Source organism: Halomonas sp. THAF5a (assembly GCF_009363755.1).
In the GTDB taxonomy this organism is placed as follows: domain Bacteria; phylum Pseudomonadota; class Gammaproteobacteria; order Pseudomonadales; family Halomonadaceae; genus Halomonas.
Window position 1 is genome coordinate 1,578,879 of the sequence record NZ_CP045417.1, and the last position, 224,737, is coordinate 1,803,615.

The window sequence follows — 224,737 nt, forward strand, 5'->3', positions numbered from 1 at the left end:
CAGGGACGGGTTCACAGCGCCTCCTTGACGGCTTGTCGCCGGCTGGTCTTGAAGCTTGGAGGTATCGGGAAACGCCATGGGAGAGAGGGCTACTCCCGTGACCTTCCCGCCCGGGGCCGCTATGATGTGGCCCCGGTTTTTCTGGCGCCGTGGTTTCCCACGGCGCTTTTTCCACCAGACAGCTTCAGGACGTGTCGATGAGCATCAAATCCGACAAGTGGATCCGCCGCATGGCCGAGCAGGAAGGCATGATCGAGCCCTTCGAGGCCGACCAGGTGCGCTACGTGAACGAGCGGCGAGTGATCTCCTACGGGACGTCCAGCTATGGCTACGATGTGCGCTGTGCCGACGAGTTCAAGGTCTTCACCAACATCCACTCGGCGGTGGTGGACCCCAAGGGCTTCGACGAGAAGAGCTTCGTCGACATCAAGGGCGACGTCTGCGTGATCCCCCCCAACTCCTTCGCTCTGGCGCGCACCGTGGAGTACTTCCGCATCCCGCGCAGCGTGCTGACCATCTGCCTGGGCAAGTCCACCTACGCGCGCTGCGGCATCATCGTCAACGTGACGCCGCTGGAGCCGGAGTGGGAGGGGCACGTGACCCTGGAGTTCTCCAACACCACCAACCTGCCGGCGCGCATCTATGCCAACGAGGGCGTGGCGCAGATGCTGTTCCTGGAGTCCGACGAGGTCTGCGAGACCTCCTACAAGGACCGCGGCGGCAAGTACATGGGGCAGAGGGGCGTGACCCTGCCGCGCACCTGAGAAAGCGCCGATTTGCTGCTGCGCTTGCCATCCTGGACGCCGGCGGTGCTCGGAATCCTCATGTAGCAGGCTACACTCCGGTTCCTGCGCTCCGGCGGCGCCCAGCCTGCCATCGCTCGCTGCGCAAATCGCCGGCTTTCTTGAGTTTGCGATAAACCCTCGTAAACAAGACAGCCCCGCCGGATGCCGGCGGGGCTGTCTCGTGTCTAGCAGACTCGAGGAAGAATCTACTTCTCGACGTCCTCGTCGAGCTCCTCGGCGGCGTCGGCGTGGGAGAGGCGCATGCCGGTGGGCGGCAGCGCGACGCCGTCCATGGCCGCCGCCTCGCTCTTGAGCTGCAGGCGCCCCTCGAGGAACCAGCGCACCGCGATCGGGTAGATCAGGTGCTCCCTGGCCTGGACCTTGGCCTGCAGACTCTCCTCGGTCTCGTCCGGGGCTACGGACACGACGGCCTGCAGGGCCACCGGGCCGCCGTCGAGCTCCTCGGTGACGAAGTGGATGCTGCATCCGTGCTCGGTGACGCCGTCGGCCAGGGCCCGGGCATGGGTGTGCAGCCCGGTGTAGGCGGGCAGCAGCGAGGGGTGGATATTGAGCATCCGGCCCAGGAAGCGGTTGACGAAGCGCGGCGTGAGGATGCGCATGAAGCCGGCCAGCACGATCAGGTCGGGCTCGTGGCGCTCGATCACCTTGATCAGCGCGCCGTCGTAGGCCTCACGGCTGTCGTACTCGCGATGGGGCAGGGCGACGGCATCGATGCCGGCGTCCCGGGCGCGCTTCAGGCCGTAGGCGTCCGGCTGGTTGGAGATCACCGCGACGATCTCGCCGCCCAGCTCGTCGTGCGCCTGGGCGTCGATCAGCGCCTGGAGGTTGCTGCCGCTGCCGGAGATCAGCACCACCACCCGCCGCGCCTCGCTGGGCTCGGGGGTGAAGGCGTTCAGGGTGTCGCTGGGGTAGTCGGTCCCGCTCATGCCTCGAGGTTCTCCAGCTGGACCGGCTCGTCACCCTCGCCCCGGGCGGTGATCACCCCGATGCGGTGGACGGTCTCGCCCTGGGCCTGCAGGTGGGCGCGAGCCTGGTCGGCCTTCTCCGCCGGCACCACGATCACCATGCCGATGCCGCAGTTGAGCACCCGGTGCATCTCGTGCTCGTCGACGTTGCCCTGCTCCTTGAGCCAGTCGAAGATCGCCGGGCGGGTCCAGCTCGCCACATCGATGCGCGCGCCCAGGCTCTCGGGCAGCACGCGGGGGATGTTCTCGGTCAGGCCGCCACCGGTGATGTGCGACAGCGCGTGCACCGGGACGTCGGTCTCCTTGAGCAGCGACAGCAGCGGCTTGACGTAGATCTTGGTGGGCGCGAGCAGCGCCTCGCCCAGGGGCTTGCCGTCGACGGCGGTGTCCAGGGCCGCGCCGGAGACCTCGAGGATCTTGCGGATCAGCGAGTAGCCGTTGGAGTGGGGGCCGGAGGAGGCCAGGCCCAGCAGCACGTCGCCTTCGCCGACCTGGCTGCCGTCGAGGATCTCGGACTTCTCCACCACGCCCACGCAGAAGCCGGCGAGGTCGTAGTCGCTGCCCTCGTACATGCCGGGCATCTCGGCGGTCTCGCCGCCCACCAGAGCGCAGCCCGCCTGCTCGCAGCCCTCGCCGATGCCGGTCACCACGTCGGCGGCGATATCCACGTCGAGCTTGCCCGTGGCATAGTAGTCGAGGAAGAGCAGCGGCTCCGCGCCGGCCACGACCAGGTCGTTGACGCACATCGCCACCAGGTCGATGCCGATGGTGTCATGGCGGCCGATGTCCATGGCCAGGCGCAGCTTGGTGCCGACGCCGTCGGTGCCGGAGACCAGCACCGGCTCCTGGTAGCCCTTGGGCAGCTCGCACAGGGCGCCGAAACCGCCCAGCCCGCCCATGACCTCGGGGCGGGTGGTGCGTTTGGCGACGCCCTTGATGCGGTCGACCAGGGCATTGCCGGCATCGATGTCGACGCCGGCGTCCTTGTAGCTGAGCGAGGTCCCGGTCGGGCGGTTGGTGGAATCGGTCATGACGCTTCCTGTATGAGAATGGCGGTCGCGGGGCCTGTCGCAGGGCGAGGCGCGACGGTCGGGTTCGGGGAAGGGATTGTAGCATCACGGCGCGCGGCTGGCAGCCTGACGGCCGCGCCGAGACAGGGAGGAGGCGATGCGCAGACAGTGGTGGGTAGTGGCGGCGTGCACGGCGCTGGCGCTGTGGTTCCTGATCAGCATCGAGCCGGTGCTGATGCCGTTCTTCGTCAGCATGATCCTGGCCTACCTGGGCGATCCGCTGACCGATCGACTGGAAGACAGGGGGCTCTCCCGGCGCCTGGCGGTGTCGCTGGTGTTCCTGCTGCTGAGCCTGATCATCGTGCTCGTGCTGCTGGTGGTGGTGCCGATCTTCGGTCGGCAGCTCGGCCAGGTCATCGATTCGCTGCCCGCGGTCCTCAACTGGGTGCAGCAGAGCGTGGTGCCGCGGGTGCAGGCGCTGACCGGCCTGGACCTCTCCACCGACATCGACCAGATGCGCACGGCCTTCGTCGACAACTGGAAGGAGACCGGCACCTTCGCCGCCAGCCTGCTGGCTCAGGTCTCTCGCTCGGGGCTGGCGGTGGCGGCCTGGATCGCCAACCTGGCGCTGATCCCGGTGGTGACCTTCTACCTGCTGCTCGACTGGGACATCCTGGTCGGCAAGGTACGGGCCTCGCTGCCGCGCCGCTGGGAGCCCGCGGCGGTCCGCCTGGCCGGCGAGTGCGACGAGGTGCTCTCCGCCTTCCTGCGCGGCCAGCTGATCGTCATGCTCTGCCTGGGGGTGATCTATGCCGTGGGGCTGACACTGCTCGGCGTGCGTTTCGGCCTGCTGATCGGGCTGCTCGCGGGGCTGGCCAGCATCGTGCCCTATCTCGGCGTGATCGTCGGCATCTCGGTGGCCGGGGTGGTGGCCTTCTTCCAGTTCGGCGATTTCCTGATCCTGCTCGGCGTTGGCGCGGTGTTCGGCTTCGGCCAGCTGGTCGAGAGCGTGGTGCTGCAGCCCAAGCTACTCGGCGACAAGATCGGCCTGCACCCGGTGGCGGTGATCTTCGCCGTGCTGGCGGGGGGGCAGCTGTTCGGTTTCACCGGGGTGCTGCTGGCGCTGCCGGTGGCCGCGATGCTGATGGTGGTGTTGCGTTATCTCCACGATCACTATAAAAACAGTACCTTGTATGATGCCGGTCGTTCACGCACCCACGACGAGGAGTCGCCATGAGTCGAGCACCCGCGCAGTTGCCACTGGGCGTGGGGCTTCGCGACGACGCCACCTTCGCCAACTTTCACCCCGGGCCCAACGCGACCCTGGTCGACCGGCTGGTGCACCAGCTCGACGATGACGGCGAGCCCTTCCTTTATGTGTGGGGCGCCGCGGGCACCGGCCGCAGCCATCTGCTGCAGGCCGCCTGCCATGCCGCCTCCGACCGCGACGGCCGGGCGCTCTATCTGCCGCTGGCGGAGCTCGGCCACTTCCCGCCGCTGATGCTCGAGGAGATCGAGCGGCTGGACCTGGTGGCCATCGACGACCTCGAGCGGGTCGTCGGGCGCAAGCGCTGGGAGGAGGCGCTCTTCCACGCCTTCAACCGCCTGCGCGACGCCGGCAAGCGGCTGGTGATCGCCGCCGAGGCGCCGCCGCGGCAGCTGCCGGTGGAGCTGCCCGACCTGGCCTCGCGCCTCACCTGGGGCATGACCTTCCACCTGCAGGGGCTCGACGACCCCGGCCGCCTGGCGGCGCTGCAGCTGCGCGCCAAGGGGCGCGGCATGCAGCTGCCCGACGAGGTGGCGCGTTACATCCTGCACCGCGGGCCGCGTCGCCTGGACGCGTTCTTCGCGACCCTGGAGACCCTGGATCGCGCCTCGCTCTCCGCCCAGCGCAAGCTGACCATTCCCTTCGTCAAGCAGGCGCTGGGCTGGTAGGCCGCCGCGACTAGCGGCTCAGCTCGAGCCGTCGCGTCTGCCCGTTGCCCAGGCTGACCTGCTGGATGATCACCCGGGGCTCGCCGCTGGCGGGATCCCGGGCGCTGCTCGACACGTAGAACTCCCCGGCCGGCAGGCCATCGAGCCGGAAGCGGCCGTCGGCGTCGGTGCGGGCGGTGTGGGTGTAGGCCCTCGCCCGGGGATCGGCGGGCTCCACGGCGCGTCCGGCCAGGGCCTGTTCCGCGGCCTCGGCGGAGTAGGTGGTCACCGGCGCCACCGCCACCGGGCGGTCGGCGATCGGCCGTCCGCCTATCGTCAGGCGACCGACGATCGCGGCGCTGCCGCGCTTGTCGAGCGCGGCGTACTCGTCGGCGGGGAAGGGCACCCGGCGGGCGACGCGTCCGTCGCTGGCGGGACGCTCGGCACGCTCGGTCTCGCCGGGCGCCTGCCCGCCGCGCTCGATCACCTCGACGCGCTCGCTCTGCCCGCCGGGAAAGCGCGGCTCGATGATCTGGCACCCGGCCAGGGTCAGCCCCAGCAGGGCGAGGGGGATGGCGCGTTTCATGGTCGCTCTCCGGCAGTGGTGAAGGGGATGGCCTAAGCGGAGAGCATAACGCAAACGGGCCGCCGATCATCGATCGGCGGCCCGTGTCGGTTGACCCGCTGGGCGGGTCAGGCCGGTGTCGGCAGGTTGGCTGCCATCAGGCTCACTTGGCGGCCTTGGTGGCCGTGTCGGTGGCCTGCTTGACGCTCTCTTCGGTCAGCTTCTGGCTCTGCTGGACGAAGTCCTGCTGCAGGGAGACGACCTTCTCGGCGTCGCCCTTGAAGCGCTCGGTCAGGTCCTTGGCGACCTTCTGCTGGCCTTCCATGTAGGACTTCAGGCCCTCGGCGTCCTTGACGTTCATCAGGCTGCGCAGCTGGGCCAGGCCGGTGTCGGTGTAGGCCTTGCCGGCGTCGAGCTGGGCGTTGACCAGCTTCTCGGTGTAGTCCACGGAGAGCGCGGCGTAGGCGCGGGCCGGGCCGAAGAACAGGGATTCGAACTGCTCGGTGATCTGCTTGGTGTCGAAGTTTTGCATCGTGATTCCCTCCCAGGGATTTCGGATCGTTTCGAAGGCCGTGGCGGGGTGCCGATGCCTTCTCGCTGGGTCAGTACTGCGGGTGAGTACCACCTCTGTTGCAATGCACAATAGCAGAGAGCTTTGTGCACTGCAACATGCGGAACATCGGTTTGTGCGCACGGCGAGGGGGGGGCGGCCGCGTCCCGCCGGTCAAGCCTGCGGGGAGGCGGGGCCTTGCACCCCGCCGAGGCCGCCACCATGGTGGTAGAGAGACACGATGACGGACCGCACCGGCCCGCACCCACGACAGAGCAGGAGGGAAGCATGAGCGACCATCGTATCGAGCGGGACAGCATGGGCGAGCTGGCGGTGCCCAAAGAGGCCCTCTACGGGGCCCAGACCCAGCGGGCGGTCGATAACTTTCCCGTTTCCGGCCAGCCCATGCCGACGGCCTTCATCCATGCCATCGCCCGCATCAAGCTGGCGGCGGCGCGGGTCAACCGGGAGCTTGGGCTGCTGGACGACGCCCGCGCCCGGGAGATCGTCGCCGCCGCCGAGGCGGTGCTCGCCGGGCATCTCGACGACCAGTTTCCGGTGGACGTCTTCCAGACCGGCTCGGGGACCTCGAGCAACATGAACGTCAACGAGGTGATCGCCCGGCGCGCCAGCCGCGACGGGGTGAACGTCGGCGCCAATGATCACGTCAACATGGGGCAGTCGAGCAACGACGTGATCCCGACCGCGATCCACCTCTCGGCGGCGCTGGCCGTGACCACGGAGCTGCGTCCGGCCCTCGAGCACCTGCGCGCGACCCTCGATACCCGGGCCGCCGAGCTCGACGACGTCGTCAAGACCGGGCGCACGCACCTGATGGATGCCATGCCGCTGCGCATGAGCCAGGAGCTGGGGGGCTGGTCGAGCCAGGTGGGCCAGGCCATCGAGCGGCTCGACAGCGCCCTGGTCCGGCTCTGTCGCCTCGCCCAGGGGGGCACGGCGGTGGGCACCGGCATCAACGCCCACCCGGAGTTCGCCGAGCGCATGGCCCGGGACCTCAGCGAGCAGACGGGGCTCTCGTTCTCGCCCAACGACAGCTTCTTCGCGAGCCTCGCCTCCCAGGACGCCGCGGTGGAGCTTTCCGGGCAGCTCAAGGGGCTGGCCTGCGTGATCATGAAGATCGCCAACGACCTGCGCTGGATGAACTCCGGCCCCCTGGCCGGGCTCGGCGAGATCGAGCTCGAGGCCCTTCAGCCCGGCAGCTCGATCATGCCGGGCAAGGTCAACCCGGTGATTCCCGAGTCCGCCGCCCAGGCGGCCGCCCAGGTGATCGGTCTCGACACGGCGATCACGGTGGCGGGCCAGAGCGGCAACTTCCAGCTCAACGTCATGCTGCCGCTGGTGGCCAGCAACCTGCTGACCTCCATCACCCTGATGACCAACACCAGCCGGCTGCTGGCCGACCGGGCCATCGCCACCTTCAAGGTGCGCCACGATCATCTCGAGGGGCCGCTGTCGCGCAATCCCATCCTGGTCACGGCGCTCAATTCGGTGATCGGCTACGACGCCGCGGCGGCGATCGCCAAGCAGGCCTACCAGGCGGGTCGGCCGATCATCGAGGTGGCCGAGGAGCAGACCGAGCTGTCGCGCGGCGAGCTCGAGAGGCTGCTCGACCCCGCCGCCCTGACCCGGGGCGGGGTGCCGGAATAACGCTCACTCCTGCTGATCGCGTGCCCGGCCCTCCTCGATGGTGGTCCGGGCATCGCGGTGCTCCTCCCCGTCGGCCTCGGGCGTCTCGTGTTCGTCGGCGCGTGTGGGGCGATAGCAGAGGGTCGCCAGCATCGGGAAGTGGTCGGAGCCGATGTGGGGCAGGCGGCGCATGGCCTTGAGGGTGAAATGCTCGGTCGTGAAGACATGGTCCAGCGGCCAGCGCAGCAGCGGATAGTCGGCATGGAAGGTGCTGAACATGCCGCGTCCCCGGCGCGGGTCCAGCATGCCGCTGACCCGGCAGAAGAGCCGCGTGGTGCGTGACCAGGCCACATCGTTGAGGTCGCCGGCCACCAGGGTGGGCTCGGGATGCGCGTGAATCGCCTTGCCCACCAACAAGAGCTCCGCATCGCGCCACAGCGACTCCTCGCCCTCGCCGGGGGCCGGCGGGCGCGGATGCAGGGCGCGCAGGCGGATCACATCGCCGCTGGGCAGCTTGACGCCGGTATGGATCGAGGGAATGTCATCCTGGATCAACCACTTGACCTCGGGGTCGATCAGCGGCAGGCGCGAATAGAGGTGCATGCCGTAGAGGTTGTCCAGCGGCACCCGTACCGCATGGGGCCACGCGCTGGCCAGGGCGGCATCGAGCTGCGCCTGCCACCAGCCATCGGATTCCAGGGTCAGCACCAGGTCGGGGCGGTGCGTGTGGATCAGGTCGACCAGCGTCTCGGCGTGGCGGTTGGGCGTCAGCACGTTGGCGATCAGCAGCGTCAGGCAGCGCGCTTCCTGACCGGGCTCGGCACGCTTGACCTGGCGGGGCCAGAACGGCGTCCAGGGCAGGATGCGAGTCGCCTGCAGGCCGAGCGCGGCGAGGCCCAGGGCGAGGCTGACCCACGACCAGGGTGGGGCGGTCAGCGGCGCCAGGCCCGCGACCAGGGCCGCCAGCGCGGCGAGCTGCAGTCGCGGGAACTCGCAGCTGCGTACGGGCCACCAGGTCAGCGGCAGTCGGGGCAGCAGGGTGGTCGCCAGCAGCAGGGCGGCGATAACCGTCAGCAGGATGGAGAGCACGAACTGTTCTCCCTATGTGGGCTCCCTGTGAGCGCTCGAAGCAGCGCCTATGAGTTCCCTATCGAAGGGGCGGGCGCCGAGAGACGCCCATCCCCACGATAACGGCCGTGCCTCCCCCGCGGCTAGAGCACCTTGCGGCGCAAGAGGCCGGTCACCGCCTCGCCGACCAGCACCAGGGCGATGATGGCGATCAGGATGGTCGCCACGGTGGGCCAGGCGAAGGTGTCGATTGAGCCCTGCAGGATCACCCCGATGCCGCCGGCGCCCACCAGCCCCAGCACCGTCGACTCGCGGATATTGATGTCCCAGCGCAGGATGACGATGGCGAAGAACGCCGGCATCACCTGGGGCACCACCGCGTAGGCGATCACCTTGGCCTTGGAGGCGCCGGTGGCCTCCATGGCCTCCACCGGCCGCCGGTCGATCTCCTCGATCGCCTCGCCCATCAGCTTGCCGATGAAGCCCACCGAGCGGAACATGATGGCGAGTATCCCCGCCAGCACCCCGGGGCCGAAGATCGCCACGAACAGCAGCGCCCAGATGATGGTGTTCACCGAGCGGCTGGAGACCAGGATGAAGCGCCCCAGCCACAGGCAGGCGCGGTTCGGCGTGGTGTTCTGGGCGGCGATGTAGGAGACCGGCAGGGCGATGAAGATCGTCAGCATCGTCGCCAGGGTGGCGATGTGCACCGTCTCGATCATCGCATCGACGATCTCGCCGAGCCGCGTCGGGTCCGGCGGCCACATGCGCGCTCCGAGGCTCGAGATCTGGTTGGGCGCGTCCCACACCCAGGGCCAGAAGATGTCGATGTCGCTGACGGCCCAGACCACCACCATCAGGGTCACCAGCATCACGCCGAAGCGGATCAGCTGCTCCTTGGGGTTGTGCCGTCGCCAGACGCGATCGGCCAAGAGGTCGGCGTCGTCTACCATATCTTCTTCCTTACCCAGCCGCTGACGCCTTCGCTGGCCAGGATCACCGCGATGATCACCAGCAGGATGGCGAAGGCGAAGTCATAGTCGTAGCGCCCGAAGGCGTTCATCAGGGTGCTGCCGATGCCCCCGGCGCCGACGATGCCGACCACCGCGGAGGCTCGCAGGTTGCTGTCGAGCTGATACATGGAGAGGCCCACCTGGCGGGGCAGGATCTGCGGGAAGACGGCGTAGAAGAGCGTTGCCAGGTAGCCGGCCCCGGTGGAGCGCATCGCCTCCACCTGCCCCCAGTCGATCTCCTCGATCTCCTCGGCGAGCAGCTTGCCCACGAAGCCGATGGAGTAGAGGGTCAGCGTCAGGATCCCGGCCAGCGGGCCGAAGCCCACCGCCGCGACGAACAGGATGGCGACGATCACCGGGTGGAAGCTGCGCGAGACGATGATCACCGCGCGGCCCAGCAGGTAGACCGGCAGCGGGGCGACGTTGCGGGCCGCCATCACCGCGAAGGGCACCGAGAGCAGCACGCCGAGCAGGGTCGCCAGGATGGCGATCTGCAGGCTCTCGGTGAAGCCGGTCAGCAGCAGGTCGACGCGCGACAGGCTAGGCGGGAAGCCGCCGCCGAAGATGCGCGCCGCCCGGGGTAGCCCCTCGCTGATGCGCTCCCAGTTGAAGGGCAGGCTGCCGAAGGCCCATACCAGGTAGGCGGCCAGCACCACCAGCAGGCCGTAGCGCACCAGCGGGTTGGCGATGAAGGGCGGCTTTTTCCAGGTACGCGGGTTGGTGAATGCCTCGCGGTCAGGACTGGCCATCGCGCACCTCCTGTGCAGGGGGCGGGGCGAGTTCGTCCTCCGGTGCCTCGATGCCGCCGTAGATGGCATCCAGGGCCGCCTTGTCGAAGTTCGCGGGAGCGCCGTCGAAGATCATGGTGCCGTGGCGCAGCCCGACGATGCGGTCGGTGTAGGTCCGGGCCTGGGCCACGTTGTGGATGTTGATCAGCACCGGTAGCGAGAGCTCGCTCGCCAGGCTCTGCAGCAGCACCATGATCTGCTCGGAGGTGCGCGGGTCGAGCGAGGCCGTGGGCTCGTCGGCGAGCAGCACCTCGGGCTCCTGCATCAGCGCCCGCACCACGCCCACGCGCTGGCGCTCGCCGCCGGAGAGCTCGTCGGCGCGCTTGTTGGCGTAGTGGGCGATGCCCACGCGTTCCATCAGCACGAAGGCGCGCTCGATGTCCGCGGCCGGGTAGCGGCGGGTGATGGCCTGGAACAGGTTGACGTAGCCGAGCCGCCCGGCCAGCACGTTCTCCATCACGGTGAGCCGGTCGATCAGGTTGAAGCCCTGGAAGACCATGCCGATCTTGCGCCTGGCGCGGCGCAGCTCGCCGTGGCGCAGCGTGACGAGCTCGGTGCCGTTGAGCTTGATCGAGCCCGAGGTCGGCTCCACCAGGCGGTTGATACAGCGCAGCATGGTGCTCTTGCCGGCGCCGGAGGCGCCCACGATGGAGACCACACTGTTGCCTTCCACGGTCAGGTCGAGCCCCTTGAGGACCGGCTCGTCGCGGCCGTAGCGCTTGATCAGGTTCGATATCTCTAGCATGAGGGGTCCGTCGAGAAAGGATCATCAAGACGACGGCGCCGGCCCTCCGGGAAGGCCGGCGCCGCTGACTCGCGAGGGTTACTGGAGGTTGTCGGGGGTATACTCGACGCCGTTGGCACTCTGGATGGTGCGGATCACCTTCCAGTTGTCCTGGTAGTTGATGGGGACGAACTTCTCGACGCCCTCGAACTCCTCGCCGAGCTCTGTGCCCGCGAACTCGAAGCTGAAGAAGGCCTCCTCGATCTTCTCGACCAGGTCGGGGTGCAGGTTGTGGGCGTAGTTGTAGGAGGTGGTCGGGAAGCTGTCCGACTCGTAGATGATCTTGACGTCCGCCGGGTCGTAGAGGCCGCGGGCGGCCATGCGATCGACCACCTCGGAGGCCACCGGGGCGGCGTCGTAGTCCTGGGCCACCACGCCGAGCATGGACTGGTCATGGCTGCCGGAGTAGACCACCTCGTAGTCCTCGTCGGGCACGATCCCCATCTCGGGGAACAGCGCTCGCGGCGCCTGGTTGCCGGAGTTGGAAGTCGGCGAGGTGTGGGCGACGCGCTTGCCCTTGAGGTCCTCCATCTCGTCGATGCCCGAATCGACGTGGGTGTAGAGCTGCAGGGTGTAGCCGAAGCGCCCGTCGTCGGAGCCCATCAGCGCGAAGGGCACCGCGCCCGCCAGGTTGACGGCGAAGGGCGTCGGGCCGGTGGAGAAGCCGGCGATATGCAGGCGACCGCTGCGCATGGCCTCGACCTGGGCCGAGTTGGACTGCACGGCGAAGAAGCGCACGTCGCGGTCGGTCACCTCCTCGAGGTGCGCGATGAACGGCTGCCAGATGTCGGAGTAGATGGCCGGATCCTCGACCGGCGTGTAGGCGAAGATCAGGGTGTCGGGGTTGGCCCACTCGGACTCGTCCGACGGCCGGTCGGCGACCATGTCGCCGTTCTCGTCGCAGTAGATCTCGGCCAGGGCGCCGCGCTCGCATTCCTCCTGCGCCTGGGCCTGGCTCGCCAGCAGGGCCAGCGGCAACAGCGTGGAGAGGGCGAGGGGGACGAGCGAGCGGGTTCCGGGTCGAGCGGAAGGGTAGATCATGGCGTGCCTCACGATTATTGTTTTGAGGATTGTTCTCGGGCATATGGTGTGTTGCATGTTCGGATATCGACATGGCGTGCCGCCGATGATTGATTCCGAATAACCTCCCTCAATCTAGGGTTTGTTACGAAATCATGTCAAACACTTTCCCCTCCGCCGAGGGCGCCCGGCACAACCGCTACCTGCTGATGCGCCACGGGCACAGCCAGGCCAACCAGGAGGGGCGGATCATCAGCTCGCCGTCGCTCGGCCTGACGGGGTTCGGCCTCTCTCCCCGGGGGCGTGCGCAGCTCGACACCCTGCTCGCCGACTGGCGCTGGGCCAGGCCCCAGCGCATCCTTCACTCGGACTTCCTGCGCACCGCCGAGACCGCCGGGCGCGTCGCGGAGCATTTCGGCCTGTCGCTTGCCGCCGAGCCGCGCCTGCGGGAGCGCCATTTCGGCGCACTCGAGGGGCAGAGCGACGCGCGCTATGCCGAGGTCTGGGCCCTCGACGCCCAGGACTCGACCCACCGCCAGGGCGGCGTCGAGGCCGTGGCCGAGGTGGCGGCGCGCATGCGTGCGGTGATCGACGCGCTGGAGGCGCGCCACGAGGGCGAGACGATCCTGCTGGTCAGCCACGGCGATCCGTTGCAGATCCTGCTGACCGCCCTCGAGGGACGCGCACTGAGCCTGCACCGGGAGCGAGAGCCCCTGGCGCCGGCCAGCATCACGGCGCTATAGGCCCCGCGTCGAGCGTGTGCCGCGCGTCGCGGCTCAGGCGGAGTGGCGAGCGTGTGCCGCCGGCGCCGCGGGGTCGGGCGTGGCGCGCGGGGAGGGCGAGGCGCTGGCCTCGAGGTAGTCGCTCAGCCGCTGCCGCTCGGAGTCGGTGAGGCGCAGGGCCAGCTTGGTGCGCCGCCACAGGATGTCGTCGGCGCTGCGCGCCCACTCCCGCTCGACCAGGTAGTCGACCTCGGCCGCGGTCAGGCCGGCCCCGAAGGTCTCCCCCAGGTCCGCCCGGGTGGCTCGGCCCTCGAGGAAGTGTCGGCACAGGGTGCCGTAGGTGCGGGCGAAGCGCCGTGCCTGGTGGGCCTCCAGGAAGGGGTAGTCCTCGCGCAGGCGAGCCGCGAAGGCGGCCTGATCGCCGATCTCGCCGCCCGGCAGGGGCGCCTCGGCGGTCCAGGGTGCGCGCATCTCGGGCAGGTGCGGCGTGAGTGCCTCGAGGGCCGCCTCGGCCAGCTTGCGGTAGGTGGTGATCTTGCCCCCGAAGACCGACAGCAGCGGGGCGCCGGTGGTATCGAGATCGAGCGTGTAGTCGCGGGTCATGGCAGAGGGCTCCGCCGACTCGTCGTCGCACAGCGGTCGCACGCCCGAGAAGGTGCGGATCACCGCCTCGCGGGAGAGTTGGGTGCGAAAGTGCGCGTTGACCACCGAGAGCAGGTAGTCGATCTCCTCCTCGGTGGCCTCGATCCGGGCCGGATCGCCCTCGTAGCGGCGGTCGGTGGTGCCGATCAGGCTGAAGTCCTCCTCGTAGGGCAGCACGAAGACGATGCGTCGGTCGCTGTTCTGGAGGATAAAGGCCCGATCGTCGTGGTTGAGTCGCGGCACGATCAGGTGGCTGCCCTGGATCAGGCGCACGCCATACCGGGAATCGTGACCGACCTGGCGGCGCACCACGCTCTCCACCCAGGGGCCGGCGGCGTTGACCAGGGTGCGACAGCGCCGGGTGAAGCGCGTGCCGCCATCGACCTCCTCCAGCGTCAGCTCCCAGACCCCGTCGCGCTCCTGGGCCGCGACGCAGCGGGTGCGCACCAGGATCTCGGCGCCATGATCCCGGGCCTGCACCGCGTTGAGGGCGACCAGGCGGGCATCATCGACCCAGCAGTCCGAGTATTCGAAGCCGCGGGTGATGCCGGAAGCGAGTCCCTGGCCAGGGTCCAGCCGAAGGCTCCGGGAGGCGGGCAGCGTCTTGCGCTTGCCCAGGTGGTCGTAGAGGAACAGTCCCGCGCGCAGCATCCAGGCCGGCCGCAGGTGGGGGCGATGGGGCAGGATGAAGCGCAGGGGCCAGATGATGTGCGGGGCCTTGGTCATCAGCACTTCGCGCTCGCGAAGGGCCTCGCGCACCAGGCGGTACTCATGGTGTTCGAGGTAGCGCAGTCCGCCGTGGATCAGCTTGCTGCTGGCCGACGAGGTGGCGCCGGCCAGGTCTCCCTGCTCGCAGAGCCCGACGGTGAGTCCGCGTCCAGCGGCATCGTTGGCGATGCCGACGCCGTTGATGCCGCCGCCGATCACGTAGAGGTCGAGGACCTCGTCTGGCCTGTCGCTCATGGGGTCTCCCGTCCGCTGCCGGACCGCTGTTGGTGATACACGTCGATGTTCGAAAACGAAAATAGATGAAATCAATGCGAACATCAAGGCGCGCCACATGCTCGCACGCCAACATGGGGTGGCGTAGGCGGTGCGGTCGGTCGGTGGGAAGGCGTGCGAGGCGTGAGGGCGAGAGGGCCGGGCGGCGCCGATGCGATGCCCTCAGGCCAGGTGCAGGGCGACGTCGTGCTGCTTCAGCAGGCGCACGATCGCCTCGGGCGGCTCGCGATCGGTGAACAGGGCGTCGAGCTGGGCCAGGTTGCCCTGGCGCACCACGGGATTGCGGCGGAACTTGGAGTGGTCGGTGGCCAGGAACACCTGGCGGGAGTTGCGCAGGATGGCCTGGGCCACCCGTACCTCCTGGTAGTCGAACTCCAGCAGCGAGCCGTCCTCGTCGATGCCGCTGATGCCGATGATGCCGTAGTCCACCTTGAACTGGTTGATGAAGTCGATGGTGGCCTCGCCGATGATGCCGCCGTCACGCGAGCGCACCTGCCCGCCGGCGATGATCACGTTGAAGTCCTCCTTGTGCTGGAGGATCGCTGCCACGTTGAGGTTGTTGGTGATCACCTCCAGCCCCTGGTGCTCGAGGAGCGCCTCGGCGATCACCTCGTTGCTGGTGCCGATGTTGATGAACAGCGAGGCATGGTCGGGCACGTGGCGGGCAAGCAGCGAGGCGATGCGCTGCTTGGCCTCCAGGTTGAGGGTCTTGCGGGTCGAGTAGGCGGTGTTGACGGTGCTCGACTCCAGGCCGGCGCCGCCGTGCACGCGTCGGATGCGCCCCTCGTTGGCGAGGGTGTTGAGGTCGCGCCGGATGGTCTGGGGGGTGACCAAGAAGTGCTCGGTGAGCTGCTCGATGCTGGCATAGCCCTGGCGGCGGACCAGATCGATGATGGCGTCCTGGCGTTGCTGCTGGTTCATGGTCTCTCCTTGGCTGGCCCGATTCTATGCCATCGCGGTCCGGGATGCAGGCATGCCCCCCGCGAGCGACGGGCGTCGCATCGGCGCCTGCGGGTGTTCCTTTCCGGTCTTGGCGCGGCGTCATTTGAGCGCGGTCGCGGGCTGGAGTAGGCTTGATGATCATAATCGAACATTAGCGTCGAAAAGCGAAATTGGCACGCCGCCACCACCACGACAGGATGCTTGCTATGGCTTCTTACCTGCTGGCCATCGACCAGGGCACCACCAGCTCCCGCGCGATTCTGTTCGATCGCGAGGGGCGCAGCGTCGCCACGGCGCAGCGCGAGTTCCCCCAGCACTACCCCCGCGACGGCTGGATCGAGCACGACCCCGAGGACATCTGGGAGACCGTGCTCGCCACCTGTCGCGAGGTGATCGCCAGTCACGGTGTCGGGCTTGCCGAGATCGCCGGCGTGGGCATCACCAACCAGCGCGAGACCACGGTGCTGTGGGATCGCGAGACCGGCGAGGCGCTGCACCCTGCCATCGTCTGGCAGGATCGCCGCACCGACGAGGCCTGCCGGCGGCTGCGCGAGGCGGGCCATCTGGAGGAGGTCCAGGCGCGCACCGGCCTGCTGATCGACCCCTACTTCTCCGCGACCAAGCTCGCCTGGCTGCTCGACGAGGTGCCCGGCGCCCGGGCGCGGGCCGAACGCGGTGAGCTCGCCTTCGGCACCGTGGACAGCTTCCTGATCTGGCGGCTGACCGGGGGGCGGGTGCACGCCACCGATGCCACCAACGCCTCGCGCACCGCGCTCTTCAATATCCATGAGCAGCGCTGGGACGAGGCGCTGCTCGAGCTGTTCGACATTCCGGCGAGCCTGCTGCCGGAGGTCAAGGACTCCAGCGATGACTTCGGTCGCATCGATGCCCAGTGGCTCGGCGGCGAGCTGCCCATCGCCGGGGTGGCCGGCGACCAGCAGGCGGCCCTGGTGGGGCAGGCCTGCTTCACGCCTGGCATGGGCAAGAGCACCTACGGCACCGGCTGCTTCATGATCGTCAACACCGGCGCATCGGCCGAGACCTCTCGCAACCGGCTGCTGACCACGGTGGCCTATCGGCTCGACGGCAAGCCGACCTATGCGATGGAGGGCAGCATCTTCGTCGCCGGGGCCACGGTGCAGTGGCTGCGCGACGGCCTGCAGCTGTTTGCCGATGCCGCCGAGACCGAGGCGCTGGCCTGCCAGACCCGCACCGGCCATAGCGTCTACCTGGTACCGGCCTTTACCGGCCTGGGTGCGCCCCACTGGGACCCCCGGGCCCGGGGGGCCATCCTGGGATTGACCCGCGACACGGGGATCGCCGAGATCGTGGCCGCCGGCCTGCAGGCGGTCTGCTACCAGACCCGCGACCTGCAGGTCTGCATGGACGATGACATGTCGGCCTCGCCGGGGATCCTGCGGGTCGATGGCGGCATGGTGGCCAACAACTGGGTGATGCAGTTCCTGGCCGACATGCTCGGCGTGCAGGTGGATCGCCCCACGGTGCTGGAGACCACCGCCCTGGGGGCCGCCTACCTGGCGGGGCTGCGCCTCGGCTGGTATCGCGACCTCGACGAGATCGCCGAGCTGTGGCGCTGCGAGCGTCGTTTCATTCCCCAGATGGCGCCCGACGAGCGCGAGCGCCTCTACGCCGGCTGGAAGGAGGCCGTCGAGCGCGTCCGTACTCAGTAGCCGGTCGTGCCGGGGCAGGCCAACTTGCTGATTCGTCTGAAAAGAAAACGCACGACGGGCTTGCATTCCGGATTCGTTTGCGTAGAATACGCATCCGTTGCCACGGCGAACATACGCCGGTAACGGGGTGAAGGACCATAGCTCAGTTGGTTAGAGCGCCACGTTGACATCGTGGAGGTCGGCGGTTCAAATCCGCCTGGTCCTACCATCATCGCCCACATCAGTGCAGGACCATAGCTCAGTTGGTTAGAGCGCCACGTTGACATCGTGGAGGTCGGCGGTTCAAATCCGCCTGGTCCTACCAGATTCGAGAACGCCCCGCAGCCATCCGGCTGCGGGGCGTTTTTCATGCTGCGCGCTTTTTCGCCGGCGCGTCGTCTCGACGGTCTCGCCGCGGGGCGGCGCACCCCGCCCGGCGAGGCCGATCGCCTCGCCGGGCAGGCGTCACGCCAGGTCGCTCCGTGCAACGAAGACCTCGACCAGCGCCTCGATGCCCGCACGGTCGGCATCGCTGAAGCGGCTCGGGGTCGGGCTATCGAGGTCCAGCACGCCCCACAGGCGATCCTCGATGACGATCGGCGCCACCAGCTCGGCGCGGGAGTCCGCGTCGCAGGCGATGTGGTCGGCGACGGCGTGGACGTCGTCGACGCGCTGGGTCTCGCGGCTGCGCGCCGCCGCGCCGCAGACGCCCTTGGAAAAGGGAATGGGGTGGCAGGCCGGCTTGCCCTGGAAGGGGCCGAGGCAGAGCAGCTCGGGCTCGCGCTGCAGGTAGAAGCCGGCCCAGTTGAGCCCGGGGATCTCCTGCATGATGAAGGCACAGGTCTGGGCGCTGTTGGTCAGCCAGTCGCGGGTATCGAGCAGCGCGCCGAGCTGGCGGGCGAGCAGGGGGTAGTCGGGCTGCGGGTGATCCGTTGTCATGTGGGCTCCTTGAACAGGAAAGGCCGGCGTACCGGCCGGCCTTGTCACGATCTCGATCGGGCTGTGGCTCGAGGCTGATCCGTCAGCCAGCCTTCGCGGAGGCGCTGTGAACCCGTCCATGGGCGCTACCGGCGCCGTCCCTGGCGCAGGACCTCCTCTTCGGCTAGCTGCCGGCGCCTCTCGCGGTTCGGCAGTCTTGCCGCGTTACTTCCAGCCGGGAACTGCCTGCGGCCCGAACAGCTCGCTCGCCTTGGCCTCGACCTCGTCGGTCTGGTAGGCCTCGACCAGCTGCTGGATGGCCTCGCGATCCTCGTCGCCGCCGCGCACCGCGATCAGGTTGACGTAGGGCGACTCGGCGCCCTCCTTGATCAGGGCGTCGTCCAGGGTCAGGCCGGCCGGCTGGGCGAAGGTGTTGTTGATGAAGGCCATGTCCACGTCCGGCAGCACGCGGGGCAGCTGGGCGGCCTCGATCTCGCGGAAGTCGAAGTCGTGCGGGTTCTCGGCGATATCCAGCGGGGTGGCTTCCAGGAAGGTCGGGTCCTGGAGCGTGATCAGCCCCTCGTTGTGCATCAGGATCAGGGCGCGACCCTCGTTGGAGGGGTCGTTGGGCAGGGCGATGGTGGCGCCCTCCGGCAGTTCCTCGATGCTGTCGTACTTCTCGGAGTAGGCGCCGATCGGGTAGACGAAGGTGTAGCCGGCGATGGCGAAATCATAGCCGCGATCCTCGACCATGGAGCGCATGTAGGGCTCGTGCTGGTAGGCGTTGGCGTCGAGGCTGCCGTCGGCCAGGGCGGCGTTGGGCGTCACGTAGTCGGTGAACTCGATGATTTCGACCTCGAGGCCGTACTCGCGCTCGGCGATCTCGGCGGCGACCTTCATGACGTCGGTCTCGGGGCCGGCCACGGTGCCGACCTTGATGGCGTGCTCGTCGGCCAGGGCAGCGCCGGCGGCGAGGGTCAGGGCGGAGGCGGTCAGGGTACCGATCAGGGTCTTGCGCATGTCGCGATGCTCCTTGTGAAAGACGAGTCGAGCTCGATACTAACGGAATAAGCAGAAAAAATGTAATGCATTCTGGTTATTTCAGAGGGCGCATCACTTATGGTCGCTCTTGCGCACCAGATAATCGCCCAGGCTCTGGAAGCCCTGCACCATCACCACCAGGATCACCACGGTGATCAGCATGATGGTGGGGTTGAAGCGGTTGTAGCCATAGCGGATGCCCAGGTCGCCGAGCCCGCCGCCACCCACGGCGCCGGCCATGGCCGAGTAGCTGACCAGGGTGACGGCGGTCACCGTCAGGGCGGTGAAGATGCCGCCGCGCGCCTCGGGCACCAGCACCTTGGTGATGATCTGCCAGGGCGTGGCGCCCATGGACTGGGCGGCCTCGACGAGCCCCGGCGGGATCTCGTTGAGCGCCCCCTCGACCAGGCGTGCCACGAAGGGTATCGCGGCGATGGTCAGCGGCACGGCGGCGGCGTTGGTCCCGATCGAGGTGCCCACCAGCGTCCGCGTCAGCGGAATGATGGCGACCATCAGGATGATGAAGGGGATGGAGCGGCCGATGTTGGTGATGGCGCCCAGCACCCGGTTGAGGGTGGGCTCGGCGAGTATCTGCCGCGGCCGGGTGACGTAGAGCAGCACGCCTAGAGGGATGCCGACGAGGGCCGAGATCACCCCCGAGACCGCCACCATGTAGAGGGTGTCGAGGGTGGCCTCGAGAATCAGTTCAATCATCGCGCTGGACATGGCCGAGCACCTCCACCTGCAGGTCGTGGGATTCGAGATAGTCCAGGGCTTCGCGGGTCTTCTCCGCCGGCCCCATCAGTTCGGCGATCATCAGGCCCAGGGTGCGATCCTGGATCGACTCCACCTTGGCCTGGAGGATGCTGACGTCGACGCCGCACTCGCGGGCCAGTCGCGAGATCAACGGGGTCGAGACGGCGTCGCCCGAGAAGGCGAGGCGCACCACCGGGTGGCTGGTGGGGCCGGGCGTCTCCTCGAGGCGCTCGATCAGCGCCTGGGGCGGCTCGAGCTCGAGGAAGTCGTTGAGGAAGTCGCGGCCGAGCCGGGTGCGGGGCGCGGTGAAGAAGTCGCCCACCTCGGCTTCCTCGACGAGCTCGCCGTCGGAGATCAGGCTGACCCGGTGGCAGATCGACTTCACCACCTCCATCTCGTGGGTGATCAGCAGGATGGTCAGGCCGAGCTTGCGGTTGATGTCGCGCAGCAGCTCGAGGATTGAGCCGGTGGTGTGGGGGTCCAGCGCCGAGGTGGCCTCGTCGCAGAGCAGCACCTTGGGGCGGCTGGCCAGCGCTCGGGCGATCGCCACGCGCTGCTTCTGGCCACCGGAGAGCTGGGCGGGGTACTGGCGCGCCTTGTCGGCCAGGCCCACCAGCTCGAGCAGCGGCAGCACCCGCTCCTTGATCTCGGCGCGCTTCATGCCCATCAGTTCAAGCGGCAGGGCGACGTTGTCGAAGACGGTGCGCGAGGTCAGCAGGTTGAAATGCTGGAAGATCATGCCGATGCGGTGGCGTGCCTGGTTGAGCGCCGCACCGGAGAGGGCAGTCAGCTCCTGGCCGTCCACGGTCACGGTGCCCGTGGTGGGGCGTTCGAGCAGGTTGACGCAGCGAATCAGCGTGGACTTGCCGGCACCGGAGAGGCCGATCACGCCGTGGATCTCGCCCTTGGGCACGTGCAGGTTGGCGTGTTTGAGCGCCGTCACCGCGTTGGGGCCGCCACTGCGCCCCTTGGGGTAATAGGTCTTGGAAACGTCGTGTAGTCGAATCATCGCAGCCGCCGGTGGGGCGCCGGCCGGGCGGGCGTGGCAGCGTCGGGCATAAGAAAAGGCCACCCTGACGGGTGGCCATCAACGCTGGACACACCCTTTTAGCTGCACTTCACGCCGCGGGTTGCCTCGAGAGGCGCTCCACGACGTCGGCGCCCGCAATCCGGGTTCAAATCGGCGCCTTCAAAATGTAGCGCGAAAGTCTATGTTTCAAACGCCCGATCGTCAAGGGTGCCAGGCCATGCCGCCATTAAGGGCGCTTCGATATGGTGATATTTTCTGCGCCGTCGCCCATGCGTGGTGATCATGGCGGGTCGAAAGGGCGTCGGGAGGGCACGATGCCGTGGATGGACGCGCAGGGCCGGGTTTCCTAGACTGGCCGCTTTGGCGGGCCGCCAGGACCGCCCCGCACGAGGAGCATCCATGTTCACAGGCATCGTACAGGGCACCGCTGAGGTGGTGGCCATCCAGGAGGCCGAGGCCTTCCGCACCCACGTGCTGGCGCTGCCGGCACCGCTCAACGAGGGCTTGGCGCTGGGCGCCTCGGTGGCCCATAACGGCGTCTGCCTCACGGTGACCGCCATCGAGGGGGAGCGGATCAGCTTCGATCTGATGCGCGAGACCCTGCGCGTGACCAATCTCGGTGCGCTGAAGGAGGGCGATCGCGTCAATATCGAGCGCGCGGCCCGCTTCGGTGACGAGATCGGTGGCCACGCCATGTCCGGCCACGTCATGGGCATGGCCGAGCTCGTCGAGCTCGACGAGGCGCCCAACAACCGCCGCCTGTGGTTCGAGGTGCCGGCGTCGCTGGGTCGCTACCTGTTCGACAAGGGCTACATCGGCGTCGACGGCATCAGCCTGACCATCGGCGCCACGCGCCCCGCCACGGCCGAGCACGGCCCGCGGTTCTGCGTCGACCTGATTCCCGAGACGCTGGCCAGGACCATCCTGGTCGACCGCGTGCCCGGTGACCGGGTCAACATCGAGATCGACCCCCAGACCCAGGCCATCGTCGAGACGGTGGAGCGGGTGCTCGAGGCGCGCGGAGTCTGATCACAAGGGGCCGATCGGGCGGAGTGCATCGCTGCGTTGGCAGGCCGGGTGGCGAATGGCCCGGCGATTGCTTAACTATGGGGAGCGTGCCGCCCGGACGCCTCGCAACGCGCAGAGGCTTTGGGTACCATAGGCTGCTTTTCTCGCCACCCTCCGGTGTGTCGGGCCGGGAAACGGCTCACGACATCCGGACGCCCAGACGTCACTGCGCGCAGGAAGGACACCCATGCTGAAACGCCTCATCGACCACCATTTCAAGCTCACCGAGCACCAGACCAGCGTGAAGACCGAGGTCATCGCCGGGATCACCACCTTCCTGACCATGGCCTACATCATCTTCGTCAACCCGAGCATCCTCTCCCAGACCGGGATGGACTACGGGGCGGTGTTCGTCGCCACCTGCGTGGCCGCGGCCGTGGGCTGTCTGATCATGGGGTTGTGGGCCAACTATCCCATCGCCCAGGCCCCGGGCATGGGCCTGAACGCCTTCTTCACCTATGGCGTGGTGCTAGGCATGGGCTACACCTGGGAGGCGGCGCTCGGCGCGGTCTTCTTCTCGGGCTTCATCTTCTTCCTGCTCAGCGTCTTCCGGATCCGCGAGTGGATCATCAACTCGATCCCGCTCTCCCTGCGCCTGGGGATCGCCGCGGGCATCGGCCTGTTCCTGGCGATGATCGCGCTCAAGAACGCCGGCATCGTGGTGGCCAACGAGGCAACCTATGTGTCGCTTGGCGATCTCACCGAGCCGTCGGCGCTGTACGCGCTGCTGGGCTTCTTCGCGATCACCGCCATGGCCTATCTCCGAGTCACCGGGGCGGTGATGATCGGCATCCTCGGCGTGACCGCCCTGGCCATGGTGCTCGGCCACAACGAGTTCGGGGGCCTGGTCTCGATGCCGCCCTCCATCGCGCCGACCTTCATGGCCCTCGATCTCGCCGGGGCGTTCGACGTGGCGATGCTGAGCGTGATCTTCGCCTTCCTGTTCGTCGACCTCTTCGACACCTCCGGCACCCTGGTGGGCGTGGCCCACAAGGGCGGCCTGCTCGACAAGGACGGCAAGCTGCCGCGCATCGGTCGCGCCATGATGGCCGACAGCGGCGCCTCCATGGCCGGCGCGGTGCTCGGTACCTCCACCACCACCAGCTACGTCGAGTCCACCGCGGGCATCGTCTCCGGCGGGCGCACCGGCCTCACCGCCGTGGTGGTGGCCGCGCTCTTCCTGATCAGCCTGTTCTTCGCGCCGCTGGCCGGCTCCATCCCGTCCTACGCCACCGCCGGGGCGCTGCTCTACGTGGCGGTGCTGATGGCCGGCAGCCTCTCCCACGCCGACTGGGACGATCCCACCGAGGCGGCCCCCGTGCTGATCGCCGCCCTGGCGATGCCGTTGACCTTTTCCATCGCCGAGGGCATCGCGCTGGGCTTCATCAGCTTCGCCGCCATCAAGGCGCTTTCCGGGCGGTTCAAGGACCTCAACCCGGCGGTGATCGTCCTGGCGCTGCTGTTCGCCGCCAAGTTCCTGTTTCTCAGCTGATCCCAGCTAACTGCATTCACTGATCGAGACTGCATCCGATGAGCATCTACGGCGACTACATCAAGTCCGTGATCCGTACCGTCCCCGACTGGCCGCAGCCGGGGGTCAACTTCCGCGACATCACCCCGCTGCTGCAGAACAGCGCGGCCTTCCGCAAGCTGATCGACAGCTTCGTGCATCGCTACCAGGAGATGGAGATCGACGCCATCGCCGCCATCGACGCGCGCGGCTTCATCGTCGGCGCGCCGCTGGCCTACGAGCTCGGCTGCAGCTTCGTGCCGGTACGCAAGAAGGGAAAGCTGCCGTTTCGCACCATCAGCGAGACCTACACCCTGGAGTACGGCGAGGCCGAGGTGGAGCTGCACTCCGACGCCTTCCGTGAGGGCGATCGCATCCTGGTGGTCGACGACCTGATCGCCACCGGCGGCACCATGCTGGCCGCCGCCAAGCTGATCACCCGCAGCGGTGGCCAGGTGGTGGAGACCGCCACCATCGTCGACCTGCCGGACCTCGGCGGGGCCCAGCGCATCCGTGACGCGGGCTTCAGCGTGTTCGCGGTCTGCTCCTTCACCGAGGACGAATGACGCCATGAGCAGCTCTCGCTACCACAAGCGTCTGATCATCTCCTGGGACCGGCTGCACGCCGACGTGCGCGAGCTCTGCCGGGGACTGATCGGCCGCGACCTCAAGGGCATCGTCGCGATCACCCGCGGCGGGCTGATCCCCGCCGCGCTGATCGCCCGGGAGCTCGACGTGCGGCTGATCGACACCGTCTGCATCAAGAGCTACGAGCGCATGGAGCAGGGCGGCCTGGAGGTGATGAAGGGCGTCGACCACGACGGCGAGGGGTGGCTGCTGGTCGACGACCTGGTCGACACCGGGCGCACCGCGAAGGCGGTGCGCGAGATGCTGCCCAAGGCGCACTTCGTGACCGTCTACGCCAAGCCCGATGGCCGGCCGCTGGTGGATCAGTACCTCACCGAGGTCGCCCAGGACTGCTGGATCCAGTTCCCCTGGGACATGGGCGTGGCCTACGTCGAGCCGCTGGTCGATCAGGAGAAGCGCTGAACCATGACGTGCCCCCTTCCCGATAGCTGGCAGCGGTGGCTCGGTCAGGAGTTCGATGCGCCTTACATGCAGGCGCTGCGCGATTTCCTGGCCGCCGAGAAGGCGGCCAGGAAGGTGATCTACCCGCACTCTGCCGACTGGTTTCGTGCCTTCGAGCTGACCCCGCTGGACGAGGTCAAGGTGGTGATCCTGGGTCAGGATCCCTACCACGGGCCGGACCAGGCCCACGGCCTTTGCTTCTCGGTGCGCCCGGGAGTGCGGGTGCCGCCCTCGCTTTCCAACGTCTACAAGGAGCTGGCCGCGGATGTCGGCACCCGGCCGGTGGCCCACGGCCACCTCGAGGCCTGGGCGCGCCAGGGCGTGCTGCTGCTCAACACCTCGCTGACGGTGGAGCAGGGCCATGCCGGCTCGCACCGCGGCAAGGGGTGGGAGACCTTCACCGACCGCGCCATCGCCACGGTCAGCGACCATGCCGGGCCCACGGTCTTCCTGCTGTGGGGTGGCCATGCCCGCCAGAAGAAGTCGCTGATCGACACCTCGCGCCATCTGGTGCTGGAGTCTCCGCACCCGTCGCCGCTCTCGGCCCATCGCGGCTTCTTCGGCAACCATCACTTCTCGCGGGCCAACGCCTTCCTGGTCGAGCACGGCCGCGCGCCCATCGACTGGCAGTTGCCCGAGCAGCCTTAACCTCGACGCCGGATGCGTTTAGAATGGCGCGCAATTTGCCATCGTCGTCCATCCGACGATGGTCGCCGTTCCCGCCGCCGTCGAAGAGGTCATCCCCATGAGTGTCCACGCCATCCAGCATCCCCTGGTCCAGCACAAGCTTGGCTTGATGCGCGAAGCCGGCATCAGCACCAAGAGCTTCCGCGAACTGGCCGGCGAGTTGGCCAAGCTGCTCACCTATGAGGCGACCAGCGACCTCGAGCTCGAGACCCAGAACATCGATGGCTGGAGCGGCAAGCCGATCCCGGTCGAGCTGCTCAAGGGCAAGAAGGTCACCATCGTGCCGATCCTGCGCGCCGGCCTGGGCATGCTCGACGGCGTCACCGACCTGATCCCCAGCGCGCGGATCAGCGTGGTCGGCCTCTACCGCGACGAGGATACCCTCGAGCCGGTGCCCTATTTCGCCAAGTTCGCCAATGACATGGACGAACGCATGGCGATCGTCATCGACCCGATGCTGGCCACCGGCGGCACCATGGTGGCGACCCTGGACATGCTGCGTGAGCGCGGCTGCAAGCACATGAAGGTGATCGTGCTGGTGGCCGCTCCCGAGGGCATCAAGCGCGTCCAGGAGAGCTATCCGGACATCGAGATCTACACCGCCTCGGTGGACGACCGCCTCGACGAGAACGGCTACATCGTGCCGGGTCTGGGCGACGCCGGCGACAAGATCTTCGGCACTCGCTGAGTGTACCTACGCGCCCCCGCGGGCCCTGCCTGCGGGGGTGACATTCGCCCGCCAGGGGCGACGCCTTGCCCTCCTTCCGCCCCGTCGCCGCTCCCTCCGCCACTCCTCGGTCCCGATCGTTCATCGCAGGCCGTGACCGCCATGTCATTGTTCCCGCTCGCGCTCGGGTTCGCGATGGGGCTCGATATGTTCGTTTCCGCGCATGCCGTGTCGGTGATGCCCCGGAGCCTCGCTTCCGTTCTTGATTAGACAAAAGTTCAATGTCTAACAAAGTTTATAGTTATCAATGGTTTGATAGGGGAGGTCCGCCGCCTGGGCGGCGGGAGTCGAAGCTTTCGCTTGGCGACATTTGTGATTGAAAGTGAATCTCGGCTACGTTGTCTGAACGAGTCACCAGGCTCGCCCAAGAACAACGACACGTCGAGAGCCGTATGTCCCTGATTCTAGACAACATCGATCATGTGGTCGGTGGTTCCCCCCACATCACGGGCGTGAACCTGGAGCTCGAGCCCGGCTCCTTCAACGTCCTCCTCGGACGAACCCTGTCGGGCAAGACCACCCTGATGCGGCTGATGGCCGGGCTGGACGTGCCCACCCGGGGGCGCATCCTGATGAACGGCGAGGACGTCACCGGTCGTTCGGTGCGCAAGCGCAACGTCTCCATGGTCTATCAGCAGTTCATCAACTACCCGGCCCTAACGGTCTTCGACAACATCGCCTCGCCCCTGAAGCTCGCCCGGGTCTCCCGGGCCGAGATCGACCGGCGGGTGAGGGAGGTGGCCGAGATGCTGCACATCGAGCACCTGCTCGACCGCCTGCCGCTGGAGCTCTCCGGCGGCCAGCAGCAGCGCACCGCCATGGGGCGGGCGTTGGTCAAGGAGGCCGACGTGGTGCTCTTCGACGAGCCGCTGGTCAACCTCGACTACAAACTGCGCGAGGAGTTTCGGGACGAGCTGCGCAGTGTCTTCAGCGAGCGCCGCTGCATCGCCGTCTACGCGACCACCGAGCCCACCGAGGCGCTGGCCCTCGGCGGCAACACCGCCGTGCTGCACGAGGGGTGCCTGCTGCAATACGGCCGAACCGAGGACGTCTACCACCGCCCGCGGGACATCCTCGCCGCGGAGATGTTCTCCGAACCGCCGATCAACATCGTCCACGGCATCGTCTCCGGCAGCGAGGTGACCTTCGACGAGCGCACCCACTTCCCCCTCAACGACGACCTGCGCTCGCTGCCGCCCGGGGAGTACCGCTTCGGCGTGCGCGCCTCGCACATCTCGCTCGCGCCCCGGGCCCCAGACGACATCGAGGTGCCGATGATCGTCGACCTGGCCGAGATCAGCGGCTCCGAGACCTTCCTGCACGTGCACAACGATCGCTTCCACATGACCGTCCACCTGGAGGGCGTCCACGCCTTCGACGTCGACGCCCCCGTGACCCTCTACTTCCCGACCCACAAGGTCTATGCCTTCGACCGCGCGGGCGCCGTGGTGCATATCCCGAACCACCTGGGGGGCGTGTGACATGGCCGAGATCACCCTGAAGTCGCTGGCCCACACCTACCTGCCCAACCCGACCTCGCCCGAGGACTACGCCATCCGCGAGATGGACCACGTCTGGCGCCAGGGCGGCGCCTACGCGCTGCTCGGTCCCTCGGGCTGCGGCAAGTCGACCCTGCTCAATATCATCTCCGGGCTGCTGGAACCCTCCAGCGGCGAGGTGCTCTTCGACGGCGAGGTGGTCAACGCCCTGCCGCCCGAGGCGCGCAACATCGCCCAGGTGTTCCAGTTCCCGGTCGTCTACGACACCATGACCGTATACGACAACCTCGCCTTCCCGCTGCGCAACGTGAAGACCCCCGAGGCGCGGATCCACGAGCGGGTGACGGAGGTCGCCGAGGTGCTGGAGCTGACCGGCCAGCTCCGGCGCAAGGCCAAGAACCTCACCGCCGACGAGAAGCAGAAGGTCTCCATGGGGCGTGGCCTGGTGCGCGAGGACGTCTCGGCGATCCTCTTCGACGAGCCGCTCACCGTCATCGACCCGCAGCTCAAGTGGAAGCTGCGCCGCAAGCTCAAGGAGATCCACCAGCGCTTCGAGATCACCATGGTCTACGTGACCCACGACCAGCTCGAGGCCTCCACCTTCGCCGACAAGATCGCCGTGATGTATGAGGGGCAGGTGGTGCAGTTCGGCACGCCCCGGGAGCTCTTCGAGACCCCCAACCACACCTTCGTCGGCTACTTCATCGGCAGCCCCGGCATGAACTTCCTGACGGTCACGACCCGCGAGGGGCGGGTGATGGCCGGCGAGACCCCGCTCGAGGTGGGGCAGGGCGTCCACGATGCCGTGGCCGGGGCCCGCTCGTCCAACGTCAAACTCGGCATCCGCCCGGAGTTCATCGAGGTGCACGCCGAGCCCGTCGCCGGGGGGATGCCGGCCCGGGTGGAGCATACCCAGGACCTCGGTACCTACTCGCTCGTCACCCTGAGCCTCGGCGGCACGCCCCTCAAGGCGCGCATCGAGGAGGGCCAGCCGGTGCCCAGCGGCCAGGCCTGGCTGCGCTTCCCCGACGAGCGCCTCGGCCTGTACGTCGACGAGTTTCGCGTGGAGTTCGCCCATGAATAAGGTCTACAACAACCGGGCCTGGTGGCTCATCCTGCCGATGCTGGCGCTGGTCGCCTTCTCCGCGGTCATCCCGCTGATGACGGTGGTCAACTACTCGGTGCAGGACGTCTTCGACGCCAACACGCGCTTCTTCACGGGCACCGAGTGGTTCAAGGAGATGCTCAACGATCCGGCCCTGCAGGCGGCCGTGCTGCGCCAGTTCGCCTTCTCGTTCACCGTGCTGGCCATCGAGGTGCCGCTCGGCATCGGCATCGCCCTGATCATGCCCAAGCGGGGCTGGCAGGCCTCCGCGGTGCTGATACTCGTGACCATGCCGCTGCTGATCCCCTGGAACGTGGTGGGCAGCATCTGGCAGATCTTCACCCGCGGCGACATCGGCCTGATGGGCTGGAGCCTGCGCGAGCTGGGCTACGCCTACAACATCACGGCGAGCCCCGTGGACGCCTGGGCGACCATCGTGCTGATGGACGTCTGGCACTGGACGCCGCTGATCGCGCTGCTCTGCTACAGCGGCCTGCGCGCGATTCCCGACGCCTACTACCAGGCGGCGCGGATCGATCGCGCCTCGAGGTGGGCGGTGTTCCGCTTCATCCAGCTGCCCAAGCTCACCAACGTGCTGGTGATCGGCATCCTGCTGCGCTTCATGCACTCCTTCATGATCTACGCCGAGCCCTTCGTGCTCACCGGCGGCGGGCCCGGCAGCTCCACCACCTTCCTCAGCCAGTCGCTGACCACCATGGCGATCGGCCAGCAGGACCTCGGGCCCTCGGCCGCCTTCTCGCTGATCTACTTCCTGATCATCCTGCTGGTCACCTGGGTCTTCTACACGGCGATCATGAACATGCAGAAAGACACCCCGCACAAGGAGGCCCCGGATGAGTGATTCCCTGCCCACGACCCCCGGTGCCGTGCGCAAGCGTGCCGCCGCCGCCGACCAGAAGCGGCGTCGCCAGGCGCGTCCGGTCGCCCGCCAGTGGCGCCGCCGGGGCCTGATGGCGGCCTACATCGTCTTCGTGCTGCTGCCGATCTACTGGCTGCTCAACATGTCCTTCCAGTCCAACACCGAGATCCTCGGCGGGCTGACCCTGTGGCCCGAGTACTTCACCCTGGAGCACTACGCCAAGATCTTCACCGAGCCCAGCTGGTACATGGGCTACGTGAACTCGATCACCTACGTGCTGATGAACATGGTGATCAGCATCGTCGTGGCGCTGCCCGCGGCCTACGCATTCAGCCGCTACCAGTTCATCGGCGACAAGCACCTCTTCTTCTGGCTGCTGACCAACCTGATGGCGCCGCCCGCGGTCTTCCTGCTGCCCTATTTCCAGCTCTATTACACGGTGGGCCTCTTCGACACCCATGTTGCCGTGGCGCTGGCGCACTGCCTGTTCAATATCCCGCTGGCGGTGTGGATCCTCGAGGGCTTCATGAGCGGCGTGCCCAAGGAGATCGACGAGACCGCCTTCATCGACGGCTACAGCTTCCCGCGCTTCTTCGTGAAGATCTTCATCCCGATGATCAGCTCGGGGATCGGCGTGACGCTGTTTTTCCTGTTCATGTTCTCCTGGGTCGAGCTGCTGCTGGCCAGCACCCTGACCTCCACCGGCGCCCAGCCCATCGCCTCGGTGATGACCCAGACCAAGGGGGCCTCGGGCATCGATTGGGGCACCCTGGCGGCCGCCGGCACCCTGACCATCCTGCCCGGCATCGTGGTGGTCTACTTCGTGCGCAACCATATCGCCAAGGGCTTCGCCCTGGGCCGGACCTGAGGAGGGCACGACATGGAATGGATGGTCTGGACCACGCCCACCACCGTCTTCTTCTCGGTCATCGCCGCCATGCTGGTCGGCATGACCGCCTGGGAGGTGGCCTCGCCGACGGTGGAGCGCAAGGGGTTCCTGCCGATCGCCACCACCCGCGGCGATCGTCTCTTCATCGGGCTGCTCTGTGCCGCCTACATCCATCTGCTGGTCGTGGGCTTCACCCCGCTCAGCATCTGGCTGGCCCTGGGGGCATCGGTGATCTGGCTGATGATCCTGATGCGCTGGGGCTGACGGCAATCCCATGCCGCCGCGAGCGCATGGACGCATGACCACAACCAACGAGGTCAACATGACAGCAATAACAATACGACGCTCACTGGTGGCGGCCAGCATCATGCTGGCCAGCACCGCCCTGCACGCCGACAACCACGATGCGCGGGCGATCGCCGAGCGGCTCATCGACGAGCACTTCCAGGACTCGACCCTGACCCGCGAGCAGCAGATCGAGGAGCTCCTGTGGTTCGCCAAGGCCGCCGAGCCCTTCCGCGGCATGGAGATCAACACCGTGGCGGAGGGCCTGACCACCCACATCTACGAGCGGGACGTGCTGGCCGAGGCCTTCACCGAGCTCACCGGCATCGAGGTGACCCACAACATCATCGGCGAGGGGGACGTGGTCAACAACATGCAGACCCAGATGCAGTCGGGTCGCAACATCTACGACGGCTACGTCAACGACTCCGACGCCATCGGCACCCACATCCGCTACGGCACCACCGTGAATATCACCGAGGCCATGGCGAACGAGTGGGCCGACTACACCCTGCCGACCCTGGACCTCGATGACTTCATCGGCCTGCAGTACGGCACCGGCCCCGATGGCAACCTCTACCAGCTCCCCGACCAGCAGTTCGCCAACCTCTACTGGTTCCGCTACGACTGGTTCCAGCGCGAGGACCTTCAGAACCAGTTCCGCGAGCGGTATGGCTATGAACTCGGCGTGCCGACCAACTGGACCGCCTACGAGGAGATCGCCGAGTTCTTCACCGAGCATGTCGGCGAGATCGACGGCACCAAGGTCTATGGCCACATGGACTACGGGCGCCGCGACCCGTCGCTGGGCTGGCGCTTCCACGACTCCTGGCTCTCCATGGCGGGCATGGGCAGCCCCGGCGTGCCCTTCGGCAACCCCGTGGACGACTGGGGCATCCGCGTCAACGAGCAGAGCGAGCCGGTGGGCGCGAGCGTCAGCCGCGGCGGCGCCACCAATGCCCCGGCCTCGGTCTTCGCCGTGACCAAGATGGTCGACTGGCTCGAGAAGTACGCGCCGCCCGAGGCCAGCGGCATGACCTTCGGCGAGGCGGGGCCGGTGCCGGCCCAGGGCAACGTCGCCCAGCAGATGTTCTGGTACACCGCCTTCACCGCCGACATGACCGACCCCGGCCTGCCGGTGACCGAGGAGGACGGCACGCCCAAGTGGCGCATGGCGCCGTCGCCCGCCGGTCCCTACTGGGAGGAGGGCATGAAGGTCGGCTACCAGGACGTGGGCTCCTGGACCTTCTTCGACTCCACCCCCGAGGATCGCCGCACCGCGGCCTGGCTGTTCGCCCAGTTCACCACCGCCAAGACGGTGTCGTTGGAGAAGCTGATGGCGGGCCTGACGCCGATCCGCGAGTCCGATATCTTCTCCGAGCAGATGACCGAGATGGCGCCCAAGCTCGGCGGCCTGGTCGAGTTCTACCGCAGCCCCAACGAGTCCAACTGGACGCCGTCCTCGACCAACGTGCCGGACTATCCGCGCATGGCGCCGCTGTGGTGGCAGAACCTCGCCCCCGCGGTCAGCGGCGATATCTCGCCCCAGGAGGGCCTCGACAACCTGGCCGCGGACCTCGATAGCATCATGGCACGCCTCGCCCGGGCCAAGGTCTTCACCACCTATGCGCCCAACCTGAACGAGGAGCGCGATCCCGAGTACTGGCTCTCCCAGCCCGGCGCGCCCAAGGCCAAGCTGGACGACGAGATGCCCCAGGGTACCACCGTGCCCTACGACCAGATGATGGAGGAGTGGATGGCCGCCGGCTCGCGCGAATGATCACCGGGCGCCGGCCGAGTCCGGCGCCGCATCAGTCCGTGTGACCGGTTGCCTGAACGGGATCCAGGGCCCCGCTCGGCGCATGCCGAGCGGGGCCCTTCGCTTCCATGCGCGGCGCCTCGACACTCGGCGCGGCGGACAAAGGGGCCAGACATGCAACTCAGACAGAGCAACCTTCGAACGCTGCCCGAGCGGGTCTTCGATGTCCTGATCGTCGGCGGCGGCATCAACGGCGCCGCGGCCGCCGCCGCGCTCAGCGGCAAGGGCGCGCGGGTGGCGCTGATCGATCGTGGTGACTTCGCCGGCAGCACCAGCATGCACTCCTCCAACCTGGTGTGGGGTGGCATCAAGTACATGGAGAGCGGCGACTTCGCCCTGGTGCGCAAGCTCTGCAAGAGCCGCAATCACCTGATCGAGAGCTACCCCTCCACGGTGCAGGAGATCCGCTTCCTCACCACCATCAACCGGGGCTTTCGCCATCATCCTCTCTACCCCTGGGCCGGCACCTGGCTCTACTGGCTGATGGGCAACGCCTTCACTCGGCGCCCGCACTTCCTGAGCCCCACCGCCATCAAGGCCCGGGAGCCGATCATCGATACCGCCATGGCCCAGGGCGGCTTCGAGTACTCCGACGCCTACCTGCACGACAACGATGCCCGCTTCGTCTTCAACTTCGTGCGCGCAGCGCTGGACTTCGGCGCCGTGGCGGCCAACTACGTCGAGTCGATGGGGGCGCGTCGCGAGGGTGGGCTCTGGATCACCCGGGTGCGCGACCGCATGGATGGCCGCACCTTCGAGGTCCGCTCGAAGGTGCTGATCAACGCCGCCGGCCCCTGGGTCGATCAGCACAACAGCCTCTCGGGCCAGCAGACCGACCATCGCCACGTCTTCTCCAAGGGCATCCACCTGATCGTGCCGCGGCTCACCGATAGCCGGCGGGTGCTGGCCTTCTTCGCCGACGACGGTCGGCTCTTCTTCGTCATCCCCATGGGGCCGCGCACCTGCATCGGCACTACCGATACCCGGGTCGAGCGGCCCGAGGTGGGGGCGACCGAGGAGGACATCCGCTTCGTGCTCGACAACATCAACACTCGCCTCGCCCTGAAGAGGCCGCTCGGCAAGGAAGACATCATCGCGACCCGCTGCGGGGTGCGACCGCTGGCGGTGAAGCCGAGCGGCGGCGGCGAGCGGGACTTCCTGAACCTCTCGCGCAAGCATGCCATCGACATCGACGCCGAGATGGCCCACCTCAGCATCTTCGGCGGCAAGCTCACCGACTGCCTGAACGTCGGCGAGGAGGTCGTCGAGGAGGTGGCGCGGCTGGGCGTCGCGATTCCCTACCCGACGGTGCGCTGGTACGGCGAGCCGGATGCCTCGGTGCGCGAGGCCTTCCTGCACCAGGCGCGACTGATGGACCTGGACGCCATGACCGCCGAGGGCGCCTCGGAGCCGCTGAGCACGCGGCTGTGGCGGCGCTACGGCGCCCAGGCGCTGGAGATGCTGGAGGATATTCGCCAGGACCCGCGGCAGGGCGAGGTGCTGATCGAGCACACCGAGTACCTGCGCTGCGAGCTCCAGCAGGCCCGGCGCCGGGAGATGGTGACGAGGCTCGAGGACTTCCTCAGGCGCCGATCGAAAATCTCGCTGGTCGTCCCGGAGCGGACCATCCGAGCCTCCCCGGGGCTGCGCGAGTCCTGCGACATCCTCTTCGGCGACCAGGCCGAGGCGCGGCTCCAGGAATACCTGGCGGGTGACGCGCCGGAGTCCGCGGGGCTCGAGGCCGGAGGGGAGGGCGGCCAGGGGCCCAAGCCGCCTGGTGGCTAGGGTCCCAAGCCGCCACGAGGCTGGTAGAATGCCGCGCAGCTCGACTGCCCCTCCCCGGATCCAACGGAGTCCACGACCATGACCGACCAGACGGCGGCCACGCCCCTGCCGACCGACAGCCCCCTTCGCACCCTGCTCACCGGGGCGCAGATGCTCTTCGTCGCCTTCGGCGCCCTGGTGCTGGTGCCCCTGCTCACCGGCCTCGATCCCAACGTGGCGCTGTTCACCGCGGGCATCGGCACCCTGATCTTCCACGGCGTCACCCGGGTCAGCGTGCCGGTCTTCCTGGCCTCGTCGTTCGCCTTCATCGCCCCCATCCAGAGCTCGGTGGCCAACTACGGCATTCCCGCCACCCTCGGCGGGCTGATGGTCGCGGGCCTGGTCTACGTGGTGATCTCCCAGGTTGTGCGCCTCAAGGGCACCGCCTGGCTGCATCGCCTGTTGCCGCCGGTCGTCGTGGGGCCGGTGATCATGGTGATCGGCCTGGCGCTGGCGCCGGTGGCGGTGAACATGGCCACCGGCGAGACCAGCGAGGGCATCGGCTACGGCACCGCCATCTTCCTCTCCATGGCGAGCCTGCTGGTCACCCTGGTGCTGGCGGTGTTCGGGCGTGGCCTGATCCGCCTGGTGCCGATCATGGGCGGCATCCTCACCGGCTACGCGCTGGCGACCCTGATGGGGGTGGTGGACTTCACGCCGGTGCGCGAGGCGGCCTGGCTGGCGGTGCCGTCCTTCACCGCGCCGAGCTTCCACTGGGCGGCGATCCTGTTCATGATCCCGGTGGCCATCGCCCCGGCGGTGGAGCATATCGGCGACATGGTCGCCATCGGCTCGGTGACCCGCAGGAACTACCTGGAGAAGCCCGGCCTGCACCGCACCCTGCTGGGCGACGGCCTGGCCACCGCCGGCGCGGCGGTCTTCGGCGGGCCGCCCAACACCACCTACTCCGAGGTGACCGGGGCCGTGACCCTGACCCGCGCCTTCAACCCCTGGATCATGGTGACCACCGCCGTCATCGCCATCGTGCTGGCCTTCGTCGCCAAGCTCGGCGCGCTGCTGCAGACCATTCCGGGGCCGGTGATGGGCGGCATCATGACGCTGCTGTTCGGCTCCATCGCCGTGGTCGGCATGAACACCCTGGTGCGCGCCGGCAAGCCGCTCACCGCGCCGCGCAACCTGGTGGTGGTCTCCCTGGTGCTGGTCTTCGGCATCGGCGGCATGCAGTTCGGCAACGGCCAGTTCACCCTGCAGGGCGTCAGCCTCGCCGCCCTGGTCGGCATCGTGCTGAACTGGGTGCTGCCCCGCGCCGAGGAGGAGTGACGGTGTTGTGGGAGCGGTGCAACCACCGCTCCCACAAGACTTCTCTGCTTCATTGTGGGAGCGACGCTTGCGTCGCGATCCGCCGCGCAGCGGCGGTGGGGTTGGCCTGGCCTGTTGTGGGCGCGCCGTCACTGCATCGCCGTGCAAGTCGAGGCGTCGAACCGACGGCTCCCACAAAGGCTACCTGCAGCTTACGCAGGACCATCTGAGGCTGTGGCAGGGCATCCCTGTCAGGCGTGATGGCGCTCCTGGCCGGCGTCGGAGAAGGTGGGCGGGGTGCTGGCGCTGACGATCACGCACTCCTCCTCGCCGACATTGCGAAAGCGGTGGGGGCGGCGGGAGTCGAAGTAGTAGGCATCGCCGGCCCTCAGCACGCCCACCTCGCCATCCACGGTGATCTCGATGCGTCCCGAGATCACCACCCCGCCTTCCTCGCCGTCGTGCTCGAGCATCTCCTCGCCGCTGTCCGCGCCCGGCGGATAGCGCTCGTGGATGATCGACATCTGGCGGTCCGGGCGCCGGGCGGCCACCAGCCCCCAGGAGAGCGTGCCGTCACCGATCTCGGTCAGCTCTTCCGCCCGGTAGAAGGGCTTGGGCTGGGTCGGTTCGTCGCCGGCGAAGAAGGCGCTGATCGAGACGGGCAGGGCGTCCAGGATCTTCTTCAGCGAGCTCACCGAGGGGCTGACGTGGTTCTGCTCCACCAGCGAGACCGTGCTGTTGGTGACGCCGGCCCGCTTGGCCAGCTCGCGCTGTGACAGGCCCCGGGCCAGTCGCAGCTGCTTGAGTCGGGCGCCTACGTCGAATGCGTCTTCCATGTCGGGGTCCATGTCTCGGCTCGTATCTCGGTTCCGGGGGCGTCTGCCGCCGTGGTCGTAGAATATTTTCAACATATCATACCGCGTCCCCGGCACTCGGATAAGGGGCGCCTTGACCCGTATCAGGCCCCCGGCGCGGCGGGCCCGGCCGGCATGGCACCCGGGGGCGGGCTAAGGCATCATGGGGGATGACACGATGGTTTCGTCAGGAGAGTCCATGATTCCCCGAGAAGCGCTCACCGGCATGATCCTGGCCGGCGGCCAGGGACGCCGCATGGGCGGCCGCGACAAGGGGCTCGAGCCCTTCGCCGGCCGGCCGCTGGTGGCTCATGTCCGCGAACGCCTGGTGGGGCGCGTCGCCGAGGTGCTGATCAACGCCAACCGCAACGTCGAGCGCTACCGGCCGCTGGCCGATCGCGTGGTGAGTGATGCCGAGGGCGGCTACCAGGGTCCCCTGATGGGCATCTACAGCGGGCTACGGGCCGCGACCACGCCCTGGCTCGTCGTCGCTCCCTGCGATACCCCGGCGCTGCCCGAGGACCTGGTGACGCGCCTGGTGGCTGGCATCGGTGACCACGATATCGCCGTGGCCTTCGACGGCGAGCGCCTGCACCCGGTGGTGGCGCTGATCCGCACCACGCTGGCCGACGACCTGGCCGCGGCCCTGGCCGAGGGCGAGCGCAAGATCGATCGCTGGTACGCGCGCCACGCCTGGTGCCGGGTGGACGTCAGCGACTGCCCCGACGCCTTCGCCAATCTCAATACCGATGACGAGAAGGCACGCCTGGAGCAGGCCCTCGGCGTGGCGGCCCGGGCGGCGAGGGCGCGCCCATGAGCGAGTGCGTGCCGGAGCGCCTCCCCTTCGACGACGCCCTGCCGGTGCTCGGCATCGCCGCCTGGAGCGGCACCGGCAAGACCACCCTGCTGGAGCGGCTGCTCCCCGCCCTGCGGGAGCGAGGCCTGCGGGTGGCGGTGATCAAGCATGCCCACCACAGCTTCGATGTCGACCAGCCCGGCAAGGACAGCCATCGCCTGCGCCAGGCCGGCGCCTCGCCGATGCTGGTCGCCTCCCGGGCGCGGGTGGCGGTGATGATGGAAACCCCGGGCCGCGAGGAGGCGGATCTCGCCGCGCTGCTCGAGATGGTGCGTCCCCAGCGGCCGGACCTCGTGCTGGTGGAGGGCTTCAAGGCCTGGCCACTGCCCAAGCTGGAGCTCTATCGGCCGTCGGTGGGCAAGCCGCTGCGGGTCGCCGAGGATCCCTGGGTGAGGGCCGTGGCGAGCGATGCGGCGCTGGCGCTTCCCGAAGGCGTCGAGGCGCTGGAGCTGAATGATCTCGAGGCCCTCGCCGACTGGATCGCCGCCTGGCCCGGGCGCTGGCCCTCCCACCAGCGTCCCCGCGAGGAGGCCGTGTCATGACGCTCTCCTGCTTCGATCTCGGCGAGCGGATGCTGTCCGTGGCGGAGGCGGGCGAGCGCCTGGCGACCCTGATCGAGGGGCCGCTGCCGGTCGAGCGGGTCGCGCTCGCCGCCCTCCACGGGCGGGTGCTGGCCGAGGATTTTGTCTCGCCCATCGACGTGCCCCAGAACACCAACGCCGCCATGGACGGCATCGCCCTGGCCTGGCCCGAGCCGGACGCGCGGCCCGCCGCCTGGCGGCTGGTCGGCGAGGTACTCGCCGGCGCTCGGCGTGGCGAGGGGGTCGCGGCCGGCGAGTGCGTGCGCATCACCACCGGCGCGCCGCTGCCGCCGGGCGCCGATACCGTGATCATGCGCGAACAGCTGATCGAGCCGCTGGAGGCCTCACGCGGCGAGCGGGTGGCGATCGACCGGCCCGAGCGCATCCGCCGGGGCCAGCACGTGCGGCGTGCCGGCGAGGACATCCCCCGCGGCCGGCGGGTGCTCGACGCCGGCACGCGGCTGGGGGCCGCGGAGCTCGGGCTGCTGGCCTCCCTGGGGCTCGCCGAGGCGCGGGTCCATCGCCGGCCCCGGGTGGCCCTCTTCTCCACCGGTGACGAGGTGATCGCCCCCGGCCGGCCGCTGCCCCCGGCCGGCATCTATGACGCCAACCGCCACACCCTGGTGGGCCTGCTCGCCGAGCAGGGCGCCGAGGCGATCGACCTCGGCATCCTGCCCGACGACCGCCAGGCCATGGAGGCCGCGCTGCGCGAGGCCGCCGACCGCGCCGACATGGTGATCACCAGCGGCGGCGTCTCGGTGGGCCAGGCCGACTTCACCCGGGCCGCCCTGGAGACGGTCGGCCGCCTGGCGTTCTGGCGCATCGCCATCCGTCCCGGACGCCCCCTGGCCTGCGGCCTGCTGGGCGAGCGCGGCGTGCCCTTCCTGGGGCTGCCCGGCAATCCCGTGGCGGTGATGGTCACCTTCCTGCAGTTCGTGGCCCCGCTGCTGGCGCGGCTGCAGGGACGCGGCGCCGTCGCTCCACGCCGGCTCACCGCCGTCGCCGACGAGGCCCTGAATAGCCGGCAAGGCCGCACCGACTTCCTGCGCGGCGTCTTCCACGCCGCCGACGATGGCCGCCTGCACGTGCGCAGCACCGGCGCCCAGGGCTCCGGCATCCTCTCCTCGATGGCGGCGGCCAACTGCCTGATCGAGCTCGCCGACGACCGGGAGGGCGCGGCCCCCGGCGAGACGGTGAGCATCCACCCCCTGCATCGCTTGCCATGAGGCGCCGACTCACCATGTCACAGATTCCTCCTTCCCTGACCCATCTCAACGCCCGCGGCGAGGCCCACATGGTCGACGTCGCCGACAAGCCGGAGAGCCGGCGGGAAGCCTCGGCCTCGGGGCTCATCCGCATGTGGCCGTCGACCCTGGCGCTGCTTGCCGAGGGCGGCCTGCCCAAGGGCGACGTCCTGGCCACGGCGCGCATCGCCGGCATCCAGGCCGCCAAGCGCACCCACGAGCTGATTCCCCTCTGCCACGCCCTGGCGCTCTCCAAGGTGGCGATCGAGTTCGAGCTGGACGAGAAGAACGCCTGCGTGCACGTCACCGCCACCTGTCGCCTCAACGGCCGGACCGGCGTCGAGATGGAGGCCCTGACCGCGGTCTCCGTGGCCTGCCTGACGCTCTACGACATGTGCAAGGCGGTGGACAAGGACATGGAGATCGGCGCCATCCACCTGGACACCAAGACCGGCGGGAAGTCCGGCGAGTACCGCCGCGAGGCGGCCCCGTCGCCGGCCACCTCCGTGATCGAGACCGCCGCGGCGCCCATCGTCACCGGCGAGGGGGCCGCAGGCGAGGTCTCGGTGGGCACGCGTTGCGACATCGCCGCCCCCTGCATCCGGGTCAAGTGCCTGGCCGAGCTGCGCGAGCGCCTCGGGGTCGGCGACGTCTCGGTGCCTTTCCATGACCTGCCGAGCGCCGACGTGGCCGGCCTCAAGGCGGCGCTCAAGGCACAGGACCCGAGCTTCGAGGGGCTCGACCAGGGGCGCGTGCTGTGCGCCGTCAACCAGGTCATGGCCGGCGATGCCACGCCGTTGACCGACAACGACGAGGTCGCCTTCTTTCCCCCGGTGACCGGAGGCTGAGCGATGATACGCGTGCAGCGGGAGACCTTCGACGCCGGCGCCGAGCAGCGTGCGCTTCTCGAGGGACGCAGCGACATCGGCGCGGCGGTCAGCTTCACGGGGCTGGTGCGCGACTTCAACGAGCGCCCCGAGGTTGAGGCCCTGACCCTGGAGCACTACCCGGGCATGACCGAGGCCGCCCTGCAGGCGATCGTCGAGGAGGCCGAGGGGCGCTGGCCGCTTCAGGGGGTGACGGTGATTCACCGGATTGGACGCCTGGCCCCTGCGGACCCTATCGTGTTGGTAGTGGTGGCCAGTGCCCATCGACGCGCCGCCTTCGAGGCCTGCGACTTCATCATGGACTATCTGAAGACCCGCGCCCCCTTCTGGAAGAAGGAGCACACGGCCAGCGGGGACTATTGGGTGTCGGAACGCGACGGGGATCATCATGACGCCCGTCGCTGGGAGTGTTCTTCATGACCGATGAGCTGATCGACAATTTCGGCAGACGCGTGAGCTACGTGCGCATTTCCGTCACCGATCGCTGTGACTTTCGCTGCGTCTACTGCATGAGCGAGGAGATGACGTTTCTCCCGCGGGCCCAGGTGCTGACCCTCGAGGAGCTGGCCACGGTGGCCCGCGCCTTTACCGAGCTGGGCGTGGAGAAGATCCGCCTGACCGGGGGCGAGCCGCTGGTGCGGCGTGACATCGATCGGCTGGTCGGTGATATCGGCGCGCTCCCCGGGCTCAAGGATTTCGCCATGACGACCAACGGGGCGAGCCTGCCGAAGTTTGCCGGCCGCCTGCGCGACGGCGGCCTAAAGCGGCTCAATATCAGCCTTGATTCGCTGGATCCCGATCGCTTTCGGCGCCTCACCCGCACCGGTGATCTCGGCAAGGTGATCGCCGGCATTCGGGCCGCCCGGGAGGCCGGCTTCGAGCGTATCAAGCTCAACGCCGTTATCCTCAAGGGGCGCAACGACGACGAGGTGATCGACCTGGTCGACTTCGCCCGTGACGAGGGGCTCGACATCAGCTTCATCGAGGAGATGCCGCTGGGCGATGTCTCCGACCACTCCCGGGCCGAGACCTTCTGCTCGAGCGACGAGGTGCAGGCGCTGATCGAGACCCGCCACGCGCTGGTGCCCACCACCGAGTCGACCCCCGGGCCATCACGCTACTTCATGATGCCCGACAGCGACTCCCGGGTCGGCTTTATCTCGCCCCACAGCCACAACTTCTGCGATACCTGCAACCGGGTGCGCGTCACCGTGGAGGGGCGCCTGCTGCTCTGCCTCGGCAACGAGCACTCCGTGGACCTGCGCGCCGTGCTGCGCCGCCACCCCGGGGATATCGAGGCGGTGAAATCGGCCATCGTGCGCGCCATGCCGCTGAAGCCCGAGCGCCATCACTTCACCACCGATGGCGATGTCCAGGTGGTGCGCTTCATGAACATGACCGGCGGCTAGGCCGCGCGGCGCCGAAGCCGGGCGGCACCGGCGGTTTTGCGGGCGACACCTCGGTGTCGCCCGCGTCGTTTTCTCCCCGTGAATCGGCGCGTCGCGTCGTGAATTCCGTGTCGTTGCCGGGGCATTTCGGCGCTCTTTTTGGTTGCCTCACCGCCGGGGTTTTTCCCCACTCTTTCTTGCCAATGTGGCATCAGTGCATATACTTTTGACGTGTAACATCCCACTGCGACATTCCAACATTCGGCATGGAGACCGCCAATGTCCAGCGAAACCCTGGAGCGCATCGCCCGCAACAAGAACGTGGCTCGTGCCGCGGCACGCCAGCTCAGCATGGAGCAGCTGCACAAGCTGGCCGAGGTCATCGGTGAGGTCATCGAGCAGAAGAAGAACGAGGAGGTTCAGCGCCAGGAAGAGGAAGCCGAGAAGGCCAGGAAACTCGCCGAGATTCGCGAGCAGATCAACGAGGCCGGCCTCTCCCTGGACGACCTGGTGACCGAACAGCCCACGCGCAAGCGTGGTCGTCCGCCGAAGAACGCCAGCAAGGCGTGATCCGGTTTCTGCCGCGCCTTGTCCTCAAGGCGCGGTGAGCCTTGCTCCCGTTTTTCTTGCGGTTCTCGATTCGCTCACCGCTGCGTCAATTCCCGCCTTACTCTCCCGGTATTTCCGCTTCCACCGCGAGAATCTGCAGGTGCACTTCGGGCACCCGGTGCAGGTGATCGGCCAGCCAGCCGAGCAGCCGTGGCTGCAGCGCCAGGCGCAGCTCCGCCAGGGAATCCACCTCGATCTCGTCCAGGCAGTCGTCCAGCCAGTCGGCGAAGGCGGTCTCGTCCATGGGGCTCGACTGGCTGGCATCGAGCATCAGCCGGCCGATGCGCGTCCAGCCCGTGACGGTGGCCGCCACCGAGAGGGCGAGGTAGAGGCTGCCGTGACGGGCGCGATGCCCGCCATCGCCGCCGCCGAGGCCCGGCAGGGCGGCGACCGCATCCTGGTTGACGATATGCGGCTGCTGGGGGTGGCGCGCCGTCAGGGAGAGGCCGTCGGCATCCAGGCGGATCAGGTCGCCGTTGGTCGGGATCACCGGGGCCTCGATACCCAGCGAGGTCGCCAGCGACTGGTGGGCCTGCTGGTGGCGGGCCTCGCCGTGCACCGGCAGCAGGTGGCGTGGCCTCACCCAGCCATAGAAGGTGCGTAGCTCCTCCTGGGCCGGATGGCCCGAGGCGTGCAGCTCGGGATGATTCTCCTCGTCGAACAGGCTCACGCCGAAGTGTCGCAGTCCGGCCTTCAGGCGCTGGATCAGTCGTTCGTTGCCGGGAATCGCCTTGGCCGAGAAGATCACGGTGTCGCCGGCCATCAGCTCGAAGTGGGGATGGCGCCCTCGCGACAGGCGCGACAGCGCCGCCCGGGGTTCCCCCTGGCTGCCGGTGGCGATCACTAGCACCTCCTCGGGCGGCAGGTAGCCGAGATCGGCCACCGGCACCAGCGGCGGCAGGTCGTCCATGTAGCCCAGCTGGCGCGCCACGCCGACCATGCGCTCCATGGAGCGTCCCATCAGGCTGATGCGCCGTCCAGAGCGCTGGGCGGCGCGGCCGATGGCCAGCACCCGGGCCAGGTTGCTCGCGAAGCAGCTGACCACGACGCGCCCTTCGCAGCGGGCGATGGTGCGGGTGAGGGCCTCGGCAACTTCCCCTTCGCTGCGCGAACGGCCGGGCAGGGGGGCGTTGGTGGAGTCGCCCACCACCAGGTCCACCGGGGCGATGGCGCGGAAGGTGGCGGCCGAGATCGGCGGGCCGATCAGCGGCTCGGGGTCGAGCTTCCAGTCGCCGGTGTGCAGCACCCGATGCTCTCCCGCGGCGATCAGCAGCGCGCAGCTCTCGGGGATCGAGTGGGTCAGGGGCAGGAAGCGCAGGGTGAAGGGGCCGGTCTCCAGTGCCTCGCCGGGCTCGATCACCCGGATGGCGTCGGTGGCGAGGCCACGCTCGACGAACTTGGCCCGCAGCAGGCCCGCCGCCAGCGGCGTGGCGTGGATCGGGCAGCCCCACTTCGGCCACAGCCAGGCGGCGGCGCCGATATGGTCCTCGTGGCCGTGGGTGATGATCAGCGCACGAGGGCGGATCGAGAGCCGCTCGAGGGTGGAGAGGTCGGGGACCTGCAGCGGATTGTCCGGCAGGTCCTGGCGGATCATCATGCCGCAATCCACCGCGATCCAGTCGTCCTCGCCGCCTTTTTCCCCGTCTTGTCGCTCGCCGAAGCCGTAGAGGCTGAGGTTCATGCCGATCTCGCCGCAGCCCCCCAGCGGCAGGAAGTGCAGTGGCGGGCGGCGGCGGGGACGGATCTGGACGCGGGGTTGTGGCATCGAGGAAGCGGGGGCCTGAAAACGTGTACGAACACTATACGGGATGGCCGCCGCGCCTCACAACGCGACCCTCCGGGGCAGGCCCTCGCAGCTTGGCCTGGAGGAGCCAATCTTGGATCATCGCATTTTGGCGTGAAGCCGCTCGGCAGGAAAAGAGGTAGGCAGCTTTCCTGTGGGAGCGACGGTTCGGCGCTCCGAGCTTGCATCGCGAAAGAAGGCCGAAGGCCTTCCCGGCCTCAGGCACGAAGCCCGAGGCGCCTGTCGGCGCCAATCGCCGTGCAAGCACGGCTCCCACACTAGTTCAATGCCTGTCAGATAATGCTGGCTTGGGTGGATCGCGGTTCAAGCAGCGCTCCCACCCACCTCGCCGGTATCACGCTGTTCTGTGATGAACCAAATCTCTACTCCGGCACGTCCAGGGCGACCTGGGTGGCCAGCACCTGGCGCAGGAAGTCCCGCGTGCGGGGATCCTGCGGTGCGCGGAAGAGCTGGTCGGGCGGCCCCTGCTCGACGATGCGTCCGCCCTCCATGAAGATCACCCGGTCCGCGACGTCCCGGGCGAAGCTCATCTCGTGGGTCACCACCAGCATGGTCTGGCGCTCCGCGGCGAGCTGCTTCATCAGGCCGAGCACCTCCTCGACCCACTCCGGGTCCAGCGAAGAGGTCGGCTCGTCGAAGAGGATCACTTCGGCCTGGGCCGCCATGGCGCGGCCGATGCCCACGCGCTGCTGCTGTCCGCCGGAGAGCGAGGCGGGGTAGGCGTCGGCCTTGTGGGCGAGGCCGATGCGCTCGAGGATCTCCCGGGCCCGGGCATGGGCCCGCGCCTTGGGCCAGCGGTTGACGACGATCAGCCCCTCGGCGATGTTCTCGAGCGCCGTCTTGTTGGCGAACAGCGCATAGTTCTGGAACACGAAGGCGGTGCGCCGCCGGGCCGCGAGAATCTCGGCGCGGCGCGCGCGGGTCACGTCCACCTCCAGGTCGCCAAGGGTCAGCCGGCCGGCGTCCGGGCGTTCGAGGAAGTTCAGGCAGCGCAGCAGCGTCGACTTGCCGGTGCCCGAGGGACCGATGATGACGACGATCTCGCCCTGCTCGATGGCGAGGTCGATGCCGTCGAGCACCGCCTGGCCGCCGAAGCGCTTGATGAGTCCTTCTACCTTGATCATCGGCGGTATGCCTCGTTGAGCCGGGTTTCCAGGCGCCGCTGGAGCCAGGCCAGCAGCTCGACGATTCCCCAGTAGAAGAGCGCCACGGTGATGAAGGCCTCGAAGTAGAGGAAGCTGCCGGCGGCCTCCTTCTGGGTCGCGCCCATCAGCTCGGTGACCCCCAGGGTGAAGGCCAGCGAGGTCGCCTTGATCATGTCGATGAAGTAGTTCATCAGCGTGGGCACCGCGACCCGGGTGGCCTGGGGCAGCACGATGCGGCGCATCAGCTGGCCGTTGGTCATGCCGATGGAGAGCGCGGCCTCCGTCTGGCTGCGATCGACCCCGACGATGGCGGCGCGAATGGACTCCGCCATGTAGGCCGAGAAGTGCAGGGTCAGGCCCATGACGGTCGCGGTCACGCCGTTGATCTGGGTCAGGAACGCCAGCAGCTGGGGCAGGCCGTAGTAGAACAGGAACAGCTGCACCAGCAGCGGCGTACCGCGAAAGAACGAGATGAACAGCAGGGTAGCGGCGTTGAGGCCCGGGATGCGCAGCACGCGAATCACCGCCAGGCCGCAGGCCAGGACCAGGGCCAGCGCCATCCCCACGGCGGCCATCTGCAGCGTCAGCGGCAGGTAGCGCAGCAGGATGGGCACCAGCCCCAGCATGTAGTCGAGATCGAGCACGGACATGACAGCGGCTCAGCGTCTCAGGGGGTGGTGATGTCGGTGCCGAACCACTGTTCGGAGATCTCGCGCAGTTCGCCGGACTCGCGCAGGGTGTCGAGTGCCGCGTCGACCCGGTCGCGCAGCTCGCGGTCGATCTCGGTGTCGCGGAAGGGCAGGGCGTTTCGGATCTCGGAGAAGGTCTGGCCGGCGAGTGCCAGGGGCAGCGGCTTCTCCTTGATGACCTGGCTGGCGCTGACGCGATCCATCACGAAGGCATCGACGCGACCCAGGGCGGTGTCCTGCTCGATGTTGCTCTCGTAGGTGCGGATCTCGATCTCATCAGCGTAGGGCAGCTCGTTGAGCAGCTGCTCGTAGTTGGAGCCGAGGTTGACGGCGACGGTCTTGCCCTTGAGGTCCTCGACGCCCTGGATCGCCTCGTTGCCGTCCTTCACCACCACCTGGGCGCCGTCGTAGACGTAGGGCTGGGTGAAGACGTACTTGGATTCCCGCTCCTCGGTGATGGTGATCTGGTTGGCGATGGTGTCGATGCGGCCGGACTCGAGCATGCCGAAAAGGCCCGAGAAGTTGGCCGTGACGAACTCGACCTCCACGCCCATCTCCTCGGCCACCGCCGTGAGCACGTCGACCTCGAAGCCCTGCAGCTCGTCCTGCTCGACGAAGGTGAACGGGAAGTAGCCGCCGGACATGCCGACCTTGAGGGCGTGATCGTCGGCCTGGGCCAGGCCGGCGCCGAGCAGGCCGGCGGTGAGCATCGCCAGAGGGGTACCGATAGCGCGCTTGAGCATGTGAAGGCTCCTGAACAGTCGCGGGAGTAATACGGGTCCGTCACGGGGGGTGACGCGTTGGGCGCTCACACTAAAGAATAAGAAAGCGTTTTTCCAATAGCCTCTGGTTATTAACATGCGACGCCGCCTACCATTGGCGCTGCCAGCGGCTCTCGATGGTCTCGAGCTCCGCGGGCCCGTAGAGCGCCTCGGGCTGACCGCTGTAGTGGGCCCACAGCTGGTCGCCGGCATCGAAGTGCCACCACTCGCTCGGCAGGTTGGTGAAGCCCTGCTCGGCCATGGCGCCATATAGCCGGCGGCGGTTGTCGCGGGCCTTCTGCTGGCGCGCATCGGGGCGCTCCAGCGCCTCGAGGGCGGCGGTGTGCGAGGCCGGCACGGCCTCGTCGAAGAGGGTGCCCATGTCCAGCACCAGGCCGTCGGCGTCGCACAGGGTCACGTCCACGGCGCCGCCGGTGAGGTGCGGGCTCGGTGCGTCTGTCTCGCGACTGGGCACGGAGACGAACTCCCGGGTGCGGGCCAGCAGCGCCTCGTCGTCGAGGTCGGGGTGATGGGAACGGATCGCCTCCTGCAGGGTGTCGAACAGATACTGCTGTACCCGCCAGGGACGCCAGCCGTCGAGCACCACCAGCCCGAGGCCAGCGGGCAGCGAGCGGGCCACGGCGAGCAGCCGGCGATAGACCCCCTCGCGGACGTAGCACTCGTTGATCGCGCCGGGCACGTCCTGCTTGGCGTAGATCGGGAAGACCCGGATCGGCGAGGGCGCCAGGCTCAGGGGCACCAGCGGCTCGTCACTGCCGGCGATGGGAATTCGCCGGACCACGGACCAGTCGGGCTCGGCCTGGGCGGCGATGGGGGATGACAGGGAGCGGTTCACGATGGTCTCCAGGGGCTCAACCCAGCTGGGTCGGGAGCCAGAGGGTCAGAGAGGGGAACAGGATCAGCAGCAGCAGCACCAGGATCGCCGTGACCACGAAGGGCCAGATGGTGCGAAACAGCGAGACGATCTCCAGGCGGCTCACCGCGGCAGCGACGAAGACGCAGGCGCCCATGGGCGGCGTGATCAGCGCGATGGTGATGTTCAGGGTGATGATGATGCCGAGGTGCACCGGGTCGATACCGGCCATGACCGCCACCGGCGAGAAGATCGGCGTCAGCAGCATCAGCGCCGAGACCTCCTCCATGAACATCCCGGTGATGAAGGTGATCAGGCTCAGCAGCAGCAGGATCACCACCGGCTGCTCGATATAGGGGGCCAGCAGCGCCACGAACTCGTTGGGCACCTGGGCATAGGAGAGCAGCCAGCTGATGGTCGCCGAGGCGGCCATGATCAGGAAGATGGCCGAGGTCAGCCGGGTGGTGTCGACGATGGCCTTCCAGAATGCGGGGAGACGCAGGTTGCCCTGGGCCAGGCCGCACAGCGCCACGTAGAGCGCCGTCAGGGCGCCGGATTCGGTGGGCGTCACGAAGCCCATGACGATGCCGGCGACGATGATGAAGGGCGCCACCAGGGCGGGCAGCGCGCCCAGGGCCGTGACGGCCAACTCGCGCCGCGAGGGCAGTCCGCCGCGCTTCTCGAGGCCCTTGTGCCAGGCGTACCAGGCGTTCATGGCCATGAAGGCGACGCCCAGCAGGAGGCCGGGAATCACGCCGGCGAGGAACAGGTCGCCCACCGAGGTGTTGGTCAGCGAGGCGTAGAGGATCATGAAGATGCTCGGCGGGATGATCGGCCCGATCAGCGAGCTGCCCGCGGTAAGCCCGGCGGCGAAGGCCGTGGAGTAGCCCTCCTTGCGCATCGGCGGCACCAGCAGCGAGCCGAGCGCCGAGGTATCGGCGACCGCCGAGCCGTTGACGCCGGCGAAGAAGACGCTGGAGACCACGTTGACGTGGCCCATGCCGCCTCGCAGGTGGCCGACCAGCAGCTTGGCGAAGGCCATCAGCCGGTCCGTGAGTCGCGTCACGTTCATCAGGTTGCCGGCGAGGATGAACAGCGGGATGGCCATCAGCGAGAAGGCGTTGATGCCGCCGAAGAACTGCTGGGGCATCATGCGCGGGATCATGGCGGGGTCGACGAACAGGAAGCCTACCACCGCCGTGACGAGAAGCGAGAGGAAGAGCGGGAAGCCCAGCAGGACGTGGACGAGGAACACCGCCAGCATGGTCAGGGTCATGTCGGTTCTTCCGTGAGCGTTTTCAGGGGCGCCGGGCCATGACAGAGGGCCTGCAAGGCCAGCAGGGCGAAGCCGATCGGCAGGGCGAGCATGGGCCAGGTGCGGCTGATGCCGAGCCCCTGGCTCGTGAACATCGAGACCGACAGGGCGTAGCGGTAGCTGACGATCGCGGCCCCGACGGCCAGGCCCAGGGTCAGCAGCCACTGGTAGAGGTGGAGCAGGCGACAGAGCCGGGCCGGCAGCAGGCGCTCGATCAGGGCGATGCGCATGTGGCCGCCCTCTATCCAGACCGCGCCGGCGGCGAGCAGCACGCTGCCGATGATCAGGAAACGGGCCAGCTCGTCGGTCCAGATCGGGGCGCCGCCGGCCAGGTAGCGCATGAAGACGCCGAAGAGGATGACCGCGAGGTCGAGCAGCAGCAGGCTGCTGGCCACGGTGAGCGACACGGACCGGCCGATCGCCGATACGCGAGAAAGGAGACACGCCATAGGTGAGGTTCCGTGAGCTGCGCTCGGGCAGGGGCCAGGCCCCTGCCCGAACGGCGATGGGTCGCGCGGCGGGGACCGCTTACTCGGCCAGGTGGGTCATGCCGGCGTCGTCGAGGGCCATGTCGATGTAGGCGCGATCGATGCCCTGCTCGCCGAGCCACTCCAGGTAGGCGGGCTGGCCCTGCTCGCGGAAGGCCGCCAGCTCCTCCTCGGAAGGACGGATCACCTCCATGCCCTGCTCCTCGAGGTAGGCGATGCGCTCATCGACGCGCCCCTCGTTGTGCTCACGGGCCATCTGATTGGCCTCGTCGACCGCCTCCAGGAAGGCCTCGCGCATCGCCTCGTCCCAGCCGTCGATCATGGCGCCGTTGCCGACCAGGAACTGGTCCGAGTACTGGATATTGGCCAGGGTCAGGTAGTCCTGCACCTCGTAGAGGCTGCCGAGGATGATGTACATCGGCGGGTTCATCTGGCCGTCGGCGACGCCGGTCTTCAGCGCCATGTAGACCTCGGTCCAGGGGATCGGCGTGCCGGAGGCGCCGAAGGCCTCGTAGAGCGCGACCTGGCTCGGGTCCATGGCGCGAAAGCGCAGCCCCTCGAAATCGTCGGGCGAGGAGATCGGCGTCTCGTCGCTGGTGAAGGCCAGGAAGCCGCCTTCCTCGACCACCGCCAGCAGCTCGAGGCCGGCGCGCTCGCGCAGGTCGCCCTCGACGGTCTGCCAGTAGTCGCCCTCGTCGAAGAAGGTGCGGGCCGAGGCGAAGTCCTCGAAGAGGAAGGGAATGGCGCTGACGAAGATCTCCGGGACCAGCGGCGACATGCCGGCGAAGGAGGCGATGTTCAGGCTGGGGCTGTTCATCGTCTGCTCCATGCGCTCCTGCTCCTCGCCCAGCATGCTGTTGGGGTAGAGGGTGAGCTCGAGCTCGCCATCGGTCTTCTCCTCGACCAGCTCCTTGAGGTGGGTGGCGAAGACGTGCACGGCGTTCTTGTCGGGATCCGGGGCGCCGTTATAGCTCAGGTTGACGGTCGTGGCGGCCTGGGCCTGGCCGGCCAGGGTGCCGGCGGCCAGCACGGCGGCGGCCAGGGAGGAGAGGGCGAAGGGGCGGATGCGGTTCATGCGAGGACTCCGAGATTGTTGTTGGCAAGTTCGTTCGAGGTTGTTGGCAAGGTCGTTGGCAAGGTCACGATCGATGTCGTGATCGACGGGATTGTCGTCGCGGTGGGCGAGGTCTTGGCCCGCCGGGCGCCTCCTCAGCAGACTAGGCGTTGATGTGTTGACTAATCAAACCGTCAAGTGTTGGTTTTTCGGCAACACTTGGCGTCCAGGAGGCGAGGGGCGTCGGCATTGAAGAAACGCATTCCCCGGCAGAGGTGGTCCAGGCAGGCGTTGGCCGCCACGGTGAGCTCGCGCCCGGTGAGGCTCACGATCTGCGCGCGGGCCTCGCTGAGGATGCGATGGGCCATGGGCAGCACGGCGATATCGCCCTGACGCACCTCCTCGGCCACGGTCAGTTCCGGCATGAAGGTGATGCCCGTGCCCCAGCGCACGAAGTTCTTGAGCACGGCCACCGAGTTGGTGTGCAGGCGCGCCTGCAGGTGGACCCGCTCCTGGTGGGCCACGGCGTTGACCATCTGGCGCATGCCGAAGGGGTTGTCGATCAGGCCGACCGGCCAGCCCACCAGGTCCTGCAGCCGCGCCGGCCGTTCCAGGGCGGCCAGGGCATGGACGACGGGCACGATCAGGTCGAGGGGCTGGCGCGTCTCGACATGGCAGGTCAGCAGCGGGTCGACCGGCGGGGCGTAGAGCAGGGCGAGCTCCACCTCGCGGTCCTTGATCAGCGCCATGGCCTCGTTGACCCCGGCCATCACCACCTCGAGCTCGATCCCCGGGTAGGCGTTCATGAACGACTGCAGCGGAGCGGCGATCAGGTCGCCGATGAAGCCCTCGCCCACCGCGATGCGCACCTGGCCGCTGACCAGCCCCTGCAGGGCCGAGAGCCGCGAGATCACGGCGTCCTCCGCCGCCTGCTGGCGGTGGTGGTGGTCCACGAGCAGGCGACCCGCCTCGGTCACCTTGATGCCGCCGGCGTGGCGCTCCAGCAGGCGGGTGTCGAGGTGCTCCTCGAGGTGGCGGATCTGGCGGCTGATCGCCGAGACGTCGACGTCGAGGTGGGTGGCCGCCTTGCGCAGCGAGCCGCGCCGGATCACCTCGCTCAGGTAGGTCAGGGCTCGCGTGTTGAGCATCGTCGGTGGTGCCTCCTCGGGTGCAGGGAAAGGGGGTGAGGGAATCGTGTTCAGCTTACCCCAGGGCCGGTGAGTCGACAGCCCGGGCGTGCCCGAAGCCCCTGTTTTGGCTACACTGTCGCTCCCAGTCACAGCCGCAACGCGGGATCATTCGATGTCACACTACTACCGCCTGGTGGTCTCCTGTCCGGACCGTCTGGGCATCGTCGCCAGGGTCTCCAACTTCATCGCCGGCCACGGCGGCTCGATCACCGAGGCGAGCCAGCACTCCGACCTGGAGGGCGGTCGCTTCTTTATGCGCTACGAGATCCTGGCCGATTCGGTGGGCATGCCCCTGGAGGCGCTGCGCGAGGCGTTCACGCCGATCGCCGAGGAGTTCGACATGACCTGGGCGCTCACCGACACCCGCCAGCGGCGCCGCGTGGTGCTGATGGTGTCGCGGGAGACCCACTGCCTGGTGGACCTGCTCTATCGCTGGACGGCGGGCGAGCTCGACTGCGACATCGCCGGCGTGATCTCCAATCACGAGGACATGCGCGGCCTCGTCGAGTGGCACGGCATTCCCTACCACCACGTGCCGGTCAAGGCCGACGACAAGCCGGCCGCCTTCGCCGAGGTCGAACGGCTGGTCGAGGAGGCGGGCGCCGACTGCGTGGTGCTAGCCCGCTACATGCAGATCATGCCGCCGGCGCTCTGCGAGCGCTTCCAGGGCCGCATGATCAACATCCACCACAGCTTCCTGCCGTCGTTCGCCGGCGCTCGCCCCTATCACCAGGCGCATCAGCGCGGGGTGAAGCTGATCGGCGCCACCTGCCACTACGTCACCGAGGAGCTCGATGCCGGCCCGATCATCGAGCAGGACATTCACCGGGTCAGCCACTGCCACACGCCCCAGGACCTGGTGCGCTTCGGCCGCGACGTGGAGAAGGCGGTGCTGGCCCGCGGCCTGCGCTGGCACCTGGAGGATCGCGTGCTGATCCACGGCAACAAGACCGTGGTCTTCGCCTGACGGCTGGGTCGACGATCGAGGCGTGAGTGGCACGAACCTAAGGGAGTCGAGATGACGCTTGCCGAACCGGTACTCGCCCCCTGGCTGCTGTGGCTGTGCGGCGCCGTCGCCCTGGCCGTGGTCGGCCTGGCGCTGAGCCGGCGCCCCTGGGTGGCGCTGATCGAGGACACCGCCCTGCAGCATCGCTGGCTGGCCGCCACCGTGATGGTGATGCTGCTCTGGCAGCTGCGCGCCCAGGCGGTGGACTGGCTGACCCTGCACCTGATGTTCACCGCGCTGTTGACGCTGATCTTCAAGGCGCCGCTGGCGCTGTTGTCGATCACCGCCATCAACGTGGCGATGGTGCTGGTGGGGCGCATCGACTGGCCGCTGCTCGGCGTCAACGTGCTGATCACCGGGGTGGTGCCGGCGCTGGTGACGGGCATCGTCTGGCGGCTGGTCGACCGCCGGCTGCCCGACAACCTGATGGTCTTCCTGTTCGTCTGCGGCTTCTTCGGCTCGGCGCTCGCCACCCTGGCCGCGGGCCTCGCCGCTGTGGGGCTGATGGCGCTGGGGGCCAGTGACGCCGAGGCGCTGCGCCAGGCGCTGGAGTATGCCCGCTTCCTGCCGCTGCTGATGCCCTCCGAGGCCTTTATCACCGGCATGCTGCTAAGCATCCTGCTCGTCTATCACCCCGGCTGGGTCGCGACCTTCAACGACCACCGCTATATCGATACGAAGTGAGCGGCCAAGCGCCCCCTGTAGGAGCGGTGCTCGCACCGCGATCCGCCGCGTAGCGGCGGCTGGGTTAGCGCGAACCCACCGAAACCTCCACGCGGAGCCGAGAGCTGTTCTGCCTGGTCACATCGACCGCCCGATTGCCGCCCGAAGAATCTCGCCGGTCGTCTCGCGTGACGTGATGGGCTGCCGGTCGAGGGATATCCCCGGGAAGAAGTCGTTGCCTTTCTCCCGATTGGCACGAGCGATCCGCTTCAGATCGAGGATGTAGGGGTAACAGGCCTGAAGGCTATGCCCGTGAACACACCCCAGCATGTGATAGCTCTCATGAACCGCGACATGCGATGGATTCTGCAGCAGCTGGTTGAGGGTGACGGCTTTCCCCACCACGTAGCCTCGCGTGTGCGTGTTCGTCTCGACGGCCCCGAGTATCTCGGGGGCAAGCCAGGAGGCAAGGAAGTCGCCGACGTGGCGTCCCACCACGGCCATCAGCCTATCGCAGGGCGGCTCCAGCGGTCGAAGCGCGATCTCTTCGATGATGCCATTCATCAGGAAGGCGGGGCGCTTCCACGGTCTGACCCAAGGAATTTCCACGTTCAGATCGAAGAGGGCGAGTTCGTCGCTCACCTCCTGGAACAGATCCCTGGCGCGGGTCTCGGTAATTCCCTCATCGATGAGTAAACAGACTCTCAGTGTTTCTTCTGGCCCGAAGTCTAGTGTCTGCAGGGCATGTGTATCATGCTTGCCCACCGTCACGCACGCCGAGGTGAGCATGGCCAGCAGGATGGGGATCAGTCGTGCCACCTTGATACGCTGCATGCCGACACCTCACCAGCTCGTTGGATCGCATGATGGCCAGCGGTGAGGTGTCGGTCCCTTGAGCGTTCGCCCCTGCCATATCGCTCCTTCAATAAAGGCAGTTACGCAAAGTTACACAAGTATGGTTTTCTTGAGGTCTACAGCGGCAGGGACAGCTGCTGGCGCGCGTCTTCCGGCAGCAGACGCACGCCGACGCCGAGCAAGCGCACCGGGCGGCTGGCGCGGGCCCAGGCCTGCTCCAGCAGTCGGGTGTAGCTCTCGGGCTCGGGGGTGAGCCCGCGGCTCTCCAGGGTGGTCAGGCTGAAGTCGTCGAAGCGCACCTTCACGAAGAGCCCCGACAGGGGCGGATGGCCGTGGCGCTCGAGGCGGTCCTTGAGCTTTTCGCAAAGCGGCGCCAGGGCGGCGCGGGCGCTGGCCAGATCGGGCAGGTCGCGATCGAAGGTGGTCTCCACGCTCACCGACTTGCGTTCGCGCTCGACCCGCACCGGACGCTCGTCGATGCCGCGAGAGAGCTCGTAGAGTCGGCGGCCGAATTTTCCGAACTCCTCGATCAGTCGCTCGATGGGCAGTTCGCGCAGCTCGGCGCAGGTGGTGATGCCCATGGCATCGAGCCGGGCCCCCGTGGCGGGGCCCACGCCGTGGAGCTTCTTGACCGGCAGCTCCCGCACGAAGGCGTCGACCCGCTCCGGCGGGATCACGGTCAGGCCGTCGGGCTTCTCCCAGTCGCTCGCGATCTTGGCCAGGAACTTGGAGGATGCTGCCCCGACCGAGACGGTGATGCCGGTGCGCCGGTAGCACTCGGCCTTGATCCAGCGCGCCATCCAGGTGGCGCTGCCGCGAAAGCCCTCGACGCCGGTGACGTCGAGAAAGGCCTCGTCCAGGGAGAGCGGCTCGACCAGCGGGGTGAGCTCGTGAAAGACCGCCTGGATCTGCGCCGACACCTCGCGATACTTCTCGAAGTGACCGGGCAGCAGCGTGAGGTGGGGACAGAGGCGCAGCGCCCGGGCGGTGGGCATCGCCGAGTGGATGCCGTACTCCCGGGCGGGGTAGTTGCAGGTAGCGATCACCCCGCGGCGCTCCCGGGAGCCGCCGATGGCCAGCGGGATGTCGCGTAGGCTCGGGTTATCGCGCATCTCCACCGCCGCGAAGAAGCAGTCGCAGTCGACGTGGAGGATCTTGCGCAGTTCGCTCATGGGGTCGAGATGGCAGGTCCTGAAGCGAGGCGAGTATAGGCCGCTTCAGGGTCAGCCCAGCGCCTGGCCGTTTCCGCCGCGAATCACGCCCACCCCGATGCCCTCGATCTCCAGCGGGTCGTGGCGCAGGTCCAGCTCGATGGGCACGAAGTCGGGGTTCTCGGCCTCCAAGGTGACCGCGTGCCCCTGGCGGTGGAAGCGCTTGACGGTCACCTCGTCCTCGAGGCGGGCCACCACGATCTGGCCGTCGCGGATGCGCTCGGTGCGATGCACGGCCAGCAGGTCGCCCTCGAGGATGCCGACATCCTTCATGGAGAGGCCGCGCACCCGCAGCAGGTAATCGGCGCGGGGAGTGAAGTACTCCGGCGGCAGCGGGCAGTAGCGGTCGATATGCTCGGCGGCCAGGATCGGGCTGCCGGCAGCGACCTCGCCGATGATCGGCAAGCCCTGGGAGGGTGGCTCTTCCGGCGGCTGCTCGCCGATCGCCTCGGGCTCCTGAGCCGGCAGGCGGATGCCGCGCGAGGTGCCGCGGATCACGCGGATGGCGCCCTTGCGCTCGAGGGCACGCAGGTGCTCCTCAGCGGCGTTGGCCGACTTGAAGCCGAGCGCCCGGGAGATCTCCGCGCGGGTCGGCGGATAGCCGAGCTCGTTCATGGTCTTGACGATGAAATCGAGCACGTTCTGTTGCCGAGCGGTGAGGGAGCGGCTCATGGGACCTCCGGGTCTGTAACCGTGGGGGACGATGCCATCGTCACATTTATGTTCAAGTATACAGCATGTCTTTCCATCCAGTAAAAGTGAGCTAGCCTTCTCTTGTAAGAGCGACCGGTCCGACGCTTCGGCTTGCGTCGCGATCCGCCGCGGAGCGGCGGTTGGGTTGGCCTGGTCTGGTCTTTTCGGAAGCGGAGGCATCTTATCGCGGTGCAAGCACCGCTCCCACAATGTCTATGCACTCCGCTTTTCGCGAAGCAAGCGGCGCTCCCACATTCATGGCGCGGCACCCAGCTGCTCGGCGTTTCAAACGCCCCGACCTTGGCGGCATTGAGCGTTTTCCATGGCTGTCATACACTCGCGTAACATTCAAACAATTGTTTCCAATCATGTGGAGCCGCCCATGGCCCAGCAGCCCGACACCGTCACGCGTATCCTCGACACCGCCGAGGTGCTGTTCGCCGAGCGTGGCTTCGCCGAGACCTCGCTGCGCAACATCACCAGCAAGGCCAAGGTCAATCTCGCCGCGGTGAACTATCACTTCGGCTCCAAGAAGTCGCTGATCCAGGCGGTGTTCGCCCGCTATCTCACGCCTTTTACGGAGCGCTTCCACACCGCCCTCGATGAGCTTGAGGCGCGCCATGCGGGCGGTGTCATCCCGCTGGAGGAGCTCCTGGAGACGATGGCGCGCTGCGTGCTGGAGGTGCCGGCGGAGCGCAATAGCCTGAAGGTGTTCATGCGCCTGCTGGGGCTCGCCTACAGTCAGGCCCAGGGGCATCTGAGACGCTATATTCAGGAGGAGTACGGCAGCGCCTTTACCCGCTTCACCGAGCTGGTGCGCCTGGCCACCCCGGAGCTGCCTGACGCCGAGCGCTTCTGGCGGCTGCACTTCATGCTCGGCACGGTGATCTTCACGCTCTCGGGCCTCGATGCGCTGCGTGACATCGCCGAGCAGGACTACGGCGAGCACGTCGGCGTGCGCGATCTGGTGCGTCGACTGCGCCCGGTTGTGGTGGCGGCGATGAACGCGCCGCTGCCCGAGCCGCTCCCCACGCAGCGGGAGGCGGGCTGATGCGGACGCCGTTGCTGGCCGAGCTGCCGCCGGAGGAGGGACTCTGGCTCGAGATCGATACCGCCACGCAGCGGCTGAGCGTGTGGGACGGGCTAGAGGTGAAGTGGAGCTGTGATGTCTCCACCGGCGCCAACGGCACCGGCGAAGAGGAGGGCAGCGGGGCGACGCCGCTCGGTTGGCATACCATTCGCGCCGCGATCGGCGCGGGCGAGCCGGCGGGCGCCATCTTTCGCGGGCGTCGGCCCACCGGCGAGGTCTACACCGAGGCCCTGGCCGCCGAACACCCCGGCCGCGACTGGATCCTCACGCGCATTCTCTGGCTCGGCGGGCTGGAGCCCGGGCGCAACCGCGGCGGCAACGTCGACTCCCAGCGCCGCTATATCTACCTGCACGGCACGCCGCCGAGCGAGCCCATGGGCGTCGCCCGTTCCCATGGCTGCATTCGAGTCCGCGATGATGACCTACTGGCGCTCTTCGAGATCGCCGTGCCGGGCACCCCGGTGTGGGTGCACGATTAAGGGCGAAGCAGCCAAGCAGCCAAGAAAAAACCTCCAGCAGAGTGTGATTTGCTGGAGGTTTTTATTGGTGTTCTACGCGATATGAGCATCATCCTGCTCGGCGCTCGGCGCTCGGCGCTCGGCGCTCGGCGCTCGGCGCTCGTTAGCCGATCACACTGCCCAGCTCGAAGATCGGCAGGTACATCGAGACCACCAGGCCGCCGACCAGCACGCCGAGGATGACGATGATGAAGGGCTCGAGCAGCGAGGTCAGGGTGTCGACCTTGTTGTCGACTTCCTCCTCGTAGTAGTCCGCCACCCGGTTGAGCATGGCGTCCAGCGAGCCGGCTTCCTCACCGATCCCCACCATCTGCACCGCCAGTGGCGGGAACTGCTCGGTCATGCGCATGGCGAAATTCAGCTGCTGGCCGGTGGCCACGTCCTCGCGGACCTGGGCGATGGCGTGCTCGTAGACCATGTTGCCCGCCGCGCCCTCGGCGGTATCAAGTGCCTCCACCAGTGGCACGCCGGCGCCGAAGGTAGTGGCCAGGGTGCGCGAATAGCGCGCCACCGAGGACTTGTCGAGGATGTCGCCGATTACCGGAATGCGTAGCGACAGCTTGTGCATGCGATAGCGAAACGTCTCGGAGCGCCGCATGGCATGACGCAGCAGGAATATCGCGGCCACGATGCCGAGCAGCCCCCACCACCAGTATTGCTGGGCGAACTCCGAGAGCGCGAGGGTCATGCGGGTCGGGGCCGGCAGCTCGGCGCCGAAGCCCTGGAACAGGCTCTCGAACTGCGGCACCACCTTGACAAGCAGCAGCGCGGTCACGCCGAACCCCACCGAGATCACCGCCGCCGGGTACCAGAGCGCCTTCTTGACCCGGCTCTTGAGCGATTCGATCTTCTCCTTGTAGGTGGCGACACGCTCGAGCATGTTGTCCAGCGACCCGGACTGCTCGCCGGCCTCCACCATGTTGGCGAACAGCCGATCGAAGTGCTGAGGGTGGCGCTTGAGCGCCTCGGAGAAGCTGGCCCCGGCCGCCACCTCGTTCATCAGTTCCTGGACGAGTGCGCTCATGGCGGGCTTCTTGAGACTTTCCGCCACCACCTGGAAGGCCTGCAGCACCGGGACGCCGGCGCGGATCATGGTGGCCATCTGACGGGCGAAGAGCATGATGTCACGGGGCTTGATCTTGCCCATGCCGCTGCCGAAACCGCTCTTGCGGCGGATGCTCTTGACGACAATATTCTGATTGGCCAGTAGGCTCTCCACCTCGTTCCGCCGGGTGGCGACGATTTCGCCGGCGATCTTGCGCCCGTTGGGGCCCTTGCCCGTCCACCGCCAGCGGTAGAGCTTGACCTTCTCCTGCTTGCGCGTGGGTTTCATTGCCATGTTCATCGTGTCTTCCCTGCGTCATGTAGCGTTGGAGGTACTGAGCCGCTTAGCCGCTCACGCTAGTCCTTCGTTACTCGATTGACCTCTGCCAGGCTGGTCAGCCCCTGCATCACCTTGAGGATGCCGCTGCGACGGAGATCCGGATGGCCTTCCTGGCGGGCCTGGGCGTCGAAGTCACGGGAATTGCCCTGAGTCATGATCAGGTGGCTCATGGCATCAGAGATCGGTACGACCTCGTAGATGCCCACCCGACCCTTGAAGCCCTGGGTGCAGTGCTGGCAGCCCACCGGTTCAAAGATGGTGGCGCTCGCCACCTCATCCTCGGTGAAGCCCTGGGCGAGCAGCGATTCGCGGGGGATCTCGGCGGGCTGCTTGCAGCGCTGGCAGAGCCGGCGCGCCAGGCGCTGGGCGATGATCAGGCTCACGGAACTCGCGATATTGAAGGGTGCCACGCCCATGTTGGCCAGGCGGGTCAGTGTCTCCGCCGCCGAGTTGGTGTGCACTGTGGAGAGCACCAGGTGGCCGGTCTGGGAGGCCTTGACCGCGATCTCGGCGGTCTCCAGGTCACGGATCTCGCCGACCATCACCACGTCCGGGTCCTGGCGCAGGAAGGCGCGCAGGGCGCTGGCGAAGGTCAGGCCGATCTTGGGCAGGACGTTGACCTGGTTGACGCCCGGCACCTTGATCTCGACGGGATCCTCGGCGGTGCAGATGTTGCGCTCCACCTGGTTGAGAATGTTGATACCGGTATAGAGCGAGACCGTCTTGCCGCTGCCGGTGGGGCCGGTGACCAGGATCATCCCCTGGGGCTCGCCGAGCACGCGCTCATAGAGGGCTCGCTGTGGCGGGGTGAAGCCAAGCTGCTCGATGCCGAGCTGCGCCGAGCTCGGGTCGAGAATCCGCAGCACCACCTTCTCGCCGAAGACGGTGGGCAGGGAGTTGACGCGAAAATCGATGGAGCGCGTCGTCGAGAGCTTGAGCTTGATGGCACCGTCCTGGGGCAGGCGGCGTTCGGAGATATCCAGGCGCGACATCACCTTCAAGCGCGCCGAGATGCGCGAGCGCATGGCAAAGGGCGGGTGTGCCACGTCGTGGAGGATGCCGTCGATGCGAAAGCGCACCCGATAGCTAGTCTCGTACGGCTCGAAGTGGATATCCGAGGCGCCCCGCTGGATCGCGTCCAGCAGGATCTTGTTGACGAACTTGACGATGGGTGCGTCGTCACCCGCGGCGGCCACCGCGGCCTGCTCGTCCGTGGCATCGACGACCCCTTCGTCGTAGGCGAGCTCCCCCACGGCGTCGTCCACGCCGGCGAGTTCATCGAACATGCTGGTCTCGCTGCTGGCGAGATAACCTTCGAGCACCGGGCCGAGCTGGTCCACCGGTGCCAACACGCCCTCCAGGGTCAGGCCGGTGGCGAACTGCAGCTCGTCGAGCAGCGCCAGGGTGGAGGGGTAGGGCACCGCCACCGTGAGCCGGTGGCCGTGGTGCACCAGCGGCAGCACCCCAAGCCGGCGCAGGATCTTGTCCGGGTAGTCCCTGGCCGGTGGCAGGCTCTCCAGGCGCAGGGCATCGAGGTCGATGATCGGCAGTCCATACTCCCAGGCCGCGCTTAGCGTGGCCTGGCGGGCGGGCACCATGCCCACCTCGATCAGGTGAGCGAGCAGAGAGCGGTCCGCCTCGCGAGCCTCGGCTTCTGCGCGCACCACCGCTGCCTCATTCAGCAGGCCGTCAGCGACCACTCGGCGCGCCAGGCCGCGCAGCCCGCCGCGCAGGGTGGCCCCCTGCAGCGCCGACGGCTCGGGCGTCGGCACGTGGGGGGGCTGCTCGGGGGACGGGGGACGGTAGTCGTTCATGGCGCCTCACGGTAGTGCAGGTAACGGTGTTGCGACGGAGGATCGGTCGCGACGGTGCTAGGCCTGATTCTAGCCCCTCGGGTCGCCCCCCGCCCAGCGTCATATCATGCGCTTTCCACGTTTCTCTAGCACTTCGGCTGATGCTTTGGTACCACGAAATGCTTGCTGCTTCGCCTGTCGTTGATGATACTGCTTGCAGGGTTGCAAAGCGTAATTTAATGTAACGCCCAACGGGTATGGTAATGCCCGATCGACCGGTGATCGGGCTGGGCCTAGGGGCTCTTCCTGATTACCGATGGTAACCTCGCACGGGCGCGAGACAACGGCCGAGATCGGGAGCGCCACGGCGAACAGACGCAAGGGGCAGGACGATGCACCAGATGATGAGGAAGACCCAGATGAACAAGGCGCAGGGCGGTTTCACCCTGATCGAGCTGCTGATCGTAGTGGCGATTATCGGGATCTTGGCGGCGATTGCGATTCCGCAGTATCAGGATTATGTTGATAGATCAACTGATAATGCTTGTCTTGCGGAAGCTAGGTCCTTTGCTACTGCAGTTGCCGCTGAGAGAGCCATTGGTGCATCGGATCCACAAACTACAGACGTTTTCGATGATGCCGATACAGCAGATCAATCACCAAGTTGCACTTCATTGACCATTGCGGAAGCAAGTAGTGCCGTTTCTTATGATTCTGGTACTGGTACTAGCGATGCTGTAGGTACTGTCAGTGTCGGTCTAAACTGATTCTGCTCTATATGTGATTCACCTTGATAATGTGGTTTGGGGCCGGCATTTGCCGGCCCTTTTGTTTCTTGAATTCATGCATTATGTGCAGAACCAGCGATGTTCGAAGGCTCCAGAGCTCGGCTATTCGTCGTTGGGTGTGGAATCCGTCATCGCCATCTGAGCTGAGCCAAGATATGGTCTCCACCACGATAGGAGACATGGCATAGACGGCACACAGGTTCTGCCCCTCGGCCTTGGCCTGCAAACGCCCTAGGCTTTGTCCGAAAACGCGAATTTGCTAATGTCACCTATGCCTCAGCAGCATAGGTGACCCATGGCAGGCCGCTACGAGATCTCCGACAACGGCTGGGCCCTCATCGAGGACATCGTGTCGCCGCCGCAGAGAACGGGGCGCCCCCGCCGCGATGACCGCCAGGTGCTGAACGGCATCTTCTGGATCCTCTGCTCGGGCGCCAAGTGGCGCGACCTGACAGAGCGCTACGGCCCGTGGAAGACCGTTTATGACCGTTTCCGTCAGTGGCGCGATGACGGCACCTTCGAGGCCATTCTGGCGCGCCTCCAACTTCGCCTGCGAGAGGATGGCCTGATGGATCTGAACACCTGGATGATCGATTCGACATCGATTCGCGCCACCCGGGCCGCCTCTGGAGGCGGCAAAAAGGGGGGCAGCAAGAACCCGTAGACCATGCTCTGGGACGAAGTCGCGGCGGCCTGACGACCAAGATCCGTATGCTCTGTGACCGGCAGGGTTGGCCGCTGACCTTCACGCTGTCGCCAGGGCAGGACTCGGATACGCGGCACTTCATACCCACCCTGGAGGATGTGCATCTGCCCGGGGCCAAGGGCAGACCGCGCAAGCGCTGTCGCTACATCGTGGCGGACAAGGGCTACGATAGCGACCCGCTTCGCCGCTACTGCGACCGACATCGGATGAAGCCGATCATTGCCCGGCGCAAGATGAAGCGAAAGCCGCGCCCTGGCGCCCCTCGGGGCTTCGACAAGCCCCGTTATCGAGAGCGAAACGTCATTGAGCGCTGTTTCGCGTGGATCAAGGAACTGCGCCGCGTCTGCACCCGCTACGACAAGTTGGCCAGCAGCTTCAGAGCGATGGTATGCCTGGCCTGCATAGATCGTTGCCTGAGAGCAGACTTTCCAGACAGAACCTAGACTCCCTGAAGTCAAGCACCAACACCTGGATACCTCTATCGCCCCACCGCTCGGATCTTTATGTCGGGGCCGAGCGCGGCAGCCCCTACCTCGGCCCGGCGTGCGGCATGGCTTGCACGGCCCATGACTTTCCCGACAAGGCCTGGTGGTTTCTGAATTTCTTCAGAGCCTCTGCCACCTGCACTCCCGCATGCCTCGCATCCAAAGTCCCGAACATGGCGTCAAGCGCATCGTGCCTCTTGGGCGCGCCTGGTGTCGACGCCGGCGCTATAAGTCCGTAAATCATCAAAACAGATTGTCCCCCCGACCCGCATGACCTTTCCTTGCTGGTGACCAAACCTGTAAGGGCCGCGCCATGCTAAGCCGAGAGGACTTTCTCATGATAAAGCAACTTCATCAGCGAGGCGCCCACCTCGTGGACATTGCGCATCAGATCGGCTGTTCCGAGCGAACCGTGCGTCGCCACCTGGCCCGCGATGAGGCACCCAGCGGGCGGCCGGCGAGGCCGCGAGCCAGCAAATTGGATCCCTACAAGACGATCATCGATCAGCTGCTGGCCGACAACGTCTGGAACGCCGAGGTGATCTTCCAGCTGATCCGCGAGCAGGGCTACACCGGCGGTGTCACCATCGTGCGCATTTACATCCAGCCCAAGCGGGCGCTGCGGCCCAGCAAACAGACGGTGCGTTTCGAGACCCAGCCCGGTTTCCAGCTCCAACACGACTGGGGCGAGATCGAACCAGTCGTTGCGGGTCAGCGTTGTAAGGTCAATTTCGCCGTAAACACGCTGGGCTATTCGCGGCGGTTCCATGCCTGGGCGGCCCCGAGCCAGGATGCTGAACATACCTACGAGGCGTTGATACAAGCCTTCCGTCACTTCGGCGGCGTGCCGCGCACGGTGCTGGTCGATAACCAGAAGGCGGCGGTGCTGAAGCATGATCGCGACCGCCGCATCATCTTCAATGACGGCTTCCTGCAACTGCCCAACCACTACGGCTTCGGCCCCAAGGCATGCCGGCCGCAACGCCCGCAGACGAAGGGCAAGTCCGAGCGCATGGGGGCTACGTGAAGCAGCATTTCTTCCAGCGCTACCGGCAGTTCGAGAGCTATGAAGTGGACCCCGGAATTCGGACGAGGCGCTAAGCTCTGATCAGACCGACCAGGAGAGCCTGATCATGAGCGGGAAACGTTGACAGTACAGCAGTGAATTCAAGGCCAAGGTAGACCTCGCCGCCCTCAAGGGCGATCAGACCACGTCGGAGATCGCGGCCCGCTTCGAGATCCATCCGACCATGGTGAGCCAGTGGAAACGCGAGCTGCTGGACAACGCGACTGGCGTCTTTGAGAGCCAGAGTGCCGGCAAGGCCGCCCAGAAGACCCAGGAGGAGATCGACACGCTCTAACGCGAGATCGGCAAGCTGACGGTGGAACGGGATTTTTTGGGTTCATCGCACTTTGCCGGGAAATGCGGCACGGATCTTTAGGAAGAAGTACGCCGTGTCGCGATACCCGTAGGCCATCCGCTTGATGACCTTGATCCGGTTGTTCATGCCCTCCAGCACGCTGGTGTTCAGCCGGTGCCGGGCGCTGGACAGGATCCCTTCGAGGTACGGGGCCAACCGCTTGGCGAAACGTTCCAAGGCCTCGATGCCACTGCTGGTCGCCATGGCATGCCACTCCTGCCAGGCGTTTCGGGCGGTGGCTTCGTCGTCGGCAAACCACAGGGTCTTGAGCTGATCCTTGAGCAGGTACGCCGTGGTCAGTGACGCATTGGCCGCCAGCAGCTCCTCCAGCTTCACCGCCTGCTCGGGCTTGAGATTGTCGGCGTTGCGCAGCAGCAGCCAACGACTGCCCTTGATCACCTTGCGGGCCGCCTTGTCGTCGCGCAGCTGGTTAGCCTGATCGACGCGTACCCGATCCATCACTTCGCGCCCGTACTTGGCCACCACGTGGAAGCGGTCGTAGACCACCTCGGCGTTGGGGCACTGGTCCTTCACCTCACAATCGAAGGCCGAGTTCATGTCCATGGCCACGGCCTCGATCAGCTCTCGTGCCTCGCCCAGCCACGCGAAGAAGGGGCGGATCGCCTCGCGGGAGCGGCCTTCGCCGATCCATACCACCTGCTGAGTGTCGGCGCAGGCGACCACGGTGGCGTAGCGGTGTCCCTTGTGCAGGGCAAACTCGTCCATCATCAGCCGCCGCAAGCGTGTCGGATTCGGTGCCGGCAGGTCGCGTTGCAGGCGCTGCTTGTCGATGGTCTTGACGGTATGCCAGTGCAAGCCGACCAGATCCGCGACATGCCGGATCGGCAGCAACGTGACCAGGCGCTCCACCCACTGGCGCAGTGTGGTGGTGACCGGCGAGCGCCCGGGTAGCCAGTCGATGCGCTCTCGTGTCGGACCACAGGTCGGGCAGCGCAGGCGCCGCACCGGGACATCCAGCTCCACTCGGTAGATCAGCAGCGGCGCCTCGCAGACGCGCCGGCGATGCACGTCATGGACCAGGCAACAGGCGTGGTCACAGCCGCTGCAGACAGGCGGGGTCCGGTCATCGGGCTCCAACTGGAGCCGTAGCGTCTGAGGATCCAGGAACTCGTGGTGGGCGACAGTGAACCCTTTCCAGAACAGGCTGAGCGGGGTAGCATCCATGGCAACGGCGGTGTCCGTAGGCTGACGTTTTGGCGAATATCAGCTTACTCGGATTCACCGCCGTTTCTCTATCCAGCCCTCGCCTCAAGCCCTGCCTGTTTCACGCTGATCTGCGAAGAACCATTTTTTGTCACGCAGGCTCGATCGTTGAGCCGGGCCCAGCGCCTGGCACTGGTCGAGCCGCAGGCGTCCGGCATCAGCCTCCGACGCCAGTGCCAGCTACTCGGTATCAGTCGTTCCTCGATGTACTACCAGCGCAAGGCGCTACGGGCCTATGACCTGGAGCTGATGCGCCTGATCGACGAGGAACACCTGCGAACGCCGGTCTATGGGTCACGACGGATGACGGCCTATCTCAACCGTCTGGGTCACCCGGTGAACCGCAAGCGCGTCCAGCGACTGATGCGCCAGATGGGGCTACAGGCGGTATATCCGAAGCCATGCACCAGCCGGCCGGGCGAGGGTCATCGGATCTATCCCTACCTGCTGCGGGGTCGTGTCATCGACCGCCCCAATCAAGTGTGGGCGACCGATGTGACCCACATCCCCCTGGCACGCGGGTCCATGTACCTGGTGGCCATCATGGACTGGCACAGCCGCCGTGTGCTGGCCTGGCGAGTCTCCAACACCCTGGATGCGGACTTCTGCGTCGATGCCCTGGAGGAGGCCTTGGCGTGCCATGGAGCGCCGGAGATATTCAATACGGATCAAGGCTGTCAGTTCACCAGCCAGGCGTTCACCGAGGTGCTGGAAGCCCATGATATCCGGATCAGCATGGACGGCAAGGGCTGTTACCAAGACAACATCTTCGTGGAACGGCTCTGGCGCAGCGTGAAGTACGAGTGCGTCTACCTGAAGGCCTTCGAGAGTGGCGCCCACTTGCGAAGGGATCTGAAGCGTTACTTCGCTTGGTAAAACAAGGATCGGCCCCACCAGGGGCTGGACGATGCCACACCCGATGAGGTGTACTTCCCTCAACCACTGCCCCAGGCGGCCTGACGCCGATGATGACCCGATCCGAGCTTGACCTGTCAGGTGGTTCAAAGGATGGGGTCCACTTCAGTTCGCAGGAACCGGTCCACTTCGCCGTCCCTGGATATGGCAAGGCCGCCATCACGATCTTTAGCGCTTTCCTGGCGGAGCATGCCGGCGAGCCGGATAACGAGATCGAGGTGGTGTGCGACGTGTCTCAGGCCTTTCTGAACGGAGTTGCCGAGTACTTTCCCAAGGCCTAGGTTAAATTCGACCGGTTTCGTATGGTGTAAACCCTACCAAGGTGCTGGTTCTACGGGCTGACCAGCGCTGGGCTAGAAGACATAGATGATCTGTTCCAAGCGGCCCGACCACATGCGTGCGGCTACCGTACGAGGCTTTCTTCATCGCGATGATCTAACTCATCGGCAACCCTGTGGGGCGCCTGATGAATTTGGCAAAAATCCACATGATGTTGCGAAGAACCTTAATTTCCCATTTTTCCTGGGTATATATACTCCCCGACAAGCTCAGTTCTTCTAAGCTTTTCTTTGTCATTGATAAATCTATAGGATTCCGTGAGTTTTTTTAATATAACATAATAGGGTCTCTGCGAGAACTCCTCTTCAAGTTCGTTTGCAAAGTTTTTTGCCTCTCTTTTGTTCTTGCTTGATATTGAATTGTTTAGATTCAGAAGAATGTTGGTTCTATTTATTAAGGAGGGGGTTCCAAGCGGGTTTATTATACCTCTGGTATCATAGACTGCACCTTCAGATGTTGCATTCGTGGCAAAGACGTGAATAGCTTGAAGGTGTGTTCCCATGAAAACTAATAATAGTGGCATAGCGAAGAGAGCTCCCACTCGAACTCCAAAGGTATAATGGTTCTTTATCTTTTGGGTAGACCATCTAATGCTCGCTGCCATGCCAACTAACAGGATGAATACCAGCCAGTGAGCCTGACTGTGGTAGAAAGGCAGCTCAGTCAGGCTGTGAAGGGCTAAAGGTAACAGAAGGGCGGTGAAAAGAAGGCTTCCACCTGTCCGGCCATTTTGCCACAGCCGCCACCCTAGCCACCCAGAAAAAGCGGTGATGGCGACTATCGGCAGCAATCCCCCTTCTATGCCCCAGTAAAGCAATTCATTATGGGGGTGGGTATAGTTCTGCGTGATAATGGGATCTATGATCTCAGGCTGGTTGATAGGCAGAGCCGCGCGCCAGTCGGCAAAGCTGAACAGGAAATCATGCTGAAAACGTCCATATCCCCAGCCTGTGATTGGTTCTTCGGCGATCATCCGTAGGCTGTGTAGGTAAACAGGAAAACGCTCACCTGCCGAGCTTGCGCTAGACTTAATGGTATTGCTTGTCTCGGCCCAAGGGGTCCACCAGATGATAGCTGCCAGCACACAGCCTATTGCCAGCGCGCCGCCCCAGGCGTTGAAACGCTTACGATCGGAATACCAAAGGTGCGCAAGCACCATGGGCACCGCGATTAACGTTGCCAGCCAGCCAGTACGGGACTGTATGACAAGAATCAGTGCCGGCATGAAAAGCGGGGCAAGGAGTGTCACGCCGCGCTCGAGTCGGCTCTGGCGCGCCTCGTCCAATAGCCAGGCGGAGATCACCAGTCCCGTGACCAGAAAACTGGCCATCACGTTGACCTGCTGGAAGATACCGTAGGGGCGCGATAGGGTGCCGGTATAGTTCAGCCATTGATCTAGCCCCGGCAGATACATTTGGGCATACCCTAAAGCCGTTTCCATCAGCGCCCCTAGCAGGATGGCCATGCCCAGCCACCACCAGTCGCGACGAGTTAGCTGCAGCTGGGCCAGCCCCAGCAGCAGGATGGCTCCGGCGGTCACAGTGAGCATGCGAGGAAGGGCGATCAGCGAGGCTTCATTCCAGCTCCAGATAAACGGCAGCCACAGCGCCAGCAGCAATAACCCCAGCCCCTTATGGAAGGCGCTGTAGCGAATCACCCCCCGAGTGGCGGGCCACATGGAGAGCGCCATCATCACGCCAAAGCCCATCCAAACCGTGGCATTAAAGGGTAGACGCAGGCCTGAACCGCCCAGGTTGGCGAATGATACGTGCATCAACACGGTGAAGGTGAAGATTGCTGTGCCGATAAACCAGCGGATCAGGCGACGGTTGGGGGCGGTTTCGGTGGTCATGGCTGTCCCTGCGGCCCAAGGGGCTGAGAATTCTCATGTCCGATTCGTATCGGAATGTAACCCTGCTAGTGTCGCGGGGCGGGTAGGCGATGTAAAGCGCCGAAGCCCTGGCATGAAAGTTTTAGCTGAGATGAAGATAATGAGCTTTACAGGGGGAGCCGCCATGACATTGGACCGCGACACCATCGAAAGACTGATCGCCGGGGTGGAAGCCGCTGGCCGCGAAGTGATGGCGATCTACCGCCGTAGCTTCGCCGTAGAGCAGAAGGCCGATGAGAGTCCGCTGACCGAGGCGGACATGGCCGCCCACCACGCCCTGGTGGCGCTGCTCGAGCGCGAGACACCGGGCCTCCCTGTGTTATCGGAAGAGTCCGGCGAGATCTCTTTCACTACCCGCCAGGGGTGGGCGCGCTACTGGTTGGTCGATCCGCTGGACGGTACCCGGGAATTCATCGCCGCCAACGGTGAGTTTACCCTCAACCTGGCGCTGGTTGAGGAAGGCGTGCCGGTGTTCGGCATCGTGCATGCCCCGGCACTGCCCGGTGGCGCAGTGACCTGGTGGGGGGAGATAGGGCAGGGTGCCTTCCGAAGTGGAGGTGCAGAAGAGCAGGAACGGCCGATCCGCGTGCGTGAGTTGCCCGACCCCGACTGCGAGCCCTGGCAGGTGGTGGGCAGCCGTCGCAACGGCAAAGGAGCGTATGAGGTCTTCTGCCAGGCACTGCCCGCCCACAACACGCGATCGATCGGCAGTTCGCTGAAATTCTGCCTGATCGCCGAGGGCCTGGCCGACCTCTATCCGCGCCTGGCACCCACCTGCGAGTGGGACACGGCCGCGGCCCAGGCCATTGTGACCGCCGCCGGCGGCCAGGTGCTGAAGGCGAGCACACTTGAGCCGCTGCGTTGCAATCGGCGCGAGAGCCTTCTAAATCCCGCCTTTATCGCCTGTGGGCAGCGCGATCCGCGCTGGCAGCGGGCGCTGATCGTGGCGCTCAGTAACCATTCCGAGCGGCGCGAATAAGCAATGCAGGCCGCAAGGGGGAATCAGTAGATCGCGTCTTCCTGGCGTCTTCGTGATCTGGCGGCAGGCCCAGCCCGCTTGGCCGCCTGCCGGGCTCGGTTTCGCGCGATGGCGTCGCGTATATCCTTCTCCGGGTCTTCCAGGGCATTCGCCGAGCGAAAGCTCGCCTTGCCGCTGAGCCCCCCCGAGGCATCGGCGCGCTCACGCACATGTATGACGTCCTCGGTACTTTGCCAGGCGGGCAAGGCGTCGGGCAGGCATGCGAAGACCAGCCGACCCTCCCAGGCCCAGCAGCGTTGCGGCATGCGGGACACGGGACACTTCCCAGGTGCGCCCCTGCCAGTGGGCCTGGTAGATTTCCCCCAGGAGCAGGGCTGGCCAGGGCACCTGGGCGCCGAACAGCTCGCTGTTGAGCACGATGCCGGTGTCACCGATGCGCAGCCCGCCGCGATACTCTCCTCGGGCCAGTTGGCTCTCGGTCTCCTTTCGCGAGAGTTGAGTCTCCAGTTGGCCGCTTTCACAGAGGTGCAGCCTGCTCGTCGTCTCGTCGATCTGTTTGATTACCCAGCAGTGAACGGGTCCCTTGCGCATCCAGCGCGTGATCATGATGTGCCCTCCTTGTCCCAATGTCGGAATGGGACTGGGCCGACAAGTCGAGCTGCAAGATCTCCTTGCAGGTGCACTGGCAGGACGAGCGCTTCGTGGCGGTGGAGCGCGATGCCAAGGGCGAAGAGGTGCGCGTCAGGGAAGACGTCTCCTCGCTGAACTATGTGATCGGGATGCAGACCGATGAATAGCGTTAACGCCTTTGCCGCGCGACAGCGTGGCGCCACCCTGGTGGAGCTGATGGTGGCCCTGGTGCTCGGACTGCTCGTCGTGGCCAGGGCCACTCAGATGTATTCCGGCATGCGCCAGACCTTCGCGCTGGCATCCGACGTCTCGGCCCGTCAGGCAGGGGTGGGCTTCATCACCCAGCAGCTGCTGCGCCACGTACGCACGGCCGAGGCCATCGAGATCGACGGTGAGGCGCTGACGCTGACCATGAATGGAGACCAGGGCGCGACCTACTGCGGCGCCACCCAGACCTCACTGGCGCTGACCTATCGCCGGGACGGAGAGACGCTGCGGGTGGAGCCCGACTGCCCATCGGCGGGGAGCGTGCTGATGACGGGCATCGAAGGCTTCGTGCCTGAGTGGGCCGCGAGCGGCGAGCCCTACGGCGTATCGTTGAGCCTGACACTGGCCGAGACCGATCACCTGCCGGCACGAACGCTGACCTTCCATGCCGTCGGCCGGGAACTGGCCCTGCGCCAGGCCCTGAGTGAAAAGGAGTGACTCTCCGATGATTCTGACGACGCATCACGCCGGGCGACAGGGCGGCATGGCCCTGATCGTCGTGCTCGCCCTGATGGCCGTGGCCTCCGTGATTGCGGTGTCCATGGCCCAGTCCGCACTGCTGGACGAACGCATTGCCGGCAATCAGCGCCTCGGTACCGTAGCGAGAATGGCGGCGGAAACGGCCGCCCTGGGCCAACTCGAGGAGGCGCCGCCCGATCTCGTGCCGTCGGATGCGGCCACCGAACCCGAGGCGGGAACGATCCCCGCCCTATCGGCCCGCTATCAAACGCGCTACGCCAGGGAGGCGTTCCTGAAGGCGCGCTACGCGCTGGAGACCCTGGACAAGGGCATCTACCTGGTGGCGGAAGGGTTCGCCGGCGGCGACAACCCGATATTGCGCACCGTGCTGGTGCGAGTGCGGGCACCACTGGGACTGCCGCCGCTCGAGGCGGTGTTTACCTGTTTCGGCGGGGACTGCGCGGCGAACATCGGCGATCATATCAATGAAAAGGACCATCCGTTACCCGAGACGTTCCAGTGCACGGGGAACGGCAACGACAAGGATAACGGCAACGGTAATAATAGTGGTTGCAAGACCACCGCGGATGATGACGCGCCCGCCATCGAGGATATGAAGCTCTACAATGGCGATTGGCTGACCGAGGAGAGCGACAAGGCCGATCGCAGCGGGGCGGAAGTGCTCGAGGAGTACGCTGGCAAGCGCGGCCCCTGGGAGGACCTGCTGGCCGCGCTGCCAACGTCGGACAGCAGCAATACCTATGACTCGAGCACCAAGAACAACGAGATGGGCATGACGACGCGAGATGAACGCGGTGTCATCTATATCGACGGCGACGTGAAGTTCAATGGCGGCACCGCGACCAGCGGGATCCTGGTCGTGCGTGATGGTGCCGTGCTGTCGGTCAACGGCACGGCCCACCACGAGGGGCTGATCCTCGTCGAGGAGGGCGGCCGCGTGGACCTCTCCAATGGCACCTATGACCTCTATGGCGGCATGGTGATGCTCAAGCCGGATGCACCTGCCGTGAAAGATGCCCCGGTCGAGGAGGAGACTGCTGATCTTCCCCCGGGGCAGGCAAAAAAGCTGGACGATGAGCGTGAAAGCCCCGGGAGAGGAAGAAGCGATCGAGACAAGGCTGAAAAGCCGGCCAAGGATAAGAAGAACAAGGAACCGGCCGACCTGGTGCTGAACGGCAGTATCCGCTTTGCCTGGAGCAGCAAGGCCTGGGAGGCGCTCGATGACCTCTACGGCGGTGGCACGATCAACGGCGGCGCCATCTCCTGGCGCGAGGTGCCACAGCGTTCGGCAGCGTGACGTCGGGGATGCTTCGTTCAAGGGCCTTCAAGGGTGTCGTCGCCTCGCTTCCTTTGCCTGGCGCGACGGTGAGCCGCCCAGCGCCGCCGGGGTGAGCCACTGTTTCGATGAGTGCCCAGGCGTCGCAGGTGCCGGCTCGTCCAGCCACACAGGCGAGGGTAGAGGCCGTCCAGCAGTCGATGAAACAGTGCGAAGAGCGCGGTCAGCCCCAGCGGCAGGATGGCCTGCATGCTGGGCTCGTTGGCCAGCACGTCCCAGGGGCGGGGCTGCAGGGCGCCGATGCGCGCGCCGAAGCGGCTGATGGCCAGCGAGCGGCCGCTGGCATGGCAGGCCAGGTCGATGCCCGTGCCGTCGCTGGCGGCGCCCATAACCGAGAAGGTGCAGGTGAAGGCCGCCATGGCTTCCCCAAGGCCTTCGTCGGTGGGCGTGTCGAGCGATGCCCGTTGCTTCAGCACGCGCACTTCATCGCCCAGGCGCAGCGGCACCGCCATCACGGTGTAAAGCAGGTCGGACCCGAGCCGCCTGCCGACCACCGAGACCTCGCCGGCACGCAGCAGCGGCGGTGAGGCGGGCTCCGAGGGGGAGTACGCATCGCCCCCGATGGCGCCCAGGCCCTGAAGCGTGCCGTTCAACGGCTGCTCGGTCAGCGCCACCCGCAGCTCCAGGTAGCGGCTCGCCTGCCTGTCGTCACCTGAAAGGGGCTTGAGCACCGCCGCGGGGAGAGCCTGGTCGATATCGGCTGGAGCATTTGGTGCTGTGGCGATATGGATCGACAGCGGCCCACTTCCCAGGCGCGTCAGGCTGACTCGGGCGTGAGGGCCCACCTCCACGTATCCGGTAAAGGGTTGCCAGGCTCGTGGCGCGAGGTCCGCGGGCAGCGCGATGAACGATGCCGCCTCGGCGCTGGCCACTGCCGCCTGAAGCGGGGACTCCTGCCGTGCCCGGGCGTTTTCCAAGTACCAGCCCGTGCCGGTCATCTGGTCGGTGGTCAGCGTGAGCACTTCGCTCTTGGCTTGGACGTGGAAGGTATAGGGACGCTCGATGACTTCCGAGCCCGCCTCCAGGAGCAGCGGGATGGACCCGGCGGTGAGCACCAGCGCCAGGAGGGTCTGGCCGAGGGGCCGTCCTTCCCAGATGCCGGACAGCAGTGCGGCCTGTGCCCCGCGGGTCCTGGCGTGTCGCGGCGTTTCGGTCATGGCGCCAGCGGCACGGGAATCGTTCTGGCCGGACTGGGGCCGCGCATGCGCACCAGCTGCGCTTCGTTCAGCCGCGGAGTGCCCGCCTCTTGCAGTCGGGCGAGGTCCACCCGGCAGATGGTGTCGAAGGCAATACGCTGGGTGGCATCGATGTCGTCGCACTCGACGGCCAGGTGCCTTGGTGGTCCCTCTTCGCCGGGTCGATCCACGGGGACCGCGAACAGCGTACGCATGCGGCTGCTGTTGACTATCACGTTCAGGATGCCGGTCTCTCCCTGGTCGGCCCAGGCGACGGGGAGGATCTGGGAGGCCGTCTCGGCGGTGGTGCAGGCCGACTTGATCTCGGCGAGCACGGCGAGCCGGTGAGGTGGCGGGGTCTCCTGGTAGCGGGAGTAGTAATCCTCGTGTTGTGACGCGAAGGTGACGTTGATGGGTCGTGCATCGGACGGCGAGACCAGCGTATCCAGCGACGCTTCAAGCAGACCGGTATAGAGGCCGTCTCGGGAGCTGAGGGTGATGCACAGCTGCTGGTTCTGCGTCTCGAGACCTTCGGGTAGCCAGACGTGCAGCCGCTGTTCGCCCCCCTGGCGATTCGGGTGGCCCTCGGGATCAAGCATCACCCCTACCAGGGCGCGCCCGGAAACGGTCACCGCCGGGGAGTAGCCCTCACTGAGCACCGTGGCCGGCAGGGTGATCTCGCCTGCCGGCTGTGCCAGCGCCTGGGAGGCGAGCAGCAGCCAGGCCGTGGCCCAGGCGGCGAGTCGTCGTGTCGTCATGACAGACGGATCCGGAAGGGCAGGGAGGCGCTGTCGCCATTGGCACTCTCTTCGCGCGCATACCGGCCACCGATGGCGCAGCGCAGGGCACCGGAGAGATCGACGCCGCTGACCTGGCTCAGCGCGAGGCTGCAGTTGTAGCCGGACCATGACATGTCGATGATCCAGCCTCCCCGGACGAGTTGGCCAACGAATTTTCCATACGCATTGGCACCGCTGAAGCTACCGCTGAGTTCGTCCGTGGCCTGGTCGATCCTCAGCTCGCTGAGCGTCAATTCCCGCCAGACCTGATAGGTGAAGGCCTGTGCCTGGGTGGGTTCCCCGGGCTCGATGAGCTCCACGCTGAGCAGTTCGCGATCCTCGAACAGCTGGCGAAGCCCGGCGGTCTCGAGGCGCTCGTCGTCGCTGCTGAAGGCCGACTCCAGGGCCATGCTGCGCAGCACCGAGTCATCGGACTTCATCACCTCCTCGAACACCGCCAGGCGAACCGAGGCGCTCTCGTCGGCCAGCAGGGTCCGCACCTGGTCCAGCATGCCGGCGCGCTCCTTGGCCGCTTCCAGCTGGTCCATGTCCATGGCCATGGCCGGTGCGGCCCCCAGGGCCAGCAGCAGGGCGATCGCCCTTGTCCATTGATGCTTCATGGTGCCTCTCCCTGTGTTGAACTCCTCGGTGGCGGAAACGTCAGCGTGTCGTGGTATCTGCCTTGCGCACGAAGCCCTCCGGCGTGCGGTACCAGGGAAGGCCCACGACCTTCCCGTTCAGCTCGATGCGCTCCCCGACGGAGAGCGAACGGTGTGCCGGTGACCAGGGGCTGGGCGCTTCTCGAACATCGGTGCGAGTGGTGATGACGGCACTGCCCTTGAAGGGTTCGATCGGCAGATCGGAGGGCGGGAGCCGGTGGATGCCCGGGATGGTGAAAAAGTCCTTGATCCGGTCGTTGAGGGCATCCTGGCGATAGGCGCGAATCAGGCCCGCCTCGGTATCGAGCACCATGCCGACCGGCTGGCCCTCGAGCATCAGCTGGGAACCGCTCATGCCCTTGAAGGCCTCGGCATCGGGGGAGAGGGGCCTGACCTCGATGTAGCGCGGGGCCAAGGACGCGAACCGCACGCCGAAGGCCTCGATGCCTCCGGTTTCCCGCACGCGCAGAATGACGCCCTGGCGCCCCTGGGTCACGGCGTCCTGCAGCGTCGAACCGAGCGACTCGGCGCGTGGCCAGCCCATGCCGCAGGGCAGGCGCCCGCTGGCATCGACGCGAATCACGGCGATATCGTCGCCCAGGTCGGTGACTAGCTCCGCCGGGGCTCTGACGCGATTCGTCGTGACGATCTCAAGCCCCAGGCCTACGCCCACGACATGCTTGGGGGTCACGGCGAAGCATTCGCCACTGCGGGCGCGAAGAACGCCTTGGCCGTATTCGAGGCCTGCCACCAGCACGGGGTCGGCCAACGCCGGCCATCCGAAGGCCATCATCAGCCCGCCGAGCACCATTCGCTGAAGTGCCTTGCGCATCCTGGCCGTCCCGGTTTCGGTTTTCCTCCAAGCGTAGACGACGAAACGAAGGCTGGTGCATCGGGGGCAGCCCCCCATGATCCTTGGCTGACCTACACTGTGGCAGCAAGGAAAGGCAGGAACGAGTGGTTAGGAACGAGTGGGTAGGAACGAGTGGGCAGGAAAAAACGGGCAGGGAGGCCTCTTCGCATGCACCCATCCATCATGCACTCGCCGCGGATCGTTCATCACGGCGCCGCCGAGGGCGTGACCGGCAGCTGTCACCGCCTGCAAGTCAGCGACGATCGCGCCCTGCTGGTCGACTGCGGCCTCTTCCAGGGACAGGACGCCGACCACCTCGATAGCCTCGATCAGCACCGGGTTAACTTCCCTGTCGACGACGTGCTGGCGCTGGTGGTCACCCACGTGCATATCGACCATATCGGCCGGCTGCCCTATCTGCTGGCCGCGGGGTACGAGGGCGCGATCCTCTGCTCGGTGCCCAGTGCACAGCTGCTGCCAATGGTGATCGAAGATGCCCTGAAGATCGGCTTCACTCGCGATCGCGAGCTGATCGAGCGCTTCCTGGCCGAGGTGGAAAAGCGCTTGATGCCGCTGGACTACCGGCAGTGGCAAACCGTGATCGACGATGCGCGCCACCGGGTGCGCGTCAAGCTCCAGCGCGCCGGGCATATCCTCGGCTCGGCCTATGTAGAGGTCGACACGCTTGATTGTGCCACCGGCGAGCGCCATCGCACGGTGTTCTCCGGTGATCTAGGGGCGCCCTATGCACCACTGCTGCCGGCACCGCGGGCGCCGTATCGCGCCGACACCCTGGTGATCGAGAGCACCTATGGTGATCGCTGCCATGAGGGACGGCAGGCTCGTCGGGAACGTCTCAAGGGGGCCATCGACCGTGCACTCGTGAATGCCGGCAGCGTGGTGATTCCCGCTTTCAGCATCGGTCGCACCCAGGAGCTGCTTTACGAGCTCGAGGGGCTGATCCATGGCGCCAAGGAGGCGCGCTGGCGCGAGCTCGAGATCATCGTCGACTCGCCGCTGGCCGCGCGCTTCACCGAAGTCTACTGCCAACTCAGGCCCTGGTGGGATGCCGAGGCGCATCGGCGACTGCGCGGTGGCCGTCATCCGCTGAGCTTCGAGAACCTCTATACCGTGGCGAGCCACGAAGAGCACGAGCAGACAGTGGACTATCTCGCGCGTAGCCATCGACCGGCGGTGGTGATCGCCGCCAGCGGCATGGTCACGGGCGGGCGGGTGGTCAACTACCTGAAGCGCATGCTCGGCGATCCGCGCCACGCCGTGGTGTTTATCGGCTATCAGGGCGCCGGCACTCCGGGCCGCGACCTCCAGCGCTATGGACCGCGCGGCGGTTGGGTGAATCTCGATGGGGAGCGGCTCGATATACGGGCCCATATCGAGACCGTGGGGGGCTACTCGGCCCACGCCGACCAGCAGAACCTGCTCGACTTCATCCGCCGCATGCGTCATCCGCCCCGCCAGGTGCGCCTCGTCCACGGCGAGCGCGACGCACAGCTCGCCTTCAAGGCCCGTATCGAGCAGTGGGCGAGGGAGGCAGGGCGGCAGGTTGAGGTGAGCCTGGGGGCCGATCACCAGGCGCAGTGGTGAGCAGGAACGTAATGTGGGGTTGTGGGGGCCGTGCTTGCACGGCGATTTGTGGCACTCTGTAATCTCGCATGGAGCCGCCATTAGCTCGTTGGAAGTTGGCAAATAGGAAACCCCGTAATGTTCCACCGCATCCTTGTCGTCTGCACCGGCAACATCTGTCGTAGCCCTGTCGCAGCGGCCATGCTCGCTCGTGCGTTGCCGAATCACAGGGTAGAATCCGCCGGCCTAGGCGCGCTGGTGGGGCGCGGTGTCGAACCGACAGCCAGAGCCCTGGCCGAGGCCGCCGGTCTGGACCTCGCCGGCCACCGGGCTCGCCAGCTTAGCGCCGCGATGGTGCGGGATGCTGATCTCGTACTGGTGATGAGCGAAGGCCAGCGTCAGGCGGTGGCCGACCTGGTGCCCGAGGCGCTGGGCAAGACGCTGCTACTAGGGCGATGGCTGGAGGCGGGGCAAGGAAGGGACATTCCTGATCCCTACCGGCAAGCCCCTGCCGTGTTCGATGCGGTGCACCGGCTGCTGTGCGAAGCCTGTGAAGCCTGGGCGGCTCGGCTGGTCGCCTGCTCCTGATAGTTGTAGTAGGGCAGCTTGTCTTGTAATAAGCCTCTCGCATTAGGTGGACGCACCACGGCTGCTTAGCTCGCCGGGGGCGAGGCTCCGGCTTTAAACCCACCTCTGCGGTCAGGCTTTCTCGACGCGCCCCTCGTTCTTAACACCTTGATGATTCACAGGAATGGTGATTTGCACAGGCGGATGGAGCCTGGCCGGCGAGTCACGTAGAATGCCTGTTCGTTTAGATCCGCATACAGGTTGCAGGACGCAAGCCTGCCGTTGACTACAGGCGGCCTTGATGAGCCCTACACGCTGGGCTCGCCCAGCCATAGTAGGCGGTTGCGTCCGGCACGTTGATCACTAAGGGCATGGGAATGCGTCCGGTAAATCCCTGGGCGGTAGCGTGCCTACGAGTTGGCTGAGGGTAGCTCCAGAACATGAACGAATCACCAAATGTCCAGGCATCGCGCTATGCTGCTGATGACGAAATCTCGTTGGTTGACCTGGCCAAAATTCTGATCCGGCGCTGGAAATTGATGACGGTTGTGTTTTGCCTAGTGGTCGCTACGGGAATGGGATATGCCTGGATCACACTACAGACAAGTCCAGAGCCCCGTAATGCCTATACAACGTTATTCTCAGTAGGCTATAAGACGCCGACGGTATTCATCGAACCCTTGGGTGCCGTAACCACGCAACTTGAAGATGCCTTTATTCCTGCTGCGCGACGTAAGCTTGAATCAGATCTTCCGGTGCAGGTGAATTACGAAGAACGCCGTAACATCAACGAGGATGGCAGCAATGTTATCCGTCTGGTAACGACCTTACCCGCTGATTCCCCACGGGAGCCAGTCGCGGCTCTTCACGAAAGTGCACTTTCCTCTGTAATTGAGCGTCATGATCAGATTTATGCTGCCCTTGTGCAACAGTCTGGCTCATGGGGGGAGGGAGATCAGGACAATGATGGCAGGCTTTTCGTTCCCAGCGAAGTGACCAGTCTTGCCCAGCTGACCTTTGTAAAGGAAAGTACTGATAATAACTCAGCGATCTTGATTATCAGTCTTAGTGTGTTATTGGGCGGAATGCTTGCTTTGATGGCTGCATTCTTCGCTCAATTTATTGCTGCGGTGAAAAAAAGTTTCAACGAAGACGCTTGCAATGACGAAAACATTTAGCCTCTAGACTTGCACGCTATGGAAGATCTTTTCGATAACCGCCGCATATCGGTGGTGGTGAATAAAATCACAGGGTTACAGATGACGCCTCACGGAAATGTGAGGCTTTTTCTTAGTTTTGTGGCGGTAGCGACGATATACGAAAGATCACAAAAATGTGATCCTCAAAGGACAGTTTCTCACATTTTGTGAGCTTTTGCCGACCTGGGTATCTTAGATACTGTATTTGAAAAGTGGGTTTTACGAGTTTTTTGATCACCGATAAAGGTGCCCCTTGCTTGAATGTAGTGCGCGCGAAACCAGTAAACGCAATTTACTTCTAGGTCCTCTGCGGTAGCCAATAATTTCGTTAGATGATAGGAAGCACTTGATGTCGAATACGAAGTCCATGCTCATTAATAAGCTGGTGTCCAAAGAGGTCGTCATCGGAATCGTCGGCCTGGGCTATGTCGGTTTGCCCTTGATGCTGCGTTATAACGATATTGGATTCCGCGTGCTGGGGATCGATATCGATCAGCAGAAAGTCGACAAGCTTAACGCCGGCCAGAGCTATATCGAGCACATCGCGTCCGAGAAGGTGGCCAGGGCGACGAAGTCCGGCTTCGAGGCTACCGCCGACTTCAGCCGTGTGGCTGAAGCCGATGCGGTTATCTTGTGTGTGCCTACGCCGCTCAACAAGTACCGCGAGCCGGACATGAGCTTCGTGATCAACACTATCGATGCGCTCAAGCCCTACCTGCGAAAAGGCCAGGTGGTGTCGCTGGAGAGCACCACCTACCCGGGAACCACCGAGGAAGAGCTGCTGCCTCGGGTTCAGGAAGGTGGACTGGTGGTGGGCGAGAATATATTCCTCGTCTATTCGCCCGAGCGAGAAGATCCAGGCAACCCGGACTTCGAGACTCGCACCATTCCCAAGGTGGTTGGCGGGCATACCCCGGCCTGCCGTGAGGTGGGTATGGCGCTGTACGAACCTGCTATCGACCGGCTGGTACCGGTCAGCTCGACCAAGGCCGCCGAGATGACCAAGCTGCTGGAGAACATCCATCGCGCGGTGAACATCGGCCTGGTCAATGAAATGAAGATCGTTGCCGATCGTATGGGGATCGATATCTTCGAGGTGGTTGATGCCGCCGCTACCAAGCCCTTCGGCTTCACGCCCTACTATCCGGGGCCGGGCCTGGGGGGCCACTGTATCCCCATCGATCCCTTCTACCTGACTTGGAAGGCCCGGGAATACGGCCTGCATACCCGCTTCATTGAGCTCTCCGGCGAGGTTAACCGCGCCATGCCGGAGTACGTGCTCGGCAAGCTGATGGATGGCCTGAATGACCATGGCAAGGCACTTAAGGGAAGCCGCGTGTTGGTGCTGGGCATCGCCTATAAGAAGAACGTCGATGATATGCGCGAATCGCCGTCGGTGGAGATCATGGAGCTGATCGAGGCCAAGGGCGCCGAGGTGAACTATAGCGACCCGCATGTGCCGGTCTTCCCCAAGATGCGTGAGCATCACTTTGAGTTGGCGAGCGTGGAGCTGTCGGCGGAGAACCTGACCGCTTTCGATGCCGTGGTGCTGGCGACCGACCATGACCGCTTCGATTTCGAGTTGATCCAGCGGCACGCCAAGCTGATCGTCGACAGCCGCGGCACTTACCGCGAACCCGCCTCCCACATCATCAAGGCCTGAGGAAGAGAATGAAGAACTTTGCCCTGATCGGCGCTGCCGGTTACATCGCCCCCCGCCATATGAAGGCCATCAAGGAAACCGGCCACCATCTGGCCATCGGCTACGACACCAACGACTCGGTCGGTATCATCGATTCCATCTCGCCCCAGAGCGAGTTTTTCACCGAGTTCGAGCGCTTCCAGGAGCACGCCTGGCAACTCAAGCGTAACCCCGAGACAGCCCTGGACTACGTCGCGGTGTGCTCACCCAACTACCTGCACCATGCCCATATCGCCGCCGGCCTGCGCCTGGGGTGCGACGTGATCTGCGAGAAGCCCCTGGTGCCGACCCCCGAGCTGCTGGATGAACTGGCGCTGATCGAGCGGGAGACCGGCCAGCGGGTTTACAACATCTTGCAGCTTCGCCACCATCAGGCGATCCTCGATCTAAAGCAGAAGGTGGAGCAGGAGTCTCGCAGCGACAAGCACGAGGTGGAGTTGACCTACATCACCTCCCGCGGCAAGTGGTACATGGAGAGTTGGAAGGGTGACCCGCGAAAGTCCTTCGGCGTGGCCACCAACATCGGCGTGCACTTCTTCGACATGCTGCACTTCATCTTCGGCAGGCTGCAGAAGAACGTGCTGCATTACGCCAGTAACGACAAGGCTGCTGGCTACCTGGAGTATGAGAAGGCGCGGGTACCCTGGTTCCTCTCCATCGACGCCCGTGACCTGCCGGAGGGCGTGCAGGGCAAGCAGCCCACCTATCGCTCCATCACCGTGGACAGTGACGAGATCGAATTCTCTGGCGGCTTTACCGACCTGCATACTGTAAGCTATCAGGAGATCCTCGCCGGGCGTGGTTACGGTATCGAGGATGCCCGGCACTGCATCGAGACCGTCAATACAATTCGCGACGCTCAGGCTGAGATTCCCGCTGCAGGCGAAGCACACCCCTTCCTCAATAAGCTGGTGTGATATGAGCGTGATGATCCATGACTCTGCCATTGTCGATGATGGTGCACAGATCGGTGAAGGTTCTCGCGTCTGGCACTTCGTACACATCTGTGGTGGCGCCCGTATCGGCAGGAACGTTTCCATGGGCCAGGGCGTGTTCGTGGGCAACAAGGTCACGATTGGCGACAACTGCAAGATTCAGAACAACGTCTCCGTGTACGATAACGTGCATCTGGAAGAAGGTGTCTTCTGCGGGCCCAGTATGGTCTTTACCAACGTCTATAATCCGCGCTCATTGATCGAGCGGAAAGATGAGTATCGAGACACTCTGGTGAAGCAAGGCGCCACTCTGGGCGCCAACTGCACCATTGTCTGCGGGGTGACCATCGGTGATTACGCCTTTGTCGGCGCCGGCGCCGTCATCAACAAGGACGTGCCGGCCTATGCACTGATGGTCGGTGTGCCGGCTGGACAGATCGGCTGGATGAGTCAGTATGGCGAGCAACTCGACCTGCCGCTTGAGGGGCAGGGCGAGGCCGTGTGCCAGCACACCGGCGACCGTTATCACCTGGATGGTAAGCAGATCACGAGGATGAGCGCATGATTCCGTTTATCGACCTGACCGCTCAGCAGGCGCGTATCAAGGACAAAATCGATGACGGCATCCAGCGGGTGCTGGCTCACGGTAAATATATCCTCGGCCCGGAAGTTACGGAATTGGAGGATAAACTTGCCGCTTACACTGGGGCAAAGTACTGCATCACTTGCGCCAACGGCACCGATGCCTTGCAGATTGCCCAGATGGCACTAGACATTGGCCCTGGTGATGAGGTGATCACTCCAGGGTTTTCCTACATCGCCACGGCGGAAACCGTAGCGCTGCTGGGGGCCAGGCCAGTGTACGTGGATATCGACCCTTGCATCTATAACCTGGACCCAAAGTTGTTGGAAGCGGCGATTACACCGCGTACCAAAGCGATCATCCCAGTTTCGCTCTATGGCCAGTGCGCCGACTTTGACTCAATCAATGCCATTGCCAATAGGCATGGCATTCCGGTAATCGAAGACGCCGCCCAGAGCTTCGGCGCCACTTACAAGGGGCGCAAGTCCTGCAACCTTAGCACCATTGCCACTACTAGTTTCTTCCCCAGCAAACCATTGGGCTGCTATGGAGACGGCGGGGCCATCTTCACCAATGACGATGAGCTGGCCACCGCACTGCGCCAGATAGCTTGCCACGGCCAAGATCGCCGATATCACCACATTCGTGTAGGTGTAAACAGTCGTCTTGATACTCTTCAAGCCGCCATCCTGCTCCCCAAGCTGGAGATCTTCGATGAAGAACTGATGCTGCGGCAGCAAGTAGCAGAACTCTATAGCCATCTGCTGAACGAGGCTGGCATTACTACCACGCCCCATATAGAGCCTCACAACACCAGCGCTTGGGCGCAGTACACCATTCGTGTGCAGAATCGAGAGAAGGTGCAGGTTAGACTCAAGGAGAGTGGGGTGCCAACGGCAGTGCATTATCCGACCCCCCTGAACCAGCAACCGGCGGTATCCGATACAACTGCGCTCTTGCGTGAGGGTGATGCAGCGGCGCAGCATGTACTCTCTTTGCCGTTCCACGCCTATATGGCCAAGAAAGACCAGCAGCAAGTGGTGAAGGCCTTGAGTGCATAAGTGCTTCTGAATATTGGTGTGATATTCAGGTCTAAAAGCTATAGCGGTGCTGTTACTGATAGTCTTACACTATAATCCTGCTAGGTGACGAAAACCGTGTGATCGATTACCCGTTTGGTAAAGAACGCAATACATTTGTTCTGACCTTTCCCCCAGAAACCGGTCCAACCACAATGTGAGAACCGCTCCTTCATGCACACCGCTGGGCATAAGCGACGGGTGGCAAATAGCCCAGCGAGCTGTGCGGTCTGACATGGTTGTAGTGGGTCCTCCATTGGTCGATTTCATGTCTTGCATCGTTCAGGCTCAGAAACTAGTGCTGATTGAGACAGCCATCCCGGAACTTGCCGTTGAAGCTCTCGATGAAGGCATTCTGTGTCGGCTTGCCCGGCTGTATGAAGGCCAGCGTGACCTTCCGCTCACGCGCCCAGAAGAACATCGCCTTGCTGGTCAGTTCGGGGCCGTTATCGCAGACAACCGACGCGGGCAGCGCACGCTGCTGCGCAATGTCATCCAGGAACCTGGCCAAGCGACGCCCGGAAATGGACGTGTCCACCAGCTTACCAACACACTCTCTGCTGAAGTCGTCCACGATGTTCAGCACCCGGAATCGGCGCCCCGAGGCCAGCTGATCTGAGACGAAGTCCATCGACCAGCGCTGGTTGGGCCTGTCTGGACATGGCATTGGCGCTCTTGGCCGCACCAGTCGCTTGCGCCGCCGGGTGCGGACCTGAAGCCCAGCTTCACGGTACAGCCGGTAAGTTCGCTTGCGATTCACCACCAGGCCCTCCTGACGCAACAAAGCGTGCAGCAGCAGGTAGCCGTAGCGGGGGTAGCAGGTCGCCAAGGCGTTCAGTCGGGCCCGAAGCGGCTCATCGTCACGCGGCATCGCTTGGTAGCGAGCCACCGACCGTGGCAGGCCCAGCAATCGACAGGCATGTCGCTGGCTGAGCCAGCCGCCTGTCACCAGGTGCGTTACCGCCCGCCGCTTCGCTTCGGGCGTCACCACTTTCCCGAGACGATCTCTTTGAGGGCGGCATTATCGAGAGCGCTTTCCGCCAGCAGCTTCTTCAGGCGGGCATTCTCTGCCTCCAGCTCCCGCAGACGCTTGGCCTCTGATACCTCCATACCACCGTACTTGGCCTTCCAGCGATAGATGGTCTGCTCGGTGACACCATTCTGCCGAGCCAGCTCGGCCACCGAGACGCCGCGCTCATGGGCCTTGAGGATGGTGATGACCTGCTCTTCGGTATGTCGATTACGCTTCATCGCGAGATCTCCGGCTATCAGGGTAAACGTAGCGGACATCTCACATTGCCGGTGGACCGGTTTCTGGGGGAAAGGTCAAACGTTAGCGCTAGTCCAGGGTGGTTGCGGTTGCGACTCCAAACTGGCGGGCCAACTGGCTATCCGTGATGTTGTAGGGCACTGCCTAGATATTGGCCCGGGTCTTTCGTTCGTGGTTGCTTGTTTGTGCAATTTGATGTCCACGAACCTGCATCCCGGGTAAATTGCTGAAGAATTTCTCTGGCTGCTAACAGAGGAAAACTTTTATTGTAGAACAAGTGTGAATATTTAATTCCTTTCCTCTAACAAGTGAGTGGTTTATTTAAATGCGTGCGTGTCAAATAAAATGAAAATAAGGGTTGAGAGCACTGAGTTCAGTCGGAATATTGTTACTCTTATGACTGGGACTTCTGTTGCGCAAGCTATTCCAATTGCTATAAGTCCAATCTTAACTCGTATCTTTACACCTGAAGATTTTGGGTTGTTTGCATTGTATATGGCAATCACATCAGTATTGGGGTCTGTTGTATCTGGCCGATATGAGCTAGCTATTATGTTACCTGAAAAAAAAGAGAATGTATTCCATGTTGCATGCCTCTCTTTGCTTGTTACATCCTTTCTTACTCTTTGCCTTTTTTTAATAGTATTGTTGTTCAACGATGCTATAGCGGAAATTTTGAATAGGCCGGAAATTTCGTTTTGGCTATATTTGGTGCCAATTAGTGTAATTATATCCGGTTTTTACCAGACCCTGAGCTATTGGCATATAAAAAATAAAAGATATAAGGTAATGGCAACTAATCGTGTCATGCAAAGTAGTGCTACTAATTTTTCTCAGCTAGCACTTGGTTGTATAGGTTCTTCATCAGGGTTGATATGGGGGGGGGGGGTAGGCCAAGCTACCTCATTGTTTTTTTTATTAAGGAAGAGTTTATTATTAAATTATTTCTGCTTTCCTTTCTCTGCTTTGAAGGTTATCGCTATAGCAAAGCGGTATAAAAAGTTTCCGATCCTTGACGTGCCTACTACCTTGATAAATCTGGCTGCAAACCAAGCGCCGAATATTCTACTAGCAAGTTTTTTTTCATCATCTACGGCTGGTTTTTACTATTTGACGCAGAGAGTTTTGCAGGCACCCATAACCTTAATATCAACCTCGGTGCTAGATGTTTTTAAGCAGAAGGCTAGTGAAGATTACAAACGAGATGGTCATTGTAGGAAAATCTTCAAAAAAACATTTCTGGTTCTTTTTTTTATGGCGTTGCCACCGAGTATAGCTTTGTATATTTGGGTTGAGGATCTGTTTACATTCGTATTTGGCGATTCATGGCGTGAGGCAGGAAAATATGCACAGTTGTTAATCCCTGCCTTGTTTTTCAGGTTTGTGGTCAATCCATTAAGTTTTGTGATTTATATAGCTGAAAAACAGCACATCAACTTAGTGGGGATGTTTTTTTTGTTCTTATCAATAATTTTTAGCCTTGTGACCGCTGATACTGCATATTTTGCTATAAGTATGATTTCCGCATCTTTCTGTATGACCTATTTTTTCTATTTTATAACATCAGCAAAAATGGCAAAATTTCTATGATTAAGAAAATTTTAATCCTTTTGGGAGTTTACGATAAGGCTATATTCATCAACAAGGTTGGTGTGGGGAAAGTTGTTTTAAATTTCATTTTCCAAAGAGTCTGTAGAATTAACGCGCATGTAAAGAGTTCAGTAAACTATACCTCGGTATTTGTTGGCGACAACATTGAGTACGTTAAAGATGATCTAAATATATTGGTGAGCTTTGCATCAAGTAACTGCTTGTATGTCCAGTCATTAAATGGGATAAAATTTGGGCGTGGCATTTTGATTGCTCCGGGAGTAAAAATTATTAGTGCTAATCATGAGCTTCATGAGGGAAGAAGAAGTGTCAGCACGGAAAAAATTGAGATTGGTGATAATGTTTGGATAGGTGCTAATGCCGTTATTTTGCCAGGCGTTAAAATTGGGAATGGTTGTGTCATTGGTGCTGGTGCCGTTGTCACTAAGTCTTTTCTAGATAATGCTGTAGTTTTAGCTGGCAATCCTGCAAAAGTGATAAAGAAGATTTGAGATGAAAAAAGTGTTGTTCTTGTCTGCTCTAGACTTCAAAGAAAAATCAATACAGGTTATTAGAAAAACTCCGGAGTCCTATGTAATTGCCGGATGGGAAGTTAATTGCCTTGTCGCAAGAGATAATTGCCCAGATGGTAACTATTTCTATGAGGATGAGATAAATATCGATGGAGTAAATGTTACTAGATTCTATTGGCCTTTTCCTAAGGTGAGGAGTTATGCTGGTCGTTATCTTGGGCTCTTGCTAAGCAAGCTAGCAAGTTTAATTGTTATTATTAGGTTGTTTGCAAAAGCCAAAAAGCTCCTGAAAAGCAACCAATATGATGTGATTTACGGCTATGAACTCCAAGGAGTGCTTGCCATGAATTTATTGAAGCCGTTCTTGCCCAAAAGAACTAAATTAGTTTCACGTTTTCAAGGGTCTTTTTTAAATGAAATGTTTGTCAATAAGCAGGTTTTAAGAGTTATTTTCAACCTTGACTTGGTTTTAGCTATACGAGCAAATTCTGACTTGCTAATCATGACAGATGATGGTACCCAAGGAGATCAGGCTGTAAGGAAGATAAAAGGTAAAAAACCATACAATATGGTTTTTTGGACAAATGGTGTTGACTTATTGCCAAAAAAATTAGGAAAACCTTTCGAGAAATCAAGCAGTTTAACTTTCATGTCAGTATCAAGATTAGTGGGATGGAAAAGAGTCGACAGGAACCTTCATATACTAAATAAATTTTTGGAACTTGGATATACTGATTTCGTTTATTATATAATTGGAGAGGGAGAACAAAAAGCATACCTTGAGGAGCTTTGTAATTGTCTTGGCTTGCAAAAAAATGTCATATTTGTTGGAGCTTTAAGCCACTCGTCGGTTACATCTTTTTTATTAAATGCTGATATATTTTTATCAATGTATGACTCGTCAAATGTTGGTAATCCGCTGCTAGAGGCCATTAGAGCAAATAAAATAATAGTAACTTTAGATAATGGTGATACTGGTAAGTGGATTCAGCATAAAAAGCATGGTCTAATCTATGATCCTAAGAACATAGATTATTCAGTCATTGCTAAAGATATGTATAATTTAATATATGATGAAAATATGAAATGCGAGATATTAAATAACGTAAGGGTGCTTGAAAAAACAAAGATATTGACATGGGACGAACGTTTAGGCAAGGAAGTAACAACTGTCGGTGCTTTATGAAAATAAAGTTTTCTACAGTTGTCTTGTTTTTTTTTGCTAGTGCGGTTTTTGGCAGTGGGGTAGGTTACTCAAAACTTTACTTGTTTCATGTTGCACTTGTTATCTTTGTTTTTTCTTTTCTTTGTTGCTTTGTTCAAAATGGAAGGCAAAGCACAATAATAAAGCCCAAGAGCCATTTTATATCATTTTTATATTTTATGTTTTTTTGGTATGCGCTGGGAATTCTTTGGAGTGTCGAGCCTTTATATACGTTAAGGTATCTTTTTTATATAGCTGTCGGCATATCAATTGCTTTTATAGTTAGCGCTTATGCCGTTACCAGGCAGCGCTACTTATCTCTATATTCTGTTTTAAAATATTGTTTTTTATTGGCTATTGCGATCGCATTTTTGGAGTCATTTACTTCTTTTAGGTTGCCAACATCACCCTATTCTGAGTATGCAAAACTCTTTGGAAGAGATGCTACTAATTTTAGCGAAATTGATTATTCTGTTCATGAGTTAATAAGGTCAGTACCGACTTCATTTTGGGGGAATCCTAACAATTTTTCTGTTGCAATGACTTTAGTAGCACCATTTTTTCTTTTTCACCGGAATTATCTTATGAAGATAATCGGTATGCTAAGTATTCTCCTGCTGATTGTAATGGCTGGGTCCCGAGGTGCTTTTTTGGCGTTAGTATTTGGATTTTTTGTCTTTTTGTTCATCAAGGGGTGGAGTTATTTTTTATCGGCTTTGGTTGTTCTTTTTTTAAGTTTTAGTTTATTTGTTAATAGCATAGAGGTTCTAAAACAGTCTGAATACAAAAGAGTTGCTGAGCTCGCATGGACAGGAGATGCTGCTTATAGTTATTTGTTTGAACAAGAAGAATCAACAAATAGTATAGGCGCTAGACAACAGCTGATTCAAAATGGCTTGAACGCTTTATGGAGTTCTGGAGGTATAGGTGTTGGTGGTGGTGGTTCGCAGTACGTACAAGAGCGGTTGGGTGGAGTAGCCGGTAAGTTTACCTCAATGCATAACTTTTGGGTCGAAATTCTCGTTGATGCAGGATTTGTTTTTTTTAGTTTTTTTATGGTTTGGTATTTTTCTTTATCTTATAATTTGTATAAGGTTTATAAAAAATCATTCGATAATTTCTATCGCTATCAAGCGGGTTCTTTATTTGTTGCCATGATGACATTTTTAGTGTCAGCTGTTTCAGCAAGTTCAGTGATATATTTATTGCCTATGTGGTTGATGATTGGTATGGCGATAGCGCTAAATGGTTTATCAAAAAAAGAAATCTATGATGAAAATCGTATTGCTTGCAGCGAGTAATTCCATACACACTGTTCGTTGGGCAAACGGCTTAAGCGACGCTGCTCATGAAGTCCATGTGATCACTCAGCATCCGATTGCTGACCCTTTTGATCCAGCGGTGAAGGTGCACTCGTTGCCATTCCGAAGTGTGTTGGGGTATTTTACGATGGTTCCGGCGGTGCGCAAGCTGATTTGTGAGATACAGCCTGATATTGTCAATGCCCACTACGCTAGTGGTTATGGCACTACTGCACGCTTGGTAGGTTATCATCCGTGGGTGTTGTCGGTATGGGGCAGTGATATTTACGACTTCCCTCATAAATCGCCTCTGCATAAGTGGTTGGCCAGACGAAATTTGCTCGCCGCAGATCGCGTCGCATCAACCAGCTACAGCATGGCAGAGGAGACCCGTGCCCTCGTTCCTGATTTGGATGACATAGCTATTACCCCCTTTGGTATCGATCTCTCTAAATATTCGGCCATTAATCCTGTGCCGGCCGAGCAGCGGCACTCCCTGGTGATAGGCACAGTCAAGACCATGAGCTGCAAGTATGGTGTTGATACACTGATTGAAGCTTTCGCTCTGCTGATAGAGCGATTGCATTCACACCCTGAGTTGAAGGCGCCAAAGCTAACGCTCAGGTTGGTAGGTGATGGTGAGCAATCTGCAGACCTTGAGGTACTGGCCTCTCGCTTAGGTGTTTCCGGGAGTATTGAGTTTGTGGGACGTGTGCCTCATGAAAAAGTTCCAGAAGAGCTAGCAAGGATTGATATATATGTGGCACTCAGTCGTCTGGAAAGCTTTGGCGTCGCGATCCTTGAAGCGGGTGCCGCATGCAGACCAGTTGTGGTGTCAGACGCAGGGGGATTGCCCGAAGTCACAATAGAAGGTAAAACAGGGTTTGTTGTACCCCGTGAAAATCCTCAGGCCGCGTCTGAAGCTTTGGAGAGGTTGGTATTACACCCTGAACTTCGTCATTGCATGGGCCTCGCTGCCCAGCACCATGTTGGCAAAAATTATTCATGGGACGCTTGCATTCATGAGATGCTAGGCGTTTATGAGAAAACTATATCTAACTTTCAAAAAGGTCGATAATGCAACGCATCCTCACCATCATCGGCGCAAGGCCTCAGTTCATCAAAGCTAGTGTGGTTTCTCGCGCTATCCTACAAGCCGAGGGCATTGAAGAAATCATGCTGCACACGGGGCAGCACTTCGATGCCAATATGTCGGAAGTCTTCTTCGATCAGTTAGGCATCCCCAAGCCGGATATCCAGTTGGATATCCATGGCGGCCGCCATGGTGAGATGACGGGGCGGATGCTTGTCGAGATTGAGCAGGCCATCGTAGAGCAGAAACCAGACCGGGTGTTGGTATATGGAGATACCAACTCTACCTTGGCGGGGGCTTTGGCGGCGGCCAAACTCCACGTGCCGGTCGCGCATGTTGAGGCGGGACTGCGCAGCTTCAATATGCGCATGCCAGAGGAGGTCAATCGTATCCTGACAGACCAGGTCAGTGACCTGTTGTTTTGTCCTACAGAAACCGCAGTCAAGAATCTGGAAGCTGAGGGGTTTTCGCATAAGCCTGTGAAAGTGATGCAGGTAGGCGATGTGATGCAAGATGCTGCTTTGTTGTTTGCCAAGAGGTCTGTTCCACCAGCGGGTGGCAACCTTCCGGAGCATTTTATTCTGGCGACGTTGCATAGGGCCGAGAATACTGATGATCCTCAACGCTTGGCGAGTATCGTTCAGGCGTTGAATAACCTCCATCAGGAACAGGCTCCGGTCGTTCTGCCTCTGCACCCGCGGACACGAAAGCTAGTAGCAAATGCAGGGCTATCACTCGATGTTCACCTTATCGACCCGGTTGGCTATTTTGAGATGGTATGGCTGTTGGATCACTGTGGCCTTGTATTGACTGACAGCGGTGGTGTTCAGAAGGAAGCCTTCTTTTTTGGCAAAGCTTGTGTGACCATGCGCGATCAGACTGAGTGGGTTGAGCTTATCTCAGCCGGTGTCAATGAGCTTGTAGGTGCGAGCTCATGCAAGATCGTGAGAGCTTCTCAAAGGCACTATGACCGTAAAATTGTGGATAGTCATAGCATTTATGGCGGGGGTAGAGCATCTGCCAGGATCGTTCAGCAGCTCGTTGAGAGTGCAAGATGACTCAATCTTCGAAGAAAAAAACCATTTGGATTATTAATCAAGACGCGTCGACTCCCGGGTCAGGCTATGCGGGGAGAAGTTATTATCTTGGTGTGGAGATGGCAAGGCTTGGTTTCAATGTCTGTGTAGTTGCTGCAAGCTTCTGTCATCATCTGCGGGAAATGCCAATTGTTGATCGGCCTGTTGATGTTGAAAATGTTGATGGTATTAAGTTTGTTCGTATTGGAGTGCCGGAATACTCAAAGGCTAGTAGTGCATTACGAGCTATAGGTTGGTCGGTTTTTGCTTGGAGGTTGCGTCTTCTACCTAAGTATCTCAAGGCTTCGCCGGATGTTATTGTTTACTCTTCTCCACCGCTTGTTGGGTATTTAGGAGCTGAACGCTTGGCGAAACGTTTTGGGGCGAAGCTTGTTTTTGAGGTTCGTGATATTTGGCCTCTCACACTATGTGAGGTTGGTGGCTATTCACCCAAGCATCCAGTTATCCGTTTTTTTCAGTGGATAGAGCGCAGAGCTTATCGGCGTTCAGATCTGGTTGTATCAAACCTTAAATACTCTTATAAGCATATGGTTAACCATGGCATGCAGAAGGATAAGTTTTCCTGGGTGCCTAACGGGTACTCGGAGAGTGAAGTTTCCGATAAGATTCCACTTGATGCTCATGTTTCATCTTTGATTCCCAAGGATAAGTTTATTGTCGGATACGCAGGAGCAATCGGTAGAGCCAATAATCTGACGACTTTAGTAGAGGCGGCAAGGCTGCTTCGGAATGATGAAAGCATTCATTTTGTTATCGTGGGGGATGGTGAGGAAAGAGACTCGGTTTGTGAGGCGATTAGTTTATATGGTCTTGAAAATGCGACTATTGTGGGTCGCATAGCTAAGAAGCAAGTTCAGAGTATGCTGAGCTATTTTGATGTTTGTTATATAGGGCTTAAGAAAGACCCGCTGTTCAGGTTTGGAGTTTCACCAAACAAGTTGTTTGATTATATGTGTGCAAGTAAGCCAATAATCTATGCTGTCGACTCAGGTGATTATAACCCTGTCGGTGAGGCGCTGGCAGGAGTAAAAGTTTCCCCTGAGTCTCCTGAGGAGCTTTGTGAAGCAGTGAGTAGCTTGTCCTCTTTGTCAAAGGAGGACCTTGGTAAGATGGGGTTGAATGCAAAAGCTTTGGCCGAAGATAATTACGAATATAGTGAGCTTGCAAAGCGTTATAGCAAAATCTTGCTGTCGTGATGTTTTCTGACTTTAGCTCACGGTTTTTCTTCTTTGTTGTTTAGGTTGGTCCTCATAATGAATAACCATACGCGCTACGAGCGCCGCCACTCGCGCTGGTATGAAGGGTTATTGCTTGGGTGGCCTTTCCAGTTGATCGTTGGCGCTTTGGTGGTCATGGGGCTACCGGCCTGGGAGCGTTGGGGCTGGGGGTTCTGGGAATACCTGCCGCAGGTCCGCACTAATACCCTTCTGGCCTGTGGGCTGGCCTTCATTGGTATACTATGGACGCTTCGGAGGATGCACCGTTTTCCCGGCGCTCGTTTATCGGCGTTTATTGCTCCCTACATCTCGGTGGCATATCTTCTCGTGGTGGCGGTACTTTTTTTTACTCGAGAAGAGTACACTCGTCAGGTGCTGTTTGGCAGCTACCTGATGAGCTTGGGCTGGTTCTACCTGGCTTTTTTTCTGGGGCGACGTTATCGGCGTATGAAACTGGCGGTGGTGCCGGTGGGGCGAATCGATAAACTGTTGACGGAGGCTGGTGTCGATTTCCGCCGCCTGGAAATGCCTGACCTGGGCGGGGTACGCTATGACGGCATAGTAGCCGACCTGCGCTCCGATGAGCTTTCCCCCGCGTGGGAAAAGTTCCTGGCGCGCTGTACTCTGAACCATATTCCCGTCTATCACATTAGACAAATTCAGGAGTCTCTCAGCGGGCGGGTCGAGGTTGAGCACCTGACCGAGAATGAGTATGGCAGCCTGCTGCCATCCTTCTTCTATCAGGGCTTCAAGCGTTGCATCGACTTGGTATCGGCACTGTTGCTGTTACCGCTATTGACACCTGTGATGCTAGCCGTCGCCGTAGCCATTCGCCTAGATAGCTCGGGGCCTGCACTGTTCATCCAGCATCGCATGGGCTTCAGGGGGGTGCCGTTTCGTGTATACAAGTTCCGCAGCATGTATATCGACCAGAAGGGGAGTGGCTTCACTGAGGGCGACGATGATCCACGGATCACCAAGGTAGGGCGTTTTATACGAAAATGTCGCTTGGATGAATTACCTCAGTTGTTCAATGTGATCAAGGGCGAGATGAGCTTTATCGGCCCGAGGCCGGAGTCCATGCAGCTCTCCGAGTGGTACGAGCGTGACGTGCCCTTCTTCAGCTATCGCCACGTGGTGCGCCCGGGCATTTCCGGCTGGGCCCAGGTAGAGCAGGGCTACGCCGCTGAGGTCGACGGCATGACCACCAAGCTGCAATACGACTTCTACTACATCAAACACTTCTCGCTGTGGTTGGACGTGCTGATCGCCTTCAAGACCCTGAAGACCATCGTCACCGGTGACGGGGCGAGGTGAAATCGGTCCGATCCTTAGTACAGCCCGGCCCTGGTGCCGGGCTTTGTTATGTCTGGGGGGGCATTTTTCCTTCACCAATCCCATCGGAGAGGTTGCGATTGCTAAGTCAGGCCGCCATCATCCCACTCCTTGAAATTCTGGCGAGTGATGCAGGCCGTGAAATCTCCCCTTTCCCTTCTCGATCCCGGTGAATCGTCCCCCTTCTGGCGCTCTCCCCTTTGGCTCTGCTGGCTCGGCCTTGGGTGCGCGCTGCTCTATGCCGGGCTGCGCCTGGCCGCTCCCGATGTGGGCGAGCTAGCCGGTACGCTCATGGCCCTTGGTGGCCTGTTCGCCGTGCTGCGCTGGGGCCGGGGTATCCGGAGTAGCGGAGCACTATGGTTTCTGCTGGCGGTGATCGTCGTCCAGCTCCTCAGCTGGGTGGGGGGATACCTTCACCATCCCCAGTGGATGACGGACACCCCCCAGCTCGACCGGCTGGCTAAGTGGTTCCTGTTCATCGGCCTGGCCTGGTGGCTGGGGGGGAGTACTCGGGCCACGCTGCTGGCCTGGGTGCTGGCCTTGGTTGGCCTGATGGCGGTGGTCTGGTTAATCGACGGTAACCTGACCCACTGGCAACTCGGGCTGAACGGAAGGCGAGTGGACTTCGGCATCCGCAATGCCCAGCACACGGCCCTGTTCTTCGGTGCTGCGCTGATCGGTCTGCTCTGCTTTTCCAGGCGTTGCCTGGCACTTGGCCGGATGGCCTGGGTGCGACGGCTGGGATGGGGATGGGCCGCGGGCTCCTGCCTGGTGGGAATCGGGATCACCCAGACCCGTGCAGTGTGGCTGGCCATGATGGTGGTGCTGATCATGATGGCGGCCGTTATCGCCCTGCATGCCTATGTGGTGGGCCATCGGGGCCGCTGGGGCAAGCCAGCCCTGGTGGGCGTAGTGCTGTTATTCATCGCTGTTGTCGCCTCGGGGTGGTGGTTTCAGGACGCCGTGGAGAAGCGGCTGGAGGCTGAGCGCAGCGTGATCACACAAGCCATGGAAGGAGACTGGAAGGAGATTCCTTACAGTAGCATCGGTAATCGACTGTTATCCTGGCGGGCATCGTTTGATTGGATCGCAGAGCGCCCCTTGGTGGGCTGGGGGGAAGAAGGGCGTGGTTTGGTCATCGATCACACCGATTGGTTGCCTCCTCAGACCCAGAACAACTATGGCCACCTACACAACACGCTACTAGAGCTCTTAGTCAGCTATGGCGTCTTGGGGCTGCTCGTCATGGCTGCTCTCGTCGCTTGGGTTGGGTTGGGCACTTGGAAAGCATGGCGAGCCGGCGTCATGCCGAGTGATATGGCCCTCTTTGGCCTGGCATACTTCGTCTTCTACGGGATCGTGAATCAGTTCGAGTCCTATAGCTTCTTCTGGACGGGAACTTACCTCCAGGCCTTGGTTCTGGGCGGCCTGGTCACCCACATCTGGCGCTGGCAGGTAGAAAGTGGCCAGCGTGTCTTTCCCGTCCTCTTCCGAAGGGGAAGCTGATGCGTACCCTGGTGGTGGTGCGTTCCCTCAAGATGGGGGGGATGGAGCGTGTCGCGGTGAACCTGGCCGATGCCTTCGCCGAGGCCGGCCATGAGAGCCACTTGCTCAGCCTGCGCCAGGTGGACAGGCCGCTGGCGCCGGAGCACCCGAAGGTGCAGCAGCATGCCCTGGCCCTGCGCTGGTGGAGCCGGCTGACCGGGGTTGGGCTCGTGCTGGAGTTGCTGGCACGGCTGTTCTTGAACCCCCTGGTCAAGCGTTCCCTGTTTCTCGGTACCGGTATCATGGGCGGCGTGGTCTTCCGACTCTGGCTCAAGGCCTTCGAGCGTCGCCACGGCCGAGTTGATCGCATCATCTTTCGGGGTGTCGGCACCTTCGAACTGGTCTGGAGCTTTCGCGATGCGCGCGGGCGCTACGTGCTGGAAAACATCCTTCATGTGGATGAAGCCAACTGGCGTCGTCGGCTCTTTGCGCATTGCCTCTACCATCGGCGCCATCTGGTGACCGTCTCCGAGGGCGTCGCCGATAGCACGCGTGAGGCCATGCAGGTCTGGCACTTCGAGCCGGCCTCGCTGAACGTGATTCCTAACCCCTGTCCGCTCGCGGGCATTCGCCGGCAGATGGTCGAGCCGGAGCCCGATCTCCCCGACGGGCCCTATATCGTCAATGTGGCCCGGCTGGTGCCGGCCAAGGACCAGGCGCTGCTGCTCAGGGCCTATGCGCGCTCGCAAGTGACACTGCCGCTGGTACTGGTCGGCGACGGGCAGGAGCGAGGTCGTTTAGAGGCGTTGGCGAAGGAGTTGGGTATCGCCGAGCGCGTGATCTTCGCCGGCCAGCGCAGCAACCCCTATCCCTGGATGCGCCATGCGAGGCTCTTCGTGCTCAGTTCGCGCTTCGAGGGCATGGGCATCGTGCTGTTCGAGGCCATGGCCTGTGGCACGCCGGTGCTCAGCGTCGACTGCCCCGGGGGCATCCGCACGATCCTGAAGGGTGAGTTGGAGGAGTGCGTGGTACCCCATGACGAGGCCGGTCTGGCGGCGGGCATCCAGCAGGCCCTGGAGGGCGAGAAGCCGGCGGTGAAAGAAGCGTGGCTAGACGACTTCCGGCCGGAGGTGGTGGCGGCGCGATTCCTGCAGTGATTCGAGTGAGCGGGAGCGAAGGCTCGTCGGAATCAGCCTGTCGAGCTACCCGTGAGAGACGAATACGCGATGACGGCATGATGTTAGTTTGCTAATATCCTGCTCCTGTTCGAGAGAGTGGCCTTTTTCAGCATGCAGCGTGTATCCGACGCCGATAAGCGTGTTCCCGTCGCCCCCGCCGGCGATCCGGCCTTTGACCCGCTCTACGATCGGCGGATGTTCTGGCCGGTACAGCGCGCCCGACTCCAGGTGGCACTGCGTGACGGTGCAATAGAAAACCTCGTGTTGCCGCTGGAGAGTGGGCTTTTCAGGCTGTGGCACCGTGAAATGCCCGGTGCGGATTGGGTGGAGCGAAAGGGCCTGCCTCGTCGCGTCGTGGAAGAACAGCTGGGAGATGGCCTGGTGCTGCACGTCGATCCCCGGGCGCTGATTCGCAGTACGCACTGGCGCGGCTATGCCAAACGCTTGAGGCCTTCATCCTCGGCCTTCATCTGGGATGGGGAGTGGGATCTCAGGCGGGGCCACCTTCTCCACAGTTCCCGATATCGTTTCATCAGCGACCTCGACGACCATCGTGACGATCTGCGCGAGACCGAGCGCTTTCGTGAACTGAAAGCGCGCCTGGACGCCGGTCGGCCATGGTCGTCTCACCAACAGGGCATCCTGTTGGATTCCGAACACCGCATCCTCACCTACCTGCGCGTCTACCTGAGCTTTCTCGATGACATGGCGGCGCGCGGCTTCGATGCCGGTCGCGGCAAGGACCAGCTCGGGGTGGCGGTTAGTCGTGAAGGGCGACTGATCAAGATCAATCGTGGTCTGCATCGGCTGGCCATGGCGCAGCGGCTTGGCCTCCCCTCGGTGCCAGTGGTAGTCAAGGCGGTGCACCGGGAGTGGTGGGAAACCGTCACGAAGGGGGCTACTGGGAACAAGGCGCTGGCGCGTTTCAGGGCCGCCCTGGCCGAGTGTCTTCCCGAGACCGGGCCCGGGCCGCTGGATCCCGAGCCTCGCTGACGCTTCGTTGCCAGGTAGATCGTGTTTTGAAAGAAATGGCCTAGCGGAAGGAGAAGCCCAATTAACCTGCAAGACTTCAAGGCGATCATTCAGTGAAGTGGACCCCGGAATTCGGACCAGGCGCTAAGCTCTGATCAGACCGACCAGGAGAGCCTGATCATGAGCAGGAAACGTCGACAGTACAGCAGTGAGTTCAAGGCCAAAGTAGCCCTCGCCGCCCTCAAGGGCGATCAGACCACGTCGGAGATCGCGGCCCGCTTCGAGATCCATCCGACCATGGTGAGCCAGTGGAAACGCGAGCTGCTGGACAATGCCACCGGCGTCTTCGAGAACAAGAGTGCCGGCAAGGCTGTCCAGAAGACCCAGGAGGAGATCGACACGCTCTACCGCGAGATCGGCAAGCTGACGGTGGAACGTGATTTTTTGTCACGCAGGCTCGATCGTTGAGCCGGGCCCAGCGCCTGGCACTGGTCGAGCCGCAGGCGCCCGACATCAGCCTCCGGCGTCAGTGCCAGCTGCTCGGTATCAGTCGTTCCTCGATGTACTACCAGCGCAAGGCGCTACGGGCCTATGACCTGGAGCTAATGCGCCTGATCGACGAGGAACACCTGCGCACACCGGTCTATGGATCACGACGGATGACGGCCTATCTCAATCGTTTGGGACACGCGGTGAACCGCAAGCGCGTTCAGCGACTGATGCGCCAGATGGGCCTACAGGCCGTCTATCCGAAGCCATGCACCAGCCGGCCGGGCGAGGGTCATCGGATCTATCCCTACCTACTGCGGGGCCGAGTCATCGACCGCCCCAATCAAGTGTGGGCGACCGATGTAACCTACATCCCACTGGCACGCGGGTTCATGTACCTGGTGGCCATCATGGACTGGCACAGCCGCCGTGTGCTGGCCTGGCGAGTCTCCAACACCCTAGATGCGGACTTCTGCGTCGATGCCCTGGAGGAGGCCCTGGCGTGCCATGGAGCGCCGGAGATATTCAACACGGATCAAGGCTGTCAGTTCACCAGCCATGCGTTCACCGAGGTGCTGGAAGCCCATGATGTCCGGATCAGCATGGACGGCAAGGGCTGTTACCAGGACAACATATTCGTGGAACGGCTCTGGCGCAGCGTGAAGTATGAGTGCGTCTACCTGAAAGCCTTCAAGGACGGGGCTCAGCTGAAACAGGAGCTGGGCCGCTACTTCACCTGGTACAACCAGGAGCGGCCTCACCAGGGACTGGACGATGCGACACCCGATGAGCTGTATTTCCCTCAACCACTGAACAAGGTGGCCTGACGCCGATGATGACCCGATCCGAGCTTAGATAGCCTGTCAGGTGGTCCAAGGAATGGGGTCCACTTCACAGGAAGAGGCCTTCAAGCCTGGTCAGCGCTGGTCCTGGTGGCGTCTCTTGCGGCATGTGTGCGCAGGCAAGCCAGCCGTTCGGGTCGCGACGCGTCTTCGCTTGGCGCAGTGGCTGCAGCATTCGGGGGCTCGAGGGGTGGCGCGGTGGATGTTCCAGGGGCTTGCCATGCGGTTCGGGGTCTACGTGGGGCCCAGGAGCGTCCTGGGAGCCGGAGTGCACTTTTCGCACCCGACGTCGGTGGTGATCGGTGACCGTCTGGTACTGGGCGAGCGCTGCCGGCTCTATCAGCAGGTAACCTTGGCCGGCGCCCCTGAGGGCGAAAAAGCGTTCCCGCGCCTGGGAAACGACGTTGTCGTTTATCCCGGTGCCAAGGTGATCGGCGAGGGGCGGGTCGGCAACAACGTGGTCATCGGTGCCAATGCCGTCGTGAATCGAGCTTTCGGCGACAATGTGGTGTTGGCCGGGGTGCCGGCACGTATCGTCAAGCGGCTCGACGCGGGAAGCGAGTCAGCTGCAACTTAGGCTATAGGCCATAGATCGCGCAGCAGCGTTTCGGCCTGCCGCCGATAGGTTTCCCCCCTGAGCTTGTTCACCGTCAACGATCGCTGAAGCGCCGGCCACTGGTCGGCGCTTTTCGTTGGCAGCCGACGCACGTGGGCATCGATCCAGAGAATCCCGCCGTGCTCGTCGAGCAGCAGGTTGTTGTAGTGCAGGTCTCGGTGCACGTAGCCGGCGCGGGCGAGCCGGGCCACGTCCCGACACAAGCGCTCGAGGAAGGCGAGACGCCCCGGTTCGTCGAGTTCCTCGAAGACCTCGCCGCCGGGCCGCGCGGTCTGCATATGCTCCATCAGCAACAACGAGCCGTTGCGGTTGCCGGGGTTGAGCGAGATTCCCCAGCCATGGCAGCGGGGCGTGGCGAGGCCGGCGCGGCGCAGGACCTGCAGGCTGAGATACTCCTTGCGGGCGTCGGACTGGCCCAGCCAGCGCTTCTCGAGGTAATCCCTCAGGAGCCACTTGAAGGGTGCTTCTCGCTTGTTGAACTTGTCCGGCACCACCTTGGCGAGGATCCGCCGGTTCTGCGAGACGTAGAAGCGGCTGCTGCCCACAGCCTCGAAGGCCTGGGTGGTCGTGGTGCTGGAGAGGGCGAGCCTGTCCGGCAGGCCGTTCGGGTGGACGACCAGATAACGGCGGCGCCTGTCATTGAAGGGGATATCCAGCAGTTTCACGTCAGATCCCGATGATGGGCTATTGATCACAGCGCCTCGAACTGGGGCAGCACGCTTTCCTTGAGGAACTGCCGGTAGTGGCGCTCCTCGATCTCGACCGGGGCCTGGTTCATGCGCGCGATCGCATCGGCCAGGCCCTTTTCGTTCTCGGGGGCGACAAGGAAATCGGCCAGCTCCTGGGTCAGGATCTCCCGCGGGCCGCTGGGGCAGTCCACGCTGATCACCGGGGTATGCAGCAGCAAGGCCTCGATGAGCACCCGGGGGAGCCCCTCGGCGTCGGAGGCGAGGAGCATCGCCTTGGCGCTCGAGATACAGGGGTAGGGGTTGTGATGATAGCCGGCGAGGGTCACCCGGTCGGCCAGGCCGAGCTCGACGATCTGCTTTCGGATGGCGGCCTCGTGCTCCGGCTTGCCCTTGCCCATGATGATCAACGGCGTGGCGACGCCGCTCTCGGCGTAGGCGCGCAGCAGCCGGTCGTGTCGCTTGCGGGGCTCCAGGGCCGCCACGCAGAGGAAGAACTCGCCCTCGGGCAGGTCGGTGGGCTCGGCCGCCATTGCCACGAAGGGCTCGCGCTCGTAGGGGTTGTAGATGGGAATGATCCGTTTGGCCTCGAGGCCCACCACGGCTTCCAGGTTCTCCTTCACGCCCTGGGAGACGGCGATGACCTGTCGCCCGCCGTAGAAGCGGCGCATCTTCGCGAAGGCGCGCTCGCGCTGCGTCGGATCGCTGAACTTGGCCGACACGTCGGACTTCACCCAGAAATAGAGGTTGGGGTGGCGCAGATGACGGGTGATCTTGTCGCAGGAGCAGGAGATCACCACGTCGGGGCGCCAGGTCCTCAGGGCGCGGGCGATGCGCGAGGCCTGCCATTTCTCGGTCAGCACCGTGGACGTGGCCTTGGTGAAGGGGGTGACCACGCCGAGGTTCTCGATCTCGAGGCCTTCGGGCAGGCGGTGCTCGATGCGCTCGCGCAGGGTGAAGACGATGACGTCGTGGCCGCGTTGGCGCAGCTGATCCGCCGTGTAGAGCAGCGACTTCTGGGCGCCGCCGCCGTAGAGGTCCTCGATGACGAAGGCGAAGCGTTTATGGGCCATGGAGATCTCGTGGCAAAAAATCTGCGCAAGGCTACCACACTGTGCCTGAGAAGTGGCGGGACGCGGCCATGAGAGGATTGCGTTACAATCCCGCCCGGCGCCATCAAGGAATTACCATGAAGCTCTTAATCACCGGCCTGGCCGGGTTCATCGGCCATGCCGTGGCCCGGCGGCTCTCCGGGCAGGGCCACGAGATCGTCGGGATCGACAATCTCAACCCTTATTACGATGTCTCGCTCAAGCAGGCCCGCCTCGATGATCTGGCGGGCTGCGACGACGTGCGATTCATCACGCTGGACCTGGCCGATCGCGAGGGCATGGCCGCGCTGTTCGCCGAGCACCGCTTCGACCGGGTGATCCACCTCGCAGCCCAGGCGGGTGTGCGCTACTCCCTGGAGAACCCCCACGTCTACGCCGACAGCAATTTGATCGGGCACCTGAACGTGCTCGAGGGGTGTCGACACACCGGCGTGGGGCATCTGGTCTACGCCTCCTCGAGCTCGGTGTATGGCATGAACGAGCAGGTGCCCTTCGCCACCGGGGACGGCGTGGACCATCCCATCAGCCTCTACGCGGCCACCAAGAAGGCCAACGAGCTGATGGCGCACACCTATTCCCATCTCTATGGCCTGCCGACCACCGGGCTTCGCTTTTTCACGGTCTACGGGCCCTGGGGCCGACCCGACATGGCCATGTTCAAGTTCACCCGCGCGATCCTGGCCGGCGAGCCGATCCAGGTCTACAACCACGGCGACATGGAGCGCGACTTTACCTACATCGACGATATCGTCGAAGGGGTCGTGCGCGTGCTCGACGTCATTCCCCAGGCCGACCCGCAGTGGCGGGCCAGCGACGACGGTCCGGACAGTTCCAGCGCGCCCTATGCGCTCTACAATATCGGTCATGGCAGTCCGGTGTCGCTGATGGCCTTCGTGCGCGCCGTGGAGGCCGCCACCGGCCGTGAGGCGATCTGCGACTTCCAGCCCATGCAGCCGGGCGACGTGCCGCGCACCTGGGCCGATACCGAGGCGCTCTTCCAGGCGACGGGGTACCGCCCGCGGGTCGGCGTTGAGGAGGGCGTCAGCAAGTTCGTGGCGTGGTATCGCGGGTTCTATGGGGTGTAGGACCGGTGTGGGAGAATGTGGGGTTATCGCTGGAGTTGGGTGAGTCGGGGGTGAGGAGTTGGTCGCTTGTAAAAGGCCCCTGCCAACCCCACCGCCGCTGCGCGGCGGATCGCGGTGCAAGCACCGCTCCTACAATAGTTCGGTGCCCCCACAATGGTTCGGTGCACCCACAATAGTTTGGTGCCCCCACAATGGTTCGGTGCACCCACAATAGTTTGGTGCCCTTTGTGGGAGCGACGCTTGCGTCGCGATGGCGCCGGAGGCGCCCGGCCAACCCCACCGTCGCTGCGCGGCGGATCGCGGTGCGAGCACCGCTCCTACAGGGATGGTGCGGTGCCGGTTCGACCGCCGCTTCGCGGCGAATCGCGACGCGAGCGTCGCTCCTACAGGGGGTGAGTCCCACTGGATGCGGGCGTCGCTATGACAAGATTTGATGACATCAGGATAGGTCAGGAGACAGGGAATGAAGATCACCATTTTTGGAACGGGGTACGTGGGCCTGGTGACCGGCACCTGCCTGGCCGACGTGGGTCATGACGTGCTCTGCGTGGATGTGGACGCGGACAAGATCGCTCGCCTGGAGGGCGGCGAGATTCCCATCTACGAGCCTGGGCTCGAGGCCATGGTGCAGGCCAACGTGGCGGCGGGACGGCTGCGCTTCACCACCGATCCCGAGACGGCGGTGGCCTTCGGGACCCTGCAGTTCATCGCCGTGGGCACGCCCCCTGACGAGGACGGCAGCGCCGATCTGAAGTACGTGCTGGCGGTGGCCGAGACCATCGGCCGCCACATGAACGAGTACAAGGTGATCGTCGACAAGTCGACGGTGCCGGTCGGCACCGCCGATCGCGTGCGCGCGACGGTGGCGAGGACCCTCGAGGCTCGGGGCGAGCGCCTCGACTTCGACGTCTGCTCCAACCCGGAGTTTCTCAAGGAGGGGGCGGCCATCGAGGACTTCACCCACGGCGCGCGGATCGTCGTCGGGACCGAGTCCGAGCGGGTGAAGGGGCTGATGCGCGAGTGCTACGCCCCCTACATCCGCCAGCAGGAAAAGCTGATGTTCATGGACGTGCGGGCGGCCGAGCTGACCAAGTACGCCGCCAACGCCATGCTGGCGACCAAGATCAGCTTCATGAACGAGATCGCCAACCTGGCCGAGCGGCTGGGCGCCGACGTGGAGCAGGTGCGCCGCGGGATCGGCTCGGATCCGCGCATCGGCTACCAGTTCATCTATCCGGGCTGCGGCTACGGCGGCTCCTGCTTCCCCAAGGACGTGCAGGCTCTGGCGCGCACCGCGGCCGACGTGGACTACCGGGCGGAGCTGCTGACTGCCGTGGAATCGGTGAACCGGCGCCAGAAGCAGACGCTGTTCGCCAAGCTCCAGCAGGCCTTCGATGGCGACCTGGCCGGTAAGACCATCGCGCTGTGGGGCCTTGCCTTCAAGCCCAACACCGATGACATGCGCGACGCCCCGAGCCGCACCCTGATGGAGGCGCTCTGGGAGGCCGGTGGCCGCGTGCAGGCCTACGATCCGGAGGCGATGCGTGAGTGCCGCCGCCTCTACGGCGAGCGCGACGACCTGGTGCTGGTAGGCGATCGCATCCAGGCGGTGAAGGGCGCGGACGCCCTGGTGATCTGCACCGAGTGGAAAGAGTTCCGCACCCTGGACTTTGCCTGGTTGAAGCAGCAGTTGGCCATGCCGGTGGTGGTCGACGGCCGTAACCTCTTCGAACCCGAGGCGGTGAAGGCCGCCGGGCTGCTCTACTTCGCCGTGGGGCGGGGCGACTCGCTGAGCTAGCGTTGTCGGGCTACGGCAGGACGGGACCCGCATGCGCTTCTCGCGCCCCTCGGCCGGGCGTGTCAGCAGCGTCGGGGTTTTCCTGCTGACGGCCCTGCCGCTGGTGCTCCCTTGGGGCTGTTGGCTCAGCGTCGGCTGGCTGGCGGCGGCCGGGCTGGTGGGACTGGGGCATCGGCGCTGTCGTCTCGAGCAGCTGACCCGGGCGGATCGCCTGCTGGCCTCTGCGCTCCTGTTGCTAGGGCTGGCCCAGCTCATCTCCTTGCTGATTGCATTCGACGCCGCCCGCGGCCTCCCCCCGGTGCTGGCGGTCTCCCTCGCCTTGCCGGCGCTGCTGCAGCTGCGCACAGCTCCTCCGTCGCCCGCCTCATGGTGGGGTGGCTTGGCGGTCGGTGGGCTGCTAACCGGGGCCTCGGCGCTGTGGCAGGTGCTGGTGGAAGGGCAGTCCCGTGCGCATGGCGTGGGACTCGATTCGATCCTCTATGGCAATCTCAGCCTGCTCACGGCTTTGCTATGCGTGGCCGGCCTGAGCGGGGCGCTGTGTCGGCACGACCGGATGTGGTGTGGGCTGCTGGTGCTGGGCGCCTGTGGCGGACTGGTCGCCTCGGGTTTCGCCGGTGCCCGCGGTGGCTGGGTCGCGCTGCCGCTGATGATGTGGGTCTTGCTGCGAGGCTGGCGACAGGGGCAGGGGCTTGCCCTACGCCCCCCGGCCTGGCGATGGCTGCTGTGCCTGCTGCTGGTCGTGCCGCTGGCGCTCTACCTGATACCGGAGACCCGGGTGAAGGGGCGGCTCGACGAGGCGGTGGCCGAGTTCCAGGCGCATGTCGCGCATCCCGAGAGACCGAGCTCGGTCAGCAGCCGCATCGCCCTGTGGCAGGGTGCCGGGCAATTGATCTGCGACAAGCCGGTGCTGGGGCATGGCCAGGCCGGTTTCCAGGACGGCATGGCCAGACTGATCACGAGGCCAGATTCTCGCTTCGGGACGCATCTACGGGAATTCTGGCATCCGCATCAGGACCTGTTGGATGCCTGGGTGCGGCGCGGCCTGCTTGGGCTCGTCGCCCTGCTGGCCCTCTACCTGCTGCCCTGGTGGCACTTCCGGGGCGGGCGTCGGAAAGATGCCTCAGGACATGCCGCCATGGCCATGTCCGGCGTGCTGGTGCCAGTGGCCTACCTGGGCTTCGGACTGAGCTATGGCTTTTTTGCCTATCCGGCCGGCGTCCTGATGTTCCTGGGATGGCTGATGGTGCCCTGGGTGCTGGTGGAGTCTCCCTCGCCGCATTCGTCCTCCCCGTCTGGCTGAGCAGACCCACCATCGTCGCGCTACCCACCGACGGCTCTTTCTGCATGCCGCTGGCAAGGTCTCATCTCCCGTCTGGCTGTCCTCCTGATTCTTTGGCATGGGCCTTCCCTGATACTTGATCAGCACCGTAACTGAGCGATGAAGGCGGTCTCGGTCATTCCTCACCTGTTGATCACTCTCCGCCATTCTTGAGCTTCAAGGCCGTCCCTGATCACCCGCGGTGGTTCAGGAAAACCGCAATGTGGCAGGTCTGTGAATTTGTAAGCTGAAGTTGTCTTTCTGAAAACACAAAGTATCAATTTGTATCCCGAAGTCTGGTGAGCAGAACGACGGGACGCGAAACCCGCCAGCGGCGGGTGGTGGTGACCTTGTGTCGGCGGAAAGGGGCTTCGGGGCGATGCCAGACGACATCCTCGGGGCGGTAGCGTGGCCGAACATAACGGGGGATGTCGTGATGATCATGCAAGCGGTATACGCGGGTGACCAGTTCAGCACGGGGGCAGGAAAGCAGTTTCGCTGGCGGCTTCGGGTGAGGGGGATGGTCACGCTGGCAGTTCTGCTGCTGCTCGGCGGTTGTGCCATCGCCCCCGGGGGACATATCGACGAGGACGAGATCGGTGAGTCGATCGACGCGCGGGTCGACCTGGAACCGATCACGCCACAGCTGGTGGCGGCCATGGCCCCGGTTAGGGAGTCGCTGTCGCGACCGGCCTCGAGCGAGCTGCGCCGGGCGGTCGAGTCCTACGAATATCGCCTGGGGCCGGGCGATGTGCTGAGCATCATCGTCTATGACCATCCCGAGCTGACCATTCCCGCGGGTGCCGAGCGTGAGGCCGCGGAGACGGGCAATCGTATCCGCCCCGACGGGACCATGTTCTATCCATACGTGGGCCGGGTAAAGGTGGCCGGCATGACGCTGGAACAGGTACGTCGTCTAATCACTCGGCGACTCTCCACGGTGATTACCGACCCTCAGGTCGAGGTGGGCGTGGCGGCCTTCCGCTCCCAGAAGGTCTATGTCAGCGGGGCGGTCGAGACTCCGGGGACCCTGCCGATCACCATCGTGCCGATGACCATTCTGGATGCCATCAGCGAAGTGGGCGGGGCCAACCCGAATGCCGACTGGCACAACATCCTGCTGGTGCGTGATGGACGCGAGCAGCGCCTGTCGCTCTACAGCCTGCTGCGCCAGGGCGACCTGAGCCAGAACCAGCTGCTGCGTGATGGCGACATGCTGCACGTGCCGACCTCCGAGAACCAGAACGTGGTGGTGCTGGGACAGGTCCGTCGTCCCGGGGCGATCGCCCTGGGCAATGAGCGCATCACCCTGACCGATGCGCTGGCCCGTGCCGGAGGCGTCAACGAACTGCGCGCCGAGCCTTCCGGCATCTTCGTGGTGCGGGGCCATGCGATGGAGAGCGAAAAGCTGGCGACCGTCTACCAGCTCGATATCAGCGATGCGACCCGGCTGATGCTGGGCACCCGTTTCCCGCTTGAGCCCCAGGACGTGGTCTATGTGACCTCGGCGCCGCTGGCTCGCTGGAACAGCGTGATCAGCCTGCTGCTGCCGACCCTCACCTTCCCCGGCGATATCGCCAGCTCGGCCGACGAGGTCGGTCAGCTCTAGCCCCTGCACGAGGCCATCGTCATGTCCGTATTCCCGAGTCATCCGGGGGCGACGCCGCCCCCTCAGGAGAGCCCCGACATCAGCCTGGGCAAGCTGGTCTCGGCCATGCTGGATCACAAGTGGATGATCCTGCTGACGGCCCTGCTGTTCTTGCTTGGCGGCTATTTCTATGCCAGCTCGCAGCCGAGAATCTATCAGGCCGATGCGCTGATCCAGATCGAGAACCGCGGTGCCGGGCTCGGGGTATTGGACAGCCTGGCCGTGGGCAATCAGATGGCCAATCCGACCTCTGCCGAGATGGAGATCCTGCAGTCGCGGCTGGTCATGGGCGATACCGTCGATCGTCTCGATCTGGCGATCGAGGTCGAGCCGAGACGACTGCCCTGGGTAGGTGACTTTCTGGTTCATCATGGCATGACGCGGGCATGGGTCGAACGGTTGACGCCCAGCGCCTTGCTGGAGGAGTTGCCCTGGGTCGATGCCCGGCTGGTCGATGGATTCGTCTGGCACGATGAAACCCTGGAGGTCAGCCGTTTCGAGATTCCGCCGGCCATGGTTGGCCGAGAGCACCTGCTGAGGGTGACCGGTCCCCGAAGTGTGGAGCTGTGGCAGGGGGGGCAACGCATCCTCGCCGGCGACATCGGCGATACCCTGCAGGATGACAGCGGCTACCGGCTGTTCATCGGGCGACTGGAGGCCCACCCCGGGGCGGAATTCACGGTTCGGCGCGTCTCCCGGCTGAGCGCCATCGGCAAGCTGCAGCAGCGTTTCACCATCGTGCCTCGGGGCAATGGCTCGGGGGTCTTCCAGCTGACCCTGAATGGCCCGGACCAGCAGCGCATCGACCGTATCCTGGCCACCATCACCGGTGTCTTCCTGACGCAGAACGTCCAGCGCCAGTCAGAAGAGGCGGAGAAGCAGCTGGCCTTCCTGGACGCCCAGATTCCTCAGGTCAACGAGCAGCTCACCGCCGCGGAGAACCGGCTCAACACCTATCGGGCGGAGCGGGACTCCGTGGACCTCAACTTCGAGACCCGCAACCTGCTCAACAGCCTGGTCGAGGTGGAGAACCAGTTGACCGCGCTGTCCCTGACGGAGTCGGACCTGGCGGAGCGGTTTCGTCCCGGGCATCCCAACTACCAGGCACTGCTGCGCCAGCGGGCTCAGTTGATGCAGGAGAAAGCGCGTCTCGAGGCGCAGGTGAACCTGCTGCCGGAGACCCAGCAGGAAGTGCTGCGAATGACCCGCGACACCGAGGTGAATCAGCAGATCTACGTGCAGCTGCTCAACCAGCGTCAGGAGATGCGACTGCTCAAGGCCGGTACGGTGGGCAATGTGCGTATCCTCGACGAGGCGGTCCTGCTCCGGGGCACCATTGCCCCGAAGGTGGCCCTGGTCTCCATTGCCAGCGCCCTGTTCGGAGCCCTGCTGGCCATGGTGGTCGTCGTATTGAAGTTGGTCTTGAGCCGTGCGGTGGAGTCACCCGATCAGTTGGAGGAGCTGGGGCTGCCGGTCTATGCGGTGGTACCGGCCTCCGACCAGCAGACGCGCCTGGCACGACGCATCCGTTCCCGTCAGGCCAGCCAGGGGCAGAACGTCTTTCGGGGCCTGCTGGCCGATCGCGATCCCAACGAGGTGGCGGTCGAGTCGCTGCGTGCCCTGCGCACCAGTCTCTACTTCGCCATGCTCGAGTCGGGCGACAACCGCCTGATGATTGCCGGCGCCAGTCCCGAGGTCGGCAAGAGCTTCGTCTCGGCGAACCTGGCAGCGGTATGTGCCCAGGCGGGGCAGCGGGTGCTGCTGGTGGATGCGGACATGCGCCGTGGCCACCTGCATCACGCCTTCCACGAGCGCGGGGACAACGGTCTCTCGGACCTCCTGGCCCAGCGCATCGGCATCGAGGATGCCATTCGCTCCACCGCGATCGAGGGCCTTGACTATATCGCCCGAGGCAGCGTGCCCCCCAATCCCTCTGAACTGCTCATGCAGCGGGGATTCCATGACTTCCTCGAGGCGATGAGCCGTCGCTACGAGCTGGTGGTACTGGACACACCGCCGGTGCTGGCCGTGACCGATGCCACCGTGGCGGGCAAGCTGGCGGGCACCAGCCTGCTGGTGGTGCGCTATGGCCGGAACAGCCTTAAGGAGGTGCGTGCCGCCAAGCGTCGCCTGGAGCACGGGGGGGTCAGTCTGAAGGGCACCATCCTCAACGGCATCGAGAAGACCGCCACGGGCCGCTACGGCTATGGCGACAGCTACCTCTATGCCTATCGTTGAGGGGGAGGGCGTCGAATGAATCCGCTCGGTGGGGTGTTCCTGTTCCTGGGGCTGTCACTGTCGTCGTTCTATCTGTTGCCTAGCGGCCTGCCCCAGCCGGGCGACATCCTCCTGCTGCCCTTCATCGCCATCATGCTGCTGATGTCGCTGAGAGACGACCGGGGCCTGATGCAGCACCCCTTCGTGCTGGCCTGGCTGGCCATGGTCGTCTGGGTCACCCTGGTCAGCCTGGGGTGGAGCGTGATCGACCAGGACGCGGGCTATCTGCGCTATCCGCTCTTCTTCCTCTTCAACTTCCTGCTCGGGGCCGGACTGCTGCGCTTCCTGACCGCCGTGCCCGAGGGCATTCGGTGGGTTCGCCTGGCGGTGATGATCGCGCTGCTGGTGGCCTTCGGCGGTGTGGTGCTGGACCTGGCCCTGGGTCGGATCAGGGCCACCGGGACCTTGAACAATCCTAACCAGCTGGCCTACTTCTCGCTGTGTGCGCTGGTGATGCTGCTGGCCAGTCACGGCTTTCGTCTGCCGCTGCGCCCGCTGCCCATGGCGGCCATGGGAGCCGCCGTGACGAACATCCTGGCGGCTTCATCGCTGGCGGCCATGGGGGGGCTCTGCCTGGTGATGCTGAGCTGGGCCCTGTTTCACCTTGGCCGGCTTCGCCATCTGCTGAGGCTGGTGCTGCTGGTGCCGCTGCTGGTGCTGGCGCTGGTGGGGTTCGATGCCTGGACCGGCGGGAGAGTGGAGCAGAACATCACTCAGCGCTTCGAGCGGGCGCCCGACAAGGTCGAGGGCATCTACGCCCACCGCAAGTATCAGCGCATGGTCGAGTTCCCGGGCTACAACCTTCTCGGGGCGGGGGAGGGCAACACGGAGCGCTTCCGGCCCTATCACGGCAACGAGATCCACTCGTCGTTCGGCACCATGCTGTTTTCCTATGGAGTGCCGGGGCTGGCGCTGTTCCTGTCCGTCCTGCTGGCCGCGGTGTGGCGAACGCCTCCCCACGTCTGGCTGGCCCTCTCGGGACCGCTGCTCTATTCGGTCACCCACAACGGCCTGCGTACCACGCTCTTCTGGTTGGTGCTGGTGGTGCTGTGGCATAGCCAGCGTCACTTTCGCGAGCAACAGGCTGCGGCCCGTCCGGCCCCAAGCGCGAGCGTGAGTTTCCCCTGGTCGACGGAGTCCTGACGAATGGACACGAAGCTCTTCGAGGAGGCGGCTGAGGGGCCGGTAGGCAAGCTCGCCACCGCAACGTCCCGGGTGGAGGTGCTGATCGTGGCGGGCAATGCGCGATCGCTGATCGCCAATCGGGGGGATCTGATTCGCGAGATGCGGGCCCGTGGGCATGCAGTGGCGGCCGCCGTGCCGAGGGCCGACTACCTGCCCGAAGTCGAGGAGTTGGGGATTCCGGTGATCCCGCTGTCCATGGCGCGCGCCTCGCTGGCGCCTTGGCAGGATCTGCGGACCCTGGCCGAGCTGTGGCGGCTGATGCAACGACTTCGCCCTCGAGTGGTGCTCGGCTACACGGTCAAGCCGGTGGTCTACGGCAGCCTGGCCGCCCGGCTTGCCGGCGTGCCGCGGGCCTACTCGCTGATCACCGGGCTCGGCCAGGCCTTTGGCGAGGCCCGAAACCGACGTGCCCGGCTGCTGTGCGCCCTGGTCTCGTCGCTCTATCGTGCGGGGCTGGCCGGCAATCGCGCCGTCTTCTTCCAGAATCCCGACGACCAGAACGAGTTCCTGTCGCGGCGTATCCTCACGCCGCGCTCGCGCACCGTGCGCGTCGACGGGTCGGGGGTGAACCTTCTTGAGTATGCCCATTGTCCCTTGTCCGCGGGCCCCATGCAGTTCCTCTATGTGGGCCGGCTGCTTCGCGACAAGGGAGTGGATCAGTTCGTGGCGGCCGCCGAACGGCTCAAGCCTCTCTACCCGGAGGCACGTTTCGTGGTGGTCGGGCCTCATGATCCCGACCTGCCCCATGCCTGTGCGGCGCAGGAGGTGGCGGCCTGGAAGGCACGCGGGCATGTGGAGTTCGTCGGCGGGGTACGCGATGTCCGTCCCTGGCTCGCCTCCTGCCATGTCTTCGTCTTTCCCTCTACCTACCGGGAAGGCATCCCGCGCTGTGTGCTGGAAGCCATGGCCACCGGGCGCGCCATCGTCACCACCGACGCGCCGGGCTGTCGCGAGACGGTCGTTCCCGGCGACAACGGGATCCTGGTGCCGCCCCGAGACGTCGAGGCCCTGGCGGGGGCGCTGCGGGCCTTCCTGGAAGCACCGGAACGGGCGGTCCATATGGGCAGGGCGTCGCGGCGACTGGCGGTCGAGCGCTTCGACGTCCGCCGCGTGAACCGGGCGATGCTGGAGGCCATGGAGCTATGAGACCGCCCGCCGGCAAGCGTGCCCTGGACGTTACCGCCAGCCTGACCGCCCTGGTGCTGCTGGCCCCGCTGCTGGGTCTGCTGGCGCTCTGGGTGCGCCTGGACAGCCCGGGGCCGGTGCTTTTTTGCCAGACGCGGCTGGGCCGGAAGGGCGTGCCCTTCGCGCTCTACAAGTTTCGCAGCATGGTCGTGCGCGAGTCGATCGACCAGTACCGCGAGGCCGTGGTGGAGGCGGGGCGGGATCCCCGTATCACCCGGGCCGGACGTTGGTTGAGGGTCACCAGTCTCGATGAGTTGCCGCAGCTGTGGAACGTGCTGCGCGGTGAGATGAGTCTGGTAGGCCCGCGCCCGCTGCTGCCGGAGCAGCAGGCGGCGGTGCCAGTCCACCTGAACCGGCGCTTCATGGTCCTGCCGGGACTGACCGGGCTCGCCCAGGTGCGAGGGCGGCGCGGGTTGGCCTGGCCGGACCAGTTGGCCGCGGACTGCGACTATGTCGATGCCCAGAGCCTGTGGCGAGACCTCGTCATCCTGCTGGCCACGGTACGGGTGGTGTTCGCGGCGCAGGGGGTCTACGGCGGAGCGGGCAGCAACTGGCGCGCCTACCTTCCGGGGGAGGCCGCACGACGGGATAACGAGGAGGTGCCGGACGCATGATGGCCTTGAAGCTGATGATGATCACCGCCTGCCCCGAGGTGGCGGTGCTGGCCGAGCAGAACGGCGTGGCGCGCATCTTCATGGATCAGGAGGTGCTGGGCAAGGCGGCGCGTCAGGGGCACCTGGACACCCACCAGGCCTGTCACAGCCTGGCGCAGATCGCGGCGGTGGCTGGACGGCTGGAGCATGCCGAGCTGATGGTGAGGATCAATCCCCTGAATGCTCACACCGCCGATGAGGTATCGGCGGCGATTGCCCACGGTGCTCAGCGGCTCATGCTGCCCATGTTCACCACTTCCAGTGAGGTCCAGCGCTTTCAGGCGCTGGTCGCGGGCCGCGTGCCGGTGACCTACCTGGCCGAGACACCGGCGGCCCTGATTCGCCTCGCACACTGGCTGCCGCTGCTGAGGCCGGGGCACGACGAGGTGCATATCGGCCTGAACGACCTGTCGCTCGGTCTCGGCGTGGGGTTTCTCTTCGAGCCTCTGGCCGGCGGCATGATCGATGGCGAGGCCCGGATGCTCAACGAGGCGGGGGTTCGCTGGGGGGTCGGCGGGATTGGTTGCCTGTCAGGGAATCTGCTCCCCGCGGACTGGATTCTGGGCGAGCACGTGCGCCTGGGATCCCACTGGGTGATCCTGAGCCGTGCCTTCCACGGCGGGGCCGAGTCCCTGGAGGAGCTGGAGCGCAGGGTGGATCTGCCGGTGGAGATTCGGGCCCTCCGCCTGGCCGAGTCGCGCTGGCGCCGCGCCGATGAGGCGCGTCTCGAAGCCAACCATCGGCGCCTCGCGGAGAAGGTCTTCGAGATGGCCGAACCGCTGCAGGCACCCATGCAGCAAGTACCGTTGCAGCTATGAGGATGCCCGTTGAGACGCTGCTGGTCCTGCAGCACGAAGCGGTGCTGGCGCGCCAGCGTGAGGCGCTGCTGTCGCAGCTCGCCAAGGGATTGCCGGGGGCGCGGGTGGTGCTGGCTTCCGGCCCCGCGCAGGTGCCCGAGGGCTTGGAGGTCGATGCGGTGATCACGCCGACCCTGCCGTGGCTGCCCGAGGCCCTGTCGCGACTGTCGCGCTATGACTGGATCCATTTTTTCTCATCGGGGATCGAGGCCATCTGGGCGATGCCCTTCGACAAGCGACGGGTGCTGATGACGCGAAGCGCCGGGGTGCATGCGCCGGCCATGAGCGAATTCGCGCTGGGGGCCATGCTCTACTTCGCCAAGCGCTTCGGTGACTGGACGCGGCGGGCCGCCTCGCCTCACTGGCAGCGAGCGTGGCTGGACGAATTGACGGACGCGCGGCTGACCATCCTCGGCATGGGGCGAGTCGGGGGCCTGCTGGCCGAGCGCGCTCGGCTCTTCGGCATGCGGGTCCACGGCCTGCGTCGACGCGTCGAGGCGTCTTCGGAGGAGGGGGTGTTCCTGACGCGTTCGGTGCTCCCCGAGGTGCTGGCCGATACCGACTATCTGGTGGTCTGCCTGCCGTTGACCGATGAGACGCGCGGCCTGGTCGACCATGCTCTGCTGTCCTCGCTGCGTCCCGGAGCCGTGCTGGTCGACATCTCGCGGAGTGGGGTGGTGTGCGAATCGGCGGTGATCGACGCCCTGGAGAGCGGGCGACTCGGCGGGGCCGCCCTGGACGTGTTCGAGCGGGAGCCCCTCCCGGCGAGTTCCCTGTTGTGGGGGCGCGAGGACGTGCTGCTGACTCCGCATATCTCCGGGACCACGCCCTTCTATCTGGAACGCGCCCTGGCGCTGTTTCTCGACAATCACAGAGCGCTGGCCGCCGGCCAGCCACCGCTCACGCCGGTCGATCTCGACGCAGGCTACTGAGGAGCAACTCATGCGATGGCTAGTGGCGTTGGTGATGCTGCCCCGCTGGGTAAAGCGTTGGCTGTTGCGAGTAGCAGATGGACTGCTGGTCGCCGGATGCCTGCTGTTGGCCGTGATGCTGGTGGGCGAGCGAGAAGCGCTACTGGAGGCGAAGGGCATCCTCCTGGTGGCCGTGATGGCCTTGGCCACGATCCTGCTTCTCGAGGTCATGGGCGTCTACCGGATCGTGCTGCGCTTCATGAATCAGCACATGGCGCTGATCCTGGTCACGGGGTTGCTGATCTCGGTGGTCAGTCTGCTGGCGCTGGACCTGTTGATCGGCTCTCCGATGTCGCTTCATGTCCTGCCGCTCTTCGCCCTGCTGGTGTTGTTTGCGGTGGGGGGGCTGCGCCTGCTGCTTCGCGAACTGTATCAGTTGAGCCGCTGTCCCCAGCGTCAGCCGGTCCTGATCTACGGTGCCGGAGTGGCAGGATGCGAGCTGGCGAGGGCGCTCCAGCATGGGGGGCGGTATTGGCCCCGGGCGTTTATCGATGACTGGCGTGGGCTGCAGGGGGCGCTGGTGGAAGGACTGCCGGTGCATCACCCGGACCAGCTGGAAACCTTGATGCAGCGTCTGGACCTCGAGCTGGTGCTGCTGGCCATCCCCAGCGCGCCCCGCTGCCGCAGGCGGGAGATCCTCGAGCGACTCGCCCGGCTGTCGGTCCCGGTGCAGACCATCCCGGGCTCGGAGGACCTGGTATCTGGGCGAGCCAGGGTCAACGACACCTGTAACGTGGCGGTGGAAGACCTGCTGGGCAGGGAACCGGTGGCGGCCTTTGCAGAACTGACGGGCGCCGACATACGCGACAAGGTCGTCATGGTGACGGGGGCCGGAGGATCCATCGGTTCCGAACTGTGCCGCCAGATCCTGCAGCACGGCCCCTCTCTGCTGGTGCTGGTCGACAATGGCGAATATGCCCTCTACGCCATCGAGCAGGAGCTGCAGGGCCAGGTGCGATCCGATGCCCGCCAGACCCGCGTGGAGGCGCAGCTGGTCTCCATACAGCACGGCGACCGGATGCGCGAGATCATGGCCGGCTTCGGCGTGCAGACGCTCTACCATGCCGCTGCCTACAAGCATGTGCCCCTCGTGGAGGCCAATCTGGTGGAGGGGATCCGCAATAACGTCTTCGGAACCCTTGGGCTTGCGCTTGCCGCCGTGGATCAGGGCGTCGAGACCTTCGTGATGGTCTCCACCGACAAGGCCGTGCGGCCGACCAATGTGATGGGGGCCACCAAGCGATTGACCGAGCTGATCTGCCAGGCCCTGGCGGCCCGAGAGGCTTGTCCGACGCGCTTTTGCATGGTGCGTTTCGGCAATGTCCTGGGGTCCAGCGGTTCCGTGGTGCCGTTGTTCCGGCGCCAGATCGAGCGCGGTGGGCCAGTCGAGGTGACGCATCCCGAGATAACGCGCTACTTCATGACCATCCCCGAGGCGGCCCAGCTGGTGCTCCAGGCCGGCGCGATGGCCAGCGGGGGCGAGGTGTTCGTGCTGGACATGGGCGAGCCGGTCCGCATTGCCGACCTGGCGGCCAGCATGATTCGACTCTCCGGACTGGAGGTGAAGGACGATGCCCATCCCGACGGTGATATCGAGATCGTCTATACCGGCCTGAGGCCGGGCGAGAAACTCTACGAAGAGCTGCTGATCGGCGCCGATGTCCTTGCCACGCGACACCCGCGCATCATGACCTCGCGGGAGGTGTCCTGGGAGTGGTCGGCCCTGGAGAGCTTCCTGGAGGAGCTCTACGAGGCCATGACGCATTCTCGCCACCTGCGCATCATCAAGCTCCTGCACGAGGCTCCCCTCGACTATCGCCCCGGTGACCGGTTGGTCGATCCGACCTGGCAGGCTCGGCATGACCGGATCGCCGGCACGGTGGTGCCGGTGGGAAGCGAGTCAGCGGGGGCGCCGCTGGCACCGCGACTCGGGTTGCAGGCCTCCAAGTAGACCTGCTGACGGCTGTTCACGAATAGTTTCCACGGGATGATGACATGTTGAAGGACCTGCGCGAGCTCTATTCGCTGCTCTCACGCCAGCAGCGCCGACGCCTGATGCTCCTCCAGGGGCTGGTGGTGCTCATGGCCTTCGCCGAGTTGGCGAGCATCGTCGCCATTGGTCCCTTCATGGCGGTCGTCGGCGACATGGGGCGACTCGAGGGCGACGGGATGCTCGCCATGGTCTTCGAACGCAGCGGGATCGAGACTCCAACGGCCTTTCTCACCCTGCTGGGCGTTCTGGTGCTCGTCGTCCTGCTGGTGTCGTCCCTCGTCTCCATCTACACCACCTGGCGGCTGTCACTCTATAGTGCCCAGGTCGGCGCGGAGCTCGCGAGCCGGCTCTATAGCCATTACCTGCACCAGCCCTGGCTCTTTCATGCCGGCGTGAACACCAGCCGGCTGATGAACAAGGTAGCGAGGGAAGTGCAGCGCACCACCACGAGGATCCTGCACCCCCTGATGCAGCTCAATGCCAGGCTGATCACGGTGTCGGTGATCGTCATGGCGCTCTTCATCTACGATCCTTCCGTGGCGCTCACGGGGGTGGTGCTGTTTGGCAGCGCCTACCTCCTGCTCTACAAGACGGTGCGTCGCTTTCTGGTCGCCAACGGGCGTCGCGTCTCCCGGGCCCAGGCGAGTCAGTTCAGGCTGATGAATGAGGGCTTCGGTGGGATCAAGGATCTTCTGCTGATGCACCGCCAGGGAAACTTCACCTCGCGATTCGACACTGCCAGTCACCGCGTGGCCCGAGGGCAGGGCGTCAACCAGGGGCTGAGCGATGCACCGCGTTATGCCATCGAACTCGTGGCTTTCGGTGCCGTGATCCTGCTGGTGCTTCATTTGCTCAATCACTACCAGGGAAACCTGGGGGCGATCCTGCCGGCCCTGTCGATCTATGCCCTGGCGGGCTTCAAGTTGCTGCCGGCCTTCCAGAAGATCTATGCCTGTGTCTCTCGGATACGTGGCAATCTGGCGGCTTACGAAAGCCTCCGAGGTGATCTCCTGGCCAGTCGTGACAATCTGCCTGTCCCGGGCACCCGGGAGGGTGAGCTCGCCCCCCTGGTGCCCCAACACGCCATCGTGCTGGACAAGGTGGCTTTCGATTATCCCGGCAAGAAGGAAGCTGCCCTGAACGGCCTGTCGCTGGTCATCCCGGCCAACTCGGTGATAGGGCTGGTCGGCGCGTCCGGTAGCGGCAAGAGTACCGCCGTGGACCTGCTGCTCGGGCTGGTCGAGGCGCAGCAGGGAAACGTAATCATCGATGGTGAGCCGCTGACCCCCGATAACCTGAGGCGGTGGCAGGCGAGCGTCGGCTTCGTCCCTCAGCAGATCTTCCTCGCCGATGCGAGCATTCTCGAGAACGTCGGTTTCGGGCTTTCACGAGAACAGATCGATGAGGGGCGCGTGCGGGAAGCGCTTCGCCTGGCGCAGCTCGAGGACCTGGTGGAAAAGTTGCCCGAAGGCATCGAAACGCGTATCGGTGAGCGCGGCGTTCGCCTCTCGGGCGGTCAACGTCAGCGGATCGGTATCGCTCGGGCGCTCTACCAGCAGGCCAGCGTGCTGGTCCTGGACGAGGCCACCAGCGCTCTGGATGGCATCACCGAGCGGCGTGTCATGAACGATATCCACCGGTTGGCAGGAGATCGAACCATCGTGCTGGTGGCCCACCGACTCACCACCGTGAAGGACTGTGACATCATCTACATGCTCGAGGCGGGCAGGGTGACCGATTCGGGTACCTATGAGGAACTGGCGAGTCGCAACACCACCTTCCAGATGATGGCCAACCTGTAGACAAGCGGCCCCATCGAGGCCCGATAGATTTCGGCGGCGTCACCTGCCCCTTTCCGACCTCGGGAGATTCCCATGCTGAAGCAATGCCTTGGCAGGATGATCGGGATATCCGGTTATGAGCTCAGACGCCGTCCTGTGTCCGCCGTGGCGGATCTCAGGAGTGCCGAGTTCCCTTACACCCCGATGGAGGCGTTGTATGCATGCACGTCGGATCGGTTTGTCGTGGATGTTCCGGTCGACATGATCGTCCCGACACGCATGATGCTGGCCTGGATCACGGCGTTAAGAGCGTACGAGAACCGGGGCGAGGAGGCGGCCCGAACCCTTCTTCAGGAGTATTTCCGCTACCTGCAGCCCGTCAATGTCGCTCAGTACCTGAAGTTGCCGGCTCGCCAGGAGTGGCACCTGGGACCTCCACTCTCCTATGTGTATCCGTGGGAGGACATGTTGCCACAGGTCAAGATGGATTTTCGGCTCCACCTCATGCGCGATGAGGCCATTAGAAATGGTCTTGACTGGCAGGAGTCGGATGGCTGGAAAGGGTTTGGTCCGGTCTCGGAACGCCTGATCGATATGGAGCTGGGCCGACTCACGAGGACCTACGATTCCATCAAGCGCCACGGGATAGACGAGCGACATGGCCATGTCGTTGGCACTCTCTTCTGTGCGGGGAACGTTCAGATGGTGCAGCCAAGGCGTGGATGGCATCGAGTGGCGGTCTGTCTGGCAATCGGGTTGACATCGATTCCTGTCATGTTCGATAGACGCCACGTGGTGATCCGGCTCGAAGAGGCCGAGTCCTGGCCGAATGTCAGGCGAGGACTGTTCTCGCTGGATGAGGCCGTCAGGGTATTCGATGAACGGTTCGGCACCCACCTAAGAAGGGCGTCGAGCAACGAGTCGCCTCCCATTTCGAGCGTCATGCCAACGTGAATACGATGCGCACCGGATGGTGAAGCCTGCCAATATTTGAAGAGGTTCTGGCGATGAATGTTTCTTTCGAGCATGACGTCCTTGTTCGGCAGCCGATTGACTATCAGCTTCAGGAGGTGGGCAGGGCGTCCGATGATGAGGAGTCCTCTATTCGGCTGCGACCCGATGTCGGGGAGGAGTACGCCTGTTTCGCCATCTGGGAAGGGGGAAGAGGTCGTGAGGACGATATCGTCGCTGAGCTCGGCGAGCGATTCACCATCGTGGCCGACTTCCTGATTTACTGGAGTGATCAGCACTACAGAAGAAATGTCCGTCGCCTCTACTTGCGTCCAGGAGAATCGGCAGGGAAGGGATATGACAAGAAGATCGGCAAGCCTCCCTTCCGTTTTATCATCGTGGAGGATGCGGCGCCTTCCTACACGTGGTGGAAAAGCGTATCGGGCCATATTGAGCCGACTAATCGTAATGTAGTGCGTGAAAAATACCGTTTCCGATCGTGGTTCGATGAACCCTATCAGGTGCATTCCAGTAACAATATATCCGAGTTCTATTTTCAGGCCGTGCTGGTGCTGGGGAAGCCTCTTCTCAACCAGGCACTCTCTCGGAGATCTCCCGAGACGGTGGAGCTCCATCGGGACCTGGAAGGCGCCAACGGTTGGGAGAGTTGGAAGCAGCTTTTTTCGGTGTTGAATGTCTGCAGCGACTATCTCGTGCTGAGGAAGTACGACGACCTGCCCCTGCACGCCGGTGAGGGTGATGTCGACTTCCTGTGCGGGGATATTCAGTGGCTCGCATCAGCGGCTAACGTGCACCAGAACAACGATCGGACCTACAAGGGTCACGTCGATGTGGCGGGCCAAAGAATACCGGTAGACATCCGATTCGTTGGCGATGGATATTACAGTGCTTCGTGGGAGAAGGACGTGCTCAAGCGGAAGGTCTTTCACGACGGCAAGTACGTGCCTCGACTCGATGATTACTTCTTTACACTCCTTTATCACTGCAAGGTCCATAAGGAATCTGTCGACAAGAGTTACGAGGATCTTCTCAAGTGTCTTGCGGATCGCATGGGGTTTGATTGGTTTGAAAGTGTCGATGTGAATGATGATGATACGATCGGAAACCTGCTGAAAGGTTATATGGTGTCGAATAGTTATTGTTATGAACGGCCGATTGACTTTGGGGTGAAGGCAAACAAGGAGGTGATAAAGATCATCTCCAGAGTGTCCTATAATAATCGTAAACGGTCTTCTTTGGTGAGGTCTGTCAAGAAGCGTGTAAAGAAGTATGTTTCTATTGGTAGGTCGTGGCAACGTTTTTCCATGAAGTGAATGCCCGGTGTTATGGGATTCAATGCATCGGTGTAGAGGGAGGGGGAGATGGCGATATTCTCTGGTGTTGTCGTTTCCGGTAGAGAGATGGCACAACGCCATGTTTCCCTTGCCATGGATGAGTTATCCACTATTAGTGGCCAGGACCTATTTCCTGGCTCGATGAACGTGGTGCTGGACAAGCCATTGAAACTGGAGTCGCGATACTCAGCGATATTCGACCATGGAAAGCGTTTCATCTGGAGAGCCAGAATCGGGTGCCGACAGGTATGGATCTACCGGTGGAAGGGCACTCCATTCACCATCGTGGAGATCCTGGCTGACTGCCGGTTGAAAGACGCCCTTGGCCTCTTGGACGGCAGCTGTATCGATATCGAGATCGACGATGCATTGGTGGCGCCGCTGGATTGGCGAGACCGCCTGTCCTCCTTCCTGATTTGGGGGATGGGGCGGAAATATCTGTATTACTCGAAGCCATATCCTAGCAGAAGATATGTCATGCGGATCCGAAATGGGTTGGGCGATGGGCAAAGGTAACGCTCCTGGGTGTTTTCAGCGCTTGATCTGGCAGGGGCAAGCTGGATGGAAGCTGGTGTTCAGTGGAGAGCAAGTGACTGCCAGTACATGTCTTCGGCCTATCCGAGTGATCACGAGAGGCACACCATGAAAAGCCCTACCATCAGTGTGATCGTTCCTGCGTATAACGTCGCCGCCTATGTTCGGGAGTCCCTGCAATCCCTGGCCGGACAGACCGTCCTCCCGGATGAGGTGATCATCATCGACGACGGGAGTCTCGATGAAACATTGGATGTGATCAAGGCGTTTCCCCATCCATACCCTGTCAGGATCCTGTCGACCGAAAATCGAGGACAGGGGCCCGCGCGCAACATGGGGATCTCCTTGTCACGTGGTGACTACGTTTACTTTTTTGATGCCGATGACATCCTGTCGCCGGAGTTTGTGGGAGCGATGAAGGATATCGTCGAGAAGAGCGCCTTCCCGGATATCGTCTTCTTCTCCGGAGATAGCTTCCGTGACCATGTGGCCGTACCACATGCGGTGGTGGACTACCGAAGGGGGTTCAGTGGCGCCTTTCATGCTCCACTGGATCTGCTTCGGGCCTTCGATGCGGTCAAGCGGATCTCGTGCAGCCCTTGCCTGTATCTTTCGAGGCGCAGCCTGTGGGTGGAGACCCCGCTGGCGTTTATCGAGCATTACCATGAGGACGAGCATATCCTCTATCCTTTGATCCTCTCCGCCGCTTCTTACCTCGTCGCCGACGACTGCTATTTCTCGCGCCGAGTGCGACACGGCTCCACGATGATGCTGACCAAGAGTGCCCGACACCTTCTGGGATACCGCGAGACCATCCGCTCGCTTCTCCAGCTTCATCGAGACCCGGTGGCTCCTGAGGTCAAACCGTTCATCCGCTCCCGTGCGGTGCATTTCATGAAGAAATACATCTTTCATGCCACGCGAAACGGTATCGCCATGGATGTCGGGTTCCTGGTGTCAACCATCCTGGGGTTGCGAAGTGTCGAATTGCTCGCCTATGTGATCTATCGCGGCGGTGAGGCCCTTCCGCGAGCCATGATCCGAAGGGTCCTCGGCGCTCCTTCAGGCGTCCAGGCCTAAGGGGTCCCCACTCGCATGACAGGCGGTGGCAACGGTGTCGCCTGACCCGGGGTGGCCCACACCATGGGGCCCAGCGGGGGGCTGGTGCTTACGAGATGGCATCCTCCTCATCTGCCTTCATGTCGCGAGTCATGCCTTGGTGCCTCGTCCTTCGCTTCCGAGTCAGGAGACACGGTCATGCCGCTGTTTTCCCTTGTCATGCCCGTCTACAACAAGGCGGCGACACTGACCTCTTCCCTGGCGTGCCTCTACGGGCAGACGTGCCGCCTCTTCGAGATCATCGCCGTCGACGACGGCTCTACCGATGGCTCGCTCGAGATCCTGCGTGATGCCGAGAGCCGGGGGGGGCTGCGGTTACTGCAGCGTCATGAACCGGGCCCTGGGGGATATGCCGCTCGCAACTACGGGGCCGAGCATGCCAGAGGCGAGTGGCTGGTGTTCTTCGATGCCGATGACCTCGTCGTGTTCGATCATCTTTCACGATTTGCCCACGCCATCAAGGCTAACCCCGGGATAGACCTGTTCGTGAACGGATACCAGAAGCTCGAGGGGGACAAGCGGCTGCCACGGGTGGGGCTGCGCTTCGAGGGGGTCATGTCGCGCCGTGACGCCCTTAGTGCGTTCGCGCGCTGTGATTTCATCCACATGAACGGGGCGTGCCTGCGTCGTGATCGCTTCCTGAGGTTGGGAGGATTTCCCGCCGGTTGTTACCGGCGGGGAGGGGACGTCTACTTCTGGCTGAAGGCGCTGTGCGAACTCGATGCCATCCATTATGACCCCGCGGTGACCAGCCTGTGGCAGCTTCAGTACAGCGGCGTCACGCGAAACCCTGACAACCTGCGGGCTATCCATCCGGCGGCCGGCCTGCCGGTGGAATACGCCGGGCGGCTTCGCTGGAACGAGAGGCGCCAACTGCATGCCGCGGTTAACCGCAAGGTGCTCTCCTGGGCCGTGGAGAAGAAGCGCCAGGGCCGGTCCGTGACGGCGGATCTTGGTGCCCTGAGGTGGGACGGTATGAGCCTGCGTGCCTTCTACCATCTGATCTCACTGATGTTGCCCGATACCTTCTTTACCCACATGCATCCCCCTACGCGGCGAGTCGCCTCGCAGGCGGGAAAGGAGGAGCGATGATGAGTCGACCAGTGATTACCTATGGCACCTTCGACATGTTTCATATCGGTCACCTGAACCTGCTGCGCCGCATCGCGGCGCTGGGCGACCGACTGATCGTGGCCGTGTCCTCGGATGAGTTCAATGCCGGTAAGGGAAAACGGACCTTGATTCCGTTCGAGCAGCGTGCCGAGATCGTGCGATCGATCCGCTTCGTCGACGAGGTCATTCCCGAGACGAGCTGGGAGCAGAAACTCGACGACGTGAAGCGCTATGGGGTGAGCACCTTTGCCATCGGTGACGATTGGCAGGGGCACTTCGACTTTCTCGCTCCGCATTGCCGGGTGGTCTACCTGCCGCGCACCGAGGGGGTGTCGACCACCGAGCTGAAGCGCTCGTTGAACCGTTTCTGCAGCGTATCCCGCGAGGATGTCCTGCATGCCTTCGATGTCCTGGAGCAGTTGCGCAAGGACTTCGGGTGAAGAGCGTGTTCAAACCCTTCCTTCCCCTCGAGGAATCGATCGATGAATGGCAGTGAACCCGCCTATCGGCCCGTGAGCAGCGACCTTCCGAGGAATGCCTACCTGATCGTGGCAGGGGGCGCGGACCAGCCCTCTGGACAGGGCCCTGACGAACGGTTCGAGCATGTCCTTTCCCTTCCCGGTGTCCAGATCTGGCACACGCTCGACGACTGTGACGTGGTGCCGGTGCCCGGGGGCGAGGCGAGCATGATCGCCCTCGGGCACCTCTACAATCCGTTCAATGGACACCTGGGAAGAGAGGCCCTGAAGGACCTGGCGGCCAGTTGGGCGCGGGGGCTCGATGCCTTCTTCACGGCCGCCGGCGAGCTCAGCGGGCGTTTCGTGCTGCTGGTGAGCGAGGAGGGAAAGGGGCTGCGCGTCGTGCCGGATGCCTGCGCCTCCCTGCCGATCGCCTACGCCCTGGATGACAGGCAGTTGGTGCTCAGCTCCCATGCCGAGCTCATCAGGACCCGGCTGTCCCTGCCAGGAGATGCCACGGTAACGCGGCTTCTCGGGTCGCGGTTCTACCGCATGGGCATCCGGCATTGCCCCGCCGACCTGACGGAAGTCGAGGGTGTCAGGCTGCTGACCCCCAACATCAGCCTTCATCATGACGCCGGCGGTCTGGCCCTTCAGCGTTTCTATCCGACACGCGAGAGGGTCGAGCGACCCGTTGAGGAGGTCGTCGATGCCGTGGCGTCAGCCCTGGGTGCGTCCTTTGACTGCCTGGTCCGCTACCGGCGGCCCATGACCTGCGCGCTGAGTGGCGGCGTCGACAGTCGCGTCAGTCTCGCGGCGACGGTGGGGAATCGGGAGGCGATCCGCTTCTTCACGTTCTCGGGCGATCACAAGAGGGAGCGTGACGCGGTCTGTACGCGCGCCCTCGCTGACCGGCTATCCCTGAACTTCGAGGATATCGAACTGTTACGTCCGTCCCCCGATGATGCCTTTCGGCAACGGTATCGTCGGCTTCAGGGGAAGACCCGTGCGCCGAACGCCGATACCGTGCTCTTCAGGACCCATCACTTCGGGACCTTCAAGGGGTTCGAGATACGTTCCTGCATTTCCGAGATCGCCAGAAACTTCATGAGGAGAAAATTTCATATACGCCATCTTCCGATGACGGCACATGCCATGGTGCCGCTCTACAAGCGGGTGCCCTTCATGGCGTCCTGGCATCGCCTGATAGCCGGGGCGTTCGATGACTGGTTCCGTCGCACCGAGTTCGAGCGGGTCGAGCGGTGCGGGTACGACTGGCTGGACTTCTACTACTGGGAAGTGCGTGTCGGAACCTGGCAGTCACAGGTCCTGCAGGACTCGGACTACTACTGCAGTCCCACGGTCATCTTCAATAACAGGACACTGCTCGACATGATGCTGTCCGTGCCGGAAGTGTATCGCTCGACCGACGAGCTTCAGCGGATGATCATCGAGCGGTTGGATCCGGCCGTCATGCAGTTGCCCATGGTCAAGAACTTCGGGAGGAAGGCCGCGATACGGGAGTTCCTGGAATCCTCCTACCTGAAGGCCTATATGCCGATATTCGGCTGATGCCGCCTGGTATCCGCGGCCTCCCCCCTGTGGGGCCATGCCTGGTCCCGGACGATGCGAGCCCTGCCGAGAGTTGCCCCATGAGATCCTATCTGTTGCGTCTGATGCACCAGGTCGCCTGGTTGCCCATGTGCCTGCCGGCGCTGTTATGGCCCCGTGACCCACGTCTCTGGGTCTTCGGCGCCTGGCACGGCAGGCAGTATGCCGACAACACCGGCCACCTCTACCGCCATGTGCGGGACCATGAGCCAGCCCTGCGTGGCGTGTGGCTGACCCATGATGCCGAAGTGGTGCGCCAGGTGCGCCAGGAAGGCGGCGAAGCGGCCATGGCTTACTCGCTGCAGGGGATCCTGTTGTCGCTGAGGGCCGGGCGGGTGCTCGTCACCCACTCGGCCGAAGACGTCAATTCCCATGCGTCTCTGGGCGCAGAGCTTGTCAACCTGACCCATGGGACACCGCTCAAGCGCATGGGGCGCGATGCACGATCTCGACGCATCGGCCACCTGACGGCCTGTTTCGATCGTTACCTCAAGCGCCTGCTGCCCGGCAAGCGACGTGCCAATCGTGTGCTGGTCGCCTCGGCCGTGGGGCGGGAGCGGATGGCCTCGGCATACGGCCTGGACCCTGCACGGGTGATGGCCTTGGGCTATCCCCGCTGGGATGCCTTTCGCACCGATGCCAGGGCACTGCTTGCACGGCATGGCATAGAGACACGCTCCTGTGCCGGTATCCTGCTGTACGCCCCGACCGTCCGGATGCAGGGGCAGGGCGTGCTCGATCTGGCTCAGGGCGGCGCGCTGGCGGCATTGCGGTCCTGGCTGGAGCGAGAGCGTCTGCTTCTCTTGATACGCGGGCACGCCTCCTTGTGCATGCGAGGCCTCGATGAACTGATACGGGAGGGGCGCTGCATCCGAGAGGTTCCGGTGACCCAGTTCCCGGATGTCAACGCACTGCTGCCGGCCGTCGACATGCTGATCACCGACTATTCGAGCGTGATGTATGACTACGCCTGCCTGGAGCGACCGATCGTGCTGATGGCGCCGGATCTCGAGACCTACCTGGATCAAGACGTGGGCATCTACGGAGATTACACCGAGGACGCGCCTGGCCCTGTGATTACCCGCTGGACACAGTTGCCGGTGGCCTGGGCCGAGCTCCAGTCAGGCCTCCATGCGGACAGGCTGAAGGCCTTTGTCGATCGGCATGCGGCGCTCTACGATACCGAAGTCTGCAGCCGAGTCGTCGCGTGCCTGAACGAGCGAGATACGAGACTGGCATCTGAAGTGACCTGAAGTGCCCCCCCCCCCGGCTGTGCGTGGGAACGGGTGTGTCATCAGGCCGGTCGACTTCCGGGTGGTCTGGCAGCGAGCTACCAGGCGCCATGGTTTCTTTCGGGAGAATTTTCGTGTTGCTATCCACATATCGAAGATGGTTGGAAAAGAAACAGATGGGGCTCCTCCCGGCCTTCACACCGTCCGGCGTGTATGACTATGTCAGGATGTACCGCCTCCGCGTGAGCGACTGCAGGAGGGTGCTGGTGAAGGGGAAGACCTATGACGCCACCCTGGTGTTTCGCAACAAGCTGTACGTGAACTCGTTGCTCGCCTATTCCGGCCTGCCCGTCTGTGAAGACCTGGGGATCATCGAAGCGGGTCAGGTGCGGCGACTGGATGGGCAGGCTGTGGCATTCGCGGATCGCTTGCGGGCAGGAGGGGGAGGCCTGTTCGTCAAGCCCGTGATGGGGACTGGAGGAAGGCGGTGCGCGCTGATCCGCAGCGTGGACGACCCGAGGATATCCGATTACCTGACCTCCACCGGTCCCTACCTGTTGCAAAGACCTCTGACGCAGCACCCGGCGATGAGTGCCCTGTATCCCGGGTCGATCAATACGGTCAGGATCGTCACCGTATCGCGTGCTCAGGGTGAACCGGTTCCGTATTGTGCCGTCCTGCGTATCGGTTGTAAGGGTTCCCTGGTCGATAACTGGACGTCGGGCGGCCTGGTGGCCAACCTCGATGTCGAGTCCGGCCGGGTGGTATCGCCCGGTTTCAGGAAGAAGCCCTTCGCCGCCATCCAGTATCATCCGGATACCGGTACCAGCATCGAAGGTTTCGAAGTGCCTCACCTGCAACGGATGGCCGAGGTGGCGACCCGGGCACACCGCCTGTTTCCTTTCGCCTCATCGCTCGGCTGGGACCTCGCCTGCGTGGACTCTGGCGCGGTGATCCTCGAGGTGAATCACGACTGGGGAGCGAATCTCCATCGTCTCTTCGATAGGTCATTCGATCGACATTTCCTGTCTGCTGCCGTGGGGGCATGAGCTCGATTCGCACCATGTCCTCGTGGACGAGCCGCCGGGTCCCCGTGACAGTGAGGTGGACCGACGCAAGGCGATCCGCCAACGTTTCCACTGGAGTCCGGCATGCTCGATTCAATACAGCGCTTCTTCAACGACATGATGACGGCCGGCGATCGTCCCGGTGAGCCGGCGATCTCGCTGGAGCTGGCCACGGCGGCCCTGCTCTTCGAGGTAGTGCTGGCCGACTACCGTCTCGATGACAGCGAGGTCGACCTGCTGCGTGAGCTGCTGCAGCGGCGCTTCGCGCTGGAAGACGCCGAGCTCGAGGAGCTGCTGCACCTCGCGCGCCGGGAGGCCGAATCCGCCGTGGACCACTACCGCTTCGTCAGCCTGGTCAAGGAGCACTGCGATTACGGGCAGCGCTGCGAGCTGGTGCGCATGATGTGGTCGTTGTCGCTGGCCGATGGGGAGCGGCACCACCTGGAGGAGCATCGCATCCGCCGCCTGAGCGATCTGCTGCATGTCGGCCACGCCGACTACATTCACGCCAAGCTCAGGGTTCAGGAGGAGGGCTCGCGCTGATCGCCCCATCGTCGCTTTCCCTCATCTCATGGAAGGGGCATGCTGTAGGGAGAGCTCTACATCGGGAAACCCTTATGGGACAATCTTTTATGGGCAGACCGCGGATGGCGGCCCCCAACGTGATGGCCCCTGAGAGCTCGCCCCTGTAGGAAGAGTCCCCTGAGAGCAGACAAGGAGTCGAGCGATGGCGCGTGAGATAGCGGTGGTGGGAGCCGGAATGGTCGGGGTGTCGGTGGCCTGGCACCTCGCCCGGCGAGGGCGTTCGGTGACCCTGGTCGATCGGCGGGCGCCGGGACGCGAGACCTCGTTCGGCAACGCCGGCATCATCCAGCGCGAGGCGGTGCGCCCCTACGCTTTCCCGCGCGATCTCGCCACCCTGTTGCGCGTGCTGCCCAATCGCCAGGTGGACATCCGCTATCGCCCCGGCGGCATGCTGCAAGCGGCTGGGCCGCTGCTGCGCTACTGGCACAACTCCGCCAAGGCCCGCTACCAGCAGATCGTCCCGGAGTACGCCTCGCTGATCGGGCTGTCGCTGGAGGCCCACGTCCCGATGATCGAGGCCGCCGGTGCCGAGCGCCTGGTGCGTCGAGAAGGCTGGCTGGAGGTCTATCGCACCGCGGCCGGCCTGGAGGCGCGCGCCGCCGCCGCGCGCGAAGACGAGCAGCGCTTCGGCATCCGCCATCGCGTACTCGACGCCGCCGAACTGGCCGCCTTTGAGCCTTGCCTGGCCGAGGGCCTCGCCGGGGCCATCCACTGGCAGGATCCCTGGACGGTCGCCGACCCTGGCGCCCTAGTCCAGGCCTATGCCGAAAGCGTCGAAGCAGAGGGGGGGCACATACTGCAAGCCGAGGTGACGGGTATCGAACGCCACGGCAGCGGCTGGCGCCTCGCGACCGACCAGGGGGCGCTCGACGCCGATGAGCTGGTGATGGCGATGGGCCCCTGGTCGCGCGACTGGCTGGGCAGGCTGGGGATCGAGATCCCGCTGTTCGTCAAGCGCGGCTACCACATGCACTACGCCGACGCGGGGGGGGCGACGCTTCGCCACTGGGTCATGGATGCCGAGGTCGGCTATGTGCTGGCGCCGATGCAGGCGGGTGTCCGGTTGACCACCGGGGCAGAGCTGGAGCGGCTCGATGCGCCACCGCACCTGGCGCAGCTGGACGCGGCGGAACAGGCCGCCCGGGGGCTGGTGCCGCTGGGCGAGCGCGTGGAGGCCGAGCCCTGGAAGGGCGCGCGCCCCTGCACGTCCGACATGAAGCCGGTGATCGGCCCGGCGCCTGGGCAGCCAGGGCTCTGGCTGGCCCTCGGCCACGGCCACCAGGGCTTTACCCTGGGGCCGGCGACCGGGCGGCTGCTCGGCCAGATGATGGATGGCGAGACCCCGGAGATCGACATGGCGCCGTTCCGGGTCGATCGGTTCTGATGCTCGCACCGCGAGCCGTCGCGCAGCGGCGGTGGGGTTGACCGGGCGCCTGACAGCGCCATCTATGAGGTGCGGCGCTTGCGTCGCGATCCGTCGCGCAGCGGCGGTGGGGTTGGCCGGGTGCCTGACGGCGCCATCCCTGTAGGAGCGACGCTTGCGTCGCGATCCGTCGCGAAGCGGCGGTGGAGTTGGCCGGGCGCCTGACGGTGCCATCTATGTAGGAGCGACGCTTGCGTCGCGATCCGTCGCGAAGCGGCGGTGGGGTTGGCCGGGTGCCTGACGGCGCCATCTATGTAGGAGCGACGCTTGCGTCGCGATCCGTCGCGAAGCGGCGGTGGAGTTGGCCGGGCGCCTGACGGCGCCATCTATGTAGGAGCGACGCTTGCGTCGCGATCCGTCGCGAAGCGGCGGTGGGGTTGGCTGGGCGCCTGACGGCGCCATCGCGGTGCAAGCACCGCTCCCACAATGGCCCCGTGCCTCCCACAATGGTCCCGTGCTTCCCGCGACGGTCCCATGCCTACCACAGCGCTATCGTCGAGGCACCCGGTAGCTCCCCGAGGGCCTTCAGGGCATCAGCACTTGGTCTTGCGCTTCTGCTGGATCAGGTGGATCAGCAGCTTGACCAGCAGGGTGACGACGAACACCAGCCAGCCCGCCGTGGCCAATGCGTTGAACAGCAGCATCTTCTGCTCGCCGTTCATCGGCGTGATCAGGTGATCGATGACGATGGCCAGCAGGAAGGCCAGGGTGAGGGGCAGGGCGAGGATGTGCATCCACATCTCCGTGCGCCGCTTGCGCACGTGGTAGCGCCCCAGCAGCACGCGGATCGGGCGATGCACGAAGCTGATCAGGATCAGGCTGCCCACGATCAGCAGCGCGGCCAGCGACGGCTCGATGCTGCCCAGGTAGGCCGAGATGCTGACCGACCAGTAGAGCACCAGCCACATGAGACCGGCCAGGATGGCGACGATGTCGGCGTAGTGTCTTACTTTGGGCATGCTGTCCTCATGCAGGAGTGTAGCGGCCTCTCGGGCTGGCGCCATGATACGGCATTCGGCGCCGCTTGCGGAGACGAGATGGCCGTCGGTCGCAGGTCACCGTCGGCATGCGAGGCCTGGCGGCGGGCGCCGTCGAACGGGCCCCATGCGGTCATCCTGATCCAGCGGTCGCTGATCGAAAGGCGCATGGTAGCAGACCCGATGCGGCCTTGGCCTCGGGAACGGGCGGCGGTTGCGATATACTGGCCTTCGCGTGTCTTGCCGCGCGACGCCGCGCGCATGGCAGAGGCGTGACCGCTCTCCCTGCTGCCCCCTGCCGCCGTGCGCGACAGGCGCCCTCGATACCGACATTCGCCACAGGACCTGCCGTGAATTCGATTACCCTGACCCGCCCGGACGACTGGCACCTTCACCTGCGAGATGACGACGTGCTCTCGGCCGTGGTGGCCGCCACTGCGCGCCAGATGGGCCGTGCGATCATCATGCCCAACCTCAAGCCGCCGGTGACCACCACCGAGCAGGCGCTGGCCTACCGGGAGCGGATCCTGGCGGCCCTGCCCGCCGGGGCGAGCTTCGAGCCGCTGATGACCCTCTACCTGACCGACAACACCCCGGCCGAGGAGATCGAGCGGGCCCACGCCAGCGGCCTGGTGCATGGCGTGAAGCTCTATCCGGCCGGGGCGACCACCAACTCCGCCTCGGGCGTGACCGATCTCGCCCACTGTGACGCGGCCATCGCCGCCATGGCGAGGCTGGGCATGCCGCTGCTGGTGCATGGCGAGGTCACCGATGCCGACATCGACATCTTCGATCGCGAGGCGGTGTTCATCGAGCGGGTCATGAAGCCGCTGCTCGAGCGCCATCCGACCCTCAAGGTGGTGTTCGAGCACATCACCACCGCCGAGGCGGCGGCCTTCGTCTCCGGCGCGCCGGTCAACGTGGCCGCCACCATCACCGTCCACCACCTGCTGTTCAACCGCAACCACATGCTGGTGGGCGGCATTCGTCCGCACTACTACTGCCTGCCGATCCTCAAGCGCGAGCGCCATCGCCAGGCGCTGCTGGAGGCCGCGACCTCGGGCAGCCCCAGGTTCTTCCTGGGCACCGACAGCGCCCCCCACGCCCAGGGTGACAAGGAGAGCGCCTGCGGCTGCGCCGGCGTCTACAGCGCCCCGGCGGCCCTGGAGCTCTATGCCACCGCCTTCGAGCAGGCCGGCGCCCTGGACCGCCTGGAAGGCTTCGCCAGCCATCATGGCCCCGACTTCTACGGCCTGGCGCGCAACGCCGAGACCGTGACTCTGACGCGGGATGCCTGGCAGATGCCCGAGACGCTGCCCTATGCCGGCGGGCGGACCATCGTGCCCCTCGCCGCCGGCGAGACGCTCACCTGGAAGCTCGTCGACTGAGGGCAAGCGCCCGACGGGAGACAGACCGGCGGCCGCCCCTTGGGGCGGTCGCTTGTCGTTGGAACCGCTGTTGGGAGTGGCGAGGAGGGCGTTCAGTTGTCGCCCAGCTGGCGCTCCAGGAAGGCGAGCCCGGCCTCGATGGCGCCGTCGCGCAGCAGGAAGCTGGTAAAGTGGCCGCGGTAGTGCTGCAGGTAGAGCTCGCTCTCCACGCCGTGCGCCTCGAGGGCCGCATGGAAGTCGGTGGCGTGATCCACCGGCACCAGGGTGTCCCAGCGGCCGTGGAAGAGGAAGTGGGGCGGGGCGTCGGCGTCGACGTGGGTGATCGGTGAGGCCTGTCGATAGGCCTCTGGCTGCTCGGCGCGGGTGCCGCCGATGAATTCGACCACCAGGCGCCCGTCGTCGAACTTCATGAGATCGCTCGGCAGGCCGCCGGCCACCACGGCGGCCAGGCGATCCGGCTCGCCGGTCAGGGCCAGCAGGCTGACCAGGTGCGCGCCGCTGGAGTAGCCGACGCCGGCGAGGCATGCGGGATCGATGCGCCAGGCCTCGGCCCGCTCGTGGATCCAGGCCACGGCCTGCTCGAGGTCCTCCAGCTGGGCGGGGAAGCGGTATTCGGGGGCGAAGCGGTAGGCGACGTTGACCGTGACATAGCCGCGGCGGGCGAGCCGCTCGGCGATGTCGGTCATGTCGTCGGGGCCGCGCCGCTGCCAGCCGCCGCCGTGCACCAGCAGGGCGGCGGGGCGCAGCGCCCCGGACGGCGTGTCGGGCAGCAGTACTCGCGCCTCGAGAGACTCGGGCCAGTCGGGGGGCGTGTAGGGGCGAGGCGCGAGGCGCCGGAAGTCGACGTCGGGGCGGGACTCCGGCGGGGCGATGGCGGGCGCGTCGCTGGTGGTGAGGTGGGTAGCGCAGCCCGCCAGCAGCAGCGGCAGGCCCAGGGCGAGACCTCGCCACCCGCCTGCCGCCGTGCGAGGCATGGCTCAGCCCTCGACCGGCTCGGCCTGGGGGCAGGGCTGGCCCAGACGGTCGACCATGGCCGTGACCATGCGGGTCGAGTGGTCGGCGGCCTTCTCCAGGAACTCCTCGAAGGAGAGGTGGTTGTCGCCGCCGCCGGCGATGTCGGAGAGGGCGCGAATCACCACGAAGGGACAGCCGTAGAGGTGGCAGGTCTGGGCGATCGCCGCGGCCTCCATCTCGGCGGCCAGCATGGTGGGGAAGCGCGAGCGCGTGGTGGCGACGAGCTCCGGGCAGGCCATGAAGACGTCCCCGGTGGCGATCAGCCCCTCGACCACGTTGACTTCGCCCAGCGACTCGACGCACTCCCGAGCCACCTTGACGAGCCGCTCGTCCGGCAGGTAGGCGGCGGGCATGTTCGGCACCTGGCCGTGCTCGTAGCCGAACACCACGGCGTCCACGTCGTGGTGGCGCACCTCGCTGGAGATCACCACGTCGCCGATCTCGAGCCCTTCGCCGAAGCCGCCGGCGGAGCCGGTGTTGATGATCGCCTCGGGCTGGTAGACGTCCAGCAGCAGGGTGGTGCCGACGGCGGCGTTCACCTTGCCGATGCCGGACTGCAGGATCACCACCTCTACGCCGTGCAGCCGGCCGAGGTGGAAGGTGCAGCCGACGTGGTGGCGGGTGCGGCGCTCCTCGAGCTGGGCGGCGAGCTGTGCGACCTCCTGGGCCATGGCGCCGATGATGCCGATGCGCTTCATGCGAAGATCTCCTTCCACTCGTCGCGGTCGCCGGTCTTGATGTCGGCCAGGCGGATATAGGGCGCCTTCACCTTGGTGTGGTCGAGATTGAAGCTCTCGACGTTCATCTGCTTGTCGCTCATCTGACGATCTCGCGAATCGGAGAAAAAAGATGCCGAATTTTAACGGAGTTCGCGGCAGGCTGCATGCGGCCCCGGTGGGGGCGTTGTTAGGCGCCTCGGCTTGCGCCGCGATGTGGTGTTTCCGCTTTCGCTGCCAGCTACCGGAGGTGTTGTGGGAGCCGTGCTTGCACGGCGATGGGGTGGCTCCGCTCTTCGCGGTGCAAGCACCGCTCCCACAATGACGGTGCTCCCCGTCCTGCTGGCCGCTTACCCTTCGGCGTCGTGGAGGTCGGCAGCCTGCAGGGTGTTCTCCAGCAGGGTGGCCACGGTCATCGGGCCCACGCCGCCGGGCACCGGGGTGATCCAGCTGGCGCGCTCGGCGGCGGCCTCGAAGTCGATGTCGCCGATCAGGCGCCCGTCCTCCTGGCGATTGATGCCCACGTCGATGACGATGGCGCCGGGCTTGATCCACTCGCCCTTGACCAGGCCCGGCTTGCCGACGGCCACCACCAACAGGTCGGCGCGGCGCACGTGCTCCTCGAGGTTCTGGGTGAAGCGGTGGCAGACCGTGGTGGTGCAGCCGGCCAGCATCAGCTCCAGCGACATGGGGCGTCCGACGATGTTGGAGGCGCCGACCACGGTGGCATCCAGTCCGCGCACCGAGAGCTCGCTCTGCTGGAGTAAGGTCATCACGCCCTTGGGCGTGCAGGGGCGCAGCAGCGGCAGGCGCTGCGCCAGGCGGCCTAGGTTGTAGGGATGGAAGCCGTCGACGTCCTTGTTCGGCAGGATGCGCTCGAGGATCGGGCGGGCGTCCAGGTGCTCGGGCAGCGGGAGCTGGACCAGGATGCCGTCGATGCGCGGGTCGTCATTGAGCTGGTCGACCAGCTGCTCGAGGGCCTGCTGGCTGGTATCGGCCGGCAGCTGGTGCTTGAACGAGAGGATGCCGGCCTCCTCGCAGGCGCGGTGCTTGTTGCGCACGTAGACGGCGGAGGCGGGGTCCTCGCCCACCAGGACCACGGCAAGCCCCGGGATGCGCCCGCCGGCCTCGCGGCGCGCCTGGACCTGGCGGGCGACCTGCTGGCGGACTCGGGCGGCAATGGACTTGCCATCGATCAGTTGGGCGGTCATCGAGCTTCCCTCTGGTGGTCGGGTGATGGATAAGGTGATGGATAAGAGGAGGGGATTTTCGCATGCCGGGACCCGCAGGCAAAGCGCGAGGCCCCGGTGGGGCGGTTGGCGCTTGACCCCGCAGTAAAGTTACGTAGAATACGCAGCGCTTGACGAGGCCCCTGCGGCGACGTCGAGGCCGTGCAAGAGCCGGCGGGGTGTAGCGCAGTCTGGTAGCGCGCCTGCTTTGGGAGCAGGATGTCGGGGGTTCGAATCCCTCCACCCCGACCACAACCTGTTGATTGGGAAGTTTTATTTTCTTATCAGGGGTTGCGGTCAGGCGCCCGGAGACGTATCATGCGCCCATAGCTCAACCGGATAGAGCAACGGCCTTCTAAGCCGTAGGTTGCAGGTTCGAGTCCTGCTGGGCGCGCCATGTGATGCATGGGAGTGTCGGCAGCGGTCCGAAGCTCGCATCCGAAGTCCGCAAGAGCTTGAAGCAAGTAGCAAGACCTGTGTCGTAGTGGTGGATGTAGCTCAGTGGTAGAGCCCCGGATTGTGGCTCCGGTGGTCGTGGGTTCGATCCCCATCATCCACCCCATCTCGACATGTTTCCCCAGGCAGTGGTGGATGTAGCTCAGTGGTAGAGCCCCGGATTGTGGCTCCGGTGGTCGTGGGTTCGATCCCCATCATCCACCCCATTGCCTCCCTCAGCGTGACCCCGTCCTTTCGCAGCGCTCCCTTCATTTTTATTTGCCATGGCTAGTACCGCGCGCAAGCCCGTGCTCGCCCGTCGTGGTAACCCGTGGCGCGTAGCGCACCGTTTCGCGTGCCGTCGTGGCCGGAGCAGAAAATCTCCATGACGCCCCTTGTAATGCGTCGTCGGGCCCCCATCTGATCAGGCACGGCGCTTGCCAGTCACGGGCGGGATTCTTAGAATCAGCCCTTTGAACGTTTCACGCTTTAAGAACGCACCAGTCGGTAGAGGACATTTCATGCAAGTTTCCGTCGATACGACCTCCCAGATTGAACGCCGCATCACGGTTCAGGTGCCGGCCGCCGAGGTCGACGAGGCCGTTGCCGCTCGTCTCAAGGATGCCGCCAAGAACGTGCGTCTGGACGGGTTCCGCAAGGGCAAGGTGCCGATGTCGGTGATCCGCCAGCGCTATGGCGCCGGCGTGCGTGACGAGGTGGTCGGCGAGGTGATGCGTGAGCGCTATGTGCGCGCCATTTCCGAGCACGAGCTCAACCCGGCGGGCTACCCGCAGATCGAGGCCACCACCAACGAGACCGGCAAGGACCTGGAGTTCACCGCCACCCTCGAGATCTACCCCGAGATCGAGCTCTCCTCCATCGAGGGCACCGAGGTCGAGCGCCCGGTGGTCGAGGTGACCGAGGCCGACGTCGACGAGATGATCGACACCCTGCGCAAGCAGAACGCTGCCTGGGAAGAGGTCGAGCGCGCCGCCGAGGATGGCGACCAGGTCAAGATCGACTTCCAGGGCTTCCTGGGCGACGAGCCCTTCGAGGGCGGCAGCGCCGAGGGCCACGAGCTGGTGATCGGCTCCGGCAGCTTCATCCCCGGCTTCGAGGAGCAGCTGATCGGTGCCAAGGCCGGTGAGGAGAAGGAGCTCAAGGTCACCTTCCCCGAGGACTACCAGGCCGAGCAGCTGGCCGGCCAGGACGCGACCTTCAAGGTCAAGGTTCACGCCGTGAAGGCCCAGGCCCTGCCCGAGGTCGATGCCGACTTCATCGCCAACTTCGGCGTCGAGGACGGTGATCTGGAGAAGTTCCGCAGCGAGGTCAAGCAGAACATGACCCGTGAGGCGGGCCAGGCCGTCGACAACCGCGTCAAGCAGCAGGTGCTCGAGGCCCTCAAGAAGGCCAACGACATCCCGGTGCCCCAGGCGCTGGTGAAGCAGGAGACCGACGGTCTCAAGCGCCAGGCGGCCCAGCAGTTCGGTCTCGGCGAGGACTTCGATGTCTCCCAGCTGCCCGACGAGCTGTTCAGCGAGCAGGCAAAGAGCCGCGTCCAGGTCGGCCTGCTGCTGGCCGAGGTGATCAAGAGCAACGCGCTCGAGGCCACCGACGACGAGATCAAGGCCAAGGTCGAGGAGCTGGCCCAACAGTACCAGGACCCCGAGCAGGTCGTCGCGCACTACATGGGCAACGATCAGCTGAAGACCCAGGTCCAGTCCGCGCTCCTCGAGGAGAAGGCCGTCGACGCGCTGCTCGCGCAGGCCACCGTCAAGGACGTGGAAATGGGCTATCAGGAGGCGCTCGCCGCGGCCCAGCAGCAGGGCGAGGCGGCCGAGGAAGCTGAAGAGGCTGAAGAGGCCGAAGGCGACGCCAAGGCCTGATCCTCGTTTCGCGCCATCCCGTCCGGCCCGCGGCCGGGCGGGGGTCGCATCCGCCGCATCCATTCATCGGATCCAAGGACATCACCAGATGAGCAACCCGTTCGAACCCCAATCCGCCGGCGGCCTGGTGCCCATGGTGGTCGAGCAGAGCGCGCGCGGCGAGCGGGCCTACGACATCTACTCCCGCCTGCTCAAGGAGCGCGTGATCTTCCTGATCGGGCCGGTGGAAGATTACATGGCCAACCTGCTGGTGGCGCAGATGCTGTTCCTGGAGTCCGAGAACCCGGACAAGGACATCCACCTGTACATCAACTCCCCGGGTGGTGGCGTGACCGCCGGCATGTCGATCTACGACACCATGCAGTTCATCAAGCCCGACGTCTCCACCGTGTGCATCGGCCAGGCGGCGAGCATGGGCGCGCTGCTGCTGGCCGGCGGCGCCGCGGGCAAGCGCTACTGCCTGCCCAACTCGCGGATGATGATCCACCAGCCGCTGGGCGGCTACCAGGGTCAGGCCTCGGACATCGAGATCCACACCCGCGAGATCCTCGGCATCCGCGACCGGCTCAATCAGATCCTGGCGCACCACACGGGCCAGGCGATCGAGACCATCGCCAAGGATACCGATCGCGACAACTTCATGAATGGCCCGCAGGCCGCCGAGTACGGCCTGATCGATGCGGTGCTGGAACAGCGTCCGACATCCTGATAGCGTGAAAAACACCCGAGTGCCCTTCATGCACTGAGACGTTTCCCGGTGGCTCCGGCCACCGTGGTGAACCCGGCGTCCCGTGAGCCATACTGTACGGGGCGCCACCAAGAAAGAGGTACGCGAATGGCCGACGGCAAAGGCAAGGACGAAGGCGGCAAGCTGCTCTACTGCTCGTTCTGCGGCAAGAATCAGAACGAGGTGCGCAAGCTGATTGCCGGCCCATCCGTCTATATCTGCGATGAGTGTGTCGACCTCTGCAACGACATCATTCGCGAGGAGGTGCTCGATGCCGATGCCGAGACCGACGAGGAGCGGCTGCCCGCTCCCCGCGAGATCCGCCACACCCTCGACGACTATGTGATCGGCCAGGACCGCGCCAAGATGGTGCTGTCGGTGGCGGTCTACAACCACTACAAGCGCCTGCGCTTCGGCGGCAAGGAAGACGATGTCGAGCTCGGCAAGTCCAATATCCTGCTGATCGGTCCCACCGGCAGCGGCAAGACCCTGCTCGCCGAGACCCTGGCACGCCTGCTCAACGTGCCCTTCACCATCGCCGACGCCACGACCCTCACCGAGGCGGGCTACGTCGGCGAGGATGTCGAGAACATCATCCAGAAGCTGCTGCAGAAGTGCGACTACGACGTGGACAAGGCCCAGCGCGGCATCGTCTACATCGACGAGATCGACAAGATCTCGCGCAAGTCGGACAACCCCTCCATCACCCGCGATGTCTCGGGGGAGGGCGTGCAGCAGGCGCTGCTCAAGCTGATCGAGGGCACCACCGCCTCGGTGCCGCCCCAGGGCGGGCGCAAGCATCCCCAGCAGGAGTTCCTGCAGGTCGATACCGGCAACATCCTGTTCATCGTCGGTGGCGCCTTCGCCGGCCTCGACAAGGTGATCCGCGATCGTGCCGAGACGAGCGGCATCGGCTTCAATGCCGAAGTCAAGAGCAAGGACGAGTCCAAGGGCATCGGCGACCTGCTGCTCGACGTCGAGCCTGAGGACCTGGTCAAGTTCGGCCTGATCCCCGAGTTCGTCGGTCGCCTGCCGGTGATCGCGACCCTCACCGAGCTCACCGAGGACGCCCTGATCCAGATTCTCACCGAGCCGAAGAACTCGCTGATCAAGCAGTACGCCCGGCTGTTCGAGATGGAGGGCGTGGAGCTCGACTTCCGCGAGGACGCCCTGCGCGCGGTGGCCGGCAAGGCCATGGCCCGCAAGACCGGTGCCCGCGGGCTGCGCTCGATCCTCGAGTCGGTGCTGCTCGACACCATGTACGAGATTCCGTCCCTCGAGGGCGTCTCCAAGGTGGTGATCGATGCCTCGGTCATCGCCGGCGAGAGCGAGCCGCTGCTGATCTACACCCAGCAGGAAGCGGCGCGGGTCGACGGCACCGACGGCTGACGCGCACCGGGCGCGCGTCGCCCTGATGAGGGAGCGGCTTCATTCCCGGCGTGCCCTACGGGCACCCCGGGGGAGGTCGCTCCCCTTCTTGTGTGTGGCCGCCTGCCCGTGACTTGCAATGCCGCCTCGTCGCCCCCACTCCCTGAGTATCCATCCGATTTCGTGTGAGGAACGTCTGCGATGCAGCAGAACGCCGAACAGACCCTGAGTCTGCCCCTTTTGCCGCTGCGGGACGTGGTCGTCTACCCGCAGATGGTCATCCCGCTGTTCGTCGGCCGCGAGAAGTCGATCCAGGCGCTGGAGGCCGCCATGGAGGCCGACAAGCGCGTCCTGCTGGTGGCCCAGCGCGAGGCCAGCAAGGACGATCCCGATAGCGAGGACATGTTCGCCATCGGCACCGTGGCCGAGATCATGCAGCTGCTCAAGCTGCCGGACGGCACCGTCAAGGTGCTGATCGAGGGCGAGTCGCGGGCCGATATCCGCGAGATCGTCGCTGTCGATGGCGGCTACAGCCGCGCCGAGGTGAGCCTGCGCGAGAGTGAGCCGCTCTCCGAGCGCGAGCAGGAGTCGCTGGTGCGCGTGCTGCTCAACCAGTTCGAGCAGTACGTGAAGATGTCGAAGAAGGTGCCCAACGAGGTGCTCAATTCGCTCTCCGGCATCGAGGACCCCAGCCGCCTGGTGGATACCATCTGCGCCCACCTGTCGCTCAAGATCGACGACAAGCAGCAGCTGCTGGAGATGGACCGGGTGCGCGACCGCATCGAGCACCTGATGGCGCTGATCGAGTCCGAGATCGACCTGCTGCAGGTGGAGAAGCGCATCCGCTCGCGGGTCAAGGACCAGATGGAGAAGTCCCAGCGCGAGTACTATCTCAACGAGCAGATGAAGGCCATCCAGAAGGAGATGGGCGAGCTCGAGAACGTGCCCAACGAGGCCGAGAAGTACGAGCAGGCCATCGAGGAATCCGGCATGCCCAAGGAGGCCCGCGAGAAGGCCCTCCAGGAGCTGGGCAAGCTGAAGATGATGTCGCCGAACTCCGCCGAGGCCACGGTGGTGCGCTCCTACCTCGACTGGCTCGTCTCCGTGCCCTGGAAGAAGCGCACCCGCGTCAAGCACGACCTGGTGCATGCCCAGAAGGTGCTCGACGAGGATCACTACGGCCTCGAGGAGGTCAAGGCGCGCATCCTCGAGTACCTGGCGGTGCACAAGCGGGTCAAGAAGCTCAAGGGCCCGGTGCTCTGTCTGGTGGGGCCGCCCGGGGTGGGCAAGACCTCGCTGGGGCAGTCCATCGCTCGGGCCACCAACCGCAAGTACGTGCGCCTGGCGCTCGGCGGGGTGCGCGACGAGTCCGAGATTCGCGGCCACCGCCGCACCTACATCGGCTCGCTGCCCGGCAAGATGATCCAGCGGATGAGCAAGGCGGGGGTCAAGAACCCGCTGTTCCTGCTCGACGAGGTCGACAAGATCGGCATGGATCACCGTGGCGATCCCTCCTCGGCGCTGCTCGAGGTGCTCGACCCGGAGCAGAACGACACCTTCAGCGACCACTACCTGGAGCTGGACTACGATCTCTCCGAGACGCTGTTCATCTGCACCGCCAACTCCATGAACATTCCCGGGCCGCTGCTCGACCGCATGGAGGTGATCCGACTGCCGGGCTACACCGAGGACGAGAAGCTGGCCATCGCCAATCGCTACCTGGTGCCCAAGCAGCTCAAGGCCAACGGCTTCAAGGATGACGAGCTCAGCTTCACCGACGATGCGCTGCTCGAGTTGATCCGCTACTACAGCCGCGAGGCCGGGGTGCGCGAGCTCGAGCGCCAGATCGCCAAGGTGTGCCGCAAGGTGCTGCGCGAGCGCATCGAGAAGGAGAGCAAGGAGGGCGCCCAGGCGCCGCAGCGGCTCTGTGCCGCCGACGTCGAGCCCTATGCCGGGGTGCGGCGCTACAGCTACGGCCTGGCCGACCAGCAGGATCAGGTGGGTCGCGTGACCGGCCTGGCCTGGACCTCGGTGGGGGGCGAGCTGCTCAATATCGAGTCGGTGATCACCCCCGGCAAGGGGCGCCTGGACAAGACCGGCTCGCTCGGCGACGTGATGAAGGAGTCGGTGAGCGCGGCCCAGACCGTGGTGCGGGCGCGCGCCCTGGCGCTGGGCATCGATCCCGAGCGCTTCGAGAAGGAGGACCTGCACATCCACGTCCCCGAGGGCGCCACGCCCAAGGACGGCCCCAGCGCCGGCATCGCCATGGTCACGGCGATGGTCTCGGCCTACACGGGGCGCCCGGTGCGCTGCGACGTCGCCATGACCGGCGAGGTCAACCTGCGCGGCGAGGTGATGCCGATCGGCGGGCTCAAGGAGAAATTGCTGGCCGCTAGGCGCGGTGGTATAAAGACGGTGCTAATTCCGGAGGAAAACCGTCGCGACCTCAAGGAGGTCCCGGACAATATCAAGGAAGCGCTCGATATTCGGCCGGTTAGCTGGATTGATGACGTACTGGAGGTGGCCCTGGCCGAGAAGCCCGAGCCGAAAAAGGAGGGTTCCAAGGCGGAAGACTCCTCCTCCAAGGCGTCGATGATCAGTACGCACTAACGGTAATTTTCCTTGCCATGCCGGAGTGAAAAGCCCGGTATGGCGGGGTTTGGCTGCTAAGGTTGCTTGACAGGGCTTTCGCCGCATTGCTATAAACTATCGCCATGCTGTGATCGCGTCAGTCAGCCAAAAGTCTCGCCGATTAGAGCCAATTTACGAAATAGTCAAGGGGTGAAGTGTGAACAAATCCGAGCTGATCGAAGCCATTGCCGCGTCTGCCGACATTCCCAAGGCAGCCGCTTCCCGCGCACTGGATGCCATGGTCGACACCGTGTCAGAGAGCCTGAAGAAGGGCGACAGCGTGTCCCTGGTGGGGTTTGGTACCTTCACCGTCAAGGAGCGTGCCGCTCGCACTGGCCGTAACCCGCAGACCGGCCAGCCGATCGAGATCAGCGCTGCCAAGGTGCCGAGCTTCAAGGCCGGCAAGGCGCTCAAGGACTCCGTCAACTGAGGCAACGGCGCCTGCCGTAGCCTTGACGGTGGTTTCTTCCAACAGGCGCATCGCCCCGGCGGTGCGCCTGTTCGCGTTCATGGGCATCGATCCCGCGCGTCGCGAGGCGCGCGGCGATGCGTATAATGGGCGCGACCCGACTCATTTGATCCGCAGAGGCCTGCATGCTGCAAAGTATTCGTGACCGCTCCAGGAGCTGGGGCGCCAAGATCATCATCGGTGCCGTGGTCGTGACCATGGCGCTGTTCGGCGTGGAATCGCTGGTCGGATTGCTGGGCAACAGCGGCGATGAGGTCGCCCAGGTCAACGATGAGCCGATCACCCGACAGCAGCTCGAGATCGAGGTGCAGCGCGCCATCCGCAGCGGCCAGGTGCCGCCGGACCAGGAGCGCGCCCTGCGCGCCGAGATGCTCGACATGCTGATCACCGAGCGGCTGCTGACCCAGTACGCCGAGGAGGGCGGCCTCTATGTCTCCGAGCAGCAGCTCGATCAGCTGATCGTGACCCTGCCGGAGTTCCAGGACGCCCAGGGGCGCTTCGACCGCGACCTGTTTCGCAATCGCCTGGCGAGCGCCGGCTTCACGCCGCTGTCGTTCCGCCAGCAGCTCGCCGTCGACCTCAAGCGCCAGCAGGTCCAGCAGGGCCTGGCCGCCAGCGGCTTTACCCTGGAGGAGGAGCGCGAGCGCCTCGCCGAACTGCAGCGCCAGACGCGCAGCTTCCGCCACCATGCCCTGACGCGAGATGACCTCGCCGCCGCGCCCGAGGTCACCGAGCAGGACCTCCAGGCCTATTACGACGCCCACCGGGACGACTACCGTCGCCCCGAGCAGGTGAAGGTCAACTACGTGGTGCTCGATCGCCAGCAGATGGCCGACGAGGCCGAGGTGAGCGAGGAGGCGGTGCGCGAGGCGTGGCTGGCCGGGGCCGCCGAGGCCGACCGGCGCGTCTCGCACATCATGGTCGCCGTGGACGGCGAGGACGGCAGCCGCGAGGCGGCGCGCGAGCGCCTCGAGGAGGTCCAGGCGCGTCTCGCCGAGGGCGAGGCGTTCGCCGAGCTGGCCGCCGAGGTCTCCGATGACACCTCGACCAGCGACGCCGGCGGCGACCTGGGCGTGATCTCCCGCGGCTTCTTCGGCGAGGCCTTCGAGGAGGCCGCCTTCGCCCTGGGCGAGGGGGAGGTCTCCGGGATCGTCGAGACCGACAACGGCCTGCACCTGATCAAGGTCACCGAGCTCGATCGTCCGCCCTTTGAGGAGCGCCGAGATGCGCTGCGCGCCGAGCTCGCCCTCGAGCAGGTCGACGACGCCTTCAACGAGCGCGCCCAGCGCCTGATCGATGACAGCTTCGCCGCCGACGACCTGGCCAGTGTCGCCGACGCGCTGGGGCTGACCCTGCAGCAGAGCGACTGGATCGGTCGTGACGTCGGCGAGGGCGTGCTCTCAGAGCCCGGCGTGATGGCACAGGCCTTCGGCGAGGACGTGCTCGAGAACGGCTACAACAGCGAGGTGATCGAGCTCGACGAGGATCGCCGCCTGGTGCTGCGCGTGGCCGACCATCGCGAGGCCACCACGCTGCCGCTGGCCGAGGTCGAGGGCGACGTCGAGGCGGCCGTGCGCGAGGCCAAGACCCGCGAGGCCCTGGTGGCCCTGGCGGCACGGCAGGTCGAGAGCCTGCGGGCCGGCGAGCCCCTCGAGCTCGACTGGCAGCGCGCCGATGCGGTCAGCCGCCAGGGCGGCAGCGCGCTTCCCGAGGCGCTGGTGCAGGCCGCCTTCCGCCTGCCGCACCCCGAGGGCGAGCAGCCGGTCTACGGCCATGCCGTCGACGGCGAGCGGGTGGTGCTGATCGCCCTGGAGCGCGTCCAGGACGGTGAGCCCAACGCCCAGATGGAGACCTTCGTCGCCGACATGGCGGAGCGCCTGCGGGCCCAGGCCGCCATCCAGGGGCTGCTCGACGACCTGCGCGAGAAGGCGAGCATCGAGCGGCTCTGACCGATCCAGGCGCCGAGCTACAAGCAAACCCCAAGGCCGTGGCCTTGGGGTTTGCTTTTTCTTGCGAGCAAGACACCCTTTTTGGCCGCTTGGCCGCTTGGCCGCTTGGCCGCTTGGCCGCTTGGCCGCTTGGCCGCTTGGCCGCTTAGCCGCTTAGCCGCTTAGCCGCCTGGCCGCTTGTCTATATGTTATCTTGTAACACCTTTCGCTATACCCGCCAGGAGGCCCCATGACCGCGCCGCGCCCCGCCATTCCCGTCCACCTGATCACCGGTTTCCTCGGCAGCGGCAAGAGCTCGCTGATCCGGCGCCTGATCGACCAGAAGCCCGCCGACGAGCGCTGGGCGGTGGTGATCAACGAGTTCGGCCGGGTGGGGATCGACCAGGCGATGTTCGAGGCGCGCGACGACCTGGTGGTCAAGGGGTTGCCCGGCGGCTGCCTCTGCTGCCAGCTGGCCTTCGTGCTGCAGGCCTCGCTGGTGAACCTGCTGCATCGCCATCGACCGGATCGGCTGATCATCGAGCCCTCGGGGCTCGGCCATCCGGCCGGTCTAATAGAGGTGCTGCGCGGCGAGGGCCTGGCCGATGCGCTGGCGGTGCGTGACGTGATCGCGCTGCTCGACCCGCGACGGCTGGATGACCCGCGTGCCCGGTCCCACGAGACCTTTCGCGACCAGCTGGTGATGGCCGACGGCGTGGCGCTGACCATGACCGACCTGGCCACCCCCGAGCAGGTGCGGGCGGCGAACGCGTGGCTCGGCGAGTTCTGGCCGCGAAAGCAGTGGGTCCGCGAGGCGCCCCATGGCGAGCTGCCCCTCGCGCTGCTGGCGGCGGGCGGGGGACACGCCGATGGCGACGACGCGCCCACCTCGGCCCTCCATCGCGCGGCCCGGGAGGGCGCGTCACGCCCGCCGGAGGATGCGGCGCCTGCCGAGCGTGAGCCGGCGCCGGGCCGGCCGGTGCGCGAGACGGGCGCGGCACTCGGCCACGCGAGTCTGGGCTGGCGCTGGCACGCCGCGGAGCGCTTCGACCTCGATCGCCTCGCGGCCCGCCTCGGCGAGCTGCCCGTCGGTCTCAGGGTGAAGGGCGTGCTGCATACGAGCGAGGGCTGGCGGCTCTATAACCGGGCCGAGGGCCTGGTCAGCCTCGGCGATACCGCCTGGCGGCGCGACTCCCGCCTGGAGCTGATCGGCGAGGCGGGGGCGTTGCCGGACGCCGAGGCGCTGGAGGCCCTGCTCGAGGCGTGTCGCGTCAGGGGGTGAAGCGCCCCGGCGCCCTGAAGAGAGGCGGTGGCGCTCCTCAGGTGAGGGGGAACGCCTGGAGGCGCGGCGCGGCGCCGTCCTCGATGACGATCTCCCAGCCCTTCTCCGGCTGCCAGTCGCCCAGCACCAGGCGCCTGGCCGGAGCGCCGTCCACCTCGAGGTCGTGCACCGCCGGGCGATGGGTGTGGCCGTGGATCAGGGTGTCGACCCCGTGCTCGCGCAATGCCGCGACCACCTCGTCGGGAGTGACGTCCATGATGTCCTCGGCCTTGTTGGAGTTGGCCTCCCCGGACTGGTCGCGCAGCTGTTTCGCCAGCTGGAGCCGCTCGGCGATGGGCATGGCGAGGATCTGCGCCTGCCACTGCGGGTCCCGGGCCTGACGGCGAAAGGCCATGTAGGCCTCGTCCCGGGTGCACAGGCTGTCGCCATGCATCAGCAGCGTCGGGCGCCCGCCCAGGGTCACCACGCTGGGATCCGGCAGCAGGCGGGCGCCGGCGGCCGCGGCGAAGCGCTCGCCGAGCAGGAAGTCGCGGTTGCCGTGCATCAGGTAGATGGCGGTGCCGCCCTCGGCGAGGAGCTTCAGCGCGGCCGCGACCCGGGCGGCCAGCGTGGCGGTGCCGGTCGGGTCGCCGGCGCCGAGGTCGAGCAGGTCGTCGCCGATCCACGCCTCGAAGAAGTCGCCGAGGATGTAGAGGGCCTCGGCGCCGGCGGCACGGGCGTCGAGCCATCGAAGGAAGCCCTCGGTGAGCTCGGGGGTGGCGGGCTGCAGGTGCAGGTCGGATATCAGCAGGGTGGTCATGGTCGGCCCGGTTGGCAGGGGAGGGGAGCGTCGGTCAGGCGTGTCGCAAGGTGACACGCATCACGCCCGCCGGCTTGAGTGAGCCAGGCGGGCGCGGGAGCGAGCGGGACGAGGATCAGGCCTCGGCGTCGTCCTTCACGAAGGCCTTCTGGATGACCACGTCCTCGGCGGGCACGTCGGCGTGCATCCCGCGACGGGTGGTGGGCACCTCCTTGATCTTCTCCACCACGTCCATGCCCTCGACGACCTCGCCGAACACGCAGTAGCCCCAGCCCTGGATGTTCTTGCCGCTGTGGTTGAGGAAGTCGTTGTCGGCCACGTTGATGAAGAACTGCGCGGTGGCCGAGTGGGGATCCTGGGTGCGCGCCATGGCCAGGGTGCCGCGGGTGTTCTTCAGGCCGTTGTCGGCCTCGTTGTCGATGGGCTCGCGGGTCGGCTTCTGGTTGAAGTCGCTGTCGAAGCCGCCGCCCTGGACCATGAAGCCCGGGATCACGCGGTGGAAGAGGGTGCCGTCGTAGAAGCCGTCGCGCACGTACTGCTCGAAGTTGGCGGCGGTCTTCGGGGCCTGGTCGTGGTGGAGGGCGATGGTGATATCGCCGAAGTTGGTCTGCAGTACGATCATCGATGCCGTTCCTGTGTGCGGTGTAGGGAGCAATGGGGGATGCGCCTTGGCGCTGCCCATGGGCGTGGCGCTATAATAGCGGTTTTGCCTCGATGCGCGAAGGCGGGGGCGTGTCCTCCACGTCCTGCGCGGCGCATCGAGCCAGGCCCGCGATTCAACCAGAGGTTGCCCCACCGACATGACCACCGACACCACCAGCGCGCCGAACTTCATCCGCAACCAGATCCGCGAGGAGATCGAGGCCGGGCGGACCGGGAAGATCGTGACGCGCTTCCCGCCGGAGCCCAACGGCTTCCTGCACATCGGCCACGCCAAGTCGATCTGTCTGAACTTCGGGCTTGCCGAACACTTCGGTGGCGACTGTCATCTGCGCTTCGACGACACCAATCCGGCCAAGGAAGAGCAGGCCTACATCGATGCCATCAAGGAGGACGTGAGCTGGTTGGGCTTCGAGTGGGCGGGTTCGGTGCGCTTCGCCTCGGACTACTTCGACCAGCTCTATGCCTGGGCCCAGCACCTGGTGCGCGAGGGCAAGGCCTACGTCGACGACCTCTCGCCGGAGGAGATCCGCGAGTACCGCGGCACCCTGACCGAGGCGGGCAAGCCGAGCCCCTACCGCGAGCGCAGTGCCGAGGAGAACCTCGACCTGCTGGAGCGCATGCGCGTGGGCGAGTTCGCCGAGGGCGAGAAGGTGCTGCGGGCGAAGATCGACATGGCCTCGCCCAACATCAACCTGCGCGACCCGATCCTCTATCGCATCCGCCACGCCAGCCACCACCAGACCGGCGACAAGTGGAAGATCTACCCCTCCTACGACTTCACCCACGGGCAGTCCGATGCCCTCGAGGGCGTGACCCACTCCGTCTGCACCTTGGAGTTCGAGGATCATCGTCCGCTCTATGAGTGGTTCCTCGACAACCTGCCGGTGCCGGTGGTCCCGCGCCAGATCGAGTTCGCGCGGCTCAACCTCAACTACACCCTGACCTCCAAGCGCAAGCTCAAGCTGCTGGTGGACGAGCAGATCGTCGACGGCTGGGACGACCCGCGCCTGCCGACCCTCTCCGGGATGCGCCGCCGCGGCTACACGCCGGCCTCGATCCGCAAGTTCTGCGACATGATCGGCGTGACCCGCGCCGACGGCGGCCTTGTGGACATCGCCATGCTCTACCACGCCATCCGCTCGGACCTCGAGGACAACGCCCCGCGGGCCATGGCCGTGCTCAAGCCGCTCAAGGTGGTGCTGACCAACGTGGCCGAGGATCACGAGGAGGTCTACGAGGTGCCCGGGCATCCGGCCCGGGAGGACATGGGCGTGCGCAAGATCCCGTTCACCCGGGAGCTCTATATCGACGCCGATGACTTCATGGAGGAGCCGCCCAAGAAGTTCTTCCGCCTGGCGCCGGGCAAGGAGGTGCGCCTGCGCAACAGCTACGTGATCCGCTGCGACGAGGTGGTGAAGAGTGAATCCGGCGAGATCGCCGAGCTGCGCTGCTCCGTGGACTTCGACACCCTCGGCAAGAACCCCGAGGGCCGCAAGGTCAAGGGCGTGATCCACTGGGTCAGCGCCGAGCACGGCGTGCCCATGGAGGTGCGGCTCTACGATAACCTCTTCCAGGTCGAGCAGCCCGACAAGGACAAGGATGCCGACTTCCTCGACCACCTGAATCCCGAGTCGCTGGTCACCGTGCAGGCGATCGGCGAGCCGAGCCTCGCCGAGGCGACGCCCGAGAGCCGCTTCCAGTTCGAGCGCGTGGGCTACTTCTGCGCCGATCGCCACGCCTGCCACGACGGCACGCTGGTGTTCAACCGCACCGTGGGGCTCAAGGACGGCTGGGCCAAGGTGAAGAAGCAGGAAGGTCAGAAGACCGCGCAGGCCAACAAGGGGTGAGCATGAGCGCCGAGATGCAGATCTACAACACGCTGACGCGTCGCAAGGAACCGCTCGTGCCGCTCGAGCCCGGTAAGGTGCGCATGTACGTCTGCGGCATGACGGTCTACGACTACTGCCACCTGGGCCACGCCCGGGTGATGGTGGCCTTCGACGTCATCACCCGCTACCTGCGCGCCCGGGGGTATGATGTCACCTACGTGCGCAACGTCACCGACATCGACGACAAGATCCTCAAGCGGGCCGACGAGAACGGCGAGAGCATCGCCGCGCTCACCGAACGCATGATCGAGGCCATGCATGAGGACGAGGCGCGCCTCGCCGTGCTGCCGCCGGACCAGGAGCCCCGCGCCACCGGTCATATCGGCGAGATCCTCGCCATGATCGAGACGCTGATCGACAAGGGTTTCGCCTACGCCGCCGACAACGGCGACGTCTACTACCGGGTGCGTCGTTTCGACACCTACGGCGCGCTGAGCAACCGCGACCCCGACGAGATGCGCTCCGGCGCCCGCATCGAGGTGGACGAGCACAAGGAGGATCCGCTGGACTTCGTGCTCTGGAAGGCGGCCAAGCCCGGCGAGGCGAGCTGGCCCTCGCCCTGGGGCGAGGGGCGCCCCGGCTGGCACATCGAGTGCTCGGCGATGTCCACCTGCTGCCTGGGCGAGACCTTCGACATCCACGGCGGCGGGCCGGACCTGATGTTCCCGCACCATGAGAACGAGATCGCCCAGAGCGAGGCGGCCACCGGCCATCGCTACGTCAACACCTGGATGCATGCCGGGGCGGTGCGGGTGAACCAGGAGAAGATGTCCAAGTCGCTGGGCAACTTCTTCACCATCCGCGACGTGCTCGAGCATCACGACCCGGAGGTGGTGCGCTACCTGCTGGTGTCGAGCCACTACCGCAGCCCGATCAACTACGCCCCCGAGTCGCTGGCCGAGGCCCGCAAGTCCCTGGAGCGCTTCTACAACGCTCTGGAAGGGCTGGCGCTCGAAGGACCGGCCCTCGAGGACGCGGACGAGTCGGCGGCCCTCCTTGACTCGTCGGACGACGGCGGCCCTGCGGCGCGCTTCGTCGCCGCCATGGACGACGACTTCAACACCCCTGAGGCGCTCTCGGTGCTCTTCGAGCTGGCGCGCGAGCTCAATCGTGCCCGCAAGGAGGCGCCGGAGCGGGCCCCGGCGCTGGCCGCCGAGCTCAAGCGCCTGGGCGGGGTGCTGGGGCTCCTCCAGCAGGATCCGGCGAGCTTCCTCAAGGCCGGCGCCGCCGACCTGCCGCTCGCCGAAGGCGAGATCCAGGCGCAGATCGAGGCGCGCGCCGCGGCCAAGAAGGCCAGGGACTTCGCCCAGGCCGATGCCATCCGCGATGAGCTCGCCGCGCTCGGGATCATCCTCAAGGATTCCCGCGAGGGCACCACCTGGGTCTTCGAGGCTCCCGGCGACTGAGAGCTGAGCCTGAAGCCGGCGGTCGTTCTGGCGGCCAGAGAGACCTGATACGCTCGGCCGACGCGTGAGGATGGCCGGGCGTACGTTGCGCCCACTCGTATTCTCGGGAGGCCGTTTGAGCTATTCGCCCTTCAGCTATGTCACTGCCGACAAGGCCGACCTCTATCGCGAGGTGATGCGGGCTTTCGTCGAGGCCAAGTCACACTTCCTCGTGCACCTGCGCCCGGAAGATGTCCGGCAGCAGCTCGGCGAGCCGGAGCTGGCCCCGGTGCAGGCGGCGCTGACTCAGCTGGTGAACTGGGGCAACCTGGACGCCGAGCGCGACAGCGCCCGGGTCACCAGCGTTGAGGACTACTACCGCGCCCTCTACGTCTATCAGATCACCCGCCAGGGCGAGGCAGTGGAAGCGGCGCTGGCCACCTACGATCAGGAGCTGGGCCGCCGTGGCGCCCTGCAGACCGTCGCGCTGGAGGACATTCGCTCCCGCCTGCGAGCGCTGCTGGCGCTATCACAAAGCGAGGCGCCGGACGCGACGGAGAGCCAGCTGCTGCTGCGCGATCTCGCCGGTGTCTTTTCCGACCTTGCCGAGAATGCCCGCGCCTTCATGACCGGCCTGAATCGCTCCCTGGAGAGTCAGGACAGCGATGCTGATGCTTTCCTGCTCTACAAGGAGCGGGTGATCGGCTATATCGAGCGCTTTCTGGGCGATCTGACCACGGCCTCCGGCGAGATCGCCGGCCTCATCCGCGCCCTGGATGGCGACGCCGGGCGTAGCGAAGCGCCGGTGGACCGACTGCTGCACCATGCCGCTGCACGCGAGCTGGCCGACCTGGCCCCCGGCGAGTCGCCGGACGACGTCGAGGAGCGCGAGCGCGCTTTCACCGAGGCCTGGCGGCACTGGCGCGGCCACTGGGACGGGCTGCGCGCCTGGTTTCTCGATCAGCCGGGGCGCCAGGCTCAGGCCAGGCTGCTGCGCAGCAGTGCGCGGCGAGCGGTGACCCAGCTGCTCGAGATGGTCGCGAGACTCAACGAGCGGCGCATGGCGCGCAGCGACCGCTCGGCGGATTTTCGCACCCTGGCGCGCTGGTTCCTGGAGTGCCAGGACGACGGCGAGGCCCATCGCCTGTGGCGCACGGCCTTCGGCCTGACGCCGGCGCGCCACCTGGTCACCGATCACGACACCCATGAGCGGGGGCAGGCGGAGCCGGTGCCGGCCAGTACGCCCTGGAGCGAGGGGCCGGGGATGCAGGTTCAGGCCCGGCTGCGTGCCACCGGCAGCTACCAGAAGACCGGCGCACCCCCCAAGCTGCGCAGCCGGGCGCGGGAGCGTGAGCTATTGGCCCGCCAGCTGGCCGAGGAGGCCCATGTTGCCCGAGCCGCTCGACGGCAGCTCGTGGAGCGCGGCGCCGAGCGCCTCTCCGAGCTAGGCGAACTGGAGGAGGGTGCCTTCCGCCTGCTGCTCAACCTGCTGGGGGACGCGCTGGCGGCCAGTCGGGGGGATGGTGCGCCGGTGACCACGACGACGGGAGACGGTAGCCTGCGCATCACCCTGCACCCCCTGGGGCCAGAGACCAGCGCGACGATCCGAACCGCCGCCGGTGACCTGAGCGGTCGCGACTACCGGCTCGAGATCGTCGATCTGGAGGAGACTGCATGGACGCGCTGAGCGATACCTTGGAGCGCCAGCGCCTGGAGGAGCAGCGTCTTGCCCTGCGCGCCCTGCTGGCCAGGCCGCTGCTGCGCGGCGACGATACGGCCTTCCCCCTGGTGCGCCGCCATGCGGCGCCGCTGCGTGACTGGCTGGCCCGCGAGGTCGGCTGGCACCTTCAGTGCGAGCGCGACTTCGTGCGTCTGCACAAGCGTCCCGCCGACAGCCACGATGCGACGCGACCCGCTCGAGTCGGCCGCGGCGCCCAGCGCAAGACCTTCAATCGCCGCCGCTATGCCCTGTTCTGCCTGCTGCTGGCCGACCTCGAGCGCGGCGATTCCCAGATCACCCTGGGCCGGCTGGGCGAAGGACTGGGGCAGGCGGTGGCCGACCCGGCGCTCGCGGAGCCTGGCCTGGCCTTTACCCTGGACCATCAGGAGGCGCGCCGGGACCTGGTGGTGGTGGTGCGGCTGTTGATGGAGCTCGGCGTGCTGGTCCGGGTGGCCGGCGACGAGGAGCAGTTTCTGCGCCGGGGCCTGGAGGGCGACGTGCTCTACGACGTCGACCGTCGCGTCATGTCGGCGCTGCTGGTCACCGCGCGAGGCCCCTCCCTGCTGGCCCTGGAAGGGGGCGATAGGGGAGGAGGGCTGGAGGCGCGGCTGCATGCCCTGGCCGAGACCTTCGTGCCCGATACGCCGGAGGGGCGCAATCGCGAGCTGCGTCACCGCCTGGCGCGCCGGTTGCTGGATGACCCCGTGGTCTACTGGCAGGAGCTCGACGAGCACGAGGCGGCCTACCTGACCAATCAGCGTGGCGTCATGCTGCGCCGCCTCCAGCAGGCCACCGGCCTGGTGCCCGAGGTGCGAGCCGAGGGCGTGGCGCTGGTAGACCCCGACGGTGAGCTCACCGACGAGAAGATCCCGGCCGAGGGCACCGAGGGGCATCTGGCGCTGCTGATGGCCGAACGGCTCGCGTCGGTCGGCGCCGAGGGCGTGAGTCTCGACGAGGCGGAAACCTGGGTCCAGGGCTGGCAGCACGACTTTCGCCGCTACTGGCGCAAGGCGGCCTGTGAACCGGGCGCCGCTTACGGCCTCTGCCGTCAGGCCATCTCGCGCCTGGCGGCGCTTCGCCTGGTGTCACGCCGCGACAATCGGGTCGTCCCGCTGCCGGCCCTGGGGCGCTTTCGCGTCCAGTCGGCACGCACCCCCGACGATCACGGCGCGCATGATGCCGGGCCATCCCACCGACAACCCGACCTGGCGGATCCCTTGAGCGATGAGTGAACTTCCCGAACCAAGCAGTCGGCGCTGGCAGCCCCTGCGCTGTGGCCTGGTGGAGATCTTCTACTACGACGAGGAGACCTTCCACTTCCACGACGGCCGCCTGCTGCTGCGCGGCAACAACGGTACCGGCAAGTCCAAGGTGATGGCGCTGACGCTGCCGTTCCTGCTCGACGGCAAGCTGCTTCCCTCCCGGGTGGAGCCCGACGGCGACAGCGCCAAGCGCATGGAGTGGAACCTGCTGGTGGGCGAGTACCAGGAGCGGCTGGGCTATACCTGGCTGGAGTTCGGCCGTCAGGGAGAGGCGGGGCCCGAGACTTTCACCCTGGGCTGCGGTCTCAAGGCGGTCGCGGGACGCTCGGTGCGCTCCTGGTTCTTCACCACCCCGCAGCGCGTGGGTCGCGACCTCTTCCTGGTCGAGAACGGGCGCAGCCTGAACCGCGACCGCTTGATCCAGGCGCTGGGCAGCGAGGGGCAGTTCTTCGATCATGCCGTCGACTATCGGCGGGCCATCGACGAGGCCTTGTTCCACCTGGGGGAGCAGCGCTACGAGGCCCTGCTCGACCTGCTGCTGCAGCTGCGCCAGCCGCAGCTGGCCAAGAAGCCCGACCCCAACCGTCTCTCCCAGGCGCTGAGCGATGCCCTGCCGCCGCTGGGGCGCGGCCTGCTCGGCGAGGTCGCCGAGGCCTATCGCAGCCTGGACGCCTATCGCGAGGAGATTCAGGGCCTGGAGGAGACCGCCCGCGCCGTGGAGGCCTTCCTGGGCCATTACCGCCACTATGCCGGTATCGCCGTGCGTCGTCGCGCCGATGCCCTGACCGGCGCCCACGCCGAGCATGAGCGCAACCGCGTGCAGCTGGGCAGGGATCGTCAGGAGCTGGAAACCGCCGAGGCGGAGCGCGATACCCTGGCCGAGAGCCGCCAGGCCCAGACGGACAAGCAGTTGGAGCTGGCCGCGCGGCAGCGGACCCTGGAGGCCAGCGAGGCCATGCGCTCCGCCGAGGCGCTGCACAATGCCGATGAGCAGGCCCGACAGCGCACCCGGCACGCCGAGACGCAGGCGACCCTGCTGGAAAGAGCGCGGCGTGACAGCCAGCGGGCCGAGGCCCGACGACTCGAGGCCGAGCAGGCGCGGCGGCAGACCGCCGAGACCCTGCGCCGGCGGTGCGAGGAGAGTACCGGGATAGCCGAACTCGCCGGGTTGGCTGCCGAGCATCGCCGTCATGTCGGCGAACTCGAGGAGCCGTCATCGGTCGATCGCGAGGCGCTGCAGCAGGCGCTGCGGGAACACCGCCGCCGACGCCTGGAGGGCGTTCAGCATCTCAAGGGACGGCTCGCCGCGGTGGAGCAGGCCGAGGGGCGCTTTCACCAGGCCGAGCATGAAGCGCGTTGTGAAGAGGAGACCCTGGCCAACCGCGAGGATGACCTGCAGGAGGCCGCCGTGGCCCGGGGCGAGGCGGCCGAGTCGCTGCAGTCGGCCTGGCGCGCTCATCTGGCGCAGCTGAGCGAGCTGGCGCCGGAGGACACGGAGGCGCTGCTGGCCGACCTCGAGGCCTGGTGTGACCACCTGGGCGGCGAAGAGCCCGTCGAGGCGGGCCTTGCCGTGGCGCGGGACAGGTGCCGAGATGCCCTGGGGCGGGAGCGCCTCAACCTCCAGCAGTCGGCCGATGAGAACGAGGCGACCCGTCGCGAACTCGAGGAGGAGCGCGCCAGGCTGGACGCCGGTGGCGAGTCCGCTCCGCCGGCGCCCTACACCCGTGACGAGGCGGCCCGTGAGGGGCGGCGGGGCGCGCCGCTGTGGCAGCTGGTGGACTTCAAGGCCGAGCTGGCCGACGCGGACCGGGCCGGCCTGGAGGCCGCCCTGGAGGCGGCCGGACTGCTGGACGCCTGGCTGATGCCCGACGGCCAGCTGCTCGCGGCGGATACCTGGGACACCCTGCTGGTGCCGGAGGCCGACGTGCCGGGCGCCAGCCTGGCGGATCTGCTCTGCCCCGACCTGCCTTGTCTCGACCCGCGTGGCGAACCGCCGGTGGCGCGGGAGGTGGTCGAGCGGGTGCTGGGGAGCATCGGAAGGGGCGACTCCGAGGCCCTGGCCTGGGTCAGCGAGACCGGCCAGTGGCGCCTCGGGCCACTGCATGGCCAGTGGGGCAAGCCCACGGCGATGCATATCGGTCATGCGGCGCGGGAGGCCGCGCGACAGCGGCGCCTGATGGCCATCGAGGACGAGCTGTCCGCGCTGGCCCGCCGGCGGGCAGAGATCGACGCCGCCCACGAGGCCCTGACGGCTCGCCTGGCAGTGGCCGAACAGGAGTGGCGGCAGCGCCCCACCGACCAGGCGCTTCGCGACGCCCATGCCGGTGAGGCGGCGGCGCGTCGTGCTCGAGACCTGCAGGCCGAACGCCTGGAACGGGCCCGGGAGGCACTGGAGGCCGCCCGCGAAGCCTGGGAGGCGCTGCGCGGCGAGCTGTATCAGGCCGCCGAGGATCTGCGTTTGCCCGCCGAGCGCGAGGCGCTGGCGGGGATCGAGACGGCTCTGGGCGACTACCGCCTGGCCATCGGAGAGCTGTTTCAGGCCGTCTTGGCGAGCGATGAGGCCCGGCGCCACCATGGCGAGCGAGACGAAGAGGCCGAGGTCGCCCGGGAGGCGGAGCAGCGGGCAGCGCGGGAGCACGCCGAGGCCGACGAGCAGGCCAGGGAAGCCGCGGTGCGCCGGGACACGCTACGCGAGACCATGGGGGCCGAGGTGCAGGCCCTGGAACGCCAGCTGGAGACGGTTCGCCTGGAGCGCGAGCGGCTGGCCCATGAGCAGCGTGAGCTCGAGCAGCGCCACGGTGAGCTGCTTGGCAAGGTGGCGCGCTTCGAGGAGAAGGTCGCTAACGCCGAGCAGCGCCTGACGGAGCTTGACGGGCGGCGCCTCGAGGCCATCGAGGCCTTTCGCGCCCTGGCCGAGGAGGGGCTGTTGCGCGTTGCTGCCCCCGAGACCTTCGCCGAACGCGAGCCGCCCGCCTCTTGGGCACCGGATCCCGCCGTTCGCCTGGCGCGACGTGCCGCCAAGGCCACCGCCCGCCTGGAGGCCGACGATGACAGCTGGCATGCCCATCAGAGCCGGCTGCATGAACATATCAAGCTGCTGACCGATGTCCTCTCCCGGGGCGGCCACGACTGCCAGGCCGAGGCCCGCGACGATCTGCTGCTGGTGCGCATCGTCTTCCAGGGAAGGCGTCAGAATCCCGATGCGCTTCAGCGCCAGCTGAGCGAGGAGATCGCGCAGCGTCAGGCGCTGCTGAATGCCCGCGAGCGCGAGCTGCTGGAGAACTACCTGATCGACGAGGTGGCCAGCCATATCCAGGAGCGCATCATGGCCACCGAGCAGGATGTTCAGCGCATGAACGGGGAGCTGGAGCGTCGGCCGACCAGCACCGGCATGCGGCTGCGTATTCGCTGGCAGCCGCTGAGCGAGGGGCAGGTCGCCGGTGGCCTGACGGCGCCGGCGGGGCTGGCCGATGTCTGCCAGCGGCTGCGCCGCCAGGCCCTGGATGCCTGGTCTTCCGAGGATCGCGAGGTGGTGGGCGATTTCCTGCGCCAGCGCATCGACGAGGCCCGGGCTAGCGACGAGGGCGGTGCCCTGCAGGAGATCCTCGAACGTGCTCTGGACTACCGCTTCTGGCACCGCTTCGTGGTCGACCGCCATCAGAACGGCCAGTGGCGCCCGGCCTATGGGCCGGCCTCCGGCGGCGAGCGCGCCCTGGTGATCACCCTGCCGCTGTTTGCCGCCGCGGCCAGCCACTACGGCAGCGCCCATTCTCTGGCGCCGCGTCTGGTGATGCTCGACGAGGTCTTCGCCGGCATCGACGACGACGCCCGAGCCAAGAGCATGGGGCTGCTGGCCCAGTTCGATCTGGACGCCATCATGACATCGGAGCGCGAGTGGGGCTGCTACCCGGACGTGCCGGGCCTGGCCATCGCCCAGCTGGTGCGCCGTGAGGGGGTCGATGCCATTCACGTCTCTCGCTGGCAGTGGGACGGTCGGCGCCGGGTGCGCGATGAGGCGCCGGTCTCGCCGAGACGCGAGTCGGCGCCTCTCGCCGAGGGTGAGAGGGAAGAGGGCGGCATGGACAGCCTGTTTTGAAGGATATCGAACGCCTGCAGCGTCTGCTGGGCGGTGCCGAATTGGCCCGCCTGCGTCAACGCCTGGCGCGCAAGCTGCTGCGTGAGGGGGGCGGGCGCCTCGCGCTCGGTGACGTCAGCGAGGCCGAGCGGTTTGCCGTGGAGCGTCTGCTCGGACGATCTCCCCGCCGAGGCAAATCGCTGAGCGTGGAGCTCGAGGCGCTGTCCGCGGCGTTGGCCAGGGCCGGCGTGGCTGCCGATCTGCGCGCGGCGCTGGAGGCGCTCGATGGCCCCTTGGTCGATGAGCGTGCCGAGCGCGAGGCGCAGCGACGACGCTGGGCCACGCTCATCGCCGGCTATCGTCCTCGGGCCGAGAGCCTCGGTCTGAGGGAGTGGCTCGAGGCGCTGCAGGCCGGCGGTCTGCTCAAGCGCCTGGCGAGGCGCAGCGAACGCCGGGGGCACTCGCTCCTGGAGCAGGCGCTGGACGTGCTGGAGCGGTTGCCGGTCCAGGGCCTGAGCCTGAGTGCCCTGGCCGCCGAATGCCTGGACGATGCCCACGGCCTGGATGCCGGCAGGCCGGTGGCTGCCCTGGTGCGTCGGGCACTGGCACGCCACTGGCATGGCGGTGTCGCGCTCGACGACCCCGATGAGCGCAGCATCTGGGCCCACGCCGGTGTCCTCTTGGGCGGTGATATCACCAGCGCGGTGCTGACCCTGCGCTTGCCCGTGGGGGCCGAGCGGACGCTGGACAGGGCGCTCTCCTGTTACGGCCGCGCGGCCGAGCCCGCCTGGCTGACCCTGCGGCAACTACTGCGGCATCCGCCGGCATGGGACTGCGCAGGCCGGGAGGTCTTCGTCTGCGAGAACCCCGCCGTGCTGGCCGAGGCCGCGGAGCGACTGGGTGGCGATTGCGCGCCGCTGATCGCCACCTGGGGTCGGCCCGGCGCCGCCGTCCTCACCCTGCTCGAACAGCTGGAGGCTGCCGGCGCAGTGCTTAACTATCATGGCGATTTCGACTGGGCGGGCATCGGCATCGCCAATGCCTTGATGGCCCGCTTCGAGATGCGGCCGTGGCGGATGGGGGGCGATGATCTGCAGGAGTACGGGCACCTTGGTGGCAAGCCCTTGTCGGGGCGTCCGCTCGATGCGGTGTGGGATCCCGAGCTGCGGGCGATTCTGGACAGGCGAGGAAGAGCAGTTCATGAAGAACAACTGATCGATATCCTGCTGGAAGATCTTTTCGTCGGATAACCCAGCCCCGTGCCTGAGACGGAGCGCTTATGGTGGCGGCAGTGGGATCTGGTGCGGCCAGTCGTCGGGAACCAGCATCAGGCGTCGCTCGCCGGTCTCGGGGTGGCCCAGCGCCAGCTGCAGCGGCGCCCCGCCGGCCTGGAAGTGCGCCGCGATCCTCGCGTGCAGGGTCGGCAGGGGCGCCAGCGCCTCGCGGCGGGGCAGGGCGAGCCAGTGCGGCTTGTGCAGCCAGGCCCCGCGGGTGCCAGGCGGCAGCCCGGCGCGCAGCCGGGGCCAGTCCCGGGCATGGAGCCAGTGGCCGCGCAGGTGGTCGGGGGTGGCGTCGTGCGGGGCCGGCAGGGGCGCGTGCCAGGGGTAGAAGAGCACTCCCGGCATCGCGAGCCGCACGGTCGTCGCCGGTGCGAGCTCTGGGGCGGGCGTCGCTGAGGCTCGCGCGGATGACAGCAGCGGCCCAAGCGCCTCGATGGCCTCCGGGGTACGGGTGAGGCACAGCTGGTGATGGAAGAGGTGGTCGCGCTTGGCGAGCAGGCTGTCGGCCCCGCCCGGGCCGATCCAGCGCGCCTGGCTGTCTGGTGCGCCCGGCCCCTCGTCGAGGCCCAGGTAGAACTTGATCGCTACCTCCAGATGCACCGGGCATGGGTCGTCGCGCCGGGCGTAGAGCAGATCCAGCTCGCCCAGGGTGCGTTTGCCCTGGTGGATGCGCAGGTTGTGGGCCAGCAGTCGCGTGCCGGGCGCCTCCTCGAGCAGGAACTGCCAGAGCCGCTCGTGATAGAGCCCCATCCGCCCGCGCAGGGTCGGGGCGAGGTGCGCCTCGAGGCGGTGCGGTGCGTCGTCGTGCGCCTGCAGCCAGGCCGCCAGCCGGTCGTCATCGGCGAGGCCGAGCTCGTCCCGGCTCGGGCGCGGGGCGCCCGGCAGCGCGACGAGGCAGGGCGTGAGCAGGATCCAGGCGAGGTCGCGGACCAGCGGGTGGCGGCAGTGGTCGAGGAGGCGTTGCGCCGAGGGCGTGATTGGCATGGCGAGAGTCCGACGTTGATGCCCGTGTCTGACATGGAAGCTGTACAGGCCTTATACTCAGGATACATTCCTAAGGAACCGGGTGAACATGATGATCCGTACGCTGATTTCCCGCCCAGTGTCTCGCTGCGTCTCCCTGGCGGCCGCGTCGCTGATCGCCATCTCCACGGCCCAGGCCCAGGAGCCCGTGGTGGTTGCCTCCAAGATCGACACCGAGGGCTCGGTGCTCGGCCAGCTGATCCTGCAGCGACTGGCGCAGGGCGGCATCGAGGTCGAGGATCGCCTGCAGCTCGGCGGCACCAGCATCGTGCGCGAGGCGCTGCTGGCCGGCGAGATCGACCTCTACCCCGAGTACACCGGCAACGGGGCCTTCTTCTTCGACATGACCGACAGCCCGGTATGGAACGACGCCGCCGAGGCCTATGAAACCGTGCGCCAGCGCGACGCCGAGGCGAACGCTCTCGTCTGGCTGACGCCGGCCGAGGCCAACAACACCTGGGCGATCAGCGTGCGCGGCGAGCTGGCCCGCGAGCACGGCCTCGAGAGCCTCGAGGACCTGGCGGGCTACCTCGCCGACGGCGGCGACGTCAAGCTGGCGGCGAGCGCCGAGTTCGTGGAGTCGCCCCAGGCGCTGCCGGCCTTCCAGGAGGCCTACGGCTTCACGCTCGGCGAGGAGGAGCTGCTGGTGCTCTCCGGGGGCAATACCGCGGCGACCATGCGCGCCGCCGCCCAGCAGACCAGCGGCGTCAACGCGGCCATGACCTACGGCACCGACGGCGGCCTGCAGGCCCTGGACCTGGTGGTCATGGACGACACCCTGGGCGTGCAGCCGGTCTATCAGCCGGCGCCGGTGGTTCGCGAGGCGGTCCTCGAGGCGCACCCCGAGATCGCCGAGCTGCTCGACCCGGTCTTCCAGGCGCTGGACAAGGAGACCCTGCAGCGCCTGAACGGCGACGTGGCGGTGAACGGGCGCGCCCCGGACGCCGTGGCGGCGGAGTTCCTCGAGACCCTGGGCGACTGAGGCGGCCTTGTCCTCCGAGCGTCCCCGCCACAATGGCGTCCTGCTGACCCTGTCGCTGGCCGGCCTGCTGCTCTGGCTGGCCCTCGACACGGTGAGCGTCGCGCCCAATCGCATCGTGCCCGGCACCGCCCATGGCCTGGTGGCGTCCCTCGGCTGGGGCGGCGCCCTGGCCTCGGCGCTGCCGCTGCTGGCACTCGCCGGCCTGGCTCGCCGGCCGACCCCCGCGGCGCTGCGTCTCGCCCTGGGGCTCACCGTGGTGCAGCTCGCCGCGCTGCCGCTATGGCTCTCCCTGGCCACGCAACGCCTGGTCGACCCCGGCATGGCCGGCGCGCGCCTCGGCGTCGGGGCCGGCGTCTGGCTGCTGCTCTTCCTGCTGCTGATGCTGCTGGTGGAGCTGCGCAGCCGCCTGGCGCTGTCTCGCCTAGCGGGCGTGGCGCTGCTGGCGCCGCCGGTGGCCGCGCTCTGGCTCTCCCTGGCGCAGTGGCTATCGCCCCTGGCGCTGTGGCAGGAGGCCCTGGGGCGGCGCGACCAGTTCCTGGACGCCGTCCTCGAGCACCTGGCGCTGGTCGGCGTGGCAGTCGGCGTGAGCCTCGTGCTCGGGGTGGCCGCGGCGCTGGCCATGCGCCGCTGGCAGGCCGCCGAGCGGATCGGCTTCGGCGTCCTCAACGTCCTGCAGACCATCCCCAGCATCGCGCTCTTCGGCCTGCTGCTGGCCCCGCTCGCCTGGCTCGCGGCCAGGGTCGACTGCCTGGCGGCGCTGGGGGTCAGCGGCATCGGCTGGGCCCCGGCGCTGCTGGCGCTGGTGGGCTACAGCCTGCTGCCCATGGTGCGCAACACCTTCGTGGCGCTGGCGGCGGTGGATCCCGGCGTCATCGATGCCGCCCGGGGCATGGGCATGAGCCGCGGCCAGGTGTTTCGCCAGGTGCGCCTGCCCCTGGCGCTGCCGGTGATCCTCGAGGGGGTGCGAATCACCACGGTGCAGGCCATCGGGTTGACCGCGGTGGCCGCGCTGATCGGCGCCGGCGGCCTCGGCACCTTCATCTTCCAGGGGCTCGGCCAGGCCGCCATGGACCTGGTGCTGCTGGGTGCCCTGCCGATCCTGGTCCTGGCGCTGGCCGCCGACGCCCTGCTCGGGGCCCTGACCGACACGCTGCGCCCGGGAGGGGCCGAATGATCGATCTGATCCACGTCACCAAGCGCTTCGGCGATGCCGTCGCGGTGGACGACATCTCGCTGAACGTCGCCCGGGGCGAGCTCTGCGTGCTGGTCGGCACCTCGGGCTGCGGCAAGTCCACCACGCTGCGCATGATCAACCGCCTGATCGAGCACAGCGAGGGCGAGATTCATATCGACGGCCAGCAGATTCGCGATTTCCGCGAGGAGCAGCTGCGCCGGCGCATGGGCTACGCCATCCAGAGCACCGGGCTCTTCCCGCACTGGACGGTGGCCCGCAACATCGGCCTGGTGCCGCGCCTGCTCAAGTGGCCGGCCCCGCGCATCCGCGAACGGGTCGAGGAGCTGATGGGCCTGCTCGGGCTCTCCATGGCGGAGTTCGCCGACAAGTACCCCCATCAGCTCTCCGGCGGCCAGGCGCAGCGGGTGGGGGTGGCCCGAGCGCTGGCGGCCGATCCCGATATCCTGCTGATGGACGAGCCCTTCGGCGCCCTGGACCCGATCACCCGCGAGAGCCTGCAGGAGGAGCTGCGCGCGCTGCAGGGGCGGCTGGAGAAGACCATCGTCTTCGTCACCCACGACATGGACGAGGCGCTGCGCCTGGCCGACCACCTGGTGGTGATGCACCAGGGACGGATCAAGCAGCAGGGGCGGCCGCTGGAGCTGCTGCGCGAGCCGGCCGACGCCTTCGTCGAGTCGCTGCTGGGCGGCGAGGATCGCGGCCTGAAGGAGGCGGCGCTGCTGCCGGTCAGCCAGCGCATGCTGCCGCTGGGGCCGCGCCTGCTGGCGCGCGAGCGGATCGGCCAGCGGGCCAGCCTGCGCGAGGCGCTGTCGCTGATGCTGTGGCGCCACGCCGAGCGGCTCACCGTGGTCGATGATGACGACCTGCCGGTGGGCGAGCTCTCCCTGCGTCGCCTGGTGGGGGCACGCAGCGATGACTGAGGCTCGCCGGCTGATCGCGCCGCTCGGCTGGCTGGCGCTGCTGCTGGCCGCCACCCTGGGCATGGGGCAGCTGGAGGGGCTCTTCCGCGTCATCGAGCCCGACAGCCGCCAGGTGATCTACGCCCGGGCCGACTTCCTGACCCTGCTGGGGCGCCATCTCACCGTGGTGGGCGTGGCGGCGGTGCTGGCCATCCTGGTCGGCGTCGGCGCCGCCGTCGCCGTGACCCGCCCGTGGGGCCGCGACTTCCTGCCGCTGGTCAGCCAGCTCGCCTCCATGGGGCAGACCTTCCCGCCGGTGGCGGTGCTGGCGCTGGCCGTGCCGGTGCTCGGCTTCGGCACCCTGCCGATCATCGTGGCGCTGCTGCTCTACGGCCTGCTGCCCATCGTGCGCAACACCCTGGCGGGTATCCTCGGCATCGAGGCCTCGGTGCGCGAGGCGGCGCGGGGCATGGGCATGAGCAGCGGCCAGATCCTGCGCCAGGTGGAGCTGCCCCTGGCGGCCCCGGTGATCCTCGCCGGCATCCGTACCTCGGTGACCATCAACATCGCCACCGCGGCCATCGGCGCCACCGTGGGGGCGAGCAACCTGGGCGACCCGATCATCTCGGGCATCGTCAATGGCAACACCGCCTACGTGATCCAGGGGGCGCTGCTGATCGGGCTGCTGGCGATCAGCGTCGACAGCCTGCTCAGCCGGCTGCCGTCGCCGGGCGGGCGCTGATCGCGCCTGGTCGCCGTCCGGCTCTCGCCGGGCGGGGCTCTCTCGTTCGATGGTGGGCTACCCAAGCAAAGCAGTTTACGTTAACGTCAATCCTGTTGCGTTGACCGGCCCCGGGGCGACCCCCTGGCGGTTCGGAACATTAAAGACAACACTGCCCCCAAAAGGGGCACAGGATCATGACGATGACAACAACAGCGGACATCCACGAGCCGACCTTCCTGGCCGGTGACGAGTTCAGCATTCCCACCTTCCGGCTGCTCCAGCAGGACGGCACCCTGTTCGAGGGGGCGACGGCGCCCGAGCTCGACCAGGCGCAGGCGCTGGCCATCTACCGCGCCATGGTCGCCACCCGGGTGCTCGACGAGCGGATGCTCGCCGCCCAGCGCCAGGGCCGCCTCTCCTTCTACATGCAGTGCACCGGCGAGGAGGCCTCGGTGGTCGGCGCCACGGCGGCGCTGGACGACGCCGACATGATCATGGCGCAGTATCGCGAGCAGGGCGCCCTGATCTATCGCGGCTTCACCTTCGACGAGTTCATGAACCAGCTGTTCGGCAACGAGCTCGACTACGGCAAGGGCCGCCAGATGCCGATCCACTACGGCTCGCGCAAGCTGCACTACATGACCATCTCGTCGCCGCTGGCGACCCAGATCCCCCAGGCCACCGGCTACGCCTACGGCCAGAAGCTCGCCGGCGACGGCCAGTGCACCGCGGTCTTCTTCGGCGAGGGGGCGGCCTCCGAGGGCGACTTCCATGCCGCCCTGAACATGGCGGCGGTCCACGAGGTGCCGGTGATCTTCTTCTGCCGCAACAACGGCTACGCGATCTCCACCCCCTCCATTGAGCAGTTCGCCGCCGACGGCGTGGCGCCTCGGGCCTTCGGCTATCGCATGCACGTGATCCGCGTCGACGGCAACGACATCCTGGCGGTCCATACGGCCACCCGCGAGGCGCGCCGGATCGCCGTGGAGCACAACCAGCCGGTGCTGATCGAGGCCATGAGCTATCGCCTCGCCGCCCACTCCTCCTCGGACGACCCCTCCGGCTACCGCTCCAAGAAGGAGGAGGAGGCCTGGCGGGAGAAGGATCCCATCCTGCGCATGCAGTGCTGGCTGAACGAGCAGGGCTGGTGGAGCGAGGACGAGGAGAAGGCGCTCCAGGAGAGCCTGCGCCGGGAGGTGCTGGAGACCATGAAGCGGGCCGAGAAGCGTCCGCCGCCGCCGCTGGACAGCCTGGTGACCGACGTCTATGCCGACGTGACCCCGGAGCTGCAGCGTCAGCTGGATGCGCTCAAGCGCCATGTCCGCCGCTATCCGGAGGCCTATCCCAAGGGGGCGCGTGCCCTGGACCCGGACGTGCAAGCCGACGACACCGCGGCCAAGGGAGAGAAGTGAGATGCCGACCATGAACATGCTGCAGGCCATCAACAACGCCCTGGACATCGCCATGGGCGAGGACGACAAGGTGCTCTGCTTCGGCGAGGACGTGGGCAGCTTCGGCGGCGTCTTCCGCGCCACCAGCCACCTCCAGGAGAAGTACGGCCGCGCGCGCTGCTTCAACACGCCGCTGGTGGAGCAGGGCATCATCGGCTTCGCCAACGGGCTGGCCGCCCAGGGCTCGGTGCCGGTCGCCGAGATCCAGTTCGCCGACTACATCTTTCCGGCCTTCGACCAGATCGTCAACGAGACCGCCAAGTTCCGCTACCGCTCCGGCGATCTGTTCAACGTCGGCGGCCTGACCATCCGCGCCCCCTACGGCGGCGGTATCTCCGGCGGGCTCTATCACTCCCAGTCGCCGGAGGCCTACTTCGCGCATACCCCCGGGCTCAAGATCGTGGTGCCCCGCGACCCCTATCAGGCCAAGGGACTGCTCCTGGCCGCCATCCGCGATCCGGATCCGGTCCTCTTCTTCGAGCCCAAGCGGCTCTATCGCGCCGCCGTGGGCGAGGTGCCCGAGGAGGACTACCAGCTGCCCATCGGCGAGGCCGAGGTCATCCGGGAGGGTAGCGACGTGACCCTGGTGGGCTGGGGCGCCCAAATGGAGGTGATCGAGCGCGCCGTCGAGCTCGCCGAGAAGGACGGCATCTCCTGCGAGGTGATCGACCTGAGAAGCCTCTTGCCCTGGGATCAGGAGACCGTGGCCGAGTCGGTGTTGAAGACGGGCCGGCTGGTCATCACCCACGAGGCACCGCGCACCGGGGGCTTCGCCGGCGAGATCGCCGCGGCCATCCAGGAGCGCTGCTTCCTGTACCTGGAATCGCCCATCGCCCGGGTGACCGGCCTGGATACCCCCTTCCCCCTGACCCTGGAGAAGGAGTACCTGCCGGACCACCTGAAGATCGTCGAGGCCATCCGCGACAGCGTGAATTTCTGACGACCGGTTCCAGGACAGGAGAGACAAGATGACCGAGTTCAAGCTGCCCGATATCGGCGAAGGTATCGTGGAGTGCGAGGTGGTGGAGTGGCGCATCCAGGAGGGTGACGTCATCGAGGAGGACCAGCCGGTGGTCGAGGTGATGACCGACAAGGCGCTGGTCGAGATCACCGCCCCCGAGGCGGGCCGGGTGACGCAGCTGCACGTGCCCAAGGGCGAGATCGCCAAGGTGCACGCCCCGCTGTTCGCCTACGAGGCCGAGGCCGAGGGCGGGGCCGACACCGCGCCCCCGGCGTCCGAGCCCCGGGCGAGCGAACCACAGGCCTCCGAGCCCCGTACCGACGAGACCGCAACAACCAACCGCGGAGAGCGCGCTCGTCCGGCCGCGGCCGGCGCCGCCAAGGACTTCATCCTGCCCGATATCGGTGAGGGCATCGTCGAGTGCGAGGTGGTGGAGTGGCGCATCGCAGAGGGGGAGGCGATCGAGGAGGACCAGCCGGTGGTCGACGTCATGACCGACAAGGCCATGGTCGAGATCACCGCCCCGGAGGCGGGGCGCGTGACGACGCTGCACGTGGCCAAGGGCGAGATCGCCAGGGTGCACGCGCCGCTGTTCGCCTACGCGCCGGCCGATGCCGACACGGACGATGCCGAAGCGGCCGGAGAGCCCGCGACCGCCGAGCGCGGGGCCTCCGCGCCCGCCTCGACCTCGCCGGCTCCGCAGGCCACGACCGCGGCGTCGCCTGGCCCGGCGGCCCGCGAGGCGAGCGGGCAGGGGCCCCACGGGCGCATTCCCGCGAGCCCTGCCGTGCGTCGCCTGCTGCGCGAGCATGGGCTGCGCCTTGGGGAGGTGCCGGGGTCCGGCAAGCAGGGCCGGGTGCTGAAGGAGGACGTCCAGGCCTACCTCGCGCGCGGCGAGACGACCAGCGCGGAGGTACCGTCCGCCGCGGAAGGCGCCGCCGAGCCGGGCGTTTCCGAGACGGCTACCGCCGCGCCGGCGAGCGCTCCGGGCGAGGTGCGCGTGGAGCCGATGCGCGGCATTCGCGCCGCCATGGCCCGCAAGATGGTCGCCTCGGCCTCGACGATCCCGCACTTCCAGTACGGCGAGGAGCTCGACGTCACGGAGCTGCTGGCGCTGCGCGAGCGGCTGAAGCCCGAGGCCCAGGCCCGGGACGCGCGCCTGACGCTGATGCCCTTCTTCATGAAGGCGATGGCGCTGGCGATACGCGACTTCCCGATCCTCAACAGCCGGCTCAACGAGGCGGGCGACGAGATCCACTACCTGCCGTCGTGCAACATCGGCATGGCCGTGGATGGCAAGGCGGGCCTGATGGTGCCCAACGTCAAGGGCGTGGAGCGCCTGAGCCTCCTGGAGATCGCCGGCGAGATCCAGCGCCTGACGGCCGAGGCCCGCGAGGGCCGGGTGGCCTCCGCCGACCTGCAGGAGGGCACCATCAGCATCTCCAACATCGGCGCGCTGGGCGGGACCTACGCGGCGCCGATCATCAACGCCCCGGAGGTGGCGATCGTCGCCATCGGCAAGACCCAGTGGCTGCCGCGCTTCGACGCCGACGACAACGTCGTCAAGCGTGCGATCATGACCGTCACCTGGGCCGGGGATCACCGGCTGATCGATGGCGGCACCATCGCCCGCTTCTGCAACGCCTGGAAGAGCTACCTGGAGGCGCCGGAGACGATGCTCCTGCACCTTGGCTAAGCCCGCCTGCCCCAGCTTCCCGCCATGCCGGGTACCGGGGGCAAGCCGGAGCGAGGGTCCTTTGCCAAGGATGGCAACGGTAGCGCCCACGGATGGGTTCACAGCGCCCTCGCGAAGGCTTGCCGACGGGAGGTCCAATGCTGATCCACTGGAGAGTGCAAGGAATCCCATGTCATGACCCAGGCGTCCCTGCAGCAGTTCTACATCCCGGAAGAGCAGTCGATCTACCTGCTCAGCCACGACGACGCCCGCAAGCTCAAGGCGTGGGTGTCGCTGTGCCGGGCCCAGCTCGAGCAGCTGGGCTACCGGGGCATCGAGCTGATCGGCAAGGGCGCCTACGGCTTCGTGTTCGCCGGCTTCACCGGGGTGGGCGAGGAGTATGTCTTCAAGTTCACCCGGGTCAACCTGCCCCAGCGCCTGCAGGACCGCCTCGAGGAGGAGGCCTTCATGCTGGAGCAGGTCGACCATCCGCGGGTGCCCAAGCTGATCGTCTTCCAGCGGGTCCGCCGCCAGTCGATCCTGGTGATGCAGCGGGCGCCGGGCTATAACCTCGAGGAGGTCTCGCTGCAGCGGGGGCGGCTCTCCCCGCGCCTGGTGGTGCGCATCGCCGACCAGCTGGCCGATATCCTGCGCGCCCTGCGCCGGGAATCGGGGCCTGCCGGCAAGCCGGTGGTGCACGGCGACATCAAGCCCTCCAACCTGGTCTTCGACGAGGCCCGCGAGACCATCGCGCTGATCGACTGGGGCTCCTCGGTGTTCGCCCAGCTCGATGCCAACCAGCAGTTCTTGGCGACCAACGTCATGGAGCTGATGTCGGACAACCTCCAGCAGACCAACGCCCGCCTGGGCGACGTCTACTTCATCGGCGAGGAGCAGCTGAACGGCGCGCTCTCCTCGCCGCGCTTCGACGAGCAGGGCGCCGCCGCCACCCTCTATGCGCTGGCCTCGGCGCAGTCCTGCCGCTTCGGCCACCGGGCCATCCCGGCCACCTCGCTGGGGCTGCCCCGGGAGTTCGCGCGCATGCTCGATGGCATGCTGGACCCCGACCCGCTGACCCGCCGGCGCGCCGGCGATCACTTCATCCGCGAGATGCCGCGCCTGGGGCGGCTGGTGATGCTCGACCTGCCGACGCCTGCGGAGGCGCCGCTGGTGCCGGTCTGGAGCCGGCCCGCCGGCCGCGAGATCGACACCGTGGTCTACAGCTCGCGGAAGTCCTTCCTGCGCGAGGAGGGCGGCCGCGAGACGCTCAACGACGTCAACGACGTCCAGCTCGACCGCTACTACAAGAACTTCATGCAGAACATGGGCGAGACCGAGAAGGCCTTCCTGGCCGCGGTCAGCCGGCTGGGCCGCTATCCGGTGGTCGGCGGGCTGGCGGTGCGCTGGGAGGCCGAGGGCGTCTACATCGACACCTCGCTCAACCTCCACGACCCCGGCCTCAGGCCGGCCTTCATCGCCGCGGTCAACAACATGGTGACCCTGGCCCGGGCGATCCATCGCCGCGGGATCTTCAAGAGCTGCCTGTTCAACGCCCGCGATACCCTGCACCTGGAGCGCGAGGGCGTCGAGGCGCCCTTCGTGCTCAGCCCCGGCATGCGGCTGCACTACGAGGTCAGCGCGGTGCCGGAGCTCGAGGACCGCTCGCGGCTGCACAGCTACTTCGAGGACGGCCCGGACCCCGAGGAGTTCCTGGTGCTGCCCGAGGCGATCATCACCTCGCTGGAGGCGCTCAACGATATCCACCACACCGGCATGATCATCTTCGAGGCGCTGCCCGAGCACCTCAAGATCCATAGCCACTACCGCCTGCTCGATCCCTCCCGGGAGGCGGAGTTTCGCCGTCGGCTCGAGGATATCCTCGACGCCGTGGGGCTGATCGAGGGACTCGGGGTCTCGGGCTTCATGAAGATGCCCTACAAGGACACCCGCTTCTTCGCCCATATCGAGCGCCAGCCCGAGCGCTTTTACCCGCGGGATCCCCGCGCGGCCCTGGCCGAGGCGGCCCGTCGCTGAGCGGCCTCGGGGGCGAGGCCGCGACGGCCCGCGTCGTGTTCGGGCCCGCCTACAGCGAGGCCGCGCAGCGCGCGGCCTGGTCGTAGAGGCCGGACATGGCGCGCAGCAGGCCCGCCAGGCGGCTCATCTCCTCGCGTTCGATGCCCATGGAGGCCAGCGAGTCCACCAGGCAGGCCTCGCGGATCTCGGCGTAGCGGCTGCACGCCTCGCGGCCAAGCTCCGTGGTGCGAAACAGGCTCTCCTTGCCCTGCTTCTCGCCGGCCACCAGCCCCAGGCGGCCCAGCTTCTTCAGCGCATAGGTCACCGTGTGGGTATCCTCGACGTTGAGCACCAGGCAGATGTCCGCCTGGCGCTTGGCGCGCTCCCGATGGTTGACGCTGTGCAGCACCAGCACGTCCAGGGCCCCGAGCTCCGGGTAGCCGCTCGCCGTCATGCAGCGCACCATCCAGCGGTCGAAGGCGTGGCCGGCGATGATCAGGCCGAACTCGAACTCCGAGGTCTCCTGGCTGCTGCGCGACAGGTGCTCCGAGGAGACGATCGGGCTGCGGGGTGTCCGTTGCTCTGTCATGTGCCGCTCCTTGTCGAGGGATTCGGGGCGTGATCAGTTGCCCATGGCCTGGGGCAGCCAGGTCACGATGCCGGGGAAGACGCTGATCAGCACCACGCCGAGCATCATCAGGAAGAAGAAGGGCAGGGCGGCCCAGGCGATCGACAGGATGTTGCGCCCCGTCATGCCCTGCAGCACGAAGAGGTTGAAGCCCACCGGCGGGGTGATCTGCGACATCTCCACCACGACCACCAGGTAGATGCCGAACCAGATCAGGTCGATGCCGGCCGCCTCGACCATCGGCAGCATGATGGAGGTGGTCAGCACCACCACCGAGATGCCGTCGAGGAAGCATCCCAGCAGGATGAAGAACACCGTCAGGGCCGCCAGCAGCATGACCGGCGAGAGGCCCAGGGTGCCGATCCAGGCGGCGAGCTCACGCGGCAGGCCGGTGAAGCCCATGGCCGCGGTGAGGAAGGCGGCACCGGCGAGGATGAAGGCGATCATCGTCGAGGTGCGCACCGCGCCGAGCAGGGCGTCGCGAAAGACCCCGCCGCTCATGTTGCCCTGGAGGCGGGCCAGCAGCAGCGAGAGCACGACCCCCACGGCCGCCGCCTCGGTGGGCGAGGCTAGGCCCGCGTAGATCGAGCCGATGACCCCGACGATCAGGGCCAGCAGGGGAATCAGGCGGCGCGCCCGACGCAGCTTCTCGCCCAGCGGCAGGCCGCCCTCGGCGGGGGGGATCCTGTCGGGGAATCGCCAGGACCAGAGCATCAGGTAGCCGGCGAACAGCGAGATCAGCAGCAGCCCCGGGAAGATGCCGGCCATGAACAGCCGCGCGATGGACTGGTCGGTGGCGACGCCGTAGACGATCAGGATGATCGACGGCGGAATCAGCAGGCCCAGGGTGGCCGAACCGGCCAGGGTGCCGATCACCAGGTGCTCGTCGTAGCCGCGGCGAGTGAGCTCGGGGATGGTCATCTTGCCCATGGTGGCGCAGGTCGCCGCCGAGGAGCCGGAGACGGCGGCGAACAGGCCGCAGCCGACCACGTTGGTGTGCAGCAGGCGGCCCGGGATGCGCTGCATCCAGGGCGAGAGGCCGGTGAACATGTCGTCGGCGAGTCGCGAGCGAAACAGGATCTCGCCCATCCAGATGAACATCGGCAGCGCCGTGAGCTCCCAGCTGTAGCTCTCGCCCCAGACGTTGGAGGCGAGCACGTCGCCGGTGGGCACCGCGGTGAACTGCGAGAGGCCGAGCCAGCCCAGCCCCAGCAGCGAGAAGGCCACCCAGACGCCACTGCCGAGCAGCAGCATCAAGGCGACGAAGAGGATCGTCATCATCACGAGCATGGTGGGTCTCCCGGGCTCATTCCTGGCCGCTGTCGTCGATGGTGAAGGTGGAGGGTCGGGTCACGGCGGTCATCAGGGTCGCCCACCAGGCCTCGGCGAGCGCCAGGCAGAGCAGCACCACGCCGGCGAGCATGGCGGACTGGGGAATCCACAGCGGGATGCTCAGCAGGCCGTAGGAGGTCTCGCTGAAGGCGATGCTGTCGGCCAGCAGCCAGTAGAGGTACCAGCCGAGGTAGAGGCCGAGGGTCAGCGCGATGCTCAGGCAGAAGACCTCAACGAAGGCGCGCGGGGCCGGCGAGAGCCGCCCGACCAGCAGCGTCACGCGGATATGGCCGCCGTGCACGAAGGTGTAGGCGAGCCCAAGGAAGCTGGCCCCGACCAGCAGGAAGCCGGAGATCTCCGCGAGGCCGGGAATCGCCAGGCCGATGCGGTCGCCGCCGAGCGCCGTGGCGATGCGGTCGATGAGGCGACCGAGGATCTGGGCGGTGATCAGCGCGCAGATCAGGCATAGGCACAGGGCGGCCAGATAGCCGCCCAGCTGGTAGAGGGGTCTGAGACGATAGGTCATGGCAGGGTCCAGAGGCAGCTGCCGGGGCCAGGGCCCCGGCAGGGGAGCGGATCAGTCGCGGGTGGCCTCGTAGGCCTCGAGGATGGCGGCGCCCTGGTCACCGGCGCGGCCGGCCCACTCCTCGGTCATGGTCGCCCCGACCTCCTCGAGCAGGGTGGCGAGCTCGGGCGCCGGCTCGCTGACCGCGATGCCGTTCTCCTCGAGCACCGCGAGGGCGTCGGCGGTCTCCTGGCGGCTCATCTCCCAGCCGCGGGTCTCGGCCGCCTCGGCCGCCTCGAGCACGGCCTGCTGGCTGGCCTCGTCGAGGCGCGAGAAGGCCTTCTCGCTGACGATCACCATGTTCTTCGGCAGCCACAGCTGGGCATGGTTGAAGTGGCTCAGGTAGTCCCAGGCCTTGGTGTCGGCGCCGGTGGCCGGCGAGGTGATCATGGCGCCGACGCGCCCGGTGCTGAAGGCGGTGGGGATGTCGGGCACCTCGACCTGGGTCGGCACCGCGCCGACCAGCTGGGCGAAGCGCTCGCTGGCGGTGTTGTACGCGCGCATGCTCAGGTTCTCGAGGTCGTCGGGCGCCTCCAGGGCCTGCTGGGTGTAGATGCCCTGGGGCGGCCACGGCACGGCGAACAGCAGGCGCAGCCGCTGCTCGGCGAGCTCCTCGGCGATGACCTCGCGGGAGGCCTCCCAGAGGGCCTCGGCATCCTCGTAGCTCGAGGCGAGGTAGGGCACGGAGTCGACCTCGAAGATCGGGTTCTCGTTGGCCAGCCGCGACATGATCAGCTCGCCGATGGGCACGATGCCGCGGCGCACCGAGTTCTTGATCTCGGCGTGGCCGATCAGCGAGCCGTTGGAGTGGACGGTGATGTCCAGCTCGCCATCGGTCGCCTCGCGCACGTCGTCGGCGAACTCGCGGATATTGACGGTGTGGAAGGTCGTGTCGCCGTAGGGCGTGGGCATGTTCCACTCGGTCGCCGCCTGGGCGGTGCCGCCCAGGGTGGCTAGGCTGAGACCGATGGCGGCGGCCGAGGTCAGGGAGAGCAGCGGGATGCGGGCGGTCATGGTCGGTACCTCTGTCACGAATGCATGGGGTCGGGACCGGGCGGCGACGCGGGGCGCGGCCGGCGGACCGTCTCGAACCAGTCTAGCGGGTGTTTGAGCGGCAGATTAGGGAGGTCGGGGAGGTCGAGTCAACGATATATAGACTAAAGAACGATGTCTTATCGATAAAACGTTGATAAATTCTTATCAAATGCTCGTTATGGAGGAGATGGACCATGAAGCGCCTGCTGCTCAACGCCGACATGGGCGAGAGTTACGGTCCCTGGGTCATGGGGCTGGACCACGAGGTCATGCCTCACGTCGACCTGGCCAACGTCGCCTGTGGCTTCCACGCCTCCGATCCCGATGTCATCCGCATGACCGTGCGTCTCGCCCGCCGCCACGGCGTCACCGTCGGGGCCCATCCCGCCTATCCGGACATGGTCGGTTTCGGCCGGCGCTCGATGGCGTGCTCCGCCGAGGAGGTCGAGAATCTGGTGCTCTACCAGGTCGGCGCCCTGGCCGGGGTGTGCCGCGCCGAGGGCCTGGAGGTCGGTTACGTCAAGCCCCACGGCGCCCTCTACAACGACATGATGCGCGACCCGGAGACGCTCGAGGCGGTGATGCGCGCCCTGGTGGCCTACGATGCCCGCCTGCCGCTGATGGTGATGGCCACGCGGGATCCGTCCGCGACCCGCGAGCTGGCCGCGCGCCACGGCGTGACCCTCTGGTTCGAGGCCTTCGCCGATCGCGCCTACGATGCCGAGGGGCGGCTGGTTTCCCGGCGCGAGCCGGGGGCGGTGCACCACGATGCCGGGGTGATCGTCGACCAGGCCCGGCGCATCGCCGCCGGCGAGCCGCTGACGGCGAGCGACGGCAGCCGCCTGGTGCTCGCCGCCGATACCCTCTGCGTGCACGGCGACAACGCCGAGTCGATCGCCGCCATCAAGGCGATCCGCGACGCCCTCGACGCCTCGGCGAGCGGCTCATGAACCCGCGTGCCCCCCACGGCCTGCCGCGCCTCGAGCCCGCCGGACTCGATGGCTGGATGGTGCGCCTGTTCGGGACCATCGATGAGGCCAACATGCCCTGGCTCACCGCCCTGGTGAGGGAGTGCGAGGCGGCGTTCGGCGAGACGCTGGTCGATCTGGTGCCCTCCTACACGACCCTGCTGGTGATCTTCGATCCGTTGCGTCTCTCGCCGGCCGAGGCCCGGCAGCAGCTGATGGCGCTGCTGGCGCGCCTCTCCCCGGACGAGGAGACGGCAGAGGCCGCGGTGAAGGAGCTGCCGGTGTGGTACGACGCCTCGGTGGGGCCGGAGCTCGACCGGCTGGCCGAGCTTGCGGGGATGAGCCGCGACGCGGTGATCGCCTGTCACAGCGAGCGGACCTACCGGGTCTTCGCCCTGGGCTTCGCCCCCGGCTTCGCCTTCATGGGCAGCGTCGATCCGCGCCTCGAGGCGCCGCGCCTGGACACCCCGCGGCGCCGGGTACCGGCAGGCAGCGTGGCCGTGGCCGGCCGCCAGACCGCGGCCTATCCCGCGGTCACGCCCGGTGGCTGGAACCTGATCGGCCGCACCCCGGCGGTGCTCTTCGATCGCGACCGCGACGGGTTCAGCCTGCTGCAGGTGGGCGACCGGGTCCGCTTCGTGCCCATCGAGCGGGCCGAATTCGAACGACGGGGTGGCGATGCCCGCCCGATGGAGGAGGCGCGATGAGCGATGCCGTCGACGGCCTGCGCGTGAGCCGCGCGGGTCCCCTGGCGCTGCTGCAGGATGCCGGGCGCATGGGCGTACGCCGGCTGGGGGTGACCCAGGGCGGGCCGGCGGACCAGCACGGCTGGGCCTGGGCGAACTATCTCGCGGGCAACGCCTGGGGCATGCCGGCCCTGGAGGTGACCTTCGGCGGCCTGGAACTGGTCGCCGAGCGGGACCTGACCGTGGCCGTGGCCGGCGCGGATCTCGGCGCGACCCTCGATGGCGCGCCGCTCGAGGGCTGGCGCTCGTTCGCGATGCGGGCCGGCCAGCGCCTCGCCTTCGCCACGCCGGTCAATGGCCTGAGGGCCTACCTGGCGGTGGCCGGGGGCTTTCTGGCGACGCCGGTGCTGGGCAGCGTCGCCTGCGTGGTGCGCGAGGGGCTCGGCGGTCAGGATGGCCGGGGCCACCGGCTGGCCGAGGGCGACCGCCTGCGGGTCGGGGCGGGGTGCGCCGGTCGCGTAAGCGAGGCGGTGCGCGAGGCGCCGCCCGAGGCGCGGATCGACTACCGCCGGCCCGCCGAGCTGTCGCTGCTGCCGGGGGCCCAGGTGGGGGAGTTCAGCGGGGAGAGTCTCTATCGGGCCTTCAACGCGTCCTGGCGGGTGGACGATCGTGCCGACCGCATGGGCGTCCGGCTCGCCGGGCCGCCGCTTCACTGCCGGGTGACCAGCATGATCTCCGAGGGGATCGGCCTGGGCGCCGTCCAGGTGCCGCCCGACGGTCAGCCCATCGCCCTGCTCAACGATCGCCAGACCATCGGTGGCTATCCCAGGCTCGGTGCCCTCACGCCGCTGGCCTGTTCCCGGCTGGCCCAGTGCCTGCCGGGGCAGGAGGTGCGGCTGAAGGCGGTCGCCAGCGAGCCGGCACTCGAGGAGTATCGGCGCTTCCGCGCCGCCTTCGCCTGAGAGGCGCCCCGGCGGGCACCTCGCCATGCCCGCGCCTAGGCGCCCAGGCCGCTCTCGCGCAGCAGCTGGTCGATGCTGCGCTCGGCGCGGGGGGCGCCGCCCTCGAGCAGCAGCTGGGTCTCCAGGTCGCTCAGGCCATCCTGCACCAGGCGCTCGATCAGCTCGGCCTTGGTGATGCCGGTGTGCTGGCAGGCCTGTTCGAGGCGGGTCTCGATGTCGCGGGAAAAACGCAGCAGATGGGGCATGGGGATGTTCCTTGCAGTGAGTCCGAGTCGAGTGTCGCGACGGGTGATGACAACATCATGACGTGTCGAGCGAGCGAGGGGAATACCGGCGGGCCTTGCGGCGGCCTCAGGCCAGGCCCTGGCGCTGCATGGCCTCGGTGATGATCGGCACCGGCGTCATCAGGTGCTCGCGCATCATCCGGGCGGCACGCGGGACGTCGCGGGAGAGGATGGCCTCGACCAGCGCCTCATGCTCGTCGCGCTTGCGCGCCAGCGCCTCGCCCGAGAAGACTGTCTCGCGCAGCCAGAGATGGCGGTAGCGCTCCACCTGGTCGAAGAGGCTCTCGCGCACCTTGAGCAGGTGGGGCGAGTCGCAGCCGGCGACGATGGCGGTATGGAAGGCCTTGTGGCGGGCGTCCCACACCTCGAGCTGTTCCTCGGGGCTGTTGACCTCGGTCACCTTGGCCAGGGTGTGGGCCTTGGCCAGGATCTCGGCCTCCCAGTCGTCGCCGCCGCGCTGGATGGCCAGCTCCAGCATCAGCCCCTCGAGCTGGGCCCGGGCGTCGTAGAGGTCTTCGAGCTCCGACAGTGACATCGGCGCGACCCGATAGCCGCGCTGGCTGATCGCCACCACCAGGTGCTCGGCCACCAGCTGCGAGAGGGCCTCGCGCAGCGGGCCGATGCCGAGGCCATAGCGCTCCTTGAGCCCGCTCATCCGCAGTTTCTCGCCGGGCGTGAAGACGCCGCGGATGATGTCGCGTTTCAGCCAGTGGTAGGCGCTGACGCCGAGGTTCTGTTTCGAGAGGGTGTCCATGGCCCGCCGTCGTCCTGAGTGTCCCGATCATCATACCCAATGATCGCCACTGTGGTGAATCATCCTCCTCCTGCTCAAAACATTGACGCTTGTCGTGATGGTGGACATTTTTCCGGGTCAGTCGCCGGTTTCCCGCAGCGCCTGCCAGGCCGCGTAGGTGCTGAGGAAGACCCGGCCGGTCAGGTCGTCCAGGAAGTCGCTGTGCTTGAGGCGATCCATCACCGGCCCCTTCACCTCGGCGAGGTGCAGAGTCACCGAGGAGTCCTGGAGCCGGGCGTTGATCGCCTCGAGGCTCTCCAGGGCCGAGGCGTCGATCAGGTTCACCGCCGAGCAGATCAGCACCACGTGGTCGAGCTCGGGCCGACTCGCCACCAGGGTGTAGAGGGTGTCCTCGAGGTAGCGGGCGTTGGCGAAGTAGAGGCTCTCGTCGACGCGCAGCATGGCCAGGTGGCTGACGGTCTCGGTCTGGTGGCGGTGCACGCTGCGAAAGTGCTCGGTGCCCTCGATGCGCCCTACCAGCGCGCTGTGCGGGCGGCTGGTGCGGTAGAGGAAGAGGCCGATGGAGAGCGCCACCCCCGAGATGATGCCGGCCTCCACCCCTTCCACCAGGGTCAGCGCGATGGTCACCGCCATGGCCGAGAAGTCGCTGCGCGAGTAGCGCCAGGTCTGGCGCATCAGGGGGATGTCCACCAGGGTCAGGATGGAGACGGTGATGGTGGCGGCGAGCGTGGCGATGGGCAGGTGGTACAGCAGCGGGGTCAGCGCCAGGGTGGCCGCCGCGATGCAAAGCGCCGCGAAGAGCCCCGCCAGGGGAGTGCGCGCCCCGGACTCGAAGTTGATCACGGTGCGCGAGAGTCCGCCGGTGACGGGCATGCCGCCGGTGAAGGCGGCCGCGACGTTGGCGCCGCCGAGGCCCACCAGCTCCTGGTTGGGGGAGATCCGCTCGCGGCGCTTGGCGGCGAGCATCTGGGCCATGGAGATCGACTCGACGAAGCCGACCACGCTGATCAGCAGCGCCGGGACCAGCAGCCGCTGCCACAGCGGCAGGTCCAGCGGCGGCAGGGTCAGCGGCGGCAGCCCGCCTGGCACGGCGCCGACCACCGCCACCCCCCGCTCGGCGAGCCCCAGCTGCCAGCTGAGCAGGGTGGTCACGATCACCGCGATCACCGGGCCCGTGCGGGTCAGCAGCGCGGCCAACCCGGCCGGCAGCCCCACCGCCTCGAAGGCACGCCGGCCGTACTGCCGGATGCCCACCAGGAAGGCCAGGCAGCCCACCCCCATCAGCAGGGTCGGGCCGTGGGTCTGGTCGAGCGCGCCGGCGAGGCCTGCCACCAGGTCCAGGGCGGTGAAGCCGCTGGCCTCGATGCCGAGCAGGTGGGCCGCCTGGCTGGCGGCGATCAGCACCGCCGAGGCGGAGAGGAAGCCGGCGATCACCGGATGGCTCAGGAAGTTGGCGAAGAAACCCAGGCGCAGCAGTCCCATGGCGGTGAGCATCAGCCCCGAGAGCAGCGACAGCACCAGGGCGGCCTGGAGGTACTCCGGGGTGCCCGGCGCGGCCACGCCCGAGAGGGCCGCGCCGGTCATCAGGGCGATGATCGCCACCGGCCCCACGGCCAGGGTGCGGCTGGTGCCGAGCAGGGTGTAGGCCAGCAGGGGCAGGATGCTGGCATACAGGCCCACCACCGCCGGCAGGCCGGCGAGCAGCGCGTAGGCCAGCGACTGGGGAATCACCATGATGCCGACGATCACGCCGGCCAGCAGGTCGGCGCCGGCCAGGCGGCGGGTGTAGTGGGGTAACCAGGTGAGGATCGGGAGGTAGCGCTTGAGCATCCGTTCGCGTCGTGTCGATGGCTTGGGCGGCGGGCGGTGGCCCGCGGACATGCCGACCAGACTAAACGATATTGGTCTCGAGGTTCAGGCTTGGTTAGCATCGGGTGAATCAGCGATATGCAGTAAGCCCCCATCGATGACAACCAATCACAACCAATCACAACCAATGACAACGCCAAAGGACACGCCATGAAGCTCGAGACCCTCGCCCTGCACCACGGCTATGCCCCCGACGACCAGCACGCCGTGGCCGTGCCGATCCACCAGACCACCTCGTTCTCCTTCGACAGCGCGCAGCACGCCGCGGACCTGTTCGACCTCAAGGTCGAGGGCAACATCTACTCGCGGATCATGAACCCCACCTGCGCGGTGCTCGAGCAGCGCCTGGCGGCCCTGGAGGGCGGGATCGCGGGCCTGGCCGTGGCCTCGGGCATGGCCGCCATCACCTACGCCATCCAGACTATCGCCGAGGCCGGCGACAACATCGTCTCGATCAGCGAGCTCTACGGCGGCACCTACAACCTCTTCGCCCATACCCTGCCGCGCCAGGGGATCGAGGTGCGCTTCGCCGACAAGGACGACATCGAGGGCCTGGAGGCGCTGATCGACGCGCGCACCAAGGCCGTCTTCTGCGAGAGCGTGGGCAACCCCTCGGGCAGCGTGGTGGACATGGTCGCGCTGGCCGAGGCGGCCCATCGCCACGGGGTGCCGGTGATCGTCGACAACACCGTGCCCACGCCCTTCCTGTGGCGCCCCATCGAGCACGGTGCCGATATCGTCATCCACTCCGCCACCAAGTACATCGGGGGCCACGGCACCACCGTGGGCGGGGTGATCATCGATTCCGGCAAGTTCCCCTGGGCCGAGCATGCCGACCGCTTCCCGCTGCTCAACGAGCCGGACGTCTCCTACCATGGGGTCTGCTACACCCGGGACCTGGGCGAGGCGGCCTTCATCGGCCGGGCGCGGGTGGTGCCGCTTCGCAACATGGGCGCGGCGCTCTCCGCCCAGGCCGCCTGGCAGCTGCTGCAGGGCCTCGAGACGCTGTCGCTGCGCATCGAGCGCATCTGCGACAACGCCCGCCGGGTGGCGGAGTACCTCGAGGGGCATCCGGCGGTGACCTGGGTGCAGTACGCGGGCCTCGCGAGCCACAAGGATCACGGCCTGGCACGCAAGTACATGGACGGGCACGCGTCGGGCATCTTGAGCTTCGGCATCAGCGGCGGCCTCGAGGCCGGCGCGCGCTTCTACGATGCCCTCGGCATGATCCTGCGCCTGGTCAATATCGGCGACGCCAAGACCTGCTCGTCGATCCCCGCGGCGACCACCCATCGCCAGCTCAACGAGCGGGAGCTCGAGGCGGCCGGCGTGACGCCGGACATGGTGCGCCTCTCCATCGGCATCGAGCACGTCGACGACATCATCGCCGACCTGGATCAGGCGCTGGCCGCCAGCCAGGCCTAGGCGCTCGGGCGCCAGGCGCGTCAGTCCTGATCGAGCAGGCCGCGGTCGAGCCGACGCTTCCAGGCCAGCGCCAGGCGGCCGGCCCACCAGCGCTGGCCGCGGATGGCGAGCCCCTGGTCGCCCAGGTCGAGGAGGGTGGTGGCGACCCGACGCGGCACGTAGGCGGTCAGCGGTGCGCCGGCGAGGCGGGCGCCGAGGTTGTCGGCCAGCACGGCGGCCTGGTGTCGGCCGTGGAGGATCAGCTTCGGCAGCACCCGGCTCACCAGGGCCGCGCAGTCCCCGGCGGCAAAGACGTCGGGGAAGCCCGGGCTCTGCAGGGTCTCCTCGACGGCCAGGCCGCGTCCCGGAATCACCGGCAGGCCCAGTCGCTCCAGCCCCTCGGGCGGGGCGAGGCCGGTGGCGTGCACGGCGTGGTCGGCGGCCAGCCACTGCAGGCTGTCCTCTCCCCAGCCGTGATCGGCGGCGGTGAAGGTCACGCCCCCCGGGGCGTGGCCCGTCACCTCCACGCCGACGAGCACGCTGATCTCCTGGCGCGCCAGATGGCGCATCAGCCAGCGCACGGCGCCTGCTGGCGCTCCCTCCAGCAGCCGTTCCTCCCGCGTGACCAGCAGGATCTCGGCGCGCCCGCCACAGCGCCTGGCCAGCTGGCGAAGCTGACAGGCGATCTCCACGCCGCTGGCGCCGCCCCCGACGACCAGGACCCGCGGGGCGTGGCCGCGGGCAAGCTCCCGCTCCAGGCGGTGGCGCAGCGCCAGCAGGCGCGCCACCGGCTTGATCGTCCAGACACGGGGACCCGGCGACGAGGGGGGCGGGCAGCGGCTGGCGGAGCCCAGGTTCAGGGAGAGCAGGGAGAAGGGCAGCGTCCGGCCATCCTCTAGCCGTGCCCGTTTCGCCTCGGGATCGAGGCTCGCCAGGCGGCCGCGGATCGGCGTCACGCCATGGCGCCTCGCCAGCCGTGCCGGATCCAGGCGACCCTCGTGGGCGGCATGCCGACCGCTCAGCAGACCGGCGGCGGTGCCCGCATGCCAGAAACCGCCGGGGTCGACCAGCGTCACCTCGGCGTCCGCGAGGCGGCGTCGATGGCGCAGCAGCTGAAGGTGGACATGGCCGGCGCCCACCAGCAGCAGGCGAGGGCGCTCGGCGCGAGGAGCAGCGATCGTCATGGCGCGATGGTAGCCCAACGGGACGCGGCGAGCGATCAGCGCGTGGCCATCCGGGGTGCGTCGCGACGACTGTGGGTCTGCCAGGCCGACCAGGAGTAGAGGGCCAGGCCGATCCAGATCAGCACGAAGGTCGCCAGCTGCGTGGGCGTCAGCGGCTCATGAAAGACCCACAGGGCGATGGCGAACTGGATGGTCGGGTTCAGGTACATCAGAAACCCCAGGGTGGCGAGGCGAAGGCGCCGCGCGGCGCCGGCGAAGGCCAGCAGGGGCAGGGCGGTGATCACGCCGCTGGCGACCAGCAGCAGGGTGGTGCGGCCCTCGATGAGGAAGTGGGAGAGCCCGGCCTGGGCAAGCCCGCCCAGCATCATCAGCGCCAGGGGCAGCAGCAGCAGGGTCTCGACGAAGAGCCCCGAGAGGCCGTCGAGCCGCACCTGCTTGCGCAGGAGCCCATAGGTCCCGAAGGAAAAGGCCAGCGCCAGGCTGATCCAGGGCAGCTCGCCGAGCACCACCAGCTGGATCGCGATGGCCGCGACGGCCAGCCCCACCGCCACGCCCTGCAGGCGTGCCATGCGCTCGCGCAGCACCAGCATGCCGAGCGCCACGTTGACCAGCGGCGTCATGAAGTACCCCAGGCTCGCCTGCAGCACATGGCGGGTCTCCACCGAGTAGATGTAGAGCCCCCAGTTCAGCGCGATCAGCAGCGCGCAGCCCAGCACCCGGCCAAGTCCTCGCGGCCGAGCGAGCGCCTCGTGCACCGGCGACCAGCGGCCGAGCAGGGTGATCAGCCCGGCCAGGAAGGCGCAGGACCAGATCACCCGGTGGGTCAGCACCTCGAAGGCGGGCACGCCCTCAAAGAGGGCGAAGAAGAGCGGAAAGCAGCCCCACATCGCGTAGGCGGCCAGGCCGAAGGCCACGCCCTGGCCGGAGTCCCGGGCGTTGGCGGCGGTGACGGAAGCGGAGGAGCGGGTCATGGGGTTCTCGATCGCAAAGACCACCGAGGTTAGCAGGCTATCGGCGTCGCCGCCATGCGCGCCTGGCTGACGCGCCGCTGGCGCTGCGGTAGGCTGGGGGCCAGAGATATTCCCCCGGACGGAGTGCCCCGATGAGCGAGTTGCGAACCACCCTGGTGCAGTGCGACCTGCGCTGGGAAGATCCCGAGGCCAACTGCCGGATGCTCGAGGAGACGCTGGGCGAGCTGGGTGCCGACGACACGGACCTGATCGTGCTGCCGGAGATGTTCGCCACCGGTTTCACCATGAACTCCCGCGAGATGGCCGAGCCCATGGCCGAGAGCCGCACCGTGGCCTGGCTCCGGGAGCAGGCGGCCCGCCGCGGCTGCGTGGTCACCGGCAGCGTGGCGGTCGTCGAGGAGGGCGAGTACTTCAACCGCCTGATCTGGGCGCGTCCGGACGGCAGCCTGGTCCACTACGACAAGCGCCACCTGTTTCGCATGGCCGGCGAGCATGAGCGCTACGCCATGGGCCATGAGCGGGTGATCGTCGAGCTCAAGGGCTTTCGCCTCCTGCTCAGCGTCTGCTACGACCTGCGCTTTCCGGTCTGGCTGCGCCAGCGCCCGGGGCCCGACGAGCATTTCGAGTACGACGCCCTGCTCTGCGTCGCCAACTGGCCGGCCCCGCGCCGCCACCCCTGGCGGGTGCTGCTGCAGGCGCGCGCCGTCGAGAACCTGTGCCCGGTGATCGGCGTCAACCGGGTCGGCGAGGACGCCAAGGGCTTGGCCTACGCCGGCGACTCCATGCTGATCGACGCCAAGGGCGAGGCGCTGATCGACGAGCCCCGGGGCCTGCCCTTCCTGAAGACCGGCACCCTCTCGCTCGACGCGCTTCGGGCGTTTCGCGACAAGTTCCCGGCCTGGCGTGATGCCGATCATTTCGCCCTCGCCGACGGGGTGGGCAACTGATGCGGCTGGACCGATTCCTGAGCGAGACCACCGACCTGACCCGCAGCCTGGCCAAGAAGGCGCTGCACCGCGAGGAGGTGCGCGTGGACGGCGAGGTGGTCAAGAACCCGGCCACCCAGGTCGATGGAAGCCGACGGGTCACCTGGAACGGCGAGCCGCTGGCGCTGGTCGGCCTGCGCTACGTGATGCTCCACAAGCCCGCGGGGGTCGAATGCAGCGCCCGACGGGGCCTCTATCCGCTGGTGCGCGAGCTGGTCGACCTGCCCCAGGTGGAGCGACTGCAGACGGTGGGGCGCCTCGACGTCGATACCACCGGCCTGGTGCTGCTCACCGACGACGGTCAGTGGTCCCATCGGGTGACCTCGCCGAAGCGGCGCTGCGGCAAGGTCTATCGCGTCACCCTCGCCGATCCGCTGGAGGGGGAGGCGCTGGAAGCCGCCGTGACGCAGTTCGCCGAGGGGCTCTGGCTCGATGGCGAGGAGAAGCCGACGCGTCCCGCAGAGCTCGCGATGCGCGAGCCACGGGTCGCCGAGCTGACCCTCTTCGAGGGCAAGTACCACCAGGTCAAGCGCATGTTCGCGGCCATCGGCCACCATGTGGCGGCCCTGCACCGCGAGGCGATCGGCCCGCTCTCGCTGGGCGACCTCGCCCCCGGCGAGTGGCGGGAGCTCAGCGAGGGCGAGCGCGCCCAGTTCTGATCGCCCCCGCGTCACATCGCCCCCAGGCAGAGAGCGCTCAGGCGTAGGTCACGATGCGGGAGCGCCCGCGATGCTTGGCCGAGTAGAGCGCCTTGTCGGCGAGCCCGATCAGCGTCAGTGGCTCGCCGGCATGCTCGGGGTAGGAGGCGATGCCGCAGGAGATCGAGGGCGTGTCGAGCACCCGGTCGCGATAGCGGAAGCGGGTGCGCGCCAGGATCTCCATCAGCTCGGCCAGGCGCGCCTCGACCATGGCCGCGGTCGCGCCGGGCATGACGACGACGAACTCCTCGCCGCCCAGGCGGCAGACCTCGTCGCTGTCGCGAAAGTGATGGGTGAGCAGCCGACCCAGGCCGATCAGCACCGTATCCCCCGCCTCGTGCCCCTCGCGATCGTTGAACTGCTTGAAGTGGTCGATATCGATCATCGTGATCGTCAGCGGGGTGCCGTTACGGCGCGCCATGGCGGCCTCGTGCTCGACCAGCTCATCGAAGTAGCGTCGGTTGTGCACGCCGGTCAGGGCGTCCTGGTAGGAGAACGCCTGCAGCTTCATGACCATTTCCTGCAGGGTCTGGGTGCGCTCGGCGACCTGGCGTTCCAGGGAGCGGTTGAGGCGCTCGAGCTCCTGCTGGGTCTCGCGGTAGTGCCACAGCGAGATCCCCACGATGGCCAGTGCGAATCCCAGCGCGCCGCCGTTCACGGGGACTGGCCACCAGCCCAGCAGGCTGTGGGCCACGGCCATGTCGACCAGCAGGATCAGGGCGAAGAGCCCGTAGCTCAAGACGATCAGCCGCTGCTCGCCGTTCAGCGCTCCCAGGCGCACGGCGATGGTGGTGAACATCACGATCAGGCTCACCACCAGCAGCGCATCGAAGATCGGGAAGGTGATCGAGAGGTCGACGACCCCGGCCAGGGCGAGCCCCAGGGCCCCCACCACGTACCCGAGGTGCAGCTGCCAGATGCGACGCAGCAGCCAGGGGCGCTGATCGGCGAACCAGTGCTCCAGCATCAGGCCCATGGCCAGCGGCAGGGTGTAGTAGCCGGCGGCGGCGAGATAGTCCCACAGCAGCGGCATGTCGAGCAGCAGCTGGCTGGCCGGGGTCTCGGCCAGCAGCATCAGGCTCGCGGCGAGCGCGAAGAGCCCGATGCCGACGAAGCTCAGGCGGTGGGCCTGGATGAGCGCGAAGACGAAGGCGAGCAGGGCCAGCAGCATCAAAAAGGCGCTGACCGCGAGGTCGCCGGCCGAGCCGGTGAGGATATCGGCCAGCATGGCCGGGCGCTCCATCAGCTTGACCTCGCCCCACAGGCCGATGGCGGTGTAGTCGGAGAAGACCCGGAAGTAGAGCGTCTTGCCGGCGAAGTCCTCGGGCAGCACGATCATGTGCCACGGCCAGCCCGCGAAGCCTCCCGCCCCGTGGGCGTCGAAGTGGCCGTGCTGATAGATCCGCTCGCCGTCGAGCCAGGCCTGGGTGATCAGGTCGACGCTGTCGATGTAGAGCACCGGGTCGCGCCATTCGCCCTCCGGCAGGGTGACGCGGAACCAGGCGTTGCGGCGGCCATCACGCTCGGGCGGGTTGGCCGGGAAGGCGATGGGCTGCCAGGCATCGTCGCCCTGGGATTCGGCGATCCACGCCGGGGTGCCGTCGGCCAGCAGGGGAGAGTCGCCCCAGCGGTATTCCCAGCCGCGGTCGAGCGCCATGGCCTCGGCGCCATCGCTCGCGATGAGCGCCACGGCCAGCATCAGAGGGGCGAGCAGCGTAAGGAGCAGGCGTCGCATGGCGTCTCATCGGTGGGGTGGACGAGACACAGTGTAACCCATCGTAACCGATATATCCCCGTCGCTTCTCAACGTCCCCTTGAGGCGGCCTGTCGACCCCCCCGGGGTGCCGTCCTGGCCGCGATGGCCAGGGGGCTGGCGTGCCATGATCGCCACGGTCATGGCCCTTGTGTCATCCATGGTCCTTGTCCCTCGCGCATTTTTATACCGTTATCTAATGCGCTCGAAGATGAGGATGCTTCGATCTGGGCTCGACGCGGCTCAGTGTACAGGCCGCGGCCACGCGATTCAGTCGACCGCGAGGCCGGCGGCCGCCACCAGGGCTCGAGTGTAGTCGCTGGCGGGCCGCTCGAGCACCTGGCGGCACTCGCCCTGCTCCATCACCTCGCCGTCCTTGAGCACCAGGAGGCGGTGCGCCATGGCGCGCACCACGGCGAGGTCGTGGCTGATGAACAGGTAGCTGAGCCGGCGCCGGGCCTGAAGGTCACGCAGGAGCTCGACGAGCTGCTTCTGCACGCTGCGATCCAGCGCCGAGGTGGGTTCGTCGAGCACCACCAGGCGCGGTTCGAGGATGATGGCCCGGGCCACGGCGATGCGCTGGCGCTGGCCGCCGGAGAACTCATGGGGATAGCGGGAGGCGCACTCCTCGGGCAGGCCCACCTCGCGCAGGGTGTCGCGGACCCGGCGTTCCACCTCGGCTCGGGCAAGCTCGGGCTGGTGGAAGCGGAGCCCCTCGCTGACGATGTCGAAGACCGGCAGGCGCGGGGAGAGTGAGCCGTAGGGGTCCTGGAATACCACCTGCAGGCTGCGTCGCTGGCGTCGTAGGTCGTTGCCGCTCAGGCGGTCGAGCCGGGTGCCGTCGAAGTCGATCTCGCCGCGCCCCTGACCCAGGCGCAAGAGCGCCAGGGCTAGGGTGGTCTTGCCCGAGCCCGACTCGCCGACGATGCCCAGGGTCTCGCCGGGGGCCACCGAGAGATCCAGCGGCTTGACCGCCTCGAAGGGGGGTGGGCGGCGAGAGAACAGCCGCTTCGGGCGCGGGAAGCTGACCCCCAGGCCGCGCGCCGCAAGCAGCGGCGCCCGGCTCGTGACCGGCGCCGGCCGGCCGGTGGGTTCGGCCTCCAGCAGCAGGCGGGTGTGGGGGCTCTGGGGCCGGGCGAAGACCGCGTCCACCGCGCCGCTCTCCTGGGCCTGGCCGCGGTGCATCACGCAGACCCGGTCGGCGTGGCGGCGCACCAGGTTGAGGTCATGGGTGATGAAGAGCATGCCCATGCCGTGGCGGTCGCGCAGCTCGGCCAGCAGGGCGAGGATCTCCTGCTGCACGGTGACGTCGAGCGCCGTGGTCGGCTCGTCGGCGATCAGCAGGTCCGGCTCGTTGGCGATGGCCATGGCGATCATCACCCGCTGGCGCTGGCCGCCGGAGAGCTGGTGGGGCCAGGCGTCCAGCAGCTCCTCGGCCCGGGGCAGCCTGACCTGTTCGAGCAGTGCCCGGGTGCGCCGACGCGCCGCCTTGCCGGTCAGCCCCTGGTGCAGGCGCAGCGCCTCGCCGATCTGCTTGCCGATGGAGTGCAGCGGATTCAGCGAGGTCATCGGCTCCTGGAAGACGAAGCCGACCCGGCTGCCGAGAAGGCCCCGCCAGCCGCGCGGCGAGAGGCGGGCGAGGTCGGTCTCGCCGAGCCGACGGCCGCCCTCGATGCGCGCGTTGGCGGGCAGCAGGCCCATGGCGCCGAGCGCCGAGACCGACTTGCCGGAGCCGGATTCGCCGACCAGGGCCAGGGTCTCGCCGCGTGCCACGGTGAGCGATAGCCGGTCGACCACGGTGGCGTCGTCGAAGGCGATGGTCAGGTCGTCGAGTCGCAGCAGGGGCTCAGGCATCGCGGGGCGTCCTCGGGGTGGCGGCGTGCTGGATGTGGCGCGGGTCGAAGGCATCGCGCAGCCCCTCGCCGATGAACACCAGCAGCGAGAGCATCACCGAGAGGGTGATGAAGGCGGTGATGCCGAGCCAGGGCGCCTGCAGGTTGTTCTTGCCCTGGGCGACCAGCTCGCCCAGGGACGGCGAGCCCGGCGGCAGGCCGAAGCCCAGGAAGTCCAGGGCGGTGAGGGTGGTGATTGCCCCGGTGAACAGGAAGGGGATGAAGGTCAGGGTCGCGACCATGGCGTTGGGCAGCACATGGCGCCACATGATCAGGTGCGACGGCAGGCCCATGGCGCGGGCGGCGCGCACGTACTCGAGGTTGCGCGCGCGCAGGAACTCGGCGCGCACCACGTCGACCAGGCCCAGCCAGGAGAAGAGCAGCATGATGCCGAGCAGCCACCAGAGGTTGGGCTCCACCAGGCTCGCCAGGATGATCAGCAGGAAGAGCATCGGCAGCCCCGACCAGATCTCGGTGACGCGCTGGCCGATCAGGTCGACCTTGCCGCCGAAGTAGCCCTGGATGCCGCCGGCCAGCACCCCGAGCACCAGCGAGCCCGCGGTCAGCACCAGCGCGAAGATCACCGAGAGCCGGAAGCCGTAGATCACCCTGGCCAGCACGTCGCGGCCCTGGTCGTCGGTGCCGAGCCAGTGGCGGGCGGTGGGCGGCGAGGGGGCGGGGTGGTCGAGCTCCCGGTCCAGGGTCTCGTAGGAGAAGGGGATCGGCGGCCAGAGCATCCAGCCGTTGGCGGCGATCTCCTCCCGGGTGAAGGGGTCGCGGTAGTCGGCGGGGCTCGGCAGGAAGCCGCCGAACTCCGTGTCGGGGTAGTCGGCGATCACCGGTGCGTACCACTGCCCCTGGTACTGCATGACGATGGGCCGGTCGTTGGCGATCAGCTCGGCGGCCAGGCTCAAGACGAACAGCGCCGCGAAGAGCCACAGCGACAGCCGGGCGCGGCGATTGGCGCGAAATACCGCCAGGCGCCGGCGGGTGATCGGCGAGAGGCGGGAGGAGCGGCGCGGGGCGAGGTCGGGGTCGGTGCTGGGGGCGTTCATGACTCAGGACTCCCGTGTCTCGAAGTCGATGCGCGGGTCGACCCACACATAGGTCAGGTCGGAGATCAGCTTCAGGATCAGGCCGATCAGGGTGTAGAGGTAGAGGGTGCCGAAGATCACCGGGTAGTCGCGCTGCATCACCGCCTCGAAGCCCAAGAGGCCCAGCCCGTTGAGGGAGAAGATCACCTCGATCAGCAGCGAGCCGGTGAAGAAGATGCCGACCAGGGCGGCGGGCAGCCCCGCGATGATGATCAGCATGGCGTTGCGGAAGACATGCCCGTAGAGCACGCGCCGGTCGCTGGCGCCCTTGGCTCGGGCGGTCAGCACGTACTGCTTGTGCACCTCGTCGAGGAAGCTGTTCTTGGTCAGCATGGTCAGGGTGGCGAAGCTGCCGATCGCCGAGGCGATGACCGGCAGGGTGATGTGCCAGAGGTAGTCCTTCACCTGGCCCCAGGCGGAGAGCTCGTCGAAGTCCGCCGAAGTGAGGCCGCGCAGCGGGAAGAGGTCCCAGTAGCTGCCGCCGGCGAACAGCACGATCAGCAGGATCGCGAACAGGAAGCCGGGGATGGCGTAGCCGACGATCACCAGCCCCGAGCTCCAGACGTCGAAGCTCGAGCCGTGGCGCAGCGCCTTGCGGATGCCCAGCGGGATGGAGACCAGGTAGACGACCAGGGTGGTCCAGAGCCCCAGCGAGATCGACACCGGCAGGCGCTCGAGCATCAGGGTGGTGACCGCCTCGTCGCGGAAGAAGCTCTCGCCGAAATCGAAGGTGGCGTAGTCGACGATCATGCCGAGGAAGCGCTCGTGGGCCGGCTCGTCGAAGCCGAACTGCGCCTCGAGCTTCTCGATGAAGGCCGGGGGGATGCCCCGGGCGCCGCGGGACTCGCCGCCCGCGGCGACGTCGCCCCCGCCGCCTGCCATGCGGGTGCTGGCCTCGCTGGAGAGCCCCTGGAAGCGGGCCAGTACCTGGTCGATGGGCCCGCCCGGGGCGGCCTGGACGATGATGAAGTTGAGCAGCATGATCCCCAGCAGGGTGGGGATCATCAGCAGCAGGCGGCGCAGTACGTAGGCGGCCACGGCGTGTCCTTACTAGATGATCGGGGTCTTCAAGCCGGGTGACAGTCGGTGCCCTCAGCGATTGCGCTGCCGGGCCTCGATCTCGGGGGCGCGCTCGGGGTCCACCCACCAGGCGTGAAGGTCGAGCCCGTACTCGGGGAAGGGCTCCTGCCAGCCGAACTTGTCCCACAGGGCGAACCGCGTATGGCCCAGGTGCCACTGGGGAATCACGTAGAAGCCCCAGCGCAGCACCCGGTCCAGGGCCCGGGCGGCGGTGTCCAGCGCCTCGCGGCTGTCGGCGGCGATCAGGGTGTCGACCAGGTCGTCGATCACCGGGTCGCGAAGCCCGATCAGGTTGCGGCTCTGGGGCACGTCGGCGAATTCGCTGGTCCAGAAGTCGCGCTGCTCGTTGCCGGGGTTCGCCGACTGGGGGAAGCTGCCGACGATGAGGTCGAAGTCGAAGCTGCGCAGCCGGTTGAGGTACTGGTTGACGTCGACGATGCGGATATCGCCCTGGATGCCGAGGCGCTCGAGGTTCTGCAGCAGCGGCTGCACCACCCGCTCGAACTGGGTGTCGAAGAGCAGCACCTCCAGGCGCAGGGGCGTACCGCTGTCGAGATCGGTCATCACGCCGTCGCGCACCGCATAGCCCGCCTCCTCGAGCAGCGCCAGCGCCCGGGCCAGCCGAGGGCGCAGCCCCTCGGGATGGTCGATCGGCAGCGGCGCCTCGAAGACCGCGTCGGGCAGTTCATCGCGGTGGGGCGCGAGCAGCGCGAGCTCGGCCTCGCTCGGCAGTCCCTGGGCGGCCATCTCGGAGTTGGCGAAGTAGCTCTCGGTGCGCTCGTAGGCGCCGTAGAAGAGGTTGCGGTTGAGCCACTCGAAGTCGAAGGCCAGGTTCAGCGCCTCTCGGACGCGCACGTCCTGGAAGGTCTCCCGGCGCAGGTTCATCACGTAGGCCTGCATGCCGGCGGGCTGGCCGTCCGGCACCTCGAGGCGCTCCACGAAGCCCGCCTCGAGGGCCGGGAAGTCGTAGGCGGTGGCCCAGTTGCGGGCGCTGGTCTCGAGGCGCAGGTCGAGGTTGCCGGCCTTGAAGGCCTCCAGGGCCACGGTCTGGTCGCGGTAGTAGTCGAAGACCAGCCGCTCGATGTTGTGACGGCCGCGGTTCACGGGCAGCTCCTTGCCCCAGTAGTCCGCCACTCGCTCGTAGACGATCCGCCGGCCCGGCTCCACCTCGGCGATGCGATAGGGGCCGGAGCCGAGCAGGGCATCCCGGGTGGTCGCCTCGAAGTCGCGGCCCTCCCAGTAGTGGGCGGGCAGGATCGGCAGCTGGCCCAGGATCAGCGGCAGCTCCCGGGATTCGCTGTCGGCCAGGTCGATGTGCACGGTGTCGTCATCGACGGCGCGGATGTCGACGACATCGGCGTAGTAGGCGGCGTAGAACGGCTGGCCCTGCTCGGTCAGCGTCTCGAAGCTGAAGATCACGTCGGAGGCTTCGACCGGGTGGCCGTCGTGGAAGCGCGCCTCGGGGTGGAGGTCGAACTCGATCCACTGGCGGTCGGGGTCCAGGCGCACGCCCTCGGCGAGCAGGCCGTACATCGAGAAGGGCTCGCCGGGGTTCTGGGCGAGCAGGGTGTCGTAGATCTCGGTCAGCCCGGTGGCCGGGGTGCCGCGGATGATGAAGGGGTTGGTCGAGTCGAAGCTGCCGATGGCCGAGCGCACCAGGCTGCCCCCGATCGGCGCGTCGGGATCGGCATGGGGCAGGTGGGGGAAGTTGGCGGGCAGGGCCGGGTCGCCGTAGAGCGCCAGGCCGTGCACGGTCGGCACCTCGGCGGGATCAGCCGCGAGGGCGGGGCCGCCGAGCAGGGCACCCAGCAGCAGGCCCAGTCCAGGGGCAGCGTGTCGCATCGATCGGCATCCTTGTAGCAGGGCGGGGCGGAGCCCCGATCATCAACTACCGGAAAGTGTCAGCTGTTGCCCCGGTTGTAAAGTATCGAGCCGCTCGATGCCGTTCCAGCGCGCCAGGTCGGCCAGGGCCACGGAGTGACGCGAGGCGATCGCCGAGAGGCTGTCGCCCCGGCGCACCACGTAGGTCTCGTCGCTCGGCCGGCTCGCGCGGTCGGGGGTGTCGCTGCGCAGGCGGGCGACCATCCGGGTGGCGCTCTCGGCGGGCACCAGCAGGCGCGTCACGCGGCGCGGGTCGGCGCGGTCGCCGAGCAGGCCGGGATTGAGCGCCTCGAGCTCGGCGCGGGAGACGCCGGCGAGGCGGGCGGCCTCGCCGAGGGCCAGGGCGCGGGTCACCGGCACCTCGGCCACGGCCGGGTCGGCCTCGATCTCGGGCAGGGTGACGCCGTAGCGCCCGGGGTCGGCGATGATCGTCGAGATGGCGATCAGCTTGGGGACGTAGTTCATGGTCTCCCGCGGCAGGTCGAGATCCCAGTAGTCGCCGGCCTTGCCCCGGGCGAGGGCGGCGCTGCGGGCACGGTTCACGTTGCCGGCGCCGGCGTTGTAGGCGGCCAGGGAGAGCTCGATGTCGCCCTCGTACCACTGCTCGGCCTGCATCTCGATGTAGTCCAGGGCGGCGTGGGTGGAGCGTGCCACGTCGAGGCGGCCGTCATAGCCGCCGCCGCGATGCAGGCCCAGGGCGTTGCCGGTGCCGGGCATGAACTGCCAGAGCCCGGTGGCGCCGCGATGGCTGCGGGCGGTGGGGTCGAACGAGCTCTCGATGAACGGGATCAGGGCGATCTCGCCGGGGAGCTGGCGCTCCTCGACCCGCTCGGTGATCCAGGCGAGCCAGGGCCTGGCGCGCTCGGTGATCTCGACGATGTTGTGCGGGCTCTGGCGGTAGTGTTCGATCCAGTGCTGGACGCGCGGATGATCGGCGTCCGCCTGCCACTGGAAGGCCTCGCTCAAGCGCGACCAGGCGTCCTGGGGCTCCAGTGCCAGGGCATCCCAGAAATGCAGGCTGGTGGGCAGGGTGGCGGCGTGGGCCCTCTGGCTGGCCGAATCATCCGTGAAGGCGCTCCCGGGGCTGGTGGACGCCTGGCTGTAGCCGGCGACCGTCAGCGAGCCCATGAGAGCGAGACAGCTGGTGAAGCCCAGGATCCGTCGACGTGAGGTGTAGTAGGTCATCGAGAGGTGATCTCCAGGTCATGCGAGGGCCTGCCCCGGGAGGCAGGCCCGAAATCGACTGCCGTCAGAGCGTTCAGAAGGCGTCTTTCCAGGCGCGCAGCGTGGTGAAGGTCGCCAGGTCGGTGTCGGTGTCGCCGTGGGCGGCAGCGGCCTTCCGCACGCCGGCCGAAGCGCAGCGCAGGAAGGGGTTGATCCGGCGTTCCCGGCCGAGGGTGCTCGGCAGCGTGGGACGGTCGAGCTCGCGGGCGCGCCGGCACTCCTCCTGGGCGGCCTCGACGTCGGCGTTGTCCGGGTCGGCGGCGCGGGCGAAGGCCAGGTTGGCCTGGGTGTATTCGTGGGCGGCGAAGACCAGGGTCTCCTCCGGCAGGGTTGCCAGGCGCGACAGCGACGCGTGCATCTGCTCGGGCGTGCCTTCGAAGAGCCGCCCGCAGCCGCCGCTGAAGAGCACGTCGCCGGCGAACAGCAGCGGCGGGATGCCCGCCGTGAAGAAGCCGATATGATCCAGGGTATGGCCGGGCAGGGCGAACACCTCGAACAGCCGGCCCATCACCCGCACCTCGTCGCCATCGCCGACGGTCTCGTCGATGCCCTCGATGTCGGGGTTGGCCGGCCCGATCACCCGCGGAGAGTAGCGCGAGATCAGCTCGCGCAGGCCGCCGGTATGATCCGGGTGGTGGTGGGTGATCAGCACCGCACCCAGCTCGAGCCCTTCGCGCTCCAGCCACTCGATCACCGGCGTTGCATCGCCCGGGTCCACCACGCAGACTGCCTGGCTCGTATCCTGGCGAAGCAGCCAGATATAGTTGTCGCTAAAGGCGGGGATCGGTGTCACGCTCAACATGGCTCAGGATCCTAGGCGGAGGCGTTCCCAGACGCTGCCGAGATACGTTGCGATATGGCTTGCAAAACCCGACACTTTGGAGGGATAAGGGCGTTATGTCAAATCCACGGGATCTCCATGGACTGGCTCAGCTGGTCAGGGAAGGCCGCCGCTACTGGGCCTCGCCGGCGGGTCGCGCCCTGTGGCGGGCGGAGCGTGCCTGCCTGGGGCCGGTCTGCGAACGCCTCGGCGGTCGCCACAGCCTGGAGCTCGGCATGGCGCCCGTGCTGAGCGACATCTGTCCGATCCGCCATGCCCTGAGCTGGTCGCCGACACGAGAGATGGCGGCCCACGAGGCGACCCTGGTCTGCCCCCCCGACGGCCTGCCGCTGCCCGACGACAGCGTGAGCCTGGTGGTGGTCCACCACCTGCTGGAGGTGGTGCCCGATCCTCATCATATGCTGCAGGAGGCGGCCCGGGTGACCGCCGACGACGGTCGGCTGATCATCTTCGGCTGGTATCCGCTGAGCGCCGGCGGGTTGTCGCGGGCCTGGCCGGCGCGTCGCGAGCGCATGCCCTGGCGGGGACGCTGGCGAACCCCTGGCCGCCTGGGCGACTGGCTGGCGTTTGTCGACTTCGAGATCGACCGGGTAGACTACTGCGGTTTTCATCTGCCCGGCGGCCTGCCCCACAACGCCATGCTCGAGACCCTCGGGCGGCGGCATAACCTGCCGCTGGGCGACAGCTACATGATTCACGCCCGGCGCCGGGCCCAGCTGGTCGCGCCATCGCGTCCGACGCTCGACCTGGCCAGCCCCCTGGTGGGGCCGCGCCTCGGCAGCGCCACCCGGATCGGCGCGACCCGCGAGACGCCCCCGCCGCGCTGAGGCGAGGCGTCCGCCGCCCCGGGGCGCTTCCCCTGCTGCCCGGCCGCCCACCCCGCATACCCGCGAGTCGACGAGAGACCCCATGCGTCAGATCATCCTGGATACCGAGACCACCGGCATCGACCCCCGTGACGGCCACCGCCTGATCGAGATCGGGGCGGTGGAGATGGTCAACCGCCGGCTCACCGGCAACTCCTACCATCAGTTCATCAATCCCGAGCGCGACATCGAGGCCGAGGCCATCGGGGTCCACGGCATCACCAACGAGCGGGTGGCCGACGAACCGGTGTTCGCCGAGATCGCCGACGCCTTCTGGGCCTTCATCGAGGGGGCGGAGCTGGTCATCCATAACGCCCCCTTCGACGTGGGCTTCATCGATCACGAGCTCGGCATGCTCAATGCGCGGCGCGGCGAGCCGCGCCTCGGCCCGGTGGCCGATCACTGCCGGATCCTCGACACGCTGCAGATGGCGCGCGACCTCCACCCCGGCCAGCGCAACAACCTCGACGCGCTGTGCAAGCGCTACGACATCGAGAACGGCCACCGCGTGCTGCACGGCGCCCTGCTCGACGCCGAGATCCTGGCCGACGTCTACCTGGCGATGACCGGCGGTCAGACCGCGCTCTCGCTGGATGCCTCGGCGGCCGCGGAGGGGGGCGCCAGCGAGGAGCACGGCCTCGCCATCCGTCGGCTATCGCTCGCGCCGGGTCAGCTCACCGTGGTGCGTCCCGACGCGGCGGAGCTCGCCGCCCACGAGGCCAAGCTCGGTCGCATTCGCGAGGCCGCCGGCGAGTGCCGCTGGGACGCCCATGCCGGGCTCGTCGGCGGGGAGGCGCGCCGCTGATGCTGCATCGGGAGCTGCCTCGCGAGGCGACGGCCGGGCGGGTGATTCGCCTGGCCCGCGGACGCATCGCCCCGGGGGGCGACGACGGTCCCCTGCAGCCCTTCCAGCCCTGGCATGCCCGGCTGCAGCCGCTCTGCTGGTGGCGCGAGGAGCCGGTGGCGCTCTCGCTGGAGGAGGAGCCGGGCGAGGGCTGGCCGGAGGCCCGCGAGTGGCTGGGCCGGCTGCCGGAGTCCTGGTACGCGCTGGTCGCCACGGCACTGCAGGTGGCGGCCTGGCTCGAGAACCATCGCTTCTGCGGGCGCTGCGGGACCCCGACGGCGCGGCTGGACGCCGAGTTCGCCATGCACTGCGAGGCGTGCGGCCATCGCACCTATCCGCGCTACTCGCCCTGCATCATCACCCTGGTGACCCACGGCGAGTCGCTGCTGCTGGCGCGCGGGCCGCGTCACCCGCCGGGGCGCTACTCGACCCTGGCCGGCTTCATCGAGCCCGGCGAGGCCGCCGAGGAGGCGGTGCGCCGCGAGGTCTTCGAGGAGGTGGGACTCAGCGTGGGGCGGGTCAGCTACTACAAGAGCCAGCCCTGGCCCTTTCCCCACTCGCTGATGCTGGGGTTCTTCGCCGAGGCGGCCAGCCGTCGCATCCGGATCGACGGGGTCGAGATCGCCGACGCCGCCTGGTTCAGCCCGCGACAGCTGCCGAAGCTGCCCCCGCTCTACTCCATCTCGCGGGCGCTGATCGAGACCCACCTCAAGGAGGTGGGCGGCCGGGGCTAGGGGCGTGTCAACGGCTCGGGAAGAGGCTCGAGAGCTTGGTGGCCAGCATGACGTTGCCGGTCGCCTTGAGCTTGCCGGTCATGAAGGCGTTCATGCCGTTGATCTCGCCGTTCATCACGCCCTTGAGGGTGTCGCTGCTCATGCTCAGGCTGACCGAGGGGTCATCGTGCTCGCCCTCGTGTACCTCCAGCTGACCGTCGTTGACCACCAGGTAGTGGTCGCCGACGTCGCTGAAGTGGAACTGGAAGATTTCGTGCATGCCGCTGGCGGCGTCGGCATCGAAACGGCGCTTGAGCTTGTCGAGGGTCGCGTCGGACATCGGGGATCCTTGTGGGGAGTGGAGGGTATCGTGGCCGGTAAGAACCGTGCCAGCGTATTTGAAACACCTGTTTGAATCAAGCGCTCCGAGCCGCCGGCTAGGCCGACGACGGGGCGCGTCGACGCGGAGAGGACGATGAACGAGTGGCTGACGGATTTCGGCATGTTCGTGGCGCAGCTGTTGGCCCTGGCGGCGGTGGTGGGCCTCGGCGTGGCGCTCTACCTGAAGGCGCGGGGCGAGACGGGAGAGCGCACGCGGCTGCGCCTCGAGGAGCTCAACCAGACCCGGCGTCAGCGTCGGCGGCGCATGCAGCTGGCGGCCAGCCAGCCGGGCGCCCGCAAGGGGCTGCTCAAGGCCTTCCGCCGCGACGACAAGGCCCAGGCCCGGGGCGGTGCCAAGGGCGCGGGCGAGGCGCGCCCCACGGTCTGGGTGATCGACTTCCACGGTGACATCAAGGCCAGCGCCGCCGGCCGGCTGGCCGAGGAGGTCTCGGCGGTGCTCGAGGTGGCCGGCCCGGGTGACGAGGCGGTGGTGCGCCTGGAGTCGGCCGGGGGGCTGGTGCACAGCTACGGCCTCGCCGCCGCCGAGCTCGACCGGCTGCGCCAGGCGGGGCTCTCCACCACGGTTTGCGTGGACAAGGTCGCGGCCAGCGGCGGCTACCTGATGGCGTGTGGCGCCGATCGCCTGCGGGCCGCGCCCTTCGCGGTGATCGGCTCCATCGGCGTGGTCGCCCAGCTGCCCAACCTGCATCGCCTGCTCAAGCGTCACGACATCGACGTCGAGCTGCTGACGGCGGGGCGCTACAAGCGCACCCTCACCGTGTTCGGCGAGAACACCGACGAGGGGCGCGACAAGTTCGTCGAGGACCTCGAGACCACCCACCGGCTGTTCAAGCGCCACGTGGCCGAGCGCCGCCCGGACCTGAACATCGAGGCGGTGGCGACCGGCGAGATCTGGTACGGCAGCGATGCCCTGGTCAGGGGCCTGGTGGATGAGCTGGGCACCAGCGAGGCCTATCTGGTCGAGCGCATGGGAGAGGCCAGGGTGATCAGCGTGAAGCTGGAGCAGAAGCCGACGCTCTCCGGTCGGCTGGGCATGGGGGTCTCGCGTGGCGTGGAGCGCGGCATCGAGCGAGGACTGGAGATGCTCGACGCCGGACGCTGGCAGAAGCGCTGAGGGCGGTCAGGGCCTGCCGTCTAGGGACAGGCCGCCGAGCGCCTCGATGAGCGTCCTGGCACGCTCGCCCTGCAGCGAGTAGTAGATGGTCTGCGACTCGCGGCGGGTCGTCACGAGGTTCTCGCGACGCAGGATCGCCAGGTGCTGCGACAGCGCCGACTGGCTGAGTACCAGGCGCTGGTTCAGCTCAGTGACCGACAGCTCGGTGCCGTCCAGCAGGCAGAGAATCCGCAACCGATTGTCGTTGGCCATCGCCTTGAGCAGGGCGCTGGCTTCGTTGATGACCGGCTCGCCGCCTTCGAGGAGGCGGGCCGACGCGGCTCTGGTGGTAGTGCCCATGATCTGTGCCCTGCGTTGCAGGCGCCGCCCATGGTCGGTCGCCCGCGCGGTGAGAAGGATCCCCTGAGTCCACGCCTGGGGGGAATGTCAGGGCGCTTGATGGCCCTCTGATTCAGCTTATTCGCAATAATAGCGCACTCAAGCGCCCAACGCCGTATCAACGATGGCGTCGCGTGGCGCTGCACGGCGGCAGGTATGGGCTTGTTGTTGACAATGCAGGAGGGGGTTATCGTCCTTTTGTCGAAGATTAGCCGATGGTATGAGGTTTGGCGGCAGCGCCTGGGCTAGAGTGTCAACAATCACGCCCTTCCCTCGATTGCTGACAGGATGCTGACGCGCATGTACCACGACGAGTTCCGCCGCTCCATCGATCACCCGGAAGCCTTCTGGGCCGAGCAGGCCAGGCGCATTCCCTGGTTCACCCCGCCCACCACGATCCTCGAGTACGACGAGGCGAATCATGCCCGCTGGTTCGTGGACGGTGAGCTCAACATCTGCCATGCCGCGCTGGACCATCATGTCGAACAGGGGCGGGGGGATCAGCCGGCCGTCCACTGGGATTCGCCCGTCACCGACAGCAAGCGCACCCTCACCTATGCCGAGATGCGCGACCAGGTGGCGTGCTTCGCCGGGGCGCTGCGTGATCTGGGGGTAGAGAAGGGCGATCGGGTCGTGATCTACATGCCCATGGTGCCCGAGGCCCTGGTTGCCATGTACGCCTGCGCTCGCCTGGGCGCCGTTCACTCGGTGGTTTTCGGCGGCTTCGCGCCCCATGAGCTGGCGGTGCGCATCGAGGACGCCGAGCCCAAGGTGGTGATCGCCGCGTCCTGCGGCGTCGAGGGCGACCGGGTGCTGCCCTACAAGCCGATCATCGATGCCGCCATCGAGCAGAGCGCCTACCAGCCCGAGGCCTGCGTGATCCTGCAGCGCGCCCAGCACGTCGCCGAGCTGGGCAGGGCCATCGACCATGACTGGTCGGCCCTGGTCGAGCGGGCCACCCCGGCGGCCTGCGTGCCGGTCAAGGGCAGCGACCCGCTCTACATCCTCTATACCTCCGGTACCACCGGCAAGCCCAAGGGCGTGGTGCGCGATACCGGCGGCTACGCGGTGGCGCTGGCCTACTCCATGGAGACCATCTACGACGTGGCGCCGGGCGAGGTCTTCTTCTCGGCCTCCGACGTGGGCTGGGTGGTCGGCCACTCCTACATCGTCTATGCGCCGCTGCTGCGCGGCGCCACCACCCTGGTCTACGAAGGCAAGCCGGTGAAGACCCCGGATGCCGGGGCCTTCTGGCGGCTGATCAGCGAGTACCGGGTCACGAGCTTCTTCACCGCGCCCACGGCGTTTCGCGCCATCAAGAAGGAGGACCCGGACGCCAAGCTGATGGCCCAGTACGACATCGGCTGCCTCAAGGCGCTGTTCCTGGCCGGCGAGCGCCTGGATCCGCCGACCTTCCACTGGCTCGACGATCTGCTGACGGTGCCGGTGATCGACCACTGGTGGCAGACCGAGACCGGCTGGCCCATCGCCGCCAACCTGCACGGCCTCGAACCGATGCCCACCAAGGCCGGCAGCGCCACGGTGCCGGTGCCCGGCTTCGACGTGCAGATCCTCGACCGGGAGGGCCAGCCCTCCGATGCCATGGAGCAGGGCAGCGTGGTGATCAAGCAGCCGCTGCCGCCGGGCTGCCTGGCGGGCATCTGGCGCGACCCGAAGCGTTTCCACAGCGCCTACATGGCGGCCTTCCCCGGCTACTACCTCACCGGCGACGGGGGCTACTTCGACGAGGACGGCTACCTGTTCATCATGGGGCGCACCGACGATGTCATCAATATCGCCGGCCACCGCCTCTCCACCGGCGAGATGGAGGAGGTCGTGGGCGCCCACCCGGCAGTGGCCGAGTGCGCGGTGATCGGCATCCACGACGCCCTGAAGGGGCAGCTGCCGGTGGGGCTGGTGATCCCCAAGGACGGCTTCGAGGGCGATGAGGTGACGCTCGAGAACGAGCTGATCGGCCTGGTGCGCGAGAAGATCGGGCCGATCGCCTGCTTCAAGCAGGTGCTGGTGGTCGACCGCCTGCCCAAGACCCGCTCCGGCAAGATCCTGCGCAAGCTGCTGCGCAACATCGCCGACGGGCAGGAGTTCGGCGTGCCCTCGACCATCGATGATCCGGCGAGCCTGCAGGACGTCCACGAGGCGATGAAGGAGCGCTCAGTGGGGGCCGCCGAGCAGGCGCGCCAGGTCTGAGCCCGTCGCGCGACTGACGTGCCCGCCGGCCACGACGCCGCCCCACGAGGGCGGCGTCGTCGTCTGCGCGGGGCCCTACATGGCCAGGGGCGCGGCCAGGCCGTATAATGCCCGGCCCGTGCCCGCCCCGGCGGGCGCCGTTCCATCAGGGTTCCCTCACCCCTCGCCATAAAAAGGATGCCGCGATGTTCGTGCTCACCGAGGCCCAGACCCGGCGCTGCCTGGCGCTGCTGGTCACCTTTCATATCCTGGTGATTGCCGCCAGCAACTACCTGGTGCAGCTCCCCTTCACCCTGTGGGGCTTCCATACCACCTGGGGCGCGTTCAGCTTCCCCTTCATCTTCCTGGCCACCGACCTCACCGTGCGCCTGTTCGGCAAGGAGCCGGCTCGCGCGATCATCCTGCGCGTGATGCTGCCGGCGCTGATCATCTCCTACGTCGTCTCGGTGGTCTTCCCCCGCGGCGGCTTCGCCGGCCTCGAGGCGCTGGGCGAGGCGAACCTGTTCGTCGCCCGCATCGCCCTGGCGAGCTTCATGGCCTACGTGCTGGGGCAGCTGCTGGACGTGCAGGTCTTCGACCGGCTGCGCCGCCTCAAGGCCTGGTGGGTGGCGCCGGCCGTCTCGACGGTGCTCGGCAACCTCGCCGACACCTTCGCGTTCTTCTCCATCGCCTTTCACCGCAGCCCCGACCCTTTCATGGCCGCCAACTGGCCGGAGATCGCCTGGGTCGACTACGCGATCAAGCTCGCCATCAGCCTGGCGTTCTTCCTGCCGCTCTACGGCGTGCTGCTGGCCTGGCTGAGCCGTCGGCTGGTGGCGGTGACGGGCGGCGACGACCTGATGCCGGACGAGGCGCACGCCTCGACCTGAGCCTCGACATCCGATACCCCGTAGCCAAGGAGGCTTGCATGCCCACCGATCTTCACTTCCTCGACAGCGGCGGCGACGAGACCCCGCTGGTGGTCATCCACGGCCTGCTGGGCAGCGCCGATAACTGGCGCTCCCACGCCAAGCAGTGGCAGCGGCGTCGGCGGGTCATCACCCTGGACTTGCGTAACCACGGTCGCTCGCCCCATGTGGCGGGGATGGGCTATGACGCCATGGCCGAGGACGTGCTGGCGCTGCTCGATCGCCTCGAGGTCGAGCGCGCCCACCTGCTGGGGCACTCCATGGGCGGCAAGGTGGTGATCAGCCTGGCGCGGCTCGCGCCCGAGCGGGTGGCATCGCTGATCGTCGCCGATATCGCCCCGGTGGCCTACGGGCACGACCACGACAGCGTCTTCGCCGCCCTGCGTCGCGTCGAGGCGGGCGCGGCGACCAACCGCCGCGAGGCCGATGCGCTGCTCGCCGAGCACGTCGACGAGCCCGCGGTGCGTCTCTTCCTCGCGACCAACCTCGAGCGTGATGCCGCGGGCGTCCTGCGGCCGCGCATCGGCCTGGACGAGATCCAGGGCGACTACGAGACGATCATGGGGGCGCCGGCGGGCGAGGGCGCCTATGAGGGGCCGACCCTGGTGCTGCGCGGCGCTCAATCGCGCTACGTCACCGACGAGATGCTCCCGGCCCTGCGCGAGGTGCTGCCCCGTGCCGAGATCCAGACCCTGGAGGCCGGCCACTGGCTGCATGCCGAGCAGCCGACGGCCTTCCAGGCGGCGGTCAACGGCTTCCTGGACCCGCTCGAGGCCTGACACGGCGCTGGCCGCCCGGCGGGCCCGTTAAGGGGCGGGCGCGCCGGGGTCGACGGCCAGGCGGGCGACCGGGTGGCGCTCCTCCAGGATGCCGGCGTCGTGGAGGTACTCCTCGAAGCGGCGGTAGCGGCCGTGGTCCAGGGCCGCGGGGCTCAGGCTCAGGCGCGGACGGACCTGCGGCCAGGCCTCGCGGCCGACCGGGGTGTCGAGGCCCGGCTCGGCGCTGGCGATCAGCGTCCACGCCTCATCGGGATGGTTGGCGATCCAGGCCGCGGCTTCCTCCAGCGCCTCGACCAGCCGACGGATGGCCTCGCGCTGCGCCCCCAGGTGGTCGCGGTTGGCCAGCAGCACCAGGCCGTCATGCAGCGGGATGCCCAGGGCCTCGCTCGTCAGCACGCGGGTCGCGAGACCCTCGTCGGCCAGCTGGCGCGGCAGCAGGTGGCGCATGGCGCCGATCACGCCCTCCACGCGCCCCTCGCGCAGGGCATCGCCGAGGCGGAAGTGCAGCTCCTCGGTCTTGACCTCGTCGTCGCGAACGCTGGCCTCGCGCAGCAGGGCCCTGAGCAGCACGTCCCGGCTATCGGCATCGACATGGCCGATGCGCGCGCCGGCCAGGTCGACCGCCGCGGTGATCTCGCTGTCCTCGCGCACGACCAGGGCGCTAAGCGGCATGGCGACGAGGGTGGCGACGCGCACCAGCGGCTGGCCACGGTCGACCTCGAGATGCAGCAGCGGCTGGCGCGCCAGGGCCAGATCGATCCGCGAGGCGGCCAGCAGCTTGGTGGGCACATCCGGGTCGGCGGGGGTCGAGAGGGTCACCGCGAGCCCGCGGCTGGCGAACAGGCCGCGCTCCCGGGCGACGATCAGCGCGGCATGCCGCGGACTGGGGGTCCAGTCCAGCATGATCCTGAGGCGGGTGACCGGTGGCGGCTCGATGGGTTCCGCCGGGCGCAGGGCGATGGCCGGCACGCTGGGGCGCGAGGGGGTGTCGACCGCGGGGCCTCGCGGGGCCTCCCGGTAGCGCTGGCGGATCGCCTCGCGTTCGGCGAGCTCGCGCTCGGCTTCCTCGGCCAGCGCCTCGAGGTCCAGCACCATCACCTCGGTACCCAGCGGCGGATAGCCCGCTGCTGGTGCGGCCGCGTCCGCCGCGGCATCGGCCGCCGCGGCATCGGCCGCCGCGGCATCGGCCACGAATGGTCCGGTGGACAGCAGCCAGGCGACCGCCAGCAGGGCGGTCGTTCGGCGTAGCCGACGAGTGGCGAAGGGGGACGTGGAAAGGGCTCCAGGCATGCACGGTATCCGGTCGAGGATGCCGCGCAAGCTTAACCGCTGGCGGTCGGGAAGGGCCAGCCATCGCCGCCAACGACCATCGCCGCGCCCGTCGTGGCATGCGATACTTTGCGTTCTCACCCTCAAGACAGGCCATCATGGATTCGATCAACAGTCTGTTCCTGCTCAGTGGCTTCCTGTTGGCCCTGAGCATCCTCGCCAGCCGGCTCTCCTCGATGGCCGGCGTGCCGCTGCTCCTGATCTTCCTGGGCCTGGGGATGCTGGCCGGGGAGGAGGGGCTGCTCGGCATCCAGTTCGACGACTACTCCCTGGCCTTCTCCATCGGCCACCTGGCCCTGGCCATGATCCTGCTCGACGGCGGCTTGCGCACCCGGCTGAAGACCTTTCGCGTCGGCTTTCGCCCGGCGCTCTCCCTGGCCACCCTGGGGGTCTTCATCACCGGCGGCCTGGTGGGGCTCTTCGCCACCTGGGTCTTCGACCTGAGCCTGGTGCAGGGGCTGCTGGTGGGGGCCATCGTCGGCTCCACCGACGCCGCCGCGGTGTTCTCCATGCTCAGCGGGCGCGGCGTCAATCTCAATGAGCGGGTCGGCGCCACCCTGGAGATCGAGTCGGGCACCAACGACCCCATGGCGATCTTCCTGACGCTGATGCTGGTGGAGGTGCTGGTCGGCGACATCGGCGGGGTGGGCGAGACCCTGCTCTTCCTGGCGGAGCAGTTCGGCCTGGGGATCCTCATCGGGCTCGGTGTCGGCTGGCTGAGCGCGCGGCTCCTGAGCTGGCTGGACCTGGCGCCGGGCCTCTATTCGCTGCTGGCGCTGGGGCTCGGCTTCTGCGTGTTCGGATTGACCAGCGCCCTGGGCGGCAGCGGCTTCCTGGCGATCTACCTGGCCGGCCTGATGATCGGCAACCGTCCCGGTCGCCACCTCAACTTCATCCTGCCGGTGCACGACGGTCTGGCCTGGCTCTCCCAGATCGGGCTCTTCCTGGTGCTGGGCCTGCTGGTCACCCCCAGCGAGATGATGGACTACGCGCTGCCGGCGCTGCTGGTGGCGCTGGCGCTGATCTTCGTCGCCCGGCCCCTGGCGGTACTGGTCGCCGTCAAGCCCTTCTTCAAGTTCCGTTGGCGGGAGATCGGCTTCATTGCCTGGGTGGGGCTGCGCGGCGCGGTGCCGATCGTGCTGGCGATCTTCCCGGTGATCGGCGGGGTGGAGAACGCCTCGCTCTATTTCAACGTCGCCTTCGCGGTGGTGCTGCTGTCGCTGCTGATCCAGGGGGGCTCGCTGCCGTGGATGGCGAAGCGCATGAAGGTCGAGCTGCCCCCCACCGTGACGCCCAACCGCCGCGGGCCCCTGGGCATCCTGCCGGAGAACGACTACGAGATGTTCGTCTACGAGGTGGAGAACGGCGACCTCGAGGATGTGCCGATCCGGCTGTTGCGCTTTCCCTCGGGGGCGCTGATCTCCGCGCTCTTCCGCGATCACGCCATGCTGCATCCCAAGGGCAGCACGCGGCTGAGGCTGGGCGACGTGATCTGCGTGATCGGCCGCACCGATGATTTGCCGGCGCTGAATCGCCTCTTCAACGGGGAGGCCAAGCTCAAGCGCGAGCGGGCCTTCTTCGGCACCTTCACCTTCGACGGTGAGGCCTACATGCGCGACATCGCCGACGCCTACGGGCTGACGCTGAGCCCCGGCGAGCAGGACATGACCCTGGCCGAATTCGTCTCGCTGCGGGTCGGCGGGCATCCGGTGGTGGGCGACGACGTGGACTGGCACGGCATCCACTGGGTCGTCAGCGCCATGGAGGGCAACCGCGTGACCCGAGTCGGGCTGCGCCTCTACTGACCGGCGGGGCGACGAGGCGGGTGCCGCTCAGGCCTTCCGGGTCGCCGCCTTGAGCACCTCGAGGGGCGCCTCGATGGCCCGCTCGCCGTCGGCGAGCCATACCGTGCCATCCTGCAGGGTGGCGCTCAGCGTCATGCTCTTCGCCGTCATGGCGGCGAGCGCCTGTACCGTCTCCGGCGTGATGGCGACCACGGTCAGGTTGTCGAGGGTCGCCAGCTTGCCGGCAAGCGACTCCCACCAGAGCGCCGCGCCATGGCCGCTGTAGGTATAGACGACGACCTCGCCGGCACGGCCGCAGGCGCGCCGGAGGCTCTTCTCGTCGGGCTGGCCGAGCTGGATCCACTGCTCGATCCTGCCGGTGAGGTCCCGGCGCCACAGGTCCGGCTCGTCCTCGGTGCTCACGCCGCGCCCGAAGGCCAGGGCCTCGTCGGCGTTCAGCGCGAAGGCGAGCAGTCGGACCATCATCCGCTCATCGGTTTCCGAGGGGTGCTGCGCCACGGTCAGGGCATGATCGGCGTAGTAGTGCCGGTCCATGTCGGCGACCTGCAGCTGGACCCGATGAATCGTTGCCTTCAGTGCCATGGCGTGAGGGGCCTTATCGGTTGGTGGCCTTGTGGGGCAAGGCTGGGACGCAAAGTGGGGGCAGATGGTAGCCCGCGGCGGTTGCCGATACCAGAGACCGGAACCTGTTTCCTTCGGGTATCGTGGGTTAAAGACATCTGCACCGTGTCGTGTCTCGCCTCCGAGGGCGCCGGAACCCTTGCCTTGGACACAGGTTTTGCGTCTAGATAAGCTCGACCACGCAAGAAATGGATGCCGTCGCCGACGCAGGGGAGAGGAGCAGGCATGGAGAGCAGCTACCAAGAACTGGAAGCCCAGCAGGGCGTCCAGGAGATGATCGCCATGGGCCGTCCCCTGGAAGAGACGCTCCGGGCGATCTGCCTGATGGTCGAGGGCCTGGTCGAGGGTAGCAAGTGTTACGTGATGCTGGTCGATGACCGCGGCAAGACCCTATCCCTCGCGGCGAGCGGCTCCTTGCCCCGCGACTGTGGCCTGCGACTGAAGAACATTCCCGTCAGCCCGAAAGCCGGCAGCTGCGACACCGCGGCTTTTTTCTCCGAGGCATGCGCCAGCGCCGATCGTCGCCGCTCCGACCAATGGGCGGACCTGTGCGACGCGGCGATACGCCATGGACTGCTGTCAGGCTGGTCCCATCCCATCCGCTCGAAGAGCGGCGTCCTGCTGGGCACTGTTGCTACCTGCTCGAGGAGCCCTGGCCAGCCGGATGATCGGCATGCGGCCCTCATGAGACGCGCCGCAGGATTGGCATCGCTGGCCATCGGCCGGGACAGTGACCATAAGGTGCTGGAACGCAACCGGAATCGATACGAAGCCTTGTTCTCGCACAACCCTGATGCCGTCTTTACGCTTGACGTGGAGGGCTGTTTCGAGAGCCTCAATGCCGCCACCACGTCGCTTCTTGATGCAGAAGAGGGTGATATCCTCGCCACCGCCTTCGTGGCTCGAGTCCCGGAAGCGCATAAAGCGATGGCCGAGCAGTATCTCGGCACTGCCCTGTCAGGCGCCACCTCGAGGTTCGAGTGCGAGCTGGCATCGTTCCGACATCGTGAGTCGGTTGCCCTGCTCACCTTCGTCCCGATCACTGCCAGGGGAGAGGTGATCGGTGTGCACGGCATCGCCAAGGACATCACGGCCAGAAGGGCAGATGAGCACGCGCTACGCATATTTCGCAGGAGTGTTGAGGCCACGCCCAACAGTGTCGTGATCGTTGATGCCAACGCCAAGGGTCAGCCGATCATTCACGCCAACCCGGCTTTCTACAGGATGACCGGGTATGGCAAGGAGGAAACGATCGGGAAGAATTGCCGATTCCTTCAAGGGAAAGACACCTCGGCACGGTCCATTGATCGCATCCGCCTCGCGCTATCGAAAGGCGCATCATTTCGCGAGACCATCCTGAACTACAGAAAGGATGGGACCGTGTTCTGGAATGACCTGCATGTGGCCCCTGTTCGAGATGAATATGGCGCGATATCACATTTCATCGGAATTCAGAACAATATCAGTGAAAAGCAGCATTACCAGGACCAGCTGGCCTATTTCACGACGCACAACCCCTTGACGCACCTGCCTAATAAAAGCAATTTCCTGAGTAAGCTGGAGTATGCCAGGCGCGTGTCTCGCCAGCATGGGGCCAGGGTGGCGCTTCTCTATATCGACCTGGACGACTTCAAGAAAGTGAATGAGTCTCTGGGGCATTCGCCGGGAGACGCCATTATCGTAGAGGCATCGCGCAGAATCACGAGATGCCTAGGAAAAAACGACGTCCTGGCTCACTTTGTCGCCGACGAATTTGTCGTCCTGCTCCACGATGTGCGTGCCGAGAGTGAGGCGGTCACCTTGTCTCAGGCTATCCTCGACGAACTGCGCCTTCCGTATATCGTTGCCGATCATGAAGTCGACATGCCGGCCAGTATTGGTATCTCCATCGATAATGACGACACTGAAGGCGACATCGTGCGTCACGCCAACATGGCAATGCTGAGAGCAAAGGAGAGCGGGAAGAACACCTATCACTGGCATACCCATGCGATGAGCCAGAGTGTCGAGGAAAGACTGACGCTCGGGAGGGAGCTGAAGCATGCACTGAAGCATGATGAGCTTGAGCTTCACTACCAGCCGATAATCCCCTGTCGAGCAGAGGGGAAAACCTATCTGGAAGCCCTCGTTCGCTGGAACAGCCCGGCAAGAGGCTACATCAGCCCCGGGAGGTTCATCCCTCTGGCGGAGGAGATCGGGCTCATCCCCTCCATCGGTAACTGGGTGTTGGAAAGAGCTTGCAAGGATATGGCCTTTATCGCCGCCCACCACGCGATGACGGTCAGCGTGGCGGTCAACGTGTCACCCCTGCAGTTCGACCGAGACGATTTCCTGCCTTATATCGAACGTTGCCTGAACGACAATGGCCTCGCCCCGGGCAGCCTGGAAATCGAGATAACCGAAGGCCTTATCATGCAAGGCGAGGGGGACTCGGTCGAGAAATTGAGAGCGCTGAAGCGTATCGGGGTAAACGCCTCCATCGATGATTTCGGTACAGGGTATTCAAGCTTGAGCTACCTCAAGAACTTGCCGGTCAGCAAGGTGAAGATAGACAAGGCCTTCATCGATGGGGTCAGTGTCAAGAAAGAGGATTCAACTATCGTGAGGGCGACGATTGCCATGGCTCAGAAGCTGGGTTTTCAGGTGGTGGCGGAGGGCGTCGAGTATCGCAGCCAGAGAGATTTCCTGCTGGAGGAGCACTGTGACTTCATCCAGGGATTCTTGCATTCAAGGCCGCTGCCCCTGAATGAGACCGTGGAATACCTGAGCAGGATGCACGCGTCGGCGTAAGCGATGGGCTCTAGGCCCGAGCTGCCGTGACCGCCGCCGCACGGTGCTCTCACGCGTCACTTCTCCGTGTGGCGCGCCTGCCGCTGACCTTTCCCCCAGAAACCGGTCCACCGGCAATGTGAGATGTCCGCTACGTTTACCCTGATAGCCGGAGATCTCGCGATGAAGCGTAATCGACATACCGAAGAGCAGGTCATCACCATCCTCAAGGCCCATGAGCGCGGCGTCTCGGTGGCCGAGCTGGCTCGGCAGAATGGTGTCACCGAGCAGACCATCTATCGCTGGAAGGCCAAGTACGGTGGTATGGAGGTATCAGAGGCCAAGCGTCTGCGGGAGCTGGAGGCAGAGAATGCCCGCCTGAAGAAGCTGCTGGCGGAAAGCGCTCTCGATAATGCCGCCCTCAAGGAGATCGTCTCGGGAAAGTGGTGACGCCCGAAGCGAAGCGGCGGGCGGTAACGCACCTGGTGACAGGCGGCTGGCTCAGCCAGCGACATGCCTCTCGATTGCTGGGCCTGCCACGATCGGTGGCCCGCTACCAAGCGATGCCGCGTGACGATGAGCCGCTTCGGGCGCGACTGAACGCCTTGGCGACCTGCTACCCCCGCTACGGCTACCTGTTGCTGCACGCTCTGTTGCGTCAGGAGGGCTTGGTGGTGAATCGCAAGCGAACTTACCGACTGTACCGTGAGGCTGGGCTTCAGGTCCGCACCCGGCGGCGCAAGCGACTGGTGCGGCCAAGAGCGCCGATGCCGTGTCCGGACAGGCCCAACCAGCGTTGGTCGATGGACTTCGTCTCGGATCAGCTGGCCTCAGGGCTCCGATTCCGCGTGCTGAACATCGTGGACGACTTCAGCAGAGAGTGTGTTGGTCAGCTGGTGGACACGTCCATTTCCGGGCGTCGCTTGGCCAGGTTCCTGGATGACATTGCGCAGCAGCGTGCGCTGCCCGCGTCGGTTGTCTGCGATAACGGCCCCGAACTGACCAGCAAGGCGATGTTCTTCTGGGCGCGTGAGCGGAAGGTCACGCTGGCCTTCATACAGCCGGGCAAGCCGACACAGAATGCCTTCATCGAGAGCTTCAACGGCAAGTTCCGGGATGGCTGTCTCAATCAGCACTGGTTTCTGAGCCTGAACGATGCAAGACATGAAATCGACCAATGGAGGACCCACTACAACCATGTCAGACCGCACAGCTCGCTGGGCTATTTGCCACCCGTCGCCTATGCCCAGCGGTGTGCATGAAGGAGCGGTTCTCACATTGTGGTTGGACCGAAACCAGGGGGAAGGTCAAAGTGAGTAACCTGAAACGGTCACCTGCGCGATCGACACGAAACTTGGGCGATTCAGCCAAAAAATGTGCTGATGATCAATGAACGACCAGTTGATAGAGGAAGCTGAGCAGATCAACCCGAGATAGAGAAGGCACGGATGATGCTCAAGCAGGCAGGGACGGATACCATTTAGCGTGATAGGTAGCGGCTAGCTGGTACCAAAGCAGGAGGCTCCAGGGATAGAAGGACGGACTGGAGCATTGCAGGGTAGAAAGGAGATGCTCAGAATAGGGGTTGAGGGCAGGGAGAATTCCCACGGAGATAAGAAGCGACGTCAATCACTATATGGCAATGACTTTAGTGGGAGCTCGAGACAAAAGGAAAGCATTCATCACCCTTTTAGGTGTTTTTGTTTTTTTGGCTGGTTTTAACAGTGCGCCATGATTTCTCGGGAGTGAAGTGTTGTGGCGTTTTTTGTGGTGATATTCCAAGGTGGGAAAAATGAAGCTAGTTGCATCAGATCCAGATATCCAGACAATTGTTGGAAGAATTCGGGATGGTGATATTGATCTTCAGCCCGACTTTCAAAGAGGAAGCGTATGGAATACGAAGAAAAAGCAGCTGCTTATTGACACCATTTTGAGGAATTGGCACATACCTCCAGTTCATATTGTGAGCCAAGATGATTCTTTGTGTGATGAGGTGTTAGATGGTCAGCAAAGGCTGGCTGCAATATACGATTTTTGCTGTAATAAGTTTTCTATCGATGGCTCGGTTGAGCCGCATGATGATTTGATAAGATCCTTGCATGGATGCAGGTTTTCGGATTTGTCACCGAGTGTGGCTAAGAAAATAAACAAGTTTTCTATAAGGGTGCTTTCGGTAACTGATTTTAACCCGGAAGAGCCCGGTGAGCTTTTTTATCGCTTAAATCATCAAGTGACCCTGACGCCAGCTGAAACGAGAAATGCATATTTTGGTGAAGTTAGGGACCAAGTTAGAGAGGTCGCTAAAAACTTTGAGAGGTGGGGGTTAACAAAACAGACAATTGGGTTTAGTAATGCGAGAATGGCACATGATGATGTCGTTGCAAGGATAATGTGCGTGCTAGATTGGGGGCATATATCCGAAAAGGTTACCGCTAACAAGCTTGCGGATAGGTATCGGTCAGGACCAGCTTTCCCACAGCATATTGTAGATATTACATCAGCGGCATTTGAAAGCCTAGGTGGTGCAATTAATAGCGATAATTACCAAATACGGTTGAATAAGGCAACTTTATGGTCATGGGTGCTATTTATCGCCGTTTTTCATCGACTAGGTGGTGATAGAGATAATGAAGTGCTAGGTAAGCACATGGCTTGGTTTGAAGAGCTCAGGCTTTCAATGAAAGGGCTGGGGTTAGAGAACTCGCCAGAAGAGGTTTCTGTTGCAGCTGTGTTTAACGATAGAGCAGCATCCAGGGTGGCTGATGTAAGTTCCGTCGTTATACGAGATATTATTCTATGGGCATCTGTTAAAATGTCTCCCATGGCTAGTATTTTAGATTCGGCCCCATTAAAACTTGTTGAGCATGTCGAAAAAGCTGATCGCAATGTCAAGTGGTTTTCCCACAACAGCTTTGATTTTGGGTTATCCAATTCAGGCCCAGAATCAGAGATGGTTGATGTCGCTCTTAAGGAATCATGGGGTGAAATTTCATGAAGCAGGCAAGGATAGCCGATTATTGGAAGGCGACATATAGAAACGAGCCTGGAACTGAACTGGTTTCAGTGACTTTTAATAGTGTGCCAACGCTGGGGAGTTTTTCTATTGACCTTGGCAGGGGGATCTCGGCTATCACCGGTCTGAATGGCGCAGGGAAAAGTACTGTTCTTCACTCTATCTGGCTTTGCCTATGTGACGAAGCATCTTTGTCTGCTATGGCTCTTGACTCCCGTTTAACCGAAGGTAGTGTTGAGCTGTTGCTAAAGGTTGGTCATGCAAGTGTTAAGTTTGTATATGATTTTTCCGAGACGGCCAGGAGTGTTGAATGTGATGATCCAGGTATTAACCCTTATGAGGTTCAAGCGTTTTTAGTAGATGTTGCAGAAGTAGCTCCTGCTTTACAAAGATATTTTAGAAAAGACCCGAATTATCAAGATCTGCTTGATCAGCAGGGCAGTGCATCACTTAATGAAACAGAATTAGATGTTGCTAAGTTTGTTGCTGGAAGAGATTATGACTCGATCAAAGTTTTTGAGCTTGAAATTGATATAGGGTTAGATAACAACTGGGAGGTTTTGCCATACTTTCATGTGACACAAGATGGTGTGCAGTATGGCATAGAGCATTTAGGTTTAGGGGAGCTGTCTGGGCTTCTTATATATTGGGCGGCGAAAAGAATGCCAAGTGGGTCAATTCTATTAATTGACGAGCCTGAGTGCTTTCTTGCCTCGCACTCACAAGCTGCGATTTCAGACATAGTTGCTTACTTTTCTGCAGAGCGAGGTGTGTCATGCGTAATGACATCTCATTCGGATACTGTTGTGGAAAAAATACCGCCTAAGCGTAGAATAGTTACTATAATGAATAGTCAGGGTGTTGCATGTACGACGGCTGAAAATGTCCCGAATCATTTAACTAAAATCGGGGTTGGTAAAGGAACAAAGTTAGTTGCAGTCACCGAAGATCACGCAGCTACGATTTTTTTGAAGGAGATGATAACAATCGGGGCACCTGCGTTAAGGGGGTCTGTTGAGATATGCTGGGCAGGCAGTTCGGGAGAAGTGGTTACAGCTTTGAATGGTCTTGTAGAAGGTTTTGATAATCTCTCGTTAAAATTTGTGGGGGTTTTGGATGGTGATCAGAAGAGTGAGAAGCATAGATGTAAGTGGCCGCTAAGATACTTGCCGACGGATGAGGATCCCGAGCAAGTCGCAAAACTGTCTGCGTATAATAATGTGGGTTTGCTGTCGCAGTCATTTGGCGTAAACGAAGCTGAGATACATGCCGCACTGGCAGCAGCAAATGGCGCCGACTATCATGACTGGCCATTTATAGTGGCGAGGCAGCTAGGTCGTAGGCATACTGATGTTTTAGAGGTGTGCCTGAGAGGATATGTGGCGAATGATATGCCTAGTGATGAGCTACATCAATTTATAAAGTGCCTGACGAGCAGGGAGGTTTTGCCAGCGTAGGTTTTATAATATTAAGGGGATGTATTTTTTAAATGCCTTGGCCCCCTGCCTTCCAGGCGTAGTCTAGAGGGTCTGTATTATGTCTCACTTTAATCATTTTGCGATATTGAGTTGCAGCAACGATGACGCTCACGCGTGTAATCACGGCACTTGCTTTCACAGCATGCATGATGCAGGTTGCTCAGGCCGATATCACCATCGCCAGCTGGAACCTCAAGCACTTGGGATGGAACAACGACAAGAGCCTCGAGGACGTGGCGACGATCGCCCAGGGGGCGGATCTGTGGGCGTTGCAGGAGGTCATGGACGAGGCGGCGGTCGCCCAGCTCGAGCGTGAGATTGAGCAGCAGACGGGCGAGCCCTGGAGCTCGATGACCTCGCACGAGGTGGGCCGCAGCTCCTACTAGGAGAGCTACTCCTACCTTTGGCGTGACGCCGTCGTCGAGTACACCCAGGGCGCGGTGGTCTACCGTGATCCAGGAGATAAGTTCGCCCGGGAGCCATTCCTTGCGGAATTCCGAGATATCGAGAGCGTCCAGGAGGTCGCGCTGGCGACTGTGCACATCGTGTACGGTGACAGCCGGGATGACCGCACGCCCGAGATCCGGCAGCTCGAGGAGATCTGGGACTGGATGCGGGAGGTTTACCCCGACACGCCACGGATCATCGCCGGCGACTACAACCTAGCGCCGGATCATCCCGCCTGGCAGCCGCTGCGCGAGAAGGGCGCGGAGCCGGCGATCACCGCTGGCGCCACGACGCTCAGCCAGACCGACGGTGAATACGCCAACCTCTACGACAATCTCTGGTTCGATGAAGAAGTGCTCGACGTGACAGGGGCCAGCATCGTCCGATTTCCGGACCTGCTGGGCATGAGCCATGAGGAAGCCCGAGACATCGTCTCCGATCACGCCTCGGTCTACATCACCCTCGGTGACGCCGAGCCCGAGTTCGTCTCAGTGGCTCCATCACAGGACAGCACCGCCAATACTCGAGACTGCATCGACCTGAACAGCTCAAGTGCTTCGCGGCTCGATGAGCTGCCGAACATCGGGCCGGCACGGGCTCATGACATCATCGATGGCCGCGATTGGGGAGCAGTCGATGAGTTGGTCGAGATAGATGGCATTGGCCCGGCTAGGATGCAGGAGATCCGTGATAGCGGGCAGCTCTGCCAATGAGTCACCAATAACCCTGGGGGCTAGGCTTCCTTCGACCTCAGATATGGTCATCCTCCTACAACGGTCGAGAGCTAGGCGGACTACGGTCCCCCCTAGACTCTCACTCCTAGGTTATGTGTGGAATGTCTGCGCGTGAGCAACGGCCTATGTTGGACAGGTATACCATTGCCCATAAGCTTCTGACGAGCGTGTTGTATCGCGTACAGATGTGGTGCAGCTCCTTGATCTAGCAGATGCGTCGCTCTATGACGTTCCTTCCCGATAGCGCGTTTTTCGAAACTTATGTGCTCCGCAGGCCGTGGCTTTCGGCGCATCTTGCGTCTTACGGCGATCGGCTTCATTCAATGGCAGTCGCAGCACTGGAAGAGCGGCATGCAATCGTTGCTGTTATCTGCCACGATACAGAATCAACGCTTTCGTGGCTGTCCCGCTGACTCAGCCAGCTGGATGTGCTCTTTGGGATTGAAGTGACAGAAATTAGGAGATCTTCCTCTAAAAGCAAAGGTGGCCGACCTACTCAGCTCTCTGAGCAGGACCGGTCGTCTATAGCTTGGAGCGTAGCGATTAACAATCACCGCAGGAACCAGCGATGCATGCAATCGTGCCAGCCGAAGCTCCACCGGCTAAAGCAGCAAGAAGGGGCTGCGAAATCGTAACTCCTGCCACTGCACTACCTATAATAAGTGTACCTCCGCTAGCAACCCAAGCTGCAAGGATTGCAGCACCAACAGCCATCCATGCAAGGATGCATAAATCCCTAGGTACGTTAGTTGGGTTCATTCCAGGCTCTGGTTTGTCAACTAGGCTCTTTATCTCAGCAACAAGGTCATCACTCGTAATGTTGTTGCTCAAAAACTCTGGCTCCAGCCTGTCAAGCTTCGACTTTATCGCTTGCATGGTTTCCCAGCTTGTTTTTGGTGCATTTTCTTCAGAAAGGAAGCCTTCATAGAGGGAGTTTCGATAGGCTGTGATGAATAACTTGTTGTCCATATTCTTGCTCCAGGTGGATTAAGGTTATTTATAGGGTTTTTTCTACATTCCAATCAATAAGCATGAAGACTAAGATTGGTAAAAGATCAGAGCAGCTTGCCAAGGATGGTCATGCTGGCAGGATATATCGGTTACCAAGATTTTCCGATTCCGTAGATACATCTTTGGGAAGCTCCTCACGCACTACCGTCCATGCCTGACACGTTAAGATCGCTCCTGCCATCTATATAGTAGCCTCTGAATAATCGTTGCGCTTCTGTGATCGCCTTTAGCATTGAGCGGGACTAGGGACGGTCTCCACTCCGAGGTCTATCCTCACAGCATGTGTGGACGATTCGCGCTGTTCAGCCCCTACCCAAAGCTCTCAGCGGCTCTTCGATTGCCGCTAGAGCGTAGCGAGATTCGGCCACGCTACAACGTCGCGCCAGGTACTTGGATTGCCGCTATACGGCACCCAGAGGAGGGCGCGCCACTGGTGTTGGACGAAGTGTGGTGGGGCTACCGGCCTCACTGGGCCAATGAGGGCGCGCCGGAGCCGATCAACGCGAAGAGTGAGCGTGTCGCCGTCTCCAACTACTTCCGCGGGGCGTTCGCGCATCATCGCTGTTTGGTGCCGGCAGACGGCTGGTATGAATGGCATTGGCATCCTGGCGGAAAACAGCCCTATTTCATCACCCGCGCTGACCGTGAGCCAATCTGGCTCGCTGCCATATGGGCCGAGCGGCCGGATGGCGCTCCGGGCTGCGCCATCCTCACCGAACCGGCCCGTGGCGTGGCCAAGGAGATCCATCCGCGCATGCCGCTGGCCCTGGACAACGAGAGCCTGGAGCCCTGGCTCGATCCTCACCTGATTGACCGAGAGACGATCCGACAGGTGGTTCACCACCTACCCGCCGACATGCTTACCCACTGGCCGGTGAGCACGCGGGTCAACACGCCCACTCACGATGATGCCGATCTGATCGAGCCCATCGCGTCCTGATTCCAGTGGTGCTCTGTGATGTGTCCGCACGCCTGGCAGGTGATGCGGTAGCGCCTTCCATCGACCTTCTCCAGGTCGAACGCCGCCCAGTGTGGACCGTCCTGCGCACGGATCTCGGTGGCACCGCATGGGCACATCAGAACCCACCGCCCTTGGGGCACTGGCATCAGTGTGATCTCCGGCATGGCGACTCCTCCCTGTTGTACTCCACCGTAGTTGGCAGGGAAGGGCCGGGATGTAGGAGATCCTCGACAGGGGGCGTGCTGAAACGCTGAGGGTGGTGTCAGGTTCTCGCCTTGGGTAGCTCATTCCAACGCGTGGTCCAGCATGGTGTGCGGTGAGTGCAGCGCAGATGCCAGGCGGCGTTCTTGCTGGGCATGCCGAGTCGCACGGTGCCGCTGCCCATCCGCTGGTTGAGCTCGTCCAGGGCCGTCATCAGCTTGTGGTCGCGATCGCGCTGGTCGGCGCGCTCGGGCGTGTCGAGTAGCGAGAGCTTCTGACGGTTGGCGTCCACCAGGTCGAGCAGCATCACCCCTCCTTTCATGAACCGGTACCCGCGGCGATAGACCGTCTCGAGCCCTTGGCGGGCGGCGGTCAGGATCAGCCGGCTGTCGTCAGTGGGCTCGGGCAGCTCGACAACGGCGCTGGGCGAGTATTGGGCCAGATCCAGTCGGTGGCGGTTGGTCTTGAGGAAGATGAGCACGGCGCGGGCGTGGCTATCCTGCTGGCGCAGTTTCTCGGCGCCGCGCTGGGCGTGCTGGCGGATGGCTTCCTGCAGCTCGCCCTGGTCGCTGGTGAGGCGGCCAAAGGAGCGGGAGGTCATTATGCGGTCTCTGGGCCGGTCGGCGTCGTTGAGTTCAATGCAGGGCGTCCCTTGGAGCTCGCGCACGGTCCGCTCGAGAGTGACGGAGAAGCGGCGGCGTATGGCCTTAGGGTCCGCCTGGGCGAGATCCCAGGCGGTGCGGATCCCCATGATGGCAAGCCGCTCGACCAGCCTCCGGCCGACGCCCCAGACGTCGCCGAGCTGGGTGCCCTCCAACAGGTGGCGGGTAGCGTCATCGTCGGGTGTTAGCACGCAGACGCCGCGGAACATCGGCACTTTCTTTGCCGCTCGGTTGGCCAGTTTCGCAAGGGTGCGGCTGGGGGCAACTCCCACGCTGACAGGGATGCCGGTGTACTGTCGCACCTTACGGTGGATCTCGCGGGCGTGGGTCAGAAGCTGCTCGGGCTTGAACCCGTCAGCGCGGATGAACATCTCATCGATAGAGTAGGGCTCGACGCCGGCGGAGAACTCCTCGAGGACCTCGCGCACCCGGGCAGACATGTCGCCGTAGAGCTCGTAGTTGGAGGAGAGCAGCCGGATGCGGCCCTGGTTGACAAGATTCTGCAGCTCGAAGGCTGGGGTGCCCATCTCAACCCCCATCTGCTTCAGCTCGTTGGATCGGGCGATCACGCAGCCATCGTTGTTGGACATCACCCCCACGGGGACGCCCTCGAGCCGTGGCTGAAAGACCCGCTCGCAGCTCACATAGAAGTTGTTGCAGTCCACCAGGCCGATCATACGGGGTACTCGTGAATGACCGAGCGCACCACGCCCCACAGCTGGCAGTCCAGGTCCGAGATAGGGATCGGGGCATAGCGGTCGTTGCCGGAGCAGAGATAGGGTCGCCGGCCGAGGAGTTCGTAGCGTTTTACGATGATCTCGCCATCTACCAGAGCGACGACGATATGGCCGGGGCGGGCATCCACGGAGCGATCGACCACCAGGGTGTCGCCATCCTGGATGCCGAAGCCCTCCATGCTGTCGCCGGTGACGGTCATGAAGAAGGTAGCCGAAGGCCGCTTCACCAGCCGCTCGTTGAGGTCGAGCGTGCGGCCGACATAGTCCTCCGCCGGCGAGGGAAAGCCAGAGATCCCCGCCCGGATGGTGGCCAGTGGATGGGGCAGGGCGTGGTAAGTGGGGGCAGGATGGGGGTGGAATATCTCAGAAGGGCGCATAGCGGGTCTCTCACCAATACTGTTCGTATATACAGTATTTGTCACTTGGGCGTGAGCAGGCAAACGCTAATGCAATCACGAGACAAATGGTCCAGCGGGTGGGCAGACCGCCCGACACTGAGGCGAACCCTCCATAGAGAAGGAAAGGGGTGGGGATCAGGCAGGAGGTTAGACTTTCGTCTATTATTTGCTGGTCTAGGCAGGGCGGTGCAACGGCTATCGTTGCACCCGTTGCACTATCGGCTATTTTTTAACCAGCGCAAACGAGAAAGGGGATCAGCTAAGTAGCTGATCCCCTTGGAAAAAGGTGGCGGAGGGACAGGGATTCGAACCCTGGGAAGGCGTTAACCTTCGCCGGTTTTCAAGACCGGTGCATTCAACCGCTCTGCCATCCCTCCGGCTTACGGATGCGTACTCTACCAGCTTTCATCCTGAGGTCAAGAGTTCATTTGGATCAGCGTGTTAGCCCCCGGTTCGGGGGTGGGGCACAATGGGGGGACCTTCATTGAGGAGAGCCTTCATGCCCCAGTGCTCGGCGGGAACCCCGGTAAGGCCCGTGCCCGCGGTATCGGCGGCGGTGGTCAGGGACGATCGTATCCTGATGGTCCGGCGGCGCAATCCCCCCAATGCCGGCAAGCTGGCCCTGCCCGGCGGCAAGGTCGAGGCGGGGGAGCGCCTCGAGCAGGCCGCGGCGCGCGAGCTTCTGGAAGAGACCGGCGTGGTGGCCGAGCCGCGGCGCATCCTGACCGCCCTCGACCTCTTCGACCACGACACCCGGGGCGCGCTACGCATGCACTTCGTCATCGTGGTGGTCCAGCTGGCCTGGCGGGGCGGCAGCGAGGCGGCCGCGGACGATGCCACGGCGCTCTGCTGGATGGACCTGGCGGCGCTCGACCGCGCGGGGCCTGAGGTCTGCGACACCGCGGCGCGCGTGGCGAGGCGGGTCCTCGAGGAAGCGGCCGCCGCGAAATAGGCGTTGAACCCCGACTCGCCGGGCGCTTGCGTCGGGAACCATCTGGCTGCATCCTAAGTCTAGTGCTAGTCCAACCATATCAGGGAGCTTCGGAACCATGGCTTATCAAGAGACGCAGACGACACGTCACCAGACGCAGACGACGTCTGTCGGTGCCAGCAAGGTCCTGCGCAATACCTATGGCCTGTTGGCGATGACCCTGCTGTTCTCTGCCATCACGGCGGGCGTCGCCATGAGCATGGGCGTCGAGCGGATGAACATCTTCGTGTTCTTCATCGGCGCCTACGGGCTCATGTTCCTGGTGCACAAGACCGCCAATTCCGCGATGGGGCTGCTCGCCACCTTCGCCTTCACCGGTTTCATGGGCTTCACGCTGGGGCCGGTACTGAGTGCCTACCTCACCCTGCCCAACGGCGCGCAGCTGATCATGACCGCGCTGGGCATGACCGGCCTGACCTTCGTGGGGCTCTCGGCGGTGGCGCTGATCACCCGCAAGGACTTCAGCTTCCTGGCCAACTTCCTGATGGCGGGTGCCATCGTGCTGATCCTGGCCATGCTGGCGGGCATCTTCCTGCAGATCCCGGCCCTGTCGCTGATGGTCTCCGCCGGCTTCGTGCTGTTCTCCTCGGCGGCCATTCTCTTCCAGACCAGCGAGATCGTGCATCGTAGCGGCGAGACCAACTACATTCTCGCCACCATCACCCTCTACGTGTCGATCTACAACCTGTTCATCAGCCTGCTGTCGATCCTGGGCATCATGAGCCAGGACTGACGCCAGCGCGGTATCAGGTTCACCTGGCCCCGCCAATCGGCGGGGCCAGGTCGTTTCAGGAGGAGCTACATGCGCTATGCCATCCTGTTGATGGGCGCCCCCTACAGTCATCAGGCCAGCCATTCGGCCCTGCGTTTCGCCCGCGCCCTGCTGGCGCGTGGCCATCGCCTCGAGGCGGTATTCTTCTATCACGACGGGGTGCACAATGCCGCCCGCCTGGCCGCCCCGCCCCAGGATGAACCGCACCTGGTGGATGGCTGGGCGGCCCTCTCCCGCGAGCACGAGGTCTCGCTCCAGGTGTGCATCGCCGCGGCGCTGCGTCGTGGCCTGCTCGATGAGCGCGAGGCCGCCCGCCATGGCAAGGAGGGGAGCAGCGTCGCCGCGCCCTTCGAGCTGACCGGGCTCGGGCAGCTGATCGACCTGGGCACCCGCTGTGACCGGCTGGTGACCTTCGGCCCCTGACCCTCTGGCTTGCGATGGAACGATGATGCACGAACACGACGAGACCCTCCGCGATCTGCTGGTCATCCTGCGCCATGCGCCCCACGGCAGCAGCTGGCTGAAGGAAGGGCTGGACGCCGCCCTGGTCGCCGCCGCCTTCGGACAGAGCGTCTCCCTGTTGTTCATGGGGGAGGGTGTCACGGCGCTGGTGCCGGGGCAGGGCGCCGGTCCTCTCGAGCAGAAGGGGACGGCCGCGACGCTTGCGATGCTGGAGATGTATGATATCGAGACCCTGCTGGTGGATGCGCAGGCGCTCTCATCGCTTGGCCTCGCCGACGACGAATTGATGCTCGACGTCACGCCGCTGTCGGCCGAGGCCATCGCCGAGACCCTGTCCGCCCACCGCCTGGTGTTGACCTTCTAGTCCCCAAGGAGAACCGGGATGCTGTTGCATGTGGTGAACCGTTCCCCGGCGAACAGTCGGGTCCATGAGCAGGCCCTGACCGGCATGGGGCCGGAGGATGTCCTGCTGTTGATCGAGGATGGCGTCCAGGGGGCGCTGCCCCAGCTGGTGCGCTATTTCGCGCCGATCGAGGGGCGCCTCTTCGCCCTGAAGGAGGATCTGGAGGCGCGTGGGCTGCTGGGCCGCTGTGCGGAAAGCGTGCAGGTGGTCGATGTGGATGGCTTCGTGACCCTGACCGAGGAAGCCGAACGAACGGTGAGCTGGTACTGATGGCGTCGACAGAAATATACCGTTATCTATCCATCAATGACAAACAATTCGGGCTCGACCCGGAAGACTATCTGGTCGACATGGCCCAGTGGTCGCCCGAGGTCGCCGAAGCCCTGGCGCAAGAGGAGGGGATCGAGCTGACCGAGGAGCACTGGGAGGTGCTCCATGTACTGCGCGACTTCTATGCGCGCTATGAGATGGCCCCCGCCATGCGCCCCCTGGTCAAGGCGGTGGGCAAGGTGCTGGGGCCCGAGAAGGGGCGTTCCATTCACCTGATGCGGCTCTTCCCCGGCAGCCCCGCCAAGGTGGCGGCGCGGCTGGCCGGACTGCCCAAGCCCACCCACTGCCTGTGAAGGCGCTCCCTTGAACTTCCTCGCCCATGGCTGGCTCGCCCGCGGCGGCGGTGACGATTTCCTGTACGGCAATCTGATCGCCGACGGGGTGAAGGGCACCGATCTCTCGGCGTGGTCGGCGGAGACGGCGGCGGGCATCCGCCACCACCGTCGGGTGGACGCCTTCGTCGATGGCCACCCGGTGATCGCCGAGGTCCTGGCGCGGGCCCCCTGGCCCCAGCGCCGCTTCGCCGGCATCGCCCTGGACCTGCTCTGGGACCACTTCGCGGCACGCGCCCTCGAGGACGAGGCGAGACGCCGGCTGGCCGCACGCTGCTACCGGCTGCTCGCGACCGCGCCCGCCCCGGGTCGCCTGGCGGGGATGGTGCCCCTGCTGGTGGAGCAGGACTGGCTCAACCGCTATGCCGACTTCGCCTTCACCTGTCGCGCCATTGCGGGCATCGGCGGACGGCTCTCCGGCCCGAACCGCCTCGCCGAGCTGGTGCCCTGGCTGGAGGCGCACTATGACCGCCTCGCCCGCGACTTCGAGCGGCTGTGGCCGGCCGTCAACCAGGCGCTCGAGGTGCCGGTGGACGGCCAGCGTCCCCCGCTGACCTAGTCGGCTCCATTCGCCGTTCGCGCCTCAATCGACCCTGAGCCACAGGCAGTCGACGCGATCGCCGGGTTCGATACGCGTCTCGGCGGGGATCTCCGCCAGGGCATCGGCGCCGATGCACGACGACAGCACCCCCGAGTTCTGGTCGCGGAACGCCCGGGCCACGATGCCGTCGTCGCCCAGCTCCAGGGTGACGCGCATATAGTGGCGCCGTGGCCCCGTGGAGGTGGCGAAATCGACGCGCGCGGGCAGACGCGGCAGCTCGGCCATCGCCGGGCAGCCCTGCAGCGCCCCCAGCAGGGGGCGCAGGAAGAGCCAGGCGCCGACGAAGCAGGAGACCGGGTTGCCGGGCAGGCCGACGAAGCGCACCGCCTGGCCCTCGCGCCCCGGCAGGCGCCCCAGGGCGAGCGGTTTGCCCGGGCGGATCGCCAGGCGCCACAGGTCGAGCTGGCCAAGCGATGCCAGCGCCGCCTTGACATGGTCCTCCTCGCCGACGCTCACCCCGCCGGTCGTGATCACCAGGTCGGCCTCCAAGGCCGCCGCGGCCAGGATGTCGCGGGTGCCCGCGGCGTCGTCCGGGACCGTGGCGATGCGCACCAGTTCGGCGCCGAAGCGCTCCAGCAGCCGCCGGAGCATCGGGCGATTGGAGTTGTAGATCTGCCCCTCGGAAAGTGGCGCGCCCGGATCGACGATCTCGTCGCCGGTGGAGAGCAGGGCGACCCGCGGGCGGCGACGCACCACCACCTCGGTGATGCCCTGGCCGGCGAGATGGCCCAGGGCCGCGGCCTCGAGCCGCTCGCCGGCGGCCAGCAGGGGAGCGCCGGCCGCCACGTCGCGCCCGCGACAGCGGACGTTGTCGCCCGCCGGGAGATCCGCCGGGATGGCCGCGACATCGCCCTCGAGCGTCACGCGTTCCTGCATCACCACGCAGTCGGCGCCCGGGGGCAGGGCACCGCCGGTGAAGATGCGCGCGCAGGTGCCCCGTGCCAGGGGCGTCGCCGGGGCGCCGGCGGCGATGCGCTGGGCGACCGGCAGTCGTTTCCCGGCATCGAGGTGGTGCAGGGCGTAGCCGTCCATGGCGCTGTTGTCGAAGGCGGGCACGTCGAGGCGCGCCTCGATCGCCTCGGCCAGCACGCGTCCGGCCGCGTCCGCGCAGGGCACCGTCTCCCCGGGCGTGGCGATGACGTCGGCCAGCAGGGCGTCCAGCGCGGCCTCGACCGGTTGCAGCTCACCCATGCTGGCCTCGCTCGGGAATGACGAGGTTGGCGAAGTTGCACGGCTTGTGCCGGCTGTCGAGCTGTTCGGCCAGGATACCGTCCCAGCCGGTGCGACAGGCGCCGGTGGAGCCGGGCAGGCAGAACACCACGGTGGAATTGGCCAGCCCGGCGAGGCTGCGGCTCTGCACCGTGGAGCTGCCGATCTCCTGCCAGGAGAGGTGGCGGAACAGCTCGCCGAAGCCCTCGATCTGCTTGTCGAGCAGCACCGAGACCGCTTCCGGGGTGGAGTCGCGTCCGGTGAACCCGGTGCCGCCGGTGGTCAGGATCACCTGGACGTCCTCATCGGCGATCCAGCCGGCCACGACCGCACGGATGCGATAGACGTCATCGGGCACGATGCGCTTCTCGTGCAGGCGGTGCCCGGCCGCCGTCAGGCGCTCGACCAGGGCCTGGCCGCTGCGGTCGGTCTGTTCATCACGCGTGTCGGAGATGGTCAGCACCGCCACGGAGAGGGGGATCATCGGCTCGCTCATGCGTCGCGGGTCTCCTGCTTGGCCGCCTGGCGCGCCGCGAAGGCCGCCTGCTGCTCGGGGGTGGCCTCCTGCTGGTACTGCTCCTTCCACTCGGCGTAGGGCATGCCGTAGACATGCTCCCGGGCACTCTCGTAGTCCAGTTCGACGCCGCGCTCGTCGGCGGCGGCCACCAGCCACTTGGAGAGGCAGTTGCGGCAGAAGTCGGCCAGGATCATCAGGTCGATGTTCTGGACCTCCTTGTGCTCATCGAGGTGGCGCAGCAGGCGGCGGAAGGCGGCCGCCTCGAGTTCGGTGCGGGTGGCGTCGTCGAGTTGTGGCATCGTCGCTCTCCGGAGTCGGGGTATCGGTAGGGCCAGCTTAACAAAAAGACACCGCCTGCAGGCGGTGTCGAAGCGAGATGGCGGCCGGGGATCAGCCGGAGCCTGGCGCCGGCGCGTCGCCTTTAGGGGCCGGACGCGGCTCGGCCAGCTGAGCCTCGGGAATCGCCTGGTCCTTGACCTCGTCGTACCAGAGGTTGTGGTGCTCCTTGGCCCAGCTCTCGTCCACGTAGCCGGTGGTCATGCCCTCCAGCGATCCCTCGGTCCCCAGGGTGCCGATGTAGATATGGCCCAGGGCCACGGCCGTCAGCCCCAGGGCCCCCACGGCGTGGATGATGCTGGCCCACTGCATGGTGTCACGGGCCTGGCCGTAGTTGGGGAAGTCCAGCACGAAGCCGCTGACGATCACCGCGAGCCCGGCGGTGGCCAGCAGCCAGTACCAGACCTTCTCGCCGCCGTTGGCGAAGCCGGCGTCGGGATGGCCCTTGCCGACCAGGCCGCCGCCCTTGGCGAACCACTGCAGGTCGTGGGCCCTGGGGATGTTGTGGCTGAGCAGGCGCAGCAGCAGGATCACCAGCAGGATGCCGAACAGCGGCCCCAGGTAGTTGTGGATCAGCTTGGTGCCGGACATCATCGCCGCCCAGGCCCCGTCGCCGACCAGTGGGCGCAGCAGGGTCTTGCCGTAGGCGAGGTTGAGCCCGGTCAAGGCCAGCAGGATGAACAGCGTCGCCACCGTCCAGTGCAGGGAGCGCACGACCAGCGACCAGCGCAGCAGCTTGCGTCCGGTGCGCGGCTCGTCGAGCGTCTTGCGCCCCACCAGCAGGTAGAAGAGCGCGATCGCCACGATCATGCCCAGTACCGCGATCGCCCCGAAGGGAGAGACCCAACGCTCGCGGATCTGCCGCCAGGTCTCGCCGCTGGCATTCACCAGGTTGTAGCTGCTGTCGGCCCGGGAGTCCCGGTAGTTGGGTCCCGTCTCACCCGCCTTGACCTGTCGCCACAGGTCGGCGTCCACGGCGGGGACGGCGAAGGCCGCCTCCCGGCCGGGATCGGCCTGCTGCGCCAGC

Annotated in this window: 204 protein-coding genes, 7 tRNA genes and 5 pseudogenes (1 of these 216 running past the window's edge); 140 read left to right on the forward strand and 76 right to left on the reverse strand. The window is 65.5% G+C overall.

Translation table 11 applies throughout. The features are described 5' to 3' along the window. Positions 1-197: 197 nt before the first annotated feature. Positions 198-764: a dCTP deaminase gene (dcd, locus tag FIU83_RS07135; protein ID WP_108444517.1), complete on the forward strand. Its 567-nt coding sequence runs from the start codon at positions 198-200 to the stop codon at positions 762-764. A gap of 227 nt (positions 765-991) precedes the next feature. On the opposite strand, the gene purN is transcribed toward dcd, so the two are convergent. Both purN and purM read right to left on the reverse strand, forming a co-directional pair. Continuing rightward, positions 992-1,732: a phosphoribosylglycinamide formyltransferase gene (gene purN, locus FIU83_RS07140; RefSeq protein ID WP_152483412.1), complete on the reverse strand. Its 741-nt coding sequence runs from the start codon at positions 1,730-1,732 to the stop codon at positions 992-994. Further along, positions 1,729-2,802, reverse strand: a complete 1,074-nt coding sequence (purM, locus tag FIU83_RS07145; RefSeq protein WP_152483413.1) for a phosphoribosylformylglycinamidine cyclo-ligase — start codon at positions 2,800-2,802, stop codon at positions 1,729-1,731. The genes purN and purM overlap by 4 nt, the downstream gene beginning before the upstream one ends. A 136-nt stretch (positions 2,803-2,938) precedes the next feature. Between purM and FIU83_RS07150 the strand changes: the two genes are divergently transcribed. Together FIU83_RS07150 and hda are read left to right on the forward strand one after the other, a co-directional pair. Then, positions 2,939-4,018 (forward strand): AI-2E family transporter, encoded by a 1,080-nt coding sequence (locus FIU83_RS07150; protein ID WP_152483414.1) that lies wholly within the window; start codon positions 2,939-2,941, stop codon positions 4,016-4,018. Further along, positions 4,015-4,716: a DnaA regulatory inactivator Hda gene (hda, locus tag FIU83_RS07155; RefSeq protein WP_152483415.1), complete on the forward strand. Its 702-nt coding sequence runs from the start codon at positions 4,015-4,017 to the stop codon at positions 4,714-4,716. The genes FIU83_RS07150 and hda overlap by 4 nt, the downstream gene beginning before the upstream one ends. Before the next feature lie 10 nt (positions 4,717-4,726). Here the strand turns inward: hda and FIU83_RS07160 are convergent, their stop codons facing one another. Both FIU83_RS07160 and FIU83_RS07165 read right to left on the reverse strand, forming a co-directional pair. Further along, positions 4,727-5,281: a carboxypeptidase-like regulatory domain-containing protein gene (locus FIU83_RS07160; RefSeq protein ID WP_152483416.1), complete on the reverse strand. Its 555-nt coding sequence runs from the start codon at positions 5,279-5,281 to the stop codon at positions 4,727-4,729. 142 nt (positions 5,282-5,423) lie between these two features. Further along, positions 5,424-5,792 (reverse strand): phasin family protein, encoded by a 369-nt coding sequence (locus tag FIU83_RS07165; protein ID WP_152483417.1) that lies wholly within the window; start codon positions 5,790-5,792, stop codon positions 5,424-5,426. Positions 5,793-6,098: 306 nt separating this feature from the next. Here FIU83_RS07165 and FIU83_RS07170 point away from each other — a divergent pair, with 306 nt between their 5' ends. Beyond that, a complete protein-coding gene (locus tag FIU83_RS07170) occupies positions 6,099-7,478 on the forward strand; it encodes a lyase family protein (protein ID WP_152483418.1) in 1,380 nt (459 codons plus the stop codon). Between the two features lie 3 nt (positions 7,479-7,481). Here the strand turns inward: FIU83_RS07170 and FIU83_RS07175 are convergent, their stop codons facing one another. From FIU83_RS07175 to phnD, 5 genes are all read right to left on the reverse strand, one after another. Further along, positions 7,482-8,546 (reverse strand): endonuclease/exonuclease/phosphatase family protein, encoded by a 1,065-nt coding sequence (locus FIU83_RS07175; protein WP_152483419.1) that lies wholly within the window; start codon positions 8,544-8,546, stop codon positions 7,482-7,484. A 122-nt stretch (positions 8,547-8,668) separates the two neighbouring features. Next, positions 8,669-9,478 carry a phosphonate ABC transporter, permease protein PhnE gene (gene phnE, locus FIU83_RS07180; RefSeq protein WP_152483420.1) on the reverse strand — a complete coding sequence of 270 codons (810 nt, stop codon included), beginning with the start codon at positions 9,476-9,478 and terminating at the stop codon, positions 8,669-8,671. Beyond that, positions 9,472-10,287, reverse strand: coding sequence for a phosphonate ABC transporter, permease protein PhnE (phnE, locus tag FIU83_RS07185; RefSeq protein WP_152483421.1), 816 nt, complete (start codon positions 10,285-10,287; stop codon positions 9,472-9,474). Before phnE (FIU83_RS07185) ends, phnE (FIU83_RS07180) begins: the two co-directional genes overlap by 7 nt. Beyond that, positions 10,274-11,071, reverse strand: a complete 798-nt coding sequence (gene phnC / locus FIU83_RS07190) for a phosphonate ABC transporter ATP-binding protein (RefSeq protein ID WP_152483422.1) — start codon at positions 11,069-11,071, stop codon at positions 10,274-10,276. The genes phnE (FIU83_RS07185) and phnC overlap by 14 nt, the downstream gene beginning before the upstream one ends. A 78-nt stretch (positions 11,072-11,149) precedes the next feature. Then, positions 11,150-12,151 (reverse strand): phosphate/phosphite/phosphonate ABC transporter substrate-binding protein, encoded by a 1,002-nt coding sequence (gene phnD / locus FIU83_RS07195; protein WP_152483423.1) that lies wholly within the window; start codon positions 12,149-12,151, stop codon positions 11,150-11,152. Positions 12,152-12,285: 134 nt separating this feature from the next. On the opposite strand from phnD, the gene FIU83_RS07200 reads away from it, so the two are divergent. After that, positions 12,286-12,873 (forward strand): histidine phosphatase family protein, encoded by a 588-nt coding sequence (locus FIU83_RS07200; RefSeq protein WP_152483424.1) that lies wholly within the window; start codon positions 12,286-12,288, stop codon positions 12,871-12,873. A 33-nt stretch (positions 12,874-12,906) separates the two neighbouring features. Here the strand turns inward: FIU83_RS07200 and glpD are convergent, their stop codons facing one another. After that, positions 12,907-14,457, reverse strand: a complete 1,551-nt coding sequence (glpD, locus tag FIU83_RS07205; RefSeq protein WP_152483425.1) for a glycerol-3-phosphate dehydrogenase — start codon at positions 14,455-14,457, stop codon at positions 12,907-12,909. 201 nt (positions 14,458-14,658) lie between these two features. Further along, complete coding sequence (locus FIU83_RS07210) at positions 14,659-15,417, reverse strand: DeoR/GlpR family transcriptional regulator (RefSeq protein ID WP_152483426.1); 759 nt, start codon at positions 15,415-15,417, stop codon at positions 14,659-14,661. Between the two features lie 227 nt (positions 15,418-15,644). Between FIU83_RS07210 and glpK the strand changes: the two genes are divergently transcribed. The 3 genes from glpK (at position 15,645) to FIU83_RS07225 (ending at position 17,433) form a co-directional block, all read left to right on the forward strand. Beyond that, entirely contained in the window at positions 15,645-17,129 is a 1,485-nt protein-coding gene (glpK, locus tag FIU83_RS07215) for a glycerol kinase GlpK (RefSeq protein WP_152483427.1), read from the forward strand. Between the two features lie 131 nt (positions 17,130-17,260). Next, positions 17,261-17,337, forward strand: a tRNA-Val gene (locus FIU83_RS07220). Between the two features lie 19 nt (positions 17,338-17,356). After that, a tRNA-Val gene (locus FIU83_RS07225) sits at positions 17,357-17,433 on the forward strand. Between the two features lie 140 nt (positions 17,434-17,573). On the opposite strand, the gene FIU83_RS07230 is transcribed toward FIU83_RS07225, so the two are convergent. The 4 genes from FIU83_RS07230 to FIU83_RS07245 all read right to left on the reverse strand — a co-directional run bounded on the left by FIU83_RS07230 (position 17,574) and on the right by FIU83_RS07245 (position 20,832). Further along, the gene (locus tag FIU83_RS07230) at positions 17,574-18,047 is read right to left on the reverse strand and encodes a GAF domain-containing protein (RefSeq protein WP_152483428.1); all 474 of its coding nucleotides are present in this window, start codon (positions 18,045-18,047) and stop codon (positions 17,574-17,576) included. Between the two features lie 204 nt (positions 18,048-18,251). Next, the gene (locus tag FIU83_RS07235; protein WP_152483429.1) at positions 18,252-19,046 is read right to left on the reverse strand and encodes a MetQ/NlpA family ABC transporter substrate-binding protein; all 795 of its coding nucleotides are present in this window, start codon (positions 19,044-19,046) and stop codon (positions 18,252-18,254) included. Between the two features lie 93 nt (positions 19,047-19,139). Next, positions 19,140-19,793: a methionine ABC transporter permease gene (locus FIU83_RS07240; RefSeq protein WP_152483430.1), complete on the reverse strand. Its 654-nt coding sequence runs from the start codon at positions 19,791-19,793 to the stop codon at positions 19,140-19,142. Further along, positions 19,774-20,832, reverse strand: a complete 1,059-nt coding sequence (locus FIU83_RS07245) for a methionine ABC transporter ATP-binding protein (protein ID WP_152483431.1) — start codon at positions 20,830-20,832, stop codon at positions 19,774-19,776. Before FIU83_RS07245 ends, FIU83_RS07240 begins: the two co-directional genes overlap by 20 nt. Before the next feature lie 420 nt (positions 20,833-21,252). On the opposite strand from FIU83_RS07245, the gene FIU83_RS07250 reads away from it, so the two are divergent. From FIU83_RS07250 to FIU83_RS07315, 14 genes are all read left to right on the forward strand, one after another. Beyond that, entirely contained in the window at positions 21,253-21,882 is a 630-nt protein-coding gene (locus FIU83_RS07250; protein WP_152483432.1) for a riboflavin synthase subunit alpha, read from the forward strand. 226 nt (positions 21,883-22,108) lie between these two features. Beyond that, entirely contained in the window at positions 22,109-23,413 is a 1,305-nt protein-coding gene (locus FIU83_RS07255) for an NCS2 family permease (RefSeq protein WP_152483433.1), read from the forward strand. Positions 23,414-23,451: 38 nt separating this feature from the next. Next, positions 23,452-23,997 (forward strand): adenine phosphoribosyltransferase, encoded by a 546-nt coding sequence (locus FIU83_RS07260; RefSeq protein WP_108444495.1) that lies wholly within the window; start codon positions 23,452-23,454, stop codon positions 23,995-23,997. 4 nt (positions 23,998-24,001) lie between these two features. After that, the gene (gpt, locus tag FIU83_RS07265; RefSeq protein WP_152483434.1) at positions 24,002-24,481 is read left to right on the forward strand and encodes a xanthine phosphoribosyltransferase; all 480 of its coding nucleotides are present in this window, start codon (positions 24,002-24,004) and stop codon (positions 24,479-24,481) included. A 3-nt stretch (positions 24,482-24,484) separates the two neighbouring features. Beyond that, positions 24,485-25,168: a uracil-DNA glycosylase gene (ung, locus tag FIU83_RS07270; RefSeq protein ID WP_152483435.1), complete on the forward strand. Its 684-nt coding sequence runs from the start codon at positions 24,485-24,487 to the stop codon at positions 25,166-25,168. 97 nt (positions 25,169-25,265) lie between these two features. Next, positions 25,266-25,895 carry a uracil phosphoribosyltransferase gene (upp, locus tag FIU83_RS07275; protein WP_152483436.1) on the forward strand — a complete coding sequence of 210 codons (630 nt, stop codon included), beginning with the start codon at positions 25,266-25,268 and terminating at the stop codon, positions 25,893-25,895. Positions 25,896-26,326: 431 nt separating this feature from the next. Next, on the forward strand, positions 26,327-27,415 hold the full coding sequence (locus FIU83_RS07280; protein WP_152483437.1) for an ABC transporter ATP-binding protein: 1,089 nt from the start codon (positions 26,327-26,329) through the stop codon (positions 27,413-27,415). Between the two features lies 1 nt (position 27,416). Beyond that, the gene (locus FIU83_RS07285; RefSeq protein ID WP_152483438.1) at positions 27,417-28,517 is read left to right on the forward strand and encodes an ABC transporter ATP-binding protein; all 1,101 of its coding nucleotides are present in this window, start codon (positions 27,417-27,419) and stop codon (positions 28,515-28,517) included. Beyond that, complete coding sequence (locus tag FIU83_RS07290; RefSeq protein ID WP_152483439.1) at positions 28,510-29,400, forward strand: carbohydrate ABC transporter permease; 891 nt, start codon at positions 28,510-28,512, stop codon at positions 29,398-29,400. Before FIU83_RS07285 ends, FIU83_RS07290 begins: the two co-directional genes overlap by 8 nt. After that, positions 29,393-30,286 carry a carbohydrate ABC transporter permease gene (locus FIU83_RS07295; RefSeq protein ID WP_152483440.1) on the forward strand — a complete coding sequence of 298 codons (894 nt, stop codon included), beginning with the start codon at positions 29,393-29,395 and terminating at the stop codon, positions 30,284-30,286. The genes FIU83_RS07290 and FIU83_RS07295 overlap by 8 nt, the downstream gene beginning before the upstream one ends. 12 nt (positions 30,287-30,298) lie before the next feature. After that, complete coding sequence (locus FIU83_RS07300) at positions 30,299-30,571, forward strand: DUF2160 domain-containing protein (protein ID WP_152483441.1); 273 nt, start codon at positions 30,299-30,301, stop codon at positions 30,569-30,571. Positions 30,572-30,605: 34 nt separating this feature from the next. After that, complete coding sequence (locus FIU83_RS07305) at positions 30,606-32,372, forward strand: ABC transporter substrate-binding protein (RefSeq protein ID WP_253939560.1); 1,767 nt, start codon at positions 30,606-30,608, stop codon at positions 32,370-32,372. 153 nt (positions 32,373-32,525) lie between these two features. Next, positions 32,526-34,196 (forward strand): glycerol-3-phosphate dehydrogenase/oxidase, encoded by a 1,671-nt coding sequence (locus tag FIU83_RS07310; RefSeq protein ID WP_152483442.1) that lies wholly within the window; start codon positions 32,526-32,528, stop codon positions 34,194-34,196. 78 nt (positions 34,197-34,274) lie between these two features. Then, positions 34,275-35,516 carry a uracil-xanthine permease family protein gene (locus tag FIU83_RS07315; RefSeq protein ID WP_152483443.1) on the forward strand — a complete coding sequence of 414 codons (1,242 nt, stop codon included), beginning with the start codon at positions 34,275-34,277 and terminating at the stop codon, positions 35,514-35,516. A gap of 230 nt (positions 35,517-35,746) precedes the next feature. On the opposite strand, the gene FIU83_RS07320 is transcribed toward FIU83_RS07315, so the two are convergent. Next, complete coding sequence (locus FIU83_RS07320) at positions 35,747-36,331, reverse strand: cupin domain-containing protein (RefSeq protein WP_152483444.1); 585 nt, start codon at positions 36,329-36,331, stop codon at positions 35,747-35,749. A gap of 217 nt (positions 36,332-36,548) precedes the next feature. Between FIU83_RS07320 and mobA the strand changes: the two genes are divergently transcribed. From mobA to FIU83_RS07355, 7 genes are all read left to right on the forward strand, one after another. Continuing rightward, positions 36,549-37,166, forward strand: a complete 618-nt coding sequence (gene mobA / locus FIU83_RS07325; protein WP_152483445.1) for a molybdenum cofactor guanylyltransferase MobA — start codon at positions 36,549-36,551, stop codon at positions 37,164-37,166. Next, positions 37,163-37,747, forward strand: a complete 585-nt coding sequence (mobB, locus tag FIU83_RS07330) for a molybdopterin-guanine dinucleotide biosynthesis protein B (RefSeq protein ID WP_152483446.1) — start codon at positions 37,163-37,165, stop codon at positions 37,745-37,747. The genes mobA and mobB overlap by 4 nt, the downstream gene beginning before the upstream one ends. Continuing rightward, positions 37,744-39,012, forward strand: a complete 1,269-nt coding sequence (gene glp / locus FIU83_RS07335; RefSeq protein WP_152483447.1) for a gephyrin-like molybdotransferase Glp — start codon at positions 37,744-37,746, stop codon at positions 39,010-39,012. Before mobB ends, glp (FIU83_RS07335) begins: the two co-directional genes overlap by 4 nt. A gap of 14 nt (positions 39,013-39,026) precedes the next feature. Further along, complete coding sequence (moaC, locus tag FIU83_RS07340) at positions 39,027-39,878, forward strand: cyclic pyranopterin monophosphate synthase MoaC (RefSeq protein ID WP_152483448.1); 852 nt, start codon at positions 39,027-39,029, stop codon at positions 39,876-39,878. A gap of 3 nt (positions 39,879-39,881) precedes the next feature. Next, on the forward strand, positions 39,882-40,337 hold the full coding sequence (gene moaE, locus FIU83_RS07345) for a molybdopterin synthase catalytic subunit MoaE (RefSeq protein WP_152483449.1): 456 nt from the start codon (positions 39,882-39,884) through the stop codon (positions 40,335-40,337). Continuing rightward, entirely contained in the window at positions 40,334-41,326 is a 993-nt protein-coding gene (gene moaA, locus FIU83_RS07350; RefSeq protein ID WP_152483450.1) for a GTP 3',8-cyclase MoaA, read from the forward strand. Before moaE ends, moaA begins: the two co-directional genes overlap by 4 nt. Before the next feature lie 258 nt (positions 41,327-41,584). Continuing rightward, positions 41,585-41,875, forward strand: a complete 291-nt coding sequence (locus FIU83_RS07355) for an H-NS family nucleoid-associated regulatory protein (RefSeq protein WP_152483451.1) — start codon at positions 41,585-41,587, stop codon at positions 41,873-41,875. Between the two features lie 97 nt (positions 41,876-41,972). Here the strand turns inward: FIU83_RS07355 and FIU83_RS07360 are convergent, their stop codons facing one another. The 9 genes from FIU83_RS07360 to FIU83_RS07400 form a co-directional block, all read right to left on the reverse strand. After that, complete coding sequence (locus tag FIU83_RS07360) at positions 41,973-43,595, reverse strand: ribonuclease J (protein ID WP_152485286.1); 1,623 nt, start codon at positions 43,593-43,595, stop codon at positions 41,973-41,975. Between the two features lie 485 nt (positions 43,596-44,080). After that, positions 44,081-44,842 carry an amino acid ABC transporter ATP-binding protein gene (locus tag FIU83_RS07365; protein ID WP_152483452.1) on the reverse strand — a complete coding sequence of 254 codons (762 nt, stop codon included), beginning with the start codon at positions 44,840-44,842 and terminating at the stop codon, positions 44,081-44,083. After that, on the reverse strand, positions 44,839-45,513 hold the full coding sequence (locus tag FIU83_RS07370) for an amino acid ABC transporter permease (protein WP_152483453.1): 675 nt from the start codon (positions 45,511-45,513) through the stop codon (positions 44,839-44,841). The genes FIU83_RS07365 and FIU83_RS07370 overlap by 4 nt, the downstream gene beginning before the upstream one ends. Positions 45,514-45,530: 17 nt before the next feature. Further along, positions 45,531-46,262 (reverse strand): amino acid ABC transporter substrate-binding protein, encoded by a 732-nt coding sequence (locus FIU83_RS07375; RefSeq protein ID WP_253939591.1) that lies wholly within the window; start codon positions 46,260-46,262, stop codon positions 45,531-45,533. A 160-nt stretch (positions 46,263-46,422) separates the two neighbouring features. Further along, positions 46,423-47,169 carry a M15 family metallopeptidase gene (locus FIU83_RS07380; protein ID WP_172976045.1) on the reverse strand — a complete coding sequence of 249 codons (747 nt, stop codon included), beginning with the start codon at positions 47,167-47,169 and terminating at the stop codon, positions 46,423-46,425. A 16-nt stretch (positions 47,170-47,185) separates the two neighbouring features. Further along, on the reverse strand, positions 47,186-48,463 hold the full coding sequence (locus tag FIU83_RS07385; protein WP_152483455.1) for a TRAP transporter large permease: 1,278 nt from the start codon (positions 48,461-48,463) through the stop codon (positions 47,186-47,188). Beyond that, a complete protein-coding gene (locus tag FIU83_RS07390; RefSeq protein ID WP_253939561.1) occupies positions 48,460-48,909 on the reverse strand; it encodes a TRAP transporter small permease in 450 nt (149 codons plus the stop codon). Before FIU83_RS07390 ends, FIU83_RS07385 begins: the two co-directional genes overlap by 4 nt. Positions 48,910-49,030: 121 nt before the next feature. After that, positions 49,031-50,065: a TRAP transporter substrate-binding protein DctP gene (gene dctP, locus FIU83_RS07395; RefSeq protein WP_152483457.1), complete on the reverse strand. Its 1,035-nt coding sequence runs from the start codon at positions 50,063-50,065 to the stop codon at positions 49,031-49,033. A gap of 173 nt (positions 50,066-50,238) precedes the next feature. Then, on the reverse strand, positions 50,239-51,192 hold the full coding sequence (locus FIU83_RS07400) for a LysR family transcriptional regulator (RefSeq protein WP_152483458.1): 954 nt from the start codon (positions 51,190-51,192) through the stop codon (positions 50,239-50,241). Positions 51,193-51,346: 154 nt separating this feature from the next. On the opposite strand from FIU83_RS07400, the gene purU reads away from it, so the two are divergent. Both purU and FIU83_RS07410 read left to right on the forward strand, forming a co-directional pair. Beyond that, positions 51,347-52,201 (forward strand): formyltetrahydrofolate deformylase, encoded by an 855-nt coding sequence (gene purU, locus FIU83_RS07405; protein WP_152483459.1) that lies wholly within the window; start codon positions 51,347-51,349, stop codon positions 52,199-52,201. Between the two features lie 51 nt (positions 52,202-52,252). Then, complete coding sequence (locus FIU83_RS07410; RefSeq protein WP_152483460.1) at positions 52,253-52,924, forward strand: energy-coupling factor ABC transporter permease; 672 nt, start codon at positions 52,253-52,255, stop codon at positions 52,922-52,924. A 117-nt stretch (positions 52,925-53,041) separates the two neighbouring features. On the opposite strand, the gene FIU83_RS07415 is transcribed toward FIU83_RS07410, so the two are convergent. The 3 genes from FIU83_RS07415 to lexA form a co-directional block, all read right to left on the reverse strand. Next, entirely contained in the window at positions 53,042-53,737 is a 696-nt protein-coding gene (locus FIU83_RS07415) for a hypothetical protein (RefSeq protein WP_152483461.1), read from the reverse strand. A gap of 137 nt (positions 53,738-53,874) precedes the next feature. Continuing rightward, positions 53,875-54,921 carry a DNA polymerase IV gene (dinB, locus tag FIU83_RS07420; protein ID WP_152485288.1) on the reverse strand — a complete coding sequence of 349 codons (1,047 nt, stop codon included), beginning with the start codon at positions 54,919-54,921 and terminating at the stop codon, positions 53,875-53,877. Between the two features lie 60 nt (positions 54,922-54,981). Continuing rightward, complete coding sequence (gene lexA, locus FIU83_RS07425) at positions 54,982-55,641, reverse strand: transcriptional repressor LexA (protein ID WP_152483462.1); 660 nt, start codon at positions 55,639-55,641, stop codon at positions 54,982-54,984. 403 nt (positions 55,642-56,044) lie between these two features. On the opposite strand from lexA, the gene FIU83_RS07430 reads away from it, so the two are divergent. Continuing rightward, positions 56,045-56,713, forward strand: coding sequence for a TetR/AcrR family transcriptional regulator (locus tag FIU83_RS07430; protein ID WP_152483463.1), 669 nt, complete (start codon positions 56,045-56,047; stop codon positions 56,711-56,713). After that, positions 56,713-57,231: a L,D-transpeptidase gene (locus FIU83_RS07435; RefSeq protein WP_152483464.1), complete on the forward strand. Its 519-nt coding sequence runs from the start codon at positions 56,713-56,715 to the stop codon at positions 57,229-57,231. The genes FIU83_RS07430 and FIU83_RS07435 overlap by 1 nt, the downstream gene beginning before the upstream one ends. Positions 57,232-57,373: 142 nt before the next feature. Here the strand turns inward: FIU83_RS07435 and FIU83_RS07440 are convergent, their stop codons facing one another. Next, positions 57,374-58,609 (reverse strand): type II secretion system F family protein, encoded by a 1,236-nt coding sequence (locus tag FIU83_RS07440; protein WP_152483465.1) that lies wholly within the window; start codon positions 58,607-58,609, stop codon positions 57,374-57,376. 62 nt (positions 58,610-58,671) lie between these two features. Beyond that, on the reverse strand, positions 58,672-60,468 hold the full coding sequence (gene pilB, locus FIU83_RS07445; RefSeq protein WP_152483466.1) for a type IV-A pilus assembly ATPase PilB: 1,797 nt from the start codon (positions 60,466-60,468) through the stop codon (positions 58,672-58,674). A gap of 398 nt (positions 60,469-60,866) precedes the next feature. Here pilB and FIU83_RS17760 point away from each other — a divergent pair, with 398 nt between their 5' ends. The 4 genes and pseudogenes from FIU83_RS17760 to FIU83_RS17440 all read left to right on the forward strand — a co-directional run. After that, positions 60,867-61,214: a prepilin-type N-terminal cleavage/methylation domain-containing protein gene (locus FIU83_RS17760; RefSeq protein WP_152483467.1), complete on the forward strand. Its 348-nt coding sequence runs from the start codon at positions 60,867-60,869 to the stop codon at positions 61,212-61,214. A gap of 316 nt (positions 61,215-61,530) precedes the next feature. Further along, positions 61,531-62,384 (forward strand): IS5 family transposase gene (locus FIU83_RS07455; RefSeq protein WP_152483468.1). Its coding sequence is split into 2 segments (ribosomal slippage): positions 61,531-61,885 and positions 61,885-62,384, totalling 855 coding nucleotides; the frame shifts between segments, so codons are not numbered across the junction. Positions 62,385-62,739: 355 nt separating this feature from the next. After that, positions 62,740-63,494: pseudogene (istA, locus tag FIU83_RS07460) on the forward strand (IS21 family transposase); the annotation flags it as partial. Positions 63,495-63,592: 98 nt separating this feature from the next. After that, positions 63,593-63,787 (forward strand): annotated as a pseudogene (locus tag FIU83_RS17440) (transposase); the annotation flags it as partial. A 42-nt stretch (positions 63,788-63,829) separates the two neighbouring features. On the opposite strand, the gene FIU83_RS07470 reads toward FIU83_RS17440, so the two are convergent. After that, positions 63,830-65,032: an ISL3 family transposase gene (locus FIU83_RS07470; RefSeq protein WP_152483471.1), complete on the reverse strand. Its 1,203-nt coding sequence runs from the start codon at positions 65,030-65,032 to the stop codon at positions 63,830-63,832. Between the two features lie 147 nt (positions 65,033-65,179). On the opposite strand from FIU83_RS07470, the pseudogene FIU83_RS07475 reads away from it, so the two are divergent. Together FIU83_RS07475 and FIU83_RS07480 are read left to right on the forward strand one after the other, a co-directional pair. Further along, positions 65,180-65,944: pseudogene (locus FIU83_RS07475) on the forward strand (IS3 family transposase); the annotation flags it as partial. 92 nt (positions 65,945-66,036) lie between these two features. Further along, positions 66,037-66,267, forward strand: a complete 231-nt coding sequence (locus tag FIU83_RS07480) for a hypothetical protein (RefSeq protein ID WP_152483473.1) — start codon at positions 66,037-66,039, stop codon at positions 66,265-66,267. Positions 66,268-66,491: 224 nt separating this feature from the next. Here FIU83_RS07480 and FIU83_RS07485 read toward each other — a convergent pair whose 3' ends face one another. Next, positions 66,492-68,177, reverse strand: a complete 1,686-nt coding sequence (locus tag FIU83_RS07485) for an O-antigen ligase (RefSeq protein WP_152483474.1) — start codon at positions 68,175-68,177, stop codon at positions 66,492-66,494. A 163-nt stretch (positions 68,178-68,340) separates the two neighbouring features. Between FIU83_RS07485 and cysQ the strand changes: the two genes are divergently transcribed. Further along, positions 68,341-69,195, forward strand: a complete 855-nt coding sequence (gene cysQ / locus FIU83_RS07490; RefSeq protein ID WP_152483475.1) for a 3'(2'),5'-bisphosphate nucleotidase CysQ — start codon at positions 68,341-68,343, stop codon at positions 69,193-69,195. Positions 69,196-69,396: 201 nt separating this feature from the next. On the opposite strand, the gene FIU83_RS07495 is transcribed toward cysQ, so the two are convergent. Continuing rightward, on the reverse strand, positions 69,397-69,801 hold the full coding sequence (locus tag FIU83_RS07495; protein WP_152483476.1) for a hypothetical protein: 405 nt from the start codon (positions 69,799-69,801) through the stop codon (positions 69,397-69,399). Between the two features lie 20 nt (positions 69,802-69,821). Here FIU83_RS07495 and FIU83_RS17445 point away from each other — a divergent pair, with 20 nt between their 5' ends. From FIU83_RS17445 to FIU83_RS07505, 3 genes are read left to right on the forward strand one after another with little or no spacing between them, the layout of a single operon-like run. Continuing rightward, a complete protein-coding gene (locus FIU83_RS17445) occupies positions 69,822-69,992 on the forward strand; it encodes a hypothetical protein (RefSeq protein WP_172976048.1) in 171 nt (56 codons plus the stop codon). Further along, positions 69,985-70,530 (forward strand): prepilin-type N-terminal cleavage/methylation domain-containing protein, encoded by a 546-nt coding sequence (locus FIU83_RS07500; RefSeq protein ID WP_152483477.1) that lies wholly within the window; start codon positions 69,985-69,987, stop codon positions 70,528-70,530. Before FIU83_RS17445 ends, FIU83_RS07500 begins: the two co-directional genes overlap by 8 nt. 7 nt (positions 70,531-70,537) lie before the next feature. Continuing rightward, positions 70,538-71,869, forward strand: a complete 1,332-nt coding sequence (locus tag FIU83_RS07505) for a PilX N-terminal domain-containing pilus assembly protein (RefSeq protein ID WP_152483478.1) — start codon at positions 70,538-70,540, stop codon at positions 71,867-71,869. Positions 71,870-71,886: 17 nt separating this feature from the next. Here FIU83_RS07505 and FIU83_RS07510 read toward each other — a convergent pair whose 3' ends face one another. The 4 genes from FIU83_RS07510 to FIU83_RS07525 are packed head-to-tail and all read right to left on the reverse strand — an operon-like array spanning position 71,887 to position 75,332. Then, positions 71,887-73,065 carry a hypothetical protein gene (locus FIU83_RS07510; RefSeq protein WP_152483479.1) on the reverse strand — a complete coding sequence of 393 codons (1,179 nt, stop codon included), beginning with the start codon at positions 73,063-73,065 and terminating at the stop codon, positions 71,887-71,889. Then, complete coding sequence (locus tag FIU83_RS07515; protein ID WP_152483480.1) at positions 73,062-73,841, reverse strand: hypothetical protein; 780 nt, start codon at positions 73,839-73,841, stop codon at positions 73,062-73,064. The genes FIU83_RS07510 and FIU83_RS07515 overlap by 4 nt, the downstream gene beginning before the upstream one ends. Further along, positions 73,838-74,482 (reverse strand): hypothetical protein, encoded by a 645-nt coding sequence (locus FIU83_RS07520; RefSeq protein ID WP_152483481.1) that lies wholly within the window; start codon positions 74,480-74,482, stop codon positions 73,838-73,840. The genes FIU83_RS07515 and FIU83_RS07520 overlap by 4 nt, the downstream gene beginning before the upstream one ends. A 40-nt stretch (positions 74,483-74,522) precedes the next feature. Beyond that, positions 74,523-75,332 (reverse strand): hypothetical protein, encoded by an 810-nt coding sequence (locus FIU83_RS07525; protein WP_152483482.1) that lies wholly within the window; start codon positions 75,330-75,332, stop codon positions 74,523-74,525. Positions 75,333-75,542: 210 nt separating this feature from the next. Between FIU83_RS07525 and FIU83_RS07530 the strand changes: the two genes are divergently transcribed. The 7 genes from FIU83_RS07530 (at position 75,543) to FIU83_RS07560 (ending at position 83,005) form a co-directional block, all read left to right on the forward strand. Further along, on the forward strand, positions 75,543-76,979 hold the full coding sequence (locus tag FIU83_RS07530; RefSeq protein ID WP_253939562.1) for an MBL fold metallo-hydrolase RNA specificity domain-containing protein: 1,437 nt from the start codon (positions 75,543-75,545) through the stop codon (positions 76,977-76,979). Positions 76,980-77,096: 117 nt separating this feature from the next. Further along, complete coding sequence (locus tag FIU83_RS07535) at positions 77,097-77,546, forward strand: low molecular weight protein-tyrosine-phosphatase (RefSeq protein ID WP_152483483.1); 450 nt, start codon at positions 77,097-77,099, stop codon at positions 77,544-77,546. A gap of 419 nt (positions 77,547-77,965) precedes the next feature. After that, entirely contained in the window at positions 77,966-78,703 is a 738-nt protein-coding gene (locus FIU83_RS07540) for a hypothetical protein (protein WP_152483484.1), read from the forward strand. A gap of 370 nt (positions 78,704-79,073) precedes the next feature. Further along, on the forward strand, positions 79,074-80,387 hold the full coding sequence (gene wbpA, locus FIU83_RS07545; protein WP_152483485.1) for a UDP-N-acetyl-D-glucosamine 6-dehydrogenase: 1,314 nt from the start codon (positions 79,074-79,076) through the stop codon (positions 80,385-80,387). An 8-nt stretch (positions 80,388-80,395) separates the two neighbouring features. Beyond that, entirely contained in the window at positions 80,396-81,343 is a 948-nt protein-coding gene (locus FIU83_RS07550; protein ID WP_152483486.1) for a Gfo/Idh/MocA family protein, read from the forward strand. Position 81,344: 1 nt separating this feature from the next. Next, positions 81,345-81,926, forward strand: coding sequence for a UDP-2-acetamido-3-amino-2,3-dideoxy-D-glucuronate N-acetyltransferase (gene wbpD, locus FIU83_RS07555; RefSeq protein ID WP_152483487.1), 582 nt, complete (start codon positions 81,345-81,347; stop codon positions 81,924-81,926). Further along, complete coding sequence (locus FIU83_RS07560) at positions 81,923-83,005, forward strand: DegT/DnrJ/EryC1/StrS aminotransferase family protein (protein ID WP_152483488.1); 1,083 nt, start codon at positions 81,923-81,925, stop codon at positions 83,003-83,005. Before wbpD ends, FIU83_RS07560 begins: the two co-directional genes overlap by 4 nt. 190 nt (positions 83,006-83,195) lie before the next feature. Here FIU83_RS07560 and FIU83_RS07565 read toward each other — a convergent pair. Next, positions 83,196-84,274, reverse strand: a pseudogene (locus FIU83_RS07565) (IS3 family transposase). A 364-nt stretch (positions 84,275-84,638) separates the two neighbouring features. On the opposite strand from FIU83_RS07565, the gene FIU83_RS07570 reads away from it, so the two are divergent. From FIU83_RS07570 to FIU83_RS17450, 13 genes are all read left to right on the forward strand, one after another. Then, on the forward strand, positions 84,639-85,883 hold the full coding sequence (locus tag FIU83_RS07570) for a lipopolysaccharide biosynthesis protein (protein ID WP_301538574.1): 1,245 nt from the start codon (positions 84,639-84,641) through the stop codon (positions 85,881-85,883). Continuing rightward, entirely contained in the window at positions 85,880-86,395 is a 516-nt protein-coding gene (locus tag FIU83_RS07575; RefSeq protein ID WP_152483490.1) for a DapH/DapD/GlmU-related protein, read from the forward strand. Before FIU83_RS07570 ends, FIU83_RS07575 begins: the two co-directional genes overlap by 4 nt. Position 86,396: 1 nt before the next feature. Beyond that, positions 86,397-87,602: a glycosyltransferase family 4 protein gene (locus tag FIU83_RS07580; protein ID WP_152483491.1), complete on the forward strand. Its 1,206-nt coding sequence runs from the start codon at positions 86,397-86,399 to the stop codon at positions 87,600-87,602. Further along, positions 87,554-88,921: an O-antigen ligase gene (locus tag FIU83_RS07585; protein ID WP_152483492.1), complete on the forward strand. Its 1,368-nt coding sequence runs from the start codon at positions 87,554-87,556 to the stop codon at positions 88,919-88,921. The genes FIU83_RS07580 and FIU83_RS07585 overlap by 49 nt, the downstream gene beginning before the upstream one ends. Further along, positions 88,893-89,999 carry a glycosyltransferase gene (locus FIU83_RS07590; RefSeq protein WP_152485290.1) on the forward strand — a complete coding sequence of 369 codons (1,107 nt, stop codon included), beginning with the start codon at positions 88,893-88,895 and terminating at the stop codon, positions 89,997-89,999. The genes FIU83_RS07585 and FIU83_RS07590 overlap by 29 nt, the downstream gene beginning before the upstream one ends. Continuing rightward, positions 89,999-91,072, forward strand: coding sequence for a non-hydrolyzing UDP-N-acetylglucosamine 2-epimerase (wecB, locus tag FIU83_RS07595; protein ID WP_152483493.1), 1,074 nt, complete (start codon positions 89,999-90,001; stop codon positions 91,070-91,072). The genes FIU83_RS07590 and wecB overlap by 1 nt, the downstream gene beginning before the upstream one ends. Next, complete coding sequence (locus FIU83_RS07600) at positions 91,069-92,307, forward strand: glycosyltransferase family 4 protein (protein WP_152483494.1); 1,239 nt, start codon at positions 91,069-91,071, stop codon at positions 92,305-92,307. The genes wecB and FIU83_RS07600 overlap by 4 nt, the downstream gene beginning before the upstream one ends. A gap of 57 nt (positions 92,308-92,364) precedes the next feature. Then, positions 92,365-93,645, forward strand: a complete 1,281-nt coding sequence (locus FIU83_RS07605; protein ID WP_152483495.1) for an exopolysaccharide biosynthesis polyprenyl glycosylphosphotransferase — start codon at positions 92,365-92,367, stop codon at positions 93,643-93,645. A gap of 147 nt (positions 93,646-93,792) precedes the next feature. Continuing rightward, positions 93,793-95,169 (forward strand): O-antigen ligase family protein, encoded by a 1,377-nt coding sequence (locus FIU83_RS07610; RefSeq protein ID WP_253939563.1) that lies wholly within the window; start codon positions 93,793-93,795, stop codon positions 95,167-95,169. After that, positions 95,169-96,305 (forward strand): glycosyltransferase, encoded by a 1,137-nt coding sequence (locus FIU83_RS07615; RefSeq protein ID WP_152483496.1) that lies wholly within the window; start codon positions 95,169-95,171, stop codon positions 96,303-96,305. The genes FIU83_RS07610 and FIU83_RS07615 overlap by 1 nt, the downstream gene beginning before the upstream one ends. Before the next feature lie 132 nt (positions 96,306-96,437). Further along, on the forward strand, positions 96,438-97,319 hold the full coding sequence (locus FIU83_RS07620) for a hypothetical protein (protein ID WP_152483497.1): 882 nt from the start codon (positions 96,438-96,440) through the stop codon (positions 97,317-97,319). A gap of 159 nt (positions 97,320-97,478) precedes the next feature. Continuing rightward, a protein-coding gene (locus FIU83_RS07625; RefSeq protein ID WP_152483498.1) for an IS3 family transposase occupies positions 97,479-98,614 on the forward strand; the annotation gives its coding sequence in 2 pieces (ribosomal slippage) (positions 97,479-97,752 and positions 97,752-98,614; 1,137 coding nt in all). A gap of 283 nt (positions 98,615-98,897) precedes the next feature. After that, positions 98,898-99,206, forward strand: a complete 309-nt coding sequence (locus FIU83_RS17450) for a serine O-acetyltransferase (protein ID WP_172976050.1) — start codon at positions 98,898-98,900, stop codon at positions 99,204-99,206. Here the strand turns inward: FIU83_RS17450 and FIU83_RS07635 are convergent. After that, positions 99,203-99,910 (reverse strand): lipopolysaccharide kinase InaA family protein, encoded by a 708-nt coding sequence (locus FIU83_RS07635; protein WP_152483500.1) that lies wholly within the window; start codon positions 99,908-99,910, stop codon positions 99,203-99,205. The genes FIU83_RS17450 and FIU83_RS07635 overlap by 4 nt on opposite strands. Before the next feature lie 26 nt (positions 99,911-99,936). Continuing rightward, positions 99,937-101,004 carry a glycosyltransferase gene (locus FIU83_RS07640; protein WP_152483501.1) on the reverse strand — a complete coding sequence of 356 codons (1,068 nt, stop codon included), beginning with the start codon at positions 101,002-101,004 and terminating at the stop codon, positions 99,937-99,939. 116 nt (positions 101,005-101,120) lie between these two features. On the opposite strand from FIU83_RS07640, the gene FIU83_RS07645 reads away from it, so the two are divergent. From FIU83_RS07645 to FIU83_RS07755, 23 genes are all read left to right on the forward strand, one after another. After that, positions 101,121-102,128, forward strand: coding sequence for an NAD-dependent epimerase (locus tag FIU83_RS07645; RefSeq protein ID WP_152483502.1), 1,008 nt, complete (start codon positions 101,121-101,123; stop codon positions 102,126-102,128). A gap of 463 nt (positions 102,129-102,591) precedes the next feature. Further along, positions 102,592-103,926 (forward strand): UDP-glucose/GDP-mannose dehydrogenase family protein, encoded by a 1,335-nt coding sequence (locus tag FIU83_RS07650; RefSeq protein WP_152483503.1) that lies wholly within the window; start codon positions 102,592-102,594, stop codon positions 103,924-103,926. Between the two features lie 31 nt (positions 103,927-103,957). Beyond that, positions 103,958-105,226, forward strand: a complete 1,269-nt coding sequence (locus FIU83_RS07655) for an O-antigen ligase (RefSeq protein WP_152483504.1) — start codon at positions 103,958-103,960, stop codon at positions 105,224-105,226. Positions 105,227-105,764: 538 nt separating this feature from the next. After that, a complete protein-coding gene (locus FIU83_RS07660) occupies positions 105,765-106,853 on the forward strand; it encodes a polysaccharide export protein (protein WP_253939564.1) in 1,089 nt (362 codons plus the stop codon). A 21-nt stretch (positions 106,854-106,874) separates the two neighbouring features. Beyond that, on the forward strand, positions 106,875-109,130 hold the full coding sequence (locus FIU83_RS07665; protein WP_152483506.1) for a polysaccharide biosynthesis tyrosine autokinase: 2,256 nt from the start codon (positions 106,875-106,877) through the stop codon (positions 109,128-109,130). A 15-nt stretch (positions 109,131-109,145) separates the two neighbouring features. Then, positions 109,146-110,312 carry a hypothetical protein gene (locus tag FIU83_RS07670; RefSeq protein ID WP_152483507.1) on the forward strand — a complete coding sequence of 389 codons (1,167 nt, stop codon included), beginning with the start codon at positions 109,146-109,148 and terminating at the stop codon, positions 110,310-110,312. A 3-nt stretch (positions 110,313-110,315) separates the two neighbouring features. Beyond that, positions 110,316-111,500, forward strand: coding sequence for a glycosyltransferase family 4 protein (locus FIU83_RS07675; protein WP_152483508.1), 1,185 nt, complete (start codon positions 110,316-110,318; stop codon positions 111,498-111,500). Next, positions 111,497-112,153, forward strand: a complete 657-nt coding sequence (locus FIU83_RS07680; protein ID WP_152483509.1) for a sugar transferase — start codon at positions 111,497-111,499, stop codon at positions 112,151-112,153. The genes FIU83_RS07675 and FIU83_RS07680 overlap by 4 nt, the downstream gene beginning before the upstream one ends. After that, the gene (locus FIU83_RS07685; RefSeq protein ID WP_152483510.1) at positions 112,150-113,010 is read left to right on the forward strand and encodes an aldolase/citrate lyase family protein; all 861 of its coding nucleotides are present in this window, start codon (positions 112,150-112,152) and stop codon (positions 113,008-113,010) included. Before FIU83_RS07680 ends, FIU83_RS07685 begins: the two co-directional genes overlap by 4 nt. 2 nt (positions 113,011-113,012) lie before the next feature. Next, positions 113,013-113,981, forward strand: coding sequence for a D-2-hydroxyacid dehydrogenase (locus tag FIU83_RS07690; protein ID WP_152485292.1), 969 nt, complete (start codon positions 113,013-113,015; stop codon positions 113,979-113,981). A gap of 10 nt (positions 113,982-113,991) precedes the next feature. Further along, a complete protein-coding gene (locus FIU83_RS07695; protein ID WP_152483511.1) occupies positions 113,992-115,971 on the forward strand; it encodes a nucleoside-diphosphate sugar epimerase/dehydratase in 1,980 nt (659 codons plus the stop codon). A 44-nt stretch (positions 115,972-116,015) separates the two neighbouring features. After that, on the forward strand, positions 116,016-117,815 hold the full coding sequence (locus tag FIU83_RS07700; protein WP_152483512.1) for an ABC transporter ATP-binding protein: 1,800 nt from the start codon (positions 116,016-116,018) through the stop codon (positions 117,813-117,815). A 72-nt stretch (positions 117,816-117,887) separates the two neighbouring features. Continuing rightward, positions 117,888-118,748 (forward strand): hypothetical protein, encoded by an 861-nt coding sequence (locus FIU83_RS07705; protein ID WP_152483513.1) that lies wholly within the window; start codon positions 117,888-117,890, stop codon positions 118,746-118,748. Between the two features lie 53 nt (positions 118,749-118,801). After that, positions 118,802-120,079, forward strand: a complete 1,278-nt coding sequence (locus FIU83_RS07710) for a hypothetical protein (RefSeq protein ID WP_152483514.1) — start codon at positions 118,802-118,804, stop codon at positions 120,077-120,079. A gap of 48 nt (positions 120,080-120,127) precedes the next feature. Beyond that, complete coding sequence (locus tag FIU83_RS07715; protein WP_152483515.1) at positions 120,128-120,616, forward strand: hypothetical protein; 489 nt, start codon at positions 120,128-120,130, stop codon at positions 120,614-120,616. Between the two features lie 126 nt (positions 120,617-120,742). Further along, positions 120,743-121,714, forward strand: a complete 972-nt coding sequence (locus tag FIU83_RS07720; RefSeq protein WP_172976051.1) for a glycosyltransferase family 2 protein — start codon at positions 120,743-120,745, stop codon at positions 121,712-121,714. A gap of 177 nt (positions 121,715-121,891) precedes the next feature. Continuing rightward, on the forward strand, positions 121,892-122,845 hold the full coding sequence (locus tag FIU83_RS07725; RefSeq protein ID WP_172976052.1) for a glycosyltransferase family A protein: 954 nt from the start codon (positions 121,892-121,894) through the stop codon (positions 122,843-122,845). Next, positions 122,842-123,306, forward strand: a complete 465-nt coding sequence (locus FIU83_RS07730; RefSeq protein WP_367642285.1) for an adenylyltransferase/cytidyltransferase family protein — start codon at positions 122,842-122,844, stop codon at positions 123,304-123,306. The genes FIU83_RS07725 and FIU83_RS07730 overlap by 4 nt, the downstream gene beginning before the upstream one ends. A gap of 42 nt (positions 123,307-123,348) precedes the next feature. Beyond that, a complete protein-coding gene (locus FIU83_RS07735) occupies positions 123,349-124,896 on the forward strand; it encodes a hypothetical protein (protein ID WP_152483518.1) in 1,548 nt (515 codons plus the stop codon). An 80-nt stretch (positions 124,897-124,976) separates the two neighbouring features. Further along, on the forward strand, positions 124,977-126,188 hold the full coding sequence (locus FIU83_RS07740) for a CDP-glycerol glycerophosphotransferase family protein (protein WP_172976053.1): 1,212 nt from the start codon (positions 124,977-124,979) through the stop codon (positions 126,186-126,188). Between the two features lie 245 nt (positions 126,189-126,433). Continuing rightward, on the forward strand, positions 126,434-127,216 hold the full coding sequence (locus FIU83_RS07745; RefSeq protein ID WP_172976054.1) for a sugar-transfer associated ATP-grasp domain-containing protein: 783 nt from the start codon (positions 126,434-126,436) through the stop codon (positions 127,214-127,216). 102 nt (positions 127,217-127,318) lie between these two features. After that, on the forward strand, positions 127,319-127,777 hold the full coding sequence (locus FIU83_RS07750; protein WP_152483521.1) for a TerB family tellurite resistance protein: 459 nt from the start codon (positions 127,319-127,321) through the stop codon (positions 127,775-127,777). Between the two features lie 184 nt (positions 127,778-127,961). Next, positions 127,962-129,203 carry an FAD-binding oxidoreductase gene (locus FIU83_RS07755; protein ID WP_152483522.1) on the forward strand — a complete coding sequence of 414 codons (1,242 nt, stop codon included), beginning with the start codon at positions 127,962-127,964 and terminating at the stop codon, positions 129,201-129,203. A gap of 572 nt (positions 129,204-129,775) precedes the next feature. Here the strand turns inward: FIU83_RS07755 and FIU83_RS07760 are convergent. Further along, positions 129,776-130,201 (reverse strand): hypothetical protein, encoded by a 426-nt coding sequence (locus FIU83_RS07760; protein ID WP_152483523.1) that lies wholly within the window; start codon positions 130,199-130,201, stop codon positions 129,776-129,778. Positions 130,202-130,569: 368 nt separating this feature from the next. Between FIU83_RS07760 and pyrC the strand changes: the two genes are divergently transcribed. Further along, on the forward strand, positions 130,570-131,607 hold the full coding sequence (gene pyrC / locus FIU83_RS07765; protein WP_152483524.1) for a dihydroorotase: 1,038 nt from the start codon (positions 130,570-130,572) through the stop codon (positions 131,605-131,607). 92 nt (positions 131,608-131,699) lie between these two features. On the opposite strand, the gene FIU83_RS07770 is transcribed toward pyrC, so the two are convergent. The 4 genes and pseudogenes from FIU83_RS07770 to folD all read right to left on the reverse strand — a co-directional run bounded on the left by FIU83_RS07770 (position 131,700) and on the right by folD (position 134,548). Continuing rightward, positions 131,700-132,581, reverse strand: a complete 882-nt coding sequence (locus tag FIU83_RS07770) for an alpha/beta hydrolase (protein ID WP_152483525.1) — start codon at positions 132,579-132,581, stop codon at positions 131,700-131,702. Positions 132,582-132,584: 3 nt separating this feature from the next. Continuing rightward, a complete protein-coding gene (mtnN, locus tag FIU83_RS07775) occupies positions 132,585-133,319 on the reverse strand; it encodes a 5'-methylthioadenosine/S-adenosylhomocysteine nucleosidase (RefSeq protein ID WP_152483526.1) in 735 nt (244 codons plus the stop codon). A gap of 35 nt (positions 133,320-133,354) precedes the next feature. Beyond that, positions 133,355-133,441: pseudogene (locus FIU83_RS07780) on the reverse strand (S-ribosylhomocysteine lyase); the annotation flags it as partial. A gap of 246 nt (positions 133,442-133,687) precedes the next feature. Then, positions 133,688-134,548 carry a bifunctional methylenetetrahydrofolate dehydrogenase/methenyltetrahydrofolate cyclohydrolase FolD gene (gene folD / locus FIU83_RS07785; RefSeq protein WP_152483527.1) on the reverse strand — a complete coding sequence of 287 codons (861 nt, stop codon included), beginning with the start codon at positions 134,546-134,548 and terminating at the stop codon, positions 133,688-133,690. Between the two features lie 193 nt (positions 134,549-134,741). Here folD and FIU83_RS07790 point away from each other — a divergent pair. From FIU83_RS07790 to FIU83_RS07840, 11 genes are all read left to right on the forward strand, one after another. Beyond that, positions 134,742-134,818 (forward strand) — tRNA-Pro (locus FIU83_RS07790). A 68-nt stretch (positions 134,819-134,886) separates the two neighbouring features. Then, positions 134,887-134,963 (forward strand) — tRNA-Arg (locus tag FIU83_RS07795). A gap of 90 nt (positions 134,964-135,053) precedes the next feature. Further along, positions 135,054-135,128 (forward strand) — tRNA-His (locus FIU83_RS07800). Positions 135,129-135,153: 25 nt separating this feature from the next. Continuing rightward, positions 135,154-135,228 (forward strand) — tRNA-His (locus FIU83_RS07805). Positions 135,229-135,522: 294 nt separating this feature from the next. Then, positions 135,523-136,887, forward strand: coding sequence for a trigger factor (tig, locus tag FIU83_RS07810; RefSeq protein ID WP_152483528.1), 1,365 nt, complete (start codon positions 135,523-135,525; stop codon positions 136,885-136,887). A gap of 88 nt (positions 136,888-136,975) precedes the next feature. Further along, positions 136,976-137,596 carry an ATP-dependent Clp endopeptidase proteolytic subunit ClpP gene (gene clpP, locus FIU83_RS07815; RefSeq protein WP_152483529.1) on the forward strand — a complete coding sequence of 207 codons (621 nt, stop codon included), beginning with the start codon at positions 136,976-136,978 and terminating at the stop codon, positions 137,594-137,596. Between the two features lie 126 nt (positions 137,597-137,722). Continuing rightward, positions 137,723-139,003 (forward strand): ATP-dependent Clp protease ATP-binding subunit ClpX, encoded by a 1,281-nt coding sequence (clpX, locus tag FIU83_RS07820; RefSeq protein ID WP_152483530.1) that lies wholly within the window; start codon positions 137,723-137,725, stop codon positions 139,001-139,003. Positions 139,004-139,183: 180 nt separating this feature from the next. Continuing rightward, a complete protein-coding gene (gene lon, locus FIU83_RS07825; protein ID WP_152483531.1) occupies positions 139,184-141,592 on the forward strand; it encodes an endopeptidase La in 2,409 nt (802 codons plus the stop codon). Positions 141,593-141,770: 178 nt separating this feature from the next. Further along, the gene (locus tag FIU83_RS07830) at positions 141,771-142,043 is read left to right on the forward strand and encodes an HU family DNA-binding protein (RefSeq protein WP_089850121.1); all 273 of its coding nucleotides are present in this window, start codon (positions 141,771-141,773) and stop codon (positions 142,041-142,043) included. A gap of 164 nt (positions 142,044-142,207) precedes the next feature. After that, positions 142,208-144,031, forward strand: a complete 1,824-nt coding sequence (locus tag FIU83_RS07835) for a SurA N-terminal domain-containing protein (protein ID WP_152483532.1) — start codon at positions 142,208-142,210, stop codon at positions 144,029-144,031. A 229-nt stretch (positions 144,032-144,260) separates the two neighbouring features. Further along, a complete protein-coding gene (locus FIU83_RS07840) occupies positions 144,261-145,292 on the forward strand; it encodes a GTP-binding protein (protein WP_152483533.1) in 1,032 nt (343 codons plus the stop codon). Between the two features lie 37 nt (positions 145,293-145,329). Here FIU83_RS07840 and FIU83_RS07845 read toward each other — a convergent pair whose 3' ends face one another. Both FIU83_RS07845 and FIU83_RS07850 read right to left on the reverse strand, forming a co-directional pair. Then, positions 145,330-146,091 (reverse strand): UDP-2,3-diacylglucosamine diphosphatase, encoded by a 762-nt coding sequence (locus FIU83_RS07845; RefSeq protein WP_152483534.1) that lies wholly within the window; start codon positions 146,089-146,091, stop codon positions 145,330-145,332. 115 nt (positions 146,092-146,206) lie between these two features. Then, complete coding sequence (locus FIU83_RS07850) at positions 146,207-146,713, reverse strand: peptidylprolyl isomerase (RefSeq protein WP_152483535.1); 507 nt, start codon at positions 146,711-146,713, stop codon at positions 146,207-146,209. A gap of 178 nt (positions 146,714-146,891) precedes the next feature. On the opposite strand from FIU83_RS07850, the gene FIU83_RS07855 reads away from it, so the two are divergent. From FIU83_RS07855 to FIU83_RS07880, 6 genes are all read left to right on the forward strand, one after another. After that, complete coding sequence (locus tag FIU83_RS07855) at positions 146,892-148,601, forward strand: glutamine--tRNA ligase/YqeY domain fusion protein (protein WP_152483536.1); 1,710 nt, start codon at positions 146,892-146,894, stop codon at positions 148,599-148,601. A gap of 14 nt (positions 148,602-148,615) precedes the next feature. Next, positions 148,616-150,049, forward strand: coding sequence for a cysteine--tRNA ligase (gene cysS, locus FIU83_RS07860; RefSeq protein ID WP_152485294.1), 1,434 nt, complete (start codon positions 148,616-148,618; stop codon positions 150,047-150,049). Between the two features lie 115 nt (positions 150,050-150,164). Next, positions 150,165-151,715 carry a TIGR02677 family protein gene (locus FIU83_RS07865; RefSeq protein ID WP_152483537.1) on the forward strand — a complete coding sequence of 517 codons (1,551 nt, stop codon included), beginning with the start codon at positions 150,165-150,167 and terminating at the stop codon, positions 151,713-151,715. Further along, complete coding sequence (locus FIU83_RS07870; protein ID WP_152483538.1) at positions 151,703-152,980, forward strand: TIGR02678 family protein; 1,278 nt, start codon at positions 151,703-151,705, stop codon at positions 152,978-152,980. The genes FIU83_RS07865 and FIU83_RS07870 overlap by 13 nt, the downstream gene beginning before the upstream one ends. Further along, positions 152,973-157,106: a TIGR02680 family protein gene (locus FIU83_RS07875; RefSeq protein WP_152483539.1), complete on the forward strand. Its 4,134-nt coding sequence runs from the start codon at positions 152,973-152,975 to the stop codon at positions 157,104-157,106. Before FIU83_RS07870 ends, FIU83_RS07875 begins: the two co-directional genes overlap by 8 nt. Next, positions 157,103-158,335 (forward strand): TIGR02679 family protein, encoded by a 1,233-nt coding sequence (locus tag FIU83_RS07880; RefSeq protein ID WP_152483540.1) that lies wholly within the window; start codon positions 157,103-157,105, stop codon positions 158,333-158,335. Before FIU83_RS07875 ends, FIU83_RS07880 begins: the two co-directional genes overlap by 4 nt. 27 nt (positions 158,336-158,362) lie before the next feature. Here FIU83_RS07880 and FIU83_RS07885 read toward each other — a convergent pair whose 3' ends face one another. Continuing rightward, positions 158,363-159,349 (reverse strand): DUF1853 family protein, encoded by a 987-nt coding sequence (locus FIU83_RS07885; RefSeq protein WP_152483541.1) that lies wholly within the window; start codon positions 159,347-159,349, stop codon positions 158,363-158,365. 88 nt (positions 159,350-159,437) lie between these two features. On the opposite strand from FIU83_RS07885, the gene FIU83_RS07890 reads away from it, so the two are divergent. The 8 genes from FIU83_RS07890 to FIU83_RS07925 all read left to right on the forward strand — a co-directional run bounded on the left by FIU83_RS07890 (position 159,438) and on the right by FIU83_RS07925 (position 169,309). Further along, complete coding sequence (locus FIU83_RS07890) at positions 159,438-160,370, forward strand: ABC transporter substrate-binding protein (RefSeq protein WP_253939565.1); 933 nt, start codon at positions 159,438-159,440, stop codon at positions 160,368-160,370. Positions 160,371-160,377: 7 nt separating this feature from the next. After that, entirely contained in the window at positions 160,378-161,544 is a 1,167-nt protein-coding gene (locus tag FIU83_RS07895) for an ABC transporter permease (RefSeq protein ID WP_253939566.1), read from the forward strand. After that, positions 161,541-162,485 carry an ABC transporter ATP-binding protein gene (locus FIU83_RS07900; protein ID WP_152483542.1) on the forward strand — a complete coding sequence of 315 codons (945 nt, stop codon included), beginning with the start codon at positions 161,541-161,543 and terminating at the stop codon, positions 162,483-162,485. The genes FIU83_RS07895 and FIU83_RS07900 overlap by 4 nt, the downstream gene beginning before the upstream one ends. Next, on the forward strand, positions 162,478-163,206 hold the full coding sequence (locus tag FIU83_RS07905; RefSeq protein ID WP_152483543.1) for an ABC transporter permease: 729 nt from the start codon (positions 162,478-162,480) through the stop codon (positions 163,204-163,206). Before FIU83_RS07900 ends, FIU83_RS07905 begins: the two co-directional genes overlap by 8 nt. A gap of 176 nt (positions 163,207-163,382) precedes the next feature. Further along, positions 163,383-164,600, forward strand: a complete 1,218-nt coding sequence (locus tag FIU83_RS07910; RefSeq protein WP_152483544.1) for a thiamine pyrophosphate-dependent dehydrogenase E1 component subunit alpha — start codon at positions 163,383-163,385, stop codon at positions 164,598-164,600. 1 nt (position 164,601) lies between these two features. Then, complete coding sequence (locus FIU83_RS07915; protein WP_152483545.1) at positions 164,602-165,579, forward strand: alpha-ketoacid dehydrogenase subunit beta; 978 nt, start codon at positions 164,602-164,604, stop codon at positions 165,577-165,579. 28 nt (positions 165,580-165,607) lie between these two features. Next, complete coding sequence (locus FIU83_RS07920) at positions 165,608-167,296, forward strand: dihydrolipoyllysine-residue acetyltransferase (RefSeq protein ID WP_152483546.1); 1,689 nt, start codon at positions 165,608-165,610, stop codon at positions 167,294-167,296. Positions 167,297-167,470: 174 nt separating this feature from the next. Further along, positions 167,471-169,309 carry a protein kinase gene (locus FIU83_RS07925; protein WP_152483547.1) on the forward strand — a complete coding sequence of 613 codons (1,839 nt, stop codon included), beginning with the start codon at positions 167,471-167,473 and terminating at the stop codon, positions 169,307-169,309. Positions 169,310-169,358: 49 nt separating this feature from the next. On the opposite strand, the gene FIU83_RS07930 is transcribed toward FIU83_RS07925, so the two are convergent. The 4 genes from FIU83_RS07930 to FIU83_RS07945 are packed head-to-tail and all read right to left on the reverse strand — an operon-like array spanning position 169,359 to position 172,827. After that, a complete protein-coding gene (locus tag FIU83_RS07930; protein ID WP_152483548.1) occupies positions 169,359-169,877 on the reverse strand; it encodes a winged helix DNA-binding protein in 519 nt (172 codons plus the stop codon). 33 nt (positions 169,878-169,910) lie between these two features. Then, a complete protein-coding gene (locus tag FIU83_RS07935) occupies positions 169,911-171,206 on the reverse strand; it encodes a TRAP transporter large permease (protein ID WP_152483549.1) in 1,296 nt (431 codons plus the stop codon). 16 nt (positions 171,207-171,222) lie between these two features. Continuing rightward, complete coding sequence (locus FIU83_RS07940) at positions 171,223-171,774, reverse strand: TRAP transporter small permease (RefSeq protein WP_152483550.1); 552 nt, start codon at positions 171,772-171,774, stop codon at positions 171,223-171,225. A gap of 51 nt (positions 171,775-171,825) precedes the next feature. Next, the gene (locus FIU83_RS07945) at positions 171,826-172,827 is read right to left on the reverse strand and encodes a TRAP transporter substrate-binding protein (protein ID WP_152483551.1); all 1,002 of its coding nucleotides are present in this window, start codon (positions 172,825-172,827) and stop codon (positions 171,826-171,828) included. A 215-nt stretch (positions 172,828-173,042) separates the two neighbouring features. Here FIU83_RS07945 and FIU83_RS07950 point away from each other — a divergent pair, with 215 nt between their 5' ends. Genes FIU83_RS07950 through FIU83_RS07960 form a run of 3 tightly spaced genes read left to right on the forward strand, consistent with a single transcriptional unit; the run spans position 173,043 to position 175,464 of the window. Beyond that, positions 173,043-173,798: a 5-oxoprolinase subunit PxpA gene (locus tag FIU83_RS07950; protein ID WP_152483552.1), complete on the forward strand. Its 756-nt coding sequence runs from the start codon at positions 173,043-173,045 to the stop codon at positions 173,796-173,798. Then, positions 173,795-174,523 carry a 5-oxoprolinase subunit PxpB gene (gene pxpB, locus FIU83_RS07955; protein WP_152483553.1) on the forward strand — a complete coding sequence of 243 codons (729 nt, stop codon included), beginning with the start codon at positions 173,795-173,797 and terminating at the stop codon, positions 174,521-174,523. The genes FIU83_RS07950 and pxpB overlap by 4 nt, the downstream gene beginning before the upstream one ends. After that, positions 174,520-175,464, forward strand: a complete 945-nt coding sequence (locus FIU83_RS07960; protein ID WP_152483554.1) for a biotin-dependent carboxyltransferase family protein — start codon at positions 174,520-174,522, stop codon at positions 175,462-175,464. Before pxpB ends, FIU83_RS07960 begins: the two co-directional genes overlap by 4 nt. 35 nt (positions 175,465-175,499) lie before the next feature. On the opposite strand, the gene FIU83_RS07965 is transcribed toward FIU83_RS07960, so the two are convergent. From FIU83_RS07965 to FIU83_RS07975, 3 genes are all read right to left on the reverse strand, one after another. Next, on the reverse strand, positions 175,500-175,709 hold the full coding sequence (locus FIU83_RS07965; protein WP_108444387.1) for a hypothetical protein: 210 nt from the start codon (positions 175,707-175,709) through the stop codon (positions 175,500-175,502). 106 nt (positions 175,710-175,815) lie between these two features. Next, positions 175,816-176,502 (reverse strand): DNA-binding transcriptional regulator CsiR, encoded by a 687-nt coding sequence (gene csiR, locus FIU83_RS07970; RefSeq protein ID WP_152483555.1) that lies wholly within the window; start codon positions 176,500-176,502, stop codon positions 175,816-175,818. A 117-nt stretch (positions 176,503-176,619) separates the two neighbouring features. Beyond that, positions 176,620-178,332, reverse strand: a complete 1,713-nt coding sequence (locus FIU83_RS07975; RefSeq protein WP_152483556.1) for a SulP family inorganic anion transporter — start codon at positions 178,330-178,332, stop codon at positions 176,620-176,622. Between the two features lie 189 nt (positions 178,333-178,521). Here FIU83_RS07975 and FIU83_RS07980 point away from each other — a divergent pair, with 189 nt between their 5' ends. Beyond that, positions 178,522-179,796 carry an O-acetylhomoserine aminocarboxypropyltransferase/cysteine synthase family protein gene (locus tag FIU83_RS07980; protein WP_152483557.1) on the forward strand — a complete coding sequence of 425 codons (1,275 nt, stop codon included), beginning with the start codon at positions 178,522-178,524 and terminating at the stop codon, positions 179,794-179,796. A 20-nt stretch (positions 179,797-179,816) separates the two neighbouring features. On the opposite strand, the gene FIU83_RS07985 is transcribed toward FIU83_RS07980, so the two are convergent. Continuing rightward, positions 179,817-180,959 carry an NAD(P)/FAD-dependent oxidoreductase gene (locus FIU83_RS07985; RefSeq protein ID WP_152483558.1) on the reverse strand — a complete coding sequence of 381 codons (1,143 nt, stop codon included), beginning with the start codon at positions 180,957-180,959 and terminating at the stop codon, positions 179,817-179,819. A 35-nt stretch (positions 180,960-180,994) separates the two neighbouring features. Next, positions 180,995-181,930 carry an EamA family transporter RarD gene (gene rarD, locus FIU83_RS07990; RefSeq protein ID WP_152483559.1) on the reverse strand — a complete coding sequence of 312 codons (936 nt, stop codon included), beginning with the start codon at positions 181,928-181,930 and terminating at the stop codon, positions 180,995-180,997. A gap of 131 nt (positions 181,931-182,061) precedes the next feature. On the opposite strand from rarD, the gene FIU83_RS07995 reads away from it, so the two are divergent. Both FIU83_RS07995 and FIU83_RS08000 read left to right on the forward strand, forming a co-directional pair. After that, a complete protein-coding gene (locus FIU83_RS07995; protein ID WP_152483560.1) occupies positions 182,062-182,877 on the forward strand; it encodes an amidohydrolase in 816 nt (271 codons plus the stop codon). After that, positions 182,877-183,575 (forward strand): pseudouridine synthase, encoded by a 699-nt coding sequence (locus FIU83_RS08000; RefSeq protein WP_152483561.1) that lies wholly within the window; start codon positions 182,877-182,879, stop codon positions 183,573-183,575. Before FIU83_RS07995 ends, FIU83_RS08000 begins: the two co-directional genes overlap by 1 nt. Before the next feature lie 37 nt (positions 183,576-183,612). On the opposite strand, the gene FIU83_RS08005 is transcribed toward FIU83_RS08000, so the two are convergent. From FIU83_RS08005 to gloB, 7 genes are all read right to left on the reverse strand, one after another. Then, positions 183,613-185,349, reverse strand: coding sequence for a GGDEF domain-containing protein (locus tag FIU83_RS08005; RefSeq protein ID WP_152483562.1), 1,737 nt, complete (start codon positions 185,347-185,349; stop codon positions 183,613-183,615). Positions 185,350-185,637: 288 nt separating this feature from the next. Then, the gene (locus FIU83_RS08010) at positions 185,638-187,221 is read right to left on the reverse strand and encodes an ABC transporter ATP-binding protein (RefSeq protein WP_152483563.1); all 1,584 of its coding nucleotides are present in this window, start codon (positions 187,219-187,221) and stop codon (positions 185,638-185,640) included. Then, positions 187,214-188,314 carry an ABC transporter permease gene (locus FIU83_RS08015; protein ID WP_152483564.1) on the reverse strand — a complete coding sequence of 367 codons (1,101 nt, stop codon included), beginning with the start codon at positions 188,312-188,314 and terminating at the stop codon, positions 187,214-187,216. The genes FIU83_RS08010 and FIU83_RS08015 overlap by 8 nt, the downstream gene beginning before the upstream one ends. 3 nt (positions 188,315-188,317) lie before the next feature. Further along, complete coding sequence (locus FIU83_RS08020) at positions 188,318-189,391, reverse strand: microcin C ABC transporter permease YejB (protein ID WP_152483565.1); 1,074 nt, start codon at positions 189,389-189,391, stop codon at positions 188,318-188,320. Between the two features lie 54 nt (positions 189,392-189,445). Then, positions 189,446-191,275 (reverse strand): extracellular solute-binding protein, encoded by a 1,830-nt coding sequence (locus tag FIU83_RS08025; RefSeq protein WP_152483566.1) that lies wholly within the window; start codon positions 191,273-191,275, stop codon positions 189,446-189,448. A 42-nt stretch (positions 191,276-191,317) separates the two neighbouring features. After that, a complete protein-coding gene (locus FIU83_RS08030; RefSeq protein ID WP_152483567.1) occupies positions 191,318-192,499 on the reverse strand; it encodes a transglycosylase SLT domain-containing protein in 1,182 nt (393 codons plus the stop codon). Positions 192,500-192,572: 73 nt separating this feature from the next. Continuing rightward, positions 192,573-193,340: a hydroxyacylglutathione hydrolase gene (gene gloB, locus FIU83_RS08035; protein ID WP_152483568.1), complete on the reverse strand. Its 768-nt coding sequence runs from the start codon at positions 193,338-193,340 to the stop codon at positions 192,573-192,575. Between the two features lie 95 nt (positions 193,341-193,435). Here gloB and FIU83_RS08040 point away from each other — a divergent pair, with 95 nt between their 5' ends. The 3 genes from FIU83_RS08040 to nudC all read left to right on the forward strand — a co-directional run bounded on the left by FIU83_RS08040 (position 193,436) and on the right by nudC (position 195,823). Continuing rightward, positions 193,436-194,206 (forward strand): methyltransferase domain-containing protein, encoded by a 771-nt coding sequence (locus FIU83_RS08040; RefSeq protein WP_152483569.1) that lies wholly within the window; start codon positions 193,436-193,438, stop codon positions 194,204-194,206. An 82-nt stretch (positions 194,207-194,288) separates the two neighbouring features. Beyond that, a complete protein-coding gene (gene dnaQ, locus FIU83_RS08045) occupies positions 194,289-195,050 on the forward strand; it encodes a DNA polymerase III subunit epsilon (RefSeq protein WP_152483570.1) in 762 nt (253 codons plus the stop codon). Next, positions 195,050-195,823, forward strand: a complete 774-nt coding sequence (gene nudC / locus FIU83_RS08050) for an NAD(+) diphosphatase (protein ID WP_152483571.1) — start codon at positions 195,050-195,052, stop codon at positions 195,821-195,823. The genes dnaQ and nudC overlap by 1 nt, the downstream gene beginning before the upstream one ends. A gap of 7 nt (positions 195,824-195,830) precedes the next feature. Here the strand turns inward: nudC and FIU83_RS08055 are convergent, their stop codons facing one another. Further along, the gene (locus tag FIU83_RS08055; RefSeq protein ID WP_152483572.1) at positions 195,831-196,142 is read right to left on the reverse strand and encodes an SCP2 sterol-binding domain-containing protein; all 312 of its coding nucleotides are present in this window, start codon (positions 196,140-196,142) and stop codon (positions 195,831-195,833) included. Positions 196,143-196,277: 135 nt separating this feature from the next. Here FIU83_RS08055 and sohB point away from each other — a divergent pair, with 135 nt between their 5' ends. Further along, positions 196,278-197,318, forward strand: coding sequence for a protease SohB (gene sohB / locus FIU83_RS08060; protein WP_152483573.1), 1,041 nt, complete (start codon positions 196,278-196,280; stop codon positions 197,316-197,318). A gap of 6 nt (positions 197,319-197,324) precedes the next feature. On the opposite strand, the gene FIU83_RS08065 is transcribed toward sohB, so the two are convergent. Further along, a complete protein-coding gene (locus FIU83_RS08065; RefSeq protein WP_152483574.1) occupies positions 197,325-197,657 on the reverse strand; it encodes a helix-turn-helix transcriptional regulator in 333 nt (110 codons plus the stop codon). Positions 197,658-197,996: 339 nt separating this feature from the next. On the opposite strand from FIU83_RS08065, the gene FIU83_RS08070 reads away from it, so the two are divergent. The 3 genes from FIU83_RS08070 to FIU83_RS08080 all read left to right on the forward strand — a co-directional run bounded on the left by FIU83_RS08070 (position 197,997) and on the right by FIU83_RS08080 (position 201,591). Continuing rightward, the gene (locus FIU83_RS08070) at positions 197,997-199,904 is read left to right on the forward strand and encodes a propionyl-CoA synthetase (RefSeq protein WP_253939567.1); all 1,908 of its coding nucleotides are present in this window, start codon (positions 197,997-197,999) and stop codon (positions 199,902-199,904) included. Between the two features lie 185 nt (positions 199,905-200,089). Further along, positions 200,090-200,773 carry a 7-cyano-7-deazaguanine/7-aminomethyl-7-deazaguanine transporter gene (locus FIU83_RS08075; RefSeq protein WP_152483576.1) on the forward strand — a complete coding sequence of 228 codons (684 nt, stop codon included), beginning with the start codon at positions 200,090-200,092 and terminating at the stop codon, positions 200,771-200,773. A 38-nt stretch (positions 200,774-200,811) separates the two neighbouring features. Further along, entirely contained in the window at positions 200,812-201,591 is a 780-nt protein-coding gene (locus tag FIU83_RS08080; protein ID WP_152483577.1) for an alpha/beta fold hydrolase, read from the forward strand. A gap of 27 nt (positions 201,592-201,618) precedes the next feature. Here FIU83_RS08080 and FIU83_RS08085 read toward each other — a convergent pair whose 3' ends face one another. Further along, complete coding sequence (locus FIU83_RS08085; protein WP_152483578.1) at positions 201,619-202,881, reverse strand: ABC transporter substrate-binding protein; 1,263 nt, start codon at positions 202,879-202,881, stop codon at positions 201,619-201,621. A 137-nt stretch (positions 202,882-203,018) separates the two neighbouring features. Here FIU83_RS08085 and FIU83_RS08090 point away from each other — a divergent pair, with 137 nt between their 5' ends. Further along, entirely contained in the window at positions 203,019-204,725 is a 1,707-nt protein-coding gene (locus FIU83_RS08090; RefSeq protein ID WP_152483579.1) for a potassium/proton antiporter, read from the forward strand. A 27-nt stretch (positions 204,726-204,752) separates the two neighbouring features. Here FIU83_RS08090 and FIU83_RS08095 read toward each other — a convergent pair whose 3' ends face one another. After that, positions 204,753-205,307: a YaeQ family protein gene (locus tag FIU83_RS08095; RefSeq protein WP_152483580.1), complete on the reverse strand. Its 555-nt coding sequence runs from the start codon at positions 205,305-205,307 to the stop codon at positions 204,753-204,755. Between the two features lie 264 nt (positions 205,308-205,571). Between FIU83_RS08095 and FIU83_RS08100 the strand changes: the two genes are divergently transcribed. The 6 genes from FIU83_RS08100 to FIU83_RS08120 all read left to right on the forward strand — a co-directional run bounded on the left by FIU83_RS08100 (position 205,572) and on the right by FIU83_RS08120 (position 213,766). Further along, positions 205,572-208,136, forward strand: a complete 2,565-nt coding sequence (locus tag FIU83_RS08100) for an EAL domain-containing protein (RefSeq protein WP_172976056.1) — start codon at positions 205,572-205,574, stop codon at positions 208,134-208,136. 162 nt (positions 208,137-208,298) lie between these two features. Beyond that, positions 208,299-209,377 (forward strand): IS3 family transposase gene (locus FIU83_RS08105; RefSeq protein ID WP_152483582.1). Its coding sequence is split into 2 segments (ribosomal slippage): positions 208,299-208,554 and positions 208,554-209,377, totalling 1,080 coding nucleotides; the frame shifts between segments, so codons are not numbered across the junction. 530 nt (positions 209,378-209,907) lie between these two features. Beyond that, the gene (locus tag FIU83_RS08110; RefSeq protein WP_152483583.1) at positions 209,908-211,110 is read left to right on the forward strand and encodes a DUF262 domain-containing protein; all 1,203 of its coding nucleotides are present in this window, start codon (positions 209,908-209,910) and stop codon (positions 211,108-211,110) included. Further along, entirely contained in the window at positions 211,107-212,585 is a 1,479-nt protein-coding gene (locus tag FIU83_RS08115) for an ATP-dependent endonuclease (RefSeq protein ID WP_152483584.1), read from the forward strand. Before FIU83_RS08110 ends, FIU83_RS08115 begins: the two co-directional genes overlap by 4 nt. 122 nt (positions 212,586-212,707) lie before the next feature. Continuing rightward, on the forward strand, positions 212,708-212,992 hold the full coding sequence (locus tag FIU83_RS17630) for a hypothetical protein (RefSeq protein ID WP_253939568.1): 285 nt from the start codon (positions 212,708-212,710) through the stop codon (positions 212,990-212,992). 150 nt (positions 212,993-213,142) lie between these two features. Beyond that, positions 213,143-213,766, forward strand: coding sequence for a helix-hairpin-helix domain-containing protein (locus FIU83_RS08120; protein ID WP_253939569.1), 624 nt, complete (start codon positions 213,143-213,145; stop codon positions 213,764-213,766). A 564-nt stretch (positions 213,767-214,330) separates the two neighbouring features. Here FIU83_RS08120 and FIU83_RS08125 read toward each other — a convergent pair. Continuing rightward, entirely contained in the window at positions 214,331-214,756 is a 426-nt protein-coding gene (locus FIU83_RS08125; RefSeq protein WP_152483585.1) for a hypothetical protein, read from the reverse strand. A 322-nt stretch (positions 214,757-215,078) separates the two neighbouring features. On the opposite strand from FIU83_RS08125, the gene FIU83_RS08130 reads away from it, so the two are divergent. Next, positions 215,079-215,738, forward strand: a complete 660-nt coding sequence (locus FIU83_RS08130; protein ID WP_152483586.1) for an SOS response-associated peptidase — start codon at positions 215,079-215,081, stop codon at positions 215,736-215,738. Positions 215,739-216,021: 283 nt separating this feature from the next. Here FIU83_RS08130 and FIU83_RS08135 read toward each other — a convergent pair whose 3' ends face one another. The 3 genes from FIU83_RS08135 to FIU83_RS08145 all read right to left on the reverse strand — a co-directional run bounded on the left by FIU83_RS08135 (position 216,022) and on the right by FIU83_RS08145 (position 218,134). Next, positions 216,022-217,299 (reverse strand): Y-family DNA polymerase, encoded by a 1,278-nt coding sequence (locus FIU83_RS08135; protein ID WP_152483587.1) that lies wholly within the window; start codon positions 217,297-217,299, stop codon positions 216,022-216,024. Next, complete coding sequence (locus tag FIU83_RS08140) at positions 217,296-217,736, reverse strand: LexA family transcriptional regulator (protein ID WP_152483588.1); 441 nt, start codon at positions 217,734-217,736, stop codon at positions 217,296-217,298. The genes FIU83_RS08135 and FIU83_RS08140 overlap by 4 nt, the downstream gene beginning before the upstream one ends. Positions 217,737-218,044: 308 nt before the next feature. Beyond that, positions 218,045-218,134: transfer RNA gene (locus FIU83_RS08145), tRNA-Ser, on the reverse strand. Between the two features lie 122 nt (positions 218,135-218,256). Here FIU83_RS08145 and FIU83_RS08150 point away from each other — a divergent pair. From FIU83_RS08150 to FIU83_RS08180, 7 genes are all read left to right on the forward strand, one after another. Beyond that, a complete protein-coding gene (locus tag FIU83_RS08150) occupies positions 218,257-218,709 on the forward strand; it encodes an NUDIX hydrolase (RefSeq protein ID WP_152483589.1) in 453 nt (150 codons plus the stop codon). Positions 218,710-218,806: 97 nt separating this feature from the next. After that, positions 218,807-219,481: a Bax inhibitor-1/YccA family protein gene (locus FIU83_RS08155; RefSeq protein WP_152483590.1), complete on the forward strand. Its 675-nt coding sequence runs from the start codon at positions 218,807-218,809 to the stop codon at positions 219,479-219,481. Positions 219,482-219,550: 69 nt separating this feature from the next. Next, complete coding sequence (tusD, locus tag FIU83_RS08160; RefSeq protein WP_152483591.1) at positions 219,551-219,943, forward strand: sulfurtransferase complex subunit TusD; 393 nt, start codon at positions 219,551-219,553, stop codon at positions 219,941-219,943. A gap of 22 nt (positions 219,944-219,965) precedes the next feature. Further along, on the forward strand, positions 219,966-220,346 hold the full coding sequence (gene tusC / locus FIU83_RS08165) for a sulfurtransferase complex subunit TusC (protein ID WP_253939570.1): 381 nt from the start codon (positions 219,966-219,968) through the stop codon (positions 220,344-220,346). 18 nt (positions 220,347-220,364) lie between these two features. Next, positions 220,365-220,655, forward strand: coding sequence for a sulfurtransferase complex subunit TusB (gene tusB, locus FIU83_RS08170; protein WP_152483592.1), 291 nt, complete (start codon positions 220,365-220,367; stop codon positions 220,653-220,655). Continuing rightward, positions 220,655-221,008 carry a TusE/DsrC/DsvC family sulfur relay protein gene (locus FIU83_RS08175; protein ID WP_152483593.1) on the forward strand — a complete coding sequence of 118 codons (354 nt, stop codon included), beginning with the start codon at positions 220,655-220,657 and terminating at the stop codon, positions 221,006-221,008. The genes tusB and FIU83_RS08175 overlap by 1 nt, the downstream gene beginning before the upstream one ends. Before the next feature lie 10 nt (positions 221,009-221,018). Continuing rightward, positions 221,019-221,606, forward strand: coding sequence for an ACP phosphodiesterase (locus tag FIU83_RS08180; protein ID WP_152483594.1), 588 nt, complete (start codon positions 221,019-221,021; stop codon positions 221,604-221,606). A 24-nt stretch (positions 221,607-221,630) separates the two neighbouring features. Here the strand turns inward: FIU83_RS08180 and glp (FIU83_RS08185) are convergent, their stop codons facing one another. The 4 genes from glp (FIU83_RS08185) to FIU83_RS08200 form a co-directional block, all read right to left on the reverse strand. Continuing rightward, entirely contained in the window at positions 221,631-222,839 is a 1,209-nt protein-coding gene (gene glp, locus FIU83_RS08185; protein WP_152483595.1) for a gephyrin-like molybdotransferase Glp, read from the reverse strand. Further along, the gene (gene moaB / locus FIU83_RS08190) at positions 222,832-223,353 is read right to left on the reverse strand and encodes a molybdenum cofactor biosynthesis protein B (protein ID WP_152483596.1); all 522 of its coding nucleotides are present in this window, start codon (positions 223,351-223,353) and stop codon (positions 222,832-222,834) included. The genes glp (FIU83_RS08185) and moaB overlap by 8 nt, the downstream gene beginning before the upstream one ends. Beyond that, positions 223,350-223,673, reverse strand: a complete 324-nt coding sequence (locus tag FIU83_RS08195) for a DUF1244 domain-containing protein (RefSeq protein ID WP_152483597.1) — start codon at positions 223,671-223,673, stop codon at positions 223,350-223,352. Before FIU83_RS08195 ends, moaB begins: the two co-directional genes overlap by 4 nt. 91 nt (positions 223,674-223,764) lie before the next feature. After that, a protein-coding gene (locus FIU83_RS08200) for a formate dehydrogenase subunit gamma (protein WP_253939571.1) crosses the window boundary here: on the reverse strand, positions 223,765-224,737 show its 3' portion. 89 nt of this gene lie beyond the right edge of the window; the window shows 973 of its 1,062 coding nt (coding positions 90-1,062); the start codon falls outside the window, past its right edge — the gene reads right to left on this strand; it ends in the stop codon at positions 223,765-223,767.

What these genes read in the sequence shown, in the direction of transcription:
- FIU83_RS07515 (WP_152483480.1), bottom strand. Translation starts at nt 73,841, where the DNA reads ATGACGACACGACGACTCGCCGCCTGGGCCACGGCCTGGCTGCTGCTC.
- FIU83_RS08015 (WP_152483564.1), bottom strand. Translation starts at nt 188,314, where the DNA reads ATGAACGCCCCCAGCACCGACCCCGACCTCGCCCCGCGCCGCTCCTCC.
- folD (WP_152483527.1), bottom strand. Translation starts at nt 134,548, where the DNA reads ATGACCGCCCAACTGATCGATGGCAAGTCCATTGCCGCCCGAGTCCGC.
- FIU83_RS07855 (WP_152483536.1), top strand. Translation starts at nt 146,892, where the DNA reads ATGACCACCGACACCACCAGCGCGCCGAACTTCATCCGCAACCAGATC.
- FIU83_RS07255 (WP_152483433.1), top strand. Translation starts at nt 22,109, where the DNA reads ATGCTGAAACGCCTCATCGACCACCATTTCAAGCTCACCGAGCACCAG.
- mobA (WP_152483445.1), top strand. Translation starts at nt 36,549, where the DNA reads ATGATTCCCCGAGAAGCGCTCACCGGCATGATCCTGGCCGGCGGCCAG.
- FIU83_RS07945 (WP_152483551.1), bottom strand. Translation starts at nt 172,827, where the DNA reads ATGACCGCCCGCATCCCGCTGCTCTCCCTGACCTCGGCCGCCGCCATC.
- tig (WP_152483528.1), top strand. Translation starts at nt 135,523, where the DNA reads ATGCAAGTTTCCGTCGATACGACCTCCCAGATTGAACGCCGCATCACG.
- tusB (WP_152483592.1), top strand. Translation starts at nt 220,365, where the DNA reads ATGCTGTTGCATGTGGTGAACCGTTCCCCGGCGAACAGTCGGGTCCAT.
- FIU83_RS07440 (WP_152483465.1), bottom strand. Translation starts at nt 58,609, where the DNA reads ATGGCAATGAAACCCACGCGCAAGCAGGAGAAGGTCAAGCTCTACCGC.
- FIU83_RS07580 (WP_152483491.1), top strand. Translation starts at nt 86,397, where the DNA reads ATGAAAAAAGTGTTGTTCTTGTCTGCTCTAGACTTCAAAGAAAAATCA.
- FIU83_RS17630 (WP_253939568.1), top strand. Translation starts at nt 212,708, where the DNA reads ATGACGCTCACGCGTGTAATCACGGCACTTGCTTTCACAGCATGCATG.
- FIU83_RS07710 (WP_152483514.1), top strand. Translation starts at nt 118,802, where the DNA reads ATGAATGTTTCTTTCGAGCATGACGTCCTTGTTCGGCAGCCGATTGAC.
- FIU83_RS07640 (WP_152483501.1), bottom strand. Translation starts at nt 101,004, where the DNA reads ATGGCCCATAAACGCTTCGCCTTCGTCATCGAGGACCTCTACGGCGGC.
- FIU83_RS07470 (WP_152483471.1), bottom strand. Translation starts at nt 65,032, where the DNA reads ATGGATGCTACCCCGCTCAGCCTGTTCTGGAAAGGGTTCACTGTCGCC.
- moaB (WP_152483596.1), bottom strand. Translation starts at nt 223,353, where the DNA reads ATGAGCGAGCCGATGATCCCCCTCTCCGTGGCGGTGCTGACCATCTCC.
- FIU83_RS07200 (WP_152483424.1), top strand. Translation starts at nt 12,286, where the DNA reads ATGTCAAACACTTTCCCCTCCGCCGAGGGCGCCCGGCACAACCGCTAC.
- FIU83_RS07260 (WP_108444495.1), top strand. Translation starts at nt 23,452, where the DNA reads ATGAGCATCTACGGCGACTACATCAAGTCCGTGATCCGTACCGTCCCC.
- FIU83_RS17445 (WP_172976048.1), top strand. Translation starts at nt 69,822, where the DNA reads ATGTCGGAATGGGACTGGGCCGACAAGTCGAGCTGCAAGATCTCCTTG.
- FIU83_RS07935 (WP_152483549.1), bottom strand. Translation starts at nt 171,206, where the DNA reads ATGCTCGTGATGATGACGATCCTCTTCGTCGCCTTGATGCTGCTGCTC.
- FIU83_RS07590 (WP_152485290.1), top strand. Translation starts at nt 88,893, where the DNA reads ATGAAAATCGTATTGCTTGCAGCGAGTAATTCCATACACACTGTTCGT.
- FIU83_RS07705 (WP_152483513.1), top strand. Translation starts at nt 117,888, where the DNA reads ATGCTGAAGCAATGCCTTGGCAGGATGATCGGGATATCCGGTTATGAG.
- dctP (WP_152483457.1), bottom strand. Translation starts at nt 50,065, where the DNA reads ATGAACCGCATCCGCCCCTTCGCCCTCTCCTCCCTGGCCGCCGCCGTG.
- FIU83_RS17760 (WP_152483467.1), top strand. Translation starts at nt 60,867, where the DNA reads ATGAACAAGGCGCAGGGCGGTTTCACCCTGATCGAGCTGCTGATCGTA.
- upp (WP_152483436.1), top strand. Translation starts at nt 25,266, where the DNA reads ATGAGTGTCCACGCCATCCAGCATCCCCTGGTCCAGCACAAGCTTGGC.
- FIU83_RS07845 (WP_152483534.1), bottom strand. Translation starts at nt 146,091, where the DNA reads ATGACCACCCTGCTGATATCCGACCTGCACCTGCAGCCCGCCACCCCC.
- FIU83_RS07925 (WP_152483547.1), top strand. Translation starts at nt 167,471, where the DNA reads ATGACCCAGGCGTCCCTGCAGCAGTTCTACATCCCGGAAGAGCAGTCG.
- FIU83_RS07750 (WP_152483521.1), top strand. Translation starts at nt 127,319, where the DNA reads ATGCTCGATTCAATACAGCGCTTCTTCAACGACATGATGACGGCCGGC.
- FIU83_RS08080 (WP_152483577.1), top strand. Translation starts at nt 200,812, where the DNA reads ATGCCCACCGATCTTCACTTCCTCGACAGCGGCGGCGACGAGACCCCG.
- wbpA (WP_152483485.1), top strand. Translation starts at nt 79,074, where the DNA reads ATGTCGAATACGAAGTCCATGCTCATTAATAAGCTGGTGTCCAAAGAG.
- FIU83_RS08030 (WP_152483567.1), bottom strand. Translation starts at nt 192,499, where the DNA reads ATGACCTACTACACCTCACGTCGACGGATCCTGGGCTTCACCAGCTGT.
- FIU83_RS08005 (WP_152483562.1), bottom strand. Translation starts at nt 185,349, where the DNA reads ATGCGACGCCTGCTCCTTACGCTGCTCGCCCCTCTGATGCTGGCCGTG.
- FIU83_RS07320 (WP_152483444.1), bottom strand. Translation starts at nt 36,331, where the DNA reads ATGGAAGACGCATTCGACGTAGGCGCCCGACTCAAGCAGCTGCGACTG.
- FIU83_RS07690 (WP_152485292.1), top strand. Translation starts at nt 113,013, where the DNA reads ATGCCCGTTGAGACGCTGCTGGTCCTGCAGCACGAAGCGGTGCTGGCG.
- pxpB (WP_152483553.1), top strand. Translation starts at nt 173,795, where the DNA reads ATGAACCCGCGTGCCCCCCACGGCCTGCCGCGCCTCGAGCCCGCCGGA.
- FIU83_RS07730 (WP_367642285.1), top strand. Translation starts at nt 122,842, where the DNA reads ATGATGAGTCGACCAGTGATTACCTATGGCACCTTCGACATGTTTCAT.
- FIU83_RS07355 (WP_152483451.1), top strand. Translation starts at nt 41,585, where the DNA reads ATGTCCAGCGAAACCCTGGAGCGCATCGCCCGCAACAAGAACGTGGCT.
- glp (WP_152483595.1), bottom strand. Translation starts at nt 222,839, where the DNA reads ATGGGTGAGCTGCAACCGGTCGAGGCCGCGCTGGACGCCCTGCTGGCC.
- FIU83_RS08100 (WP_172976056.1), top strand. Translation starts at nt 205,572, where the DNA reads ATGGAGAGCAGCTACCAAGAACTGGAAGCCCAGCAGGGCGTCCAGGAG.
- FIU83_RS07365 (WP_152483452.1), bottom strand. Translation starts at nt 44,842, where the DNA reads ATGATCAAGGTAGAAGGACTCATCAAGCGCTTCGGCGGCCAGGCGGTG.
- wbpD (WP_152483487.1), top strand. Translation starts at nt 81,345, where the DNA reads ATGAGCGTGATGATCCATGACTCTGCCATTGTCGATGATGGTGCACAG.
- FIU83_RS07650 (WP_152483503.1), top strand. Translation starts at nt 102,592, where the DNA reads ATGAAGATCACCATTTTTGGAACGGGGTACGTGGGCCTGGTGACCGGC.
- FIU83_RS07680 (WP_152483509.1), top strand. Translation starts at nt 111,497, where the DNA reads ATGAGACCGCCCGCCGGCAAGCGTGCCCTGGACGTTACCGCCAGCCTG.
- FIU83_RS07900 (WP_152483542.1), top strand. Translation starts at nt 161,541, where the DNA reads ATGATCGATCTGATCCACGTCACCAAGCGCTTCGGCGATGCCGTCGCG.
- FIU83_RS08110 (WP_152483583.1), top strand. Translation starts at nt 209,908, where the DNA reads ATGAAGCTAGTTGCATCAGATCCAGATATCCAGACAATTGTTGGAAGA.
- FIU83_RS08175 (WP_152483593.1), top strand. Translation starts at nt 220,655, where the DNA reads ATGGCGTCGACAGAAATATACCGTTATCTATCCATCAATGACAAACAA.
- FIU83_RS07240 (WP_152483430.1), bottom strand. Translation starts at nt 19,793, where the DNA reads ATGTCCAGCGCGATGATTGAACTGATTCTCGAGGCCACCCTCGACACC.
- nudC (WP_152483571.1), top strand. Translation starts at nt 195,050, where the DNA reads ATGCTGCATCGGGAGCTGCCTCGCGAGGCGACGGCCGGGCGGGTGATT.
- FIU83_RS07530 (WP_253939562.1), top strand. Translation starts at nt 75,543, where the DNA reads ATGCACCCATCCATCATGCACTCGCCGCGGATCGTTCATCACGGCGCC.
- FIU83_RS07850 (WP_152483535.1), bottom strand. Translation starts at nt 146,713, where the DNA reads ATGATCGTACTGCAGACCAACTTCGGCGATATCACCATCGCCCTCCAC.
- FIU83_RS07385 (WP_152483455.1), bottom strand. Translation starts at nt 48,463, where the DNA reads ATGACCCTGACCATGCTGGCGGTGTTCCTCGTCCACGTCCTGCTGGGC.
- FIU83_RS07570 (WP_301538574.1), top strand. Translation starts at nt 84,639, where the DNA reads ATGAAAATAAGGGTTGAGAGCACTGAGTTCAGTCGGAATATTGTTACT.
- FIU83_RS08140 (WP_152483588.1), bottom strand. Translation starts at nt 217,736, where the DNA reads ATGCGCCCTTCTGAGATATTCCACCCCCATCCTGCCCCCACTTACCAC.
- moaC (WP_152483448.1), top strand. Translation starts at nt 39,027, where the DNA reads ATGTCACAGATTCCTCCTTCCCTGACCCATCTCAACGCCCGCGGCGAG.
- FIU83_RS07720 (WP_172976051.1), top strand. Translation starts at nt 120,743, where the DNA reads ATGAAAAGCCCTACCATCAGTGTGATCGTTCCTGCGTATAACGTCGCC.
- hda (WP_152483415.1), top strand. Translation starts at nt 4,015, where the DNA reads ATGAGTCGAGCACCCGCGCAGTTGCCACTGGGCGTGGGGCTTCGCGAC.
- FIU83_RS07230 (WP_152483428.1), bottom strand. Translation starts at nt 18,047, where the DNA reads ATGACAACGGATCACCCGCAGCCCGACTACCCCCTGCTCGCCCGCCAG.
- gloB (WP_152483568.1), bottom strand. Translation starts at nt 193,340, where the DNA reads ATGTTGAGCGTGACACCGATCCCCGCCTTTAGCGACAACTATATCTGG.
- FIU83_RS08150 (WP_152483589.1), top strand. Translation starts at nt 218,257, where the DNA reads ATGCCCCAGTGCTCGGCGGGAACCCCGGTAAGGCCCGTGCCCGCGGTA.
- FIU83_RS07525 (WP_152483482.1), bottom strand. Translation starts at nt 75,332, where the DNA reads ATGGTGCTCGGCGGGCTGATGATGGCCTTCGGATGGCCGGCGTTGGCC.
- FIU83_RS07585 (WP_152483492.1), top strand. Translation starts at nt 87,554, where the DNA reads ATGGGACGAACGTTTAGGCAAGGAAGTAACAACTGTCGGTGCTTTATG.
- FIU83_RS07400 (WP_152483458.1), bottom strand. Translation starts at nt 51,192, where the DNA reads ATGCTCAACACGCGAGCCCTGACCTACCTGAGCGAGGTGATCCGGCGC.
- FIU83_RS07735 (WP_152483518.1), top strand. Translation starts at nt 123,349, where the DNA reads ATGAATGGCAGTGAACCCGCCTATCGGCCCGTGAGCAGCGACCTTCCG.
- FIU83_RS08040 (WP_152483569.1), top strand. Translation starts at nt 193,436, where the DNA reads ATGTCAAATCCACGGGATCTCCATGGACTGGCTCAGCTGGTCAGGGAA.
- purM (WP_152483413.1), bottom strand. Translation starts at nt 2,802, where the DNA reads ATGACCGATTCCACCAACCGCCCGACCGGGACCTCGCTCAGCTACAAG.
- FIU83_RS07290 (WP_152483439.1), top strand. Translation starts at nt 28,510, where the DNA reads ATGAATAAGGTCTACAACAACCGGGCCTGGTGGCTCATCCTGCCGATG.
- FIU83_RS07840 (WP_152483533.1), top strand. Translation starts at nt 144,261, where the DNA reads ATGACCGCGCCGCGCCCCGCCATTCCCGTCCACCTGATCACCGGTTTC.
- FIU83_RS07550 (WP_152483486.1), top strand. Translation starts at nt 80,396, where the DNA reads ATGAAGAACTTTGCCCTGATCGGCGCTGCCGGTTACATCGCCCCCCGC.
- FIU83_RS07675 (WP_152483508.1), top strand. Translation starts at nt 110,316, where the DNA reads ATGGACACGAAGCTCTTCGAGGAGGCGGCTGAGGGGCCGGTAGGCAAG.
- FIU83_RS08065 (WP_152483574.1), bottom strand. Translation starts at nt 197,657, where the DNA reads ATGGGCACTACCACCAGAGCCGCGTCGGCCCGCCTCCTCGAAGGCGGC.
- FIU83_RS07415 (WP_152483461.1), bottom strand. Translation starts at nt 53,737, where the DNA reads ATGCAGCGTATCAAGGTGGCACGACTGATCCCCATCCTGCTGGCCATG.
- FIU83_RS07285 (WP_152483438.1), top strand. Translation starts at nt 27,417, where the DNA reads ATGGCCGAGATCACCCTGAAGTCGCTGGCCCACACCTACCTGCCCAAC.
- FIU83_RS08055 (WP_152483572.1), bottom strand. Translation starts at nt 196,142, where the DNA reads ATGTCCGACGCGACCCTCGACAAGCTCAAGCGCCGTTTCGATGCCGAC.
- gpt (WP_152483434.1), top strand. Translation starts at nt 24,002, where the DNA reads ATGAGCAGCTCTCGCTACCACAAGCGTCTGATCATCTCCTGGGACCGG.
- FIU83_RS07535 (WP_152483483.1), top strand. Translation starts at nt 77,097, where the DNA reads ATGTTCCACCGCATCCTTGTCGTCTGCACCGGCAACATCTGTCGTAGC.
- FIU83_RS07725 (WP_172976052.1), top strand. Translation starts at nt 121,892, where the DNA reads ATGCCGCTGTTTTCCCTTGTCATGCCCGTCTACAACAAGGCGGCGACA.
- FIU83_RS07510 (WP_152483479.1), bottom strand. Translation starts at nt 73,065, where the DNA reads ATGACCGAAACGCCGCGACACGCCAGGACCCGCGGGGCACAGGCCGCA.
- moaE (WP_152483449.1), top strand. Translation starts at nt 39,882, where the DNA reads ATGATACGCGTGCAGCGGGAGACCTTCGACGCCGGCGCCGAGCAGCGT.
- FIU83_RS07280 (WP_152483437.1), top strand. Translation starts at nt 26,327, where the DNA reads ATGTCCCTGATTCTAGACAACATCGATCATGTGGTCGGTGGTTCCCCC.
- moaA (WP_152483450.1), top strand. Translation starts at nt 40,334, where the DNA reads ATGACCGATGAGCTGATCGACAATTTCGGCAGACGCGTGAGCTACGTG.
- FIU83_RS07560 (WP_152483488.1), top strand. Translation starts at nt 81,923, where the DNA reads ATGATTCCGTTTATCGACCTGACCGCTCAGCAGGCGCGTATCAAGGAC.
- FIU83_RS07360 (WP_152485286.1), bottom strand. Translation starts at nt 43,595, where the DNA reads ATGAACCTCAGCCTCTACGGCTTCGGCGAGCGACAAGACGGGGAAAAA.
- clpX (WP_152483530.1), top strand. Translation starts at nt 137,723, where the DNA reads ATGGCCGACGGCAAAGGCAAGGACGAAGGCGGCAAGCTGCTCTACTGC.
- FIU83_RS07940 (WP_152483550.1), bottom strand. Translation starts at nt 171,774, where the DNA reads ATGACCTATCGTCTCAGACCCCTCTACCAGCTGGGCGGCTATCTGGCC.
- phnD (WP_152483423.1), bottom strand. Translation starts at nt 12,151, where the DNA reads ATGATCTACCCTTCCGCTCGACCCGGAACCCGCTCGCTCGTCCCCCTC.
- tusC (WP_253939570.1), top strand. Translation starts at nt 219,966, where the DNA reads ATGATGCACGAACACGACGAGACCCTCCGCGATCTGCTGGTCATCCTG.
- FIU83_RS07375 (WP_253939591.1), bottom strand. Translation starts at nt 46,262, where the DNA reads ATGCTCACCGCCGGCCTGCTCGGCGCCGGCCTGGCCCAGGCCGACGAT.
- purU (WP_152483459.1), top strand. Translation starts at nt 51,347, where the DNA reads ATGTCACACTACTACCGCCTGGTGGTCTCCTGTCCGGACCGTCTGGGC.
- FIU83_RS07835 (WP_152483532.1), top strand. Translation starts at nt 142,208, where the DNA reads ATGCTGCAAAGTATTCGTGACCGCTCCAGGAGCTGGGGCGCCAAGATC.
- FIU83_RS07875 (WP_152483539.1), top strand. Translation starts at nt 152,973, where the DNA reads ATGAGTGAACTTCCCGAACCAAGCAGTCGGCGCTGGCAGCCCCTGCGC.
- lon (WP_152483531.1), top strand. Translation starts at nt 139,184, where the DNA reads ATGCAGCAGAACGCCGAACAGACCCTGAGTCTGCCCCTTTTGCCGCTG.
- FIU83_RS07660 (WP_253939564.1), top strand. Translation starts at nt 105,765, where the DNA reads ATGGTCACGCTGGCAGTTCTGCTGCTGCTCGGCGGTTGTGCCATCGCC.
- FIU83_RS07655 (WP_152483504.1), top strand. Translation starts at nt 103,958, where the DNA reads ATGCGCTTCTCGCGCCCCTCGGCCGGGCGTGTCAGCAGCGTCGGGGTT.
- pilB (WP_152483466.1), bottom strand. Translation starts at nt 60,468, where the DNA reads ATGAACGACTACCGTCCCCCGTCCCCCGAGCAGCCCCCCCACGTGCCG.
- FIU83_RS07920 (WP_152483546.1), top strand. Translation starts at nt 165,608, where the DNA reads ATGACCGAGTTCAAGCTGCCCGATATCGGCGAAGGTATCGTGGAGTGC.
- sohB (WP_152483573.1), top strand. Translation starts at nt 196,278, where the DNA reads ATGAACGAGTGGCTGACGGATTTCGGCATGTTCGTGGCGCAGCTGTTG.
- FIU83_RS07435 (WP_152483464.1), top strand. Translation starts at nt 56,713, where the DNA reads ATGCGGACGCCGTTGCTGGCCGAGCTGCCGCCGGAGGAGGGACTCTGG.
- FIU83_RS07505 (WP_152483478.1), top strand. Translation starts at nt 70,538, where the DNA reads ATGATTCTGACGACGCATCACGCCGGGCGACAGGGCGGCATGGCCCTG.
- FIU83_RS07480 (WP_152483473.1), top strand. Translation starts at nt 66,037, where the DNA reads ATGATGACCCGATCCGAGCTTGACCTGTCAGGTGGTTCAAAGGATGGG.
- FIU83_RS07760 (WP_152483523.1), bottom strand. Translation starts at nt 130,201, where the DNA reads ATGCCCAAAGTAAGACACTACGCCGACATCGTCGCCATCCTGGCCGGT.
- clpP (WP_152483529.1), top strand. Translation starts at nt 136,976, where the DNA reads ATGAGCAACCCGTTCGAACCCCAATCCGCCGGCGGCCTGGTGCCCATG.
- FIU83_RS07165 (WP_152483417.1), bottom strand. Translation starts at nt 5,792, where the DNA reads ATGCAAAACTTCGACACCAAGCAGATCACCGAGCAGTTCGAATCCCTG.
- FIU83_RS07910 (WP_152483544.1), top strand. Translation starts at nt 163,383, where the DNA reads ATGACGATGACAACAACAGCGGACATCCACGAGCCGACCTTCCTGGCC.
- FIU83_RS07615 (WP_152483496.1), top strand. Translation starts at nt 95,169, where the DNA reads ATGCGTACCCTGGTGGTGGTGCGTTCCCTCAAGATGGGGGGGATGGAG.
- glpD (WP_152483425.1), bottom strand. Translation starts at nt 14,457, where the DNA reads ATGAGCGACAGGCCAGACGAGGTCCTCGACCTCTACGTGATCGGCGGC.
- phnE (WP_152483421.1), bottom strand. Translation starts at nt 10,287, where the DNA reads ATGGCCAGTCCTGACCGCGAGGCATTCACCAACCCGCGTACCTGGAAA.
- FIU83_RS07540 (WP_152483484.1), top strand. Translation starts at nt 77,966, where the DNA reads ATGAACGAATCACCAAATGTCCAGGCATCGCGCTATGCTGCTGATGAC.
- dcd (WP_108444517.1), top strand. Translation starts at nt 198, where the DNA reads ATGAGCATCAAATCCGACAAGTGGATCCGCCGCATGGCCGAGCAGGAA.
- FIU83_RS08000 (WP_152483561.1), top strand. Translation starts at nt 182,877, where the DNA reads ATGCGGCTGGACCGATTCCTGAGCGAGACCACCGACCTGACCCGCAGC.
- FIU83_RS07210 (WP_152483426.1), bottom strand. Translation starts at nt 15,417, where the DNA reads ATGAACCAGCAGCAACGCCAGGACGCCATCATCGATCTGGTCCGCCGC.
- FIU83_RS08155 (WP_152483590.1), top strand. Translation starts at nt 218,807, where the DNA reads ATGGCTTATCAAGAGACGCAGACGACACGTCACCAGACGCAGACGACG.
- FIU83_RS07410 (WP_152483460.1), top strand. Translation starts at nt 52,253, where the DNA reads ATGACGCTTGCCGAACCGGTACTCGCCCCCTGGCTGCTGTGGCTGTGC.
- FIU83_RS07975 (WP_152483556.1), bottom strand. Translation starts at nt 178,332, where the DNA reads ATGCTCAAGCGCTACCTCCCGATCCTCACCTGGTTACCCCACTACACC.
- rarD (WP_152483559.1), bottom strand. Translation starts at nt 181,930, where the DNA reads ATGACCCGCTCCTCCGCTTCCGTCACCGCCGCCAACGCCCGGGACTCC.
- FIU83_RS07915 (WP_152483545.1), top strand. Translation starts at nt 164,602, where the DNA reads ATGCCGACCATGAACATGCTGCAGGCCATCAACAACGCCCTGGACATC.
- tusD (WP_152483591.1), top strand. Translation starts at nt 219,551, where the DNA reads ATGCGCTATGCCATCCTGTTGATGGGCGCCCCCTACAGTCATCAGGCC.
- FIU83_RS07305 (WP_253939560.1), top strand. Translation starts at nt 30,606, where the DNA reads ATGACCACAACCAACGAGGTCAACATGACAGCAATAACAATACGACGC.
- FIU83_RS07520 (WP_152483481.1), bottom strand. Translation starts at nt 74,482, where the DNA reads ATGAAGCATCAATGGACAAGGGCGATCGCCCTGCTGCTGGCCCTGGGG.
- FIU83_RS07930 (WP_152483548.1), bottom strand. Translation starts at nt 169,877, where the DNA reads ATGACAGAGCAACGGACACCCCGCAGCCCGATCGTCTCCTCGGAGCAC.
- cysS (WP_152485294.1), top strand. Translation starts at nt 148,616, where the DNA reads ATGCAGATCTACAACACGCTGACGCGTCGCAAGGAACCGCTCGTGCCG.
- wecB (WP_152483493.1), top strand. Translation starts at nt 89,999, where the DNA reads ATGCAACGCATCCTCACCATCATCGGCGCAAGGCCTCAGTTCATCAAA.
- FIU83_RS07610 (WP_253939563.1), top strand. Translation starts at nt 93,793, where the DNA reads ATGCAGGCCGTGAAATCTCCCCTTTCCCTTCTCGATCCCGGTGAATCG.
- FIU83_RS07575 (WP_152483490.1), top strand. Translation starts at nt 85,880, where the DNA reads ATGATTAAGAAAATTTTAATCCTTTTGGGAGTTTACGATAAGGCTATA.
- FIU83_RS07645 (WP_152483502.1), top strand. Translation starts at nt 101,121, where the DNA reads ATGAAGCTCTTAATCACCGGCCTGGCCGGGTTCATCGGCCATGCCGTG.
- FIU83_RS08115 (WP_152483584.1), top strand. Translation starts at nt 211,107, where the DNA reads ATGAAGCAGGCAAGGATAGCCGATTATTGGAAGGCGACATATAGAAAC.
- FIU83_RS07770 (WP_152483525.1), bottom strand. Translation starts at nt 132,581, where the DNA reads ATGCCTCGCACGGCGGCAGGCGGGTGGCGAGGTCTCGCCCTGGGCCTG.
- FIU83_RS07620 (WP_152483497.1), top strand. Translation starts at nt 96,438, where the DNA reads ATGCAGCGTGTATCCGACGCCGATAAGCGTGTTCCCGTCGCCCCCGCC.
- glpK (WP_152483427.1), top strand. Translation starts at nt 15,645, where the DNA reads ATGGCTTCTTACCTGCTGGCCATCGACCAGGGCACCACCAGCTCCCGC.
- FIU83_RS07605 (WP_152483495.1), top strand. Translation starts at nt 92,365, where the DNA reads ATGAATAACCATACGCGCTACGAGCGCCGCCACTCGCGCTGGTATGAA.
- FIU83_RS08010 (WP_152483563.1), bottom strand. Translation starts at nt 187,221, where the DNA reads ATGCCTGAGCCCCTGCTGCGACTCGACGACCTGACCATCGCCTTCGAC.
- FIU83_RS08090 (WP_152483579.1), top strand. Translation starts at nt 203,019, where the DNA reads ATGGATTCGATCAACAGTCTGTTCCTGCTCAGTGGCTTCCTGTTGGCC.
- csiR (WP_152483555.1), bottom strand. Translation starts at nt 176,502, where the DNA reads ATGGACACCCTCTCGAAACAGAACCTCGGCGTCAGCGCCTACCACTGG.
- FIU83_RS07695 (WP_152483511.1), top strand. Translation starts at nt 113,992, where the DNA reads ATGCGATGGCTAGTGGCGTTGGTGATGCTGCCCCGCTGGGTAAAGCGT.
- FIU83_RS07670 (WP_152483507.1), top strand. Translation starts at nt 109,146, where the DNA reads ATGAATCCGCTCGGTGGGGTGTTCCTGTTCCTGGGGCTGTCACTGTCG.
- FIU83_RS07950 (WP_152483552.1), top strand. Translation starts at nt 173,043, where the DNA reads ATGAAGCGCCTGCTGCTCAACGCCGACATGGGCGAGAGTTACGGTCCC.
- phnC (WP_152483422.1), bottom strand. Translation starts at nt 11,071, where the DNA reads ATGCTAGAGATATCGAACCTGATCAAGCGCTACGGCCGCGACGAGCCG.
- FIU83_RS07740 (WP_172976053.1), top strand. Translation starts at nt 124,977, where the DNA reads ATGAGATCCTATCTGTTGCGTCTGATGCACCAGGTCGCCTGGTTGCCC.
- FIU83_RS07310 (WP_152483442.1), top strand. Translation starts at nt 32,526, where the DNA reads ATGCAACTCAGACAGAGCAACCTTCGAACGCTGCCCGAGCGGGTCTTC.
- FIU83_RS07295 (WP_152483440.1), top strand. Translation starts at nt 29,393, where the DNA reads ATGAGTGATTCCCTGCCCACGACCCCCGGTGCCGTGCGCAAGCGTGCC.
- FIU83_RS08070 (WP_253939567.1), top strand. Translation starts at nt 197,997, where the DNA reads ATGTACCACGACGAGTTCCGCCGCTCCATCGATCACCCGGAAGCCTTC.
- FIU83_RS07870 (WP_152483538.1), top strand. Translation starts at nt 151,703, where the DNA reads ATGGACGCGCTGAGCGATACCTTGGAGCGCCAGCGCCTGGAGGAGCAG.
- FIU83_RS07890 (WP_253939565.1), top strand. Translation starts at nt 159,438, where the DNA reads ATGATGATCCGTACGCTGATTTCCCGCCCAGTGTCTCGCTGCGTCTCC.
- FIU83_RS07995 (WP_152483560.1), top strand. Translation starts at nt 182,062, where the DNA reads ATGAGCGAGTTGCGAACCACCCTGGTGCAGTGCGACCTGCGCTGGGAA.
- FIU83_RS08195 (WP_152483597.1), bottom strand. Translation starts at nt 223,673, where the DNA reads ATGCCACAACTCGACGACGCCACCCGCACCGAACTCGAGGCGGCCGCC.
- mtnN (WP_152483526.1), bottom strand. Translation starts at nt 133,319, where the DNA reads ATGAAGCGCATCGGCATCATCGGCGCCATGGCCCAGGAGGTCGCACAG.
- FIU83_RS07245 (WP_152483431.1), bottom strand. Translation starts at nt 20,832, where the DNA reads ATGATTCGACTACACGACGTTTCCAAGACCTATTACCCCAAGGGGCGC.
- phnE (WP_152483420.1), bottom strand. Translation starts at nt 9,478, where the DNA reads ATGGTAGACGACGCCGACCTCTTGGCCGATCGCGTCTGGCGACGGCAC.
- FIU83_RS07150 (WP_152483414.1), top strand. Translation starts at nt 2,939, where the DNA reads ATGCGCAGACAGTGGTGGGTAGTGGCGGCGTGCACGGCGCTGGCGCTG.
- FIU83_RS07665 (WP_152483506.1), top strand. Translation starts at nt 106,875, where the DNA reads ATGTCCGTATTCCCGAGTCATCCGGGGGCGACGCCGCCCCCTCAGGAG.
- FIU83_RS07485 (WP_152483474.1), bottom strand. Translation starts at nt 68,177, where the DNA reads ATGACCACCGAAACCGCCCCCAACCGTCGCCTGATCCGCTGGTTTATC.
- FIU83_RS08125 (WP_152483585.1), bottom strand. Translation starts at nt 214,756, where the DNA reads ATGGACAACAAGTTATTCATCACAGCCTATCGAAACTCCCTCTATGAA.
- FIU83_RS07965 (WP_108444387.1), bottom strand. Translation starts at nt 175,709, where the DNA reads ATGCCCCATCTGCTGCGTTTTTCCCGCGACATCGAGACCCGCCTCGAA.
- FIU83_RS07250 (WP_152483432.1), top strand. Translation starts at nt 21,253, where the DNA reads ATGTTCACAGGCATCGTACAGGGCACCGCTGAGGTGGTGGCCATCCAG.
- FIU83_RS07600 (WP_152483494.1), top strand. Translation starts at nt 91,069, where the DNA reads ATGACTCAATCTTCGAAGAAAAAAACCATTTGGATTATTAATCAAGAC.
- FIU83_RS08025 (WP_152483566.1), bottom strand. Translation starts at nt 191,275, where the DNA reads ATGCGACACGCTGCCCCTGGACTGGGCCTGCTGCTGGGTGCCCTGCTC.
- lexA (WP_152483462.1), bottom strand. Translation starts at nt 55,641, where the DNA reads ATGAGCCGCTCCCTCACCGCTCGGCAACAGAACGTGCTCGATTTCATC.
- FIU83_RS07430 (WP_152483463.1), top strand. Translation starts at nt 56,045, where the DNA reads ATGGCCCAGCAGCCCGACACCGTCACGCGTATCCTCGACACCGCCGAG.
- FIU83_RS08135 (WP_152483587.1), bottom strand. Translation starts at nt 217,299, where the DNA reads ATGATCGGCCTGGTGGACTGCAACAACTTCTATGTGAGCTGCGAGCGG.
- FIU83_RS08095 (WP_152483580.1), bottom strand. Translation starts at nt 205,307, where the DNA reads ATGGCACTGAAGGCAACGATTCATCGGGTCCAGCTGCAGGTCGCCGAC.
- FIU83_RS08130 (WP_152483586.1), top strand. Translation starts at nt 215,079, where the DNA reads ATGTGTGGACGATTCGCGCTGTTCAGCCCCTACCCAAAGCTCTCAGCG.
- cysQ (WP_152483475.1), top strand. Translation starts at nt 68,341, where the DNA reads ATGACATTGGACCGCGACACCATCGAAAGACTGATCGCCGGGGTGGAA.
- FIU83_RS07960 (WP_152483554.1), top strand. Translation starts at nt 174,520, where the DNA reads ATGAGCGATGCCGTCGACGGCCTGCGCGTGAGCCGCGCGGGTCCCCTG.
- FIU83_RS07985 (WP_152483558.1), bottom strand. Translation starts at nt 180,959, where the DNA reads ATGACGATCGCTGCTCCTCGCGCCGAGCGCCCTCGCCTGCTGCTGGTG.
- ung (WP_152483435.1), top strand. Translation starts at nt 24,485, where the DNA reads ATGACGTGCCCCCTTCCCGATAGCTGGCAGCGGTGGCTCGGTCAGGAG.
- dnaQ (WP_152483570.1), top strand. Translation starts at nt 194,289, where the DNA reads ATGCGTCAGATCATCCTGGATACCGAGACCACCGGCATCGACCCCCGT.
- FIU83_RS07315 (WP_152483443.1), top strand. Translation starts at nt 34,275, where the DNA reads ATGACCGACCAGACGGCGGCCACGCCCCTGCCGACCGACAGCCCCCTT.
- FIU83_RS07500 (WP_152483477.1), top strand. Translation starts at nt 69,985, where the DNA reads ATGAATAGCGTTAACGCCTTTGCCGCGCGACAGCGTGGCGCCACCCTG.
- FIU83_RS07170 (WP_152483418.1), top strand. Translation starts at nt 6,099, where the DNA reads ATGAGCGACCATCGTATCGAGCGGGACAGCATGGGCGAGCTGGCGGTG.
- FIU83_RS07495 (WP_152483476.1), bottom strand. Translation starts at nt 69,801, where the DNA reads ATGATCACGCGCTGGATGCGCAAGGGACCCGTTCACTGCTGGGTAATC.
- FIU83_RS08085 (WP_152483578.1), bottom strand. Translation starts at nt 202,881, where the DNA reads ATGCCTGGAGCCCTTTCCACGTCCCCCTTCGCCACTCGTCGGCTACGC.
- FIU83_RS07700 (WP_152483512.1), top strand. Translation starts at nt 116,016, where the DNA reads ATGTTGAAGGACCTGCGCGAGCTCTATTCGCTGCTCTCACGCCAGCAG.
- FIU83_RS07235 (WP_152483429.1), bottom strand. Translation starts at nt 19,046, where the DNA reads ATGCGCAAGACCCTGATCGGTACCCTGACCGCCTCCGCCCTGACCCTC.
- FIU83_RS07300 (WP_152483441.1), top strand. Translation starts at nt 30,299, where the DNA reads ATGGAATGGATGGTCTGGACCACGCCCACCACCGTCTTCTTCTCGGTC.
- FIU83_RS07885 (WP_152483541.1), bottom strand. Translation starts at nt 159,349, where the DNA reads ATGCCAATCACGCCCTCGGCGCAACGCCTCCTCGACCACTGCCGCCAC.
- FIU83_RS07715 (WP_152483515.1), top strand. Translation starts at nt 120,128, where the DNA reads ATGGCGATATTCTCTGGTGTTGTCGTTTCCGGTAGAGAGATGGCACAA.
- FIU83_RS07755 (WP_152483522.1), top strand. Translation starts at nt 127,962, where the DNA reads ATGGCGCGTGAGATAGCGGTGGTGGGAGCCGGAATGGTCGGGGTGTCG.
- FIU83_RS07160 (WP_152483416.1), bottom strand. Translation starts at nt 5,281, where the DNA reads ATGAAACGCGCCATCCCCCTCGCCCTGCTGGGGCTGACCCTGGCCGGG.
- mobB (WP_152483446.1), top strand. Translation starts at nt 37,163, where the DNA reads ATGAGCGAGTGCGTGCCGGAGCGCCTCCCCTTCGACGACGCCCTGCCG.
- purN (WP_152483412.1), bottom strand. Translation starts at nt 1,732, where the DNA reads ATGAGCGGGACCGACTACCCCAGCGACACCCTGAACGCCTTCACCCCC.
- FIU83_RS07370 (WP_152483453.1), bottom strand. Translation starts at nt 45,513, where the DNA reads ATGTCCGTGCTCGATCTCGACTACATGCTGGGGCTGGTGCCCATCCTG.
- FIU83_RS07980 (WP_152483557.1), top strand. Translation starts at nt 178,522, where the DNA reads ATGAAGCTCGAGACCCTCGCCCTGCACCACGGCTATGCCCCCGACGAC.
- glp (WP_152483447.1), top strand. Translation starts at nt 37,744, where the DNA reads ATGACGCTCTCCTGCTTCGATCTCGGCGAGCGGATGCTGTCCGTGGCG.
- FIU83_RS07685 (WP_152483510.1), top strand. Translation starts at nt 112,150, where the DNA reads ATGATGGCCTTGAAGCTGATGATGATCACCGCCTGCCCCGAGGTGGCG.
- FIU83_RS07905 (WP_152483543.1), top strand. Translation starts at nt 162,478, where the DNA reads ATGACTGAGGCTCGCCGGCTGATCGCGCCGCTCGGCTGGCTGGCGCTG.
- FIU83_RS08075 (WP_152483576.1), top strand. Translation starts at nt 200,090, where the DNA reads ATGTTCGTGCTCACCGAGGCCCAGACCCGGCGCTGCCTGGCGCTGCTG.